Genomic DNA, 229,674 nt, shown 5'->3' with positions numbered 1-229,674 from the left:
CACCAGGTGGTGGATCGCCAGCACCAGCCCCAGGCTCTGCCCGTCACGCTGCAACAGGATCGCCTGCATCATGGCGCCGGCCGCCGGATCGAGCTGCTCGAGTGCGGCATCAAACGCCTGTTCCGCCGCTAGCTCCAGTTCGCCGGATACGGCCTGAACCTGCATGAACTCAGCGGTAGTGGCTTCCTCGACCACCAACTGGCCGTCGCGGATCCTGGCGCTCAGCGCCGGGTGCGCCGCGCGCAGCTGTGCCAACGCATAACGCAGCTGTTCCGGTTGCAGCTCGGCGGGCACGCGCAGGAAAACGCCGTGCGCGAAGCGGCGATGCATATCGCCCGTCTCGGCGAACCAGTGCAAGATCGGCAGCCCGTCGATCGGGCCTTGCCGCACGCTGCGTGCGGTCTGAGAGCCAACGGCCAGCGGCTGCATCGCCTGCGCCATGCGCGCGGGGGTGTGCAGCGCGAAGATCTCGCGCGGCCGCAGCAGATAGCCTTTGCGCCGCAGGGCGGTGCCCAGCCCCATCGCCGAGATGCTGTCGCCGCCGAGCGCGAAGAAATCGTCGTCTGCGCCGACGCGCTCCATTCCCAACAGTTGGGCCATCGCGCGGCAAATCAGCCTTTCCTGCTCGGTGGCCGGTTCGCGAATGCTTTGCGCCAGCGTTTCCTGCGGTTTGGGCAGCGCCTGGCGGTCAATCTTGCCGTTGACGTTCAGCGGCAGCTCCGGCATTACCACCAGGATCGCCGGCACCATATAATCCGGCAGACGCTGCGCAAGCTGCCCCAGCAGCTCGTTTTGCAGCGCCGGCGAGGCGCGACGCGCGTCATCCTGCACCGAGCAATAGCCGATCAGGCGATAGGTGGCGCCGATCGGTTCGGCGATCACCACCGCCCGCCCCACGTCCGGCAAGGCGGCCAAGGCGCTTTCCACCTCACCCAGCTCGACGCGGAAGCCGCGCACCTTGATTTGGTGATCGGTCCGGCCAATGAATACCAGCTGGCCCTCCGCGCTCCAGCGCATCAGGTCGCCGCTGCGGTACATCACCTCGCCTTCGGCGAACGGGTTGGCGACAAAGCGCGCCGCCGTCAGATCCGGGCGGCGCAGGTAACCGCGCGCGATGCCCTTGCCGGAAATGTACAGCTCACCCGCCGCGCCGATCGGCACCGGCTGCAGGCGGCTGTCGAGCAACCAGACTGAGGTATTGGCGAGGGGACGGCCGATCACCGGCTGGTCTGCGGCCGTCACCGGCGCGCCGAGGGTATCGACGGTGTATTCGGACGGGCCGTAATAGTTGTGGATCTCCACCTCCGGATGCTGCTGCATCAGGTTCCACAGCGTCGGCGTCGCCGCCTCGCCGCCGATCATCACGAACGAAGGCAGCGGGAACTGCCCTTTCAGCAGACCGCAGTCCACCAGTTGCGAGAAGAACGACGGCGTGATGTCCAGCAGATCGATCGGCGTCTGCTGGGTCTGTTCCAGCAGCGCCCAGGGGTCGCGGCGCAGCTCCTCATCGAAGATAACCAGTTCGCTGCCCATCATCATGCAGAACAGCGGTTCCCAGGAGGAGTCGAAAGAGAACGAGGCGGTATGGCCGGCGCGCAAGCGGCGCGCGTGGCGGGCCTCGAATTTTTCGATCGCCGGGCCGAACAGAGAAGCCTGGTGCGACAGGAACAGGTTCAGCAGCCCGCGGTGCGTGGACATCACGCCCTTGGGTTTGCCGGTCGAACCGGAGGTGTAAATCATGTAGGCGAGATGCGCCTCGTTCAGCGGCACACGCCGTTCGTCGTCCGTTATCGGCGTGGCCGCGGCGGCCGCGCAGCGCGCCAGGCACGGGGCGTCGTCCAGGCACAATACCTGCGGCAGATCCGGCATGTTGGCCCGCGTGTCACTGTGGGTCAGCAACATCACCGGCCGCGCGTCGTCGCACATCAGCGCCAAACGTTCACGCGGATAGTCCAGATCGAGCGGCATATAGGCCGCGCCGCTGGCCAGCACGCCGAACAGCGCGACCAGCGTGTCCACCGAGCGCGGAATGCCGATGGCGACCACGTCTTCGGCGCCGATGCCGCTTTCGATCAGCACTCGCCCCAGCTGCATCACCCGTTCGGAGAGCTGCCGGTAGCTGAGGCGCACGTCGCCGCAGGACACCGCCAACGCCTCGGGCTGACGCTCAACCTGGCGCTGGAACGCATCCATGATCGAAATCATGCCCGCCGGCGGCGTCAGCTCAGCGCCGCGCCCCCAGGCCGCGAGTTGTCTGAGTTCCCCCTCGCCGATCAACGCCAGTTGACCGTTCGGCTGGTGCGGCTGCCGCGCCAACTGCTGCAGCCAATGGCCGATGCGCTCCGCGTGGTGCTGCAAGGTGCGCGGCGAGTATTTGGCCGGGTTGGCGACCAAAGACAGCGTCAATACGCCGCTTCGAAAACCGATCTCGAACTCCAGGTCGTCGACCGGCCCCATCGCCAGCGTATGGGTGGTGGCCGCCTGACCGTCGAACGACAAGGCGCTGTGGTAGACCTTGACGTTGACCACCGGCCCGTACAGTTCCTGATGGCCGCCGACCAGGCCGAGATCGCGTTTGATCTGCTCCGCCTCATAGCGTTGATGGCGACGCGCCTGCTTGATCTGCGCCACGGTGGCAAGGCAGACATCCGCCAGCGACATCTCCGGCGTCACGTTCAGCAGCAGCGGCAGCACGTTGACCACCGGGCCGACCGCCGCCAGCGCCTGCGACCCCATCCGGCGCATGAAAGGAAAACCGATTGAGAAGCGGGTTTCGCCGCTCATGCGCGCCAGGTACAGCGCCAGCGCCGCCGTGACGATATCGGCCGGCTGCAGCGACTGCAGCGCGCCATCACGCAGCGCTTCGTCAAACAGCGATTCAGGCAGCACCAGCGCCTGTTTGAGCGGCCGGGCGCCCGCCTCAACCTCCCGACTCTCCGTCGATAATGACAGCGGCGACGGCAAATCGCGCAGATGCTGGCGCCAGAATTCGGCCGCCCGCTCACGTGCGGGCGAGGTTTGCCATTGCTGAAACTCTTCCACCACCTTGCCGAACGGGGTAAACGGCGAGGCCGCCGGCGCCAGCCCGTGGCGCAGCGCGCGATAAATATCGGCGATCCGACGGGTGATGGCTTCGAAGCTGAAGCCGTCCAGGGTCAAATGATGAAAGCGCTGATACCAGAACCAGCGATCGGCGCTGACGCGGATCACCGCATGGCGATAGAGCGGCCGCTCGCCGTCCGCCGGCAGATCCTGCGCCAGATCGTCGTTCATCAGCGCCAGCGCCGCCTGTTCGGCGTCCGGCCGCGCGCTGAAATCGAACCACTCCGGCGCCTGCACGCGCGCAGGATCGGCGTTCAGCGGCAAACGCTGCACCGGCTGGCCGTCCTGCGCCTCAAAGAACTGCGCCTGAACCGTATCCGCTTCGGCCAGCCCCTGACGGATCGCGCGCTCCAGCGCCGAGCGGTCGATAGCGCCGTGCAGTTCGGTGTAGTGCGCCACCGCGAAGCCGTTGCGCCGCAGCGCGATTTGGTCGGCGATCCAGATCCCCGGTTGCGCCGCAACCAGCGGATAATCCCGATACTCGACCCGAGTATCCGGCAAAGAAAGCGTTTCTGACATGGTGTCTGTCCTTTTCCTCAAACGGAATGTATCGATGTGGCTGTCTGGCGCTTAACGCGCCGCATCCGCCGCTTTCAAGGCCGCCGGCCGCATGTCCTGCCAGTGCGTTTCGATGTAGTCGATGCATTCGCCGCGCGACGCCGGCCCCATCAGCACGCGCCACCCCTGCGGCGCGTCGGCAAACTGCGGCCACAGCGAATACTGCTGCTGCGCGTTGACCAAAACGGAGAAACGGAGGCTTTCGTCATCGAACGGGTTTTGTTGTTCCTGAGTCATTTTCATTACCTGTCTGTCAAAATGTGTGGGTTATTCCATCCCGGAAAGCAGCTGGCGTACGCCGTCCACCAGGCCGCCGCGCCAGCAGAGCGCGTCATGTCCGCCGGAAAACACGCGGTAGTCGGCGCGGTGCCCCGCCGCCGTCAGCGCCTCGTGCATCTGGCGATTGACGAATTCGATATCCGCCTCCCGATCGCCGGCCTGTTGGATCACGTTGAGCGCTGGCGCCGCCGCGTCGCGTTGCCGAACCTGGCGTATCAGCCAGCCTTCCTCCAGTTCGTGGCGTTTTTCGAACTGGGTAACGAATTGCACCGTAGGCCACCAGAAGGAACCGGACTGGCTCAGCACGTGGCCGAAACGTTCCGGCCAGTGCACACCGGCATATAACGCCGCCAGCCCGCCGTAGCTCTGGCCGGCGACGACGGTGCGCGCCCCTTCCTCGCTGAACGCTTCGCGCTTCTGCGCCTGCGGCAGCAGCTCATCGATGATTGCCTGCCAGAAGGCGGCGTTGCAGGGCAGCTCGTTTTCCCGGTGTTCGCCGTCGATCGCATCGATCAGCAGCCAGCACGCGGGCGGCAGCCGTCCTGTTGCGGTTTCGTTCTCGATCACCGGCAGCAGCGCGTGCCTTTCGATCCAGTTTTGGCCGTCGAGCAATAACACCAGCGGGCGATTCGCTTTCACCGCCGCGTCGCCGCTGGCATACAGCCAGACGCGCCGCTGCGTGCCGAGCCGTTCGCTGTGCCACTGAAAACGCTGTAGCCGCGCCTCGTCCAGCGGCCGATCGGCGGCCTGCCAGGCGCTTTGGTCGTCAGCATCCGGCCCCTGGGCCAGGGAAACCGGGCGCGGACGATGCGAAGGCCCCAGCGAGAGGCGATTCAACGGATCGGCGATCGCCAGTGGAAACAGCGAAATCCACCAGGCGCGCTGCTGGCGATCGCGCAGCGTTTCGTCGTCGCTGAAGACGGGAGGAAGATCCCGGTCTGTGACGGGGATCAGGCTGTAGCTGCCGCGCCAGCGGCGATCGATAACGGCCGCGCCGTACCAAACGTCGGTGCCGGGCAGCCTGGTCAGGCTGCTGGGGGACGTGCTGTGGTGATCGGTTATGCCGTTGATATCGGCATAAACGCGGCGAATCGGCGAGCGCCGCTCATCGCCGGCAGGATCGCGCCATAGCCAGGTCATTTTGACGTGGCGGTCATCGTGCGGCTCGACGATGGGCGTGCCGTGAGAGGCCACCTTCTGCCACCACTCGGGCTGCCCCGCCGCCTCTTCACGCAGCCACTGCGCCGCCAATCCCTCATGACCGTTGCCTGGCCTCTTTTCCGGCAAAAACTCCATAGCGCCCCTTACATAACATGAGTGATTTTTACAAAACCTGACAATCGTATTGATACTCATTATCGTTTTCAATACTATTTGTCGGATTTTTACCGTCGTGCGCACACGGCGTTTCCGTATCGACGGGTAAAGACCGCTCGCCGATATTTCGGGGTTTATCAGGGTTGCATGACACACAACGCAGGTATGCAGGAGAGATAATGAAGATTAAAAACAAAGGGATAGACAATTCGAATGCGGAAGCGACGGCCGCCAAGCGGTTGTTGCTGGGCTCGGCGCTGGCCTTACTGCCCTTCGCGCCACACGCGTCCGCCGCGGCGGACGAGACGATTTTGGTGACCGCCGACGCGCAAAACAGCGTGACCGCGCCGGTCAAAGGGATCGTCGCCAAAGAGAGCGCCGCCGGCACCAAGACCGCCGCCGCTCTGCGCAAAACGCCGCAGTCCATCTCGGTGGTCACGCGCGAGCAAATGAACGACCAGGAACCGGCGTCGGTCGCCGACGCGCTGAACTACACCAGCGGAGTGATCACCACCTACCGCGGCAACTCCAACCGCAATGACGAAGTGATCAGCCGCGGCTTCCGCTATGCGCCCAAGCTGCTCGACGGCCTGCACTTTGGCCTCTCGAGCCAAAACGGCGGCGCCGGGCAGATCGATCCCTGGCTGCTGGAGCGCGTGGAGATGGTGCACGGCCCGGCCGGCGTGCTGTACGGCCAGGTCAGCCCCGGCGGCGTGGTGGTGATGACCAGCAAGCGCCCTACCGCCCAGAGCATTCACGAAGTCAAATTCAGCACCGGCAACCGCCATCTGGCGGAAACGGCGTTCGATTTCGGCGGCAAACTCAACGACGACAACACCCTGTTCTATCGCCTGAACGGTATCGCCAGAACCGAGCATGAGTTTGTCAAAGACAGCAAGCAGCAACGGGTGGCCATCGCGCCGGCCTTCACCTGGCTGCCGAACGAAGACACCAGCTTTACGCTGCTGACCAGCTACCAGAACGATCCGAAAGCCGGGTCGCGCAACTTCCTGCCGCGCGCCGGCACGCTGTTCCCGACCAGCGCGGGCTATGTGCCCTACGACTTCAACGTCAGCGAACCCAGCTTCAACAAGTCGCGGCGCGAGCAGGCGTCGATCGGCTACAGCCTCGAGCATAACTTCAGCGATGCGCTGTCGTTTACCCAGAACCTGCGCTTCACCCACCGCGATGAAGACTATAAATATCTGGTTTATAACGTAAACTCTGACGTCAATGACCACACCGTCACCCGCATGGCGCAGCATGAAACGCAGATGAGCAACGAGTTTGGCGTGGATAACCAGCTGAAGGGGCTGTTCGACACCGGCGAGGTGAAGCATACGGTGCTGGGCGGGCTGGATTACCGCTACAGCCATATCGATTCGAAGATGTATCGCGATCGCGGCAACGACTACCCGATCGACTGGGCCAACCCGGTTCGCCCCAGCATCGATGGCAGCACGCTGGCGCTGGCTTCCAGCGATTTGAAGACGCTGAATCAGGTCGGAGTGTATCTGCAGGACCAGCTGGAGTGGAATAACTGGAACCTGCTGCTGTCCGGCCGTCAGGACTGGTCGCAGGTCAACACCCGCGATCGCACCAGCGGCGGCAAGGAGCAGACCTACAACGACGCCCAGTTCACCGGCCGTGCGGGCCTGCTTTACGCCTTCGACAACGGCATTTCGCCGTATGTCAGCTACAGCACTTCGTTCGATCCTAACCTGTACCCGAGCGCGCCGGGCGCCGATCCGCTCAAGCCGACCACCGGCAAACAAACCGAGATGGGCGTGAAGTACCAGATCCCGGGCGGCAACACCCTGCTGACCCTCTCCTGGTTCGACATTACCCAGCGCAATGTGGCGTCTTACAACCGTCTCACCTCCGCCTACGAGCAGATCGGCGAGGTGAAATCCAAAGGGATTGAGGCGGAAGTACATGCCCAGCCGACGCCGGAGATCAAGCTGACCGCCGCCTATACCTACACCGACGTGGTGACCAAAGACTCCAACTCGGCGGACGAAATCGGCCACAGCCCGGCGGGCATCCCGCGTCACGCGGCTTCCGCCTGGGGCAGCTACAGCTTCCTGAGCGGCGCGCTGAACGGCCTGACCGTCGGCAGCGGCGTACGTTACATCGGCGATGCGCCGGCCGACGCCATCGGTCAGTACGATGTGCCGCACTACACGCTGTACGACGCCATGGTGAAATATGACCTTGGCCAGGCCTCGTCGGCGCTGCGCGGTGCGGCTCTCCAGCTCAACGTGCAGAACCTGACGGACAAGAAATACGTTTCATCCTGCAGCGGCGAGTACGCCTGTTTCTATGGCAGCGGCCGCAGCATCATCGCTTCGGTCAACTACCGCTGGTAACGAAAATGGGCGGCCAGCGCCGCCCATTTCTTCCACCTTTCCCGCCGCCTTTACTCCTGCTTCAATTCTCGCAAGTGCTTGTACACCGTGGCGCGCCCCATCGACAGCACGTTGGCGATGTAGTCCGCGGCGCTTTTGGCCTTGAACGCCCCCTGATGATAGAGATCGCTGACCAGCCGCCGTTTCTGTTCGCGGCTCAGCGCGCCGAGCGCGGCGTTTTCGCGCCGCAGCCAGTCGTGCAGGAAGGTGTTGATCTTCTCCTGCCAGTCATCTTTGAACAGCTGTTGCGGCTGCGGCTGCAGCCGCGTGACTGACAGGAACATGTCCAGCGCGTTGCGGGCGTCCTCGAACATTGCGGTGCTCAGGTTGATGCACAGCAGATAGCTGGGCTTGCCCTGCTCGTCGCGCGCGGCGATGCTCACCGAACGCATCTTTTTGCCGTCCCAGTTCAGCTTCTCATAGGGGCCGGTCACGCCGGCGCCGCCATCGAGCTCGAAGTCCTCCAGCCCGGCGTCATCGCCCGGTTTGCGCTTCGACAGGTTGTTGGCCAGATAGGCAATCTTGTTGGTGGCCAGATCGTGGATCACCACTTCCGCATTCGGGAAAAACAGCGCCGCGATGCCGTCGGCGACCGAGCGCAAAAGTTCGAGTTGAGAAGAAGAGTTCGGCACGCTGGGGGGTCTCCGTATAGCCCGGTTTGGTTTGCGGTTCAGCCGCTTAGCATACCGCAGTTGCCGCCGCTTGCCGAGTGGATGGCGTTGGCGTCTCCTTCACCGACGGCTGCGTCGCAAGCGCCTTTATTGTCCTTGCCGGGGATCGGTCACCCGTTCGTTTCAGGTGAACACGCTTTTCAGCCCGCTCTTCTGCCGCAACACATTAAAACAGCCTCGAATCATGCTCCTCTTTGCCAGGTAAAACACGGCGGCAGACGGCGTTTTAACAGGATTTTAACGCTGCCGAGGGGAAACGCCATTGTCAACATGGCTGTTAAATAAAATGAAACTTTTTGATCACATTCAAGCTTCTGAAAAATAGATAAAAAGGGTTTTTATGCGCTTTACATGCATAAATTATGCATGTGCTCGCTCACTGCCGACAAAAAGTAATTAACTATTCATTTACCACCCTGCAGGCGGCGAAAAACCGCCCGCTGGCCCGATGAGCGGGGGGCTAACAACCGGCATAATTAGTGGTAAATTTAGCGTCGCAAAGTGTTATGCGCTTGCTAATCCACGGTTAAACGAAATAAATACCTCTAATATATAAAGGTTGGTTATGGAAAAGCTATCCTACGCTTCAGACAGCAGCACCACCGCTTGGGCTACATATCTGCAACAAATCGATCGCGTCGCCCCTTACCTCGGCGAGCTGTCACGCTGGGTTGATACGCTGCGTCACCCTAAGCGCGCTTTGATTGTCGATATCCCGCTGCAGATGGACGATGGCACCATCCGTCACTTCGAAGGTTTCCGCGTACAGCACAACCTGTCGCGTGGGCCGGGCAAAGGCGGTATCCGCTTCCACCCTGACGTCGATCTGAACGAAGTGATGGCCCTGTCCGCCTGGATGACCATCAAGTGTGCCGCGGTCAACCTGCCGTACGGCGGCGCCAAGGGCGGCATCCGCGTCGACCCGTTCAAACTGTCTGAAGGCGAACTGGAGCGACTGACCCGCCGCTACACCAGCGAAATCGGCTTCATCATCGGGCCACAGAAAGACATCCCTGCGCCGGACGTCGGCACCAACGCCAAAGTGATGGCCTGGATGATGGACACCTACTCCATGAACCACGGCACCACCATCACCGGCGTGGTCACCGGCAAGCCAATCCACCTCGGCGGCTCCCTGGGCCGTGAGAAAGCGACCGGCCGCGGCGTGTTCGTCACCGGCAGTGAAGTGGCCAAGCGTCTTGGCGTGCAGATCGAAGGCGCCAAAGTGGCGGTGCAAGGCTTCGGTAACGTGGGCAGCGAAGCGGCTCGCCTGTTCGTTGGCGTCGGCGCGCGCGTCGTCACCATCCAGGACCACTCCGCCACCCTGTTTAACGCCGACGGCATCGACCTGGCCGCGCTGACCGAATACCAGACCAAGCACAAGCAGATCGCCGGCTTCCCTGGCGCCAGCGAGATCGAAAGCGAAGCGTTCTGGTCGGTCGACATGGACATCCTGATCCCTGCGGCGCTGGAAGGCCAAATCACCCGTGAGCGTGCCGAGATCCTCAGCGCCAAACTGGTGCTGGAAGGCGCTAACGGCCCGACCTTCCCAGAGGCGGACGACATTCTGCGCTCCCGTAACATCACCGTGGTTCCGGACGTTATCTGTAACGCCGGCGGCGTAACGGTCAGTTACTTCGAGTGGGTGCAGGACATGGCGAGCTACTTCTGGAGCGAGTCCGAGATCAACGAGCGTATGGACAAGATCATGACCGACGCCATGGTCCACGTCTGGAACAAGGCCGCAGAGAAAGAGTGCAGCCTGCGCACCGCCGCTTATATCGTGGCCTGTGAGCGCATCCTGACCGCACGTAAAGAGCGCGGCATCTACCCAGGTTGATGCCCGTATCCCGGCCTGCCCCGGCAGGCCGGGTTTTCCTCAGCGCAAACAGCGCTTCAACACCTTACCGGTGCTGGTCATCGGCAAACGCTCGACGAACTCGACGATGCGCGGATACTTGTACGCCGCCAGCCGTTCCCGGCTCCAGGCGATCAGCGTTTCTTCCTCGATCGGCTCCTCCGTCTCTTTCAACACCACCACCGCTTTGATCTCTTCGCCCAGCGACGGATGTTCGACGCCGATCACCGCCACCAACGACACCGCCGGGTGGCGAATCAGCGCCTCTTCAATCTCGCGCGGGTAGACGTTGAACCCGCCGCGAATGATCATGTCCTTGGCCCGATCGACGATGAAATAGAAGCCGTCGGCGTCGCGGCGCGCCAGATCGCCGGTGCGGAACCAGCCGTTTTCCAGCACCTCCGCCGTCGCCTCGGGGCGATTCAGATAGCCTTTCATGATGTTGTAGCCGCGCACCGCGATCTCCCCCACCTGATCGACAGCGTCGATCGGCTGCCCGGTGGCGTCGAGCAGGCGCACCTCCACGCCCCAGATCGGCTGGCCGATGGAGCCGGGCTTGGTCAGGCGGTGAGGATGGTTAAAGGTGGCGACCGGGCTGGTCTCAGACAGCCCGTATCCTTCGAGAATGTTGACGCCGAAGCGGCGCGAAAAATCCTCCAGGATCTGCACCGGCAGGCTGGCGCCGCCGGACACTGCCATACGCAGCGTGCTGCGCAAGCTTTCGATATCCGTGTGTTCATCCAGCGCATTCAACAGCGCCCAATACATGGTCGGCACCCCGGCGAAAAAGGTGATGCCGTGCCGTTGCATCAGCGCGATGGCCTGCGCGGCGTCGAAGCGCTCGACCAGCACCAGAGTGGCGGCGGAAGCGAACCCGGCGTTCATCTGCACCGTCGAACCAAAAGTGTGGAATAGCGGCAAGGTCACCAGGTGACGATCGGGGATCGTCTCCGAACCGTCGAACAGCCGCACCGATCCCAAGGCGTTAAGCACCAGATTGGCGTGGGTCAACTCCGCCCCTTTGGCGCGGCCGGTGGTGCCGCTGGTATACAGCACCACCGCGGTGTCGCTTTCGAGCGTCGCGGCCGAAGCGAATTCGGTAGCCTGTGCGGCTATCGCCGCGCTGAAACGTTCCCCCTCGAGCGGCAACCGATCGCCGATGATAAACACCTCACGGCACTGTTCCGCGTTCGCCGCCGCCCGCAGCGCTTCCTCCCCCAGCGGCAGGCCGCTGCTGCCTTCGAAACAAAACAGCGCCACCGCCGCCGAATCCGCCAGGTAATAGTCGAACTCCGCGCTCTTAAGCAGAATATTGAGCGGCACCACCACCGCGCCGCTTTTGAGAATGCCGTAATAGACAGCCGGAAACTCCGGCCGGTTCGGACAGGCCAGCGCCACCCGTTCACCGCGCCGCACGCCGCGCGCGACCAACAGATTTGCCACCCGGTTGGCCATGTCGTTCAGCGCCCGATAGCTGAGCGGTACATCGTCCTGTATCACCGCCGGCCGTTCCGGCCAGGTGCGCGCACTCTCTTCAAGCAAGGTAGCCAGATTCAGCATCGGGGATCCTCCCTGGGTTGAGCGGCGAGAAAAGCGCCGCAGTATCACGAGTATAGATAGGCGCTTCCCGGTTCGCATTCCCAGGGCCGCTGGGCTATACCTTAGGCAATCCCCATCCCGCAGGAGTTGTGATCATGAGCAAGAAAAAGATCCTGATGCTGGTCGGTGACTATGCCGAAGATTACGAAACCATGGTGCCGTTTCAGGCGTTGCAGATGATCGGCCATTGGGTGGACGCCGTGTGTCCCGGCAAAGCCGTCGGCGACTACATCATGACCGCGATCCACGATTTTGACGGCGCGCAAACCTACAGCGAGAAACCCGGCCACCGTTTCACCCTGAACGCCGACTTCGCCACCGCCAAAGAAGAGCACTACGATGCGCTCTTGATCCCCGGCGGCCGGGCGCCGGAATACCTGCGCCTGAATCCCGACGTGATCGCGCTGGTGCAGGCGTTTGACGCCGCGAAAAAGCCGATCGCCGCCGTTTGCCACGGCCCGCAGCTGCTGGCGGCGGCCGGGGTGTTGCAAGGCCGCACCTGCAGCGCCTACCCGGCCTGTGCGCCGGAGGTGCGGCTGGGCGGCGGCCATTATGCGGAGATCGGCATCGATCAGGCGCACGTCGACGGCAATCTGGTCACCGCCCCGGCCTGGCCGGCGCATCCGCAGTGGCTGGCGAAGTTCGTCGAGGTGCTGCAGAAATAGCCGTTCAGGGGATCGCACCAGATAGCGACGACGCGGCATCCCCTTTGCAATAAACCAAAAATCGCTTGACCTTCCCAACGTTGGAAGTCGGATAACGCGGGATGAACTGCTTCCACGCAGTGAATTCCACTGTCGACTTCGGTAGGAAAGGTCAAATGATGAAAGCCAAAACCATAATCCTGATCGCAGCGGCGATAAACGGCGCTTTCGCCGTTGCCGGCTGCAAAGAAAACCCGTCTTCGGCGACACCTGCGCCGCCTCCCCGAGTTCCTGTGGCTGATGTTTTAGTCCGCCCGATAACGCCCTTTGCCGAATTCACCGGTTCGCTGGCCGCGGTCAAGCACGTTGAGTTGCGGCCTCGGGTCGCCGGTTATGTGCTGGCGGTAAATGTGCCGGAAGGTCGCCTGATAGAAAAAGGCCACCCGCTCTTTCTCATCGATCCGCGGCCATTTCAAGCCGCGCTGAACGAGGCGACGGCGCGTTTGCAAGAAGCGGAAGCCGCCTCAACGCTAGCCCAGGCCGACTATGTGCGCGCTAAGACGTTGTTCAATAAAAACGTTATCGCCCGCGATCGGTTTGATTCGGCCACCGCCATGATGAAAGCGAGCAATGCGCAGGTCAACGCAGCGAAAGCGGCGCGGGAGGCGGCAAAGTTGGATCTGGAGTTCACCCGCGTCACCGCGCCGATTGCCGGACGCGTAGGCCAGACGCTCGTCACCGAAGGCAACTATGTCACCGGCGGCGTCACGCCGCTCACCACGCTGGTCTCGGTCGATCCACTCCACGTCTATTTCGATGTGGATGAACGCACCTATTTGCAATCGTTGACCGCGTGGCGCAATAAAACGGCGCCACCTGACATTCGGGTATCGGTGGCGTTACTTGCAGACAAAACCTATTCCCGGCGCGGGCGCGTCGATTTCCAGTCCAATACCGCCGACCGCACGACGGGAACGGTGCGCCTGCGCGCGGTGATCGATAACCCGGATGGGCGACTGTCACCTGGGTTGTTCGCCAGAGTCAAGCTGGAAACCGGCGCGCCGCAGGCCAAGATCCTGATCGCCGACCAATCGATTGGCACCGATCAAAACCGGCGCTATGTCCTGGTCGTCGATGAGAATGACAAAACCGAATACCGCCCCGTTGAACTTGGCCCGGTCGTTGAAGGACTGCGCGTGATAGAGCACGGCCTGCGGCCGGGAGAACGCATCGTCGTGAAAGGGCTGGTGCGCCCCGGCATGTCAATCACGCCGCAGCCCGCCGAGATTGACGGCGCGCCTATCGAGCAATTGAACGCTGCGGGAGACGCGACATGACTTTCCCTCGTTTCTTCATTAAACGCCCGATCTTCGCCATCGTGCTCTCCATCTTGACGCTGATCGCCGGCACCGTGGCGTTATTCCAGTTGCCGCTCAGCGAATACCCTGCGGTTACGCCGCCTACCGTACAAGTGACGGCGTCTTACCCCGGCGCCAACCCGAAAGTGATCGCGGAAACGGTGGCCGCACCGCTTGAGCAAGCCATCACCGGCGTCGAAGGCATGCTTTACATGTCTTCACAGGCGGCGACCGACGGCCGAATGACGTTGACCGTCACCTTTGCCCAGGGAACGAATGCCGACATGGCGCAGATCCAGGTGCAAAATCGGGTCGCGCGCGCGTTACCCCGCTTGCCTGCAGAGGTACAGCACCAAGGCGTAGTGACGCAGAAAACCTCACCGGACATCCTGATGGTGGTGCATCTCCTGTCGCCTGACCAACGCTACGATCCGCTTTATATCTCAAATTACGCTTATCTGCAGGTTCGTGATGAACTGTCCCGCATTCCGGGCGTCAGCGATGTCCAGGTCTGGGGAGCCGGCGAATACAGCATGCGGCTCTGGCTGGATCCGGATCTGATCGCCGCGCGCGGGCTAACCGCCGGCGATGTGATCGCTGCGGTGCGCGAGCAAAACGTTCAGGTGGCGGCCGGTTCCGTCGGTCAGGCGCCCGATTCCAATGCCGCATTTCAGGTTACGGTCAATACCCTCGGCCGTCTGGCCGATGAGAAACAGTTTGGCGATATCATCATCCGCACCGGCAGCGACGGCCGGGTGACCCGCTTGCGCGACGTCGCCCGTATAGAAATGGGCGCCGATGCGTATGCGCTGCGCAGCCTGCTCGACGGCGAGCCGGCCGTCGCGCTGCAAATCATTCAGAGCCCGGGCGCCAACGCGCTGGACGTCGCTCAGGCGGTCAGAGCGACCGTCAAGCGCCTGGAGGGCAACTTTCCTGCCGGACTCAGTTCACGGATCGCCTACGATCCCACGGTTTTCGTGCGGGCATCGCTCGAGTCGGTTGTGACGACCCTGCTGGAAGCGATCCTGCTGGTGGTGATCGTGGTAGTGGTGTTCCTGCGCAGCTGGCGAGCCTCGCTGATTCCGCTGCTCGCGGTGCCGGTTTCGCTGGTCGGCACGTTCGCCATCATGTACTTGATGGGCTTCTCTCTCAATACGCTGTCCCTGTTCGGTTTGGTATTGTCTATCGGCATCGTCGTCGATGACGCGATCGTGGTGGTGGAAAACGTCGAACGACACATCGAAAACGGCAAAACGCCGCAGCAAGCCGCGCGACTCGCCATGAATGAAGTCACCGGGCCGATCGTCGCCATCACCTCGGTGCTGGCCGCAGTTTTCGTTCCAACAGCGTTCCTGAGCGGTTTACAGGGCGAGTTTTACCGACAGTTCGCGCTGACCATCGCCATTTCAACCCTGCTGTCGGCGCTCAATTCGCTTACGCTCAGCCCGGCGCTGGCGGGCATGTTGCTGCGGCCTCATCCGGCGAAACCTCGCGCTCCCGGCCGCATTGGGCGCGTCTTGCAAGCCGCTGTCCGGCCTTTCCAACGCGCGCCGGACGCGTATGCCAATGCCGTGCGTAAAACGGTGCGCGTCCGCGGGATGGCGCTGGCTATTTACGGCGGGCTGCTCGTTCTGACGTTTTTCAGCTTCCAGGCCGTTCCGCCGGGCTTCGTGCCCATGCAGGATAAGTACTATCTGGTGGGCATCGCCCAACTGCCCAATTCGGCCTCGCTGGATCGCACCGATGCGGTCGTTAAACAGATGTCGAAGATCGCGCTGGCGGAACCCGGGGTGGAAAGCGTCGTGGCCTTTCCGGGGCTGTCGATTAACGGCTTCGTCAATGTGCCGAACGCCGCCGTGATGTTCGTCATGCTCGATCCGTTTAAAGATCGCGCCACGCCCGACCTGGCTGCCTCCGCCATAGCCGGTCGGCTGCAGGCGAAATTCGCCGACATTCCCGATGGTTTCCTCGGCGTATTTCCGCCACCGCCCGTTCCCGGTCTCGGCGCTACCGGCGGATTCAAGATGCAGGTGGAGGATCGCAGCGGTGCGGGGCTCGAGTCCCTGGTTGAGCACACGCGGATCCTGATGATGAAAGCCACCGAATCGGGCCAGGTCGCCGGTCTGATGACCAGTCTGGATATCAACGCGCCGCAGCTCGATGTGGTTATCGACCGCACTCAGGCGCAAAGTCAGGGTGTCAGCCTGGCGGATGTGTTCGAGTCGCTGCAAATCTACCTCGGCTCGCTTTACATCAACGATTTCAACCGATTCGGCCGCACCTACAAAGTCACCGCTCAGGCCGATGCCGTCCATCGCATGCAGGCCGAAGCTATCGGCCGGCTGCAGGTGCGCAACGCAGCCGGCGACATGCTGCCGCTGTCTTCCTTTGTCACCGTTACGCCCGGCTCCGGCCCGGATCGCATCATTCGTTACAACGGCTATCCATCGGCTGATATCTCGGGCGGTGCGGCGATGGGCGTCAGTTCCGGTCAGGCGGCTGCATTGATGGAGCGCTTGGCGAAAGAGACGCTGCCGGAAGGCATGACCGTCGAATGGACCGATCTCACCTATCAGCAAAAGCTCGCGGGCGACGCGGCGCTGTTCATTTTTCCGCTGTGCGTGCTGCTCGCCTATCTCATTCTGGCCACGCAATACAACAGCTGGCTACTGCCTTTGGCCGTGCTGCTGATCGTGCCGATGTGTCTGTTGAGCGCCATGATTGGCGTCTGGCTGCTGGGCGGCGACAACAACGTTTTCGTGCAAATAGGCCTCATTGTGCTGGTCGGCCTGGCCGCCAAAAACGCCATTCTGATCGTCGAGTTCGCCCGCAGCCTGGAGGATGAAGGCGCCAACGCGCTCGAGGCGGTGATTAAGGCCTGCCGGCTGCGATTAAGACCGATAGTGATGACTTCAATCGCGTTTATCGCCGGCGTTATTCCGTTGATCTTCGCCAGCGGCGCGGGGGCGGAAATGCGCCATGCCATGGGGGTGGCGGTCTTCGCCGGCATGCTGGGCGTGACCTTGTTCGGCCTGTTCCTGACGCCGGTCTTTTACGTCGTGATTCGCGGCCTGGCGACCCGATTCGAGCAATATCGTGCCAAAGCCAAAGCCAAAGCCAGCCGTAAGGAGCGAGTCTGATGAAAAATCTTCGTAGAACCTTGTTATTGCCGCTGAGCGCGCTCGCCTTGCTAACCGGATGTGCGGCGGTGGGCCCCGATTACTCGCCGCCTGTCGCCCGTCACCCTGCCGGCTTCGGCCAACCACCGGCGGGGCTGAGTGCCGGAAATTTCGAACTCGCCTGGTGGCGCCTCTTTGACGATCCTGCTCTCACGGATTTGGTTCAGCGCGCGTTGGCGGCGAACCATGATGTCGGTATCGCCGTCGCCCGAGTAGACGAAGCCAGAGCCCTGTTGCGTGAACAGCGGCAGGATTTCCTGCCGCGCGCCGGTGCCGCGCTGAGTTATGAGACGCGTCGACTGGGTGAAGCGGAGAAGCTGGCCGCCCAGCCACGCCATACGCAAACCTATCGCGGTGCGATTGATTCGACATGGGAAATCGATCTCTTTGGACACGTTCGGCGCTCGATTGAGGCCGCCCAGGCGCTGGCGGGAAGCCGCGAAGCGTTGCTGCGTGGCGTTCAGGCGGGCGTCGCTGCGGAAGTGGCCGCCACCTGGCTAGAACTGCGAGGTTTAGACGCCGAACTTAAGATGGTCGCCGAAATTAGCCACAGCCAGCGTGAAAGTTTGGTGCTGGTAAAAAAACAAATGAGCGCCGGCGCCGCCAGCGAATTCGACCGATTGCGCGCCGAGGCGCTATTGCGCAACGTCGAAGCGGCGACGCCAGAGCTGGAACGCCGCCGAGCCGCCGCCGTCAACGCATTGGCGACGCTGCTTGGCGAAATGCCCCAGACATTCCGCCCTCCTTCCGCCGAATGGGGAAGCCAGCCGCCAGTGCTGCGGACGATCGCCGTGGGCACGCCCGGCGCCCTGCTCGCCCGGCGCGCCGACATTGTGGCGGCTGAACGGGAACTTGCGGCAGCCACCGCCATGATTGGCGTGGAAACGGCGGCGCTCTACCCGCGCATCGAAGCGCGAGGTTCGATCGGGCTGGTCGCCGGCAACCTCGATGCGCTGACTGGCGCCGGTGCGTTCTCCGGTGTGATCAGCCCAGTGATTCGCTGGGCATTTCTCGATATCGGGCGCGTACGCGCCCGGATCGCCGCCAGCGAGGCGCGAACACAACAGGCGCTGTTGATTTACGAGCGGACGGTGCTGAGCGCGCTGCGCGAAACGGACGATGCTTTCAAAACCTATGCTGAGGCGGTCAGCACGTTGGATCTGCGGTTACTTGAGGCGGCGGCGAATCGCGAAGCGGCCCGGCTCGCCCAGACGCGTTTTGCCGCGGGCGAAGGCATTTATCTGGAGGTGCTCGAGGCAGAACGGGCCGACTTCGCCAGCCGGCGCGCATTGACGCAGGCCGGCACGCGTCAGCGGCTTGCCGTGGTGGGCATCTACAAAGCGCTCGGCGGCGGCTGGGAGACGTGCGCGGCGGCAAAAAACGATTGCCGTGGCGCGACCGGTTCGTTCATGACGGCAAAAATCGGCGATGAACCTTGACCTTCCCCCGATGGGAAGCTCTAGCCTTGCTGATACCAGCCACTCCTTTAAGGGCACATAACATGAATTCATCCAATGCCAACTTCCCCCAGCCTTCGTCCGCGCGTCTGAGTCTGCCGGTTGAAGGCATGACCTGCGCCTCCTGCGTCGGTCGCGTCGAGCGGGCCTTGACGGCGGTTCCCGGCGTGCAGGCGGCAACGGTCAATCTCGCCACCGAACGCGCCGACATCACGTTTACCGGCCAGGCGAATCCGCAGGCGGCGGCCCGCGCCATCGAAGGCGCCGGCTATACCGTGCGAGAAGAAACCACTGAGCTGGCGATCGAAAATATGACCTGCGCCTCCTGTGTCGGGCGGGTGGAGAAAGCGTTGAGCCAGGTCGCCGGCGTTACCGAAGCCAATGTCAATCTGGCGACCGAACGCGCGCGGGTGCGCTATCTGGCCGGCACCGTATCCCTGGAAGACCTCGCCGCTGCCGTCACCCGCGCCGGTTATACGCCTCGCCGCCTGACGGCGGATAGCCCCAGCGCGGACGACCAGGCCGCCGAACGGCGCGAAAATGAGTCACGCGCGTTGCGGCGCGCCCTGTTCGGCGCCGCCCTGTTCACCCTGCCGGTATTCCTGTTGGAAATGGGGTCGCACCTCATTCCCGCCATACATGAGTGGGTCATGGAGGGGTTGGGCGTGCAGACAAGCTGGTATATCCAGTTTGTCCTCACCACTTTGGTCTTATTTGGCCCCGGCCTGCGCTTCTTCCGCAAAGGCGTTCCTGCGCTGCTGCGCGGCGCCCCCGACATGAACTCGCTGGTTGCGGTCGGCACGGCGGCGGCCTACGGTTATTCGCTGGTCGCCACTTTCGCCCCCGGGGTGTTACCGCAGGGCACCGCCAACGTCTATTTCGAAGCCGCCGCCGTGATCGTCACGCTGATCCTGCTCGGACGCGTGCTGGAGGCGCGCGCCAAGGGGCGCACCTCACAGGCCATCAAACGGCTCGTCGGCCTTCAACCCAAGGTCGCACGCGTTGAACGGCATGGCGAAACGGTTGAAATCCCTCTCGAACAGGTGGTTGCCGGTGATGTGGTCTTCGTCCGGCCGGGGGAGAAAATCGCGGTGGATGGCGAAGTTCTGGAAGGCGCGTCTTATGTCGATGAAAGCATGATCACCGGTGAATCGGTGCCGGTCGAGAAAACCGTGGGGGCCGATGTGGTCGGCGGAACCATCAACAAAACCGGCGCGTTCAGTTTCCGGGCGACAAAAGTCGGCGCGAATACTGTCCTGGCGCAAATCATTCGATTGGTGGAGGAAGCGCAGGGTTCCAAACTGCCGATTCAGGCGTTGGTCGATAAGGTGACGATGTGGTTTGTTCCGGCCGTCATGGCGGCGGCGGTACTGACCTTTCTGGTTTGGCTGTTCTTCGGGCCGTCGCCCGCGCTGACCTTCGCGCTGGTGAATGCGGTCGCCGTGTTGATTATTGCCTGCCCTTGCGCCATGGGTCTGGCGACGCCAACCTCTATCATGGTCGGCACCGGGCGCGCCGCCGAGCTGGGCGTGCTGTTTCGCAAGGGCGAAGCGTTGCAGGCCCTGCGCGATGTGGGCGTTATCGCCCTCGACAAAACCGGCACGCTGACCAAAGGCCGCCCCGAGTTGACCGATCTGGTGCCCGCTGACGGTTTCGAATACCACGAAGTACTGGCCTTGGTCGCTGCGGTCGAGACACGGTCCGAACACCCCATCGCCGAAGCTATCGTCGCGGCGGCAAGAGAGCAGAATCTTACGCTCGCCGCTGTCGACAGTTTCGACGCCACACCCGGTTTCGGCGTAACGGCGCGCATCGGCCAACGCCGGATCTCCGTTGGCGCAGATCGCTTCATGATCAGGCTCGGGCTTGATGTGACACGTTTTCAGCCCGTCGCCGAGCGCCTCGGCGCCCAGGGGAAAAGCCCGCTTTATGCCGCCATTGATGGCCGTTTGGCTGCGGTGATCGCCGTTGCCGATCCGATTAAGGAAACAACGCCGGAAGCTATCGCTGCGCTGCATGCGCTTGGGCTCAAGGTTGCGATGATCACCGGCGACAATGCCGCGACGGCAGCGGCGATCGCCCGGCAATTGGGGATTGACGAAGTCGCGGCCGAAGTGCTTCCCGAAGGCAAGGTGGCGGCGTTGAAATCCTTCCGCAACAGCGGCGCGAAAGTCGCCTTCGTCGGCGACGGCATCAACGATGCGCCGGCACTGGCGGAGGCGGACGTTGGGCTGGCTATCGGTACAGGCACCGATGTGGCGATAGAAGCGGCCGATGTGGTGCTGATGTCGGGCGACCTGCGCGGCGTAGCCAACGCCATTGCGCTCAGCCAGGCGACGATCCGCAACATCAAGCAGAACCTGTTTTGGGCCTTCGCCTATAACGCCGTCCTGATCCCAGTGGCAGCCGGCGCGCTTTATCCCCTGAACGGCACGCTGCTTTCGCCTATTTTCGCCGCGGCCGCGATGGCGCTTTCCAGCGTTTTCGTCCTTGGCAATGCGCTGCGGCTCAAACGTTTCCAGGCGCCGATGGCCGTCGAGAGCCGCGCTGAAGCGGCGGCGGCAACCGCGCCACCCGGCGGAATATCGGCATCATCGTAACAGGAGGACAGGATGAACATCGGACAAGCAGCCCGGTTATCCGGCGTTTCGGCGAAGATGATTCGCTATTACGAGCAAATAGGCCTGATCCCGAGAGCGGCTCGCTCCGATGCGGGATACCGCCACTACGGCATGTCGGACGTGCATGGCCTGCGTTTTATCCGGCGCTCACGCGACCTGGGTTTTTCCGTTGAGCAGATATCTGCGTTGCTGATGTTGTGGCACGACCGCGAACGCGCCAGCGCCGATGTTAAAGCCGTAGCGCTATCCCATATCGCCGTGCTGAAAGCCAAGATTGCGCAACTGCAGACGATGGCGCAAACGCTGGAACGCCTTGCCGGCCATTGCCACGGCAATACGCGCCCCGATTGCCCTATTCTGGCGGGTTTAGCGCAACCGGTGGCGCTCATCGCGCCGCGCCAAACGCCGCATTTCGGGGTGATGCGCGAGCCGAAACCACGACGACCGCGTGAATCGTCATAAAAATAGTTTGACCCTGTCACGCTGGCAAGCTTTACCGTTATCAAACACCGTAATCGACGAGGAGAGTAAAAATGATTCGTTTTCATATTCCAGCCATGACCTGCGGCGGCTGCGCCAGTTCCGTCACCAGGGCGTTGCTGAACGTTGACCCGCAGGCGCGTATTCAAACCGATCCGGCCAGGCGGGAAGTGCTCATCGACAGTGCGTTGCACAGCGATGCCTTCGGCGCCGCGCTGGACGAAGCCGGTTTTCCTCCGGCCGAGCCGGATTAAGCGGCGCGTCAGGCCTGGCGCAGCTGTTCGATAAGAAAGTGGATATCGTACAGCCAGCGTTTGGCGCGCGCGGAACGCACCAGCATCGACACGCACAGCGGCCGGGGGTGTTCTTTGCAGGCGGAGGGGGAAAACCAGCGGCCGGTGTTGACCGGCGGTTGGAAATACAGCTCGTGGTTATAGTTGCCGCTGTCGACGCCGAAGGTATCGAAGTAGCGGCGCATCAGCGTATTGGAATCGCTGAACGACAGGTTGAGCTCGGTGTTGATCTCGGTTTCCGGGGTGATGACCACGCCTTTCTTCAGCCGCCCTGATGCGTTGAAGGCGGCGATAAGCGCGATGACCTGTTGCTGAATGTCTTCTGCCATGACGACCTCGAGCCGGTATGAATAAAAGAGGAATGCGGTTCTCTGTCTGACTCTGCCTGCCCCGGCGAGTTCTGGCCGCCGGCCGGGTTTTCCGTTTCTTTACACTTTCCATAAAAAAACCGCGCGCAGCCACACTCCCGGCGCGCGCGGTTGACGGTTAGCGGCTGAGCGTCGTCTTGTCGGCGATGACGCCGTCCCCCTGCCGCTCGGCGGCAACGCCGCCGCCCAACACTTTATACAGGGTGGCCTGATTGTCATACGCGGTCTGCTGCGCGGCGATCAGCGCCTGCTGCGCCGTGTACAGCGTGCGCTGCGCGTCCAGCAGCGTCAGGTAGCTGTCAACGCCCTGGCGGTAACGCAGCTCGGCCAGGCGATAATATTGCTGCGCCGCCGCCACATAGCCGGTCTGCGCCGCCAGCTGTTCCTGCAGCGTGGCCTTGCGCGCCAGCGCGTCGGCGGTTTCCTGAAATGCCGTCTGCACCGCTTTCTCATAGGTGGCGACATACAGGTCTTTCTGCGCCTGGGTGTAGTTCAACTGAGCCGTGTTATAGCCGCCGCTGAAGATCGGCAGGCTGATGCTCGGTGCGAACGACCAGACGCCGGCGCCGTGGCTGAACAACGAGGAGAGTTCACCGCTGCCCACCCCGCCGCTGGCGGTCAGGCTGATCGACGGGAAGAACGCCGCCCGCGCCGAGCCGATATTGGCGTTGGCGGATTTCAGGTTATGCTCGGCCTGCAGCACGTCCGGCCGCTTCAGCAACACTTGCGAAGAGACGCCGGCCGGCAGATCGCGCATGATCCCGCCGAGCGCCTCGATGCCGCTCGGCAGCAGGCTTTCCGGCACGCTTTGCCCCACCGCCAAATCCAGCGCGTTTTTCGCCTGCGCGGCGCTGGTAGCGTAGCTGGCGGCGTCCGATCGCGCCTGCTGATAGACGGTTTCCGCCGACGCCACGTCAACCAGCGACGCAATCCCGTGCTGTTGATTGTTGCGCGTGACGTCCAGCGACCGTTTGGCGCTCGCCATCGTCTGCTGCGCCACCGCCAGATTGCTGCGCTCGGCCGCCACCGCCACCCAGTCGGTGACGATATCGGCGATCAGCGTCAGGCGGGTGCTTTTCGCCGCCTCCGAGTTCGCCAGATAGGTTTCGAACGCCGCGCGCGACAGGCTGGCGTTTTTGCCGAACAGATCCAACTCGAATGCGCTGACGCCGGCCGCAGCTTCGTAGCTTTGGCTCAGCGCGGTGGCGTTGCCGCTGCCGGTCAGTGCCCGCCCGCGGCTGCCGTCGGCGGTGGCATTGATTGTCGGGAACAGCGCCGAGCGCTGCTCGCCGTACAGGGCGCGCGCCGACGCGATATTGGCGATTGCCTCGCGCAGATCGCGGCTGCTGTTCAGCCCCAGCGCCACCACCTGGCGCAGCCGGGCGTCCTGGACATAGTCGCGCCAGGCGACGTCCGGGTAGCTCAGCGCCCGGTTGCCGCCGGCCTCGCCCTGCGGCAGGTTGGCGGGCACCGGCGCCGCCGGGCGCTGGTAGTGCGGATCCAGCGACAGACAGCCGGTCAGCAGCAGCGGTAAAGTTAACATCATGACTCGTTGCAACACGTTATTCTCCTGCCTGTGACGGCGGGTTGGCGGGCCGACGGGTAAACATGCGGCGCACCAACACATAAAACAGCGGGACGAAAAAGATCGCCAAGGCGGTGGCGGTGATGGTGCCGCCGATGATGCCGGTACCGATGGCGATGCGGCTGTTGGCGCCGGCGCCGCTGGATACCGCCAGCGGCAGCACCCCGGCGGTAAACGCCAGCGAGGTCATCAGGATCGGCCGCAGGCGCATGCGCGCCGCGTGGACCGCCGCGCCAATCAGCGTTTCGCCCCGCTGGTGCATCTCCTCGGCGAACTCGACGATCAAAATGGCGTTCTTCGCCGACAGGCCGATGATGGTGAGCAGCGCCACCTGGAAGTAGATGTCGTTTTCCAGCCCGCGCAGGGTGATCGCCAGCAGCGATCCCACCACGCCCATCGGCACCACCAACATCACCGCGAACGGAATCGACCAACTCTCATACAGCGCCGCCAGGCACAGGAACACCACGATCAGCGAAATGGCGTACAGCGACGACGCCTGGCCGCTGGTCAGCCGCTCCTGATAGGACAGCCCGCTCCAGGAGTAGCTGCTGCCGGCGGAGAATGTTGCCGCCAGTTTCTCCATCTCGCTCATCGCCGTACCGGAGCTGACGCCGGTGGCGCCCTGCCCGGTGATCTCGAACGACGACAGCCCGTTATAGCGCGACAGGTTTTCCGGCCCGTAGATCCAGTGCGAAGACGCGAAGGCGGAGAACGGCGTCATGCTGCTGGCACCCGACGCGTTGGTGCCGCGCACAAACCAGCGGTCAAGATCTTCCGGCTTGGCGCGGTACTGCACATCGCCCTGCATATAGACTTTTTTCACCCGGTTGCGATCGATAAAGTCGTTGATGTAGGTGCTGCCGAACGCGCTGCTGAGGGTGCTGTTGACGTCGGCGGCGCTCAGGCCGAGCGCCTGCAGCTTGCCGTTGTCGATCTCCACCTGCAGCTGCGGGGTATCCGGCAAGGTGTTGGCGCGCACCGCCAGCAGCGATGGATTGCCGGCGGCGGCGGCAACGATCTGGTCGCGCATCGCCTGCAGCTCGGCGCGGGTGGTCGCCCCTTTGGCCTGCAGCTCGAAGGTGAAGCCGTCGGACTGGCCGAAACCGTCGATCGCCGGCGGGCTCATGGAGAAGACCTGGGCGTCGCGCAGCGTGGCGAAGTGCGCCATGGCGCGTTTGGCGATGGCGTCGGCGGTGTTCTCGCTGCCGCTGCGCTGGCTCCAGTCTTTGAGGCTGACGAACGCCATGCCGGCGTTTTGCCCGCTGCCGCTGAAGCCGAAACCGTTAATGGTGAAAATGGTGCTGACGTTGGCCTTTTCCTGGTCGAGGAAATAGGCGGTCACCGCCTCGCTCACCGCCGAGGTGCGCGCGTTGGTGGCGCCGGCCGGCAAGGTGTACTGCACCATCACCGTGCCCTGATCCTCGTTGGGCAGAAAGCCGGTCGGCAAGCGCAGGTACATCACGGCCGCGGCGATCAACAGCAGGCCGTACAGCAGCAGATAGCGCGTCGGCCGGTGGATCACCCCGCCGACCTTGTCGGCGTACTTCTCCTGCAGCCGGTCATAGCCGCGGTTGAATTTGCCCAGCCAGCCCTTGTCGGTCTGCGCGTCGTGCGCTGGCTTCAGCAGCGTGGCGCACAATGCCGGCGCCAGTGTCAACGCCAGCACCACCGACAGCACCATCGAGGAGACGACGGTGATCGAAAACTGGCGATAGATCACCCCGGTGGAGCCGCCGAAGAACGCCATCGGCAGAAACACCGCCGACAGCACCTGCGCAATGCCGACCAATGCGCCGGTGATTTCACGCATCGATTTCTCCGTCGCTTCGCGCGGCGGCAGCTTATCCTCCCGCATCACGCGCTCGACGTTTTCCACCACCACGATGGCGTCGTCCACCAACAGCCCGATCGCCAACACCATGCCGAACAGCGTCAGGGTATTGATTGAATAGCCGAACGCCGCCAGCACGCCGAAGGTGCCCAGCAACACTACCGGCACGGTGATGGTCGGGATCAGCGTGGTGCGCAGGTTTTGCAGGAACACGAACATCACCACCACCACTAACGCCACCGCTTCGAACAGCGTTTTCACCACCTCCTCGATCGAGATATTGATAAAGTCGGTGCTGTCTTTCGGGTAGGCCACCTTGTAGCCCTGCGGCATCGCGCTTTGGTATTCCGCCACCTTGGCCTTCACCAGCTTGGCGGTGTTGAGGGCGTTGGCGCCCGCCGCCAGCTTGACCGCGATCCCCGCCGCCGGGTGGCCGTTGAGGTGCGCGCTGGCGGAGTAGTCCTCGTTGCCCAGCTCAATTCGCGCCACGTCGCCCAGCCGCACCAGCGCGCCGCTGCTGTCGCTTTTCAGGATGATATTGCGAAACTGTTCCGGCGTTTGCAGCCGCGACTGCGCCTTTACCGTGGCGGTCAGCTGCTGATCGGCGGCGGCCGGCAGATCGCCGATCTTGCCGGCGGACACCTGGGTGTTTTGCGCTTCGATCGCCGTCTGCACGTCGGAAGGCATCAGCGCATAGCTCGCCAGCTTGGTCGGATCCAGCCAGATGCGCATCGCGTATTCCGAGCCGAACACCTGCACGTCCCCCACGCCCTCGATGCGCGACAGCGGATCCTGCAGGTTGCTGACCAGATAGTCGGAGATATCGGCCATCGTCGCCTTGTCGCTTTCGTCATACAGCCCGACGATCAGCAAGAAGCTGCTCTGGGATTTCTTGACCGTCACGCCCTGCGCGGTAACCGCGCTCGGCAAACGGCTTTCCGCCTGCTGCACCTTGTTTTGCACCTGCACCTGAGCGATATCCGGATCGGTGCCCTGATCAAAGGTGACGTTGATGCTGACCGAGCCGCTGGAGCTGCTGGTCGAAGAAAAATACAGCAGGCCGTCCAGGCCGGTGAGCTGCTGCTCAATCACCTGCGTGACGCTGTTTTCCAGCGTTTCCGCGTCCGCGCCCGGGTAGGTGGCGGAGATGGAGATCTGCGGCGGCGAGACGTCCGGGTACTGCGAAACGGGCAACGAATTGATCGACATCAGGCCGCACAGCATGATGATGATGGCGATCACCCAGGCGAATACCGGCCGCCGGATAAAGAACTGCGCCATATCACTGCTCCCCGAGTTGGGTTTTGTCGACCGAAACCTCAACCGGCTTCACCGCGGCGCCGATCGTCACCTTGCTGGTGCCTTCGACGATCAGGCGATCGCCTTCGTTCAGCCCGCTGCCGATCAGCCAATTGCTGCCCACCACCCGTTCGGCGCTGACGGTGCGCTGCGCCACTTTGTTCTGTTCGTCCACCACCAACGCGGTGGCTTCCCCTTTGGCATTGCGGGTTATGCCCTGCTGCGGCGCCAGAATGGCTTTGGGATCGACGCCGTTAGCCACCGTGGCGTGGACATACATACCGGGCAACAATTCATGTTCGGGGTTGGGGAACACCGCGCGCAGCGTGACCGAACCGGTGGCTTCGTCCACCGCCACCTCGGTCAGCTCGAGCTTGCCGGCGTGAGCATAAGGCGTGCCGTCCTCCAGCTTGATGGCGACCGGCGTGACCGCGCCGCGCTGTAACGCCGCCTGCTGGCGCCGCAGTTTAAGCAGTTGGGCGCTGGACTGGGTCAGATCGACATAGATCGGGTCGAGCGCGCGGATGGTGGCTAACGCATCGCTTTGGCTGGCGGTGACCAGCGCGCCCGGCGTCACCGACGAGATGCCGATACGCCCGGCGATCGGCGCCCGCACCTGGGTATAGGCGAGGTTGATGCGCGCCGTCTCCAGCGCCGCCTGATATTGGGCCACCGACGCCACGGCCGCCAGATAGGCGGCTTTGGCATCGTCCGCATCCTGCTGAGAAACGCCGTTCTCTTTCACCAGCGCCGCATAGCGCTGCGATTTGAGCCGGGTGGATTGCACCGTGGCCTGGGCGTTTTTCAGCTGGGCCGCGGCCTGATCGTAGCTGGCCTGATAGCTGGCAGGGTCAATTTGATACAATACCTGCCCGGCCTTGACCTCGGCCCCTTCGGTAAACAGCCGCTGCTTGATGATGCCGTCGACCTGCGGCCGCACGTCGGATGTCATGGTGGCGTTGACCCGGCCGGTCAACTCGCTGCTCAGGGTCACTGACTGGCCGCGCAGCGTGACCACGCCGACCTCCTGTTCTGCGCCCGCGCCGGCTGGCGCACCGGCGTTTTGCCCATCGCAGGCGGCCAACAACAGCGACAGCCCGAGCAGCAAAAGCGTTTTCCTCTGCATTGCAATACGATCCCATTGAGAATGACTATTCTCAATATATCGAATGCCGACATTCGCTTCTGAAAGGGTTGCGTAAGGATTCGGTAAAATCTTGTCGAAGCGGGAAATGGTGGAGCAATATCGCTCAGCGTGGTTTCAGCAAACTGGCGCAGCGGTTTTTAGCCAATGCAATAAAGCGTTCCACTTCAGCCGGGGGCTGCGCCACGTAGGATTTTTAGGGTTTAACCAGCCTGAACACCGTTTTGGTGTGCCAATAGTAGTCGATTGCCGCCGCGATATCCGGCATCCACCCGTCCGGCTCATAGGGCACGAAGCCGGAAAAGCCCAGCCTGCGGGCAGAGACCTGGAACCCCGCGGCGGAGAAAATGCGCGCATAGTCGGCCAGCGACCGATCCTGCACCACGGTATGGGTTTCTGCAGCCACCCGTTCACGCCACTGCGGCCACAGCGGGTTGCCGGTGTGGCAACCGGTCACCGCATAGTAAACGCCGCCCGGCTTCAGCACCCGCAGTATATCGGCAGCATGCTGGGCAATATCGTCGATCAGATAGATGACTTCATGACTGAAGGCGATATCAAAATGGTCGTCCCAGCCGTTCAGCCGCGTATCGGTTTGATAAACCACCGGCAGATGCCCTTTCAGCCGGTTGGCTTCATCGACGGACCGGCGAGCGATATCAACGCCAAGCCCCTGCTGAAATGGGCGGAGCTGGTACAGCAGGCGCAGAAAACCGCCCTGATTGCAGCCGAAATCCAGCACCTTCACGCCGGACAGTTCGTTTTCCGGCACCAGGCCGATAAGATGTCGCCAGATGGGCGCATGGCCATCGGCCATGGCCTCTTCCGCGCGCGGATCGCGATACCAGGTGGGAATGGTCGAGGGTGAATCGGTCATGATTTTCTCCTTGTGTCAGCGCTAAGCCAACCACAGCCGATCGTGACAAACAACCCGGTGCGCATTTTTTGAACATTGCGCGGTATTACCGGCCGTGCCTTGGCAGTTGGCTGGTCACGCAGTGAATGCCGCCGCCGCCGGCCGCGATGGCGTCGATCTCCAACTGCACCACCTTGCGCTGCGGATAGAGCGCCGTCAGCAGCGCAAGCGCCGCCCGATCCGCCTGCGGATCGCCAAACTCCGGGGCGATCACCGCGCCGTTGATGACGAAATAGTTGATGTAGCCCGCCGCAAAATCCGGGTTGTTGCGGCTGAATCGGCTGTCGCGCGGCGCCAGCGGCGGCGAAAGCGTATGCACCTGCAGCCGGCGGCCGTCGGCGTCGGTCGCGGCTTTGAGGATCGCCAGATGTTGCTGGGTAACCGCATGGTCATAAGAGGCCGGATCGGTGTCCAGGTTGGCCACCACCACGCCCGGCCGCACGAAGCGGGCGTAAAAATCGACGTGGGCGTCGGTGATGTCCCGGCCTTTAATGCCCGGCAGCCAGATTATTTTGCGCAGGCCGAGCATCGCTTTCAGCTCCTGCTCCACCCGTTCCCGGCTCCAGCCCGGATTGCGGTTCGCATTCACCCAGCTGCTCTCGGTCATGATGCCGGTGCCGTGCCCGTCCACTTCGATACCGCCGCCTTCACCCACCAATGCGCTGCGGCGCAGTTGGGCTGCACCGTAGCGGTTGGCGGCAAACGCCGCCAGGCGCGCATCCCTGGCATGCCGCTGTTTATTGCCCCAGCCGTTGAAGTTGAAATCCACCGCTCCGAGTTCGCCGGCGCCGTTGACGACGAAATTGGCGCCGAAATCGCGCACCCAGATGTCATCCAGCTCGGTGACGACATAGCTGACGTTGTGACTGCCGCAGGTGGCCTCGGCCAATTGCCGTTCATTGCCGCGGCAAAATACCGTCACCGGCTGAAACTCGGCGATGGCGCGGGCGATACGCCCCTGCGCCGCCTGCACATCCGCCGTGAATTCGCCCCAGATGGCCCGCTGCGCGCCGAAGGCGAGAAACGCCCGCTGCTGCGGTTCCCCTTCGTCGGGCATCCGCCAGGCCGGATTAAGCGCAGCTTCTGCGTGACTGCGTAACGGAATGCCTAACGAGGCCGTCAAACCGACCCTGGCAACGGCGGAAAGCTGTTTAAGAAACACGCGACGAGTTGACATTAAAGACCTCTTTTAATCATTTATAATTCAAAAAGTTAACCGAATAATTCACGGTTGTGCGGTTGAATCTTATGCTAGTCTTCCCCTGGCACCGCTACAAACGATATATTTAGCGGATATCTGATTAGACAGGCTTATCGATAATGTTAAAACACTGGCCCCCTTTGAGCGCGCTGCGCGGTTTCGAAGCGGCAGCGCGCCTGGGCAGTTTTCATCAGGCAGCCGAAGAGCTGCACCTTACCCAGTCGGCCATCAGCCAGCAGATCCGCAGCCTCGAAGCGTTTCTGGAGCAGCCGCTGTTCTTCCGCACCGGCCGCAGCGTGGCGCTGACCGACGCCGGCCACGATCTGTTCAGCACCGCGCAGGTGATGCTGCAACAGCTGGCGGTTGGCATTCGCCGTTTGGATCAGTACCGCAAACCCAACCAGCTGATCGTCAACACCACCCCGGCTTTCGCCCGCCACTGGCTGACGCCGCGGCTGGGCGACTTCAATCGGCAGCATCCGCAGGTCGACCTGTGGCTGTTCACCAGCTTTGAACCGCCGAATATGGCGACGGACAGTATCGATCTGGCGATCCGCGACGATCTCAGCGCGCAGGCGGACTGCACCTTTAACCTGCTCTGCAGCGACCGGCTTTATCCCGCCTGCCACCCCAGCCTGCTGGCGTTGGCGGCGGAGCAGCGCGTGACCCTGCACGGCGAACGGGAGATGGACTGGAGCCACTGGACGGTGGCGGGCGGCGCGCACGTCGGCCAGCGCGACAGCGGGCTGAACTTCTCCGATCCCGGTCTGCTGCTGGACGCCGCCTGCAACGGCCTCGGCATCGCGTTGGTCAGCCAACTGCTGGCGCAGCACGCGCGCGACGCCGGGCTGCTGCAACCGTTAACCGAGCAACGCGTGCGCGGTGCCAACTGGGCGTGGCTGCTGCACCGCGACAGCGAACACAACCCGCTCGCCCGGCACTTCTGCCAATGGCTGCAGTCGGCGCTGCCCGCCGGCGCATAACGCGCCACGTCACGATTCGCTACTCTGGTCAGGCGGCCCCGCCTGACCGCTGCTACCTTCAATAAAGCGCCGCAACATCCCGAAGAAAACGCGCTAACCTGCTGTTTCAAAATAATTAGTTGAATTCACCTGATAACTGAAAATCGCTAAAAGGATCGTCTATGTCTGCCGGTTTATTGAAAACGATAGCTCTGAGCGTGGCCCTGGCCTGCTCCCTTCCCACCGCCTTTGCCGCCGATCTCACCGCCGGTGCGGTCGCCGCCCCGGATCGGTATGGCGCTAACGTCGCCGCGCACATTCTGCAGGCCGGCGGCAATGCGGTTGACGCAGCGGTCGCCACCGCCTTTACCCTGGCGGTCACCTACCCTGAAGCCGGCAATATCGGCGGCGGCGGCTTTATGACGCTGTACGTCGACGGTAAACCCTATTTCCTCGACTACCGCGAAGTGGCGCCCAAGGCCGCCAGCAAAACTATGTATCTGAACGAGAAAGGCGAAGTGATCGAAAATCTTAGCCTGGTGGGCAGCCGCGCCGCCGGCGTGCCGGGCACCGTGCTGGGGTTGTGGGAAGCGCATAAACGCTTCGGCAAGCTGCCGTGGGCCGAACTGCTGACGCCGGCGATCGGCTACGCCCGGCAAGGTTTCACCGTGGCGGATCAGCAGTATCAGTACCGTGAAGACGCCAACAAACTGTTCGCCGGGAAAACCAACTTCGGCGACTATTTCGGCGCCATGAAGCCCGGCGCGGTGTTCAAACAGCCGGAGCTGGCGGCCACGCTCGAGCGCATCGCCAAGTCGGGCGCCGACGATTTTTATCACGGCGAAACCGCGCGCCTGCTGGTGGCGCAAATGCAGCGCGACAATGGGCTGATCGGCGCGGCGGATTTGGCCGACTATCGGGTGAAATGGCGTGAACCGATGCGCATCAGCTGGCGCGGCAACACCGTATATACCGCCCCGCTGCCCAGCTCCGGCGGCATTGCGCTGGCGCAGCTGCTGGGGATAAAAGAGGATCGCGCCGCCGATTTCAAGGGGGTGCCGCTGAACTCGGCGCGCTATATCCACCTGCTGGCGGAAATCGAAAAACGCGTGTTCGCCGATCGCGCCGACTACCTCGGCGACCCGGATTTCACTCACGTGCCGGAAGCGCAACTGATCGCCCCCGACTACCTGAAGAAACGCGCCGCCGAGATCAACCCGACGGCGATCTCGCCGACCGAACAGGTGCGGCCGGGGCTGGAAACCCACCAAACCACCCACTTCTCGATCGTCGATGCCGCCGGCAACGCGGTCAGCAACACCTATACGCTCAACTGGGACTTCGGCAGCGGCGTGGTGGTTAAAGGCGCCGGCTTCCTGCTCAACGACGAGATGGACGACTTCAGCGCCAAACCCGGCGTCGCCAATGCCTTCGGCGTGGTGGGCAGCGACGCCAACGCCATCGAGCCGGGCAAACGCATGCTCTCCTCGATGAGCCCGACCATCATCACCCGCGACGGCGAGGTCAGCCTGGTGATCGGCACGCCGGGCGGATCGCGCATCTTCACCTCGATCTTCCAGGTGATCAACAACCTCTACGATTACCATCTGCCGCTGGCGCAGGCGGTGGCCACCCAGCGCGTGCACCATCAGCTGTTGCCGAAGGACACCCTGTACTATGACAGCTTTGCCCCGCTGACCGGCAAACCGGCGGACGAGCTGAAAGCCATGGGCTACACCCTCGAAGACCAAGGCTGGAACATGGGGGATATTCAGGCCATCCGCATCGATGGCCGCACGCCGGAAACCGCGTCCGATCCGCGCGGCCGCGGCGTCGGCCTGGTGGTGAACAAGTAACGCCCCGGCGGCCCGCCTCCGGTTAGACGGGCTGCGACTAATCGGTGCCGATCCGCGTGATGCTGAGATCCAAAGAGGTGCGCGCGGTCAACATCGCCTAGCAGGAACGCTACGGGCCCCCAAACTCTTATCTGGTTGGGGGCCATTTTTTTATCCAGCTACGGGCAGCGGCTTACTTGCCGGTGGCCAATTCGCCGTACACCACCTGGCCGCGGAAACCGCGCCGCACCTGCTGGAACAGCTCGCGGAACGCCGGGTAATCCTGCGCCTGGCACAGCGCTTCCTTGCCGCGGATGGCGTTCACCTGCAGTTGATGATTGACGATCACCTGCTGCCCGTCGCGCCGCCACGCCACGCGATAGTCGCCCGCCGCATTGCGGAACTGCCTGTCTTGCGGAATGGCGATGATCGGTACGTTGGCCGGCAACTGCAGACGGTAGGTTTCGTCGTAGCGCTGCGCGCTGCAGTAGAACGGCGTTTCGTTGCCCGGCGCCGCCGTGGTGGTGTACAGCGTGCGGAACGATTTGCCGCCGGGCGGATTGGGCAGCGTCATGCCGCCCACCACGCCGAAATCGACGTAGTCGTCCGCCTTGAAGCGGAAGCGGTAACCGAACTGTTTTTTGAGATCCAGCGGATCGCTGTTCATCGCCACCTCGCCGCTGCCGTCGATGCCGGAGGCGGACATGATCGACGCTTCGGCCTGCGCCCGGTTCTGCCGGTTGATCTGCGAGAAGTAGCCCCGCAGGTCAATCTCTTCCACTTCGCTCAGCCGACGCTCGGTTTGCCCGTGCAGATTACCCGCTTTGTCGAACACGAAATCGACGCTCAACGCGCTCTTGACCGGCTGCTCGTCGCTGCCCGGCGTGCGCGCCAGTTTGGCGTCGCGCGTCAGCAGCACCGGCGCCCCCAGATCGCCTTCCGGCAGTTGCCCGAAGCGCGCCCACGGATTGGTGGAATCCAGGTACAGTTTGAATTCCGGCACGTAGGTGATGGCGTGATTAAAGCGGCTGAGCAGCGGCACTTTAGGCAGTATCGGGCCTTCGTCCATGCCGATCAGCACCGGCGAGCTTGCAATGCCTTTGGCGGCGAGCAGCGCCTCCAGGATCACCACGTGATCCTTGCAGTCGCCGTAGTGGTTGTCGAGAATGCTCTGCGCCGAATTCGGCTCCAGCCCGCCGTTGCCCAGATACACCGCCACGTAACGAATGTTTTGCGCCACCCAGCGATAGAGGGCCTCCGCCTGCTCGCGCCGATCGCTGATGCCGGCGGTGATGTTGTCCGCCAACGCCTGGATGCCCGGCGTCACCTGCGCCGCCGCGCCGGCCTTCAGCTGGTAGGCCTTGGCCAACTGCGGCCACTCGCGGTAGGTGCTGGCCATGATGGTCGGGCTGAAGGTCCAGCTGTCCGCCGCCCAGTTTTGTGATTTCATCGGCGTGCTGCGCGAATAATGCCAGCGCCAGTGCGCCTGCCCGTCGCGGATCTGCGGCTGGTCCCCGCCTTCCACGCCGCGCGTGAAGATATGCATCGGCAGCTTGGCCGGCGCCTGCAGCGTCACTTCGGCGTCGTCGAACTGGTCGAAAACGCTGAACGTCTCCCACAGGCCGAAATAGTCGGGGAAATACGGGGTGTTTTGCGTGCGGCGCAGCTCATACACCACGCGCGATCCCGGCGCCAGGTTGGAGAACACGATGACGCGCACTTTGCGGTCGGCATACAGCGGCGCCGTGGCGCTGGAGTAGCTTTCCTGGGTATAGATGCGATCGGGCGCCACGTCGTGGCGCTGGCCGTCGGCGGTCAGCGTGTAGGCGGCGACCACCTCCAGCGTTTCCATTTTTTCGCTGTAGCTCAGGCGGATCTGGCTGAATTTCTCGACCGCCGCCTTGGTCTTCAGCAGCATTTCGTAGCTTTCCGTTTTCACGTTGGTGGCGTTGGCGTTGACGCGGTAATCCGCGCGATAGCGTACGAAGCTGAAATCGTTGTTGGCCGTGTCGTTCTGGCCCTGATCCGCCGCGGCGGGCGGTGCAACGGCCAACACGGTGGCCGGGTGCGTTGCCGTCAAACCGGCGAATAACAGCAGGGAAGGAATAGCGATTTTCATCTTCGGTCCTTGAAGGGCAATAAACGGCGACGCCGGGCTACGCGCCCGTCCCGGCGTCAAAACAGGCGGGCACACTAATATAATTGAGAATCATTTTCAATAAACGAACCGTCAACGCCCGGGTTAGCCCTGCTCGATCAGCATCACGGCGGTGGTCTCCGGCTCCAGCGCTTCGAAAACGTGCTCGCGATCGGCGGAGTAGCTGATGTAATCGCCGGCGCTCAGCTCCAGCGGCTGGTCCGCCGGCCCCAGGCGCGCGCGCCCGCTGCTGATGATCACATGCTCGACGGTGCCGGGGGGATGCGGCCGGGAAAGTTTGGCTTCGCCGGGCTGCACCCGCAGCCGGTAAATGTCGCGCTGCGCCCCCGGCGGGCAGGTGGCCAGCAGCGTGGCGGCGTAGTTGCCCTGCTCCGACAGCGCCGGCGTGCCTTCATGGGCGCGGATCACTTGCACCTGCCTGCTCGGCTGTGAAATCAGCCGGCTGACCGGCACGTCCAGCGCCATCGCCAGCGCCCACAGCGTTTCCAGGCTGGGATTGCCGCTGCCGGCTTCCAGCTGCGACAGCGTGGATTTGGCGATACCCGCTCGCTTCGCCAGTTCGGTCACCGACAGGTTCAACCGCTCCCGCTCGCGGCGGATTGCCGCCGACAGCAGGCCGATAGGCGTGATGTTCTGCATCCGATCGTCACTCATTGTTCGCTATGCCATCCATTTGTTCGGCTTGACGAACACTCGTATTCATGTTCATCATAATGTTCGATTGTTCATTTTAATGATTGCACCGCTTTGCCGCAAGTGCGGGCAGGCAACGAGGGAAACCACATGAAAACGAAAACGCGCGGCGCAGTGCAAATGATCCTCGCCATGACCATCTCCGGCACCGTGGGGTGGCCGGTGCTCGTTTTAGGGCAGCCGCCCGCGACGGTGGTGTTTTGGCGCTGCGCGTTCGGCGCGCTGGCCATGCTGGCGACCTGCGCCGCACTCGGTCAGCTGAAATCAGGCGCGATCAACCGGCGCCAGCTGAGCTTCGCCATTCTGGGGGGAATCGCCCTGGTGCTCAACTGGACGCTGCTGTTTGCCGCCTATGCACATGCCTCGATCGCAGTCGCCACCGTTACCTACCACGTTCAGCCGTTCATGTTGGTGGCGCTGGGGGCGCTGCTGTTCGGCGAAAAACTGACGGCTAATCGGCTGGGCTGGCTTCTGCTGGCGTTCGCGGGAATGGTGTTGATCGTCACCGGCCGGCAAAACGGCGGCGGCGGCGATGACTATCTGCTCGGCGTGGCGCTGGCGCTGGGCGCGGCCCTGATGTACGCCATTGCGGCGGCGATCGTCAAACAGCTGGCCGCGCTGCCGCCGCAGCTGATCGTGTTGATTCAGCTGACCGTCGGCGCGCTGGTGATGGCGCCGTTCGCCGGCCTGGCCACGCCGCCTGCGGCCCCGATCGACTGGTTGCTGCTGGCGACCCTCGGCCTGGTGCATACCGGCTTGATGTCCACGCTGCTGTACGGCGCCATTCAGAAGATCCCCACCTCTCTGGTCGGCGCCCTGTCGTTCATCTACCCGGCGGTGGCGATCGTGGTGGACTGGGCGGCATTCGGCCACCGCCTCAGCCTGTTGCAGCTACTGGGCACGCTGGCGATCCTGGGCGCCGCGGCGGGCATGAACTTCGGCTGGCGGCTCTCGCCGGTCGCCCGGCGGGCTGATAAAACCGGTTAATCCCGTCCGGCGGGCAAGCTATGCACAATAAGGCATTCGTCTTGCGCCCGGCGCGGTGTTATTTATTTACACCGTGTAGGGTAGAAGGAGTTGGCCATGTGGCATCACCGCCTGCAACGGCGCATCCGTTTCAGCTACTGGAACGAACTGTGCATCGCAAAAAATAAGGGAAGGCGCAAGCCTTCCCTTTTGTCATTCACCGCCCAGCTCAGAAGCGATCGGTTTTCACCACCTCGTCGAACGGCAGTTTGCCGATGCGCGGATAAGGCTGCCCCGCCGCCTTGCCGATGGCGACCATCAGCGAGATCTGATAGTGCGCCGGTTTGTTGATGATCTCGCCCACGGCGTCGAAATCAAACCCGTCCATCGGGCAAGAGTCGTAGCCCTGCGCCTTGGCCGCCAGCATCAGCGTCTGGGCGAAGATACCGCTGCTGCGCATCACTTCGTCGCGCTGCACCTGCGGCTTACCGCGATAATACTGATCGACGGCCGGGATCATGAACTGCTGTACCGGCTCCGCCGCCTCGGCCCAGACGTTTTTTACCTGTGACTCCCAGCTCGACAGATCGCCGCACAGCACGACCAGCATCGACGCATCGGTGACCTGTGTCTGCCCCCACGCCGCTTCGCGAATTTTCTCGCGCTGGGCGCGATCTTCGATCAGCAACGGGCGCCAGTGCTGCAGGTTAAAAGCGCTGGGTGCGCCCTGCAGCGCGATAGTCAGCAACGCTTTTTTCTCTTCGAGCGTCATCACGTGCTGCGCATCAAACTGTTTGGTGGCGCGGCGCTGGCGGATTGCGTCTAACGTATTCATTTTACTGCCCCTGTCCATGTGAAAGATCCTATTGTCGCCAACGCGACGCGGCTGTCCAGCCCCCGACGGCTATTTCTGCGCGGTTTCGGCGCGCAAACGGCTGACCTGCGCGGTCAGATCGGGCCACGGTGCCTGACCGGCGTAGTGCTGCCGCAGATAGTTGAGCAGGATGGCGATCTGCGCGTCATCCAGGTTATGGCGGAAGCCCGGCATATAGCCCAGTTCGGCGTTCGCCGGCCGCTGTATGCCATCCAGCACCACGCGAATGGCGTTGTCCGGCGCCTCGGCGAACAGGTTGGTGTTCAGCGCCAGAGAAGGCCGCACCCCCGCCATCTGCGCGCCCTTTTCCTGCGCATGACAAGCCATGCAGGCGCCGGAAAACAGCCGCGCGCCTTGCGAGCTCAGGGGCTCCACCTGCCGCTCTGCCTTAGCGTTCAACGTGGCCGCCGTCGCGCCCGCCGCCGTTTCAGGATGATAGCTGCGCAGATAGACGGCGATCGCCTGCAGATCGGCCTGCGGCAAGCGGGACAACCCTTCTTCGATCACCGGCGCCATCGGGCCGGCGGCCACGCCGTGGTTGGCCGAGTAGCCGGTACGCATGAAATCGACCAGATCCTGCTGCGTCCAATCGAGCGGCGCGGGCGAGCGGCCGGTCAACGCCGGCGCCATCCAGCCTTCCGCCACGCCGCCGGCCAGGTGGTCGCTACCGGTTTTCTCGCCGAACAACACGTTGCGCGGCGAGTGGCAGGCGCTGCAGTGCCCCAGCCCTTCGGCCAGATAAGCGCCGCGGTTCCAGGCGGCGCTTTGGGCCGGGTTTTCCTGCATCGCGCCCGGCGTCAGGAACAGCAGGTTCCAGGCGAAGATGCCCTGGCGGATATTGAACGGAAAGTGCAGATCGGTGGCCGGCGGCCGATAGTTGACCGGCGGTTGCGACATCAGGTAGGCGTACAGCGCCTGCAGATCGTCGTCACTCGTGCGGGTAAAGGCGGTATAGGGAAACGCCGGATAAAGGTAGCGGCCCTGGCGATCGACGCCGTGGCGCATGGCGCGTTCAAACGCCGCGTAGCTCCAGCTACCGATGCCGGTTTCCACGTCCGGCGTGATGTTGGTGGTGTAAATGGTGCCGAAGGGGATCGCCATCGCCAACCCGCCGGCGTTGCGCTCACCGCCCGAACGGGTGTGGCACACCGCGCAATCGCCGAGATCGGCCAGCGTTTTGCCGCGCGCAATCTGCGCCTCGCTAAAACTGTTCGTCGCGTCGGCGGCGAGCGGCGCGATTTCCGGTTGCCAACTGGCGACAACGCCGGCCACCACCACGGCGAGCACCGTAACCCCGCCCCACCCGGCGATCTTTTTCATCTTACTCATCTTTGCTGTCCTTGTTCGTGACGGGGATTAATGGCCGGCCTGGGCGCGCAGCGCGGCAAGCACCCGCGCCGGCGTAAACGGCACCTCGCGCAGCCGCACGCCGAGCGCGTCAAACAGCGCGTTGCCGATCGCCGCCGCGCTCGGCACCGAGGCGGATTCTCCGGCGCCCATCGGCGCTTCCTCCGGGCGATCGATCAGTTGGATATCGATTTGCGGCAGCTCGTCGAAACGCAGGATCGGATAGCCGCCCCAGTCCAATGACGTCACCCCCGTCTTGTTGAAGGTCACGAACTCTTTCAGCACCCGGCTGGCGGACTGGATGACGTTGCCGTGCACCTGATGGCGCACCCCGGCCGGGTTGATCATGCGGCCGCAGTCATGCGCCACGAAGATTTTATCGAGCGTGATCTGCCCGGAGCGGCGGTTGACGCTGAGATCGCACACCCAGGCCGCCCAGGCGGCGCCGAAGCCGGGGAATTTGCTGTGGAAATAGCGCGCGTAAGCGAAGCCGCGGCCGCTCACCACTTCGGCGCCGGCGGCGCGCGAGCGATGCGCCGGGCCGTCTTGCCAGTTCGCCTGCCGTTTCAGCGCTTCAATCAAGGCCACCGCGCGCGGATCGTTCAGATAGCGCAAACGAAACGCGATCGGATCCTCGCCGGCGCGCCATGCCAGCTCGTCGATCCAGGACTCATGGGCGAACACGTTGGGCAGCGCCGAAACGCCGCGCATCCACGAAGCCCGCACGATCGGCGCGGCGTCCTGGCAGATCACCCGCATGTGCGGATACTCGTATTGCGGAATGGCGGTGCGATCGCCCATCTGCTGCACGTCGGCCCGGTTGGCCACTTTGCCGGTCAGCACCAGCGGCAAGGTCACGGCATTGTTGGAGGGGTAGCTGGTTTTCAATTCGTAGGCCGCCACCCGGTTTTGCGCGTCGAGGCCACCGCGCACCCGAATCAGCTGGCCGGTGCCCTTCGGCTCCCAGCCTGATTCCTGTTCGCGCATCAGCTGCACGCGCACCGGCCGGCCGGTGGCCCGCGCCAGCAGCGCCGCGTCCGCCGAGACGTCGTCGGCGCAGTTGCGGCCATAGCAGCCGGAGGCCTCCATGCGGGTGATGTGCACCTGCCCAGGCGGCAGCTCGAGCAGCCTGGCGATGTCTTTGCGCAGATCGTGCGGGTTTTGCGTGCCGGACCACACCTGCGCCCGCCCGTCTTTGACTTCCGCCACCGCGCAGGAAGGGCCGATCGAGGCGTGCTGATGGTAAGGCCAGACATAGTCGGCCTGCACTGCGGTATGCAGCAATGCCAGCGCGGCGTCAGTGCCCGCGTCGTCGCGCAGCACGCGGTCGGTTTTCGGATTGGCCTCCAGCGCGGCGGGCAGCGCTTCCGGCGACAGATCCGGCAACCCGGCCCAAGGTTTCCATTCGGTTTTCAGTTGGCGCATGGCGGCGATCGCCTGCTCCTCGCGCTCGGCCACGATGCCGATGAAATCGTTGATCACCACCAGTTTCACGATGCCCGGCAGGTGCGCGATCGAGCTTTCATCCACCGACAGCAGGCCGCCGCCCAACGGCGCGCTGCTGTCGGCGCCTACGTATGGCGGACGCACCACCCGGCCATGCAGCATGCCGGGCAAGCGCAGGTCGTGGACGTAGGTCAGCCCACCGCTCACTTTGGCCGGAATATCGACCCGGGGCACGGCGCGGCCCACATAGCGGTTCTGCCGTTCGCTGTTCAGCTGCACGTTTTTATCCAGCATCACGTGCAGATTTTGCCCACTCGCCAGCTGCGCATAGCTCAGCGATCGCCCTGGGTTCCTGGTCACAAATACCTGCCCCGCCGCCGCCGTCAGCTGTTCGGCCGGCAGTTCGAAGGCTTTGGCCGCCAGCGCCGTCAGCAGGCACCGCACCTGCGCCGCCGCCTGTCGCAGCGGTACCGACGTCACCTGAAGGGTGGCGCTGGCGATGCTCGGCCCCTGATCCGGCGTGCGTTGCGTATCGCCAAGGATCATCGTGACTTGCTCGAACGGCACGCAAATTTCATCGGCGACGATCTGCGCCAGCGCGGTGCGAATGCCGGTGCCCAGATCGACGTGGCCATTGAACGCCGTTACCCGGCCGTCGGCGGTAAGGCTGATAAAGCTGTCCACCCGATCCAGCGGCAGATCGGCGGGCGATGCAACCGCCTCGGCGGCGAAGGCGCTCAATGGCGCAGGCAGCAGGCTGCTGACCATCACCACACCGCCGGCCTGCAGCAGCTGGCGGCGGGTCAGTTCGAGGCGGCTCATGCTTGCCTCCGCGCGGCCAGCAGATCGCGGGCGCGCTCGGCGGCGTGCAAGATCTCGATATGCGTGCCGCAGCGGCACAGGTTGTAGGCCAATTCTTTCTTGATGGTTTGTTCGTCGGCCTGCGGCTCCCGTTCGAACAGCGCGACCAGCGTCATGATCATGCCGTTGGCGCAGTAACCGCACTGCGCCGCCTGCTCATCGATAAACCCTTGCTGTACCGGATGCGGCGCTTCCGCGGTGCCCAGGCCTTCCAGCGTGGTGACGGATTTGTTTCCTACGGCGGACAGTGGCATTGAGCAGGAGCGTGCGGCGACGCCGTCGATCAGCACCGTGCAGGCGCCGCACTCCCCCAGGCCGCAGCCGTATTTGGGGCCGTTCAATTGCAGATCGTTGCGTAAAACATGCAGCAGCGGGGTCTCGGGCGAGATATCGCCGAGTGGAACCACCCGGCCGTTAACATTGATTTCCATGGTGAAACTATCCCTTAAGCAAACGGATTTAATCCGTAACATCACTGCGATGAATAATTTCGCAGCGTGCTAATAATTATCATCAAAAGGCTTGATAATGTTAAGGGAATGTAGCCGTCGTGGCTTTAACGAAAAGTGGGTATTTTCTATAAATTTCCTATAGATAAGCTCGGTTTTATGATTGCAGCCCGTGATTATTGGCGTTCGCCAACGCGGCCTCGACGCCATAACTTTGCCGATCTTTCACTTTAGAAAGCAGAAACCGGCATTTTGCCGCCGGGATCCGCTGACTTATGCTAACCCGGTGTGATGAAACGCGTTTTCATGGCATGTCTTCCGGAACGTTTTGCTTTATTTGTTCGTCGTGAACCCTGGGCCGCGCCTGACTGGTGCGGCTTTTCTTTTTGCCCGGCAGTGCCAGCGGCGGTGAATTTTGCTATGTTAAGCCGCAGATAAGCTTCCCGTTTTCAGCCGCCGGACCGACTCATGTTTACCCATAAAGCAATCGCCGAGCTCAACGCCCTGGAGCTGATGGTTTATAACTACGTCAGCAAACACAAGAATCAAGTGATGTACATGACCATCCGCGAGCTGGCCGAGGCCGCCGGCGTGTCCACCACCACCGTGCTGCGGTTTTGCAAGAAAATGGGCTGTGATGGCTATTCGGAATTTCGCATCCGTTTCAAGCTGTATCTCGAACAGAACGATGCGCCGCCGGTCGATTCCGGCATCGGCGAAATCCTCAGCTTTTTTAAAAGCGTCAGCAACGATGAGTTTAATCAGCTGATCGATCAGGCGGTGCAGCATATCGCCGCCGCCGAGCGAATTATTTTCGTCGGCATCAGCACCTCAGGCGCATTGGGGAAATATGGCGCGCGCTTTTTTTCCAACGTTGGGAAATTCAGCACTCACATCGACGATCCTTATTATCCCGTCAACAGCGACATGTATAAAAACGCGGTGGCGATCGTGCTGTCGGTTACCGGCGAAACCGAAGAGATCCTGCGGCTGGCCAGCCAGTTCAGCCTGCACCACTGCAAGATCATCAGCATTACCAACAACGAAACCTCTTCGCTGGCGCGGCTGGCGGACTTCAACCTCTCCTACCACGTTCCGCAGCATTTGATCGGCGGGCATCACAATATCACCACGCAGATCCCCGTGCTTTACATTATTGAAACCATCGGCAAACGGCTTGGGCATATTAATTCGGCCAAATAAAACAGGCTGTTTTTTTATTGTGACAAATCACTTTCCACGGTGATTTGTTATATCGTGACATTTCTTTCGCTCTTGCTACTCTATTCTCAACGCAGCGTTATTACCCTTCATTAAATAAACCGATGAGATATTGACGATGAAACAGTTGCCGAAGGATTTTCTGTGGGGGGGCGCGGTCGCCGCGCACCAGGTTGAAGGCGGTTGGGATCGGGGCGGTAAAGGGCCAAGCATCGCCGACGTGCTGTCCGGCGGCTCGCACGGCGTGGATCGCGTGATGACCGACGGCGTGCTCGACGGCTATCGCTACCCCAACCACGAAGCGGTGGATTTCTACGGCCGCTATAAGCAGGACGTGGCGCTGTTCGCCGAGATGGGCTTCAAATGCTTCCGCACCTCGATCGCCTGGACGCGCATCTTCCCGAACGGCGACGAAGCGGCGCCGAACGAAGCCGGCCTGCAGTTTTACGACGACCTGTTCGACGAACTGCTGAAATACGGCATCCAGCCGGTGATCACCCTGTCGCACTTCGAAATGCCTTACCATCTGGTGAAGGCCTACGGCGGCTGGAAAAATCGCCGGGTGGTGGAGTTCTTCGTGCGCTTCAGCGAGGTGGTGATGCGCCGCTACCGCGAAAAAGTGAAGTACTGGATGACCTTCAACGAGATCAACAACCAGAGCAACTACCGTTATCCGCTGTTCGGCTACTGCTGCTCCGGCGTGGACTACACCCGGGAAGACAACCCGGAACAGGCGCTGTATCAGGTGCTGCACCACCAGTTCGTCGCCAGCGCGCAGGTGGTCAAACTCGGCCATCAGATCAACCCGGAATTCAAGATCGGCTGCATGCTGGCCTGCGTGCCGTTCTACCCGTACTCCTGCAAGCCGGACGACGTGATGTACGCCGTCGAGGCGATGCACCAACGCTATCTGTATACCGACGTGCAGATGCGCGGTTACTACCCAAGCTACCTGCTGCGCGATTGGGAACGCAAAGGGCTGAAGATAGAGATGCAGCCGCAGGACGCGCAGATCCTGCGCGAGGGCTGCGCCGACTACATCGGCTTCAGCTATTACATGAGCAACGCCCTGCAGGCTAACGCGGTGGACGGCAGCGACGGCATGTTCGGCTTCCCGGGCAACGTGCCGAACCCGCACGTCAAGGCCTCCGACTGGGGCTGGCAGATCGATCCGGTCGGGCTGCGCTATTCGCTGAACGTGCTGTATGAGCGCTATCAGAAGCCGCTGTTTATCGTGGAGAACGGCTTCGGCGCCTTCGACAAGGTGGAAGCGGACGGCCGGATCAACGATGACTACCGCATCGACTATCTGCGCGCCCATATCGAAGAAATGAAGAAAGCGGTGATTGAAGACGGCGTAGACCTGATCGGCTACACGCCGTGGGGCTGCATCGACTGCGTGTCGTTCACCACCGGCGAGTACAGCAAACGCTACGGCTTCATCTACGTCGACAAACACGACGACGGCACCGGCACGCTCGAGCGCTCGCGCAAGAAGAGCTTCGACTGGTACCGCCGGGTGATCGCCAGCAACGGCGAACAGCTGTAACCGCACGCAGGCAATCAGGTGGCCCTGCTCGCCGCACGCCGCCCATGCCTCACGGCATGGGCATTTTCGCTTATAGTGCCGGGAATGGCGCCCCGACATAATTCTCCGCCAGCATCGTCATGGCGCTGCGCGATTTCACCGTGTACTGCAATTCTGACAGTTGCAGCCGATGCTCGAAAGGCGTGTCGTCCCGACGGGTATGCAGCATGTGGGTCATCCACCAGGAAAAATGCTCTGCGCGCCAGACCCGCTGCAAAGCGGTGTCGCTGTACTCGTCCAGCCGTTGCCAGTCGCCTCGCCGGTAAAACGTCTCCAGCGCCTGGGACAACAGGCAGACATCGGCCATCGCCAGATTCAGCCCTTTGGCGCCGGTCGGCGGCACGATATGCGCCGCGTCGCCCGCCAGCAGCAGGCTTCTGTAGCGCATCGGTTCTGTAACGAAGCTGCGCATGCCGACCACGTTTTTCTGGAAGATACGGCCCTTTTTCAGCGCCCAGCCTTCATGGTTTTCCAGCCGCTGTTCCAGTTCGTGCCAGATGCGATCGTCCGACCATTGATCGACCTGTTCCGCCGGATCGCACTGAAAATACATGCGCTGTACGCCGGCCGAACGGGTGCTGATCAGCGCAAAGCCGCGCGGATGGCAGGCGTAGATCAGCTCGTCGCTGGACGGCGGCGCTTCGACCAGAATGCCGAACCAGCCGAACGGATAGATGCGGGTGTAATCCTGCCGCAGCCCGCCGGGCATCGCCGCGCGGCTGATGCCGTGGAATCCGTCGCATCCGATGACGAAGTCGCAGCGGAGCTGGCGCGGCTGGTCACCGTGACGGTAGTGAACCTCGGGCTGTGCGCTGTCCAGCGCCTTCAATTCAACCTGCTCCACCTCGAAAAACAGTTGCCCCTGCGCCGCCACACGCGCGGCGATCAGGTCTTTCAAGACTTCGTGCTGGGCATAAACGGTGACGGCGCGGTCGGTCAATCCCGCCAGATCGATGCGGTGCTGACGGCCACCGAATGCCAGCCGGATCCCCTGATGCCGCGCCCCTTCCCGCCGCATCCGCTCTCCCAATCCGACCTGGTTGAGCAGATCGACCGTCCCTTGTTCGAGCACCCCGGCGCGAATGGTCGATTCCACCGCCGCCCGGCTGCGCGTTTCCAACACCACCGATTCCACGCCATGCAGATGCAGCAGATGAGACAACATCAAGCCGGCCGGGCCGGCGCCGATTATCGCAACCTGTGTGCGCATAGTATTATTCCCTCACAGCATTTTTATTGAGCGGCGCCGGCAGCGCCGGGTAGCCGGAAAGGTGCTTGGCGATCAACGCCAGCGCCGCGATCAGCGCCGGGATGGCCAGCAGTGTGAATATGGTGCTGAACGACAGCTGCATCTGCATCAGCGCACCACCGCTCATCGCCCCCAGAATGCCGCCAAAACGCCCGAGACCGAGCATCCATGCCACGCCGGTCGCCCGGCTCTGGGTGGGATAAAATCCGGCCGCCAGGGCCGGCATGGATGACTGCGCGCCGTTCATGCAGGTGCCGGCGATGAACACCGTGATCGCCATCAGCGGCGGGTAGCTATAGACAAAGCCGATGATGCCGACGAACAGGCCGGTGAGCAAATAGCCGACGGCCACCACCTTGTGCGGGTTCATGCGATCCATCAACCAACCGATAATCAATACGCCGAGCCCCCCGCCGAGCGGAAACAGCGCGGTGATTAGCGACGCCTGCGTGACGGAAGCGCCGGTTTCACGGATCAACAGGGGCAGCCAACTGGTCAGCAGATAGAAAATCATCAACCCCATAAAGTAAGTCAGGCACAGCATCAAGGTGCCCAGCAGATAGCGACGGGAAAAAATCATCCCCAGCGGCGAGGCCGCCTTTATCTGCCCCTCTTCCTGCAACATGAAATGCGGCGTCTTTGGCAGTGGCGCAATGCGCTTCAACACTTTGGCGATGCGTTGTGCGGCATAGCCGCGCGCAACCATAAAGCGCGCGGATTCGGGCAAGGCGGCGATCAAGACCAGCGCCAGCAGCAGCGGCATAACGCCACCCAGCACCATCACGCTCTGCCAGCCGAAATGCGGGATCAGCCAGGCGGAAGAAAAACCGCCCAGCGATGATCCGAGAGGAAAACCGCAAAACATCAGATTCACCATCAGAGCCCGGCAGCGCTGAGGCGCATATTCCGACATCAGCGTGGCGGCATTGGGCATGGCCGCCCCCAATCCCAGCCCGGTCAGGAAACGCAACAGCGTCAACGTCGACAGCGAGCCGGCGAAGGCGGTCAACAAACTGAAGCCGCCGAACAGCAGCAGCGAGATCACCAGCACTTTCTTACGCCCGATACGGTCCGCCAACGGCCCGGCGGCCAACGCGCCCACCGCCAGGCCGACCAAAGCAGCGCTCATCACCGGCCCCAGAGAGGTTTTTTCTATTCCCCATTCCTGCACCAGCGACGTGGCAATGAAACCGATAATGGCGGTATCGAAGCCGTCCAGCGCTACCGCCAAGAAACACAAAACCAGTATCAACCACTGGTAGCGAGAAAATGGCTGGTCATCGATAAACCCTCGGATTTCTACGTTGTTATCGTGTGGCATGGCTTGCTCCTCAGGGGGTGCGGCAACCCTCACCGCACAGAACAACCGGCTGCGTACCGGCAAGAGGGTTAATTTGTGCGATTATCGGAACATAGTTCGTTAATCGACAATTAAATCAAACCACCCCACGGCGAATGCTTCAATATTGTTAAAACAATAAGCGTGCGATAAACGAACATCAGAGGACGGTAAATAAAATAATTTTATTTACTATTAATGGGATGGGGTTATTTTTGCCGTTACCACAGAATGAGGGTTTGTGATTCAATTAACATTTCAGAAACATTGCCACTGCCCTGTTTGGCGCTGACCATCGGCCTGAAGGCACAGACGCTTTTCGAACGGCGCTCGCCCCCTAAAAAGGGAGCGAGCGCAAGAAACGCCCTTATTGACTCAGAGACGCCTGCCCGGCGGCGAGGTACTTCGCCATTTCCGCCGGCGGCACCATGCCGCCACCGGTCGCCCACACCAGGTGCGTCGCCTGCGCCAGGCTCTCTGTGCTCACGCCTTGCTCGCTGAGCTGCCGCGCCTGGGCCGCAACGCGCCACGGCCCGGCCATGCCGGCCAGCGCGGACGGCTCCAGCTGAAGATGTTCGTGCTTGTCCAACAGCCCGAGCAGCGCAAACATCTCTTCGTCGCTCAGGGTGTAAAATGCGCTCAACAGGCGCTCCATCGCCCGCCCGACAAAGCCGGAGGCGCGTCCCACCGCCAGCCCGTCCGCTGCGGTGCGGTTATCGATGCCAAGATCCTGCACCGCAATGCCGTCGTGCAGCCCGCTGTAAACGCCGAGCAACATGCAGGGCGAATGGGTCGGCTCGGCGAAAACGCAGTGAACATGGTCGCCGAAGGCCAGCTTGAGGCCAAACGCCACGCCGCCCGGCCCACCGCCGACGCCGCACGGCAGATACACGAACAGCGGATGCTGTGCGTCCACCACGATGCCCTGTTGGTCAAACTGCCGCTTCAGGCGGCCGCCGGCCACCGCGTAGCCGAGAAACAGGGTTTGCGAGTTTTCATCATCGATAAAGAAACAGCGCGGATCGCTCGCCGCCTGCTTGCGCCCCTGCTCGACCGCCACGCCGTAATCTTCGGCGTACTCCACCACCGTGACGCCGTTGTCGCGCAGCTTTTGCTTCTTCCATGCCCGCGCATCCGCCGACATGTGGACGCTGACGTCAAACCCCAGTCGGGCGCTGATGATGCCGATAGAGAGCCCCAGGTTGCCGGTCGAACCGACGGCGATGCGGTACTGGCGGAAGAACTGGCGAAACTCGTCGGAAAACAGCCGGGCGTAGTCGTCGCCGATCTGCAGCAGCCCCGCCTCCAGCGCCAGCGTCTCCGCATGCGTCAGCACCTCGTAAATGCCGCCGCGCGCCTTGATTGAGCCGGAGATCGGCAGATGGCTGTCCTTTTTCAGCAGCAGCTTCCCGCCAAGCCGCAGCCCATAGCGCAGGTCCAACGCCTGCTGCATGGCGGGGATCGCCACCAGCTCGGATTCGATGATCCCCTTTGTCGGCCGGGTTTCCGGGAAGGCCACGGCGAGATAAGGCGCAAAGCGCGCCAGGCGTTGCTCCGCGGCGGCGACGTCGGCGGCGGTCAGGCCGACATGGGGCAAGCCTGCGGCCAGCGTTGTCGCGCGCGGATTGAACCAGGTGATAGGCTCGAGGGCGACCATTCGTTGCAACAGCGGGTGCTGCGCAACCCACGGTTGAATCTGTGATTTTTGCATAAGTGTCCCTGACTGATTTGGCGTTGCCGTCACCATGCCGCGAACGCCGGCGGCTGACAAATGATAAATACTGAGCTTGAGATGCAACAGATTGATGCAAGCGCGGCGCTACCCGGCCGCGACGCCAAACCAGATCAGAATACCCGCCACGCCCGGCAAAATCGGCGCACCGCCGGTTTTCGCGGCAGTGCCGCCGGGAATACCGAGGGAAACCAGCGCCGATGCGTTAAGTGCTGCGCTCTCGATGCATCTTTTATCCGCTAACCCCGCGCCGCCGCTTCCAGGCCGGCGATGTCGATTTTGCCCATCAGCAGCATCGCTTCCGTGACCCGCCGCACGCGGGCGGCGTCGGGATCGTTCATCAGTTCGGTCAGGCGCCGCGGCACGATCTGCCAGCACACCCCCCAGCGATCGCGCAGCCAGCCGCACTGCTCCGCCTCGCCGCCCACGCACAACGCGTCCCACAGCCGGTCGACCTCCGCCTGATCGTCGCATTCCACCATCACGGAGAAGCTGTGGTTGAACGGATCCAACGGCCCGGCTTCGATCGCCGCATAGCGCTGGTCGCCCAGGGTGAAGGAAGCCAGCTTCACGCTGCCGGCCGGGCCGCTCGGCGTATCCGCCGGCAGATCGGAAAACCAGTTCACGGACGAACCGGGGATCAGCGCGACATAGCAATTCAGCGCCGCCTCCATGTCTTTTTCAAACCACAGATGTTGCGTAATTCTGGCCATCGGCGCCTCCTTCAGGTATCGAGGATCGGCGCGAACCCGCCAAAGATCATGCGCTTGCCGTCAAACGGCATCTCGCCCAGCGCCTTCATACGCGGATCGTTCATCATTTTCTCGTTGGCGGCGTCGCGCACCGCCTTGGAGGGGTACTCTATCCAGCTGAACACCACCACTTCGCCTTCCTGCGCCTTCACCGCGCCGCGAAAGTCGGTAAGTTTGCCGTCGGGCACATCATCGCCCCAGCACTCCACGACGCGCGTGGCGCCAAACTCTTTAAACAGCGGCGCCGCTGCGGCCGCCAACCGGAGATATGCCTCCTTATTGGCGGCCGGCACCGCCACCACAAACCCGTCTACGTATTTCATTCTGATATCCTCTTGTCTGATTAAGGACAGTCGGTTCAGCGCGGGCAAAGTAGTCCGCGCCCCCTACCAGTTTAGACGGCGGGCGTGCGGCACGGATCGGAAGTTCAGCGGTCAGGATCGTTCGGCGGGCAAGATTCCGGCGTAGCGACCCGGTTACGGCCGGCGTTTTTCGCTTTGTATACCGCCAGATCCGCCAGTTTGAGCAGGTCGGCCAGGCTGTGGCCGGAACCGCCCGGGCAGGTTACCATGCCGATGCTGACGGTGATCTGCAGCGGATGGCCGGCCGGCATGGTGATCGATTCCGCCTCAATCCGTTGCCGCAGCCGTTCGGCCAGCTGCACCCCCTGCTGCGGCTGGCCGAGCGTCGAGACGATGGCGAACTCTTCCCCGCCCATGCGGCCGAACAGATCATCGACGCTCAGATCGGCGGCAATCGCACGGGTAAACGCCATCAGCGCCTGATCGCCACCGGCGTGGCCGAAACGGTCATTGATCGATTTGAAGTAATCGATGTCGAGCATCATGACGCACACCAGCTCGCCTTTCTGGTCGATCACCCGCTCGCCGCGCTGCATAAACGCATTGCGCGTCAGCACGTGGGTCAACGCATCGTGACTCGCCACGTGCTCCAGCGTGCGCAACAGCGCGTTGCGCGCATAGTTCATGCTGGCGACGGCAATCGGCCCCAGCGCCAGCAGCGCGATGCCCAAACGCATCGATACCGTGTTCTGCAGCACCTTCATGTCGAGCGTGGTGCTCAGCAACCCGAAATCGATCGCCAGATGGCACCACAGCACATAAACCAGCACCGCGATCATGGTGCTGAACAGCGAAAAGGACATCGCCAGCCACAGCAGCACCGGCATGGGAAAGATCACCGCGCCGGGGCCACCGATCAGCACGCTGCAGACCGCCGCCAGCGCCAGCAGCGCCAACACCGCCATTTTTCGCCCCGCCTGCGGCCATTGGCTGCGCTGCGTCAACATGGCGCAGGCCACGCGCAGGCGATAGCGCCAATCAGCGGGAAACGCCAGAATGAAAGGCATCAGCGTGACGTAGTTGGTGAATTCGGACGAGAACCACAGCGCCAGCGAGGTTAAATAGGGCCTGCCGAACAGCCACTGCGAGACTCCCGCGCCCACCACACCGGTCGCGGCGGCGGCGGCCAGGCAAATACCGAACAGGTACATGCTGGAGGCGCCGCGCTGCAGCATGCGCGCCGGCGGCGACAGCCGCATGAACAGCAGATACCCCACCACCACGCCGGTCAGATTGGAGGCGTTCAGCAGCAACGCCTTTTGCAGCGAGCTGCCAGTCAGCAGATCCGCCGCCAGATACCCCAGCACCGCCATGCCCCAGCCGGCGCGCGTAGCCCACTGCGGGCAGCGCACCAGAACCGCCAGCAGTACGGCGTTGACCGGCCAGAATACCGCCAAAAATCCGACGGGACGGCTGACGATGCCCAGCAGGCAAGCCGCGAACACCAACAAAAAGACGGTGAGTGCGGGCCAGATTTTCCGGGTATCGGACAACGAGGTGGTTTGCATCTTGGATCCAGAGACTTCTGCTGTGTAAGGTGACAATCTGTTCGTGTCACAACCGTCGACGATGAGGAGAAGATAAGCGGCCGACCCGCCTATTATTGCCAGTTTTAGCGGCCCGAGCACCTGTTTATTCATCAAGGGAAAATATATTTGTGTATCAATGTATTGACGGCAGTTGCTCGTCTGGCGCAGAAACTGCTGAAGCAGCCGCGCCCCAGCCGGCCTGACACCGGCAAAAACTGCCGTCTTGTTCCTAAAAAGTAAAATAAGATTGGGCGATGTGCGGAGATTTTTCCCCCACGTCAAAGCGCCTTGCGGTACATCACAAAACCGGGGCGCTCCGCCATCCGGTCATACAGCCGCATGGCGGTCTGGTTGGTTTCGTGGGCATTCCAGTAAACGCGCGGCAACGATGATGGTTCGGGTGAGAAAGGCTAAACTTCTGAGCCTGCTCTATATTGCCCCCATTTCAGTACTGAATTAACGCCGATGGAGAGGAACGGCTCCGGCGGGGTTTTATTCGGGCCCGGTGACGCCACAAGGAAGTCGATCAACTCATTGCGCTCACCGGCAATCATATCCGCCAGCAGTTTGCCGGTAGCCGTGCCGCGCGTGATACCCAACCCGTTGCAGCACAGCGCGCCGTACACGTTGGGTGCCAGCTGGCCGAAGAAACCCTCATGATTCTCCGACAGACAAATAGCCCCACTCCAGGAATAGGCGAAATCAACCTGGTCAAGCGTCGGAAAACGGCGCTCAAAGGATTTACGGTGGTTAGCGATAAAGTTCTTCAGATGGTGCTCGCGCGGACGACCATCTGGGTGGAAGCTGAAGCTGTTGCGTACCAGTATGCGGTTATCTACCGTCCGGCGTACGGTGCTGCCAAACGGATGTGCGGGGATAACGCCCCAGACCGGTTTGCCGCCCAGCCGGGTCTGCTCATCGGCGGTCAGCGGGCGGGTCAGGCTACCGTACAGGAAGGTCGGCAGCAGGCGTCCGCGCAGGAAGCCAAAGTGCGCCGCAAATGCGTTGTTCGCCAGAATCAACTTATCTGCCGTGATGCTGCCTTTGTCATGCACCAGCGTCACTTTGTCGCCATAATTAATAGCCGTGATCGGCGTATACTCGTAAAGTGTCACGTTCGATGGCAGATTGTTCGCCAGCCCTTTCACCAGCGCCGACGGTTGCAGCAGGATGGTGCCGGGAATATAAAGCGCCTGTTTGTAGTAACGGGTGCCGATGTGGTCAGGTAGCTCCTCGCCCGTTATCATCTGCGTTTCACGGCCAATCTTCTCTAGCCCGCGGCGGTAGGCCTCAAGAATCGCCACGCCCTGCTCGCCCACGGCAGCTTGATATTTCCCGGATTCTGACATCTGACACTCAATTCCGTGCTCCTGCACAATAGCACGCAGATAGTTCTGCCCCAGCGTATTGAGCTGCAGGATAAGCCTGGCGGTTTTGACATCGCCGATGTAGTCCTTGGCGCCGATATCGTGCGGCACATCAATGGCAAAACCCGCATTGCGCCCGGCAGGGCCATAGCCCACTTCCTGCGCTTCAATCAGTACAATTTCATCGTCAGGAAAGTGGATCGCCATCTGGCGGGCGGCTGCCAGCCCGGTTAACCCGGCCCCCACAATGGCCCAGCGAGCGTGTTTTTGCCCCACGTGAGCAGGCCGTGGGGGGCGAGATGGGCTGGTGTGATACCACCCTGGCAGGGCGTCATCAGCAGGGAGAGAAGTGATCTTTTGCACGCTGTTTACTCCGGTTCGCTGTTATTTTTCTTTTGCGCTTAGCAGGTCAGTAAGCGCGGTATGAACTCATGTTATCCATGTCAAAAAAATGAATACGTGATGAATATCTCATGTATACAACAAGTATAAAAATAGTTAAATCCAGGTTAATTTGGACGTGGAAAAGCCCCGAGCGAGTAACGCTCAGGGCGTGTTACGATTTGAAAGTAGCCCCCAAGCGAATGCCTGGGAGCACGCCATCAGGTGGGGTTATTCAGGTGACTGGATACGCTCATCGGCCTTGAGTCCCTGCGGCGCAATAAAGATCTCCATGTTTTCCCGGGAGAGTTCCCAGTGTTCGAACACCAGATCCACTACCGCCTGCTCATCGTGCGCTTCCAGTGCGACGATAAACGCATCGTGATGATCGGCAGCCAGTTGTAAACGCCGCTCCATGTCATCATTACGTGGACGGAAAAAGGTGTGACCGATACGACAATGATCGATCAGCAAGCGTCCGAGGCTCGGTTGCAAATAGGGGTTAGCCGCCATTTCCCCCATGATCTCGTGAAAGCGGTTGTTCTCCAGAGCCAACGCTTCGACATCATGGCTCTGAACCGCTTTGCGAAAGCGCTTTTGAGTTTCTTTTAGCGCCTTCAACTGCGCGGGTTTGTAGTGCTGAGCTGCAAGGCGCCCGGTGGCCGCATAGATCATCGGTGCCACCAGGAAAAAGTTGCGCAGCGTGGCATGGCTCATGGGAATCACGCGTACGCCACGCTTTTCAACGATCTCGAGATACCCTTCACCTGCCAGGCGCTGAAACACTTCGCGCACCGGTGTCCGTGACAGGCCGTACTGAGCGGTCAGACTGGCTTCATCCAGCAGCTCATCCGGGTCGAGTTCCATCGTTAAGATAAGCCGCTTGAGATCCTCGTACAGCGCTGTCTTACCCGTTCTCATTACCGCCTCCTGAAAATCGACCCGTGATGCTTAACTATGATGCTGCTTAACCTACAGATAAAGGTAAGCTACGGCAAAATTTATCCGCAACGGCGATCACGTTCTGTGCATTTTACTGGCTGTCCGGTAAATCAGCATCAGAACCGGTTCCGGGTCCCGATCGGGCGAATGACGCAGGATCTCCCCACGCAGCCAGACAATTTCACTGTCGGCGCACTGATGGAAAGATCCCATCTCCCGAGCATTCTTTAGCCATTTAATAATAAAGGCATTTTTTTGCCGGTTGGAGGTAATGCGTCCCAGCTTCTTCGACAGCCCCACCGCCACCAGAAGACAGAAATAGAAATGGATTCTGTCTTCCAGGCCGCGAAGCACGGCTTCAGGCGTCGTCTTCAGCAACATCAACCCAGATGGTCTTCAGCTCGGTGTACTGGTCAAGCGCAAACACTGATTTATCGCGACCGCCAAAACCGGACTGCCTGTAGCCGCCAAACGGCGTGGTTGCGTCCCCCTCTCCGAAGCAGTTCACGGTCACTGTTCCGGCGCGAATAGCGCGAGAAACGCGGATGGCGCGATTAAGCTTGCCGGTATAAACCGACGCCGCCAGGCCGTATGGGGTGTCGTTGGCCAGCGCGATGGCCTCGGCTTCGGTTTTAAACGTGGTGACGCACAGCACCGGGCCGAAGATCTCCTCCCGGAACAGCGCGCTTTCCGGTGTCACACCATCGATGATGGTCGGCTGCACGTAAGCCCCCTGCTTCGTGTTACCTCCGTGCAGAATAGGTAACCCTTCCTGGCGCGCGATATCAAGATAGCGGCTCACCTTACTAAAGTGCTCAGGAGAGATCATCGCACCCAGCCGATTGCGCGGATCGAACGGGTTACCCATCGTCCAGTTACCGATTTGCTTCGCCATCTCCGCCAACAGCGCTTCCTTCACATCTTCCTGCACCAGCAGGCGCGAGGTCGCGGAGCAGTTCTCGCCCATGTTCCAGAACGCACCGTTAAGCACATGTTCGGCAACCGCAGCGATATCGTCGGCATCGTTAAACACCAGCGCCGGGTTTTTGCCGCCGCACTCCAGCACGACCTTTTTGAGATTGGATTCCGCCGCATAGTGCAGGAAGCGACGTCCGGTGGCGGTAGAGCCGGTAAAGCTCACCATATCAATATCCGGATGCAAACCAATCGGCTCGCCGACTTCTTTTCCGGTACCGGTCACAATATTCAATACCCCCCCAGGAACGCCCGCTTCAAACGCCAGTTCAGCCACGCGTAGCGACGTCAGAGACGTCTGTTCAGCCGGTTTCACCACCACCGAACACCCTGCCGCCAACGCCGGGCCAATTTTCCAGGCGAGCATCAGCAGCGGGAAATTCCACGGCAGAACGCAGCCCACCACGCCAATCGGTTCACGCACTATCAGCGCCATCGCATTATTGCCTACCGGCGCCGTGTGGTCGTAAAGCTTGTCGATGGCTTCCGCATGCCACTTCAGCACATGGATAGTCTCCGGTACGTCCACCGCCAGACACTCGCTGACCGGCTTACCGCTGTCGAGACTTTCCAGCACAGCCAGCGATGCGAGCTGCTGTTCCATCAGCGCCGCCAGTTTTAGCAGCACCGCCTTGCGTTCGCCCGGAGCCAATTTGCTCCAGCTTCCAGCCTCAAAGGCTGTGCGAGCCGTGCTCACCGCCGCGTTAACGTCGGATTCATCGCAGGCAGCAAGATTTACGATGGCTTCACCGGTCGCCGGGTTGTACGTCGTCAAGGTTTTACCGGAACGCGCCGGGGCGAAACGGCCATTGATAAACGCCTTGTCCGGAAGCGTAAGTTCATGCGCCAAGCGCGTTACATCGTTGAGTGTCTGAAGCTGTTTCATTTCGCCCCCTTACGCCGCCGTGGCCGCAGCCACGTTGCGTTTCACCCCGGCAATCACCGCTTTCAGCTGTGCTTTCTCTTCTTCGTCCAGACTTTGCAGCGGCGCACGCACCTGACCCGAGGTCAGACCGTTCAATTCGCAGCCATAGCGGATGGACTGCACAAACTTTCCGCCGTCGAGGAAGTTCATCAGCGGCATCATGGCGGCCATAATTTTGCGGCCTTTCGCGAAGTCCTTTTCCACTACGCAAGCCTCATACAGCGCCACATGTTCACGCGGAATAAAGTTAGAACCGGCGCACACCCAGCTGCGTGCTCCCCAAGCAAAGAACTCCAGCGCCTGATCGTCCCAGCCGCAGGAGAGCGCAATGTTCGGAAATTTACAGGCCAGCAGATGCAGGTTATTGAAATCGCCCGAGCTTTCTTTAATGGCGACCACGTTGGACGAGCGGCTTACCTCGCGGAAGTAGGTTTCACCCATGGTGATCCCCATACGGCCTGGGTAGTTGTAGAGCATGATCGGCAGCTGCGCGGCTTTATCCACTGTTAGCGCGTGATGGGCATTTTCCTGCTCTGTAGGCAGCGCGTACGGCGGCGAGGTCACCAGAATAGCGTCGGCTTTAATCTCGCGGGCATGCTTCGCGTAGTCCACCGCATCTTCGGTACGGATTGCCCCGGTTCCAACAATCAGCGGCAGACGGTTGCCAATGACTTGACGCGCATGCTCGGCCAGCGCCTTACGCTCTTCGGCGCTCTGGGCATAGTATTCGCCGGTTGAACCGCCAATGATGATGCCGTGAACTCGAGCTTCAATCAGGGATTCCAGCACATCCGCAAAGCGGGCGAAATCAATACTGCCATCGGCCGCGTAAGGGGTAATTGCCGGGGTGTAGATACCTTCAAATGTCAACACGATAACCTCCAGGGGGGGGATTCACGACCGCGATGGTCTGTTCAGCAGCTCGAGGCTGCGTTTGTTAAGAATTTGCACACAGATGTGAAAGGGGTCAATGAATGAATATTTTTTGTATACATTGAAAATACAACGTAAATACCAATGAGTAGTAAAATCCTACACCGATGTTATTTTTAATCATTAATAATCAATAAATTAAAAACTAAATTTTGATGTAGTAATTTTATACATGATTTCAGATAACGATCACATTCCGGAATTTTTGCCTCCAGAGACATATTTACAGCACCAATACGGAGGCATAGCTTTAAGTCTGGATTTAACCAGAATTTAACAGCAAGCCGGTTCGGTTGTGATGGAAATGTAAATAGAGGTACAGGGTATGCCCCAGAAAAAAGCGACGCTCATCGGACTGATAGCCATCCTGCTGTGGAGCGCAATCGTTGGGTTGATTAAAAGCGTGAGCGAAGGTTTTGGCCCGGTGGGCGGTGCGGCGCTGATCTATACCTGTAGCGCAGTCCTGCTGTTATTCACCGTTGGCTTCCCGAAATTGCGGCTGTTTCCACCGAGCTATCTGATCCTCGGCAGCATCCTGTTTGTCTGTTATGAACTCTGTCTGTCGCTGTCGCTGGGCTTCACCCATTCCGGCCGTCAGGCCATTGAGGTCGGGATGGTGAACTATCTCTGGCCGAGTATGACCATATTACTGTCGGTTATCGTGAACCGACAAAAGACCAGCCCGCTGATTATTCCGGGCGTCATTTTAGCCGTCGCCGGAATTTGCCGGGTATTAGGAGGCGAACAGGGTTTCTCTTTCACTGAGATGACCCATAACGTAATGGAAAATCCGCTCAGTTATGGCCTGGCATTTAGTGGTGCCATTATTTGGGCAATATATTGCGTGGTCACCAAAATCATCGCCAATGGCAATAACGGCATTACCCTGTTCTTTATTTTGACCGCACTGACGTTATGGGGGAAATACCTCACTTCCCCGCAACCAGAATTTATTCTCTCCTGGCATACATGGATAAGTTTATTGCTGGCCGCCATCGCCATGGGGTTTGGTTATGCCGCCTGGAACGTCGGCATTCTACACGGCAATGTGACAGTGCTGGCGGCCGCTTCGTACTTTATCCCGATTATCTCGGCGGTACTGGCTGCGGTTATGTTGAAGTCACACCTGAACATCGCGTTCTGGCAAGGCACTGCCATGGTGAGCCTGGGCTCGCTGCTCTGCTGGTGGTCTACCCGCAGTTCTGCGCCGAAAGCCTTACCTGTAATAAAAGAAAGTAAGTAAGGCCCTAATAATAAAAAACATCTTACCCGACCATCCTGCACCGGAGGAGTATTTATAATGAACGACCAAAATTAACAGAAAAAATATTCATTACGTTCGATTTAACAATATTACCTGACCTACATTTAAACCGCGATCGTCGGATTAGCGGCAATGGCTTCGTGTACCCGTTGCAGGCCGTTAATCCGACGACATCGGGGAAAGACAGGAGTTACCATGTCAAATACCATTTCTGTAGAAGACGTTCCCCTTAACCGCTTTCACCGGTTGCTGACCGTGCGTTCGGGAGGTGGATCCTTTGTCGATGGCTACGTGCTCAGTATTATCGGCATCGCCATGATGAAAGTCTCACCTGCACTAGGTCTGAGCGCATTCTGGGAAGGATTGATTGCCGCCTCGGCGCTGATCGGTATCTTCTTCGGTGGTTTTATCGGCGGTGCGCTGACTGACCGTCTTGGCCGCCGCGTACTCTATTTCGTTGGGCCGACGCTGTTTGTCGTCTGCTCTCTGGCGCAATACTGGGTGCAAAGCGGTGAAGTGCTGTTTGCGCTGCGCTTTATGAATGGCGTTGCCGTCGGGATTGAATACCCGGTCGCGACCGCTTTCCTGGTGGAGTTTCTGCCGAAGAAAAACCGCGGCCCCTGCCTCGCGACGCTGACCATCCTCTGGTTCGCAGGCGCAGCCGTGGCGTACCTGGCCGGCGAAGCCATTCTTAATTTTGGTGGACCTGACGCCTGGCGCCTGACGCTGGCGAGTACGGCCGTCATTGGCGCTCTGCTGTTCATCGTGCGTCTGGGCACCCCTGAATCCCCGCGCTGGCTGTTAAGTAAAGGCCGCCATGCCGAGGCAGAAGCGATCATCCGCCGCGTTTACGGCCCTGAGTTTGGTCTGGATAACTTACCGGTACAGGCTGAAAGCAAAAACCTTTCTTTTGCCAACCTGCTCCATTCCGGTTACGGCAAGCGCATGGCGTTTGTGGCGATTTTCTGGACCTGCTCCGTCATTCCGGTATTTGCCGTCTATGCCTTTGCCCCTAAGGTGCTGGATGCGCTGCACCTCAGGGGCAACTGGGCATCCTATGGATCCGTTGCCATTACCCTGCTGTTCGTGGTGGGCTGCGTCATCGCGACTCGCCTGATTAATGTCCTGGGACGCCGTAAGCTGCTGCTGCACAGTTTCCTGTGGTCAGGCCTTGCGCTGTTGCTGCTAGGCTTTCTGCGTGATGGTCCGTCTGCGGTGATCCTGCTGATGTTCGGTCTGTACGCACTGTTCATCGGAGGGGCGCAGGTGCTGCAGTTGGTCTATCCCAATGAGATCTTCCCGACTGAAATTCGCGCCGGTGCCGTAGGCGTAGGGACGTCGCTGTCGCGCATCGGCGCGGCGGTGGGCACCTGGCTGGTGCCGCTTTCGTTGCAGAATATTGGGATTGGTCCGACGATGTATATCGCTGCAGCGATCACCTTCTTTGGTCTGATAGTGTCGTGGTTTATGGCACCGGAAACCAATGCACGCAGTCTGGAAGACGCCTCCTCATTAGAGGAGGAACTTCCGCGTAACAAGGTTTCAATGCAGGGGGTCATGCCGAAACGACACTCTCTTTGATTCACCAGGGCTGCATAACTGCAGCCCTATTTACTCCTTCACCAACTTTTCCACTTCCCTGCGTCGCTTGCGGAACGAACTCGGTGTCTCACCGTATTGCTTACGAAACCACGAAATGAGATGCGACGCGTCCGAAAATCCGGTCGCGGTGGCAATTTCGTTAATACTGTTACTTGAATCGGCCATCAGCTTTCGCGCCTGCTCCAACCGCATACTGCGCCAGTAAACGGCTGCTGAGTGGCCAGTGCATTTGGTGAATATCAGATTGAGCTGACGAAAGGTCACACCCGCAAAATCCGCCACGTCGGCGAGCGGGATCGGTGAATCAAGGTGCTGTTTCATAAATTCAATGACCTTACTGACCCGTTCGTTCTCATACACATCCGGCGCATTAAGCGGGGCTTTCTGCTTCGTCTTTCCGGCAGGTTGTGGCGCGTCCATCAGTAGATATTTCAGTACCTTCTGCGAGCGTACCAGGCCGCAATGCTGACGGATCAGATCGGCCGCCAGGTCAATTGCCATGCCGCCCGGACAGGAGATAATCCCGCCGTCTTTAATATAGGTTTTGTCGATTACCGGAATGGCTTTTGGAAAACGAAGCCGAAACTCGTCGCGGGTAGTGAAGTGGATCGCACAGTGATGATTATCCAGCAGCCCGGCGTTACCGGCAACGAACGCTCCGCTGCACAGCGTAATGATTGGAATATTGCGGGCGTGCAGATCCCGCAGCGCCTGTAACAACCATTCTGGCGGGTTGCGAGTCTCTTCTAGCAATCCGCCAGCGACCACGAAATAGTCCCAGTCTCTGGAAAAATCGAGCTTCGCAGTCGGTGATACCGGCAAACCGCAGCTGGCAGTGACCGGCCGATCGTCGCAGGTCATCCACTCCCACTGGCAAAAAATCTGCCGGCTGGAGAAGGATTCATCCGCCGCAAAGCGCAGAGATTCCACCAGGCCGGCAACCGAAGCCAGCGTAAATTGCTTCATCAGCAAAAAACCCATTGTCAGGTCGGGTTTTGGCTCGATGTTTTTTTCATAGGCGTTCTTCATCAGACTCCTGCAATCCTCCAGCTTGTTCAGAAGACATTACGGATCGGCGATGTCCCGAGTATTTAGACCAACGGCGATCGGCTTCTCGGCGCTATTGCCCAACTTTTTACTGGTCGCATAACGTTTTCCACCAGTATGGCGTACTACCCTGTGCGGTGCATTAGGTGCATTAATGGACAATCACGGAGCGATAGCAGAGAGACAGCCAGGAGCCGAATGTGCAGATTTACACACATATTGCGAACGGTACAACCGTTGTATAGCAAAGTGATCCGTCTTGTGTGTGACTCCACCCGCGGACTTATGGTCTGCTGTATCGCGTAAGTCATCAGGAGATATCAGGACACTACCGATACCGCTGTATAGATCGCACCGGCGAGCGGTGCCGTTCGCTTTCCCGACATATACTTAAGGGAGGAATCGCAATGGAGGACGGTGAGATGAAGAAGATTACTCTCGTGTTTTTGATGCTGATGCTGAGCGGGTGCATCGGCGGCGGTGGCGGCCCGTCGAATGCGCCTTCGGCCTCGCCGAATGAGCCTTATACCTGCACCAAATCCAGCGCCAACAGCGACTGTTCGCAATCGGTGGAGCCGTCGATGTACTAGCCGCATTCGGCGGGCCGTCGCTTAACGGCCCGCCGCCTCAGGGCTGAACTAGGAGGAGTGTTCCTCTTCGTTGGCCTGATATCGCGTCGCCTGCTGCTTCATAAACACCACTTCCTGCGGGCTGGACAGGCTGACACGCTGCGCGCGCAGCAGCTTGAGGATGTTGAACAGCAGTTCGCTCTTGGTCGCGCCGACCATGCGCGGGCTCGGCACATAGCCGGTCACGCTCAGGATAATGCCGTCCGGCCCCAGCTGGCTGAAGCGCACGTAAGGCGCCGGCGTTTCCAGGATGTTTTCGTATTCGTGGTAAGCGTTAAGCAGAATATTGCGCACCTGCTCCGGATCAATGTCGGTCGGGAACGTCAGCGCGATGGTCACCACCCCTTGCGCGTTGCCCATGGTGGCGTTGCGCACGTTCTGCGAGATCAGCTGCGAGTTCGGTACGATCATGGTGGAGCGGTCGCTGAGCTGGATTTCGGTGGCGCGCACGTTGATGCGCCGCACGTCGCCTTCCACGCCGCCGATGCCGATCATATCCCCCACCTTCACCGGGCGCTCGGTCAGCAGGATCAGGCCGGAAATAAAGTTCTTCACGATCTCCTGCAAACCGAAACCGATGCCGACCGACAGGGCGCTGACAATCCACGCCAGGTTGCTCCACTGGATGCCCAGCGCCGCCAGGGTGATCAGTATTACCAGCACATAGCCGATATTGCTGAACAGCGTCACCAGCGAGGCGCGGATGCCGACGTCCGAGATAGTTTTCGGCAGCAGTTCAGATCCCAGCCAGCGCCGCACCGCGCGCAGAATATAGATGCCGATCGCCAGGCAGATCACGGCGTTGAGCAGGTTGCCGGGCACGATGTTGAAACGCTGCAAGCCTTCACCGGTCAGGATGGAGACGATTTTCTCCATCAGCGAACCCGGCGTGGTGCTGCCGAACGAGCCGTTGAACAGCGAGACAATCATCAACAGCAACAGCGAACATTTGGCCAGCGCGGTGGTGATGATCGCCATCTGCTCCAAATGGCGATCCTTGAAGCTGAGCGTTTTCTTCAGCATCTTGCCGCTGACGGTCTGCGGCGAAAACAGCGCGGCGCACAAATCGGTGGCGAACAGCACCATAAAATAGAACGCCATCAGCACCAGCACCACCCAGATCAGTTGGTAGGTCAGGAAGCGGGCGAAGGCGATGTAGCCGATAAGCAGGGAAAACAGGATCACCACCGAACAGACCAGGGTGACGAGGTGCACCAGCCCGCTGACCAGCGTGCGTTTTTCCAGGTGCGCGCCCTGCTGTTCCAGCCGGCGCCGAATGCGCTGGCCGCGCAGCGGCGCCGCCAGCAGCACCATGCCGATCAGCCCCGCCACCAGGCCGTTGCCGAAGATGGTGGTGGCCAATGAGGCGCTGACGACGTTGTTGATCAGCTCCACGGTGCCGAACGCCAACGCCAGGCCGGCCAGCAGCGGCGAGAAGTAACGCAGCCCGGCGGCCACCTCGTTATCCATGGAAGCCAAGCGCCACGACGGGCGATTCAGCGACAGCGCCGCACGCCCCAGCCCGGCGATCAGCGCGCAGAAAATCCCCAGACGGTTAAAGCCTTCGGCGAAGTCCTCCAGCATCACCGGCAGCGGCTGCACGCGAACAAAGACGTAATACAGCAGGTTCAGCGCGATAGAGGTGGTGATCACCGTCACCACCACGGTGACGAGCGCCATAAAGCTGCGGCGCAGACGCCCGTCCGGCAGGAAACGGATGCTGACCCAGGCGAGGAAACGCTCGGAGAAATAGCGCCCCCAGGACCAGACAATCACCGCCAGCGCCAACAACGCCAGCGTGCCGTAACGCCACTCGTCCTGCCAACTGGCATCCCAGGCCGCTTTCATCTCGGCGTTGAACTGATCCAGCCGCTGCACGTCATTTTCGGACGGCTGCAGCACCGGCGCCCAGAATTTGATGCCCAGAATGCTGCCGGTATTCAGCGCCAGCTGGGTTTTAAACGCCACCCGGCGCAGATCGCCGATCTGTTGCCCCAGCTCGAAGGCGCTGGTCTTGATGGCCTGAGCGCGTTTTACCGCATCGTCCAGCTGTTTCTTGCTGTTGTTCAGCGCGTTGCGCTGCTGGGCCACCGCCGGGGTTTCAGGCAGCGCGCCGGCCGCCGGGGCCGGCCCCAGGACGTCCAGCTGCGCTTTCAGTTTGTCCTGCTCGGGCTGCAGATCGGTGGCGAGCTTTTCCATGCTGGCGACCAGATCGTCGGTCGCCAGCCGCAGTTTGCTGAGCTGGTTATCGGTGGTCGCTTTGGAAACCAGCTGCTTCATGCTGTCCAACTGCTTTTGCGCGGCTTTCAGCTGCGTAGCGGGATCGGGCGCGCTTTCGGCGGCGGGATCATCCTGGGCGGCGGCGACGGCGCCGAACGGCGTCAGTTGCAAACCAAACAGCAATAACAACAACAGCAGGAACGGGCGAGGCTTTAACATAAATTCAGTGCTCAGCATCATTATCTGATAGACAGACGAACAGGCGGCGGATGAACCGTCGCTTAACCATAAACGCTAATTATAATAGCTGCTTAATGTCGGCCGAAATACAGTAATTATTCCCATTGTGTGCCACGCGCGCGCGCCCTCCTTAGCCTGCTGATTATTCAGGCGCTTTTACACTGGCGATACGGCACAAGGCGCTCTATACTCCAGCCACCGATTAACCTGCAACCAATAAAAGGAGACTTACTATGCTGACGTGTGAATTGTTTTTTCACTCACACTTCTTTGGTAATCGTCGCCGCTCAAGCATTACCGGTATCGTGCTGCGATAACCCAGCTTGAGCGAAGCTTACTAAAATCCAGGATCTTCCCTCCGGCTTACCGGGTTGTCGTCAGCGATGTTTGACGATAGGCATTGTCATGCCTGTAACTCTTGAGTAAGCAATGAGCACACTACTGTCTGCACAATCTGTCGGTTACGACAACGCGTTCGGCGTCCTGCTGAGCGAGATTTCCTTCACCCTGAAAAAAGGCGATCGCATCGGTTTGATCGGCGACAACGGCTGCGGCAAAAGCACCCTGCTGCAACTGCTCAGCGGCGCCCTGCCCATCCACAGCGGAACGGTGACATTGTCACAACAATGCCTGATGGCGCGCATCGAACAACACTTGCCGCCCGAGCTGCACGCCTGCACTCTGCTGGATGCGGTGCTGGCGCGGCTTCCGGCGAGCCAACACCTCAGCGAACGCTGGCGCTGTGAAGCGCTGCTCGCCGAGCTGGGGTTTGAACCGGCGAGCTGGACGTTGACCGCCGGCACCCTCAGCGGCGGCCAGCACACCCGCCTGCTGCTGGCGCGCGCGCTGATCCGTCAGCCCGATCTGCTGCTGCTCGACGAGCCCAGCAACCACCTGGATCTGCCCACGCTGCTGTGGCTGGAGCAGTTCTTGCGCAGCTGGAACGGCAGCTTCGTGCTGGTGTCGCACGATCGCTATCTGCTCGATCAGGTGACCAACTGTACCTGGATCCTGCGCGACAAAACGCTGCAGTTTTTCCGCTTGCCCTGCTCCGCCGCGCGTCAGGCGCTGGCAGAACAGGACGCTGCGGACGAGCACCGCCGTCGGGCCGAGCAAAAAGAGATAGACCGGGTGGAAAAAAGCGCCAAACGTCTGGCGACCTGGGGCAAGGTCTATGACAACGAAGATCTGGCGCGCAAAGCCAAGCAAATGGAAAAGCGCGTCGATCGGTTGAAGGAAGAACAGACCACCCTGACCGCCGGCAGCCCGTGGCGGCTGCGACTGCAGGGAGAGGCGCTGGACGCCGATCGCCTGCTGGCGCTGCCGCAATGGGCCGTGCGCCCGGCGCCGGAGGCGCCGGTGCTGTTCAGCCTGGCACATCTGCGGGTGAAAAGCGGCGATCGCATCGCCATCGTCGGGCGCAACGGCTGCGGCAAATCGTCGCTGCTGCACTTGCTGTGGCAGGCGTATCAGCAGCCCACGGAACGCCCGGCGCTCTTCCACCCGCGCGTGCGCATCGGCTATTACGATCAGAGCCTGCAACAGCTGCGCGATGAAGACACGCTGAGCGAAGCGCTGGCGCAGTTTGCGCCGCTGACCGAGGAACAGCGGAAAATGGCGCTGATCGGCGCCGGTTTCCCCTACCTGCGCCATCATCAGCAGATCCGTTCGCTGAGCGGCGGCGAGCGTTCGCGGCTGCTGTTCGTCGGCCTGACGCTGGCCAACCATTCGCTGCTGCTGCTGGACGAGCCCACCAACCACCTGGATATGGCGGGCAAAGAAGAGTTGGCGGAAACGCTGCGCCAGTTCGCCGGCGCCGTCATGTTGGTCACCCATGACCGGATGCTGATCGAACAGAGCTGCAACCGCTTTTGGCTGATCGACCAGCAAAAACTGGAGGAGTGGCACGATCTGGCGCCGGTGTATCAGCGCCTGGCGGGCGAAGCGCCGGCGCTGGCGACGGCGGGCAAGGCCACCGCAGACGGCCCGACGCCGCACGAACGGCTGGAAGACGAAGAAGCGCTGTTGGCCGCGCTGTTGGCCCTCGAAAGCAAACTGGAGGACGACCTGGCGCGCAAGCCGAAGCACCAGAAACCGGCGCTTCAGGCGCGCTGGCGCCGCGAGATTGCCGACATCACCGCCCGGTTGAATCTGGGCTAACCCCACAGGCCGCCGAACGGCGGCCTGTTTATTGATGTATTGATGGAAAGCCGCTTGTCGCTTTCCCTTGGTTCTCACGGCATCCCGATTGCTGGTCACTGTCGGCCAGCCAGGATAATCCGCGCGGGCGGCGATACCGGCCGTGGCCCTGCGTATGCAGCAAAGCGCCAGGATCACGTTCTCTTTCGTTATTCGGTAATGGCAGGCGGCGAATATCGCCAGGCTAAAAGAAACGCGGTGATAGCCGCTTCGGCCATCTGTTGCAACTGTTCCGGCGTCGGCCACTGGTCGGATAACAGAGCCGCCGGCAACGGATACCCCATCACCGCGCCCAGAAATGCCATAGCCTGAGGCTGCGCATCAGCAAATTGAACTTGCCCATGTTGCCGCGCCTGTTCCAACATTTTCACAAATGCCTGCAGCACCCGTCCGGCATTGCGTTCACGCAACGTGGCGTACAACTCAGGTTTCTGCAACAGCAGTTGCACCATCAGCCGCTGAAAATGCACGTTATCAACGCTGAAAAAATGCGCCTGCACCACCGAAGCGAAACGCGCCAGCACCTGCGGTAAATCCATACTCTCCTGAGCCAAAATGGCGGCGATCGGCGGCTGCATCTTCTCGATAAGATGGTTGAACGTCTCCAGCACCAGGGCGTCTTTGCTCGGGAAGTGATTATATAAGGTTTGACGGGTGGTTCCCGCCTCGTTGGCTATCTCGTCCAACGAGATATCCAAGCCCTGCTGCAAAAACAGAACGCAGGCGGTTTCCAGTATCCGTGGCCTGGCCTTCATCGGCCGTCCCGGTTGGCGGTTGCTCATGCTCTCTCTCCAGCCCAGAGGCTCATTTTCGCGCCTTAAGTCGTGCCAACCCTTGTTTGGTCAGAACAAAAAACAACGGTACGAACAATAATGTCAGCAGTGTGCCAGAAATCATGCCGCCGATCACCGCAATCCCGATTTCGCGCCGGCTGGCGGCCCCGGCACCGACAGAAAGCGCCAGGGGGATCACACCCGCGACAAACGCCAATGAGGTCATCACGATGGGCCGCAGACGCAGTCGCGCCCCTTCCAGGGTCGCCTGCAACAAAGCGGATCCCGCTTTGAGCCGTGTTTCAACAAACTCGACGATCAGGATAGCGTTTTTCGCCGACAGGCCAATCGTCGTCAACATTCCCACCTGGAAGTAAATATCGTTTTCATACCCCGCAAGGCGCGCGGCGACAACGGCTCCGATAATCCCGAGGGGAATGATCAACATCACGGACAATGGGATAGACCAACTCTCGTACAGCGCGGCCAGGCAGAGGAAAATGAACAACACCGAAGCCAGATACACCAGCAATGTTTGCCCGGCGGCCAATTGCTCCTGATATGAGAGCCCGCTCCACTCAAGGCGGTAGCCGTCTACACCGTCGATGATGCTCTGCATACGCGCCATCGCGGTGCCGGAGCTTTCGCCCTCGGCTGCCGTCCCCTGTAACTGCGTGGCCGACAGCCCGTTAAAGCGCTGCAGCATTTGTGGCCCTGAGAGCCAACGCGTAGTCGCGAAGCTGGCAAAGGACGCCATGCTGCCGCTTTCACCACGTACGAACCAATTATCGATATCATCCGGCGCCGATCGCCAGGCCGCGTCCCCCTGCATGTAGACCCGCTTTACGCGGCCGCGATCGATAAAATCGTTAATATAAGCGCCCCCCCAGGCGGCAGAAAGCGTGTTGGTGATGTCAGCCTGCTGCAGCCCTTGTGCGCTGGCCTTTTGCTGATCGATATCGACCTGCAATTGTGCTTTATCTTCGAGGCCATTGATGCGCACCGCCGTTAACAACGGATCTTCGGCAGCGGCGGCGATCACTTGCCTCTGCGCAGCTTGCAGTGCGTCATGCCCAACGCCGTTTTGATCCTGTAACCACAGTTCAAATCCACTGGACTGCCCCAATCCGCGCACCGCCGGCGGCGACAACACATTGATCTGCGCGTCGCGATAGCTTTTGAAATGGCGATTGGCGCGGCTAATAATCGCCAGCGCGTTATTCTCATTACCGCTGCGCAGCGACCAATGTTTAAGTTCGGCAAACGCCATGCCGACATTCTGACCACTGCCGGCGTTATTGCGCCCGACAACCATGAAGATCACATTCAGGTTGTCCCGCTCGGCGGTCATGAAATAGTCGGCGATAGCGTCAGCAGTCTGTTGAGTTCTGGCCATCGGGGCGCCTGGCGGCAGAGAAAACTGGACCATTACCGAGCCCTGATCCTCGACTGGGAGAAAACCGGTAGGCATCCGCAGATATTGCCAGGTCATGAAACCGACCAGCAGCAGCGCCAACATGCAAAAACGCCCTTTGCGCGCCATCACATGGTTCAATCCCAACCCATAACGCCGCTGTCCGTATTCCACCAGGCGGTTAAAGCCGCGAAAAAAACGGCTGCGCGGCCGCTGCACCGACGGTTTTAGCAAACCGGCGCACAATGCCGGCGTCAAGGTCAACGCCACCAACACCGACAGCACCATCGCAGCGACGAGCGTGATGGAAAACTGTCGGTAGATTATGCCGGTTGAACCGCCGAAAAATGCCATCGGAACAAATACCGCCGAAAGTACCAGCGCGATGCCGATCAGCGCACCATTGATCTCCCGCATCGAATGCAACGTCGCCTCGCGCGGCGGCAATTGCGCTTCCTCCATCACGCGCTCAACGTTCTCAACCACCACTATCGCGTCATCCACCAACAGGCCGATCGCGAGCACCATGGCGAACAGTGTCAAGGTGTTTACGCTGTAACCCAACAGCGCCAAAATGCCGAAAGTGCCGAGCAGCACTACGGGTACCGTAATGGCGGGGATCAATGTGGCGCGCCAATTTTGCAAAAACAGATACATCACCACAATCACTAGCGCGATCGCTTCCAACAAGGTTTGCACGACGCCTTCAATGGACACCAGTACGAACGGCGTGCTGTCACGCGGATAAGCCACCTGCAGCCCCGGCGGAAACTGCGGCGCCATGCGCTCCACTTCAGCCCGCACCCGTTCAGCAACCTCCAGCGCATTGGCGCCGGAAGCCAGTTGAATCGATATGCCGGCCGCTGGGTACCCGTTGAGGCGCGTTTGGTTTTGATAGTTTTCCGCACCGATCTTCACGCGCGCAACATCGCGCAAATACACCGCCGAACCGTCGGTATTGGTGCGCAGAATAATATTCTCAAACTGCTCCGGCGTTTCCAGCCGCGATTGCGTGGTCACGGTCGCGTTCAACGCCTGGCCATCCATCGTAGGCAATGCGCCGATCTCACCGCTGGTAACCTGGGCATTTTGCGCTTCTATCGCGGCTTGCACGTCAGATGGCATCAGGCCATAACCGCTCAACTTGATCGGATTGAGCCAAACGCGCATCGCATATTGAGCGCCAAATACCGTCGTCTCCCCGACGCCATCCACCCGGCTCAGCGGATCTTGCAGCGAACTGACCAGAAAATCATTGATATCAACGCTGTCCATGCGGCCTTGCGTGTCGTACAGGGCGACTACCATTAGGCTATCGCCCTGCGATTTTGTCACCGTGATCCCTTGCTGCTGCACTTCTTGCGGCAATCGCGACGTTGCCTGATTGACCGCATTTTGCACTTGAACCTGAGCAATGTCCGGGTCGGTTTGTTGTTCGAAGCTAAGGCTGATGCGAGCCTGACCCGCCGAACTGCTGGTTGATGAGAAATACAACAGGCCATCGATCCCTTTAATTTGCTGTTCGATAATCTGAGTTACGCTGTCCTCTACCGTTTTGGCCGAAGCGCCGGGGTAATTGGCGGTCACCGTGACGCCGGGTGGGGCGATGTCGGGATATTGCTCAACCGGCAATGTCCAGAGCGCCAGTGCGCCCGCCGCCATAATGCAGATGGCCAGCACGGCCGCAAATACCGGTCGAAAGACGAAAAAATGCGCTAGCATGCCTGACTCCTCTGATTATCTCGCTTACGGATGCTTTGATGATGCATCTAATGACGTCAATTACTTTACAGTAAAGTAAATAAATTAAATCAAATCTGAAATCAAGCAGGAATCAACACCGTATTGTCATCTGACTATGGCACCCTGCACGCTAAACTTTGTTCGGAACATTGCCGCCATGACTTCACTTTCCCCACGGGACATCGAGGCGCGTTACCGCTTCGCGCGTGAGATCGCCCGCGCCGCCGCCGATCTCGCCTTCAGCTTTTATCAACGGCGGCAAACCCTGGCCATCGACTTCAAACAGGGGCTGCAGGACGTGGTCAGCGAGGCCGATCACCGCGTCGAAGCGCTAATCCGCCGCATGATCAGCCGCCGTTTTCCCCAGGATGGGTTTCTCGGCGAGGAAAGCGGCAGCGCCGGCGAGAATGCCGCCTGCATTTGGGTCGTCGATCCGATTGACGGCACCGCCTGCTTCCTGAACGGATTGCATACCTGGTGTATCGCGATAGGCGTGGTGATCGACGGCGAGCCGACGATAGGCGTGGTCTACGATCCCAACCACCGCGAGATGTTCCGCGCCTGTCGCGGCGGCGGCGCCTTTCTCAATGGGGCGCCGATCGCTGTGCATGCCGGGCGCAGCGTCGCGGATGGCGTGATGGGCGTCGGGATTTCCCCGCGCGCCTCGGCGGCGGAATTCAGCGGCTTTCTCTGTCGCCTGCTGCAGGCGGGCGGGATGTTCGTGCGCAGCGGCTCCGGCGCGTTGATGACCGCCCAGGTGGCCGCCGGGCGGCTGCTGGGCTATTACGAACCGCATATGAACGCCTGGGACAGCCTGCCTGGGTGGGTGCTGACGCGCGAAGCCGGCGGCGTGGCGAATGACTTTATGCACAACGACGGGCTGCGGCGCGGCAACCCGCTGCTGCTGGCCAACGCGGCGCTCTACCCGCAGTTGGCCGAGCTGATTCACATGCCGGGCTTGATCGGCTCGACGTGCCCTATCGCGCGCGTGATGGCCGGATAAAGCGCGCGCAGCCGGCGCTCGACCCGATCGACCGCATCGTGCGCGGCGGCGATGGTCACCGCCGGCGACACCCGGCAGTGGAAGTTGACGATGATGCCGCCGTCGCTCTTGCGCGCGCGGACGTTGTGTACGTCCTGCACGTTCTCCCCTCGCTCCAGCGCCGACTGCAGGATCCGCCGAATATCGGCCAGCTCCGTCGCCTCGACATCCTCGCTGGTCAGCCAGTGCGGCGTCTGCGGCTCCAGGTGCGTCTCTATCTCGGTGTCCTCACCGATCGCCTGGCGCAGGATCCCCTCTATCTCCGTGGCGATGTCATGCGCCTGCGCCACGCTGGCGTTGGCCGGCACCGCCAAATCCATGCCGATCGCCATGCGCGTCGGCAGCTGCTGCAAGGTCACATTCTGTACCTGCGCGCCGTGGTTGGCGGCGATCGCCCGAATGCGCGTCGCCATGTCTTCATCGCTGCGGGTCTGCGGCACCGCGATGACGGTGAATTCCGCCCTGGCGTAGTGCTTCCGCAGTCGCTCGACGATCTCTTGCTTCAGCGCGTCGATGCGCTCCAGCGGCAAGGTGCGGCACACCGCCACCGTGATCTCGACGAACAGCACCGCGCCGGCATTGCGAATGCGCACGCTGTCGCAGGCCAGCACCGCCGGAAAACGCGTCAGCGTGGCGCGGATCGCCTCAGTAGCCCCGGCGGGCGCGGTATCCATCAGTGAATCGAAGGAGCGTTTACCCAGTTTGATCGCGGCGACAAAGATAAAGCCGGCGACGATCAGCGCGGCGATGGCGTCCGCGCGGCCAAAGCCCAGCAGCACAAACACCATGCCCAGCAGCACCACGCCGGACGAAAGCATGTCGGAGAAGAAATGCAGCGCATCCGCTTCCAGCGCCGCGCTGTCGGTCGCTTTGGCGACGCGGTTGAGCGCCCGCACGCGGAAGAAATCGACGCAGATGGAAATCAACAGCACCGCGATCACCACCGGCGCGGCGACGATCTCATGCGGCTGCCCGAGCAGGCTGCTGCCTGCCTCATAGACAATCCAACCGGCGGCGCCCAGCAACAGCAGCACCTCGAACAGCGCCGCCAGGTTTTCCACCTTGCCGTGGCCGAAGTGGTGATCGTCATCGGCGGGCTTATCGCTGATGCGCACCGCCAGCCAGGTGATGCTGGTGGCGATAAAATCGGTGAAAGAGTGGATCCCTTCGGATATCAGGCCAATACTGCCGGTAAAAATGCCGGCGACAAATTTGCCCGTGGCCAGTAACCCGCTGGCGATCATCGAGTTTCTGGCCACGGCCTGTTTTTCATTCTGCATTATGCTGCTCACATTCGGACGGTGATTTATTTTTTTATTTTAGAGGATAATTGCCATACAACGGCGATCAGCAGCATACTGCCAGAGAATGTCAGCATGAGGCTAGTAAGAAAATTGGATTTTCCGGTGGAATAAAAATAAATCTCATTAACGCCAACCGAGATCATTAAAATGGCGTAGAGCAATCCCAGAATAAGAATCGTCATTATTATCAACTCCCGTATCAGGCCGCGCGTTCGGCGCGCCGCTAAAAATCCTCCCCATAATAAATAACGGTTACGGGGAGGATGCATCTAGGCGGATCTTTTGCGTTCATCAATCATCCCATTTGGTGCTCATATAGGCCGCCAACAGGCCCAGTGAGCTAATCATTGCCAGGAATCCCATAAAAATAGTCATGTTTCCCATTGTTTTTTCCTCAGGTTAAATGTTATCGATAAAATCCCCTCGCGTTAAATATCGGGGTTGGTCGGTATCCATATTTTTTAACGCCCTCCTCTTTTTTGTCATACTCCCGCCCTTTTTAGAGCGGGAACCGTTTAAATCCCCAAAACGTACTGGGCAATTTTGAAATAAATAATCAGGCCGGTGCCGTCGATAAAGGTGGCGATAAACGGCGCCGACACCACCGCCGGATCGATGCCGAGCCGTTTCAACAGCATCGGAATGATCGACGAGACAATCGCGCTCCACACGGTGATCGCCACCAGCGACAGGCTGACCACCAGCGTCACCTCCATGCCGACGCCCATGATCCAGGCGCGCACCCAGGCCGCCAGGCCAATGGTGACGGCGATCAGCAGCGAGGTCGTGACCTCTTTGCGGATCACCGCGCCAAGATTGCGCAGGCTGACCTCGCCCAGCGCCATGGCGCGCACCAGCGTCGAGGTGATCTGGGTGCCGCTGTTGCCGCCGGTGCCGATCAGCAGCGGGATAAAGAACGCCAGCGCGATCGCCGCTTCGAGTTGCTCTTCAAACGCCTTGAGCACGTTGCCGGTGTAAGCCTCGGCGACGAACAGCATCAGCAGCCACACCGAGCGTTTACGCCACAGCGCCCACGGGCTGGTCTCCAGATAAGGCTTGTCCAGCGGCAGGCTCGCGCCCTGGCGCTGCGCGTCTTCGGTGTTTTCAGCCTCGACCAGCCGGGCGATCTCTCGCTCCCCCAGCACGCCGACCAGCGTGTTGTTCGCCACGACCGGCACCACGTCCAGGCCGCCCTTGCCGAGCAGATGCGCCACGTCGTTGCGATCGTCGTCAGGTGAAACCTGAAAATAGCTGTGATCCATCATCACGCCGACCGCTTTATCCTGCTCGTCGCACTGCAGCAGTTTTTTCACCGACAGCGTGCCGCGCAGATGATAATCGTCCGCGGTAATAAATACCCGAGTGGGAATTTCGTCCGTTTTAAGCTGTGAAAGTAAATATTCCCGGGCATGATTGACCGTCATCGTCGCGGGAACGGTAATAAAATCGGCGTTCATATAACCGGCGACCGATGTCTCGTCGAGAGTTTCAGTCGCGCTCAGCGCCGGAGAAGAATAATGTTGATGTGACTTTATCATTTTGTCAGTCCCTATTTCTGTTTTGAACTTCAACAGCGAATCGCATAGGGGCGTAACCACAGAGGGGGAGTGCAGACTGCCTATCTCCGCGTCCAGGTTTTAGCACTATACAACGTATCCGAATTGTTGCTCGGAAGTTACTTTGGGCTGAACCTTAATCCGATAAAGCCTGTCTTAACCTTGGGCATCTCTCGATGTCGTCAGATCAGTAACCTGTGTTTGTATAGGAGCCTCGCCAAACGAGATACTGCATATAAACTACCGGCGCAGTATAGGCGGTGTTTTATCCGGCGGGAAGAAAAGATTGCCCGTCGTTTATGGAGTATTTAGGATAATGTTATTAAACACGAATCTATAAAAGCGGCTGATATAAATCAGCCGCTTTTATATTTCTCAGTGTTCGAGAAGGTAGACGTTTTTATCGTACAAGGCGCCCTGGCGGGTAAAGTCGATCCCCTTCACGTAGGGTTTAATGAGCGTGGCGTTGGCCTCGTAGTACACCGGCGCCACCGGCGTATCGGCGGCCAGCACCGCCTCGGCCTGCTGGAAGTAGCGCTGCACCTGCTGCGGCGTCTGCGCCGCCGTCGCCTGGTGCAGAATGCGGTCATAGTCCGGGTTGCGGTATTTGGCGCTGTTCTCGCTGCTGTCGGAACGGAACACGTTCAGAAAAGTAGACGGATCGTTATAGTCCGCCAGCCAGCGGGTAAAGGCCACGCCGTACTGCCCGCGGTTGATATTATCCAGCGTCACTTTACGCTCCTGGCTTTGCAAGCGGGCTTCTACCCCAAGGTTCTTTTTCCACATGGCGGCGGCGGCGATGACGATCTTCTTGATGGTGGCGTCGTTGCTGTACAGCACGGTAAAGCGCAGCGGATTCTCGGCGTTGAAACCGGCCTGCGCCAGCAACTGCTTCGCCTGGGCGTGCCGCTGTTCCGGCGTCCAGCCGGCCGCAGCGCCGGGGTGCAGGCTATAGCCGCCCGCCCCCGTTGGGGTAAAGGTCCAGGCCGGCTGTTGGCCGTATCCCAGCACCTTGCCGGCGATGATCTCTTTGTCGAGCGCCAGATTCAGCGCCTGGCGCACCCGCAGGTCGTTAAATGGCGCCTGGCGATTGTTGAAGGCGAAGTAACTGGTGGAGAGCAGCGGATAGGTCACCAGCTGTTGCTCGCCGAGCGTTTTTTTCAGCTGCTGATACAGCTCCGGCGGCGTGGTATACCCCAACTCAACCTCACCGGCGCGAAAACGCGCCACTTCCGGGAAACCCTGTATCGGTAAGAACGTCACCTTGTTGAGCACGGTGTTGGCGTTGTCCCAATACTGCGGATTGCGCTCCACCACCACCTTTTCGTTCACCACCCACTGGCTGAGGCGAAATGCGCCGTTGCCGACAAAATGCGCCGGTTGAGTCCAGTTCTTGCCGTACCGCTCCACCACCTTGCGGTTAACCGGCAAGACCGGAAAATGCACCAGCTGCTTGAGCAGGTAGGAGTTAGGCTCCGACAGCGTCACCTGCAGGGTGTGCGCGTCCAGCGCCCTGACGCCCAGCTCGCTCGGCGGCTTGCTGCCGGCGTTGATCGCCGCGGCATTCAGCACGTAGGCCGAAGCCAGATAGCTGCCGTACGGCGACGCGGTTTTCGGATCGGTGAGGCGCCGCCAGCTGTAGACAAAATCGTCGGCGGTCACCGGATCGCCGTTCGACCATTTGGCCTGCGGCCGCAGATGGAAGGTCCAGACGTTGCCCTGATGCTCCCACTTCTGCGCCAGCGCCGGGACCGCTTCGCCGTCTTTACCGACGCGCAGCAGCCCTTCGAACAGATCGTTAAAGATGTAGAACTCCACATTGCTCTCGGCCAGGTTCGGATCCAGCGTCGCCGGTTCATACCCGTTGGCACGCACCAGCTCTTGCACCTCCGCCAGTTTAGCACCCGCCGGCACCTCGGCCGCCTGAGCGTTCGCCGCGTTAAAAGCCAGGAGGATTAAACCAGCCAAAATCTTGCCATTAAATGAATATTTCACGTCGATATCCCTGATTAGTGTTTTATCGCGTTTAATATGCAATGAGGCAGTGGAATAAATTAAATCATTAATCGCTATGAGTCATAACCAAAAGCGGTGTTGAATTTCTTTCATTATCAAAGGTGTAGTGGCGACAGAACGACGAAAAACGGCAGTTCGGACACGGCGGCGCTCGGCGCCGAAGCCATGATCCTTCATCACCATCAGCCCCTGTCAGGCCGGCATTCCGCCCGGCCTTCTCAACGGCAAATTTTGTCGCGACGCGGCTTTTTCGGCGCCAGCAGATAATCCACTACGCTTTCGTCAACGCAGCTGTCGATGCCGTTCAGCGCCAGCGTATGCCCGTCGCGTTCGCGGGTGATCAGCGGGCTTTTAAAGGCGGCGGCCATCACCTGCGCATTGCGGTACGGCGTGGTCGGATCGTAGCGCTGGGCGACGAACAGCAGCGGCGGTAGCGCGGCGGACGCCACCGGCGTGTGCGGCCGATCTTTGCCGCGATACGGCCACAGATCGCACATCTCCAGCGGGTATTCGTGCAGCGGCAGATAGTGGGCATACAAAGCGGCGGTATTGATCTCCTGCCGCTGCCGGCGCAACTGCTGCGGATCGGCCGTCGGGTTGGCGACGTCGGCGCAGGTGATGACGTTCAGGGCGTCATCGGCATCCGGCGAATAGCTTTCGTCGATCAGATCGGAAACCTGCTGCCCGGCGATGCCGGCATCAAGCTGGCGCAGCACGGTCGCCAGCTCATGCCAACGCTCCGGCCACAGCAGCAGCGAACGCGTGACCGTCAGCACGTCGTCGGCGGAGATTTCATAACCCGCCGCGGTGACGAACGGCTGCTCATGCAGCTTGCGCAGCAAGGCGTGATAGCGCTGCAGCGCCTGATTGGCGCCGCCACCCAGCTGGCAGCTGTCGGTTTTGCCGCAGTAGGCGGCGAAGCGCAGGAAGCTTTGCTGGAAGCCCCGCTCCTGGTTCAGCCGCTGGGTGAAATCGTCCTCCGCCAGATCCACCACCCCGTCGAGCACCAGCGCGCGCGTTTTCTTCGGAAAACGCTCGGCATACAGCGCCGCCACCTTGGTGCCGTAAGAGTACGCCACCGCCGTCAGCCCCGGTTCGCCCAGCGCGTGGCGGATCGCGTTCAGATCGTTGACCGCTTCGTCGGTGCCGATATGTTGCAGCACGTCCGCGCCGGTCTGTTTGATACAGGCGGCAATCAGGGTGCGCGTCTGGCTTTCCGCACCGGCCACGTCGTTGTCGTCCGGTGACGGGGTTTCGTCGCCTTCGGCCAGCTGGCAGGAGATTTTCGGCGTCGATTGGCCGACGCCGCGCGGATCGTAACCGATGATGTCGTAGGATTTTCGCAGTCTGGCGACGTGGGCGTCGTTGCCTAAATAAGGGTTAATGCCCGGCAGACCCGGCCCGCCGCTGATCATCACCACGCTGCCCTTTTTCGGCCCGGTAGCGGGCAGCAGGGTCAGCGCCAGCCGCACGGTCTGTTCGCCCGCCCGCGCCGCATGAGCAGGAGGCGTAGCGTACGCCAGCGGCGCTTCAAGGTAGCCGCAGCGCAGCCCCGGCGGCGGCGGCTCATCGAACCAGCGTTGAAAGCCGCTGTTGAGACAAGATTGCCAACGAATGCCGTTCTCGGCCACCGCGCCGTGAGCCGCAGGCCTGGCCTGGGCGGGCAATGCGGCGGCTGTCGCGGCGAGCAGCGCCAGAATACGCAGTACTGACATGGGGAGTCCTTTCAACGCAACGAATCGGTCAAAGGTTAACGGTACTCGGTTAAACCGCTAGCCAATAGAACACAAAAAACCGCGCGGGTGAAGCCGTCACCGCGCGCCCGGCAAGACTTTTCTTTGCTCAGATTGCTCTTATAACGCACAGAATGCTGCAAAAAGTGCCGTTCACCTGCTAGGCTTAAGGTTCGTTAACCCACAAGGAACAGGAGAGCAGCATGTTTGGAAAAGCGGAAGACAAAGCCAATGAAGCCGCAGGCGCGGTAGAAGAAGCGTTCGGCAAAGCCGTCGATTCGCCGGAGCATCAGGTGCGCGGCGCGGCGCGCAAATACGCCTCCCAGGCCAGCTATGCCGCCCGAGACGCAGCGGACAGCGTAAGAACCCAGGTGGAAGCCAACCCGCTGGCCGGCGTGGCCGTTGCGGCGGCGGTCGGCATCGTTTTCGGCTTCTTGCTGGGACGCAAATAACGGCGAATTCGCCGCTCGACAACAGGCCCGTTACGGGCCTTTTTTTTCGCCCTTTCCTCCACCTGCTTGCTAACTTTTATCTATCACAGCCATCGCTTAAAAAAACCAACGCCTTCAACTACGATTAGTTTGTGACCAGAGCGAGGCTCTGCGATCCGGCAGATAACCCTATGAGGATTATCACCATTATCCATGCTGTTTAAGCCGCTCTCCTTCACGCGGCTAAGAAAGGTTGATTATGGCTCGCACCACCCCTATCGAACGTTACCGCAATATCGGCATCTCCGCGCATATCGATGCCGGCAAGACCACCACCACCGAGCGGATTCTGTTTTACACCGGGGTCAGCCACAAGCTGGGTGAAGTGCATGACGGCGCGGCGACCATGGACTGGATGGCGCAGGAACAGGAACGCGGCATCACCATCACTTCGGCGGCCACCACCTGCTTCTGGAACGGCATGCAGCATAATTATCCGCAGCACCGCATCAATATCATCGACACCCCCGGCCACGTCGATTTCACCATTGAAGTGGAGCGCTCGATGCGCGTGCTGGACGGCGCCGTGATGGTCTATGACTCGGTGGGCGGCGTGCAGCCGCAGTCAGAAACCGTCTGGCGCCAGGCCAATAAATACAAGGTGCCGCGGCTGGCGTTCGTCAACAAGATGGACCGCATCGGCGCGGACTTTTTCCGCGTGCGCAAAATGATGATCGAACGCCTGAAAGCCAACCCGGTGCCGATCGTTATTCCGATCGGCGCCGAAGACCACTTCAGCGGCGTGGTGGATCTGGTGCGGATGAAGGCCATCCTGTGGGACGAAGCCTCGCAGGGCATGAACTTCAGCTTCGAAGAGATCCCGGCCGAGCTGCGCGATTCAGCGCAGGAGTGGCGCGAAAACATGATTGAGGCCGCCGCCGAAGCCTCGGAAGAGCTGATGGAAAAATACCTCAACCAGGTGCCACTGAGCGAAGAGGAAATCGTCCACGGGCTGCGGGTGCGCACCGTCGCCGGCGAAATCCACCCGATGCTGTGCGGCTCGGCGTTCCGCAACAAAGGGGTGCAGCGCATGCTGGATGCGGTGATCGAGCTGATGCCCTCGCCGCTCGACGTGCCGCCGATGGAGGGCCACGGCGAACATGATGAAATCATCACCCGCAAAGCCGACGATAATGAAAAATTCTCGGCGCTGGCGTTCAAGCTGATGACCGACCCGTTCGTCGGCCAGCTGACCTTCGTGCGCGTCTACTCCGGGGTGCTGGCCAAAGGCAGCAGCGTTTACAACCCGATCAAGGGCAAAAAGGAGCGCATCGGCCGCATCGTGCAGATGCACGCCAACGATCGTAAGGACATCGACGAGCTGCACGCCGGCGACATCGCCGCCTGCGTCGGCCTGAAGGACGTCACCACCGGCGATACGCTGTGCGACCCCGGCGCCATCATCACGCTGGAACGCATGACCTTCCCCGAGCCGGTGATCGCCCAGGCGATTGAGCCGAAGACCAAGGGCGACCAGGAGAAAATGGGCATCGCGCTGCAGCGCCTCTCTTCGGAAGATCCGTCGTTCCGCGTGCGCACCGATGAAGAATCCGGCCAGACCCTTATCTACGGCATGGGCGAGCTGCACCTGGAGATTATCGTCGATCGCATGCGCCGCGAATTCGGGGTGGAGACCACCACCGGCAAGCCGCAGGTGTCGTACCGCGAAACCATCCGCAAACGGGTGGCCGACGTGGAAGGCAAGTTTGTGCGCCAGTCCGGCGGTAAAGGGCAATACGGCCACGTGGTGCTGACCGTCGAACCGAACGAACCCGGCAAAGGCTTCGAGTTCTTCGATGAGATCAAGGGCGGCGTCATTCCGGGCGAGTTTATCCCGGCGGTGAAAAAAGGCGTGCTTGAGGCGCTGAACAACGGCGTGCTGGCCGGTTATCAGGTGGTAGACGTCAAGGTGCACCTGACCTTCGGTTCTTACCATGACGTCGACTCGTCGGAACAGGCGTTCCGCATGGCGGCGATCTTCGGCTTCAAAGACGCCTGCCGCCTGGCGGATCCGGTGATCCTTGAGCCGATCATGTCGGTGGAGGTGGAAACGCCGGAAGATTACGCCGGCAACGTGATGGGCGACCTCTCCTCACGCCGCGGTCTGGTGCAGGGCATGGAAGAGATCCCGGGCGGCGGCGGCAAGGAAATTCGCGCCAAGGTGCCGCTGTCCGAGATGTTCGGTTACTCGACCACCCTGCGTTCGATGTCGCAGGGCCGCGCCACCTACACCATGGAATTCAGCCACTACGCCGAAGCGCCGCGCAACGTGGCCGAAGAGATCATTCACCACAGCAAGCGTTAACCCTCGCGCCCGCCTTCGCGGCGGGCGTCACCCCTGCTTGTCTTCCAGCGCCACCACCACCGGCTGCGGCTTGATGCGCATGGCGTACACCACGCCGGCGATCAGGCAGACGATGCCTGCCAGCGTCAGCTGCGGCGGCCAGGCCTGGCGCAGCAGAAAGGTATAGGCCAACCCCGCCAGAATTTCGAACACGATGAGCGGCCCCACCAACACCGTCGGCAGCCGCTGGCTGGCTTCGTTCCAGCACAGCGCCCCCAGCCAGGAGCAGAACACGCCGATGACCAGCATCAGCGGGATAAACACCTCGGGGCGCGGGCCGAACGGTAAGGCGAACGCCGGTTCGCTCAGCGCCAATTGGCCGCAGACCGCCAGATAGCCCAGCAGCGCCAGCGGCAGCGTCACCAGCCCTTGCGCCGTGGCCCAGGTGGCCGGCCGCTGCGTCGGGTTCTCCCGCAGCCAGCGCGAGTTGCGCAGCGGGAACCAGGTCCAGCACGCCACCGCCAACACGGCCAGCCCCAGGCCGCTGAGATAGCGCCAGCCGTCGACCGGCAGCGCATTGCCGCGCAGCTCGGCGACGTTCACGCACGCTAACCCGCAGACGATCAGCAGCAGCGCCGGCGCCAGCTTGCCCCACGCCAGCCGCCCGTCGTGCCGGCCGTAAAACAGATTGGCGCAGAGGGCGATCACCACCGGCAAGGTGCCGATGATCATGGTCGACACCGGTGCGCCGGTACGCTGAATGGCGCTGGCCAGGCACAGGTAGTACAGCAGGTTGCCGATGGCCGTCAGCTTGAGCGCCTCCAGCCAATCCTGGCGCCGCAGCTTGCGCAGGCGGCGACGATCGAGCCAGGCCAGCGGCAAGGTGATCAGCCCGAAGGCCAGATAGCGCCCGGTGGACTGCAGCGCGGCGGGATAATCCGGCACCAGCAGCGGGCCGACGAAGATCAATCCCCACATCAGCCCGGCGGCCAGGGCAAACACAACGCCAATGAACATAACGACTCCGACAAACGGCCGGCGCGGCCAACCCGCCCGACAAGACAGCGGCAGAGTAGCGAAAACGCGGGGAGGAATTATTGTAGCAGGTTGCTGTTTTAACCCAATTTCACCTGTTTCTGGAAACGCACCGGCGTGACGCCGTAACGATTGGCGAAGGCGCGCGTCAGGTGCGCCTGATCGGTCAGCCCCGCCGCCGCCGCCACCTGTGCGGCGGGCATGCCGCGCTCCAGCATGCGTTTGGCCTGCGACAGCCGGATCGCCATCAGCATCTGCTGCGGCGAAACGTGGTATTCGGCCTTGAACTTGCGCAGAAAATGGTACGGGCTGAGCGACACCAGCTCGGCCAGCTGATTGAGGGTCACGGCCTCGGCGAAGTTATCGTGCAGGTAGCTTTTCACCACCTCGAAACGGTGCGCCGCCTCGGCTTTTTCCCGCTGCCCGGTGCGAATATGCGGGTGCAGCAGCTCGACCGCCTCCAACAGCAGGCCGTCGAGCGTAAGCGGATCGTCGGTTTGCCACAGCGTGGCGAGAATGGCGGACAGACGCTGCGCCGCCCGCGGATCGTGGCGCACCGCGTCGGTGAACCACTGGCTCCGATCGCCGGACAACTGCTCCAGCGCCTCGGGCGCCAGATAGAGCATGCGATAACACCAGCCGCCCGGCGTTTCGGCTTCGCCGGTATGCAGCTCGTCAGGATTCATCAGCACCAGCGCGCCCGGCGCCGCCAGGTGCTGCGCCCCGCGATAGCGGAAGCGTTCGGCCCCGGTGTCCACGGTGCCGATAGCGAAGGCGTCGTGGGTATGCGGCTCGAAGGCATAGCGTTCGATATGCGCCTGATAGAGTTCGACACCGGGCAGATGCGACAAATGCCGGAACTGCGCACAGTCCTTCTCGAACGGAAACTGTTGTGGAACCCCTTGCACCCGACCTCCTCATCCGTGCTGACAATCTGCTCAGCATAGCCAAAACATCGCCGGTTGAGTAGCCGCCCTGGCGCTTTCGTGCCCCTCGCCTGGACGATCGCCGCCATTCGGCGTAGGGTTAAGGTCCCTGTCCCTTTCAGGCGCGCCGCATCGCGAAGCTCATCGGCCCCTGACACTCCGCAAACAAGAGGCAACAATGTATCCGGATACTCAACTGTATATCGATGGACAATGGCGCAGCGCACTGGCCGGGAAAACCCTGCCGGTCACCAACCCCGCCACCGACGAAGTAATCGGTCAGGTGGCGCACGCCGCCACAGAGGATCTCGATCTGGCGCTGGCCGCCACCGAGCGCGGATTTAACGTCTGGCGCGACACCGCCGCGCACCAGCGCGCCAACCTGATGCGCAAAGCGGCGGCGCTGCTGCGCGAACGCGCCAACGCCATCGCCGCCGTCATGACGCAGGAACAGGGCAAACCGGTGGCGCAGGCCAAAGTCGAAATTCTCAACGCCGCCGACGTTATCGACTGGTTCGCCGGCGAAGCCACCCGCACCTACGGGCAGATCATTCCGTCCCGCGCCCGCGACGTGCAGCAGCAAACCCTCAAGCTGCCGGTCGGCCCGGTGGCCGCCTTCACGCCGTGGAACTTCCCGATCAACCAGATCGTGCGCAAGCTGTCCGCCGCGCTGGCCGCGGGCTGCTCCATCATCGTCAAAGGCCCGGAAGAAACGCCGGCCTCGCCGGCTGAGCTGATCAAAGCCTTCGCCGACGCCGGGATCCCGGCCGGGGTGATCGCGCTGGTGTACGGCACCCCGGCGGAAATCTCGGAATACCTGATCCCGCATCCGACCATTCGCAAGATCTCCTTCACCGGCTCCACCCGCGTGGGCAAGCATCTGGCGGCGCTGGCCGGCCAGCATATGAAAAAGGCCACCATGGAGCTGGGCGGCCATGCGCCGGTGCTGATCTTCGACGACGCCGATCTCGACGCGGCGGCCAAAGAGCTGGCGCAGTCCAAGTTCCGCAACGCCGGCCAGGTCTGTATCGCCCCAACCCGCTTTCTGATCCAGCAAGGCGTTTATGAAGCCTTCGTGGAGAAATTCACCGCCGCCGTGCGTGAACTCAAGCTCGGCAACGGGCTGGAAGACGGCGTCACCATGGGGCCGATGGTGCTGGGCCGCAGCGTCGACAATATCGATGCGCTGGTGCAGGATGCCGTCGCCCACGGGGCAAAAGCCTGCACCGGCGGCAAGCGCGTGGCGGGCAAAGGCAACTTCTTCGAGCCGACGGTGCTGCGCGACGTGCCGCTGAGCGCCCGCGCCATGTCGGAAGAGCCGTTTGGCCCGGTCGCCCTGCTGCGCCCGTTCGCCACCTATGACGAGGCGATCGCCGAAGCCAACCGCCTGCCGTACGGCCTGGCCGCCTACGCTTACAGCCGCAACATCGCCACCGTCAATGCGCTGGGGCGCGACGTGGAGAGCGGCATGCTGAGCATCAACCACATCGGTTTCGGCCTGCCGGAAACGCCGTTTGGCGGCGTGAAGGACTCCGGTCACGGCACCGAAGGCGGCAGCGAAGCGATCGAATCCTACCTGGAAACCCGCTTCGTCACCGTCGCCGGCCGTTAATCGAACGCCGGATAAATAGCCAAAAGCCCCGCAGTGCGGGGTTTTTTTTTACTCGCGAGCCAGTTCGAACAGCCGCCGCGCCGCCGGAGTCAGCCCCAGCATGTGAATGCAGGCATGTACCATGCCCGGCAACCGTTCGCAGCGTACCGGCACGCCCGCCTCGCGCAGCCGCTGCGCATACTGCTCGGCCTCATCGCGCAGCGGATCATATTCGCAGCTCAGGATGGTGGCCGGCGGCAATCCGCGCAGCGTAGCGGCGTGCAGCGGTTCGGCGCCGGGATCGCGCCGCTGGGCCAGATACTGCTGCCAACAAAATACCATCGCATCGCGCGTCAGAAAGTACCCCTCGGCAAACTCGCAATAGCTCTTCGTCGTCATCTCGCGGCTGAGCGCCGGGTACAGCAGCAGCTGGCGCTCGATGTGCGGGCCGCCGCGATCCCGCGCCAGCAGCGCAACCGCCGCCGCCAGATTGCCTCCGGCGCTGTCGCCGCCCACCGCCAGGCGCTTCGCGTCGATCCCCAACTGCGGCGCCTGTTGCGCCACCCAGCAGAGCGCCCGATAGACATCTTCCAGCGGCTGCGGAAACGGGTATTCCGGCGCCAGACGATAGTCGACCGACAGGATCACCCGGCCGGTGGCGTTGGCCAGCGCCTGACAGGGACGATCGTACAGCGCCAGCGAACCGAGGCACCAACCGCCGCCGTGGGCGAACAGCATTGCCGGCTGCGCGGCGGCGCGGTTTTCCCCCGCCGGGAGATAGGCGCGCAGCGCGATCCGATACCCATCGGCGGCAACCACCGTAAAGTCCCTGACGCCGCCGCTCGGTTCCGCCTCGCCCTGCAGCTGGCGTAAACCGGTTTCCGTGGCCGCGCGCATTTCCGCCAGCGACGCGGGGGGCGGCGCATCGGCCGATGCCGTCAAAAAGGCGGCAATGCGTTCATCGAGCGGCATGTGGCTCTCCTGCCAGGAACGGCGTAATCAGTGCAATAAATTCCTCATGACACTCTTCGGTAATGAAATGCCCGCAGCCGGCGATCGTTTCGCCCCGCAGATCGTGCGCATTGCCCCGCAGCGTCGTCAGCGGCGCGTCGCCGGTGGCGTGCTCGGCCCCCACCGTCAACACCGGCATCGTCAGGGGCGTGGCGGCGCGTAGGCGGTTCTGCCGCACGGTCTCCGGGATCGCCCGGTAATAGTCGAACCCGGCGCGCAGGCCGCCCGGCGCTGAGTAAGCAGCGATATATACCTGCGCCGCCACCCGATCGCGCCGATAGGACCAGCGATTGAAGATATAGCCAAGATATTCCCGCTCACGCCCCTGGGTCAGGGTCTCCGGCAAATCCGCCAGCTGGTTGAACATGAAATGCCACAGGAAGATGTTCTCCTCCGGCGCGACGAAAATCGGCGGAGGCGGCGCCAGCCCGGGGATCACCGCCTCCGTGAGCACCAGACGCTCCACCGCCTGCGGGAAATCGCTCGCCATGGCGTAACCGATCCACATGCCGATGTCGTGGCCAACCAGTTGGTAACGTTCATGGCCCAGTTGCGTCATCATCGCGTGCAACGCCGCACCGACGCTGCCGGTGTCGTAGCCGCCAGCGGGCTTGTCGGAATCGCCGATGCCCGGCGGATCGACGGCGATCGCCTGAAAACCGGCCGCCGCCAGCGCTTGCATCACATGGCGCCAGGTGTACCAGGTTTGCGGCCAGCCGGGGATCAGCAGCACCGGCCGCCCTTCACCGGCCATCACGCAGTGAAGGCGCCGGCCGTTGACCTGGAGATAGACGTGTTCCGCCGCGAGATCCGCCAACGGGCTCTCGTTCTGTAGGTATTGCATGGGGTGACTCCCTGAAGGATTAGGCTCAGCGAATACCGAGCAACGCGTTGATTTGCTGTGGGTTGACCGGCGCGCCGGCGAAGTCGTCGAACACTTTATCGGTGACGCGGATAATGCGATCGCGGATGAAGGCTGCGCCTTCGCGTGCGCCATCCTGCGGATTTTTCAGGCAACATTCCCACTCCAGCGCCGCCCAGCCCGAATAACCGTACTGCGTCAGGCGCGAAAAGATGCCGTTGAAATCGACCTGGCCGTCGCCCAGCGAGCGGAAGCGGCCGGCGCGATCGATCCAGGATTGATAGCCGCCGTAAATACCCTGGCGCCCGGTCGGATTGAACTCGGCGTCCTTGACGTGGAACATGCCGATAACCTCTTTATAGATATCGATAAACTCCAGATAGTTGAGCTGCTGCAGCACCATATGGCTCGGATCGAACAGCACCCGGCAACGCGGATGATGGCCGACGCGCTCAAGAAACCTCTCGAACGTCACGCCGTCGTGCAGATCCTCGCTCGGATGAATTTCGTAACACAGGTTGATCCCCTGCTCGTCGCAGGCGTTAAGCACCGGCAGCCAGCGCCTGGCGAGCTCGTCGAACGCGGTGTCGATCAGCCCTTCCGGGCGCTGTGGGAACGGGAACAGATAGGGCCAGGCCAGCGAACCGGAAAAGGTGCCCAGCTCGCTGAGCCCGAGCCGCGCCGACGCCTTCACCGCCAGCAGCATTTGCTGCCGCGCCCACTCGCCGCGCGCCTGCGGATTGCCCTGCAGCGCCGGCGGCGCGAAGCTGTCAAACAGCGCATCGTAAGCCGGGTGTACCGCCATCAGCTGGCCGAAGATATGGCTGGTCAATTCGCTGACCACCAACCCCTGTTCCGCCAACATGCCGGTCAAATCATCGCAGTAGGTTTGGCTTTCCGCAGCGGTGGCCACGTCGAATAAACGCCGATCCCAGGCCGGGATCTGCAGCGCGCTAAAGCCGGTCTGCGCCGCCCACTCGGCAATGGCGGGCAGGCTGTTGAACGGCGCTGTCTCATCGCTGAACTGCGCGAGATGCAGGCTTGGACCTTTGAGGGTTTTCATCGTAAACTCCTATTGGTTGTCGATTGACAAACAATAGGAGCAAAGCGCGATGACCGCAAGCGAAATTTATAAAGACATTGGTATTCCCCGCCGATTTAAGCGATCCTATGTCGCTGAATGACAGGCAAATTGGAGCAGCGAATGGCAGGCAGACCGCGCGAGTTCGACCGCGAACAGGCGCTCTTGAAGGCGCGAAACTTATTCTGGCGACAGGGTTACGAAGGCACCTCGATGTCGGATCTGGTGGCGGAATTGGGCATTGCTTCCGCGCGCATCTACAAGGCGTTCGGCTCCAAAGAGCAACTGTTCCGCGAGGCGATCGCCAGTTATGAAACCGAGGAAGGTGGCTTCGCCGATCGCGCCTTCGCGCAGGAAAGCGGCATTCGCCCGGCGATCAAACGCCTGCTGGAAGACGCCGTGCGGCTCTACAGCCGGCCGGATCTGCCGCAGGGCTGCATGGTGGTCTCCTCCGCCGCCAGCGTCAGTGCGGAAAACGACGGGCTCAAAGTCTGGCTGGCTGAGCATCGGTTGCAGCGCACCCAGCAGATCGTCGAACGGCTGCGGCAGGCGGTGCAAGCCGGCGAACTGCCGGCCGGCACCGACGCCGACAGCCTGGGGGACTTTTTCGCGGTCTTCCTGCACGGCCTGTCGATTCAGGCGCGTGACGGCGTCACTGAAACACGACTGTTGGCGGCGGTAAAGGTGGCGCTGACGGCCCTGGGCGGCGCTTAATCTCCCGGCCGATCGGCAATCGCCAGCGCGCCTTCGCCGTAATCATGCTCTTCATCCTCAATGCGGCGCGCGCCCATGCGCAGCGCTTTGATGTTGGCCGCATCGACGGGTTGCAGATTATGCCCCGGCGTTCTGAGCCGCCGCCTCACGGCGCAACCACTGCCGCAGATTTTCGCCTTCCTGCGACAGTTCGCTATCCAGGCGAGCGCACAGGTAATAATCGCGGCCGTCGTCGATCGGCAGATCGAACATTTTGATTAACTCACCGCTCTCAAGGTAGTGGGCGATTAACGGCTCACGCATCAGCGCGCATCCCAATCCCGCCTGCACCGCCGCCAGCGTCAACAATCCGTCTTCGAACATCGGGCCGATACTGCGCAGCGGGCGTTTAACACCGGCCTGCTGAAACCATTGCATCCAGGTATTGCGCTCCTCGTCGTGCAGCAGCGGCAGCGTCGCCAGCTGATCCGGCGTATCGAGCAAACCGTGCAGTTTGCTGAATGCCCGGCTGCACACCGGCACCATTTGGCCGGACATCAGCTTTTCGCTGCGATAGCCGGTCCACTGCCCAACCCCGAAGCGGATCGACAGATCGGCGGCGTCGCTCAGGTAATTGCGGTGGTTGGCGTAAACCACATTGATGTCGATTTCCGGATTTTCGCGCAGAAAGCCGCGCAGCCGCGGAATGAACCAGCCCATGCCGAACAGCGGGATCAGGCTGATGGTGACCTGCCGCGACGCGGACTGCTCGCGCACGTGTTCGGTCGCCTGGCGCAGCACGTTAAACGCCGAGCGGATCGAGCGGTAATATTCCCGCCCCTCGCCGCGCAGCACCAGATGGCGCCCCTGCCTTTCGGTCAACGGCATCTGCAAGAATGCCTCCAGCGTTTTCAACTGATGGCTGACCGCCGAAGGCGAAATCATCAGCTCCTTCGCCGCCGCGCTGATGCTGCCCAGGCGCGCGATGGCCTCGAACGCCCGCACGGCGCGCAGCGGCGGATCGTTCGGCAGCATCGGCAACGGCTCATCATACTGTTCTGTTTTTTTCATATATCTATTGTTTTATGGAAGTCACGGAGAGAGAATTTATTTAATATACATAAAAATCAACAAATTAAAATCACTCGTTTTTTGTATAAGAAAGTATTTTTCCGTATTTTACAATTTTTTTAAATTCTCTACTGTGAGCCTCCTGACTCATTATCTCCGGACTCTCCTTATGGATACGCTGGTACAGCAGACCGTCAACGGTTTGATGCTCGGCAGCATCTATGCGCTGATCGCGCTCGGCTACACCATGGTGTACGGCATCCTGCGCATCATCAACTTCGCGCACGGCGACGTGCTGATGGTCGGGGCGCTCAGCGCGCTGTCGGCGATCGGCGTGTTGCAGCATCATTTTCCCGCGTTACCGCCCTACGCCACGCTGCTGCTGGCGGCCCTGTTCGCCATGGCCGTCTGCGCCATCACCTCGATGGCGATCGAACGTCTGGCCTATCGCCGGTTGCGCAATGCACCACGCCTGGCCCCGCTGATCAGCGGCATCGGCGTCTCGCTGCTGCTGCAAACCCTGGCGATGCTGATCTGGTCACGCAATCCCCTGATGTTTCCGCAGCTGTTACCGATGGCGCCCATCGCCCTGACCGCAGGCAGCGCCGAGCATGCGCCGGCGGTGATCACCGGCACTGCGATCGTCACGCTGGCGGTGGCCGTGGCGGTCATGGCCGGCCTCTGGCTGCTGGTCGAACACAGCCGTTTCGGCCGCGCCATGCGCGCCACGGCGGAAAACCCGCAGGTCGCCGGCCTGATGGGCATCAGTCCTGACCGCATCATCGTTCTGACCTTTGCGCTCGGCGGCGCGCTGGCGGCGGTAGCCGGCATCATGATGGCCAGCAACTACGGCAACGCCGGTTTCTCGATGGGCTTTCTGCCCGGCATCAAAGCCTTTACTGCCGCCGTGCTCGGCGGCATCGGCAACCTGCGCGGCGCGATGCTCGGCGGTTTGCTGCTGGGGCTGTTCGAATCGCTGGGCACCGGCTATCTCGGCGAGCTGACCGGCGGCGTATTCGGCAGCAACTACCAGGACGTCTTCGCGTTTCTGGTGCTGATCGCCGTACTGGTCTTCCGCCCCTCCGGGCTGTTGGGCGAACGCATCGCCACGCGCGCATAAGGACATCACGATGACCGTTTTAACTTCCACGCTTCCCCTGGCCACGCCTCGGCGCGCCAGGCTGGGGCTGACGCTGTTCATTCTCGCTCTGCTGCTGGCGCCCTGGGTCGCGGGCGCCGCCGGCGGCAACTACTGGGTGCGCGTCGTCGACTTCGCGCTGCTGTACCTGATGCTGGCGCTCGGGCTGAACATCGTGGTGGGCATGACCGGCTTGCTGGACATGGGCTTTATCGCTTTTTACGCCGTTGGCGCCTATCTGGCCGCGCTGCTGTCGTCACCGCATCTGACGCAGCAGTTCCCGCTGCTGCTGCAGTGGTTCCCCGACGGGCTTCATCTGTCGATGCTGTGGCTGATCCCGCTGGCGGCGCTGCTGGCGGCCGTGTGCGGCATTCTGCTTGGCGCGCCGACGCTGCGGCTGCGCGGCGACTATCTGGCGATCGTCACGCTCGGTTTCGGCGAGATCGTACGTATTTTGATGCGCAATCTCGATCGCCCGGTCAACCTCACCAATGGCCCCAAAGGCATTTCCGGCATCGAGCCGGTCAGCCTGTTCGGCCTGAAGTTTTCCGGCATGCATGAATGGTTCGGCGTGCGTTTCTCCGGCCTGTACCTCTATTACTACCTGTTCGCCGCCCTGCTGCTGGCGATCCTGTTTATCAGCCTGCGGCTGCAAAATTCGCGCATTGGCCGCGCATGGACGGCGATCCGCGAAGACGAGGACGCCGCGCGGGCGATGGGCATCAACACCCGCAACTTCAAGCTGCTGGCCTTTGCCATCGGCGCCACCTTCGGCGGAGTGGCCGGCGCGCTGTTCGCCGCGTTTCAGGGCTTCGTGTCGCCGGAATCGTTCACCCTGCAGGAGTCGATCGCCGTCCTGGCGATGGTGGTGCTCGGCGGCATGGGGCACATCCCCGGGGTGATCCTGGGCGCGCTGCTGCTGGCCGCCCTGCCGGAGCTGCTGCGCAGCAGCATGGGGCCGCTGCAGCAGGCGCTGTTCGGCCAGGTGCTGATCGACCCGGAAATCATTCGCCAACTGTTTTACGGCCTGGCGCTGATCCTGGTGATGTTGTATCGCCCGGCGGGCCTGTGGCCGGCACGCCATATAAGGGGGAACACCGCATGACGCCTTTGCTCGCTTTAAATCACGTCAGCAAACGCTTCGGCGGCCTGACGGCGGTGGATGACGTCAGCATGAGCATCCGCCAGGGGGAAATCTATGGCCTGATCGGGCCGAACGGCGCCGGTAAGACCACCTGCTTCAATCTGATCACCGGTCTGTATCGCGCCGACGCGGGCGAATTCCGCCTGTCGGGCCAGCGCTATAGGCCCCAGGCGATCGATAAAGTGGCGCAGGCCGGCATCGCCCGCACCTTCCAGAACCTGCGGCTGTTCAACGAAATGAGCGTGCTGGAAAACGTGATGGTCGGCTGCCACGTGCGCACCCGCAACGGCCTGTGGGCGGCGATCGCCCGCCACCGCCGCGCCAGGGAGGAGGAACAGGCGGTGCGCGATAAGTCCCATACGCTGCTGGAGTACGTCGGCATCGGCCAATTCGCCCATTACCGCGCCGGCGATCTCGCCTACGGCCACCAGCGCCGCCTGGAGATCGCCCGCGCGCTGGCGACCGAGCCCCGGCTGCTGGCGCTGGACGAACCGGCGGCCGGCATGAACGCCGGAGAAAAAGTGGCGCTGCGCGAGCTGCTGCTGCGCATTCGCGACAGCGGCAAAACGCTGCTGTTGATCGAACACGACGTCAAGCTGGTGATGGGCCTGTGCGATCGCCTGACGGTGCTGGATTACGGCAAAGCGATTGCCGAAGGCGAACCGGCGCAGGTTCGGCGTGAACCGGCGGTCATTCAGGCCTATCTGGGAGGTGGCGCGCATGTCTGAAGCCCTGCTGAGCGTTAAACGACTCAAAGTGTCCTACGGCGGCATTCATGCGGTCAAAGGCATCGATTTTACGGTCAACGCCGGCGAACAGGTTACGCTGATCGGCGCTAACGGCGCGGGCAAGACCTCCAGCCTGCGCGCGCTGACCGGGCTGCAGCCGTTCGAGGGCGACATCCTGTTCGACGGCCGTTCGATTCGCGGCATGGCGCCGCACCGCTTGCTGCAACAGGGGCTGGTGATGGTGCCGGAAGGTCGCGGCATTTTCACCCGCCTGACGGTGCGAGAAAACCTGCAGCTGGGCGCCTATGCGCGGCGTGACAAACCGGCGGTACGGCACGATTTCGAACGAGTATGCGCCACCTTCCCGCGCCTGAACGAGCGCCTGAACCAACCGGCCGGGCTGCTTTCGGGCGGCGAGCAGCAGATGGTGGCGATGGGCCGTGCGCTGCTCAGCCGCCCGCGCCTGTTGATATTGGACGAGCCGTCGATGGGGCTGGCGCCGATTGTGGTAGAAGCCATTTTTTCGGTCATCAAACAGCTGGCACGTGACGGCGTCACGCTATTGCTGGTCGAGCAAAACGCCCGCCTGGCGCTGGAATCCACCGATCGCGCCTATGTGCTGGACAGCGGCAGCCTAAGCCACAGCGGCCGCTCCGCCGACATGCTGGACGATGAAAAAATCAAACAGATCTATTTGGGTGAATAACCGTTGTTACCTTTAACCGCACCAGGAGTATGACATGCAGCAGAACTTTCGCATCAAGCCGTTGGCGCTGGCCGCCATGACGATGATCCTGAGCCTCCCGGCGCTGGCGGACGACACCGTGCTGATCGGCCTGGCCGGGCCGCTGACCGGCCCTTCCGCGCGCATCGGCAAAGATCTCGAAAACGGCGCGCGGCTGGCGATCGCCGACGCCAACGCGCAAAAGCCGACGCTGAACGGCAAACCGGTCACCTTCAAATTGCTGTCCGAGGACGATCAGTCCGATCCGCGCACCGCCGTGGCCGTCGCGCAGCGTTTGGTCGACGAAGGCGTCGCCGGCGTGGTCGGCCACTGGAACACCGGCACCAGCATCCCGGCGGCACGCATCTATCACGACGCCGGCATCGCCCAAGTGGCGCCGGTCGCCACCGGCCACGGCTACACGCAACAAGGCTTTGACACCAGCTTCCGCGTGATGGGCCATGACGACGACGGCGGCAACTATGCCGGGCAGTATGCGGTGAAAACGCTGAAAGCCCAGCGCATCGCGGTGATCGACGATCGCACCGCCTTCGGCCAGGGCCTGGCGGACGAGTTCATCAAATCGCTGCAGGCCCAGGGCGTGCAGCCGGTCACCCGCGAATACGTCGACGACAAGACCGTCGATTTCAGCGCCGTGCTGACCACCGTGCGCAGCAAAAACGCCGATCTGATCTTCTTCGGCGGCGTGGACTCCCAGGCGGCACCGCTGGCGCGCAAACTGAAACAGCTGGGCATGAACGCGCAGCTGATGGGCGCAGGCGGCTTTGTCAGCCAGACCTTCCTGACGCTGGCGCAGCGTGAAGGCGAAGGCGTCGTCGCGCTGGAGCCGGGGCTGCCGCTGGAACAGATGCCGGGCGGCAAGGCGTTTGAACAAGCCTACCACGACCGTTACCACACCCACATCGAACTGCATGCGCCCTTCGCCTACGACGCCACCCGGGTGCTGATCGCCGCCATCGAACAGGCCGGCTCGGCCAATCCGGCCGATTACCTGCCGAAACTGCGCGCCATCCATTATCAGGGCGTGACCGGCGCCATCGCCTTCGATGCGCAGGGCAACCTGCAACAGCCGAGCTTCACCCTGTACCGGGTAGTGGACGGCAAATGGCAGCCGCAAACCGTGTTGGGCGGCACCAAACCACAATAAATCAAGAGGAGCAAGGCGATGAGCTGTGCAAACAACGAGTTGGGCATTTTGGCCCGCAGAAAGATCGAAGCGGAGATCATCAAACCGATCTACCAGATCCTGGTGCGTGAAATCGGCAAGGCGCGCGCTCAGGCCGTGATCGGCGAAGCCATCGAGAACGCCGCCATCGAGGCGGGCAAACGGTTCGCCGCACAGGAACCGAACGGCGCGGATCTGCGCAGCTTCGCCGCCTTGCAGTACCTGTGGGAAAAAGACGACGCGCTGCGCGTTGAGGTGATCAACCAGGACGAACAACACTTCGACTATAACGTCACCCGCTGCCGCTACGCCGAGATGTACCACGAGATGGGGCTGGGGGAAATCGGCCACCTGCTCTCCTGCGCGCGCGACAGCCAGTTTATCGTCGGCTATGCGCCGGAGGTCGAGCTGCAGCGCAGCCAAACCATCATGTCCGGCGCCCCCTGCTGCGATTTCCGCTACACCGCCAAAACGCCGGGAGAAGAACAATGACGTATCGGGTCAACGGCGAGCGCCTGTGGCAAAGCCTGCACGCGATGGCGCAGTTCGGCGCCATCGCCGACAACGGCGTCACCCGCCTGGCGCTCAGCGAAGAGGATCGCCAGGCGCGCGACCAGCTGCGCCTGTGGGCGCTGGAGGCCGGTTGCAGCGTGCGCGTCGATCGAATGGGCAACATGTTCCTGCGCCGTGAAGGTTCGCGGCCCGAGCTGGCGCCGGTGGTCACCGGTTCTCACGGCGACTCGCAGCCCCGCGGTGGCCGTTTCGACGGCATCTACGGCGTGCTGGCCGGATTGGAGGTGATTCGCAGCCTTAACGATCGGCAGATCGTCACCGAACGCGCAATTGAAGTGATCAACTGGACCAACGAAGAAGGCGCTCGCTTCGCGCCGGCGATGATCGCCTCCGGCGTGTTCGCCGGGGTCTTCGAGCTGGAATACGGTCTGACGCGCCGCGACGAGCACGGCGTCAGCCTCGGCGACGCGCTGGAACGCATCGGCTACGCCGGCGAACACCCGGTGGGCGGCACGCCGATCCATGCCGCCTTCGAGCTGCACATCGAACAGGGGCCGATTCTGGAAGCGGAGCACCTCGACATCGGCGTGGTAACCGCCGCACAGGGGCAGCGCTGGTACGAGCTGGAGGTCGTCGGCTTCAGCGCCCACGCAGGCACCACGCCGATGGATCGCCGCCGCGACGCCCTGCTGGGCTTCACCGAGCTGGTGACGGCGGTCAACCGCATCGGCTGGGATTTCGCGCCCGACGCGCGCGCCACGGTGGGCATGGCGCAAATTACCCCCAATTCACGCAACGTGGTGCCGGGCCGGGTCTTTTTCAGCGTCGAATTCCGCCATCCGCAGGAGTCAATTCTGGAACAGATGGAGCAGCGCCTGCTGGCGGCGGTAAACCACGTCAACGGCGGCGGCCTAACCGCTCGCGCCGAGCGCATTTTCCAGTATCCCCCGATCGCTTTTGATCGGGGCTGCATCGACAGCGTACGTCATGCCGCGCAAGCGTTGGGCTACCGCCATCGTGACATGATTTCCGGCGCCGGCCACGATGCCTGTTACCTTAACCGCGTCGCCCCAACCGCCATGATTTTCATTCCCTGCGTGGACGGCATCAGCCACAACGAGCGGGAAGACATCACCCCCGCCTGGGCAACCGCCGGCGCCGAGGTGTTGCTGAACGCCCTGCTGGCGCACGCCGGCGCCTGATCCCCGCCCCGGTTTTCGCCGGGGCAAAAAATATTCAACAAAACGGTTGAATATTAGCCCGCCTGTTCTATATTCAACCATATGGTTGAATTATCTTCCTCACAGCTGGACGCCATTTTTCATGCGCTGGCCGACCCGACCCGCCGCTCGATGTTGCGTGCGCTGGCCGGCGGTGAGCGCAGCATCGGCGAACTGGCCGCGCCGCTGCAGATGTCGTTCGCCGGCGCCTCCAAGCACGTGAAAGCACTGGAACATGCGGGCCTGGTGCAACGCACCGTGCAAGGAAGAAACCATATCTGCCGGCTCGAACCCGAGCCTATGGCGCAGGCCATGCACTGGCTGCAAACCTATGAACATTTCTGGACTGAACGGCTGGATGCGCTCGAACAGGCGCTGCTGCAGCCCGAACAGCTTCCTCCCAAGGAGTGAACCATGAATGATTACGGCATGATTATCGAACCCGGTACGCTGCGCATCCAGCGGCTGCTGCCCGGCCCCATCGAGCGGGTGTGGGCTTACCTGACCGAATCCGACAAGCGCGCCACCTGGCTGGCGGCCGGCGCCATGACGTTGGAGAACGGCGCGCCGCTGGAGCTGGAATTTCGCAATTCCGATCTGGCGGGCGAGCACGAACCCCCGCCGGCCAAGTACAAACAGCACGGCGGCTGCGTCAGCAACCGCGGCCACATCACCTGCCTGTTCCCGCCGCGCCTGCTGAGCTTTACCTGGGCCGAACAGGATCAGGGCCGCCCTTCCGAAGTGACCTTCGAACTGACGGAACAGGGAAGCGCCGTGCTGCTGACGGTCACCCACCGGCGTTTGGCCAACCGCGACGAGATGCTCAGCGTCGCCGGCGGCTGGCACACCCATCTGGATATCCTGCTGGATCGCCTGCACGATCGGGCGCCGCAGCCGTTCTGGAGCACCCATGCCCGGCTGGAAGAAGAGTACCGCGCCCGCCTGTAATTACGACTCGTCCCTGCGCCTGAACGCCAGATAACCGGCGATCAGCGTAAAACTGCCGACCAGCAACACCAGCAGGATAAAACCGTGGTGATTGCTGGCCAGCGGGATCCCCCCCACGTTCATGCCGAAGAAACCGGCGACGATATTGATCGGCAGCGCCAGCACGGTGATTACCGTCAGCGTGTAGAGCGTGCGGTTGTTCTGCTCCATCAGCTTGGCGCCCAGCTCCTCCTGCAGCAGCCGGATGCGTTCGGTCAGGCTGGCGAGATCGTTCAACACCACGGTGAACTCTTCGGTAAACTGCCGCAGATCCTGCACCACCTCACGGCTCAGCCAGGTCGGCGGCCGGTTCAACAGGCGAAACAGCGCGGCCGGTTCGGGCGCCAACAGGCGCTGAAAGCGCAGCAGCATGCGGCGCATGCGCCCCAGCTCGGTGCGATTGCGTTTGACGCGGCGCGTCAGCAGGCGATCCTCAATGGTATCGACATACTGGTTGGCCTGCCGCACCACCTGCTCCAGCACGTCCTCCTGCTCTTCCAGCAGGTGCGCCAGCAGTTCGGTAGACGAGGCCAGCTGCAGCGCCGTCAGGCGGCCGAGCAGCCGTTCAATCAGCCGCACCGGTTTATGGCGCACGGTCACCACCAGCCCGCGGCAGCAATAGAGCCACAGCGTCGCCGTTTCCGGGTTGCTCTCCTCAGGGTGGAAGATCACATCGTTGAGCACCGCGAACAGATCGTCGCCCTGGCGCTCAATGCGCGTGGTGTGCGAACCGTGGCGAATCTCGTGGAAGAAAAAATCGGAAATGGCGAAATGATTTTTCAACCACTTCTCCGCCGCCGCGTGGTTGAGATTGAGGTGCAGCCAGATAAAACCGTCGCCGGGCGGCAACGTCTGGTAGGCCTGGCAGACCTGCTGCGAGTTCAGGCGCCTCGGCGGCTCACCGGAACGAAACACATGGCCGTAGATCAGCCCGGTCACTTCATCATCAAAATCCAGCTTGTGCATCTTTTCCGCTAACCGTTGCACCATAACGCCCTATCCTGCCTGTTGCCGTTAACCCAAGACCGTCCCCGCTGTTATAACAATCTTTATTTATCGGCGTTAATGATTTTCGCCGTTCCCGATGATTAATATTTTCGTCATAAAAAAGCCACATTCATTCAGAATACTTTTCAGGCGACAGCTACCGCATCCAATCCTCTCAGGAAGGTCATTATGAGCGATAACAGCGCCGTTCAACCGGACATGCCGGCCGCCTCCAGCCTGCCCAAACTGCATCAAAAGAACAGTCGACTCACTGTTCTTTTTTTTGTGTTCTTATTAATTCTGGGGATCGCGTTCGCCGGGGTGAACTTATTTAACGACGTCAGCGACGCCGGCGCCGTCTATACCAGTTACGTTCCGTTTTTATTATTGGGGCTGGCGCTATTGATTGCGCTGGGCTTTGAATTCGTCAACGGCTTCCACGATACCGCCAATGCGGTCGCAACGGTGATTTACACCCACTCGCTTTCGCCGATGGTCGCCGTGGTGTGGTCCGGTTTCTTCAACTTTCTCGGCGTGTTGCTCTCCAGCGGCGTGGTGGCCTTCGGCATCATTTCGCTGCTGCCGGTCGAGCTGATCCTGCAGGCCGGCACCGGCAACGGTTTCGCCATGGTGTACGCCCTGCTGTTCTCCGCCATCATCTGGAACCTCGGCACCTGGTGGCTCGGGCTGCCCGCCTCGTCGTCGCATACGCTGATCGGCTCGATTATCGGCGTCGGCGTAGCCAACGCCCTGATCCACGGCCGCACCGGCACCAGCGGCGTGGACTGGGGCCAGGCGATCAAGGTGGGCTACGCGCTGCTGCTGTCGCCGGTGATCGGCTTCGTGTTCGCCGGCCTGCTGCTGCTGGCACTGAAGCTGTTCGTCAAGAACCGCCAGCTGTACAGCGCCCCTAAGGGCAATACCCCGCCGCCGCTGTGGATCCGCGGGCTGCTGATCCTCACCTGCACCGGCGTTTCCTTCGCCCACGGTTCCAACGACGGCCAGAAAGGCATGGGCCTTATCATGCTGATCCTGGTGGGCACCATGCCGATCGCCTATGCCCTGAACCGTTCGATGCCGCCGGAGCAGATTCCCCGGGTGGCGGCGCTGGCGGAGGTGACCCAAAACCAGCTGCTGCGCCAGTTCCCGGCCGGCGGCCAAACGCCGCCGCGCGAGGTGCTGACCGGCTATGTGCGCACCAGCGAGCTAACGCCGGAGGTGGTGCCGGCGTTGGCGCAGCTGGCCGGCGCGATCGGCGATCAAATCCGTCAGTACGGCTCGGTCGACAAGATCCCGGCGCAGGCGGTGTCGAACACCCGCAACGACATGTATCTGGCGTCCGAGACCATCAAGCACCTGAAGGCAGAGCATCAGCTGCAGATCAATCCCGACGCGCAGCGCAACCTCGACGCGCTGAAGGGCGAACTCGACAACGCCACCCGCTTCATTCCCTTCTGGGTGAAGGTGGTGGTGGCGATTGCGCTGGGGCTCGGCACCATGGTCGGCTGGCGCCGCATCGTGGTGACGGTGGGCGAAAAGATCGGTAAATCGCACCTGACCTACGCCCAGGGCGCCAGCGCCGAACTGGTGGCGATGACCACCATCGGCGCGGCCGACGCCTTCGGCTTGCCGGTTTCGACCACGCACGTCCTGTCGTCCGGCATCGCCGGCACCATGGCCGCCAACCGCTCCGGGCTGCAGATGGCCACCCTGCGCAATCTGCTGATGGCCTGGGTGCTAACCCTGCCGGCCTCGGTGCTGCTGTCGGCGGTGCTGTACTGGATCTTCAACCATTTCTAACACCGGGCCGATACGGAGAAAATCTGATGACCATGCATGAAGTCAACCGCGATGACGGTTTCAACCAGCGCCTGCTGCAAGAGTTTTACGACAGCTACGACGAAGAGCTGGAAATGGAGCTGGACGACCTGCGCTTCGACGCGGCAGAAGTCGACAGCGACGCGAAAAAAGCCTGGCGCAAGCAGTACTTCCGCGAACTGCTGCGCCTGCAGGGCGAGCTGGTGAAACTGCAGGATTGGGTGATGCGCACCGGCCACCGGCTGGTGATCATCTTCGAAGGCCGCGACGCCGCCGGCAAGGGCGGCGTGATCAAGCGCATCACCCAGCGCCTCAACCCGCGCACCTGCCGCGTGGCGGCGCTGCCGGCGCCGAACGATCGCGAACGCACCCAGTGGTATTTTCAGCGTTATATCGCGCATCTGCCGGCCGCCGGCGAAATGGTGCTGTTCGACCGCAGCTGGTATAACCGCGCCGGCGTGGAGCGCGTGATGGGCTTTTGCAACGACGAAGAGTATGAGGAGTTTTTCCGCAGCGTGCCGGAATTCGAAAAAATGCTGACGCGCAGCGGTATCCAAATCGTCAAATACTGGTTTTCAATCACCGATGAGGAGCAGGAGCTGCGTTTCCTCAGCCGCATTCACGATCCGCTCAAGCAGTGGAAGCTCAGCCCAATGGATCTGGAAAGCCGCCGCCGCTGGGAAGACTACACCGAGGCCAAAGAAATCATGTTAGCGCGCACTAACATTGCCGAAGCGCCCTGGTGGGTGGTTCAGGGCGTCGACAAGAAAAAGGCCCGTCTGAACTGCATCACCCACCTGTTGCAGCAGGTGCCTTATGAGGAAGCCGAAGGCAACGTCATCACGCTGCCGCAGCGCAAACGCAGCCCGGAATACCACCGTAGCCCGGTGCCGGACAACATGGTGGTGCCGGAAATCTACTGACCTTAGCGCAGAGAGGCGGCTACCGCTTCTCTGCGCTAATACAACGCTTTGATTTCTCTCACGCTAAGGGGCTAAACCCCATGTTAAAGTGGTTGCTTTCCATTTTGACAGGAGTCTTCCATGCGCCAGCGCATCATTGTCTGCCCGCTGATTGAAAACGATAACGCCTTCCTGCTGTGCAAAATGGCGGCGCACAAGGGCGTGTTCCCCGGCCAGTGGGCGCTGTCCGGCGGCGGCGTCGAGCCGGGTGAACAGATAGAACAGGCACTGCGGCGCGAAGTGCGCGAAGAGCTGGGCGCCGCGCTGATCCTCGACGGCATCACGCCCTGGACCTTCCGCGACGATGTGCGCATCAAAACCTATGCCGACGGCAGCCGGGAGCAAATCTATATGATTTACCTGATTTTCGACTGCCATGCCGCCAACCGCGACGTGACGATCAACGACGAGTTCGACGACTACGCCTGGGTGCCGCGCGAGCGTCTCGCGGACTACGATTTGAACGAGGCCACACGCTTCACGCTGCAACAAAAGGGATTGTTGTAACAGTTTGAGCGATTATCGCCCTATTTTCTTCACATTTGCCGGGCAGACTCTTTTGATATTTTTTAATCACTTAGGGTCACTATTGCCGCCGTTATGCTTTTATCTCACGCTTTTCTCCGTCTGCCCGCCCGGCGCTTCGGCGCCGCCCTCCTGTTCAGCCTGCTGTTCGTTTTGGCGCCCGTGCATGCCGCTGCGCCGCCGCTGGTGCTGAACGCCAAATCGGTGCTGGTCGTCAATCAACGCACCGGAAAGACGCTCTATCAGAAGCAGCCGAACCGCGTGCTGCCGATCGCCTCGCTCACCAAGCTGATGACCGCCATGGTCGCCCTGGACAGCAAACGCCCGATGGGCAGCAGGCTGAAAGTCACCGCCGCCGATCGCGATCTGCTGAAGAAAACCCACTCGCGCCTGACCATCGGCTCGGTGCTCAGCCGCCGCGACATGCTGCACATCGCCCTGATGTCTTCGGAGAACCGCGCCGCTGCGGCGCTGAGCCGCAGCTATCCCGGCGGACGCAAGGCCTTCGTGGCGAAAATGAATCAGAAAGCGCGCGCCATCGGTATGAAACGCGCACGCTTCTACGATCCGACCGGGCTGACGCCGCGCAATGTGGCGACCGCCAACGATCTGCTGAAGATGGTCAATCACGCCTATCGCTATCAATCGATTCGCCGCTTCAGCACCGACAAGCAGCAGATCGTGCGTCCTGGCCGAGGCCAGTTGGTCTACCGCAGTTCCAACGGCCTGATCAACAACCCAGCCTGGAAGATCCAGCTGCAGAAAACCGGCTTTACCGACGAGGCCGGCCACTGCCTGGTGATGCGCACCACCATCAAAGGGCAGCCGGTGGTGATGATCCTGCTCGGCGCGCAGTCGCGCTACGGCCACTACCGTGACGCCATTCGTCTGAAGGCCTGGCTCGAAGGATAATATCGCGGCGCTTTACCGATCTGCGCATATCCAAATTCGTTTTGGATCAATGGAATATCCTATCGCCAATCAGTATTAAGGCGCGCGCCGCCCGCATGGTATTTGTCAGGCATATCTGATGAGGAAAGGAGCGGGAAAATGGCTTATGCCTTGAGCATATTGGAAAAGAGTCCGATCGCCGACGGGGAAAGCGCCGCCCAGGCGCTGGCGCGCACGCTGCATCTGGCGCAACAGGCGGAACGCTGGGGCTATCGGCGTTTCTGGCTGGCGGAGCACCACAACACGCCGCAGCTCGCCTGCCCGTCGCCGGAAGTGCTGATCGGCTACCTGCTCGGCCAGACGTCGCGCATTCGCATCGGCTCCGGCGGCGTGATGCTGCAACACTACAGCGCCTACAAGGTGGCCGAAAACTTTAACCTGCTGGCGGCGTTGGCGCCGGGGCGCGTCGATCTCGGGGTGGGCAAAGCGCCCGGCGGGCTGCCGCTCGCCACCCAGGCGCTGCAGGCCGCCCATGACCGGCAACACAAACCGGCTTTCCCGCAGCAGCTGTCGCAGCTGACCGCCTATCTGAACGACGACGCCGAGCCCGGCCTGAGCGCCACGCCGCTGCCGCCGCACGGCGCTCAGCGCTTCCTGCTCGGCGCCAGCAAAGAGAGCGCGACGCTGGCGGCCGAATCCGGCTGGATTTTCGTGTTCGCCGCGCATCTGAACGGCAATCCGCAAGATATCAGCGCGGCGCTGGCGCACTACGCCGCACACAGCGGCGGCCGCAAGGCGCTGCTGGCGGTAGCGGCGATCGTGGCGCCAAGCGCGGAACAGGCCGCGGCGCTGGCGGCGGATATACAGCAATACCGCGTCCACGTCGCCGGTGAGCAGAGCGTGACCGTCGGCAGCCTGGCGCAGGCCGAGAGTTTCGTGCAGCAGGCCGGCGCCACCGACTACCGCATCGAGCCGCGGGAAAGCCATATCCTGCTCGGCACCGCGCCGCAGGTGCATCAACAACTGGCGCAGCTGCAGCAGCGGTACGGCGTGGACGAGTTCATCATCGACACGCCGATCGCCGAACCGAGCGCCCGGCTCACCTCACTGCAGCTGCTGGCGGAGGAGAGCCTGACGCCGGCCTAGTTGATCGCCGTACTGGCCCGCATGGCGTCGGCCAGATCCTGCGCCAGAGCCGCCAGTTGCGCCGGCGCCACGTTGGCCAGGCTGACGCGGATCGCAGGATCGCTCTTCAGACGAAAAGGCTCGCCGCCCTGCACCAGCCACCCCCGCTGCGCCATCAGCTGCGCGGCGGCGGTTTCCGACCGCACCGGCAACCACAGGTGCAGCCCTTCACCTACCGCCAGCGCCGTGTGATTCAGCGCGTTGAGCCGTTGCACCAGTTCATCCCTTCTGGCCTGATACGCCTGCTGCGCCCGCTGCAGCTGCCCTTCCTGCAAGGCCTGCCCCCACAGCCTGGCGGCGATCTGCTGCAAGATATGGCTGACCCAGCGCTCGCTGATGTACTGATCGGCGCGCATTGCCTGCAGCAACGTCGGGTTGCCGCAGGCCAGCGCGATGCGCAGATCCGGGCTGAGAAACTTGCTCAGCGACAGCACGTACAGCCCGCGATCGCCGTCGAACGGCAGATGCAGCGGCTGCTGCGACAGCGGCCCCCAGAAGTCGTCGACGATCGCCAGACACTGCGGATTTGCGCTGAGAAAACGCCGCCACTGCTGCGCGCGTTGCGCAGAGAGCGAGGCGCCGGTCGGATTGTGGGCGCGCGGCGTCAGGATCACCGCGCCCGCCGCTCCGCTTTCCGGCAACCGACACCCCTGTTCATCCATCGCCAGCGGCAGCGGCCGCAGACGCAGGTGGCGCAGCAGCGTCAATAGCGGCGGCCAGCAGGGATCTTCCACCCACACCGCCGCGCCCGGCTGCATATGGCAGCGCAGCGCCTTTTCCATCGCGTCCAGCGCGCCGGAGAACACCGCCGGTTCCCCCAGCGTGACGCCCTGGCGGCCGAGCCACTCGCGCCCCAGGCCGGTCAATACCGGCAGATCGCCGCTGATGTCATAGCCGTTTTGCTGCGGGAACGCCTCCGCCGCGCCCAGCGCCAACGCCGGCAACAATGCGGCATCGAGATTGCCGCTGGCCAGATCGCACATCCCCGCCGGCACCTGGCGCGGCGCATAGGCCGCACTCACCGCCGCCAGCGGCGGCTCCAGCACCACCGTTCCCGCCCGCCCGCGCGTCGCCACCAGACCGGCATCGCGCAATCGGGCGTATGCGCTGGCGACGGTATTCGGATTGACCTCCAGCTCCGCCGCCAGCTGGCGTACCGGCGGCAACAGCTCGCCCGGCCGCAGCGCGCCGTCTTTGATGCGTGCGGCGATCTGCTCGGCAATCTGGACAGCGCCGCCGCCTTTTGCATACAATGAAGTCATACATAAATCCTTTTGTACTAGTTCAAAACAGATTAACAGCTTCCGCGGCCAAAAGTAAGGGGTTCCATGGATAAACATTACGTGCTCGACATTCAGTATGCAGGAAAGGCCTTTGCCCGCCTGCAGATGTTCACGCCCTGGGCGGCCGATCAGCTGGAGCAGGCGTGCGCGCTGTTCCCGGCCGCGCAGGGTTATCAGGTACAGCTCAGCCAGGTCAGCGAACGCCGCATCGTCTACCAGAGCGGCGCGCAAGGCATCGCGGTGCTGGGCGAGTCGCTGGCGCTGACGCCGTTCACCCACGCTCACGAGGTTAAACAATGAAAAAAGCCGTCGCCATTCGACACGTCAATTTTGAAAACCTGGGCATCCTCGGTTCCCTGCTCTCGCTGCGCGGCTATCAGATCGACTATTACGATGCCGGCCGCGATGATATTCGTGCTATCAATAATGAAGAGACCGATCTGTTGGTGGTGCTCGGCGGGCCGATCAGCGCCGCCCAACACTTTTCCGGCGCGCAGCGCTATGATTTTCTCGACCATGAATTGGCGCTGGTCAAACAGCGGCTGGCGCAGCGGCGGCCGACCCTTGGGGTGTGTCTCGGCGCGCAGGTGATCGCCCAGGCGTTGGGCGCTGACGTGATCTCGCTCGGCGTCAAAGAGATCGGTTTCACCCCGCTGACCACGCTCACGGCGCAAGACGACTCGGTGCTGGCACCGCTGGCCGATACGCCGGTGCTGCATTGGCACGGCGATATGTTCACGATCCCGGAGGGCGCCCGCTGCCTGGCCGGCACGGCGGTTTGCCCGCATCAGGCCTTCGACTATCAGGGGTTCGCGCTCGGGCTGCAGTTCCATCTGGAGGCGGATCATCGCGATATCGAACGCTGGCTGATTGGCCATGCCTGCGAACTGGAACTGGCCGGCATCGCGCCCCAGAGCCTGCGCGAACAGGCGGCGCGCCACGGCGCACAGCTGGAACAGCGCGCGCGGCAGGTGTTCGCCCGCTGGCTGGATAATAACGAACCAAGGATGTAACTCATGCAACAGACTTCACCCTTGCGATCACCGTCCATCGACGTGATCAGCATTCAATCTCAGGTGGTCTACGGCAGCGTCGGCAACGGCATCGCCTACCGCGCCCTGCTGAAAAAAGGGCTGGAAGCGCTGCAGGTGCCCAGCGTGCTGTTCGGCTGCCCGCCCTATTACGGCAAGCCGCACGGCGGCGTCATCTCCGGCGAGTGGTTCGGCGGCTTTCTCGACGATCTGATCGCCCGCGGCGTGATGAAGCGCGCCCGGGCGGTGATCGTCGGCTATCTAGGCGACGTGATGCAGTGCCATATTCTGGCCAACTGGCTGCAGCGGGTGCGCGCCCTCAATCCGCAGATAAAGATCTATATCGATCCGGTGATGGGCGATTACGGTGAAGGGATCTACGTGGATGAGCGCATCGTCAACTGCTATCGCTCACCGTTCCTGCGGCTGGCCAACGGCCTGACGCCGAACGGTTTCGAACTGGAGCAGCTGTGCAGCCGGCAACTGAGCAGCCAAGAGCAGACGCAGCACGCCGCGCAGGCGCTGTTGAACGACACCACCGAATGGGTGCTGGTCACCAGCGCGCCGGGCGTGGCGCAGCACGAAGACGAAGTGGGATTGATGCTGGTCACCCGGCAGGAAACGCGGTGCTTTACCCATCCGAAGGTCAAATCGGCGGTCAAAGGCACCGGCGATCTGTTCGCCGCACTGCTGGTGAGCCATCTGCTGCACGGCGCCGCGCTTGACGCAGCCGTGGTCGCCGCCGGCGGCGAAGTGTGCGACGTGCTGGCCGAAGCGGCGCATTTCGGTTGGGAAGAGATCGGCAGCCTGCGGGCGTTACAGCCGTAAGGCCAGTGGAGAGTCAGGGGCAGCGTGCCGCCCCTGATAAATATCAGCGTTTTTTCTTTTTGTTGAAATCCAGCTCGAAGGCGAACACCGCGCTTTGAATTTTGCGCTCCATCGCCAGCCCCAGCTTGAGGAAACGGCACGACAGGCGCGAGAAGTGCACCACCTGATCGTTATCGTCGGTTTCCTGATCGTCGTTGACTACCACCAGCTCCATGTTGACCTTGAAGCTGCCGTAGCTGCCCAAATCCAACTCCGCTTTCTTGAACTGCAGGCCCGGCTGGAAGAAATCCGGCAGCGGGCCGTCGAAACGCAAACCGACGCCGCCGGCGGACAGATCGTGGATCCGCAGCTCATAAGGCGTGCCGTCCGGGTATTCGCCGGTACAGAAGAATTGGCGCCAGTGCGGCGTGGTGATGCGGAACTGGCGGCGGCGCTGGATGTAAACCAACTCCTGCGGCAGCCGGGTCGAGCAGGCCTGGACGCCCTGATGTTCGGTCAGCTCCGCCTGGCCGACGGAAAACTCGATTTTGGCGTCGTTGCTTTCAATCACGATGGTGCAGGCGCCGTCGATGGCGTTTTCCGCTTCCTCACCGCTAAACACGATATTGTCCGGCCCGACGCTCAATAACAGACTTTGAAACCGGTGCTGCTGATTTTCTACGCGCAGCGGCGTGCGTTGTTTGCAAATTTCACGCAGAATCGCCAGAACTTCAAAACGCTCCCGTTTGATAAACAGTCCGTTATCGCTGTGCTCCACACGTCTCTCCTGACTTTTTTTCTAATGACGTATTACGTATTCCTTACGGTTATCATCTCTGGGAATATTCCTAAAGTCAAATTTGCCAGCGCTGCCAGGCCTGCGGCAGCAGGCGTGCGAAACGTTTCGCCCACGCCTGTTGCCCACGTTCGTCGGCGATCAGATCCTGGCGGATTTCGATGCCGACATAAGGCAAACCGCGGCGTTCCGCATGGACCGGCAACGTGTAGTCGGTGGCATCGGTCATCGCATAGGGTTCGTTGATCCCCACCTGCAAATCTCCCTCTTCGCGCAGCAGCTCGGCTAGCAGATGGGCAAATTCCGGGTAACGGTTAAACAGCAGCCCCACCTGCCAGGGGCGCGATGCCCCTTTGAACACCGGCGTGAAACTGTGCATGGCGATCACCGCCGTCGGCAGTTCGCGCAGTTGGCGTTGCCCCAGATGATCGTCGATGGCGTGGTGATACGGCAAAAACACCTCGCGCTCGCGCGCCAGCGCGTGCTCGGCGTCGATACCGATATTGCCGGGGATCGGCGTCAGCTCGGACAAATGCGGGATCGAGCTGGCGATGCCGGGCGCCCGGTTGCAGTCGATCACCAGCCGTGAGTAACGCTGGTGGATCAGCGTGGCGTCCAATTGGCGGCTCAGATGGCGCGACACGCTCAGCGCGCCGATGTCCCAGCCGATGTGGCGTTCGATCTCCCCCGGCGGCAAACCGAGGTCGCCGAGGGATTGCGGGATCGCCTTGCCGGCGTGATCGCACAGCAGCAAAAAGGGCGCTTTGCCGCGCGGGATTTCAACGGCGGCGGCAGAGGGTTCGTCGGCGGACAATAACGGCGGGATAAACGAGTGAGGCATGACGGGCTCCGGCGGTGGAAAGCAAAACGTTTATCGTAGCGCTATCCCGTCGCCGGCCCCAAGGTCGTGCTTAGATCAAAAAGGCATGAGTCAGACTGTAGTCATGCCGTCTCGGCTGGCTGCGGCTGGTGCACCGCGATATAACGCTGATACCGCGACGGCTTGAGCCGCGTGGTATCCACCAGCACCAGCCCGTCGATGCAGTTGTTGAAAGCCGGATCGGTGCCGAAGTCGATAAACTGTACCCCGCCCGGCTCGCACAGTTCGGTGTACTGCTTGTACAGCGTCGGGATCGAGCAGCCGATATTGCTGAGCAGGCTCTTGAGCCGCACCAGATCTTCCTGGTAGTTATCCCCGGCAAACTGCGCCAGCACCTGCGGCAGCGACGCCGGATAAGGCCGGCGCGATTGCGCGAAGGCGTGGTCCGGCGAGAAATAGAGCCGATAGAAGGCGATCAGCAAATCGCGCGCCGCCAGCGGCATGCCGCCGGAGATCGACACCGGGCCGAACAGATAGCGATACTGCGGGTATTTCGCCAGGTAGGCGCCGATGCCCAGCCACAAATAGTCCAGCCCGCGCTTGCCCCAATAGGCCGGCTGAATGAAGCTGCGCCCCAGCTCGATGCCCTGCGCCAGGATCGGCTCCATATCACGATCGTAGTGGAACAGGCTGTTGCTGTAGATGCTTTCCAGCCCTTTGCGTTCGATTTGTTCGGCGGTGGGGATAAAACGATAGGCGCCGACGATCTCCAGCTCCTCCTCATCCCACAGCACCAGGTGGTAGTAATCGTCGTCATAGCTGTCCAGATCGCGGCGGCGGCCGGAGCCTTCTCCTACCGCGCGGAAGGCGATCTCGCGCAGACGCCCCAGTTCGCGCAGGATCGGCGTGCGCGCTTCGTCGTGGCGGCGATAGAGGTAGATGGTTTTACCGTCCGGCGTTACCCCCAACCGCTCGCAGTTCGCCAGCGCCTTTTTCAGCTCCAAACGCTCTTCCGGTAGCGCGATCGGCGATTCGCTGGCGAACAGCCCCGGCTTGCCCTGCCCCAGGCGATACACGTGGCGGCGAAAACGCTCCGCCAGATCCTTGGCGCTGGTGTGGCCGTCGTGCCAGCTGGCGAACGGCACGCGGCCGCCGACGCGGATCTTGATGCGCCCGCCCCGCTGCTGGAACATTTCGCGCACCAGCAGCAGCGTCGACAGCGGCCGGTAGACCAGCGAGGTAAAGTAGAACAGGTTGCTGTTGCGCGCGCTGATGTGGATCGGCACGATCGGCGCGCGCGCCTTGGCGGCCAGGCGCAGAAAACCGGTATGCCAGTGGCCGTCGCGGATGCCTTTCGGGCTCATGCGCGACACTTCGCCGGCCGGGAACAGGATCAGCGCGCCCTGATTGTCCAGCTGCCGCTGCATGCCTTCAATCTGTTTGCGGCTGGTTTTATAAGCGACGTTATCCACCGGCACGAACAGGTTGCGCAGCGGTTCGATGTAGGTCAGCAGCTGGCTGGCCACCACTTTCACATCCGGGCGCACCGCCGCGACGGCGCGCAGCAGCACCAGGCCGTCGAGCGAGCCGATCGGGTGATTGGCCACCAGCACCACCGGCCCCTGGCTCGGGATGTTTTCCAGATCGCCGTCCACCAGCTCGCAGCTGAGGTTGAAGTAGTCCACCACCTGCTCGATCAGATCGAGCCCTTTCAGGTGGGGATAGTCGGCGGCGAACTGTTTGAATTCTTTTTCGAAGAGAAGGGTTCTTAGCAGGCTGCGCTGCCAGGCAGGGGTATTGCGGTGTGGAAATGCATCTTGCAACAGAGAATCCAGGCTGAACATCGCGTTATCTCCTGACGTAGTCGCTGCAAACTTAAGCCAGAGCCGTGACTCTGACGTGTCAGTTACATGACAATAAAATGAATCCATCGACTATCAGGTATAGCAAAGTAATGAAGAATTGGGAGCGAAAGACGCATTTTCGTCCCCACTTGCCCTCACATCGGCGCCGGTAGCGGCGTACGCGGAACAGCACGGTTACGCGCGCCGGCATAAAAAAACAGTGAAAGCCCGGCGATTGTCGAATTACCGCTGCGGCTTTCGTCATCGGCAGACTGAATAAATAGACGCCGAGAATTGTCGACTGATAAATAACGAATTTGCCGTTTTCACTTTGCGTTAACACCGCTTTCGCTTGCCGCTCAATCGAAAGTAAAAATAAATATAACCAACTGATAGATATAAGTATTTTTAAAATAACCGATTGCATTTCAGCGTTTCGTTTGCTGTAATTCGCCATAACTAACTGAAAGCGTTCCGGTCGGTATCGCCGCGGCTTATTAAGCCGTGGTCGGGCACGGCTACCGGTAAATCAGGAGTTTGCGTTAATGCCCAATACCGCAACACGCCGGGAATTAATTATCGACCCGCAGCAGTGCAGGATCGGTGCTTGCCTACAGGCGCTGCACCATTGAGGGAGCGACGTGATTATCGCCGACCGTTAACCAAGGCTTTTAAGGAGTTGTCATCATGAACGCGTATTTCTCTTACGAGGCGGATTGGCTGAAGCAGCGCAACGCCTGGCACACCGCCGCAGAGATTTGGCAGCAGCCGGATCTGTGGGCCGCGCTGCACCGGCAATTGCAGGATCAACAGGCGCAGTGGCAGCCGTTCCTGGCGCCGCTGCTGGCCAATCCGCGCCTGCAAATCGTACTGTGCGGCGCCGGCAGCTCGGCGTTCGCCGGCCGCGCCCTGGCGCCCTGGCTGCGCGAACGAACCGGCCGCAACGTGGCGGCCTACGGCACCACCGATATCGTCGCCAATCCGTTGCAGTATCTCGACCCTGAGCGGCCGACGCTGCTGGTCTCCTTCGCCCGCTCGGGCAACAGCCCGGAGAGCGTGGCGACGGTGGAGCTGGCCGACCAGCTGCTGCCGGAAAGCTATCACCTGATGCTGGTCTGCAACCCGGACAGCCGGCTGGCGCAGTATGCGCATCGGCGGGATAACGTCTGTTCGCTGGTGATGCCGCAAGGCTCCAACGATCAAAGCTTCGCCATGACCTCCAGCTTCAGCTGCATGATGCTGAGCGCCGCGCTGTTGCTCGGCCCGGCTTCGCTCGAGGCCGCCCAGGCGCCGCTCAACGCCATGGTGCAGCGCTGCCGTACACTGCGCGAAACGCTGCAGCCGCAGGTGAAGGCGTTGGCCGCCAGCGGTTTCCTCCGTTATATCACCCTCGGCGGCAGCTGTTTTACCGGCCTGGCGGAAGAGGCCTCGCTCAAGATGCTGGAGCTGACCGCCGGCCGCATCGTTACACGCTACGACTCGCCGCTCGGCCTGCGCCACGGCCCGAAATTCATGGTCGACGGCCAGACGTTGGTGGTGCTGATGTTCTCCCGCGACGACTACGCCCGCCAGTATGACCGCGATCTGTGGAACGAACTGCAGCGCGACGGGCTGGCGATGCAGTTGGTCGGGTTGACCGGCGAGCGCCAACCCCTGTCCGATGCCCTGCTGTATATGCACGACGCGGCCGATGATATCTGGCTGCTGTTCCCGTATCTGCTGTTCACCCAGATGCTGGCCTTCGAGAGTTCGCTGACGCTGGGGCTGACCCCGGACAATCCTTGCCCGACCGGCGAGGTCAACCGGGTGGTGAAAGGCGTGACGATTTACCGTTTTCCTTCCCCGGTGCTGTAAGGAGATCCTATGTATCTGATAGCCAACCGAGAAATGCTGCTCAAGGCGCAGCGTCAGGGTTACGCCGTCCCGGCGTTTAACGTCCACAATCTGGAAACCGTGCAGGTGGTGGCGGAAACCGCCGCCGAACTGCGCTCCCCGGTGATCATGGCCGGCACGCCCGGCACCTTCAGCTATGCCGGCACCGACTACCTGATCGGCATTTGCCAATCTGCCGCGCACCGCTACGATCTGCCGTTGGCGCTGCATCTGGATCATCACGAAGCGCTGGACGACATCGAGCACAAGGTGAAAAGCGGCATCCGCTCGGTGATGATCGACGGTTCGCATTTGCCGTTCGAGCAGAACATCGCCAAGGTGGCCGCCGCAGTGGCCCTGTGCCATCGCTACGGCGCCAGCGTGGAAGCGGAGCTGGGGCGCCTGGGCGGGCAGGAAGACGATCTGATCGTCGATACGGCGGACAGCTTCTATACCGACCCGGCGGCGGCACGCGAGTTCGTCGCCGCCACCGGCATCGATTCGCTGGCGGTGGCGATCGGTTCCGCCCACGGCCTGTATCACGGCGAGCCGAAGCTGGACTTCGAGCGCCTGGCGCTGATCCGCGAACAGGTGGACGTGCCCCTGGTGCTGCACGGTGCCTCCGGTATTCCGGAAGAGATGGTTAAGCGCGCGATCTCGCTCGGCGTCTGCAAGGTCAACGTCGCCACCGAATTGAAAATCGCCTTTGCCGATGCGGTGAAAAGCTACTTTTCACAGCACCCGGATGCCAATGACCCGCGCAAATACATCGTCCCCGGCAAGCTGGCGATGAAAGAAGTGGTGGCGGAAAAGATCCGCATCTGCGGCAGCAGCGGTATGCTGTAACCCCCCGCTCGCCCCCGGTTCCTGCGGTTGCGGCACGGGGGCGAAAACATCCCGCCCTTTCCCGCTTTCCTGAGAGAACGATCACAGCCTTTTACCCTGCCCGCGCCGGAAACCATTAACCGGTCTTCACTATGATCCAAATCATGGTTTTACCCACCCTACCTCCTTACTATCAAATTCATTGAATGCAGGCAGTGGGATTTTTGCCCATCCGTTTTTATTTCGCCAGGCGAAATAGCTTATTTGATGAAAACAAGGGCGCTTGTTTTTAATTGGCAGTGTTTTTTATTCTGAGAGGAACAGCGTATGAACCATTACTTAGCCGTATTAAGCGCATTGGTCATTCTGCCCTTCGCTCTGCAAGCAAAACCGCTTTCCGGCAGCCAGGTCGCCTCCGGCGTCGTGCGCTTCACCGGCGCCATTACCACCCCGGCCTGCACCATCACACATCAGGATGAACAGCTTGTCTCCAACTGCTTCGGTAAAGTGACGGAATATCAGAACGGATATATTTCCTCTTCGTTAAAAGAGATGCCAAAAGAATTAGTCTCTGCCGTCACCAGCGAAATAGTGAATAACGATCCCCATTTAAAGCGCGTGACCATCAGCTATAAGTAACGCCAACGCGTTAATGCCTGATGAAATAATAAACAAAACACAACTTGCCTTGATTACTTATAAATTTATTTTATAAATTCATCGAACAATGACTCCACGGCTTACCCTGAGCCGGCTATTTGGGCAACCCTGCGGTTGCCCATCAGCATGTCCGAAATCCGCCATCGCTTCCCCCGCTTTCATGCGATAATCGCCATACCAAACCGAGGAGTGATCCAGATGCAGACTTTTTTGATTGATCGTACCGCCACGCCGGTGGGAGAACTGGTGCTGATTGCCGATGAACAGGGGCGCCTGCGGGCGATTGACTGGACCGATCACGAAGCGCGCCTGATGAAGCTGCTGAATACCCACTACCGCGCCGATCGCTTCATCCTGCGCGAGCAGCGCGATCCCGGCGGCCTGACCGATGCGATGCAACGCTATTTCGCCGGTGAGCTGAGCATTATCGATCGGCTGCCGGTGATGACCGCCGGCACCGAGTTCCAACGCACCGTATGGCAACAGCTGCGCCAAATCCCGTGCGGCGAGATCCTGACCTACGGCCAGCTGGCGCAACGCATCGGCCGTCCGACCGCCTCGCGCGCGGTCGGCATGGCCAACGGTTCGAATCCGATCAGCATCGTGGTGCCCTGCCACCGGGTGATCGGTTCGCAGGGCGCGCTGACCGGCTATGCCGGCGGCGTACAGCGCAAGCAGTGGCTGTTGCAGCATGAAGGCTACCTGCCGAAAAGTTTGCTGTAGCCGCGGCGATGAGCTCATCCAGCGCCATTGTTTGGCGCTGCTTAATAAAGCACGTTGCTCAACGCCGCGCTCGTCCCCGCTTTGGCACTATCAATAACTTGTGTGAATAAAACGCATAAGTCACAAATAATGCTCATAACTTCAGTCCCATACAGAATAATCGGCGGCATGTGTGCGCAAAATTCGCACACAATACCCCTATTCATGCTAATGCCACCCTTATCAGCTGCTGCAAAAGATGTTAAAATTGACTCATATCAATTATTGAATGAGCGTAATCTATGATCCCGGAAAAACGCGTGATTCGTCGTATCCAGTCTGGTGGTTGTGCGATCCATTGCCAGGACTGCAGCATCAGCCAGCTGTGCATTCCTTTCACCCTTAATGCCCACGAGCTGGACCAGCTCGACAACATTATCGAGAGGAAAAAGCCCATCCAGAAAGGCCAGACCCTGTTCAAGGCCGGCGACGAGTTGAAGTCGCTGTACGCGATCCGTTCCGGGACCATCAAAAGCTATACCATCACCGAGCAAGGCGACGAGCAGATCACCGGCTTCCACCTCGCGGGCGATCTGGTGGGCTTCGACGCCATCGGCGGTCTGAAGCACCCGAGTTTTGCCCAGGCGCTGGAAACCTCGATGGTGTGTGAGATCCCGTTCGAAACCCTCGACGATCTGTCCGGCAAAATGCCTAACCTGCGTCAGCAGATCATGCGGCTGATGAGCGGCGAGATCAAAGGCGACCAGGACATGATCCTGCTGCTGTCGAAGAAAAATGCCGAAGAGCGCCTGGCGGCGTTCGTTTACAACCTGTCACGCCGCTTCGCGGAGCGCGGCTTCTCACCGCGCGAGTTCCGTTTGACCATGACCCGCGGCGACATCGGCAACTACCTCGGCCTGACGGTGGAAACCATCAGCCGCCTGCTGGGCCGCTTCCAGAAAAGCGAAATCCTCAGCGTGAAAGGCAAATACATCACCATCGAAAACGCCGACGCCCTGTCGGTGCTGGCCGGTACGCCGCGCATCAACGTGTCCGTTAACGCCTGATTCTCCTGCCGGATCAACATTTCACTGAAATTGTTGATCCGGCGCCGCTTCTGTTGTTGTTCTGTTTTTCAATGTTGGGTTACTCTGTAAATTAACAGACTGTTGATTTCAGCTGTAAGGAGGCCCTATGGCGAAGTATCAGAATCTTCTGGTGGCTATTGACCCCAATCAGGACGACCAGCCGGCATTGCGCCGCGCCGTGTACCTGGTGAAACGGAACGGCGGGCGCATCAAAGCCTTCCTGCCCATTTATGACTTCTCTTACGAAATGACGACCCTGCTCTCCCCGGACGAAAGAACGGCGATGCGGCAAGGTGTGATCAGCCAACGCGCCGCCTGGATCAACGAGCAGTGCCGCTTCTATCTCAACGACGGCGTGCCGATCGAAATCAAAGTGATCTGGCATAACCGCCCCTTCGAAGCCATCATTCAGGAAGTGCTTTCCGGCCAGCATGATCTGCTGCTGAAAATGGCGCACCAGCACGACCGGCTGGAGTCGGTGATCTTCACCCCCACCGACTGGCACCTGCTGCGCAAATGCCCTTGCCCGGTGTGGATGGTGAAAGACCAGCCCTGGCCGGAAGGCGGTAAAGCGCTGGTGGCGGTCAACCTGGCCAGCGAAGAACCCTATCACGATCCGCTCAATATCAAACTGGTGCAAGAAACCGTCGAACTGGCGCAGAACGTCAACCAGACCGAGGTTCACCTGGTCGGCGCCTATCCCGTTACTCCGATCAACATCGCCATCGAGCTGCCCGATTTCGATCCGAGCGTCTACAACGACGCCATCCGCGGCCAGCATCTGATCGCCATGAAGGCGCTGCGGCAGAAATTCTGCATTAAGGAAGAGTTCACCCACGTGGAAAAAGGCCTGCCGGAAGAGGTGATCCCCGATCTGGCCGAACACCTGCAGGCCGGCGTGGTGGTTCTGGGCACGCTGGGCCGCACCGGCATTTCGGCGGCCTTTATCGGCAACACCGCGGAACATGTGATCGACCATCTGAAATGCGATCTGCTGGTGATTAAGCCGGAGAACTTCAACTGCCCGATTGAGACGGATGAAGACGATGAGCACGACGACGAAGATTAACCCTCGCGCATAAAAAACGGGCCGCTTAGCGGCCCGTTTTTTTGGTTGCTCACTTACTTCTGCAATGCCCGCAGAATCGCTTCCACGCTGTCTTTGGCGTCGCCGAACAGCATCTGAGTGTTCTCCTTGAAGAACAGCGGGTTCTGCACGCCGGCGTAGCCGGTGTTCATCGAGCGTTTGAACGCGATCACGTTCTGCGCCTTCCACACTTCCAATACTGGCATGCCGGCGATCGGGCTGCGCGGATCCTCCAGCGCCGCCGGGTTCACCGTGTCGTTGGCGCCAATCACCAGCACGGTGTCGGTATCCGGGAAATCTTCGTTGATTTCATCCATCTCCAGCACCACGTCGTACGGCACCTTCGCCTCCGCCAGCAGCACGTTCATGTGGCCCGGCAAACGCCCCGCGACCGGGTGAATGCCGAAACGCACCTTCACGCCGCGCGCCCGCAGTTTCTCGGTGATTTCCGCCACCGGATATTGCGCCTGCGCCACCGCCATGCCGTAACCCGGGGTGATGATCACCGAGGTGGAGTTCTTCAGCTGCTCGGCCACCTCTTCCGCCGTGGTTTCACGGTATTCGCCCATCTCTTCGGCGTCGCCGGTGGACGAACCGTCACTGCCGAAGCCGCCGGCGATCACGCTGATAAACGAGCGGTTCATCGCCTTGCACATAATGTAAGACAGGATCGCACCCGAAGAACCCACCAGCGCGCCGGTGACGATCAGCAGATCGTTGCTCAGCATGAAGCCCGCCGCGGCGGCCGCCCACCCCGAGTAGGAGTTAAGCATCGATACCACCACCGGCATGTCGGCGCCGCCGATCGAGGCCACCAGATGCCAGCCGAACGCCAACGCGATCGCCGTCATCAGCAGCAGCGTAACCACCTGCCAGCCCACGCTGTCGGTACGCACGAACGCCACCAGCAGCAGGAACGAGATCACCAGCGCCGCCAGATTCAGCTTGTGGCGGTTCGGCAGCATCAGCGGCTTGGAAGAGATGATGCCACGCAGCTTGCCGAAGGCGACGATCGAACCGGTGAAGGTGACCGCGCCGATAAAGATGCCGAGGAACACTTCGGTCAGATGGATGTTCGCCATCACCGGCTCCATCGGCGCGCCGTGATCCAGGTAGCTGTTGAAGCCGACCAGCACCGCCGCCAGGCCAACGAAGCTGTGCAGCACCGCCACCAGTTCCGGCATTTCGGTCATCTCGACCTTCCTGGCCAGATAGACGCCGATCGAGCCGCCGATGATCATGGCGATGATGATCCAGCCGACGTTGCCGGAATCCGGCCCCAGAATGGTGGCGATCAGCGCGATCGCCATGCCGGCGACGCCGAACAGGTTGCCCTGCTTCGACGTTTCATGGCGCGACAGGCCCGCCAGGCTGAAAATAAACAAAATAGCGGCAACAATGTATGCAGCTGTAACCAATCCTCCAGACATTTGCTACCCCTTAGTTCTTGCGGAACATCTTCAGCATGCGCTGAGTGACGGTGAACCCACCGAAAATATTGATGCTGGCGATCAGCACGGCGATAAAGGAGAGGAAACTCACCCAGCCGCCATGGCCGATCTGCAACAGCGCGCCGACCACGATAATCCCTGAGATCGCGTTGGTGACCGACATCAACGGGGTATGCAGCGCATGGCTGACGTTCCAGACCACGTAGTAACCGACCACGCAGGCCAGCGCGAACACGGTAAAGTGCGACAGGAACTCTTTCGGCGCCGCGTCCGCCAGCCAGCCGAACAGCAGGATCGCCAGAGCCATCAGGCCGTACTTCAGCCACGGCGAGGTCGGTTTGGCTTCGGGTTTGGCGGCCGGTGCGGCGGCGGGGGCCGCTTTCGGCTGGGCGGAGACCTGGATCGGCGGCGCCGGCCAGGTGATTTCACCGCTGCGCACCACGGTAACGCCGCGGATCACCGTATCGTCGAAATCGATGTCGATCTCGCCGTTTTTCTCTTTCGACAGCAGCTTCAGCAGGTTGACCAGGTTGGTGCCGTACAGCTGCGAAGATTGGGTCGGCAAGCGGCTCGGCAGATCGGTATAGCCGATGATTTTCACGCCGTTGTCGGTCACGGTAATGGTGTCGGCCACGGTCAGCTCGCAGTTGCCGCCGGTTTGCGCCGCCAGATCGACGATCACGCTGCCCGGCTTCATCGACGCCACCATCTCTTTGGTGATCAGTTTCGGCGCCGGTTTACCCGGGATCAATGCGGTGGTGACGATGATATCCACCTCCGCCGCCTGCGCGGCGAACAGCGCCATCTCGGCCTTGATAAAGGCTTCGGACATTACTTTGGCGTAACCGTCGCCGCTGCCCGCTTCCTCTTCAAAATCCAGCTCGAGGAATTCCGCGCCCATGCTCTGCACCTGCTCTTTCACTTCCGGGCGGGTATCGAAGGCGCGCACGATGGCACCGAGGCTGCCCGCGGCGCCGATCGCCGCCAGGCCGGCCACGCCGGCGCCGATGATCATCACCTTGGCCGGCGGCACTTTGCCCGCGGCGGTGATCTGGCCGGTGAAGAAACGGCCGAACTCATGCGCCGCTTCGACGATCGCGCGGTAGCCGGCGATGTTGGCCATCGAGCTCAGCGCGTCCATCGACTGGGCGCGCGAGATGCGCGGCACCGAGTCCATCGCCAGCGCGGTGACATTGCGCGCCGCCAGCTTGGCCATCAATTCGGGGTTTTGCGCCGGCCAGATAAAGCTGACCAGCGTGCTGCCTTCGCGCATCAAGGCGATCTCGTCGTCTTGCGGCGCGTTGACTTTCAGAATCAGATCCGACTGCCACACTTCGCTTTCGTCGACCAGCGCCGCGCCGGCGGCCTCGTAGGCGACGTCCTCAAAACTGGCCAGTTTGCCCGCCCCGCGTTCAATCGCGACGGTAAAACCCAGCTTCAGCAGTTGTTCCACCGTTTTCGGCGTGGCTGCGACCCGGGCTTCATTGGCCAACCGCTCTCTTGGTACACCAATACGCATAATGTTCCCTTCTCACCTGTCTTGGATGATGTTTATTATTTTCCTGCCCATAGCACGGCGTCACCGGCGGGCGTGGCATTAACTTGCCCGCACTGATTTCAGACGCCAACTATAACCTACTGAAAATAAGGTCGATGATCCATAATTGCTTACGCATTCAGCTCTGTTTTTACATAAAAACGCCGCGCGTGATATGACAAATCGCAATTTACTGTGAAAAAATCCATACAGAACAGCGCATTCTGCGTGACAAGAGATTTACGCCCGGCGTAACGATTTATGGCCATGCGCGGTGTAAAAGCATAAAAGTTATCATTTTGTGAATAATTAACATTAATGACACCAAAGCCGTTATTATGGAAACTTATGGCTATGGCGCCATCCGTGCGCCCGGCGTCACCGTCGGCGATTTGTCGCACGGGATAACATAAAATGCTGAGACAGTTTTCAGAATTACATGTAATAATCGACGGCTGAATTACACTTAAACAGTTCAGTACGTTATAAACGTTAATGCGCTAGGCGAAAGGATTTTTTATGAAGCTGAAGACCACGATCATCGCGTCAGCCTTGTTATCACTCACCGCGCTGTCTGCTCATGCGGCGCAAGAGTTAACTCCTGAGAAAGCAGCGGCGCTGAAGCCGTTTGATCGCATCACGATTACCGGCCGCTTCAATGCCATCAATGAAGCCGTCGACGCCGTATCCCGCCGTGCAGACAAACTGGGTGCCGATTCCTTCTATATCCAGGACAGCAACAACAGCAACAACGGCGGCAACTGGCGCGTCACCGCAGACCTTTATCATAAAGATGCGCCAGAAGTGAGCAAAACACCAAAATACCGCGTATTTAACGGCGTGAACGAACTGCCTAAAGAGGAAGCCTATCTGCTGGAGCCTTACGATACCGTGAGCGTCAGCGGTTTCTACCGCAGCCAGCCAGACATCAACGACGCTATCTCCAAAGAAGCGAAGAAAAAAGGCGCCGCCTCGTTCTTCATCGTGCGCCAGGTTGACGCCAACTCCGGCGGCAACCAGTTCGTTACCGCCTACATCTATAAGGCCGATGCGCCAAAACGCCGCGTGCAGAGCCCGGATGCCATTCCGGCCGATTCTGACGCCGGCCGCGCCGCGCTGGCCGCCGGCGGCGCCGCTGCCGCGAAAGTCGAAATTCCTGGCGTCGCGTCTTCCGGTTCGCCAAGCCGCGAAGTGGGCCGTTTCTTTGAAACCCAGTCTTCTACCGGCCAACGCTATACCGTCACGCTGCCTAACGGCACCAAGATCCAGGAAGTGAACAACGTGACCGCCGCGCAGATGGTGCCGTTCGATTCCGTCACCTTCACCGGCCACTTCAACAGCATGACCGATGTCTCCACCGAAGTGGCGAAACGCGCGGCCGAGAAAGGCGCCAAGTACTACCACGTCACCCGCCAGTGGCAGAACAAGAGCGGCGGCAACCTGACCGTCAGCGCCGATCTGTTCAAATAAAACCCGCTTTTCGGTTTACCATCGGGCAGCCCTTGAGCTGCCCGTTTTTATTGCCGCTTTTTTCATCGTGCGTTGAATAGTTTTTTGTAAATTCCGCATATTCAATCATTGCATCTCTAATCATCCCTCCGTAAAATTTGCGCCAATTTTTAGGGCTATTGTCTATTCGCGCAGTGGTAGTTAATACATTGTTGCCACCAAGCAGTTCCCTTCCAGTTGTTTATTCTGCGTTCAGGATCCGTCATTGGAAAAAAAACTCGGTCTTACCGCGCTAACCGCTTTGGTGCTCAGCTCAATGCTGGGCGCCGGCGTGTTCAGTCTGCCGCAAAACATGGCGCAGGTCGCCAGCCCCGCCGCGCTGCTGCTGGGTTGGGGGATCACCGGCGTCGGCATTCTGTTTTTGGCCTTCGCCATGCTGTTGCTTACGCGTTTGCGTCCGGATCTGGACGGCGGCATTTTCACCTATGCCAAGGAAGGGTTCGGCGAGCTGGTGGGCTTCTGCTCCGCCTGGGGTTACTGGCTGTGCGCCGTGATCGCCAACGTCTCGTATCTGGTGATCGTGTTCGCGGCGCTGAGTATCTTCACCGATCGCGGCGGCAGCGTGATTCTCGGTGACGGCAATACCTGGCAGGCGCTGATCGCCGAATCCGCCCTGCTGTGGATCGTGCACGCGCTGGTGCTGCGCGGCGTGCAAACCGCCGCCAGCATCAATCTGGCGGCCACCCTCGCCAAGCTGTTGCCGCTGGGAATGTTCGCCGTTCTGGCGGCGATCGCCTTTAAAATGGACGTGTTCACGCTGGATTTCAAAGGCATCGCCCTCGGCAAGCCGGTGTGGGAACAGGTCAAGGACACCATGTTGATCACCCTGTGGGTGTTTATCGGCGTGGAAGGCGCGGTGGTGGTTTCCGCCCGCGCCCGCAATAAGAAAGACGTGGGCCGCGCCACTATGCTGGCGGTGCTGTCGGCGCTGGCGGTGTATCTGATGGTGACGCTGCTGTCGCTGGGCGTGGTGCCGCGCAGCGAACTGGCCGAAATGCGCAATCCGTCGATGGCGGTTCTGATGGTGGAACTGATCGGCCCGTGGGGTGACGTGCTCATCGCCGCCGGCCTGATCATTTCCGTGTGCGGCGCCTACCTGAGCTGGACCATCATGGCGGCGGAAGTGCCGCTGCTGGCCGCGCAGCACGGCGCGTTTCCGCGCGTGTTCGGCAAGCAGAACCGCCATCATGCCCCGTCCTCTTCGCTGTGGCTGACCAACATCGCGGTGCAGCTGGCGCTGGTGCTGATCTGGCTGACCGGCAGCAACTATAACTCGCTGCTGACCATCGCTTCGGAAATGATCCTGGTGCCTTACTTCCTGGTTGGCGCGTTTCTGTTCAAGGTGGCTTACCGCCGCCGCGACAAACGCCTGATCTTCGCCGCCACCGGCGCCTGCGTCTATGGCCTGTGGCTGCTGTACGCTTCCGGGCTGATGCACCTGCTGATGTCGGTGCTGCTGTATGCGCCTGGGCTGTTGGTGTTCATGTATGCCCGCCGCGGCCATCGGGACATCAATCTGCTCAACCGGCTGGAAAAGAGCAGCATTTTCTTGCTGCTGGCGGCCACGCTGCCTGCCGGTTGGATTATGCTGCACTAAAATCGCCTGTCGATGCGGCTGCCCGTCAGCCGCATTTCGTTTCCCCCTTCTTTCCTCGTTACCCCGCTACCCGTTGTTGATCCGTCAGTTGCTCCTCTTGCGATCTTAAATGCAATTAATTATCATTATCACCTGAGCATTAACGGCAAGACGCGAGCGCCCCTGCCGAGAGGCGTCAGGAGGCGGGTTTAGACCGGCTGAAAATGGAAGGCATTTCATGGCTGAAAAACTGCTGCACGCATTACCCTTGTTTACCGCCTGGGAAGCGCTGATCGCCGAGGGCAACACGGCATTCAATCAGCGGCGCGATCGCCTGGCGATGGCGCACTACCAGCAGGCGCTGGAGGCCGCTCAGGCGCTCGTCGCCGAGCGGCCCTGGCAAAACGCGGAATATACCGAACGGTTTGACGCACTGCATCTTTTCGAATCCACCCTGGCCGCGCTGATCGTCACGTTCAACAACATCACCCATCTGCGCCTGCGGCAAAAGCCGCTTCGCGGCGTAGAACCCCACGTGCATCAGGCCCGGCTCGCCATCGAGCAACTGATGGACGACACCTCGCTGTGCGAACAGATGCAGCAGATCGCCGAACGGCACCTGCTGCGGTTCCGAATTGAAACGCTGCAGGCGCTGCGCGAGCACCGGCTGCCGGGAACCAGCGTCTGCGCGACCACGGCGAACCATTCCGCCACCGTGCATTAACAACGCCACCACGACCTGAGGGGTAATCTGCCAATGAATGAATTGAATGATGAGATGAAAAAGATGCTGGCCAAACAGCTGCCTGTGCAGGCGACCAGCAGCCCGAGCGGCGTGCCCGATATCGGCCCCAAGCGCTCTTTGCGCCTGTATGACGACCGTACGCTGATTTACAACGAAAATACCGGCGGCCAGACGCTGCAAAATATCAGGGAAGGATCGAAAATGGCCGTCGTGGTTATCGATCGCGAGGCGCTGGACGGTTACCGCTTTGTCGGCACCCCGGAACTGTTCCTGGCGGGCAAGCCGTTTGACGATGCGCTGGCGTTTGCAGAAAAAAATGGAATAAAGCCGCCGAAATACGCAGTGCTGATTCATATAGACGGCATTTATACCCTACGCTCCGGCCCCAATGCCGGGACCCGGCTTTAAAGGCAGGCCGCTACGCGGCGCGTAATATCACGTTCATGGTTAGGCTATCGCGGCAAGTCAATTGCCTAACCATCAACGAGTGGCCGGGTTGATTCCCGGTCAGCTTTTAGGGGGAATGGTGACGGTCATGCGCTCACCCACCAGGGCGATCGCGATGCCTTCCGCGCACTCTTTCTGAATGGCCGCCATCTGCTGCGCCTCCAGCGCATAGGGCAGCTGAATATCAAATACCGTCAGGCCCTGCTGCTGCGCCAGGTCAATCAGGCGCACAATGTTGGTTTCATCGCTGACCTGGGTTGACACCACCTGCAGCGCCAGCTCTTTCAACTGCTCTTTGCGCGTTTGTGACGTGGTCACGCGCGATTTCAACACCATGCCGAAGATCGGCATCACACCATAAATAGCATCAACAAAGCGCCAGTGCTTCCTGCACGATGCGGACAGAAAATCCATATAGTCGAAACAGATTTTCTCACTGCGCGCGATGGATGCAAGGTGATTGCTGTTCATCCCCTCATTCCTCTCATGGCCAGTGTTAACCCGTGGTCTTTCAAGCCGCCGACGGGCGACAACCTGAAATGCATTGGGGATCTTACATCCAGAAATGGATAATCATGCGAAGCTTTAACGACTTTCCGCCGTATGATGGCATAATTCCCCTATTGTTTGCCAGTCTGTCCAGGAGCTTTAATCAATGGAACACCCCAACTCTGCCCCGGTGCTGATTACCGGCGGCGCGCGGCGCATCGGGCTGGCGCTCGCCAGAGCGTTTCTCCAGCGCGGCGTTCCCGTCATCATCGCCTATCGCAGCGAATATCCGGCGATGGCCGAGTTGAAAGCCTTGGGCGCCTGCTGCATTCAGGGCGACTTTTCCACGCACGAAGGCATTTACCGTTTCGCCGACCAGGTGCGGAAGGTGGCGCCCAAATTGCGCGCGGTGATCCACAACGCCAGCGCCTGGCAGGCAGAGTCGCCGCAGGTGCCGCCGGAACAGGTGATGGCGGCGATGCTGCAAATTCACGTCTATACGCCCTATTTGCTCAACCAACTGCTTGAAACCTGCCTGACCGGCCAGGGCCTGGCCGGCGCGGACATTATCCATCTCACCGACTACGTGGTGGAAAAAGGCAGCGACAAACACATCGCCTACGCTGCCAGCAAGGCCGCGCTGGACAATATGACCCGTTCGTTCGCCCGCAAGCTGGCGCCGGAGGTCAAGGTCAACGCCATTGCGCCGGCGCTGATCATCTTCAATCCTGGCGACGACGAGGCTTATCGCCAGCAGGCGCTGGCGAAATCGCTGATGAAGGTCGCGCCGGGCGAGAGCGAAGTGGTCAACCTGGTGAACTACCTGATGGAGAGCCGCTACGTCACCGGCCGCACCCACGGCGTCGACGGCGGCCGGCCGCTGCGCTGAGGCCAAGATCCGCATGGCGCATCGCCTCGGGCCGCGCTATGCTGAAATCCGCTTTTCTTATTAAAACACGGGCATATGCATAAAATTGTTTTTGTGGAAGACGATCCCGAAGTCGGCAAACTGATCGCCGCCTATCTGGGCAAACACGACATCGAGGTGTTGATCGAACCGCGCGGCGACAGCGCGCAGGCGCGCATCGCGCACGAGCAACCCGATTTGGTGCTGCTGGACATCATGCTGCCCGGCAAAGACGGCATGACGCTGTGCCGCGATCTGCGCCCCACCTTCCCCGGCCCGATCGTGCTGCTCACCTCGCTCGACAGCGACATGAACCATATCCTGTCGCTGGAGATGGGCGCCAACGACTATATCCTGAAAACCACGCCGCCGGCGGTGTTGCTGGCACGCCTGCGTTTGCACCTGCGCCAACACGGCCAACAGCCGAAAGAAGAGTCGGTTCAGCCGCTCACCCAGCACAACGCGCTGCATTTCGGGCTATTGTGCATCGATCCGGTCAACCGGCAGGTCACGCTGGGCGAAGAAACTGTCACGCTGTCCACCTCGGATTTCGATCTGCTGTGGGAGCTGGCGACCCACGCCGGGCAGATCATGGATCGCGAGGCGCTGCTGCAAAACCTGCGCGGCGTGAGCTATGACGGTATGGACCGCAGCATCGATGTGGCGATCTCCCGCCTGCGCCGCAAGCTGTACGACAACGCGCTGGAGCCGTTCCGTATCAAGACCGTGCGTAATAAAGGTTATCTGTTCGCCCCTAACGCCTGGGCATCGGTGCAACAATGAGAAAACTTTTCGTCCAGTTCTTCCTGTTGCTATTCGTCTGTTTTCTGGTGATGGCGATGCTGGTCGGCCTGGTGTACAAAGTGACCGCCGAGCGCGCCGGCCGCCAGTCGATGGACGATCTGATGAAAAGTTCGCTGTACCTGATGCGCAGCGAGCTGCGCGAAATCCCGCTGAAGGACTGGAACAAGACCATCGCCACGCTGGATCTCAACCTGTCGTTCAAGCTGCATATCGAGCCGCTCGGCAAACAGGAGCTGAGCGAGGATCTGAAAAAGCGGCTGCGGCTGGGGGAAATCATCGCCCTCGACGATCAGTACACCTTTATGCAGCGCATTCCGCGCAGCCACTATGTGTTGGTGGTCGGCCCCATTCCTTATCTGTTCTACCTGCATCAGATGCGCCTGCTGGATCTGGTGTTGCTGGTGTTTATCGGCATGTCGCTGGCGCTGCCGGTGTTTCTGTGGATGCGGCCGCACTGGCAAGACCTGCTCAAGCTGGAAAACGCCGCCCAGCGGCTCGGCGCCGGGCATCTGGATGAACGCACCCACTTCGATCCCACCTCCAGCCTGAGCCGCCTCGGCGTGGCGTTCAACCAGATGGCCGACAACGTCAACACCCTGATCGCCAGCAAAAAACAGCTGATCGACGGCATCGCCCACGAGCTGCGCACGCCGCTGGTGCGGCTGCGTTACCGGCTTGAAATGAGCGATAACCTGTCCGACAGCGAGCAGCAGGCGCTGAACCGCGATATCGGCCAGTTGGAGTCGCTGATCGACGAGCTGCTGACCTATGCCCGTCTGGACCGTCCGCAGGTTGCGTTAAACATTGAACCCATCGATCTGCCAAAGTGGCTCGAGGACAAGGTCGATGATATCCGCCTGATCCATCAGGATCGCGACATCCAGCTCGATATCCCGCACGTCGGCGACTTCGGCGGCGTCGATCTGCGCCTGATGGAGCGCGTGCTCGACAACCTGGTCAACAACGCGCTGCGCTATTCCGAACAGCGGCTGCGCGTTGGCCTGTGGTTTGACGGCGACCTCGCCTGCTTGCAGGTCGAGGATGACGGGCCGGGTATCCCGCCGGAAGAGCGCGAACGGGTGTTTGAACCTTTCGTCCGTCTCGATCCCAGCCGCGATCGCGCTACCGGCGGCTGCGGGCTGGGGCTGGCCATCGTCCATTCCATCGCCGTCGCCCACCAGGGACAGGTGTTCGTCGAAGGCAGTTCGCTCGGCGGCGCCAGCTTCCGTTTCTGCTGGCCGGTGAAGCCGACATTCAGTTTAAAAGCCGATCTGGCGTAATGCCGCCAGACCTTCTCATTGGAGCCGAAAAATAATGACATCTGCACATTCCAACACGTCTGCTTACGATCACCTGCGCGCCCTGTTCAGCCGGCTGTCGCGTTTCGGCCACCTGTCCGCCATCGCCGGTTGGGACATGCAAACCATGATGCCGCCGGGCGGCAGCAAGGCGCGCTCCGAAGCGCTGGCCGAGCTGAGCGTGCTGCAGCACCAGATTTTAACGGCACAAAGCACCGGCGCGCTGTTGGATCGCGCGCAGCAAGAGACGCTGGACGAACTCGACCGCGCCAACCTGCGCGAAATGCGCCGCCAATATGAAGACGCCGTGCTGCTGCCGGCCGCGCTGGTCGAAGCCAAATCGCTCGCCGGCGCACGCTGCGAACACGCCTGGCGCGCCCAGCGCCCGGCCAACGACTGGGACGGCTTCGCCGACAACCTGCGCGAAGTGGTAAAGCTCAGCCGGGAAGAAGCGCAGATCCGCGCGCAGGCGGCCGGCACCAGCCGTTACGACGCCCTGCTAAACCTGTATGAACCGGGCATGCGCAGCAGCGATCTCGACCGCATCTTCGGCGATTTGAAAACCTGGCTACCGGATCTGCTGCAGCGCGTGGTGGCCAAACAGGCTAACGAGCCCTGCCAGGCGCCGCAGGGTCCGTTCAATGTAGACACCCAGCGCCAGCTTAGCCTCAGCGTGATGAAGCTGCTCGGTTTCAACTTCGACAACGGCCGCGTCGACGCCAGCGCCCACCCGTTCTGCGGCGGCGTGCCGGAAGATGTGCGCATCACCACGCGTTACAACGAGAAAGAGTTTTTGACCGCGCTGCTCGGCATCGTGCACGAAACCGGCCACGCCCGCTACGAGCAGAACCTGCCGCGCGATCTGCTCGGCCAGCCGGTCGCCCTGGCTCGTTCCACCGCTATCCACGAATCGCAAAGCCTGCTGTTCGAAATGCAGCTGGCGCGCGGCAATGAATTCCTGAAGATCTTGCGTCCGTTGGTCACCGCGCAGTTTGGCGAACAGCCGGCGCTGGAAGAGGCCAACTTTATTCGCCTCAACCAGCGCGTTAAACCGGGCCTGATCCGCGTCGACGCCGACGAGGTGAGCTATCCTGCCCACGTCATCCTGCGCTACGAAATTGAAAAAGCGCTGATCGAAGGCGATATCGAGGTGGAAGACATTCCGGCGCTGTGGAATGAGAAGATGCAGGCTTATCTCGGCCTCGACACCATCGGCAACTACCGCAACGGCTGCATGCAGGATATTCACTGGACCGACGGCGCCTTCGGCTACTTCCCGACGTACACCCTCGGCGCGATGTACGCCGCGCAGCTGTTCCAGAGCGTGCGTCAGGCCCTGCCTTCGCTGAGCGAAGATATCGCCGCCGGCAACCTGCAGCCGCTGTTCCACTGGTTGCAGCACAATATTTGGCGCCACGGCAGCCGTTTCCCGACCGAAACGCTGATCGCCAACGCGACCGGCGAAGCGCTCAATCCACGCTACTTCCGTCAGCATTTGGAAACCCGCTACCTGTAATCTCTCCTGGCGCGGCCCCGGCCGCGCCCTTTTCCCGCCTGCATGACCGGATAATGTTTCATAGCGCGCATTCCTTGCCGACAACGCCTTGGCTACAGAGTGGCGGCTGGCTACTCACCATAAGTATGTTGTAACTAAAATAGCAAAAAACGCCGGGCTTTCCGGCCTCTCATCCCAGCGCATGACGGGCGATCATCGCCGCCAGCTGCGGCCTCAATGGCGCGGGCAGGTCATGCCCCATGCCCGGCATGATATGCAATTTGGCGTTGGCGACCGCACGGGCGATCGCAACCCCACCCGCCTTGCGCACCAGCCGATCGCGATCGCCGTGAATAACCAGCGTCGGCGCGGCTATGCGCCGGCTATAACGACGCAGATCGCCGCTGCCGAGCAACGCGGAAAGTTGCCGCTGCATGCCTTCCGGATCCACGCCCCGCTTCAGCAACCGCGTCACCAGCGTATCCAGCTCCGCCTCCTCCGGCGGATAAAATCGGGTGCCGAGCGCGCGCAGGAAGATTTTCATCCCCTCGTGGCGCTGCTGCAGCGTCAAATCGGCCGCAGGCCGGCGCACCAACAGCCATAGCAGCGAAGGGGCCGGCGGCGGTAACAGCGGTTGATTGGTGCTGGAGAACAAGATGCATAACGAGGCGACGCGCTGCGGGTATTCGGCGGCCAGCACCTGGGCGATCATCCCCCCCATCGAAGCGCCCAGTACGTGAGCCTGCGGAATGCGTAAATGATCGAGCAGATGCGCCGCGTCCGCCGCCATGTCCGCCAGGGTATAAGGCACCGGCGTTTGCCAACCGAGCTGGGCGCGCAACATCAGCAGCCACAACGGCTGCGTACGTTGTGCCTGCGTTTTGCCGGAAAGGCCGACGTCTCGGTTGTCATAGCGGATCACCCGAAATCCCTTGGCCACCAGGGCGCGGCAGAAGTCGTCAGGCCACAGCAAAAGCTGTGCGCCGATACCCATGATGAGCAGCAGCGGCGGGTGCGCCTCATCGCCCCAGTCCTCATAGGCCAGCGGCACCTCGCCCTGTTCGGTCACGCCACAACGAATTGATATCTCGTTCATGTTAAATCCTTTTTGCCGTGCCTGGCGGTCATTATAACAGCAATCCCACTCCCCACCGCCGCCCTGTACATTAGGTTACATGCCGAAACCAATCACTCACGGAAAGGCGGACGCCGTTTGCCTACTATCATTTCAACGGCCCCGCAGTGGGGTTGATACCCAAAAGCCATATTGAGGATTCTGCGATGAAAAAAGTATTAGCTCTGGTTGTTGCCGCTGCAATGGGTCTGTCTTCCGTAGCTTTCGCTGCCGAGGCTGCCACCACCGCACCTGCGGCTAGCGCAACCACCGCCACCGCTGCGCCGGCTAAAGCCCAGGTGAAACACCACGGCAAGAAAGCCCCGGTTCAGAAAGCTCAGGCGGCCAAAAAGCATCACAAAAAAGCCGGTGCGAAAGCCCCGGCCCAAAAAGCCCAGGCGGCTAAAAAACACCACAAGAAAGCCAGCCACAAAAAGGCGTAACAACGTGAGGATCCCCTCACCGTTTCAGGCTTGACGTGTACAACACCCGGTTCGCCGGGTGTTTTTTCATCGGGGGTTCGCATTGATGCTGCGCCGCTACCTGTTCGAGATCGTTCTGACCGCCCTGATCCTTTGCGGACTGATCGCCGTCTTTTTTTACCTGTAGCCTGCCGCATCGCCGGCGGGAAATTATTGAAAAATCAATTATTGCCCATCCACACGGATGCTAAATCAGTCTATAGTTAGCATTCAGTGTGTTTATGGATGATCCGTATTTGTCAGGCAAGAGATCTATGCGCAAATCCGTTTTACTGTTGCTGTGCTCACTCCCGCTCATCGCTGCTCAGGCGGCACGTGCCGACGGCCCGTCCAAGGCCGAGCAAACGCGTCTGTTTTTCGGCAAAGATGAACGCATCAAGGTCACGGATACCACCGCCCAGCCCTGGCAGGCCATCGGCCAGGTCGAAACCGCCAGCGGCAATCTGTGTACCGCCACGCTGATCTCCCCACACCTGGCGTTGACCGCCGGCCACTGTGTGCTGGCGCCGCCGGGGCAACAGGATAAAGCCATCGCCCTGCGCTTCGTGGCGGGTGATAAATCCTGGCGGTATCAAACCGACAATATCGAAACTCTGGTCGACAGCAAGCTGGGCAAAAAGCTGAAGCCGGACGGCGATGGCTGGATCGTGCCGCCCGCCGCCGCCGCTTATGACTTTGCGCTGATCCGTCTGAAAGACAAAAAGCCGCTGCCGATCGCACCGTTGCCGCTGTGGCAAGGCGACAGCAAGGCGCTGACCCAGGCCCTGAAACAGGCCAAGCGGTTGATTACTCAGGCGGGTTACCCGGAGGATCATCTGGATGACCTCTACAGCCACCAAAACTGCAAGGTCACCGGCTGGGCCCAGCAAGGCGTACTGTCGCACCAGTGTGATACCCTGCCCGGCGACAGCGGCTCACCGCTGCTGTTGAAAACCGCCGACGGCTGGCAGTTGATCGCCATCCAAAGCTCGGCGCCGGCGGCGAAAGATCGCTACCGCGCCGATAACCGCGCCCTGGCGGTGCCCGGCATCCGCGAAGCGCTAGACGCCCTAGCGGCGGGCAAATAGCTCTCGTAACGGCGCATCAAGCGCCGTTGCTGTTTCTCTGTTCTCTGAATTTCAACTTGCGCTGCGCCGGCCGTTTGCCGGCCGGCGCGCCCGAACTTAGCCCGAAAGCTGCTCGATAGTTTGCATAATGCGCTTGTCGGAGATCGGGTACGGCGTGCCCAGCTGCTGCGCGAACAGGCTGACGCGCAGCTCTTCGATCATCCAGCGCACCGCTTTCACCTCTTCCTCCTGCTGCCGCTTTGGCGGCAGCTTGTTCAGCCACTGCTGCCACGCCTGCTGCACCTGCTCAACCCGCAGCATCTGCGCGCGATCGCGATGCGGATCGATGGCCAGTTTTTCCAATCGGCGTTCGATCGCCTGCAGGTAGCGCAGCGTGTCCGGCAGGCGTTTCCAGCCGTTGCCGGTGACGAAACCGCGGTAAACCAGGCCGCCAAGCTGGGTTTTGATGTCCGACAACGCCAGCGCCAAGGACATGTCCACCCGGCCTTTCAGCCGTTTGTTGATGTTGAAGACCGCCGTCAGGATCTGCTCAACCTGCCTGGCCACCTCGACGACCGTGTCGTTCAGCTCGGCGCGGATCTGCTCCTGCAGGCGCGCAAAGCCTTCCTCTTGCCAGACCGGGCCGCCGTGTTCGGCGATCAGCTTGTCGATACCGCACGAAATGCAATCGTCAATCAGCTCAAGCACCTTGCCGTACGGGTTGAAGTAGAGCCCCAGCTTGGCCTTGTTCGGCAGCTTTTCATGCAGGTATTTGATCGGCGAAGGAATATTCAGCAACAGCAGGCGGCGCGTGCCCTGCCACATCGCCTGTTGCTGCTCGCTTTCGCTGTCGAACAGGCGGATCGCCACGCTGTCCTTTTCATCCACCAACGCCGGGTAAGCCTTCATCGAATAGCCGCCGCGCTTCTGCTCGTAAAACGCCGGCAGTTGGCCAAAGCTCCAGACATGCAGATTGCTCTGCTCAAGCCCATCGTCGGCCACCGCCGACAGCGTCTCCTGCACCTTCTCTTTCAGCTGCAGGCGCAACGCGGCCAGGTCTTTGCCTTCGCGCAGCGTCTGATTTTTCTCGCCCACCACGCGGAAGGTCATCTTCAGGTGATCGGGTACCTGATCCCACTGCCAGTCATCACGTGACACGGTCACGCCAGTCATGCGCCGCAGCTCGCGCTCCAGCGCGTCCAGCAGCGGCAATTCCAGCGCAGTGACGCGGCCAAGGAACGCCTCGGCGTAGTTCGGCGCCGGCACGAAGTTGCGGCGCACCGGTTTCGGCAACGATTTGATCAGCGCAATCACCAGCTCGCGGCGGATGCCGGGGATCTGCCATTCGAAGCCCTGCTCCTCCACCTGGTTGAGGATCGGCAGCGGAATGTGCACCGTCACGCCGTCGGCGTCGGTGCCCGGTTCAAACTGGTAGCTCAGCCGCAGCTTGAGGTTGCCCTGATGCCAAAAGTTCGGGTAATCGAGCGCGCTGATCTTATTGGCACCGTCCTTGATCAGCATCTCTTTTTCGAAGTTCAGCAGATCCGGCTGCTGTTTGGCCGCGCTCTTCCACCAACTGTCGAAATGACGGCCGGAAACCACGTCGTTGGGGAGACGGCGATCGTAGAAGCCGAACAGCGTTTCGTCATCCACCAGGATGTCGCGGCGGCGTGATTTATGCTCCAGCTCCTCCACTTCGGCGCGCAGCTTTTGGTTGTCGCGGAAGAAGGCGTGGCGCGTCTGCCAGTCGCCCTCCACCAGCGCATGGCGAATAAACAGCTCACGGCACAGCAGCGGATCAATGGAGCCGTAATTGACCTGGCGCGCCGCGACGATCGGCAGGCCGAACAGCGTGACCTTTTCGCTGGCCATCACCGCCCCCTGCGACTTCGACCAGTGCGGTTCGCTGTAGCTGTGTTTCACCAGGTGCTGAGCCAGCGGTTCGATCCATTCCGGTTCGATGCGCGCAGCGATACGCCCCCACAGGCGGCTGGTTTCCACCAGTTCGGCCACCATGGTCCACTTCGGCGGCTTCTTGAACAGGCCGGAGCCGGGGAAGATGGAGAAGCGGGCGTTGCGTGCGCCGGTGTATTCCTGCTTGTCCGCATCCTTCTGACCAATGTGCGACAGCAGGCCGGTCAGCAGCGCGGTGTGCACGCTGCGGTAGTCGGAAGGCGTGCTGTTGATCGGCAGCCCCAGCTCTTTCACCACCTGGCGCAGCTGGGTGTAGATATCCTGCCACTCGCGCACCCGCAGGTAGTTGAGGAAATCGTTGCGGCATAGCCGGCGGAACTGGCTGGAGGAGTTCGCTTTTTGCTGCTCCTGCAGATAATCCCACAGGTTGACGAACGCCAGGAAGTCCGAGTCCTTGTCGGCGAAGCGGCGGTGTTTTTCATCCGAGGCCTGCTGCTTGTCCATCGGGCGCTCACGCGGATCCTGAATCGACAGCGCGGCGGTGATGATCATCACCTCGCGCACGCTGCCGCTCTTCTGCGCTTCCAGCACCATGCGCGCCAGACGCGGGTCGATCGGCAACTGCGCCAGCTGGCGGCCCTGCGGCGTCAGCTGATAGTGGCCGTTGTCGGCGGTGGCGATCGCCCCCAGCTCTTCCAGCAGGCGCACGCCATCCTGAATGTTGCGCTTGTCCGGCGCCTCGACGAACGGAAACGCGGCAATGTCGCCCAGCCCCAGCGAGGTCATCTGCAGAATGACCGAAGCCAGGTTGGTGCGCAGAATTTCCGGATCGGTAAACGCCGGCCGCGACAGGAAATCCTGCTCGGAGTACAGGCGGATGCACACCCCTTCCGATACGCGGCCGCAGCGCCCTTTACGCTGGTTGGCAGAAGCCTGCGACACCGGTTCGATCGGCAGGCGCTGCACCTTGGTGCGGAAGCTGTAGCGGCTGATGCGCGCGGTGCCCGGATCGATGACGTACTTGATGCCCGGCACCGTCAGCGAGGTTTCCGCCACGTTGGTGGCCAGCACGATGCGGCGGCCGTGGTGCGACTGGAACACCCGGTTCTGCTCGCTGTTCGACAGGCGTGCATACAGCGGCAGCACCTCGGTGTGCGGCAGATTGAGGCGGTTCAGGGCGTCGGCGGTATCGCGGATCTCGCGCTCGCCGCTCATGAAGATCAGAATGTCGCCCGGCCCTTCGCGGCCAAGCTCGTCCACCGCATCGAAAATCGCCTGCAGCTGGTCGCGATCGGTATCGTCGCCGTCGTCGACCACCGGGCGGTAGCGCACCTCCACCGGGTAGGTGCGGCCGGAAACCTCGATGATTGGCGCATTGTTGAAATGGCGCGAGAAGCGCTGCGGATCGATGGTCGCCGAGGTGATGATCACCTTGAGATCCGGGCGCTTCGGCAGCAGTTCGCGCAGGTAGCCGAGAATAAAGTCGATGTTGAGGCTGCGCTCGTGCGCTTCATCGATGATCAGCGTGTCGTACTGCATCAGCAGGCGGTCCTGCTGAATTTCCGCCAGCAAGATACCGTCGGTCATCAGCTTGACCAGGGTATTTTCTCCTACCTGATCGTTGAAGCGCACCTTGTAGCCGACGCTGCCGCCGAGCGGGGTTTCCAGCTCGTCGGCGATGCGGTTGGCGACGGTGCGCGCCGCCAGGCGGCGCGGCTGGGTATGGCCGATCAGCCCTTTCACCCCGCGCCCCAGTTCCAGGCAGATCTTCGGCAGCTGGGTGGTTTTCCCCGAGCCGGTCTCCCCGGCGACAATCACCACCTGGTGATCGCGGACGGCGTTTAATATGTCCTGCTTTTTTTGGCTGACCGGCAGGCTTTCCGGATAGGTAATGCGCGGGCAAGACGCGGCGCGCGCCTGCACTTTTTGCCGCGCCGCCGCGATGTCGCTTTCTACTTCGGCGGCCACCGCCAACTGGGCATCGGGATTTTTGATTTTTCGTGCGCCCTGCAGGCGACGACGCAGACGTTGTTGATCGCGGAGCATCAGCTCACCCAGTTGGGCCGGCAGTGCCTCGAGCGGAGATTTCACGTTCGGTGTTCCTTGTTTCTTCGCCGCCAAGGCCAGGCTTGGCAACGGTTTGATGTTTTTTTAGCGATTTTTTTGCTTTAGCCGCACAGCCTATCACAAACGGCTTTCTCCCCCTACTTTCGCGAGTAAAGCCTCGCCATGTCATTCAATAAAATCGAACGAAGATCTCGAAATATTGCGCTATCACTGTTGGAGGAATGTGAATAGCATGTACTCCATGCAAGGGACGCTGAGTCCTGATGTCACTGTCACAACGTAAGGAATTATCGATGAGCAACGTATTGGTTCTGAAATCAAGCATCCTGGCGACCTACTCTCAGTCTAACCAACTGGCCGATTTCTTCGTAGAGCAATGGAGCAACGCCCACAGCGGCGACACCATCACCGTGCGCGATCTGGCCGCACAGCCCATCCCGGTGCTGGACGGTGAACTGGTCGGCGCGCTGCGTCCTTCCGATGCTCCGTTGACCCCGCGTCAACAAGAAGCGCTGGCCCTGTCGGACGAGCTGATCGCCGAGCTGCAGGCCAATGACGTCATCGTGATTGCCGCGCCGATGTACAACTTCAACATCCCGACCCAGCTGAAAAACTATTTCGACCTGGTTGCCCGCGCCGGCGTGACCTTCCGTTACACCGAAAACGGTCCGGAAGGCCTGGTGAAAAACAAACGCGCGGTGATCCTGACCAGCCGCGGCGGCATTCATAAAGGCACCCCAACCGACCTGGTGGAACCTTACCTGCGTCTGTTCCTGGGCTTCATCGGCATTACCGACGTGGAGTTCGTCTTCGCGGAAGGCATCGCCTACGGCCCGGAAGTGGCGACCAAAGCACAGGAAGACGCCAAGGCGGCCCTGTCTCAGGTGGTGTCTGCCTAAGATCCTGCGCAGGGGCGCCGCGCCCCTGCCGGACAAGAAGCAAGTCCTGTCAAACCTGCACTACCCTCATAATAATCATCTATCCGTATCTCTTGGCGCGCCAGACGGCGCGCTTTTTTTATTTCTTCAGCCACTGGCCGTTGATGCCGCGCACATACTCGCCGCTCTGCGCCCGCGTCACCAGCTTCTGCCCGGCCATGCGCGCCACTTCGTCGACGGCGATATGGTTGCCGTCCGCCACTTCCTGATACTTCTCGGCGCGGCCGGCGTTGATGCGCTTCACCAGCGCCAGCGTTTCCGCGTCCTGCTTCACCGGGGCGATATAGCCGCTCAGGGTTTCGCCCACCCGCCCTTGCTGCTTCGCCTCATCCAGCGTCAACGCCATCGCCACGCCGCTGAAAAACCAGGCGGCGCCGGCCAGCCACAAATAACGTTTTTTCATGTCGGCTCCTAGAACAGACCGCTTTGAGTTTTCAGCAGGTTTTCGACGTCCTTATCCACCTTGATATGAATTTCATGCTCGATCTTGACGTTCATATTGATGGTGATCGGATCCTTCGGCGTCGCCACCTCGATGCGCGGCACGCAGCCGCTCAGCAGCGAAACGCACAGCACCGCTGCCAGCGTCGACACACTCATGATTTTCATTGTTGCTCCCCAGGTTGTGAGAGGGCCTGCTCCAGCCACTCCTGTAAATTGTCGCCGAAGCGCAAACTGCGCCACAGCTGAAACACGTTTTCCTGATGCCGATAGTTCAGGATCACCTCGCGCTTGGCGTTCTTCTGCGGGTTGATGCCGTCGATACGCGCGCTCAGCGTCAGTTCGCCCAGGTTGTCGAGATCGACCCGGGCGTGCGAACGGTTGATTTCCATGTAGCGCAGCCAGTCGATCGCCGCGCCGGTCGCCAGGTTGTTGCTGCCGATGGCGTCGGCCATGTCTTTGTCCAGCCGCAGCGTCAGGGTGCCGGCGTTGGCGATCCAGCCGTTTTGCACCAGCCATTTCGGGTGGTTCAGGAACAGCGGCAGCTCACCGTCGACGCGGCCGGACATGGCGAACTGCTTCGGCTTCAGGGCGGTAAACAGCGCGCTGAGATCGACCTTGTCCAGCTTCAGCACCGCGGCGTCATGCTGCGGCAACCGCAGCGCCGACAGGCTGATATGCCCGTTGAGCATGTCCACGCCGACGTTGCTCAACGTCAGCGGCTGCCCTTCGCTATAAGGATAGGTGCCCTGCAGATCGGCGGAAATGTTCTGCATCTCGAACAGGTTGCTGAAAGACTTGATGCGCAGCGACACCGGCTGTTTGGCCCCCAGCAGCCACTGATGCTGCTTGAACCGGTACGACAGGATAAAGTCCAGGCCGCTCATCTCGCCGTCTTTCAGCCACATGCCGCCGTTTTTCACCACCCAGTGGCCGCCGGCTTCGAAGCCCTGCTCGCGGGCGGCGGAAAACGCCGACTGCGCATAAAACTCGCCGTCGCGCAGCGTGAGATTGAGATCCGGCGCGAGCAGCGGCTGGAAGACCTTCAGCGACTGTTTCGGCCACCAGGCTTCACCGCGCAGGCGTTCGCCGTCCCAACGGCCGCGCAGCGCGATCGGCCCGATCTGCTGTGCCTGCAGTTTGCCCTGCAGCTGGAAACTGTCCGGCGAAAGGCCGTTCACCTGCAGCGCCAGCACCGGCGCCGGCAGATGGCCGCCGTCGCTGAAGCTGACCTTATCCGCCGCCAGTTGCAGCTCGCCGTTGAACTGCGGGCTTTGTTCATCACGCCGCCAGCGCAGCGGCCGGTTGAGGCTCAGGCGCGGCGCGGCGACCGTCACCAAACCATACTTCAATTTATCGAAACCGGTGGAGAGCTTGTCGAGCACCAGCTCGCTATCCTGCCAGCGCCCGCTGCCGGCGACGTCCCAGGCGGCCTGCAGCGGCGGCAACCGGCCGTTGCCCCAGTAACGCCACTGCCAGTCGCCCTTGTCCGGCCAGAAATCCTGCGCCTGGCCGTCCAGGTGCAGCTTGAAGCGCCCCCAATAGCTGTCGCTGGCGTTCAGAATCGCCTGCAGGCGGCCGGTGATACCGGCGGCGGTCACCTTCACGCCCGCCAGCGGCAAACGCGCCTCTTCCAGCGTCATTTCCGGCGTCACCTTGCCCCACAGGCGCAACAGCGCCCCTGGCTGCAGCACCAGTGTCGGGTTGAGAATGCTGCCGCCGATCACGCCCGGAATCGACGCGCTGGCGGAGAAGTCGGCCAGATTGGCCTGACCGGTCAATTGGAAGCGCAGATCGCTGTCGGTCAACCCTACCTTGCCCGGCCCGAGGGTGAGCACCGCATTGCCCTTGCCGTTGTGGCCGGCGGTGATCACGTTCAGCCGCGCGCTGATCTCCGTTTCATCCCACCCTTTGCTCCAGTCGTGCAGCGCAACGCTCAGGCCGCCGTTCAACGGCTGCCCGCTGTACGGCCAACGCCACTCGCCCTGCCTGATGCTGACCCGCTGCGGCGCGACTTCCCACGGCAGCACCGCCAGCGGCCGATCGTCGCCTTTTTCGCTTACCGTCAACACGCCCTGCCGCTGTTGCCAGCGCATGTCCAGCAATACCGGTTTTTCCAGATAGGCGGTCTGCATTTCCCCCTGCAGCGCGCCCTGCGTCGGCAGGCTGGCCAGATCCAGCGGAATGGTTATCTTGCCGGCGAGACGCAGCGGTTGCGCGCTGTTGGGCGGGACGACGGTCAGGCTCTGCAACGTCAGCTGCTGTTTTTCATCCAGCTGCGCCTCGGCGCTGAGATTCGGCCCCTGATAATGCAGGCGTTGCCCGTCAGGGCCGGAGGAAAGCTGCAGCTTGCCGGCATAGCGCTGCCAGGGAACCAGCGTCAGGTCATTAATGGTGAGATCCAGCGGCGGCAGCTGTTGCTGCAGCTGATCGAGCGCCAGCGGCGCGCTGTTGGCGTCGCCGGCCGGCAGTTTTGACAAACAGGCGCTATCGACGCTGACCTTATCGCTCGACAGCTGCCAGCGGCCCTGGCGGTAAGCCAACCGCGTCGGCCCGACGTTGGCCAGCAGGCAATCTTGCGCGGTGAAACGCGCCCCCGCCAGCGCCAGGCCGCCCTGGCGCCAGTGCAATTTGCCCTGCAACTCCAGGCGGCTTCCCGCCGGCAACCAATGCGATAACACGCCCGGCAGCCAGCGCGGCAAAGTTTGCCACAACGCCAGCACCAGAATTGCGCAGCCCGCCACCGTCCCTATGAATACTTTTAATCGCCTGGTCATTAAATGATTGCTTCGTTCCTGAGTTAGGCATTGGTTAAGTCTATGCCTGAATTGACAATAATGATGGCATGAATTTGACATAGGGTGAAGCTGAGCGGGGTCGCAGCGGCGATTTGCACCTTTTTGGCGCAAACGTGTGCGGAGTTGTAGATTTTCGTTACATATGCATCACATAAACAGGACAGTTTTCAGACTTTTGTTATTGTCGTTGCCATTGATGATTAATAGTCTTGCAACCATTCTAATAAAAGTTCAGCTGCTAGCTAACTGTGTACTAGAGAAGCCATTCCCCACACCCCCGTGGGGATTTTTTTGCCTTAATGCCGAATCACGGCGTCAATAAAATCGTGCAATATGCGGCTGTCGCTCGCTTTACGCCAGATAGCATAAATATCGCTGCGCATTTCATTCCCGCATTCTATGTATGCAACCTTTCGCTGCCGCGCCAGGCTTTCGGGCACAAACGCATAGCCTAATCCCGCTGTTACGCAGGCAAATATCACGTCGTAGCATTCCACCTCCAGCAGCGCGGCGGGGATGACTTGCTGCTTCTGCAGCCAGGCGTCCACCAGATGGCGATAGTGGCATTGCCGCGAATAAACATAGAGATCGCTTTTTGCCAACAACGCCGGCCGACATGCCCCGCCAATGAAGACCAAACGCTCCTGGAAAGCACGCCGACTCTGCATCTGCGGATGTTCGATCGGCCCATCTGAAAACACCACGTCCAGCGCCCCTTTTTGCAGCTGAAACTCCAGATCCAGCGAATATCCCTGCACCACACTCAGCTGAACGCGGCGATTCTGCGCACGGTAATGGGCCAACTTTTGCGGCAAATGATGACTCAAGGCGATATCCAGCGCGCCAAGCCTCAGTTCGCCCTGCACCGGATCCTGTTCAAGCTGTGATCGCGCCCGCTCTTCGATAGCCAAAAAGCGCTTGGCCTTATGGTAAAGCGCCCGGCCTTCCGGCGTGAGCGACAGCCGATTGCGCTCACGCTCGAACAGCGTGACGCCGCACGCCATTTCCAGCTCTTTTAATTTCTTGGTCACGTTAGAGGGCACGCAAAACAGCCGCTCCGCCGCGGCCGTGAGACTCTCCGACTCCACCACCATGCAAAAGGCGGCTAACTGGGCACGTTTAAACATCTTAAGCCTTCACCAAAAGTGAACAATTCACGAACTTTATTTCACTTTTAGTCAGCCATCAAGTCCGTAAAATCCTCGCTGTCAGCACAATGCTGCCCCTGGAGATATCCAGTTTCATTACCGACCGAGGAAATCAATCATGATTACGCTCAACGTCTTTTTTCAGGTCAATCCGGCCAAGCGGCAAGCGTTTCTGAGCCTGCTCAACACCATGGTGCAGGAATCCAATAAAGAAACCGGCTGCTCTTTTTACCAGCTTTGGCAATGCCAGAGCGATGAGAACAGCTACGCGCTGATCGAAAACTGGGACGATAAGGCGGCGCTTTCAGCACACCAGAAAACGCCTCATTGGATCGCCTTTAACGATGTCGTTAACAGTTATTTGACCCATGATTACGATGAGCATCATTACACGGAAATCGCTCGTTAAAACCGCGTGAACCGGCCCAATGCGGGCCGGTTTCACTCCCCTGTCTGATAGAACAAGCCCCGCGCGGGACAAACTGCTAACCAATTGTCGAATTTACTAAAATCTGTTAAATTGATCACAAAATCACGGTGGAGAAACCACGATGAAATTGGCGATATACAGTACCAAACAGTATGACCGTAAATATCTCGAACTGGTGAATCAGCAGTTTGGCTATGAGCTGGAATTCTTCGACTTTTTACTCAGCAAAAAAACCGCCAAAACGGCCGCCGGTTGCAAGGCGGTGTGTATCTTCGTCAACGACGACGGCAGCCGTGAAGTGCTCGAAGAACTGGCGGCGCTGGGCGTCGAAATTCTCGCCCTGCGCTGCGCCGGTTTCAATAATGTCGATCTGGACGCCGCCAAAGAACTGGGCATCAAGGTAGTGCGCGTGCCGGCCTACTCACCGGAAGCCGTGGCGGAGCACGCGGTAGGCATGATGATGTGCCTGAACCGCCGTATTCACCGCGCCTATCAACGCACCCGCGACGCCAATTTCTCGCTGGAAGGGCTGATCGGCTTTAACATGCACAACCGCACCGCCGGCGTGATCGGCACCGGTAAAATCGGCGTGGCGACGATGCGCATTCTGAAAGGCTTCGGTATGAAGCTGCTGGCTTACGATCCGTTCCCGAGCGAACAGGCGCTGGAACTGGGCGCGGAGTATGTCGACCTGAAAACGCTGTACGCGCAGTCCGACGTGATCACCCTGCACTGCCCGCTGACGCCGGAAAACCACCATCTGCTGAATGCCGACGCCTTCGCGATGATGAAAAACGGCGTGATGGTGATCAACACCAGCCGCGGCGCGCTGATCGACTCCACCGCCGCCATCGACGCGCTGAAGCAGCAGAAAATCGGCGCGCTGGGAATGGACGTTTACGAGAACGAACGCGATCTGTTCTTTGAAGACAAGTCTAACGACGTGATTCAGGACGACGTGTTCCGCCGCCTCTCGGCCTGCCACAACGTGCTGTTTACCGGCCATCAGGCCTTCCTGACCGAAGAGGCGCTGACCAGCATTTCGCAAACCACGCTGCAGAACATCAGCCAGTTGGATCGCGGCGAAGCCTGCCCGAACCAGTTGAACGCCTGAGCGTCACCTCGGGGCGCCCCGGCGCCCTGTTTATTTGAGAGAACGCGATGAGAAAAACCACGGTAGCCGCCCTTGCGGCGCTGGCTTTAGCGGGGTGCAGCATGAAACCACATACGGCCGTCACGCCAGGCGATCTGCTGCATCACAACTTCGTGTTGCAGAGCGTGGATGGCGAAACGGCGAAGCCACCGGAGGGCGGCGGCCTGCTCAATCTGGAGTTCGGCGAGAACCTGCATGTCTCCGGTGCGATGTGCAACCGCTTCTTCGGCCAGGGGCAATTACGCGACGGCGTGCTGACGGTGAAACCGCTGGCCACGACGCGCAGACTGTGCCCTGATGAACAGCGCAACCGCTGGGATCAAGTGATCGGCACCGTGCTGGAAAACGGCGCCGAAGTGACGCTAAGCGCCCAGCAGCTGACGCTCAACGGCAGCGGCCACACGCTTATCTATACCCTGCGCGATTGGGTGTATTGATCCTGCACGCTGGGCCTGGCGCTGCGGGCTTACCCGGCGCAGCTGCCCAGGCCCAGCGTGCGTTCTTCGCACTGCTTGCCGTTCGGCATTTGGCACATGCGCAGCGCTTCACCGTTCAGGTTGTGCGCGATGGTGGTGACGCCGCCGACCGCCGCGCAACCGGCGCTGGTCTGCAACGTATTGATTCTGGCACTGTTGCCCTGCTGTACTGGTTCTTCGTTATTGCTGCTGCAGGCGGCTAAAAGCAGCACGGCGCTGGCAAGCAGCCATTTTGATGTCGTCATTATCCCACTCCTGAACCCGGAACTGCGCTGTGTAAAATCGCCATTGCTGATAACGCGCGTCACTTGGCGGACACGTTTCGCTATCTTTGATGCAAACTTGTTTAATCTAGCTCGATATATAAATAATGAAAATATATTCCAGCCATTATTTGTCGTTTTTTTGCGGCGGCCGGACATTTATTTTGTTTGCAGAATATTTCCGCACCGAAACGCGGTGCCAAACGTGACGGCGCCACCCGCTGCCAGGCTTCGGTCGCACGAAGAAAGTGATAACGTCACCGCTGCCGACCAGGAAGTTTTTCCGGCGATATCGCTATTCATTATCTTCGCGTGCTTTCAGTGAAACGACGCATTTTTTGCTACCGGAGAGGACGATATTTGCGTTTATGCTGGCGGCGCTAAGTAATTAGCATTCCACTATTTTCAGTGAGTGATGGCTGAATTCTTCAACCGGCGCGACTCGCTGTCGCGCCGGCCTTTTTTCACATTAAAATAACACTCAGTGCACCGTGGCTTTCGACAGTAAATTAATCACCAGCACGCCGGCAATAATTAATCCCATGCCGACGATCGCCGGCCAATCCAATTTTTGCTGATAAACAAATACCGCGGCGACCGACACCAGCACAATCCCCATGCCTGACCAAATCGCATACACGATGCCCAGCGGCATACTCTTGACCACCATCGACAGCCCCCAAAATGCCACGCCGTAGCCCAGCACCACCAGCAGCGACGGCCACAGGCGGGTAAAGCCCTCGGAGGCTTTCAACATGGTGGTGGCGATCACTTCCGCGACTATCGCCATCGTCAAATACATAAATGCGCTCATGATTTTCTTCTGTCAGTTTGCCGATGCGCAATTATGACGTGCCGGAAATAAATTGTCTTTAAACGGTGAAAACAATTTATTGCCGCCGGCCCCCAATCGACGAGGAAATAGGCCTTTGACGATTTGTCACCCGCCACACAAACACGATAAAGCCGCGTTCAAACCCTCTGTTAGACTTTTTTCCATTACTGCGAAAGTGCGCTTTCGCGGCTTTGAGAGCAATGAAAAGGTAACGCCGATGATAACTACAGATGGTAATAATGCAGTCGCTTCCGTGGCCTATCGCACCAACGAAGTGATTGCCATCTACCCTATCACGCCGAGTTCCACCATGGCGGAGCAGGCGGATGCCTGGTCCGGCGATGGCCGGCAAAACATCTGGGGCGATATCCCCCGGGTAGTGGAAATGCAGTCGGAAGGCGGCGCGATCGCCACCGTGCACGGCGCGTTGCAAACCGGCGCGCTGTCGACCTCGTTCACGTCATCGCAGGGTCTGCTGCTGATGATCCCGACGCTGTACAAACTGGCCGGCGAGCTGACGCCGTTTGTGCTGCACGTCGCCGCGCGCACCGTAGCCACGCACGCGCTGTCCATCTTCGGTGACCACTCGGACGTGATGGCGGTGCGCCAGACCGGCTGCGCCATGCTGTGCGCCGGCAGCGTGCAGGAGGCGCAGGACTTCGCGCTGATCTCGCAGACCGCCACCCTCAACGCGCGCGTGCCGTTTATCCATTTCTTCGACGGCTTCCGCACCTCGCACGAAATCAACAAGATCGTACCGCTCAGCGACGATACGCTGCGGCAAATGCTGCCGCAGGCGGCGATCGACGCTCACCGCAGCCGGGCGCTGTCGCCGGATCATCCGGTGGTGCGCGGCACTTCCGCCAACCCGGACACCTATTTCCAGTCGCGCGAAGCCACCAACCCGTGGTATGACGCCACCGGCCAGCACGTGATCGACGCCATGGCAGCCTTCGCCGCCCTCACCGGCCGCCACTATCGGCCGTTCGACTATTACGGCCACCCGCAGGCCGAACGCGTGGTGGTGGTGATGGGCTCCGCCGCCGGCACCTGCGAAGAGGTGATCGACACCCTGCTGGCCCGCGGCGAGAAAGTCGGCGTGCTGAAAGTCCGGCTGTTCCGGCCGTTCTCCGCCAAATACCTGCTCGACGCGCTGCCGGACAGCGTGCGCAGCGTCGCGGTGCTCGATCGCACCAAAGAACCGGGCGCGCTGGCCGAGCCGCTGTATCTGGACGTGATGACCGCGCTGGCGGAAGCCTACAGCCGGGGTGAGCGCGCCACGCTGCCGCGGGTGATCGGCGGCCGTTACGGCCTGTCGTCGAAAGAGTTCGGCCCCGACTGCGCGCTGGCGGTGTTCCGCGAGCTGGCCCAGCCGCAGCCGCGCCCGCGCTTTACCGTCGGCATCTTCGATGATGTCACCGGGCTTTCGCTGCCGCTGAGCGACGAAATCCTGCCGCAGCGCGCCTCGCTGGAAGCCCTGTTCTACGGTTTGGGCAGCGACGGCTCGGTCTCGGCCACCAAGAACAACATCAAGATCATCGGCAACGCCACGCCGCTGTATGCCCAGGGCTATTTCGTCTACGACTCCAAAAAGGCCGGCGGCCTGACGGTGTCGCACCTGCGCGTCAGCGAGCAGCCGATCAACTCGGCCTACCTGGTCAGCCGCGCGGACTTCGTCGGCTGCCACCAGCTGCAGTTTATCGATAAGTACCAAATGGTCGAACGCCTGAAGCCCGGCGGCACCTTCCTGCTCAATACCCCTTACGGCGCCGACGAGGTCTGGTCGCGCCTGCCGCAGGAGGTTCAGGCGCTGTTGCACCAACGCCAGGCGCGTTTCTATATCATCAACGCCGCCAAGCTGGCGCGCGAATGCCGGCTCGGCGCGCGCATCAACACCGTGATGCAGATGGCGTTCTTCCACCTGACGCAGATCCTGCCGAGCGACGTGGCGCTGCAACAGCTGCAGGACGCCATCGCCCGCAGCTACAGCAGCAAGGGCCAGGAGATCGTCGAGCGCAACTGGCAGGCGCTGGGCGCCACCCGGGCCGCGCTGACCGAGATCCCGCTGCAGCCGGTCGACGCCAGCAGCCCGATGCGCCCGCCGGTGGTCTCGGACGCTGCGCCGGACTTCGTCAAAACCGTCACCGCCGCGATGCTGGCCGGGCTGGGCGATGCGCTGCCGGTTTCCGCCTTCCCGCCGGACGGCACCTGGCCAGTGGGCACCACCCAATGGGAAAAGCGCAACATTGCCGAAGCGATCCCGGTCTGGCAGCCCGACCTGTGCACCCAGTGCAACCACTGCGTCGCCGCCTGCCCGCACTCCGCCATTCGCGCCAAGGTGGTTCAGCCGGCGGAGATGGAGCACGCCCCCGCCTCCCTGCAATCGCTGGATGTCAAAGCGCGCGATATGCGCGGCCAGAAATACGTGCTGCAGGTAGCGCCGGAGGATTGCACCGGCTGTAACCTGTGCGTCGAGGTCTGCCCGGCGAAAGATCGCCAGAACCCGGAGATCAAGGCCATCAACATGGCTTCGCGCCTCGATAATCTGACGGCGGAAAAAGACAACTACGACTTCTTCCTGCAGCTGCCGGAAATCGATCCGACGCAGCTGGAGCGCATCGACATTCGCACTTCGCAGCTGATCACGCCGCTGTTCGAGTACTCCGGCGCCTGCTCCGGCTGCGGCGAAACGCCGTACATCAAGCTGTTGACCCAGCTCTATGGCGACCGCTTGCTGATCGCCAACGCTACCGGCTGCTCGTCGATCTACGGCGGCAACCTGCCGACCACGCCTTACACCACCAACGCCGAAGGGCGCGGCCCGGCGTGGGCCAACTCGCTGTTCGAAGACAACGCCGAATTCGGCCTGGGCTTCCGTTTAACGGTCGATCAACATCGCGCGCGAGTGCTGCGCCTGCTGAATGCTCTGGCGCCGCAGCTGCCGGAGCGGTTGGTCAATGCCCTGCAGATGGGCGACGTGGCGCCGGAGCCGCGCCGTAAGCAGATCGCCGAACTGCGCACGCTGTTGGCCAATCTAGAAGGCGAAGACGCGCGCCAGCTGGCGGCCGGCGCCGACTACCTGGTGGATAAATCCATCTGGCTGATCGGCGGTGACGGCTGGGCCTACGACATCGGCTTCGGCGGTTTGGATCACGTCCTCAGCCTGACGGAGAACGTCAACGTGCTGGTGCTCGACACCCAGTGCTACTCGAACACCGGCGGCCAGCAGTCGAAGGCCACGCCGCTCGGCGCGGTGACCAAGTTCGGCGAACACGGCAAGCGCAAGGCGCGCAAGGATTTGGGCGTCAGCATGATGATGTACGGCCATGTCTACGTGGCGCAGATCTCGCTGGGGGCGCAGCTCAACCAAACGGTGAAAGCGATTCAGGAGGCCGAGGCCTATCCGGGGCCGTCGCTGATCATCGCCTACAGCCCGTGCGAAGAGCACGGCTACGATCTGGCGCTCAGCCACGATCAGATGAAACAGCTGACCGCCACCGGCTTCTGGCCGCTGTACCGCTTCGATCCGCGCCGCAGCGCCGAGGGCAAGGCCGCATTGGCGCTGGATTCGCGGCCGCCGAACAGCAGCCTGTCGGAAACGCTGCTGAAAGAACAGCGTTTCCGCCGCCTGAACGCGCAGCAACCGGAAGTGGCCAGCGCGCTGTATCAGGCCGCCGAGAAAGAGCTGCAGGAGAAATACGATTTCCTCAGCCTGCTGGCCGGCAAGGCGGAAAAATCCGCCGCAGAGTAACCTCCCTCAGGGCGCGAGCGATTCGCGCCCTGTTCTTTTACCGCCGGCGTCAGCCGCAGCAAAAACCCGCTGGCATTCCTGCGCGCAATCCGTACCATACAGGCCTCGCGTCGGGCGCGTGGCAGCAGGATGATGAATAATGATCAAAAGCGGCCGGTTGAATGGTAAACTCGCGGCTACAACGCCATGCCCCTAGTGCCCCCCATTGAGAATGAGCACGATTTAAATGTCAGAAAAGCAATCCGTTAGCCAAAAAGAGCAGTACAACCTCAACAAATTGCAAAAGCGCCTGCGCCGCAACGTGGGCGAAGCGATCGCCGATTTCAATATGATTGAAGAAGGCGACCGCATCATGGTCTGCCTGTCCGGCGGTAAAGACAGCTACACCATGCTGGAGATCCTGCGCAATCTGCAGCAGAGCGCGCCGGTCAACTTCTCCCTGGTGGCGGTGAACCTCGATCAGAAGCAGCCCGGCTTCCCGGAGCATATTCTGCCCGCCTACCTGGAAAGCCTGGGGGTGGAGTACAAGATCGTCGAAGAGAACACCTACAGCATCGTTAAAGACAAGATCCCGGAAGGCAAAACCACCTGTTCACTGTGCTCGCGCCTGCGCCGCGGCATTTTGTACCGCACCGCCACCGAACTGGGCGCCACCAAGATCGCGCTGGGCCACCACCGCGACGACATTCTGCAGACGCTGTTCCTCAACATGTTCTACGGCGGCAAGATGAAAGGCATGCCGCCCAAGCTGATGAGCGACGACGGCAAGCACGTGGTGATCCGCCCGCTGGCCTACTGCCGCGAGAAAGACATCGAACGCTTCTCGATCGCCAAGGAATTCCCAATCATCCCATGCAACCTGTGCGGCTCGCAGCCTAACCTGCAGCGCCAGGTGATCGGCGATATGCTACGCGACTGGGACAAGCGTTACCCTGGCCGGTTGGAAACCATGTTCAGCGCCATGCAAAACGTGGTGCCTTCGCACCTGAGCGACATCAATCTGTTCGATTTCAAAGGCATTCACCACGGTAGCGCCGTGGTGGACGGCGGCGATTTGGCCTTCGATCGCGAAGACATCCCGATGCAGCCCGTCGGTTGGCAGCCGGAAGACTCGGACGACTCGGTGCCTGCGCCAGAGCGTTTGAACGTGCTGGAAATCAAATAAGCCCCTCTCGCCGCTTGCCCTCTGCAAGCGGCGACATTCCCCTCTCTCGACGATCTCGATCCTGTTCACAGTTTGCGCAAAATTTACTGGGCGGTGCCGTTTTTACCCTATACTGTTTATTTATACAGTCATATGGAGATCGCGCAATGAATATCACCCCCTGCCTGTCCCACGTCTCGCTGGGCTCCAACGATTTCGAGGCCGCCGCCGCCTTTTACGATCGCACGCTGGCCGCCTTGGGTTGTCGACGCGTGCTGGAGCATCCCGGTGCCATCGGTTACGGCCGCGACTACCCGGAATTTTGGCTGCAGGTGCCGATCGACGGCCAGCCGGCCTCGCCCGGCAACGGCACGCACGTCGGTTTTTTCGCCACCAGCAAGCAACAGGTGGATGAATTCCATCGCCAGGCGCTGCTGGCCGGCGCCGCCGATGAAGGCGCGCCCGGTTCGCGGCCGCACTACGGCGAGGCTTACTACGGCTGCTTTGTCCGTGATTTGGATGGGCACAAGATTGAAGCCAGCTTCTGGGATGAAAGCGCGGCCTGAAGAAAAGAGGAAAGCCGAATAAAAAAATGCCGGTGATTAAACCGGCATTGTACGAATCAAATGTGCTATGCAGTAATTCAAAAATAAGAAAGTAAGACAATTATGGAGCGCAACGCCCATCGCTTGACGTTGCATTCACCTGCGAGAGAGATCATGCCCCATTTCCCCCGGCTAAATGTTGATATTGCTCAATGTTAACCGGGTTTTCGTCATTTTTGCCTACAGCCAGCGGCTGCGCTTCAGCCACCAGGCGACGCCAAGCACCAACCCGCCCAGCATCAGGCAAAACGCCGCAAAACCGAGAGGATTGCCGCCGCCCGGAATGCCGCCAAGGTTGACCCCGAACAGCCCGGTCAGGAAGGTGGTAGGCAGAAATACCATCGCCAACAATGACATGGTGTAAGTGCGGCGGTTCATCGCATCGGCCATCACCGTGGTGATTTCGTCGGACAAGATGGCGGTGCGCGCGATGCTGCCGTCCAGATCGTCCAATCCCCGCCCCAGGCGATCGGCGATGTCCTGCATGCGGCGGCGATCGTCGTCGCTCATCCACGGCAGACGGTCGCTGGCCAGCCGCGCGAAGACGTCGCGCTGCGGCGCCATATAGCGGCGCAGCACGATCAGCTGTTTACGGATCAGCGCCAGCTGGCCGCGCTCCGGCACCTGCTGCTCCAGCAAGGCGTCCTCCAGATCGATGATCTTGTCGTGCAGATCCTCGATAAATTCGCTGGTGTGATCGGTCAACGCATCGGAAATTTCCACCAGCCAGCTGCCGCTGTTGGTCGGCCCGGCGCCGCTTTGCAGATCGTTCACCACCTGATCGATGGAATACACCTTGCGGTGTCGGGTAGAGACAATCAGTTTATCGGTGATGTACACGCGAATGGTGACCAGCTGGTCCGGCCGGGAATTGGCGTTGAAGTTGATGCTGCGCAGGGTGATCATGGTGCCTTCGCCCTGGCGGCTGACGCGCGGCCGTGAGCTTTCGCCGGAGAGCGCTTCGCGCACCGAGTCCGGCAGCAGCGGCGTGGTGCTCAGCCATTCGGCGCTGGCCGGGTGCGCGTAATCAAGATGCAGCCAGCACGGCGCGTCGCAGGTGATCGTGTCATCCTGCTCGATCGGCGTGACGCCGCCCTTGCCGTCCAACTGGTAGGCGTAAACCGCATCGGCGATCTGCAGCTCGCTCCCCTCAATCACATCCATTCATTTATCCCCTCAGTCTTGCTTATGTTGCTGAGTCTAGCGTTAACGCCTTGGAGATCAAAGGCCAAGCTGTAACGCCAGTTTTCACGTTGTCCTATAAGCGTGGTCTATACTTCTGCCGCAAGGAACGCAAGACAGCCCGAGAGGAGACTCGCATGTTACAAATCAGCGCCGCAGATATTTTGAAAATCGTCTTACCGACCGTCATTACGCTGTTTATCGCCGTCGTCAAAACCCCTTTTCGCATTCGGCGGGAAAACCGCGATAAGCTGCTGAACCTGCTCGAATCCGTCGAGAAGCGCCAGAGCGCCCCCATACGCCTGTTGCGATTTCGCGACTATCTCGGCAACAGCAGCGCCGGCCTTACTGCGCTGCAACTGCTGCTGGCATTGCCGGACAGCGTAGCGGCGCTGGAACGTTATCGCTTCACCGGTGGCCGCCAGCAAATCTTGCGCGCCACGTCCGCGGGCTTCGTTTTGCGGCCAAGCGCCAATAACGCTTTCAAGCGTTTCCTGCTTTCGTGTCGCTATTTTTTGCTGTATTTGCTGTTCGTCACGCTGCTGGTACTACTCCCCGCGTTGACTCAATGGGGACTGCAACAGTTAGGGGTATTGATTACGCCCCATTCACTCAGCTATCTGCCTAATGCGCGCATCACCGACGGCTGGCAGCTGCTGTTCCCCGGCTTATTATTTATTATCATTATGTTCAGCCTGGCATACCTGACCTTCAGACAGCTGGCACGCGCGGGTAACCTCAGCTCGGAACGCGCCTTTTATCGCTACTACCAACGAGCGCGTGAGGAACAACGATGCCGGGAAGTCCTGAGACAAATGCGCACTGCGCTGCGCCGAGCCTGACGAGAATGCGCTGCCTGCGGTGCATCGCAATGGCCGCCCTGCTGCTGTTCGGCCAATCGGTTCGTGCAGAGCCGGTGTTGGAGCGCCTCGCCACGCCCTATCGCGCGCCGACGGCGGCCGGTTCCCTGCCTTATTTTGTCGCTCACGCCCGCTCCCCCCAGCCGCGTAGCGCACTGGTGGTGATGCACGGCCATCCACGCGACGCCGCCAGGACGTTGCAAGCGGCGATCGACGCCGCGCAGGGAGCAGGAGACAGCAGCTTGCTGGTCGCCCCGCTGTTTCAGGTACCGGTAAAACTCGCCGCCCACTGCCATTCCGCCGGTCTGCCCCAGCCGCAAGACGGCGACGCCCTGTGGCGCTGCGGCTCCTGGGTCGAGGGCGGCTTGGATAATGGCGGGAAGACCGGTTCGTTCAACGCCATGGATAACCTGCTGGCCGATTTGAAACGGCGCTGGCCGTCGCTGCAGTCGATAACCGTGGCCGGTTTTTCCGCCGGCGCCCAGTTCGTGCAGCATTATGTCGGCTTTGCCCAGCCGCCACGCGGAGTGCGTCTGCGCTATGTGGTGGCCGATCCCGGCAGCTGGCTCTATTTTGATCGCCTGCGCCCTCTGCCCACCAGTTGGGGAAACTGCAGCAGTGAAGAAACCTGCCGTTTTCGCTGGCAAACGCTGGACGCCGGCCATTGTCCGCAGGCCAACCGATGGAAATACGGTCTGGAAGCGTTTCCCGCTCACCTGCAGCGCACCGCCGACGCGGCCCGCCGGCGTTACGCCGCCGCCGATATCACCTATCTGGCCGCCGCCGAGGATACCGGCGCCGCGCCGGGCGCCTACTATCGGATACTCGACAAATCCTGCGCCGCCCAGTTGCAGGGCCCCTATCGATTGCAGCGCGCCCTGGCCTACGCCGACTACGATCGGCATTACCTGGCGCCGGAGAAGCCGCATCGGTTAACGATCGTTCCCGGCTGCGGGCACAACGTCGCCTGCGTATTTTCAGCCCCGGCGGCCAGGCAGGCGCTTTTCCCCATTAATGCAGACTAATAATAACGGCAATGAAATAAACCTTTGCCGACAAATCAGGCAATATCGCTGATAAAGCGCTGGCAATGCCGTTATTATTATGACTTAACATATTGCTATCATTTTTAATTCAAAATGATAATAATAAATCAACACAAAGCTGTTTCAGCGCAAATTTTAGGGGCATATACTTTTCTCACTACGAGGAGGTAGTTATGTTACGCGACCATTTAAAAATAAACGCCAGCGATACGCTGGAAAAAATCAGCAATATCCATTTGCAAAACCAGGGCCAGGAAGAGATCAGTGAGTTTGTGGTGAAAAACGCCGCCGGCCTGCAGATTGGCAAGGTCTCCGTCCACGATCGTTTCAGCACCCGACGCTCGTACCCCACCAGTTACCGCATCACTCAAACCGACATGAACGGCCGGGTGGTGGTGGATGCCATGCGGGACTGTCTATAAGCGTAACCATTCTCTGAAATAGCGAAAATACTGTGATGATGGCAACCCTGTTTATTATTAAACGGGGTTTATCGCGTGAAATAATTAATTATCTTCTTAGTTTCATCGTCGAAAAAAAATAAAGCCCCCGCATCAAGCGAGGGCGATAATTAAAGCGACTCAGTGTTTGATGATATACATCGTCTGGCTGTAGGCCACGTCTTCCGGATTGGTGATCGGGTAGCCTTTTACCCACGGCTTAATCAGGCGGCCGTTGGTGTACTGGTAAATCGGCGCGATCGGCGCCTGATCGGCAATGATCTGCTCCATCTTGTTGTAATCGGCGGTCACCGCCGCCGGATTGGTTTCCCGCCCCGCCTGCGCCAGCAGCTTGTCATAGTCCGCGTTCTTGAACTTGGCGATGTTGCCGCTGTGGGTCGAGGTCAGCAGCGACAGGAAGGTCGACGCTTCGTTATAGTCACCTACCCAGGAGGCGCGGATCACGTCGAAATTGCCGGTGTTGCGGCTGTCGATGTAGGTTTTCCATTCCTGGTTCTGCAGCTTGACGTCAATCCCCAGCTTCTTCTTCCACATCGAGGCCACGGCGATGGCGATCTTCTGGTGGCTTTCCGAGGTGTTATACAGCAGCGTCAGCTTCAGCGGGTTGTTCGGGCCGTAACCGGCCGCCTGCAGCAACGCCTTGGCCTGCGCGTCCAACTCCGCCTGCGATTGCTGTTGCAGCAAGCTCACTTCCGGTTTAAACCCGGCTGTCACGTCCGGCGTGAAGTGATAGGCCGGTTTTTCGCCGGTGCCCAGCACTTTTTCGGCAATAATCTTGCGATCGATGGCATAGGACAAGGCCTGGCGCACCCGCACGTCGTTGGTCGGCGCGCGCTGGGTGTTGAACGCGTAGTAATAGGTGCCGAGCTGATCCGGCGTATACACCTGCCCCGGAATGTCTTTCAGCAGCTTCTGATACATGTTTTTCGGGAAGGATTCGGTGATATCGATGTCACCTGCCAGGTAACGCTTGGTAGCGTTGGATTCCTGGTTGATGGGTACGAAGGTCACTTTGGTCAGCACGGTATGCGCATGATCCCAGTAATGATCGTTAGGCGTCAGTACCAGCTTCTCGTTCACCACCCGCTCCTGCAGTTTGAACGCGCCGTTTCCCACCAGATTGCCGACCTTGGTCCAGTCGTTGCCGTATTTTTCCACCACCGCCTTATTCACCGGGAACAGGCTGAAGTTGGCCGTCAGGCTGACGAAGTACGGCACCGGCTTGTCCAGCTGCACTTTGAGCGTGTAGTCGTCCGGCGCCGACACGCCCAAGCGATCGGCCGGCAATTTGCCGCTGATGATCTGCTCGGCGTTCTGGATCCCCGCCAGCTGCGCGAACCAGGCGAACGGCGACAGGTTTTTCGGCTCGACCAGCCGCTGCCAGCTGTAGACGAAATCCTTCGCCGTGACAGGGTCACCGTTTGACCACCGCGCGTCTTTACGCAGATGGAAAATGTAAGTCTGGTTGTCGCTGGTCTGCCAGCGCGTGGCGACGCCAGGGATCACTTTCCCGTTGGCGTCCTGATTGACCAGCCCTTCGAACAGATCGCGCGCCAGCTGGGCCTCCGGCAGGCCAACCGCTTTGATCGGATCGAGCGAGGCCGGTTCGTCTTTAATGTGGCGCACGATTTCCTGTTTGGCCGCCAGCGCGGTGCCCGGGGGAACCTGCGCCGCCATGGCGCTGCTCATACAGGCGCCGATCGCCGCCGCGCAAAGCGCCAAACGAAAACCCCGTTGCATTTTTCTTCCCGTCATTATGATGTTCCCCCGTTAACCATCTGAATTTTTTATCATATAGCACAAGATCCGTCCGGCCTAGCGCTCACGGCCGAGAAGTTGCAAAAAGTGCGATTCAGGCGATAAAAAACCCGTGCGGCGCAGGGCGGCACGGGCGGTGTTTGCAGCAGCGACCGTCAGTCGTACAGGTGGATGCTGTTGATGCGGTAGCTGAACTCTTCGCCTTCTTCTTCATCGAACACGGTGAAAAAGCCTTTCTCGGCCAGCGGACGGGCCGAAATATCGGTTTTTTGCAGCTGGCGCGCGTCGGCGTCGTCGTAGCCGTAATCGAGGTAGAAGGCATCTTTCTGGTAATCGATATGCAGGGTGAACGGATAGTTCGATTCATCCCCGCGCCCGTCGTCGTTTTTCACCACGCCGAACCACTCCCCCTGGCGGATCTGGTTTTCAGCGTCCACGCCGCACAGCAGCGTGATGGTGTCATTTTCATTTTCGCTATAGCTGGCGATGATTCTGGCTACTGGCATGTTAAATCCTCTTGCGGGTGATTGGCTTAGCACTGCCGTTAGTATAACAACAGCGTCAGGCCAGGTGCGGTTTAATTGGCGTTTTCGCCGCCGCCGCGTCACAGATCGCGCAAACGCCGCACAATTGCGATGGGAAAGATGTCTCAAAGCGTAATACACTGAATAAAATGACAATGACTCTCGACCTTTAATCCAGGGACAACACCATGACCGAACATCGACCACGCAGTGAACGTGGCCAGTTGGCCATCGCAGGAGAGAACTACGGCAGCTCGCTGCTGGGTGCGCCGCTGCTCTATTTCCCGGCGGCGAGCAGCGGCTCGCAGACCGGGCTGATCATCGCCGGCACCCACGGCGATGAGAGCGCCGCCATCGTGACCCTGTCCTGCGCGCTGCGCAGCATCGCCCCCGAGCGGCTGCGGCACCACGTGGTGCTGGCGGTCAACCCCGATGGCTGCCAGTTGGGGTTGCGCGCCAATGCCAACGGCGTCGATCTGAACCGCAACTTCCCGGCCGCCAACTGGCGTTCCGGCGACACCGTCTACCGCTGGAACAGCGCGGCGCCGGTGCGCGACGTCAAGCTCTCCACCGGCGGGCGCCCCGGTTCCGAACCGGAAACCCAGGCGCTGTGTCACCTGATCCATCGCCTGAAGCCCCACTGGGTGGTGTCGTTCCATGAGCCGCTGGCCTGCATCGAAGATCCCGCCAGCTCGCGGCTCGGCGTTTGGCTGGCGCACAAGTTCGAACTGCCGCTGGTGACCAGCGTCGGTTATGAAACGCCCGGTTCGTTCGGCAGCTGGTGCGCGGATCTGTCGCTGCCGTGCATCACCGCCGAATTCCCGCCGATCTCCGCCGATGCCGCCAGCGAGCGCTACATCGACGCGATGACCGAGCTGCTGACCTACCCGAATTAATCCTTACGGGGCGATATCGACGATCGCCCCGCATTCGAACGCCAGACCCGGTTCGACGTCCCGCGCCAGCCAGGTCGGGCCGTCCAGATCGACGAAGCGCGCCGCCGGCGCCAGCGGCAAGGCGGCGGATATCGCCCGCGACGTGCACAACATGCAGCCGAGCATGATGTCGAACCCTTGTTCGCGCGCGGCCTGCGCCAGCGCCAACGCCTCGGTCAAGCCGCCGGTTTTGTCCAGTTTGATGTTGACCATCTGATAGCGCTGCGCCAGCCGCGGCAGATCGGCGCGGGTGTGGCAGCTTTCATCGGCGCAGATCGGCAGCGGATGAATAAAGTGCTCCAGCGCGGCGTCGTCACCGGCCGGCAGCGGCTGCTCCAGCATCGCCACGCCGAGATCGGCCAGCAGCTGGCAGCGCGCCGCCAGCCCTTCCGCCTGCCAGGACTCATTGGCGTCGACGATCAGCGTCGCCTGCGGCACCGCGGCGCGGATCGCCACCAGTCGTTCGCTGATATAGTGATCGTCGAGTTTGATCTTCAGCAGCGTGGCACCCTGCCGCTCCAGTTCGCGCGCGGCGAAGGCCATCGCTTCCGGCGTGCCGATGCTGACGGTCTGCGCCATACGGATATGCGCCGGAGCCGCCACGCCGCTGCGCTGCCACAGGCTCTGCCCGTGCAGGCGGCACTCCAGATCCCACAATGCCGAATCCAGCGCGTTGCGGGCGGCGCCCGCCGGCATCTGCGCCAGCAGCTGCTCGCGGGTTATGCCTTGTGCGATCGCCGGCGCCATCTCTGCCAGCTGCGCCATCACCGATTCCTCGCTCTCGCCGTAACGCGGGTACGGCGTGCATTCACCGGTGCCGCGCACGCCCTGCTGTTCGATTTCGACCACCACCACCCGGGCTTCGGTGCGGCTGCCGCGCGCAATCACGAAGGCGGTATGCAGCGGCCAGGCTTCCGGGTAAAAACGCATGTCTCTCATAACGGCTCCTGAGCGAAAACTGCGCATTCAGCCAGGCTGATGCGCCGGTGATGTTTTATAGAACAGCCTAATATATACAACTATTTAGCAAACTTTGATATCCAATCCGCCCCGGTTGTCATAAACTGGCGCCAGGGTGTGAACCTGATGTTAAATGCCGTTGCCGGTGCGCCGTTTCATCAGGTTCATACCCTTTGTATAAACACCTGTAAAAGGAATCTAGCAATGACTCAGACAGTACATTTTCAAGGCAATCCGGTCAGCGTAGCGGGCAAACTGCCACAGCAGGGCGAACAGGCCAAGGCCTTCTCACTGGTTGCCAAAGACCTGTCAGACGTAGCGCTGAGCAGCTTCGCGGGTAAACGCAAAGTCCTGAACATCTTCCCAAGCATCGATACCGGCGTCTGCGCGACGTCGGTGCGTAAATTCAACCAGCTGGCCAGCGGCCTGGATAACACCGTGGTGCTGTGCATCTCCGCCGATCTGCCGTTCGCGCAGTCTCGCTTCTGCGGCGCGGAAGGCCTGAGCAACGTGGTCACCCTGTCCACCCTGCGCGGCGCCGAGTTCAAGCAGGTGTACGGCGTCGAAATCGCCGAAGGCCCGTTGGCGGGCCTGACCGCGCGTGCGGTCGTGGTGCTGGATGGCCAGGACAACGTGCTGTACAGCGAGCTGGTGAACGAAATCACCACCGAGCCGGACTACGACGCGGCGCTGGCTGCGCTGAAATAATAAAGCCGGCGAACGCCGGCTTTGGATACCCATTAAAGGCGCCGCAAGGCGCCTTTCTTATTCTTCGCCCTCGGCGCCGCCTTTGCGGCTGCTCAGGCCATACTCGCGCAGCTTGTTGGCGATGGCGGTATGGGAAACGCCCAGGCGCTTCGCCAGCTTGCGGGTGCTGGGATAGGTGCGATACAGACGCGTCAGCACCGAGCGCTCGAAACGCTTGCTGATGTCGTCCAGCGAGCCGTCCAGCACCTCGTCGCCCAGCGACATCTCCACCTCGAACTCCGGCAACACGATATCCTGCGGCCGCAGTTCGTAGCCTTCGGTTTGCGTCAGCGCGCGGTAGATGGCGTTTTTCAACTGGCGCACGTTGCCCGGCCAGCCGTACTTGCTGAGGAAACCGCCCAAATCGCTCGCCAGCTTGGGCCGCGCCACGCCCTGCTCATCGGCGAAGCGCGCCACGAACAGCTCGGTCAGCGGCATGATGTCCTGCGGACGTTCGCGCAGCGGCGGGATGGTGATGGTCAGCACGTTGAGGCGATAATAGAGATCTTCGCGGAATTCGCCGCGCTGCACCAGCTCGGTGAGGTTTTTCTGGGTGGCGCAGATCACGCGCACGTCGACGTGCACCTCATGCTCTTCGCCGACCCGGCGGAAGGTGCCGTCGTTGAGGAAACGCAGCAGTTTGGTCTGCATACGCGGCGACATTTCGCCGATCTCATCCAGCAGCACCGAGCCGCCGTTGGCCTGCTCGAAGAAGCCCTTCTTGCCTTCCAGCGCGTTGGGATAAGCGCCCGGCGCATGGCCGAACAGCTCGCTCTCCACCACGTCATCCGGCAGTGCGGCGCAGTTCAGCGCCAGGAACGGCTGTTTGCCGCGCGGGCTGCGCAAATGGCAGGCGCGGGCCAGAATATCCTTGCCGGTGCCGGTATCGCCGACGATCAGCAGCGGCGCATCGAGCATCGCCAACTTGCGCGCCTGCTCCAGCACGTGACGCATCTTGGCGCTTACCGCGACGATGTGGTCGAATTCGGTATCGTCGTTCACCGACAGATTTTGCAGCTGGCGGCCCATGCGCGCGGTGGACTTCAGCATCACCACCGCGCCGACCGCGGCCGGCTGCTGCTGTTCGTCTTCCAGATAGATGGGCGTGATGTCCATCAGGAAGTCCTGGCTGCGGATCACCACCCGCTCGGAGTGCGGCGCCGTATGCTCGCTCTCCAGCCAGCGGCTGAAGTTATAGCCGCCGATCAGCGCCCCGGCGGTCTGGTTGCGGATCTTGTCTTCGTTCAGGCTGAACAGCGCCTGCGCCGCCGGGTTGGCCAGCTCGACCTTGCCCTTCATGTCGATCGAGAACACCGGTTCCGGCATCGATTCCAGCAGCGCGCGCAGCGCGCGGTGCTCGCGTTCGGAAGGCATAAAGCTGACGGTGCGCACGTCGGTCACGCCGGCGATGCGGCGGATCTCCGCCATCAGCGCGCGGAAAGTATCGAACTCCAGCTGGGAGAAATTGAGGTAAATGCGGCCGATGGGATCGATCTCGATGCCACGTAAGTCAATGCTGCGCGATACCAAAAGATCGAGTAATTCTCGAGTGAGACCGAGGCGGTCTTCGCAAAATACTTCCAAACGCATCAGTGTTGGCCTTATCTCTGCAGGTGCGGGGATCGTTGACGATGATGATACTCCCTCGCACCGGGCGGTAGAAGCGATCTGTCAGCAAAAGTTGACAGAACTCTGATTTATTGCCGTGGTTGCTGATTTTAAACGCAAGCTAATAACAGCATCGGCGTCATTTTAGACTACAAACAGAGAGTTATCACAACCAGAATTAATTTTGCAGAGATTTATCACGCACTCGCAGGGGGATCGACTGTCGTCAAGTCTCGATTACGTCCGGCGTCGGCGCCGTTGAGAAAGCGGCGCTCCTCAGAGCGCCGTGCGGGATTATTTGGCCTTGCCGTCGCTCTTTTTCAGCGTGTCTTTCAACTGGCCGATCAGCTGGCTGCGGAAATCGCCAAGCTTCGGCTTTTCCCCTTCCAGCCACGGCAGCGGGCGGCACAGTTCCATCGCCTTGATGCCCAGCCGCGCGGTCAGCAAGCCGGCGCCGATGCCCTGCGCCGCGCGCGCCGACAGCCGCGCTGCCAGATCCTGCGACATCCAGTCCATGCCCACTTCGCGCACCAGCTCGGAAGCGCCGGCGAAGGCGATGTTCAACAGCACCAGCCGGAACAGACGAATGCGGCTGAAGTAGCCCAGCTCGATGCCGTACAGCGCGGCGATGCGGTTGATCAAACGGATGTTGCGCCAGGCGATAAACGCCATATCCACCAGCGCCAACGGGCTGACGGCGATCATCAGCGTCGATTCGGCGGCGGAGCGGCTGATTTCGCGCCGCGCCTGGTTGTCGAGCACCGGCTGCACCAGTTTGGCGTACAGCTCCACCACTTCACGATCGTTTTGCGTTTCATGCAGCGAGGCCTGCCAGCGCTGCAGCGCCGGATGCCCCTGATCCAGCCCGGCCTGACGCGCCAGCTTCTCGCAGAATTCGCGCCCCTGGCCCAGCCCGTGACTGTGCAACAGCTCGCGCGCCACGTCGCGCTCTTCCGCGCGCTGGCGCAGCCGATACAAACGCCGCCACTCGGTGACCACCGAACCGACGCTGGCGAACACGATCAGGCCGCCGGCCACGCCGCCGCCCATGGCGATCCAGTCCTGCTGCACCCAGGCGGTATGCACCCACTGCACGCCCTGTGCCACCACGCTGACGCCGAACAGCGCCAGGCCGGCGGTGACCATTTTGCGCCACAGGCTGCGTTTCGGTTTCAGCGCGGCGTTAATGATGCCTTCGGCGCGCCCTTCTTCCTCTTCCTGCTGCAGCTCCGGCGCAGCCGGGAAAAAGCTTTCCGCCTGTTCGGCATCGAACGCGACGCCGGCGCGCAACGCCGGCTCCTGCGGCGGCTGCAGCGGCTCGTCAAAATCGATACGCGGTTTGATCGGCTCGCTCATCGCAATTTGTCTCCCAATAAAAACTCCATCACCGCATCCAGACGGATGTGCGGCAACGGACTGTCCACGCTCATGGCGCGTGGACGAAATTCATCGAAGTGGAACCCCTGGCTCTGCCAGAACGCCGGCCCCGGCAGGCGCGCGGGCACTTCGCCGGGGAACACCGTCAGCGGCGCGCCGTCGCTCAGGCGGTTGCCCTTCAGCGCTGGAATGCGTTGCCCCTGATGATCGACGATGCCGCTCTCGGTCGCCTGCACCGAGGCCAGGCCGACGCAATCCATGCTGATGCCCTCGAACGCCGCATTCTGCCACGCCTCCTGCACCAGCTGTTGCAGCAACGACACCAGATTGGCGTGCTGATCGGCGGTGATATGATCCGCCTTGGTGGCGGCAAACATCAGTTTGTCGATGGTCGGCGAGAACAAGCGGCGAAACAGCGTGCGCTTGCCGTAATGGAAGCTCTGCATCAGTTGGGTCAGCGCCAGACGCATGTCGTTGAACGCCTGTGGGCCGCTGTTGAGCGGCTGCAGGCAGTCGACCAGCACGATTTGCCGATCGAAACGGACGAAATGTTCTTTGTAGAAGTTTTTGACGATCGACTGGCAGTAGTAGTTGAAGCGAGCGCGCAACATGCCGATGTTGGTGTGTTTGTCGGCCTGCGCCAGCTTCGATTCGCCGAACGCGGCCACGTCGGGCCACGGGAAAAACTGCAGCGCCGGCGCGCCGGCCATGTCGCCCGGCAGCACGAAACGCCCCGGCTGAATGAAGTGCAGCCCTTCGCTTTTGCAGCGCAGCAGATAATCGGTGTAGGCCTGGGCGATCGCCGCCAGGCGGTTTTCGTCGGCCGGGGCCAGCGGATCGCAGGCCTTGCACAGCTCAAGCCAAGGCTTGGCCCATTCTGCGCGTTCGCCCTGCAGCAGCCCGGCCATCTGGCGCGACCAGGCCAGGTAGTCCTGCTCGAGCATCGGCAGATCCAGCAACCATTCTCCGGGATAATCGACGATCTCCAGGTACAGCGTGGAGGTGTCTTTAAAGTGGCGCAGCAGCGAGTCGTTGGAGCGGTAGCGCAGCGCCAAACGGATTTCGCTGACGCCGCGCGTCGGCGTCGGCCAGGCCGGCGGCGTGCCGTAAAGCTGCGCCAGCCCTTCGTCATAGGTGAAACGCTGGATGCCGAGATCGCGCTGCGGGATGCGTTTGACGCCCAGCAGGCGCTCTTCGCGCGCCGGTGAAAACAGCGGCATGCGCGCGCCGCTGTGCACATGCAGCAGTTGGTTGACGAAGGCGGTGATAAAGGCGGTTTTGCCGCTGCGGCTCAGGCCGGTCACCGCCAGGCGCAGATGGCGATCCATTCCGCGGTTGACCAGCGAGGTTAACTCATTTTGCAGTCGTTTCATTGCTCTCCTTGACGTAACGCCCGAATGCCTTGTTCAGGCCTTTACGGAACAGCGGTTCCAGCACCAGCGCCAGCACGAAGCGCACCGGTTTGCGGCCGACGGTCTTCAACAGCCAGCCGGCGGCGCCCGCCGGGCCATAGTTCAATAACGCTATGATGATGACTTTAGCCAATGTCTTCAACATTGCCGCCGCTCCTCGTTTAAATCCACCCGTTCTGGCGGTGTTCGCAACATCGATTTTATTCATGACAATGCCCTCCGGCACAAGACGATTAATTTTACATTCAACGGGATAACGGCGGCGAAGATGCCCGGCCTGCGCAGGCCGGGCATCGCAAGAAGGGTTACAGTTTGCGGAAACGGCTCTGTACGCCGAAGGTATCGGACGTTACGTAGCGCTCGACCTGACGCAGCTGCTGCTCGCCGCTGCCCAACTCATATTCCAGCTGATCGAGCAGCTGGCGCGGCGTCTTCTGATGCTCGCCTTCGAAACGGCTGGCCGGCGCTTCGTCCAACACGAACACCAGCGCGATATAGGCCACCAGCGTGAAGAAAAACAGCCCGAAGAACAGCGACAGCACCACCATCACGCGGATCAGGCGCACCGGCACGTCGAAATAGTGGGCCAAACCGGCGCAGACGCCTTTCACCATGCCTTCTTCGGGAACGCGATAAAGCTTTTTACTGCCCAGCGTCATGCTCATCAGGACTGTCTCCAGTTCGGGTGTTCCGCATCAAGGATCTCTTCCAGCGCCTGAATGCGTTCACGCATGCGTTTGGCGTCTTCCGCCAGCTGCGCCAGGCGCTGCATTTCTTGCTGACTCAGCTGGATGCCGGTCTGTTGCCGATTGCTGTAATGCAGCCAAAGCCAAATCGGCGCGACAAACAGCACGAAAATTGTCAGCGGAATGGCAAGTAATAAAGCACTCATTGTTATTCCTTCTTATCGGGTCCTGGATAGGCGGCCACCTCCGACGTGTGGCCGCGGTTCGCCTTACTCTGAGCGGTTCATCTTGGCTTTCAGCGCCGCCAGTTGCTCACTGATGGCGTCGTCGGCTTTCAGCTCGGCAAACTCTTGGTCCAGCGACTTCTTTTTACCGATGCTGATGCTTTCCGCCTCGGCTTCCATGTGGTCGATGCGGCGCTCGAACTGTTCGAAACGCGCCATCGCTTCATCCAGCTTGCCGCTGTCGAGCTGGCGGCGCACGTCACGGGAGGAAGACGCGGCCTGATGACGCAGCGCCAACGCCTGCTGCCGCGCACGGGTTTCGGTCAGCTTGTTTTCCAGCTCGCCGATTTCGCTCTTCATGCGCGCCAGCGTTTCTTCTACGGTCGCCACTTCTTGCGTCAGCGTGGCGATCAGATCGGCCACCTTTTGTTTTTCGATCAGCGCCGCACGGGCCAAATCTTCTTTATCTTTGCGCAGCGCCAGTTCGGCTTTTTCCTGCCAGTCGCCTACCTGGCTTTCGCCCTGCTCGATGCGACGCAGCAGCTGCTTTTTCTCCGCCAGCGCACGCGCCGACGTAGAGCGAACTTCAACCAGCGTGTCTTCCATCTCTTGGATCATCAACCGCACCAGCTTCTGCGGATCTTCCGCCTTGTCCAGCAGGGTGTTGATGTTGGCGTTCACGATGTCGGCAAAACGAGAAAAAATACCCATAATTCACTTCCTCTTGGTTCTGATGGCGTCTGAAGCGCCGCGTTAAGTCGTACAGCTTGCCTGAAGATATAATCAAAACCCGTGCCAACTTTTATATCATTGATAAATAATGGATATTATTTTTTGACTCTCTGCGTGCTTGCTGTAGAGTGATTATTTTCACCAAACATTGGCGAATTTCATCATGAACGAGCAGCCAGAGAATTTGTTGGGCGAGGCAAACGCCTTTGTCGACGTATTGGAGCAAGTCTCCCAGGTGGCAAAGTTGAACAAACCGGTGCTGGTGATCGGCGAGCGCGGTACCGGCAAGGAGCTGATCGCCCACCGCCTGCACTACCTTTCCAACCGCTGGCAAGGGCCGTTCATCTCGCTCAACTGCGCGGCGCTGAATGAAAACCTGCTGGATTCCGAACTGTTCGGCCACGAGGCCGGCGCCTTTACCGGCGCCCAAAAGCGCCATCTGGGGCGCTTCGAGCGCGCCGACGGCGGCACGCTGTTTCTCGATGAGCTGGCGACCGCGCCGATGCTGGTGCAGGAGAAGCTGCTGCGGGTGATCGAATACGGCCAGCTGGAGCGCGTGGGCGGCAGCCAGCCGCTGCGGGTGGATGTGCGCCTGGTGTGCGCCACCAACGACGATCTGCCGGCGCTGGCCGCGGCGGGCAAATTCCGCGCCGATCTGCTGGATCGGCTGGCGTTCGACGTGGTGCAGCTGCCGCCGCTGCGCCAACGGCGGCCCGATATCATGCTGCTGGCCGAGCATTTCGCCATTCAAATGTGCCGCGAACTGGCGCTGCCGCTGTTTCCCGGCTTTACCGAACGCGCCAGGCAAACGTTGCTCGAATATGGCTGGCCGGGCAACGTGCGTGAACTGAAAAACGTGGTCGAGCGTTCGGTCTATCGTCACGGCGACAGCGACAGCCCGCTTGACGAAATCATCATCAACCCGTTTGCGCCGCGTGAGGCGGCGCCGGTCGCGCCCGTTCCTGAAGGCGTCGGCGCGTTACCGGCGCTGCCGCTGGATTTGAAAAACTGGCAGCTGGAGCAGGAGAAGGTATTGATCGAAGCGGCTCTGCAGCAGGGGCGTTTCAATCAGCGCAAGGCGGCGCAGCTGCTGGGGCTCACCTATCATCAGCTGCGCGGCATGCTGAAAAAACATGCGCTGCTGCAAAACGGCGAAGCGGACGAGGAATAACAGGCAAAAAAAAAGCCAGCACCCGAGCTGGCTTAAAAAACACTGGAAGCAATGTGAGCAATGTCGTGCCTTCCACATCAGAGCCGCAAACTGTGGCCTTCCGTGAACTGCCAGGCGATGATAATAGTTATCAGTATCGTCTGTAAAGCACTTTGTTGAGAATTTTTCTCATTTCCACACGAAGATTGCGCAATTACCACTCAGGGAACGGGTCAGCCATGTCCAGCCAGTAGTCCACGCCGGCGGCCATTTCATCGTCGCTCAGCAGGCATTCGTCCAGCAAACGCACGATCGTCGCCTGCTGCAGATGCTGGCCGATAAACACCAGCTCCTGGCGCATGTCGCCGAACGGCTCCACCCATTTTTCCTGAATGTGCGCCCGCGCTTCGGGATCCTGCGGCCAGTTCTTTTGCGGGATGGCGCGCCAAAAGGTGCCCGCCAGGCCGTAGTGGGCGATGCCCCCTGCCTGGCTCCACTGCCCGGCCTGCCGCGGCCGCGTCGCCAGCCAGAAAAAGCCTTTCGAGCGCAGCAGCTTGCCGCCGCCCCAGTCGCCGTTGATCACGCGGTAAAACTTGTCAGGCGCAAACGGCCGCCGCGCCTGATAGACGAAGCTGCTGATGCCGTAGTTTTCCGTTTCCGGTACGTGTTCGCCGCGCAGCTCTTTCAGCCAGCCGGGCGCCTGCTGCGCCTTTTCAAAGCTGAAGCTGCCGGTATTCAGCACCGCCTCCAGCGGCAGCTTACCCAGCGCGATCGGCACAATGCGGGCATCGGGGTTCAGGCTGGCCAACAGCGCCATCACTTCGCCCTGCTGGGCTGGCGTCAACAGATCGGTCTTGCTGACCAGCATCACGTCGCAAAATTCAATTTGCTCAATCAACAGATCCGCCACGCTGCGCAGATCGTCCTCGCCCAGGCTTTGGCCGGCCTCCTGCAGGCTTTGCGCCTGCTGGTACTGCTGGATGAAATTCACCCCGTCGACCACCGTCACCAGAGTATCCAGCCGGGCGAACTGCGACAGGCTTTCCCCTTGTTCATCCTCGAAGGTAAAGGTTTCCGCCACCGGCAGCGGCTCGGAGATGCCGCTCGATTCGATCAACAGATAATCGAAGCGCCCGTCCTGCGCCAGCTCGCGCACCGATACCAGCAGGTCTTCGCGCAGCGTGCAGCAAATGCAGCCGTTGCTCATCTCTACCAGCTTCTCTTCCTGGCGATCGAGATGCACCGCATTTTCCACCAGCGCGGCGTCGATGTTCACTTCGCTCATGTCGTTGACGATCACCGCCACGCGCATGCCCTGCCGGTTGTTCAGGATGTGGTTCAGCACCGTAGTCTTGCCGGCGCCGAGAAAGCCGGAAAGCACGGTCACGGGAAGTTGTTTCATGGGAGCCTCATTAAAATTCATTGCGTAATGCCTGATAGCCGCGCACCAGCTCGACGTTGGTGGCGGCCACTTCTTCCGAAAACTGCAGCGCGCCGCGATCGACCTGGCGATAGCGCGACAGGTCGCTGTCCGGCCCTACGCGCTCGGTCGAGGGGATATAGCGGTTTTCCGGCAGCGTCACGCCGTCCACCACCGCGTTGTAACGCACCACGCAGCCGGACTGGATGTGGCAGTTGAACAGCACGCTGTTGAAACCGATAAACACCCGATCGTCGATGCGACACGGGCCGTGGACAATGGCGCGGTGGGCGATCGAGCTGTAACGGCCAATGATGACCGCCGCCCCGCTCTTGGAGTGGATCACCACGCCGTCCTGAATATTGGAGTGCGAGCCGATGACGATCGGTTCCATGTCGCCGGCGGCGTTCAACTCGTCGGCGCGGATCACCGCATACGGGCCGACGTAGACGAAATCTTCGACGATCACCCGGCCGCAGATAATGGCGGTGGGATCGATGTAGGCCAGCGGCGAGACCTGCGGCAGGTGGCCGCTGGGATTTTTACGCAGCATGATTTTCTCCCCGCCAGCTCAGCTCCGCCACCGCATTGTGGGCATGCAGGCTCTCCTGATGCTCGACGCGCAGCGAGAAGGCGCGGTAATCGCACTGGCTGCGCAGCATGCGATACAGACGCCGCGCCGCATCTTCGCAAAACATCAAGTTCTGCCCGTTGGCCAGCGCGAAGGCCTGCTCGTCGCGGCGTTTCACCAGCGTTTGTACCGGCGTGCCCAGCGCGTGTTCGATGCGGTCGATCAATTTCACCGGTTCGAACGCCCGTTCATTCTCGGGCGTCACGGTGACCCAGGCCCAACTGCGCTGGCTGTGAGGGGTGGCCGGCATTCCCTGCTCCAACAGCCACTCGCTCACCTGCCGTTGGCTGATCCGCTCCGCCGCCTGTTCAAAATCAAACTGAAACTGTTGCTGCGCCAACTGACGGCTGAGCGCCGCCGAACTCGGGCAGGTCGAGGAGTAAGGCACGCCGACGGTCAGCGCCAGCGTCAACCTGTCCGTCAGGGTGGCCTCGATGCGCAGCGGGTAAGCCTTCCAGCCGCGCTGCGGCGACAGCAACGCCGGGCGCGACAGCAGCAACTCGCCGCTGAGCGTCAGGCTGGCGCGATCGCTGTGTTCCGGCTGCGAATCCAGAAAGGCCTGCAGCGTTCGGCCGAGGCGCTGCGGCGTCAGCTCGCCCTGCGTCAATTCGTCCAGCGCCAGATACAGCCGCGACATGTGAATGCCGCGTTCGCCCGCCGCTTCGGCACGCAGGTTGATGCCGGCGTCGACCTTGGCCATCAGTGGCTTGCCGGCCAGCTCCAGCGGCAGCGCGATCCCTTGCATCCCGACCCAATCGAGCCCGACATCACTCATTTCGCCGCGCCATGCCTGAGCGTCCGGCAGCGAACGGCGTGGTGGAAGTGCAACTTCGTTCATACATCCCCTTGCGTTATTGTGACTTTGCCGGGGAACGGTATCATGATTTTGTAATGTTATAACATATCAAATAAGATTTTTTTCACGATCGCGAACGACCTGATTAATCAAGTCGCAGAAAACTCAGTGATTTTGCTCAATGGATTGGGCTGCCGGTCAGAGTGCGATACACTAACGCTATTGCTGATTAACCCATGAGCCTCTATGCGTGGTTTACCCCTTTGGATAGTGTCGTTGTGCTTTACCGGCTCCGCCCTGGCCACAACAACACCGCCCGCGCCCGCCGCGGCGCCGCTGCCGGACATTCGCCAGAGCGGCTTTGTCTATTGCGTCAGCGGCATACTGAATACCTTCAACCCGCAAATGGCCAGCAGCGGCCTGACGGTGGATACCCTGGCCGCCCAGCTGTACGATCGCCTGCTGGATGTCGATCCCTACACCTACCGGCTGATCCCCGAGCTGGCGCAAAGCTGGGAAGTGCTGGACAACGGCGCCACCTACCGCTTCCATCTGCGCAAGGACGTGCCGTTCCAGACCACCGCCTGGTTCACCCCCACCCGCAAGATGAACGCCGACGACGTAGTGTTCAGCTTCGCGCGCGTATTTGACCAAAAACACCCTTATCACGACGTCAACGGCGGCGAATACCCCTATTTCGACAGCCTGCAGTTCGGCGATTCGGTGCAGAGCGTGAGAAAGCTCGACGACTACACGGTGGAGATCCGCCTGCAGTCGCCGGACGCCTCGTTCCTGTGGCACCTGGCGACCCACTACGCGCCGGTGCTGTCCGCCGAATACGCCGACACGCTGACGCGCGAAGGCCATCAGGAGCTGATCGACCGAGAGCCGGTCGGCAGCGGCCCGTTCCTGCTCAACGAATACCGCTCGGGGCAATATATTCGCCTGGCGCGCAACGCCGCCTACTGGAAAGGCCTGCCGCGCATGCCGCAGGTGGTGATCGATCTGGGCGCCGGCGGCACCGGCCGCCTCTCCAAACTGCTGACCGGCGAGTGCGACGTGCTGGCCTATCCGGCGGCGAGCCAGCTGTCTATCCTGCGCGACGATCCGCGCCTGCGCCTGACGCTGCGCCCGGGGATGAACATCGCCTATCTGGCGTTCAACACCCGCAAGCCGCCGCTCGACAACCTCAACGTGCGCCAGGCGATCTCGCTGGCGATCAACAACCAGCGGTTGATGCAATCGATCTATTACGGCACTGCGGAAACCGCCGCCTCGATCCTGCCGCGCGCCTCCTGGGCCTACGACAACGACGCGCACGTCACCGAGTACGATCCGGCCAAATCGCGCGAAATGCTGCGGCAGGCCGGCGTCGGCCAGCTGAACCTAAAGCTGTGGGTGCCGACCGCCTCGCAGTCTTACAACCCGAGCCCGCTGAAGACCGCCGAGCTGATCCAGGCCGATCTCGGCCAGGTGGGCATCAACGTCACCATTGTGCCGGTGGAAGGCCGCTTCCAGGAAGCGCGCCTGATGGAGATGAACCACGATCTGACCCTGACCGGCTGGGCCACCGACAGCAACGACCCGGACAGCTTCTTCCGGCCGTTGCTGAGCTGCGCGGCAATCCGTTCGCAAACCAACTATGCTCACTGGTGTGACCCGGGCTTCGACGAGGTGTTGCAGAACGCGCTGCTGTCGCAGCAGCTGTCTCAGCGCATCGACAACTACCGCAAGGCGCAGAAAATCCTCGAGCAGCAACTGCCGGTGCTGCCGCTGGCCTCTTCTTTGCGTCTGCAGGCCTACCGCTACGACATCAAGGGATTGGTGCTGAGCCCGTTCGGCAACGCCTCGTTCGCCGGGGTGTACCGTGAATCCGCGCCGGAGGTGAACAAGTGATTATCTTTACCCTGCGCCGCATTCTGCTGCTGCTGATCACGCTGTTCTTCCTGACGCTGGTCAGCTTCAGCCTGAGCTATTTCACGCCGCGCGCGCCGCTGAACGGCGCCGCCCTGTTGGACGCCTATCAGTTCTACTTCGTCAGCCTGCTGCACTGGGACTTCGGCGTTTCCAGCATCAACGGCCAGGCGATCAGCGAACAGCTGCGCGAAGTGTTCCCGGCTACCATGGAGCTATGCCTGTTGGCCTTCGCCCTGGCGCTGTTTATCGGCATTCCGCTGGGCATCATCGCCGGCGTGCTGCGCGGCAAGTGGCAGGACACCGCCATCAGCACCTTCGCGCTGCTGGGCTTTTCGATGCCGGTGTTCTGGCTGGCGCTGCTGCTGATGCTGTTCTTCTCGCTGCATCTGGGCTGGCTGCCGGTATCCGGCCGTTTCGACCTGCTTTATCAGGTGAAGCCGATCACCGGTTTCGCGCTGATCGACGCCTGGCTGTCGGACTCGCCGTACCGCGCCGAGATGATCGGCAGCGCCCTGCGCCACATGATCCTGCCGATCGCCGCGCTGGCGGTGGCGCCCACCACCGAAGTGGTGCGCCTGATGCGCATCAGCACCGACGACGTGCTGAGCCAAAACTACATCAAGGCCGCCGCCACCCGCGGCCTGTCGCGCTTCACCATCATTCGCCGCCACGTGTTGCACAACGCGCTGCCGCCGATCGTGCCCAAGCTGGGGCTGCAGTTCTCCACCATGCTCACGCTGGCGATGATCACCGAAGTGGTGTTCAGCTGGCCGGGCCTCGGCCGCTGGCTGATCAACGCCATTCGCCAGCAGGACTATGCGGCGATCTCCGCCGGTGTCATGGTGGTCGGCACGCTGGTGATCACCATTAACGTCCTGGCCGATATTCTGGGTGCGGCAACCAACCCGCTGAAACATAAGGAATGGTATGCCCTTCGATAACGTATACCGCGAGAAAAAAATGCCGAGCCCGCTGCGCTACACCTGGCGGATTTTCTACGGCGACGCGCTGGCGATGATCGGTTTTTACGGGGTGATCGCCCTGCTGCTGCTGTCGCTGTTCGGTAGCCTGCTGGCGCCCTACGCGCTGGATCAGCAATTCCTCGGCTATCAGCTGCTGCCGCCTTCCTGGTCGCGCTACGGCAACGTGTCGTTCTTTCTCGGCACCGACGATCTCGGGCGCGACATCCTCAGCCGCCTGTTGACCGGCACTGCCGCCACCTTCGGCTCGGCGCTGGCGGTGACGCTGGCCGCGGCGTTCTGCGGAGTGATCCTCGGCGTGTTCGCCGGCGTCACTCACGGGCTGCGCTCGGCGGTGCTCAACCACATTCTTGATACCCTGCTGTCCATTCCCTCGCTGCTGCTGGCGATCGTGGTGGTGGCGTTTATCGGCCCCAAACTTGAACACGCCATGCTGGCGGTGTGGCTCGCCTTGCTGCCGCGCATGGTGCGCACCATCTACAGCGCGGTGCACGACGAGCTGGAGAAAGAGTACGTGGTGGCGGCGCGGCTCGACGGCGCTTCCACGCTGCAGATCCTGTGGTACGCCGTCATGCCGAACATCGCCGCGGTGCTGGTGACCGAATTCACCCGCGCGCTGTCGATGGCCATTTTGGACATCGCCGCGCTCGGCTTCCTCGATCTCGGCGCGCAGCTGCCTTCGCCGGAATGGGGAGCGATGCTCGGCGATTCGCTCGAGCTGGTGTACGTCGCCCCCTGGACGGTGATGCTGCCCGGCGCGGCCATCCTCGTCAGCGTGCTGCTGGTTAACCTGTTAGGCGACGGTATGCGCCGCGCAATCAATGCCGGGGTGGAATAATGCCGTTACTCGATATCCGCAATCTGACGATTGAATTTATGACCGCCGAAGGGCCGGTCAAGGCGGTCGATCGCGTCAGCATGACGCTGACCGAGGGCGAGGTGCGCGGCCTGGTGGGTGAATCGGGCTCCGGCAAGAGCCTGATCGCCAAGGCCATCTGCGGCGTAACCAAAGACAACTGGCGCGTCACCGCCGACCGTTTCCGCTTCGACGACATCGATCTGCTGCAGCTGAGCCCGCGCGAGCGGCGCAGGCTGGTGGGCCACAACGTCTCGATGATTTTCCAGGAGCCGCAGTCCTGTCTCGATCCTTCCGAGAGCATCGGCCGCCAGCTGGCGCAGGCGATCCCGGGCTGGACTTATAAAGGCCACTGGTGGCAGCGCTTCAACTGGCGCAAACGCCGCGCCATCGAATTGCTGCACCGCGTCGGCATCAAGGATCACGACGACATCATGGGCAGCTTCCCGTACGAGCTGACCGAAGGCGAGTGTCAGAAAGTTATGATCGCCATCGCGCTGGCCAACCAGCCGCGCCTGCTGATCGCCGATGAGCCGACTAACGCCATGGAGCCGACCACCCAGGCGCAGATTTTCCGCCTGTTGGCGCGCCTCAATCAGAACAACAACACCACCATCCTGCTGATCAGCCATGATTTGCAGATGATGAGTAAATGGGCCGACCGGGTGAACGTGCTGTACTGCGGGCAAACGGTGGAAAGCGCCCAGTGCGAAGAGCTGCTGGCGGCGCCGCACCACCCTTACACCCAGGCGCTGATCCGCGCCATGCCGGACTTCGGCCGCTCGCTGCCGCACAAGAGCCGGTTGAACACGCTGCCGGGCGCCATTCCTTCGCTGGAACACCTGCCGATCGGCTGCCGTCTGGGGCCGCGCTGCCCTTACGCGCAGAAGAAGTGTATCGAAACGCCGCGCCTGCGCCCGGTCAAAAACCACTTCTTCGCCTGCCACTTCCCGCTGAACATGGAGGAGCAATAACATGGAAACGCTGTTGGAAGTGCGCAACCTGAGCAAAACCTACCGCTATCGCACCGGGCTGTTTCGCCGTCAGCACGTCGAGGCGGTGAAATCCGTCAGCTTTACCCTGCGCGAAGGCCAGACGCTGGCGGTGATCGGCGAGAACGGCTCCGGCAAATCCACGTTGGCGAAGATGCTCTCAGGCATGGTGGAACCGACCGCCGGCGAACTGCTGATCGACGATCATCCGCTGGAATTCGGCGATTATCGCTACCGTAGCCAGCGCATTCGCATGATTTTTCAGGATCCGAGCACCTCGCTCAACCCGCGCCAGCGCATCGGCCAGCTGCTGGACGCGCCGCTGCGGCTGAACACCAGTCTGGAACCCGCCGAACGCGAGCAGCGCATCAACCAGACGCTGCGCCAGGTCGGCATGCTGCCGGATCACGCCTACTACTATCCGCACATGCTGGCTTCCGGGCAGAAACAGCGCGTCGCATTGGCGCGTGCGCTGATCCTGCAGCCGAAGGTGATCGTCGCCGATGAGGCGCTGGCCTCGCTGGACATGTCGATGCGCTCGCAAATCATCAACCTGATGCTGGAACTGCAGGAAAAACACGGTATTTCCTATATCTACGTCACTCAGCACCTCGGCATGATGAAGCATATCAGCGACCAGGTGTTGGTGATGCACGAAGGAGAAATCGTCGAACGCGGCAGCACCGCCGAGGTGTTGGCGGCGCCGCTGCACGAATTGACCAAGCGCCTTATCGCCAGCCACTTCGGCGAGGCGCTGACCGCCGACGCCTGGCGGCGCGACGGCGGCCGTTTTTGAGGCCCGTCCTGGCCTGCAATAAACCCGCTGCGGCGGGTTTTTTATTGCCGCACGCGCCTGCCGCTACGCCAGAAAACGCAAATACAAATTACATTCTTGTTATATATCCTTATATTTTATTCCTTTCAGTTATTGATTAGTCCGTAACATTATTTTATCTCGCCAGGGCGATCGGTGAGGATATCCCCTACGTTGAGCCTCTCATACGACAGGATATCGCACTGATGAACAGCCTTCGCCATCGCCGTCTCACGCAGTTTCTGCTCACGCTGGCCGCCGGTTTCTCTGTTTACGGCCACGCGCTGTGCTGCGATGAGCTGCGCTAAATCTGCCTTTCGCCCCGCCTGCGGGCATGTTGACTCTTTGTCCAGCCGCCGCTGCCGCACGCACCGGTGGCTGTTGCTCATGATTAAGGATTGACCCTATGGAACGACTCCGTCGACAACATAATGCCCAGTGGTATCACGAAACCCAAAGCAGCGTGCGGGGCGATGCGCCGCTGGAGCCGCAGGCGGCCACCCTGCGCGATCGTTTTCTGCTGGGGCTGGGCGCCTTCGCCGACGAAGCGCTAAATGCAGCGCTCAGCGCCCGCGCCGGGGTATTCAACGCCTCGCTGGCCGGTTACCACACGCTGTTTCCCGACCAGGTGTCGCTGTCACGATACGTGACATTGTCACCATACGATCGCCTTAGCACCGCGTTGACCGTCGCTCAGGTGACGGGCGTGCAATCGCTTTGTAGCCACTACGCCGCCCGCCTCGCCCCGCTGCACAGCCCGGACGCCTCCCGGGAAAGCAATATCCGTCTTGCTCAAATCACCCAATATGCCCGCCAGCTTGCCAGCCAGCCCACGCTGATTTGCCGCAGGGCGCTGCAACAGCTCGGCGACGTCGGGCTGAGCCCGGCGGATATCGTAACCTTCTCTCAGACGATCGGTTTTGTCAGCTATCAGGCGCGCGTAGTGGCGGGCGTCGCGGCGTTGGCCGGCCGCCCGGCGGTGGTGGTGCCCGGCTTCCCGAACGTCGAAGACGCCGATGGCGTCGATTTCAGTGCCGACGAGTTGAGCTGGACTGCTCGTCTGCCGACAATCGACACGGAAGCCGCCGCCGCCGAACAGCTTGACGTGCTGGATCAGAGCCACCCGCAGGCGCGCGCCGAATCTTATTATTTGCTGTTGGCGCACGATGCCGCCGCGCTGCGCGAGCGTAACGGCGTGTTTAACGGCATCAATGCCGAAGGATACGGGTTATCGGGCCGATTGAAAGCGCTGGCGACGCTGGCGGTCTCGCGCATCAACGGCAGCCGCTACTGCGCGGCTACGGTGGCGCATGAATTGCAGGATGACGGACTGACGCAGGCGCTGTTCGCCGGGCTGCCTCAGGGGTTGGCGCATACCGACGATACGGTCAAACGTGCAGTGATCCACACCGCCGCCGAGCTGACGCGCGCTCCGGAGAAATTCACCCCGCAGAGCGTGCAGCCGTTGTTCAACAGCGGCCTGAATCAGGCGCAGGCGCTGGAAGTGATCCTCACCGCCGCGCTCTACGCCTGGGAAAACCGCCTGCGCCAAACGCTGGGCGATGCAGAGCCGGCACAGCCGGCGCAATGACCTATCACTGAGTTGACGGCTAATTTCGCCGTTAACTCTCTTTGGTCTATTTTGGCTAAAAACTTCAGCAAAAGATGAACTGATAAAGTATAAATCCGAAAAAATAGTACTTATCAGAATTATGATTCGTTTTTTCCTGCCGTTCGCGAAAATAACGACTCGTCAAAATTATGTCTGCAAACAAAGCAATAGAAAGATTGCGCCCTCGCTCAATTATGTAACCGTTCTCATCGCAGAAGCAGTAAAACAAGGTTTTAACCCTGCTAATTAATAGAGAAACACATTAACGCCTCTAACTTTTCAGCAGTGGTGGGCTTGCTGTTTAGTTTCTATGATTAAGCCGATAGCGACGTTGTGATTTCCATTTCAAATATTCACTAAAAATAAACGCTCGCCGTCAACCCCATTATTTTTTGATTTTCCATCACAGCAAAAAAATATTGTGAGGTAACCCCATGTCTGAGCAAGAACTTAAATCCAGCAACAGTATCGTTAACGTGATTGTCGTCATCGATACCGATGCCCTGATAGAAGCATTCGAGAATAACAACCCCAGTCAGGACTCCAGCAACCCAACAGGTATCGGCCATCAATACGCTTATATGGTCGTCACCTCCGAACAGGTGATCGGCGGTTCCGGTACGGCGGACCTGAACTTTAAAGCCAATGTCGGCGACGTCATTCGCTGGACCGGCACCTCAGAATCCGCCAATTTCGACGCCAGTGTGCTGATCTACGGGCTGCCGCAGTTCGGCAGCGGTACCCAGGTCTTTTCCAACCCGACCTTCAAAATGTACACCCGCAGCTCGATGATGCCGGCGCAAAATACCGTGTTCCCCGTCACCTTCACCAACCAAACCTATTGGTTCATCCAGGCGGACATCAGCAATACCGGCACGGAAAATTATTGCATCCAATTTGGCCTTTATTATCGGCCAAACGGCGGCGATCAAAAATTACTGGGTTATTTCTATTGGGATCCGACTATTACCATCAGCAATTAACCTTATTCCATCGACCGTTAGGCACCACATGATTATGGCCCCTCGGGGCCATAATCGTTGCGGAAACATCGGGTAAACTTAAACGTCTCTATTCATTTTGCCGACGCAGCCACTCGCTGGCGGCGTCGAAGAATTTTTGCGCCAACGGCGTGGCGCGCTCCGCCATATCGACCACCACCGCCGCATGACGCGGCATGGCGCCGATGGCCACCGGACGACGCTGCAACGCCGGCATCAGTGGCGATTGCAGTTGGCCGCGCGGGAACAGCCCGCAGCCCAGGCCGACGAAAATCCCCTCCAGCAGTTGGAAGATCGAGGCCGTCTCCAGCCGTGTGTGCAGCGTCAACCCGGCGTCGCGGAAGTGTTGATCGAGATAGCGGCGGAAATAACGCGTCGGCTCGGCCAGGCACAGCGGCAAAGCGGCCACCGCTTCCAGCGGCAACGGCGTGTCGCCCACCAGCTTAGGGAAGTGTTGCGGATGAAATACCAGCTCGACGCCGGTTTCCACCAGCGGTTGCGATTGGAAATGCAGCTCCTTTAAGGTCGACAGCTCGAAAAAGCCGATGCCGATGTCAACGGTATGCGCCGTCAGCGCCTCCAGCAGTTGATCGGCGCTCAGCACCGCCAGCCGGTAATCGAGATGCGGGTAACGCGCGCTGACCGCCTTGAGCATTTCCGCTACCGAGATACTGCACTGCGGCACCACGCCAAGGCGCAGCGTGCCGTGCAAGCCGTGCTTGAGCGACTCCACCTCCAGCTTCAGCCCCTGGTAGACCGAGACGATCTCACGCGCCCACGCCAGCACCCGCTCGCCTTCGGCGGTAAAACCGCCGAAATGGTTGCCGCGGTTAATCAGCGAAACGCCCAGCTCTTTCTCCAGATTTTTCAATCGCATGGATAGGGTCGGCTGGCTGACGAAGCTGGCTTCCGCCGCCCGGCCGAAGTGGCGTTCCCGTTCTAAATTACACAAATAAATCAGTTGTTTAATATCCATAGCGCGGCTCAATGATCGGCATTCGCATCAGTATACCACCGGGCGCCGTCGCCCGCCCGGTGAGTCAGAGCTTCAGCTTCACGTAATCCGCGAGGCGCGAGAACACGCCGCCCTGCGGCACCGCCTGCAGCGCCACCAGCGGCAGGGTTTTCACCACCTGGCCATTGTCGCTGATGCGGATCTCGCCGACGGTCTGCCCTTTGCCAATCGGCGCTTCCAGCCGTGCGGTATTGATTACGTACTGCGCCTTCAGCTTGTCCGCTTCGTTTTTTGGCAGGCTGAGCGACTGGTTCTGCGCGCTGCCGACCGGCAAGCGGTGATCCGCGCCGTACCAGACCGGCTCTTCCCCCAGGCTCTGCCCGGCGCTGAACAGGTGTACCGTGGTAAAGTCGCGCAGCCCCCAGGTCAACAGCTTACGCGCCTGCTCCTCACGCCCCTTAGCGCTTTTGCCGCCCATCACCACGGCGATCAGGCGGCGATCCCCTTCGGTGGCGGAGGCGATGATGTTGAAGCCGGCCGAGGCGGTGTGCCCGGTTTTCAGCCCATCGACGTGCAGCGTCTTATCCCACAGCAGGCCATTGCGGTTCTGCTGCGTGATACCGTTCCAGGTCAGCGACTTCTCGCTGTACATATGATATTCCGCCGGTTCACTCATGATAATGGCACGCGCAATCACCGCCAGATCGCCGGCGGTGGTGAACTGCCCCGGCGCATCCAGCCCGTGTACCGTTTCGAAATGGGTGTTCTGCAGGCCCAGTTGCGCGCTCTTCTCGTTCATCAGCTTGACGAAGTTAGCCTGGCTGCCCGCCACATAATCGGCCATCGCCACGCAGGCGTCGTTGCCGGAATCGATGATAATACCGCGGCTGAGATCGCGCACCGTGACCCTGTCACCTGGCTTCAGGAACATCAGCGAAGACCCCTTGAACACCGGGTTGCCCTGCGCCCAGGCGTCTTTCCCCACGGTGACGACATCGTCGAGGCCAATCTTGTGCTGATCGAGCGCGTGGTCGATCACCAACCCGGTCATGAGTTTGGTCAGGCTGGCCGGGTTGCGCCGTTCATCGGCATTGCCGGCGGCCAACACCTGGCCGGTGGCGTAATCCATCAAAACGTAAGAGGCGGCGTCTATCGCCGGCGGGGTCACGGTAGGAAAATTGGGCGTCGTTTCCGCCGCCTGCGCCGCTAAAGGCAGCAATATGCCGCCGATCACCACTGATACTGAACGCTTCACGCTGTGTTCCTCAGGCCCGCAGGCTGAATAAAATGCCAATATAATCCGCGAGATAGACTGCATGAATTCACTTTCAGACGAAACCATTACTCTTTTGCAGCGGGTGTCTTTATGCAACCATTTGTTTACGGCACCGCCCGCCGGCGATAGATGCGCTCTATGCCGCCATTGCCCCATTCGATTAGACGCCACCCCGCAGCGCCCCTAAACTTGTGACATAAATACGCAAGACGCATAAAAAAGCGTTTACTTTTTAGCTACAACCACCTGCGAAGTGTCACCATGAAATTCAAACCGTCAATCAAGCCTTATACCGGCCCAGCGGGCGGCTGGGGTTCGCTTGAAGCCACCACCCGCTTTGTCCTCGACAGTAAACAAACGCTAAAAAACATGCGCAACCTGATGCGCGTCAACAAGGCACGCGGCTTCGACTGCCCCGGTTGCGCCTGGGGCGACGACAACCACAGCACCTTCAGCTTCTGCGAAAACGGCGCCAAAGCGGTCAGTTGGGAAGCGACGCGCAGCGCCGTCGAGCCAGAGTTCTTCGCCGCCCACAGCGTCAGCAGCCTGCAGCAGCAAAGCGACTATTTCCTCGAGTATCAGGGGCGCCTCACCCATCCGATGCGCTACAACGCCGAAACTGACCACTATGAGCCTATCCATTGGCCGGATGCGCTGGCGCTGATCGCCAAGCACATCAACGGCATGGACAACCCGAACCAGATCGAGCTGTATACTTCGGGCCGCGCCAGCAACGAAGCGTCGTACCTTTATCAGCTGTTCGGCCGCATGCTCGGCACCAGCAATTTCCCCGACTGTTCCAATATGTGCCACGAGGCGAGCGGCGTTGGGCTGAAACAGAGCATCGGCGTCGGCAAAGGCACCATCCGCATCGATGACTTCGAAAAGGCCGATGCCATCTTCGTGTTCGGTCAAAACCCCGGCACCAACCACCCGCGCATGCTGCACAGCCTGAAAAACGCCGCCCGACGCGGCGCGCGCATCGTCAGCTTCAATACCCTGCGCGAACGTGGGCTGGAAAGGTTCGCCGATCCGCAGGATCCGGTACAGATGCTGACGCCAAAATCCTCGCCGATCAGCTCTTCCTATTACCAGCCGAATCTGGGCGGTGATATGGCGGCGGTGCGCGGCATGGTGAAAGCCCTGCTGGAAACCCACCGCCAGCGTCTGGCCGCCGGCGAGCCCGCCCTGTTCGACCTGGCGTTTATCGAACGGCACAGCGTTGGCGTAGAAGCTTACCTGGCGCAGGTAGACGCCACCGAGTGGCAAACCATTACCGCGCAGTCGGGCCTTAGCGAGGCGCAGTTGCGCCAGGCGGCGGCCACCTATCAGGGCGCCGAACGGGTGATCTGCACCTGGGCGATGGGCGTGACGCAGCATAAACACTCCATTGCTACGGTGCGCGAAATCACCAACCTGCAGCTGCTGTTCGGGCAACTGGGCAAACCGGGCGCCGGCCTGTGCCCGGTACGCGGCCACAGCAACGTCCAGGGTAACCGCACCATGGGGATCGACGAGAAGTCGCCCAAAGCGCTGCTCGACAGCCTGGAGCGCCACTTTAACTTTACCGCCAACCGCGCGCTGGGCCACAACACGGTGGAAGCGATCGAAGCGATGCTGCGCGGCGAAGTGAAAGTGCTGATCGCGCTGGGCGGCAACCTGGCCGCCGCGGCGCCGGACACCGAGCGCACCGCCCGCGCCCTGCGCAACTGCGATTTGACGGTGCATATCAGCACCAAGCTTAACCGCAGCCACCTGGTGACCGGCAAAGACGCGCTGATCCTGCCGACGCTCGGCCGCACCGAACTGGATATGCAGGCCAGCGGCTCGCAGTACATTACGGTCGAGGATTCGTTCAGCATGGTGCACGCCTCGGAAGGCATCGGCAAACCGCTGGCGGAGACCCAACGTTCGGAGACGGCGATCGTCTGCGGCATCGCCGACGCGGTGCTGGGCACCCAGCAGTTGGACTGGCTGGAACTGGCCGACGACTACTCGCTGATCCGCGATCATATCGCCGCCACCATTCCCGGCTTTGAGGATTTCAACCGGCGCTGCGACCAGCCCGGCGGTTTCTACCTGGGCAATGCCGCCGCCGAACTGCGCTTCGCCACGCCAAGCGGCAAGGCAGAATTCAGCGCCGCCGCGCTGCCGACCACCCTGTTCCCGCAGCTGGGCGGCGAGCAAGCGCCGTTTACCCTGCAGACGCTGCGCTCACACGATCAGTACAACACCACCATCTATGGTCTGGATGACCGTTATCGCGGCGTTTACGGCCAACGCGAAGTGTTGTTCATCCATCCGGAGGATCTGGCGGCGCTGGGCCTGCAGGATGGCGAACGGGTAGAGATTGAAACCCTGTGGAACGATGGCGTGGTGCGTAAAGTGGACGGGTTCAAGCTGGTGAGTTACGACATTCCGCGTGGCAACCTGGCGGCCTACTACCCGGAAACCAACCCGCTGGTGCCGCTGGCCAGCTTCGGCGACGGTACCGGCACGCCGACTTCGAAGTCGATTCCGGTGGTGATCCGCCGCAGCGAACAGCAACCTTCGCTGCGCATCGCCTGAAAACGCGCGCCCGGTTCACCCCGGGCGCGCCAATATCGCCAGGATGGTCTGCAACTCGTCGGACAGCTGATGCCGTCGCCAGACGAAGTACAGGTCGCTCACCCCCTCCTCACCCATTTCCACCACCTTCAGCCCCGGCGCCGGCAAGATCAGCGGCAGCAACGAACCGGGTACGCAGGCGACGCCACAACCGGCCTGCACGCAGGCCGCCATCGCGGCATAAGACTCCATTTCCAGCGTCATGCGCGGTTTCAGCCCGCGCGAGGCCAGCCAGTGATCGACCTTCAGGCGAAACGAACATTCGCGGCTGAAGGTGTAAAACTCCAGCGGCGCCAGCGTGGCGGCGTCGGGTTCCCCGGCATCGGCCGGCATCAGCAATACCAGCCGTTCGTCGAATGCCTTTTGGCTGGCCAGCAGCGGATGTTCTATCGGGCCGTCGGTGATCGCCAGATCGAGATCGCTGTCGATCAACATGCGTTCCAGCACCAGCGAGTCGCGGCTCAGCACGTTGATGTGCAGATGAGGCTGTAAACGGCGCAGCCGGGCAATGCGCGCCGGCAAATGGCTGACCAGCGAGAAATCCAGCGCCCCGAGGTTCAGCAGCCCATGTTGGTGCTCGCCGGCGAACAGCTGCTTGCTGCGCTCCGCCTGCGCCACAATGTCGCGCGCCTGCTGGTAGAACAGCCGCCCTTTGGGATTGACGTATAGCCGGTTCTTGTCGCGGAAAAACAGCTCGCCGCCCAGCGACTCCTCCAGCTCGCGCAGCCGCAGCGTGACGTTGGAAGGCACGCAGTGCAGCTCGCGCGCGGCGGCGGCGATGGTTTTATGTTCCACCACGGTGCAGAAAAACTTCAGCTGGCTCAGCTTCATCTATCATTCACTTTTAGTTAGTGTTTTAGTTAAAAACAATCACTTTAGATTAGCATCGATTTCACCTACAGTCTGCCGACACCCTGAGGAGGATCTCTGATGCCACTGAATGACCTACTGACGCTGCCCGGCGTGGCGGCCCAACCGGATGCGGTAACCGACGGTTACGTGTTCAACCACACCATGATCCGCGTGAAGGATCTGACCAAGGCGCTGGATTTCTACACCCGCGTGCTGGGCTTTACCCCGGTTTATCTGGAAACGTTCGAAGAAGCCGCCTTCACCATCTGCTACCTGACGCGCAGCCCGCGTGAACAGATCCCGCAGGACGACGACGAGCGCAAACGCTGGGCGCTGAGCCAGCCGGGCATTCTCGAGCTGACCCATAACCACGGCACCGAAAATCAGGCGGATTTCCACTATCACAACGGCAACGGCGAGCCGCGCGGCTTTGGCCACCTGTGCGTCACGGTGCCGGACGTGCGCGCCGCCTGCGAGCGGTTTGAGCGCCTCGGCGTCACCTTCCAGAAACGCCTGCATGAAGGCCGCATGAACTACGTGGCGTTCATTCGCGATCCGGACGATTACTGGATTGAAATCCTGCAGCCGACGCCGCTGCAAGACTGACGGTCACCCGCCCTCCACCCCGGCCCTCGCGCCGGGGTTTTTCATCGATAGCGTTTCGATTGACCAATCTTGCGCAAAATCGCGCGGCAACGCGGGGTTCAGTGACGTTAGGCTTGCTCGCAGCGGGTGATTCGCGTAAAACTGTCAGCCGCAAATCTTGCCACTCACAACCCATTCACTGGACGATATGTTTCAAGATAACCCGCTGCTGGCGCAGCTTAAACAGCAACTTCACTCTCAAACCCCGCGCGTTGAAGGCGTCGTGAAAGGGACTGAGAAAGGCTTTGGCTTTCTTGAAGTAGACGGTCAAAAAAGTTACTTCATTCCGCCGCCGTACATGAAGAAAGTCATGCACGGGGATCGCATTATCGCCACCCTGCACACCGAGAAAGAGCGCGAAATCGCCGAGCCGGAAACCCTGGTCGAGCCGTTCCTGTCGCGCTTTGTCGGCCGCGTGCAAAAGCGCGACGACCGTCTGTCCATCGTGCCCGATCATCCGTTGCTGAAAGAGGCGATTCCGTGCCGCCCGGTGCGTGAGTTGACCCACAACTTCCAGGCCGGCGACTGGGCGGTGGCGGAAATGCGCCGTCATCCGCTGAAAGGCGATCGCGGCTTCAACGCCGATCTGACCCAGTTTATCACCGACGGTGAAGACCATTTCGCCCCGTGGTGGGTGACGCTGGCGCGTCACAACCTGGAAAAAGAGGCGCCGGAGATGCTGGCTCTCAGCGAACCGGCCGCCGCGTCGGCGCGTGAAGATCTGACCGCGCTCGAATTCGTCACCATCGACAGCGCCAGCACCGAAGACATGGACGATGCGCTGTACGTGACCGACAACGGCGACGGTTCGCTGCAGTTGACCATCGCCATCGCCGATCCGACCGCCTACGTCGAGCAAGGCAGCAAGCTGGACGATATCGCCCGCGTGCGCGCCTTCACCAACTACCTGCCGGGCTTCAACATCCCGATGTTGCCGCGCGATCTGTCGGACAACCTGTGCTCGCTGCGCCCTAACGAGCGCCGCCAGGTGCTGGCTTGCCGCGTGACCATCGCCGCCGACGGCGCGCTGGGCGAAGATATTCAGTTCTTCGCCGCCGAGATCGAATCCAAAGCCAAGCTGGTATACGACGAAGTGTCCGACTGGCTGGAAGGCATTGCCGGCTGGCAGCCGCCGAGCGACGCCATCGCACAGCAGGTAGCCCTGCTGAAACGCGTTTGCGACGCGCGCAACGCCTGGCGCCACCAGCATGCGCTGGTGTTTAAAGATCGCCCGGACTACCGCTTCGTGCTGGGTGAAAAAGGCGACGTGCTGGAGATCGTTACCGAACAGCGCCGCAGCGCTAACCGCATCGTTGAAGAGTGCATGATCGCCGCCAACGTCTGTGCCGCCATCGTGCTGCGCGATCGCCTGGGCTTCGGCGTGTACAACGTGCACACCGGTTTCGATCCTGCGCTGGTCGAGCAAGCGGTCACCGTATTGCAGGCCAACGGCGTGGAAGCCGAAGCCGACAAGCTGCTGACCCTCGACGGTTTCTGCGAACTGCGCCGCCACCTGGACGCGCAGCCGACCCAGTTCCTCGACAGCCGCATCCGCCGCTTCCAGACCTTCGCGGAGATCAGCACTACGCCGGGGCCACACTTCGGTCTGGGGCTGGAGGCTTACGCCACCTGGACATCGCCGATCCGTAAATACGGCGATATGGTCAACCATCGCCTGCTGAAGGCGATCATCAACCAGCAGCCGGCGGAAAAACCGCAGGATGACGTGACGGTACAGCTGGCGGAACGCCGCCGCCTGAACCGCATGGCGGAGCGCGACGTCGGCGACTGGTTGTACGCTCGCTTCCTGCAGGACAAGGCCGGTACCGATACCCGCTTCAACGCCGAGATCATCGACGTGACCCGCGGCGGCCTGCGCGTGCGCCTGCTGGACAACGGCGCGGTTGCCTTCATTCCGGCACCGTTTATTCACGCGGTGCGCGACGAGATGCAGTGCAGCCAGGAAACCGGCACCGTGCAGATCAAGGGTGAAGTGGTTTACCGCCAGAGCGACACCTTGCAGGTCACCATCGCCGAAGTGCGCATGGAAACCCGCAGCGTGATCGCCCGCCCGGCGGCTTGAACGCCAACCTGAAACGGTAGCAGCGCCAAACGCCGACGGTGAAAACCGCCGGCGTTTTTTTTCGCCTCATTCCGGCTAGCGCAGCGGCTCGCCGCCGGTTTCGCGCAGCAGCGGCAGCACCGCCAGCGAAGCCAGCGTCGCCAGCATCAAATAGACGGCGGGCGCCAGCAGCGAGCCGCTCAGCGCGATCGACTGCGAGGCGATATACTGGGCAAAACCGCCGAAGATCGCCACTCCGAGGCTGTAGACCAACGCAAACCCCAAAGCGCGAATGCGCTGCGGGAACAGCTCCGAAATCATCAGCATGGTCGGCACCGAACCGAGCGTGGTCAACCCGACCAGCAGCGCGACTATCAGCAACAGCACCGCCGGATGCGGCACCGCGCTCAGCCACCAAAACGCCGGCAGGGCCACGATCAGAATCGCGATCCGCGACCAACGGATCAGCGGCAGGCGGCCGTAACGATCGCACCAGTGCCCGACCAGCAGGCTGCCGCCGAAGGTGACAAGCCCCGCCAGCAGCATCGCGGCATAGCCGTAGGCCTGCGCCATCCCCAAGTATTTCACCGCGTAGGTGCCGAGATAATACATCGAGATGTAAGTGGCGACGGTGGCGCCGATGGTCAGCATCACGCCGAGCACCACCGCCCGCGAGTGCTTGCGCAACTGTGCAGGCGGCTCGTGCACCCGCGGCACCGACGGCCGATCGCTCTCCAGCCCGAGACGCAGCCAGCAACCGAGCGGCGCCAGCGCCACGCCGATAAAGAAAGGAATACGCCATCCCCACTCGGCCATGGCGTTCGGCTCGCCGTAAAGCACCGGCAAGGCCGCGCTGAGCGCCAGCGCGGTGACACCGCCAACCACAGTGGCGATGCCCTGCGTCGCCAACGACCAGCTGGAATAGAAGCCGCGCCGGTTGGGCGGCGCCGACTCCACCAGCAACGACATCGACGCCCCTACTTCGCCGCCCGCCGCCACGCCCTGGATCAGGCGCGCCGCTACCAAGGTGACGGTTCCCCAGTAGCCGGCGCTGGCGTAGGTCGGCGCAAAGCCGATCATCGCCGTGCCCAGGCTCATCAAGGAAATCGTCAGGATCATCGCCGGTTTGCGGCCGCAGCGATCGGCATAGGCGCCAATCAGAATGCCGCCCAGCGGCCGCATGAAGAAGCTGACGCCAAACGTCGCGAACGCCAACAGCAATGCCAAATGCGGATCGCTGGACGGTGGAAAGAACAATATGCTGATGTAAATAACGAAGAAGTTATAAATACCGAAGTCAAAAAACTCCAGCGCATTACCGAAAGAGGCGGCGAATATGATCTTTTTGCCGCTGGCGTTCGGGGCCGATATTATTGCCGTTTGAGTTTCAGCCGTATTTTCACTCATCATTATCTTCCCTGTTATTATTTTTCGCGTTTATTTTAAATACGCTTCCGCCAACGCTACCCAATAATGGCTGCCGGCCGCCAGACAGCCGTCGTTAAAGTCATATCCCGGGTTATGCACCATGCAGCTGCCTTCGCCATCGCCGTTGCCGATGATCAGGTAACAGCCCTGCGGGAGCGCATCGAGCATGAAGGCGAAATCTTCGCTGCCCATCAGCGGCCGGGTGCCGTAGTGCGCGCGGGCGGCGCCGAACTGCTGCTGTGCCACGCGGTGGGCGAAACGGGTCATGCCTTCGTCGTTGACCAGCACCGGCGTGCCGTTAACATGTTCCACCACCGCGTGAGCGCCGAAGCTTGCCGCCTGCGCCTCGATCAGCGCCGGAATGCGCGCCAGCAAGGTTGCGCGCGCCTGGCGATCCAGCGAGCGCACGCTGAGCTTCATCTCCGCGCTGTCCGGGATCACGTTGGCCGCCTCACCGGCCTTGATACTGCCGACGGTGATCACCGCCGCTTCCAGCGGATCGATATTGCGCGAGACGATGCTCTGCAGGGAAACGGTGATATGCGAGGCCACCAGCACCGGATCGATCGTCAGCTGCGGGATGGCGCCGTGGCCGCCACGCCCCTGCACCCGCACGTTGAACTGATCCATCGAGGCCATAAACGGACCATGCTGGAAAAAGAACTCACCGAGGGGCATGCCCGGCATGTTGTGCATGGCGAAGATGGCGTCGCAGGGGAAGCGCTCGAACAGCCCCTGTTCCACCATGCGCGCGCCGCCGTTCAGCATCTCTTCCGCCGGTTGGAAAATCAGGTGCAGCGTGCCGTTGAAGTTGCGCGTATGCGCCAGGTAACGGGCGGCGCCGAGCAGCATGGTGGTATGGCCGTCATGGCCGCAGGCGTGCATGCGGTTGGCCACGCTGCTGCTCCAGGGTTTGCCGGTGTTCTCCTCGATCGGCAAGGCATCCATATCGGCGCGCAGCCCGAGGCTTTTCACGCCGTCGCCCGCCCGCAGCGTGCCCACCACGCCGGTGCCCGCCAATCCGCGGTGCACCTCATAACCCCACGAACTCAAATAATCCGCGACCAGATCGCTGGTGCGAAACTCTTCGAAACCCAATTCGGGGTGCTGATGAATATCGTGCCGAATAGCCGTGAGCTGCGGTAAATACCCTTCGATGATTTTATTTATCATAATTACATTCCTTTCGTGATTTTATTATTTATTTGGTGAATGAATAAACCTGAGGGTGAAAATAAAGGTATAACACGGCATGAATAATTTTATTTCGGCTCGCCTCGATAGATAAAATAATAATCCGCCAGACGCCGTATCCAGATAAAAAACGACAATGATTCGCTGTACGCGCCGCGAAAATGCAGAATGAATAACTGCCCGGGATTCTGTGGGCGGCAGCCTGCGCCAACGCTGTTTCATCACTTTGTTTTTACACTAAAACCCCACCTGCTTCACATTTCTCATCCGACCTGCCGCGGTTCAGCGGCAAAACTTCTACTGTTAAAACGTCATTCCAAATAACAACGTCGATTTTTACCTCTGTACGCCAAGGAGTTGTTTCATGAAAAACATCAGGTCCGGACTTATCTGGCTGCTGGTGGCGTTGGTCGGCGCCTTCGCCTTCGCCATGCTGGCGCTCAGCCGCGGCGAACACGTCAACGCCGTCTGGCTGGTGGTCGCCGCCGTCGCCTGCTACAGCATCGCCTACCGCTTCTATAGCCGGTTCATTGCCGACAAGGTCTTTGAGCTGGACGACCGCCGTCTGACCCCGGCCGAACGCCGCAACGACGGCCTGGACTATGTGCCCACCAACAAATGGGTGCTGTTCGGCCACCACTTCGCCGCCATCGCCGGCGCCGGGCCACTGGTGGGGCCGATTCTGGCCGCGCAGATGGGCTTCCTGCCGGGGACCATCTGGATCCTGGTCGGCGTCATGCTGGCCGGCGCGGTGCAGGATTTCCTGGTGCTGTTCATTTCCACGCGCCGCGACGGGCGTTCGCTGGGGGAAATGGCCAAGCAAGAGTTGGGCGCCTTCGCCGGGGTGATCACCATGCTCGGCGCGCTGGGGGTGATGATCATCATCCTGTCGGCGCTGGCGCTGGTGGTGGTAAAAGCCTTGGCCGACAGCCCGTGGGGGCTGTTCACCATCGCCGCCACCATCCCGATCGCCCTGTTCATGGGCATCTACATGCGTTTTATCCGGCCGGGCAAGATCGCTGAAATTTCGGTGATTGGCTTCGTGCTGATGCTGCTGGCGATCATTTACGGCGGCAACGTGGCGCAAGATCCCTACTGGGGGCCGTTCTTCACGCTGCACGGCACCACCCTGACCTGGGTGCTGGTGATCTACGGCTTCGTCGCTTCGGTGCTGCCGGTGTGGCTGCTGCTGGCGCCGCGCGACTACCTTTCCACCTTTATGAAAATCGGCGTCATCATCGGCCTGGCCATCGGCATCGTCTTCGCCATGCCGGAGATGAAAATGCCGGCGGTTTCGCGCTTCATCGACGGCAGCGGCCCGGTGTTCGCCGGCGCCCTGTTCCCGTTCCTGTTCATCACCATCGCCTGCGGCGCCATTTCCGGCTTCCACGCGCTGGTCTCCAGCGGCACTACGCCCAAGCTGGTGGAACGTGAAAGCCACATCCGCTTTATCGGTTACGGCGCCATGTTGATGGAGTCTTTCGTCGCCATCATGGCGCTGATCTGCGCCTCGGTGCTGGATCCGGGCGTTTACTTCGCCATGAACTCGCCGGCGGCGCTGATCGGCACCACGGTGGAAAATGCTTCGCAGGTCATCAACAGCTGGGGCTTTATCGTCACGCCGGAAACGCTGGCGCTGATCGCCAAAGAGGTGGGTGAGAACTCCATCCTGTCGCGCGCCGGCGGCGCCCCAACCTTCGCCGTGGGCATGGCGCACATCATCAGCGAGGTGTTCAACAGCCGGGCGATGATGGCCTTCTGGTACCACTTCGCCATTCTGTTCGAAGCGCTGTTCATTCTGACCGCCGTCGACGCCGGCACCCGCGCCTGCCGCTTTATGGTGCAGGATCTGGTGGGCGTGGCGGTGCCGCAGTTGGCCAATAACCGTTCGTGGTTCGGCAACCTGGCGGGCACCACGGTGGCGGTGGCCGGCTGGGGCTTCTTCGTGTATCAGGGCGTGGTCGATCCGCTCGGCGGCATCAATACCCTGTGGCCGCTGTTCGGCATCGGCAACCAGATGCTGGCGTCAATGGCGCTGATCCTCGGCACCGTGGTGCTGTTCAAGATGAAAAAACAGCGTTACGCCTGGGTCACCATTCTGCCGACCGCCTGGCTGTTCGTGACCTCCATGACCGCCGGCTGGCAGAAGATCTTCCATGAGAAACCGAGCATCGGCTTCCTGGCGCAGGCGAAGAAATTTTCCACCGGCATCGAGCAAGGCACGATCATTGCGCCGGCCAAATCGCTGAAAGACATGGAAACCATCGTATTCAGCAACCAAATCAACGCCGCGCTGTGCGGGTTCTTTATGCTGGTGGCGGTGACCATGCTGATCGCCGCTTTCTTCGCGATCCGCCGGGCGTTGCGTTCCGAACAGCCGACGACGCATGAGGTCAGCGCCGCGCTGCGGGAGGAGACCGGCCGCGGCTGAGTCTCACCGTTAGGAGAAACGGCCGGCCTCTTGAGCAGTACGCTGCTTAAGGGGTTGGGCCGTTAACGCGCCGCTGGGCAATATTGCGTTTACGGCGGCATCCGCCTCCGCCTCACCGATCAACGGACTGCTGCAGCTGTTTTATTTCTTGCCTGCCTAGGCTATTTCTATTTTTTGCTTTCGCTCAGTTGCGTATGGCACGACTGGCACCCGGCCATGCCGTTCGCCTGACGCTAGACCACAACGTGCAGTAAAGACACGAGATAGGAGGTAGGAGATAGGAGATAGGAGATAGGAGATTTTCAGGGACTACTCGGGAACATACATACCAGAAGCTTCGGTGCAATGGGCATTTACCGAAGTGCAAAGAAACTGAAGTATCACAAGGGTATCATTGCTGATCTTCCATTATCGTTATGTTATATTTCAGATTGTTTTAAAACGTAACATAAGGAAATGATTATGAAAAAGAGACATATGGCATGCTTGCTCTATATATTGATGGGAATTGCAGAATACGCAAACGCTAACTCAACAATTCAAGCACTCGCAAACTGCGATGCATCATTTTTTAAAGAAATACAGAATGATGGGAATTTAAAGTCGCTCATCCCTTCGTTAGATATATCCATGTTAAAAACCACCGGAAAATTATCGTTCCCGACCACATTTACATCCCCGGAAGGCATTGAGGTTAATAGTTTTATTGTTACTTATACCGACTTTGATAAATACAAAGAAATTAGCACATTTGATGTGAAAGGCCAATTCTACTATTGGGGATTTGAGTCCCTTCAATCCTTTAATGAGATTGTGAAAATTCTATCCCAGAAAATCAACCTAGTTAAAATTGGAAATATTTACACCTACAACCCAATGATACGAAACACCGTTGATGGCCAATGGATGGCTAATAACTCAGCCGTTGACGGTGTAGCACCAGAAGAGAACTCAGCAGAAAAATTGTTTATAATAGAAGACAATAAAGAGAAAGGTGTTGTGAGTATCATGTGTACATTACAAGGGGAAATTACTGACAAAGACTTATATCTTACTGGGTTATTGAAAAAATGAAAAAATACAACCAATTGATCATCACACTCTTAGGTTTCGCACTCATATCAGGTTGTAGCAGCGAAAAATCAAAAGACACATCTCCACCACCAGGGTATACCAAATTATTCCAGGGAAGCGACTCGATTACCTACCTGAAGAAAATGGACTCGTGGCATTACCAGGGCAATAGCGACATTATTCAATTTGAGATGATTATTTCATTCTTTAAAGAGGATACGGTAGTTGGTAAAAAGTTTCAATCCTTAAAAGAAAAAATACTTTATGATTGCAATACCGAAAATAAGTACACAAAACTCCCCATTGGCTTCTTCTCTGACAAATATGCAACGGGAAAAGCGATTGTTCCCTACCCACTCAGTTCGAGCAGGTGGCTTATCGCAGAAAATAACAGTCTTGACGCTATTGGATGGCAAAATTATTGCGTGAAATATAAGAAGGCCATCGACGCACAAAGTTGACAATCCACTTTAATAAAAGAGGCTTATTTCGAGCCTCTTTTATGACATATATCAAACACACTAATCCTTCTCCTTGTTGAATATCGGGCTGATGCTGCCGTCGTTGGCATGTTCGGTATCCCGGTTTAGCTGCGCCACATCCTGTTGCTGTTTGTCGGTGTCACGGACTATCAGCGTTCCCTCACTGACCCCGGCTTTTGTCGTACCCTCGGCGTGCCCGCTGTTGTTGGCACCCGACAAGGTGCCGCCGGCAGTTACACATAAAAGCAACTACCCCAGCCAAGGACAGGCAACTACTTACGGATGGTAAGGCTGGTAATCTTCGAATTCCCAAGCAAAAACACGAGAGAGTTTCTGAGCAATCTCCATCCAGTCATCGCCTTCACATTGATCGATGTAATCGGTGATGGTTTTGGTTATCTCATCCAAATCGTATTTACGTACCAGCAACGTGTGACGCATCAGTTCCGGCAGCCAGTGGTGCTTGCAGAGCCATTCAGGGGTGCAGATAAAAACATCAAAATGATTGATTCCCTCCTCCCCTACTGGCCCTATACATAAATGAGCTAAAAATTGAAAACAATCATTCTGCTCAGGTTGATAGCTTGATAAATCAAACCAATCACAGCCAATACTTCTTAGAGATGCCTTCATTATTTTCCACCCAAAATGTTTAAGTGACCGTTACCAATCTTATCCATTTTTCCTGTTTCAATATTCTTTGTATAACTTTCAAAGTTGGCCTGAGTTCCTGTTGGATTTAACGAACCTGGAGTATTTGGCTTTTCTTTTGGCGAACGGTAAATTCTGGTTCCATCGGCACTTACTAACCCTGTACCATCACTCGTTGGTCGTGCCCCTTCCCCAACCCAAATTTTACCCAAGCAATCGGCTTCTTCTTTGCTGCCTGAGCCAATTAGGAGGCGCTGATACCCGCCGTGTTGGTGGCGCCTTGTGCTGCACCTCTGTCTCCCGGCTGCAAGCCGGCGGCGGCGTTTTTCGCCTCAGCAGACGCGATCACTACACTCGAGTTTACCCCGGTCCTCATGACAACTGACGTTTCAGCATCACACACTCTAGATCACCACCGTCACCGATAAGACCACCTGGCGCGAACTCTGCCAGGCCAGCCAACAGCGGCAAGATTTGGGGGCCGACCAGGCGCGAGAGAACGGCGAGCAGGTTATCGCTGGCGACTGGCTAAGTCAGCCCGGGATCACCGAGGCGGAACACCTGGAGGTCTCTGCTGCGCCCAGTGTGATCCGGTTGCGGCGGCGAGAAGTGGGAGGATTTAGAGATTAGAAGCACAACCCCGGTCAAGACCGGGGTTACTGTTTTAATTCAGAAGATCCATTGAAACATTGCCTGTATCAAAGAACTCTTTAAAGATCCTGACAACAAGATCAAAGTCCTTAGTAAGCTGCCGCTTCGGCCAGTAATTACCAAGAATCATGACATTTTCCCCAGAAGAAGAAGTTTGATCCCATATAGACCTTACATCGCTCCCAGACTCATCATATTCAAGCAAAGTCACCAGATAAAAGCCATTCTCTGCCTCAACACTGAGTCTTTCAGGCCCAACTTCTGGAGCATTAATGATCCTAATATTTACACTACCACTACTATTCTTCAAAATATTTAAAAAATCGAGCACATCGGGCCATAAAGGGGACTCATTTCTGGCATATTTCTCACCAGCCAATAGACACGAAAGTTCATAATTCATCATTTTGCCGGCCCTCGGTTCTCTATTTTTTTCATCCCTTGCTGCCAAAAAAGAACGTTACCAGTTGCTTCTTCGTATATCGTCAGTGACTTTAATCCGGCCTTTTCTGCCATAGTTCTTACATCACTCAGACAGTAGTTACATACTTCCTTACCAGCTACACTCATCGCCATTTCACGCCCTTGAGTCATTCCTTTATCAAAGGCTTGCTGAATCACACCTATTTCTGCATGAGCGGTGCCCATATTTCCATTAGGGTAATTTTTATCAGGCCTCTTATCTATCTTGGCCTGTACCACATCGTTGATAAGAGTCGGTTTATTAAAATCGGCTAACTGTGAAGGTCTAATACCTTGGTTAGTATCAGTAAACTTACTACCATCTACGTTCCCTTTCGCCACGACCTTCAGATTCGCATCAACAATCTTACCAAGCTGTTTCGCTGCCGCTGAACCAAGCACAGGAGTCAATGAGGCCGCTACAATCTTCATCCCATCATAGGTTTCGATGTAAGCCTCTGCCGTAGCCTTATCTACGCCAAGCTGCACCATGGCATAGTTCACCATCGCATCTTTCACCTGTTGCTGACTCTGCGCATCAACACTGGTGATATTCAGCAGGTTCACTATCTGGCCGTAAGCATCCGCGTATTGCTGGCTCACCTTCGAGTTATACGGCCCGGTTTCATACTCACCCTTGGCCGCGATAACCTCCAGTCTCGCCGCACCACAGGCCGCACTGGCTGCCGCACCATTTCCGCAGGCCTCTATCACCTTCTTGTCGCTGGCGATATCCTTTTCACGCAGTTCATTAATCGTCTGCTGGGCCTGCTCACGCTCTGCCGGATCTTTGCTGTTCTAGAGTTTCTGCTTCGCTAACTCAAGCTTCGTCTTTTCTTCCACACTCAGATAGTTATTCTCAACTGCATTCTTACCCGCCTGCCCGCCGGTCACGGCTCCCGCAGTATCCCCCGTCGCCAGACCGCCTGCAAGCCCTGCAGCCAACTGACTCAGCGCGCTCAGCTGCTGTTTCTCGCTTTCGCTCAGCTGCTGCGCCGTTTTGCCCGGGAACAGCTGGCCGGCAATGTAGCGCGCCGCCAGTTCACCGCCGCCCGCACCCAGCCCCCCTGCTGCGGCTGACTGGTTATTCAGCTGCGCGGTCACCGCGTCCAGCACTGCATGCGCCATCGCATTGGCGGCCATGTTGTCTTCACCGACCCGCTTCTTGATTTCCGTCGCTAGGTACGGCGAGGCGCCGCTTGCCAGCGCCCCCGCCAGGTTATTGCCTGCCAGCGCCGTCAGCGCCCCCGTCACCGCCTGCGCCGCCTTCTGCAGGTCGCTGCCGGTGCCATATTGCCGCATCGCGTTGTCGTATGCCCGCTGCATCACCGCCGCATCGGTCGTCGGTTTACCGCTCTTCTCAAGCTGCTCCCTGGCCTGCGCCAGCGCCACCGGGTCTTTCTGCGCCTTCAGCCCGGCGATATCTCCCTGCGTGCGGATGACGTCCATCGCCTGGCCGCCAATCTCCCCAATCAACTGCGCCTGCTTGAGCCGGTTTTGCTCCTTCTCCTTGTTGAATATCGGGCTGATGCTGCCGTCGTTGGCATGCTCGGTATCCCGGTTCAGCTGCGCCACATCCTGCTGCTGTTTGTCTTTGTCGCGAACTATCAGCGTACCTTCGCTGACCCCGGCCTTCGTCGTGCCCTCGGCATGCCCGCTGTTGTTGGCGCCCGACAGCATGCCGCCGGCCATGTTGGTCAGCAGGTCTTTGCCCACCGGCCCGCCGGTGCTGAAGCTGCCGCCGCTGTGCGTCGCGCTGTAGTCCGCCTGGTTGTGAATGTCCTTCCAGCCCAGCGTGCCGGTATCGAAGCGGTTCTTCTCTTTGTCCGCTTGGCTTGCAATAACGGCGCCGTCGAGCTGGGTGTGTTCTTTGACCTTGACGTCATACCCGCCCTTGCCGGCAAACAGCCCGGTCTGCTCTTTCACCGAGTCGAAGTTGCTGTGCAGCTTGTCCTTGCTGGCGCTTACGTTGGCTGAGCCGGTCATCGAGCCGAAGGTGAAGCTGCCGCCCGCGCTGGCGTTTTGCTGTTTGGCGTCATAGCGGTCGCTGTCTTGTTGGCTTTGCAGCGTCAGGTCACGGCCCACGTCGACGGTAACCTTTTCTCCGCTGGCCTGCGCGCCGGTCAGCCGGGTGTCGCGGCCGCTGGTCACCTTGAGATTACTGCCGGTATCCAGGGTAGTTTCGGTATGGGTCAGGCCGTTGCCGTTCTCATGCCAGTGCAGGTCCGTTCTCCAGTATCTGCGTCGCCATCGCGTGACGGAACAAATGGCAGCTCCCTTTGTCGATGCCTGACGCTCACGGCACCACCGCATTGGGATGCCGTGAGCCCCGCTACCTTACTTCAATGTCTTTAATAACTCATCCAGTAGTTCAGAAGCATCGTGTTTATATTCTGATTCCCAACGTGTTTGCCAGTCTGCGGGACGGCCTTCACTCTCCCATTCAGACAGAGCAAGTGCATTGATAATTTCTAGTTCAAACCATATTTTCTGATAATTATCTCTATTGTGCTCATTTTCAAATAGCTCATTTAGCTGAGGCAAATCTTCTGCGTAACTGACGAACCTCGCAAAGCTAATGACATCACTTAATGAATGAAGCGCATACTCACAGATATCATTCTTCTCATTTATCGCCATATTTAACCGTGACCACTCTACCAGATTCGTTCGTAACTACGGATACTTTACTCTCAGGATCAAAGTGTACTGTTGTTCCGCCTCGGCTAGGAGTCGATTTTCCATTTTTAATGGTATTCTCAACAACAGAAGGCGTTATTCCTCGATCCTGCATTCTGTCTAAGGCGTGCCCTGAATATTCTCGATTTCTGATCGTACCCGGCTGATTCCTTACAGGTTGATAAGATGGGTTACTTGGCTGATTCATCGGATTGCGCTTACTTCCCATTGGGAGAGTGGCAGATACTTCATCACTGGCCTTGTTAATCAGCCTGGACGCTTCAGCAACATCCCCTTTCTTCAGCGCTGTCTCTGCCGCCTTGATCGCTTTGCCCGCGGCATCACCCGCACCCGGTATAATCCCTATCGCCGCTACCAAGTAATCCAGCGCACTCTGCGCTTCCGCAAAGCTCTTGATATCCCCAACCACCGGCACAAAATCTGCACCTGTCGACAGGATATCTTTCAGTTCTTCCCGGCGCTCAGTATACATCTTCACCGAGCACGCTTCCGCGCTCATTCCGGCACAGTTTTGCTGCTTATAACGTTCGTTCTCTGCGTCGACACGTTCTTCGGCTACCTGCTGAGGTGTCTTACCCTGAGATACAGCGTCAACAAGATCACTCAGCGCGTTATTCTCCACCGCATTCTTCCCAGCCTGCCCGCCGGTCACCGCTCCCGCAGTATCCCCCGTCGCCAGCCCGCCTGCAAGCCCCGCAGCCAGTTGGCTCAGCGCGCTCAGCTGCTGTTTCTCGCTTTCGCTCAGCTGCTGCGCCGTTTTGCCCGGGAACAGCTGGCCGGCAATGTAGCGCGCCGCCAGTTCACCGCCGCCCGCACCCAGCCCCCCTGCTGCGGCTGACTGGTTATTCAGCTGCGCGGTCACCGCGCCCAGCACTGCATGCGCCATCGCATTGGCGGCCATGTTGTCTTCACCGACCCGCTTCTTGATTTCCGTCGCCAGGTACGGCGAGGCGCCGCTTGCCAGCGCCCCCGCCAGGTTATTGCCTGCCAGCGCCGTCAGCGCCCCCGTCACCGCCTGCGCCGCCTTCTGCAGGTCGCTGCCGGTGCCGTATTGCCGCATCGCGTTGTCGTATGCCCGCTGCATCACCGCCGCATCGTTCGTCGGTTTGCCGCTCTTCTCAAGCTGTTCCCTGGCCTGCGCCAGCGCCGCCGGGTCTTTCTGTGCCTTCAGCCCGGCGATATCCCCCTGCGTGCGGATGACGTCCATCGCCTGGCCGCCAATCTCGCCGATAAGCTGCGCCTGTTTGAGCCGGTTTTGCTCCTTCTCCTTGTTGAATATCGGGCTGATGCTGCCGTCGTTGGCATGCTCGGTATCCCGGTTAAGCTGCGCCACATCCTGCTGCTGTTTGCCGGTGTCGCGAACTATCAGCGTACCTTCGCTAACCCCGGCCTTTGTCGTGCCCTCGGCGTGCCCGCTGTGGTTGGCGCCCGACAGCATGCCGCCGGCCGTGTTGGTCAGCAGATCCTTGCCCACCGGCCCGCCGGTGCTGAAGCTGCCGCCGCTGTGCGTTGCGCTGTAGTCCGCCTGGTTGTGGATGTCCGTCCAGCCCAGCGTGCCGGTATCGAGGCGGTTTTTCTCCTTGTCAGCTTGGCTTGCAATCACAGCGCCGTCGAGCTGGGTGTGTTCTTTGACCTTGACGTCATACCCGCCCTTGCCGGCAAACAGCCCGGTCTGCTCTTTTACCGAGTCGAAGTTGCTGTGCAGTTTGTCCTTGCTGGCGCTAAAATTCGCCGAGCCGCTGCCGGCGCCGATCGGCACGCTGATCCCGCCGCTCATCTGGGTCTGCCTGGCATCATAGCGGTCGCTGTCCTGCTGGCTTTCCAGCGTCAGGTCACGGCCCACGTCGACGGTAACCTTTTCTCCGCTGGCCTGCGCGCCGGTCAGCCGGGTGTCGCGGCCGCTGGTCACCTTGAGATTACTGCCCGCATCCAGGGTGGTTTCGGCATGCGTCAGGCCGTTGCCGTTCTCATGCCCCTTGCCGGCATTGACGCCGGCCGAGACGCTGATGCCGTACCCGCCCGAGCCTGCGCCGATGCCGACACCGACGTTGCCGCCTTTGCTGCTGTTCTTGCCGACGGTGCTTTCGCTGTTCTGCGCCGACTGCAGGGTAATGTCCCGCGCCGCATCGAGCGACAGGTCTTTGCCCGCTTTCAGTTGGCTGCCGGTGACGACGATATCGCCACTTTGCGCGTTGTGGTTCTTGCCGCTCGCCGTTATCGACAGGTTTTGCCCGGCGGTGAGCGTGCTGCCCTGCGACTGGTGGCTGTCGGTGCGGGTTTCGCTCTTCGACGACTGGCTGCCGTAGGAGGCGCTGATACCCACCGTATTGGTGGCGCCCTGCGCCGCACCTTCGTCTCCCGGCTGCAAGCCGGCAGCGGCGTTTTTCGCCTCCGCCGAGGCGGTCAGCGCATTATCCCGCTCCCAGGCCTGTGCAGCCTGCACGCCGGACAGTGCCGCCTTGGTGTTTTGCAGCGCGTTCAGGCGCCCATCGCCTTCTTTTCGCGCCTGCTGCGCCGAGCTGACGGCGGTGTTGAGCGCGCCGCCCACGGTGCCCGACAGCGCAACGCTTAGGCCGCTCTGCTTCTGCTCGTAAGTCTCTTTACGCGTGCGCGCATCAACGCCGGGATCGATAGTCACGCTGTCGCCGGTAAGAGCCAGATCTTTGCCCGCCACCAGGTCGGCGCCGCCGATGTGCAGTTGGTTGCCCGCCGTGATGTTGACGCTGCCCTGGCTGCTGCCGACGGTGCTGACGCTTTGGCTTTGGGTCCGGCCTTTCTCGTCGATTTCGTGTTTGCTCGACTGTTTACCAATGGTGAAGCCGATGCCGCCGCTGCCCAGCAGGCCGCTTTTTTTCTTCTCTTCCAGCCGGTAATGCGTGTCGCTCTCGGTGGCCGCGCCGATGTCGACGTTACGGCCTGCCTGCAGGTTCACGTCCTGGTCGGCGGCAATGGCCGAGCCGGTGACCGTCAGATCGTTGCCGGCGCTGACGCTGACGCTGTTGCCGCTGAGCAGGCTGCCTTTCTCGCGTGTGGTGGCGTCATGCGCCACGCTGTGGCTGCTGCTTTTTTTCAGGAAACCTTTTTTCTGTGACCGCTCTTCACTGAGGGCCGACTCGCGTTCAGTGGCGGTATTGAGGGTCACATCCTGCTTCGCCTGCAGGGCGATGGCGCCCTGGTCGCTGTGCAGGGTGCTGCCGGTAACCGTGACGTCGCCTTCACGCCCGATCACGGTCACACCCTCGCGCCCGCTGAAGGTGCTGCCGGTGCTGATTTCGCGCTCGGTTTGCTCTTCGCGATGGCTCTTGGTTTTGCCTTCGCGCTTGTTTTCGCTGTCCTGGTCCTGCGTGCGGGTACGCGCGTCTTTAATGCTCACGTCCCGTGCGCTGACGCCAATACGCCCCTCTTTACTGTCAATCTGCGCGCCTTCGGCCAACAGGCGGTTGCCCGCCACCAGGGTGACGCCCTGGTCTCCGCCGAGTGCGCTTACTGTCAGGCGCTCTTCCTGGCGGTCGTTGCTGACTGATGAAGTACGGCTGTTGGCGTCCAGGTGCGTGGTGTTGGTGGTCGTCTCGGCCCGGATGTTGATATCGCCGCCGGCCTGCACGCGGGTGCTGCCGGCGGCGCTGGCCTGGCTGCCCGTGAACGTGACGTCTCGCCCGGCATTGAGCGAGAGGTTGCCGCCAGCGTTAAGCTGACTCCCCAGAGCCTGCTGCCATTCGCCGCTGACGTGCGCCATCCGGGAGCCTGCCGCTTCCGTGCCGCCGCGGGTGCGGTTACCCATTGAACCGGAGATAACCTCAAGATCGGCGGTATGGCTGCTTTTGGCGGCGGTGATGGTCAGATCGTTACGCGCGCTCAGGCTGAGCGTATCGGTCGCATCCAGTTTCGCTCCGGTGAGCGTGATATCGGTGCCACGCAGGCGAATGTCGCCGGCGCTCATGGTCGCCTGGCGCAGCGCGTCCTGCAGGTTAGTGCTCATGGCCAGACTGTCTGCCTGCACGTCAATGCTGCCTGCCCTGACGTCGCCGCCCTGATGCAGGAACTGCCCGGCGTCAACCGTCAGGGCTTTTTCGGCAAACAGGTTGCCGGCATTGGTGATGCTGTTTGCCGAGAGTTGCAGATCACCGCCACCAATTAGCGCGCCATCGCCGGTCAGGCGCAGCGTAGCCTGTGCCAGATACACCTTCGGCACCCACACCGTTTGCGGGCCGCCTTCCGTTTGCACCGTCTCGCTCACCAGCCAGACGATATCCTGTTGCAGCGCCGCAATCTGCTCCGGCGTCAACGCCACGCCCGGCACCAGATGGAAGTCCTGGGCGACTTTGCTGCCGTTGTTCATCAGTTGCTGGTACTGCTCCATCGCATCCCAGCCCTTGACGGACGGTTTACCGGTCAGCGCCAGCACCTGCTCACGCACCAGACGCTGCTCGTAAAAGCCGTCCCCCAGGCGCTTATGGGCCTGCGCGGGGTCATACCCTACGCGCTCGAGCATGTAGTCGCTGCTGATAAAGTTGTCGCGGCGGGTAAAGCGTTCATCGGTTACCACCAGGAACGGGCTGCCGGTCGCCGTATGTTGACTAAACAAGCCGTTATTGGGGATGGCGGTGGCCACATTGCCCAGATGCTGTAACTGCGTCAGCGCCAGCTCAGACGGCAGCAGTGGGCGCCCCAGCGGCGAGGACGGCGTGGCGCCCGGTCTTGTCATTTGCTCACCCGGCGCCAGCGTCGTATCGCCGTCAGGTCGGGCAGCGCCCTCTACCGTGAAGGCCAGCGGATTGCGCTCAAGCTCGGCGCGTTCGGCATCCACCGCCTTTAACGCCGCATCAAGTTGACTGATTTGCGCCTGATTGACCGTGGTGTTGGTGATGCGGGCTCCGTTGATGGTGACCGTGCCATTGCCGGTGATCAGCCCGTCAACGGTCGCCAGCGCCGTGGTTTCGTCCCGATTGAACGTGGGATACCAGTGATGCGTGTCCTTGTCATAATGGTCAACGATAGCCGCCTGACGCCGCTCGTTAACCGAGTAACCGCGGTTGTCCACGCTGCCGCCGCCGTCCTGCGTCAGATTGCCGTTGGCCGTAATGACGCTGGCGTCATTGAGCAACGTTCCCGTGATGCGCAGCACCATGTTGCCGCCGGCCAGAATACGCGCGCCGATCCCCTCACTCACCAGCTTATCGCGCGTCACCGTGCCGCTCTCGGTACGTTCGCGGAAGTTGTTGTAATCGGTGATGAACGGCGCGCTGTCGATATCGACATGCTTTTCGGGATCCCAGGTCATCACCTGCGTCCAGTCGTGCTCCCAATGGAAGCCGTTTTGATAAGGCGTCGGGATGGTCGCCAGCTGATTGCCCCCACGCGTTTCATAGAACGTCATCGCATAGCTGCCATCGGCATTCGGCTTGAGCGCCAGGTAGTTGACCCACAGGTCGGTCAATTGGCCCTTATTGTCCTTGACCCGTACCTGTGCGCGCTTGCCCGCCGCATCAATGGCCAGCAGTGTGCCGTAGCGGTTGGTTTGCGCCGCCGCGTCATCCTGATAGGTCAGCTGCTGGGTGATCGGTGCCATGGTGCTTTTATCGGGATTGACCTTTGAACCGTAGGAGCGCCAGTAGTAGTTGTAGCGGTGCCATTTGTAGTCGCTCTTCTCGGCGTTACGCTCAATCACCAGCCCTTCGCGCAGGTTGTTCAGGCGACGCGCTTCCACGGTGGCGTCACCGTCCGCTTCGATAAAGCTGGCCCGGTTTTCAATCAGGTCATCGCTGTGCAGGTGCAGACGGTCGGCGCTGTAAATCAGCGCGCCCTCCCGGTTGGTCAGCCGCTCACCGGCCTGCACCGTCAGGCTGTGGGTCGCCGCCATCACCGCAGGCGCACCGTGGTTGTCGATAATGCGCCCGTTCACGGTGATGTCGTCGCCCATCAGCGCCGCGGCGTTGTCCAGGGTATCGACGTTCAGCGTCATGCTGTCCGCCTCAAGACGCCCGGTGTTTTGCAAGGCTCCGGTCGTCAGCTGCAGCGTTTTGCCCACCAGCGCCGCCGGATTGGTGATGCTGGCAGCATGGAGCGCCAGCTTGCCGGGCAGCAACCAATCCGCCAGGTTGGTGAAGGCGCCGCTCAGAGAGAACGTCACCGTACCGTTACTGCTGATCGTTTCGCCGGCCTGATGGATGTAGTCCTGCTGCGCGGACAGCGTCAACGCCTGCAGCCCCAGCAGGGTACCGTTCTGATTATCCAAGGTACGCGCATGCAAGGTAAGTTGCCCGGCGCTCTCCACTCGCCCGCCCTGGTTGAGCAGCGCCAGCGGCGAGTCGGTCCGTGACCGGTCAGTATTGATATTGAGGTTGCCGTTGGCCAGGATCCGCCCCTGGCGGTTGTCCAGCTGCGTTACCCCCGAGAGGGTCATCTGGCCGCTACTCTGCAGGCGGCCTGCGGTATTGTCGATATCACGAGAGGTGATATCGGTGCGCGTGGTGCCCAGTATCAACCCGCCATCGCGATTGTTCAGGCGCTCGGCCTGCACATCCAGTTCCGCCTGGCTGCTGAGCGTGCCCTGACCGCTGTTATCGAGCGTCCCGGCCTTGAGCGCCAGCCCGTAGGTTGACACTAATTGCCCACCCCGGTTGTTGACCTGCGCCCCCTCAAGCGTGAGCGCGTCGCCGCTGTGCACCTTGCCATGCTGATTGTTAAGCCGGTCGAGTCGGTAGGTGCCCGCCCCCTGACTGATGAGCGTACCACCGGTATTATCCAGTTGCTTTGATGCCACCGTGATGCCGCCGCGGCTGCTGAGTACGCCGCGTGTATTATTGATACCGGCGGCCGACACCTCTTGCCCGCCATTGCTGCGCACTGCACCGCCGGTATTTTCCAGCAAACCAAGAATGCGCAGCGCCACGCGTTGCTGGCCGTCTATCGTCCCGCCGGCATTATTCAGCGCCTGCGCATCAAACGTCAGCGCATCGCCGCCCTGTATTTTCCCGCCGCGGTTGTCCAGCCCGCCGTTCAAATTGAGCCGCAGCTGCTTCTGGCTGTAGAGTTGCCCCGCCTGGACGTTATCAAGGCTGCGGGCGGCGATAGTCAGCGCCTGGCCCGCCAGCCATTCGCCGCCGGTGTTATTGATGGCGCCGGCGTGCTCGCCGTCAGCGGCCCCTTGTACGGTCAGTTGCCCCTGCGCCGAGACCTTACCGCTGCGGTTATCGATATCCTGCTTGATGCGCAGCGCCAGGTTTTGCGCCGATTGCATCACGCCCCGGGCGTTATCCAACCAGTCAGCCGTAAGCTGTGTTTCCTGCCGGCTCTGTACGCTGCCCTGCGTATTGTCAAAACCGCCGCTGATGGCCCGCCAGCTCCCCAGGCTGCCCATCCAGCCCTGCGTGTTGACGATATCCTGTGCCTGCAACACCTGAGACGATTGACTGAAAACTCGCCCCTGGCGGTTATCCAGTTTGCCGGTGAACTGCATGTCCAGGCTATCCAGCGCGTTGATGGCGCCCTGAGCATTGAGCAGACTGGCGGCGCGCACCTGCGTGCGGCCATTGCCGGTCAAGGTGCCGTTTTGGTTATCCCAGCCCCCCGCCAGATTCAGAGAAAGCGCCTGGCCGCCCAGCACCACCCCTGCGGCGCGGTTGGTCAACTGGCCTCCCTGCAGAGACAGATCGCCGCCGCTCTGCAGGGAGCCGCCGTCATTATCGAACAGGCTGGCTGCTCCGCCGTTAACGGCAAGGGCCTGCTGCGCGGTCAGTTTGCCGGAACGGTTGAGGATATTGCCTGCGGCGTCAAGCGTCAGGCCTCCGCCGGACTGCAGCCGCCCGCCGGTATTGTCGAGCGACTGCGCGTTGGCGGTGACCTGCCGGCCACCTTGTGCGGTGCCGCCCTGATTGTCCCAATCGCCATCGGTGTTGACGGCGAGTGCGCTGCCGCCTTCAAGCCAGCCGGCGGCGTTGCTCAACCCTTGCTTCGCCGTCAGGTTCGCATCCTGCCTGGCGACCACCTTGCCCTGAGCGTTATCGAGGCGCTGCGCCGTTAGCGTGAGCGACTCGCCGCTGATTTCCCCCTCGCGGTTGCCAAGCACGCCCGACGCAGTGAGAGAGAGTCTCTGCCCGCCCAGCAGCTTGCCGGCCTCGTTGTGGATGTCTCGCGCTGACACCGTGGTTTGCCCATTCCCCTGCACCCTACCGTGATGATTGCTCAGCTCGCCCTCACTGCTCACCGTCAGCATCTCATCGGCGCCCAGCAGCCCCTGCGTGTTGTCCAGCCCCTGACGGGCATGCAGGTTAAGCCGTTGTCGGCCAATCACCTTGCCCTGCTTGTTGTCGAGACGGTCAGACTGCACCGTCAGCACCGTAGCACTGATTTCACCGCCGCGGTTGGTGGCGTTGCCCGAGGTCTTCAGGGTTGATGTATGGCCTGAAAGCAGCTTACCGCCGTCGTTGTTGAGATTGCTCGCCGTTGCCGTGACGGCCGTTTCACCTTGCGCCGTGCCGCCACGGTTGTCCCAGTCGCCGGCGTGCACATTCAGCGCCTTGCCGGCGCCAATCAGGCCGCGTTGGTTATCCAGGCGGCCGGCCGTCATTTCGAGATTTCCCTGGCCGATGACCTGCCCCTGCGCGTTATCCAGCCGTTGTACCGCCAGACGCACGTCATCGCCGCTCAGGGTGCCGGACTGGTTATTCAGATCGCTACCTGCCTCAAGCCTCAGGCCGTTCCCGGCCAGCAGGTTGCCGCCGGCATTATTCACCGCGCCATCAGCATGGAGCGTGAACCCCGCCTGGGTTTTTATCGTGCCGCGCTGGTTATCGAGGCGACCGGCGTCGAGGCGAAGAGCTCCGTTGCTGCCCATCGTGCCACCGCCATTGTCGAGCAGGCCACCCACTCGCCAGTGCTGCGCCGTTTCCCCCAACGCCACCAGGCGACCGCGCTGATTGACCAGCCGGCCGGACGAAAGCCGGAGGCTCTGCGTCTCGATGGTGCCGTCACTGTTATCCAGTGCGCCTGCCAGGGTGAAACGGCTCTCACCGTCACCGGTCTGAGACCAGGTCGCCTGTTGGTTGAACAGGCTGTCAGCATCGACCGCCCAGCGCCCGGCCTTGACCTTGGCCTGCTGCGCATCCACATTTCCCTTCGTGCTCACGGCCAGCTCACCGCTGTCTACGGTGGACTGGCGCAAGGCCACGCCGCCCTCGCGGGCCGCCAGCGCGGTGCGGCCGGCCGCAACCTGCGCGCCGCTGATATCCACCCGCCGCCCGGACGCGTTGACGTTCTTTTTACCGAGCAGACTGCCACTGGCGCGGATATCGCCCTGGCTATCAAGCTGCAGATTGGCATCATGGACCAGCGCGCTTTCGGCATTACTGCCCGCCAGCAGGTGGCCGCTGCTTTGGATGCCGCGCGCGGCGTTCAGGTGCACATTCCCGGCCGCCGCCAGTGTACCGGACTGCGTCAACATTCCCTCGCGACTCTGCACGGCCAGTTGGCCACCGCTGTACACTTTGCCGTGCGTCTCGATGTCGCCTTTTGCCGCCAATTGAATATCGCCGCCGGCCTGGGTGGCCGCATCCGGCGCATCAGAGCGCCAACTGAGCTTGCCTTCGCTGCTCACGGTGAGCGTTTTGCCCGCCCGGACCTGTCCGCCCTGGTTACGCACGCCGACGCCGGCTTCGGTGCCGATCATGCGGATACTGCCGCTGTACATGCCGCCCATCTGCCCCATGTCGATGGCAAGCTCAGGCCTGGCACTGCCGTCGTCCGAAAGCGGCGCGGCGGTTTTGCCGTCCGCGCTCACGCGGTTACGACCGGCCACCACCGACACGCCTTCTTTAGCCCAGACGCCGGCGTTGACCTCCACCGCGCGCGCCAGAATGTCGACGTACTCGGTATCATGACGGGTATCGCCGTTGAGCCCACCGCCCTCGATGCGCACCACGCCGCGCTCGACCTGGTAGCCCGCCACGCTGCCATCGGCGTTCAGTTGCGGTTTGCCGGTGGTCAGCGTCATGCGCCCAGCGTTGATGGTGCCGCAGCCGTTGCAGACAATGCCGGCGGGGTTGGCCACAATCACCTGCGCCTTGCCGCCGGCCACTTCCATAAAACCGCGCAGCTGGCTGGGATTGTTGCTGTTGACTTCGTTGAGGATGACGCGAGCCGGCGCGGAATTGGGATTGAGATTAGGGTTACCCTGGATCATCCCGGCCATCTGGGTCGCGGTCATCACCGCCGAGTTGTTGAGGATGGCGCCTTTGGCGTCGACGTCGAACTGCTGATACTGATTATGTGAGACCCCAGCCTGGTTGGGGGCGGTGATGTTGACCTGCGGCAAGCCGTTCTGGGTAGTGATGACCTCCGGCCGCTGGGAAGGATTGGCACCGCCGTCCGCGACAATGCCGTCTGCCATGACGGGGCCGGCGAACATCAACAGCCCAAGCAGCCACACTGACCGACGCACGGTGACCCACAGACGACTTCCACCCGTTATTCCTGAACCGATGCGCTGCCCCGGCTCGCTGCTGCAGCTGCGGGCCAGTTCGGACACCACCCGCAACTCCCCGTGGGTGCGGCTGAAGATAAGGCGATAGCAATGTTTGTTCATAGGTCACATCCGTGAGAAAAGTCAGTCCGTTCAGATCAGCGCAGCAACGCTGCCGGTATCGCGATGTTCAGATTTCCAGATTTACGCTAAAACCCGCGGTCGCGCCGGAGGTGTGGAACCCCGCAGGCTTGTAGAGCGGAACGCCGGCAAACAGGTCATAGCTGAATCGCCCCCACAGCGCGCCGCGCACGCCGAGCGCGCTGCCCGCCAATTGATGGCCAACCAAGTGGCGGGTGTTTGGGCCGTCCACCCGGCCGTAGTCGGCGGCCAGATACAATTCATGCCCGCGAGAAAACACGTTCCAGGCGATTTCATTGCGCCATAGCAGGCCCTTTTCGCCGGACAGCATCTGTTCGCCATCAAAGCCACGCACCGTGTAACGCCCGGCAATGGCCATCCGCTCCTGCGGCGTCAGCGCGTTCGGGCTCCACTGCCCCCTTACGCTGGTATACACCCGCCAGGGCTGATCGCCCCAGGAGAACGGCTGATTGATACCCAGGTCGCCGAGCAAAATGCCGGTACGTGCGCTGCCTTCATGACGCGACTCTTCCGGGGCAGGCAGGGCATTGAATGCGCCGGTGCCGCGGCGCCAGTTGATATTGGCGTCCAGCGTAGTGGTACCGAAGTAGCTGCGCTGATTCAGCCCCAGCTCCCAGCCGGCGGTCCGACGTTTTTGCGACACAATATCAACGTTGTCCACGGCGTTAGTCGAGTGCTTGCGGTAGCCGCGCAGGTTGAGCGTTAACTTGTGCGACTGGTCGCGGTACAGCAACCGGGAGACGGTCAACTGAATGTTGTCGCTCTTGCCGCTGTAGCGCAGCACCTCATTGGCGTTGGGGATGTTCTGGTGATAGGTGTAGTCGTTGTAATTGGCCGAGAAAGCCCAATATCCCACCGGGAAAAAGTAGTTCAGCGTATGTGAACGGTTGCCGAACGGCCCGTGCTGAAACACATCCTTGCCGATGTTGGCGTAAAACAGGTCATTCTGTGCAAACGGCGCATCGATAGCCAGAGTGGCCGAACCGAGATAACGCCCGGTACTTTTGGAGCCGCTGTCGTCCAGCCCCAGGCTGAGCCGCACCGGGCGACCTTCGTGCCAGTTGACCTGCAGGTCACTGGTTCCGTCCTCGGCACCGGGTACGATTTTAATATCGGCATTGGCGCTGGGCACCCGCCTGAAATTCTCCAGCCCCTGTTCGATATCGCGCAGGCTGAGAATATCGCCGCGTGAGGCCGGAATAGCGTTCCACAGCCGCCCACGCCAGGAGACCGGCTCCTCAAAGCGGATATCACCGATACGCCCCGGCTGCAGCGTCAGCGCCAACACGCCCGTGGTCAAGTCCTGCTCCTGCGCCATCACGCGTGTGGTGACATAGCCCTTGGCCAGTATGACGTTTTGTACCTTGTTGATGGCAAGCACAATGCCCTGGCTGCCCAGACAGCGGCCCCTGGCATCCGCCGCGGCGTTCAACGCCCATTGAAAGCGATCGGCAGACTCGCCGACCAACGTTAGCCGATTGATGATGAAGCAAGGGCGTTCATCGGTTGGGTAATCGGGCAGCACAACGTCGGGACGGGAAAGGCGCGCATCGGCCTGTGGGGCATTTTGCTGTTGCAGGGCGCGTTCGCGCTCCTGCTGGCGCTGCTGTTCGCGGGCATCAATGGACGCCATTCCATCGCTGGTAGACGCCGAAGCGGAAAACAGGGGTACAACGCCGATCAATAATCCCGACAGCCCGCAGCGGATAGAATAAAGTAAAGCACGAGCAGTATCTGAATCTGAGCGCATCCTTGGCTCCTCACCGTTACTTATAGTTATTTATTTGGTCAAAATCATAAGTTAAGTAAATTAATGTAAATAAACTTACTCTGGGGCGAATTATGAGCTTCGGGGGGGAAAAATCAACAGCTTTATGGCACTGCGATTCACAAAACCATAAGGGAGGCGGCGGGCATAAGAAGAATGGCGAAACGGCGGGAGGATGACGCCATGATGCGCCATCCTTTAAAATTAATTGTCGATCGGGAGGAGAATCAGTAAACGAGACGGACAGCTATCAGCCCAGCAAATTGCTGCCGAACGCCCCCTGCCAATCCTGTTCGAATTTCTCGACCGCGGCCTGCACCGCCGGCGCGCTCAGGAACTGCTCCGCCACATCCACCGGCAGCGTGATCGCCTGGCAGCCCGCCAACAGGCATTCCAGCGCCTGGCGCGGCGTCTTGAAGCTGGCGGCCAGCACCTGCGCCGACGGCGCGTGCAGGCTCAGCAGCTGCTGCAGCTCGTGCACCATTTCGATGCCGTCGCCGCCCTGCGCGTCCACCCGATTGACGTAAGGCGCCACGTATTCCGCCCCGGCCAAGGCCGCCAGCAGCCCCTGCCCGGCGCCGTATACCGCCGTGCCCAGCGTTGGGATGGACATCGTTTTAAGCTTCTTGATCGCCGCCAGCCCCTCGGCGGTTGCGGGGATCTTGACCACCAGCCCCGGTACGCGCTGGCTGAGCAGCGCCGCCTCCGCCACCATGCGCTCCGCATCGGCCGCCATCACCTGCGCGAACAGCTTGCCGGTGCCGCCGAGGGCGTCGCGCAGCGCGGGCAGCACTTCCCAGATCGGCTTGCCTTCCTTCGCCACGATGCTTGGATTGGTGGTGACGCCGTGCAGCGGCAGAATGCGCGCCAGGCGTTTTACCGCCGTCACATCGGCGGTATCGAGATAAAGCTCCATCACGGACTCCTGTGTCATGTTCTGTGGGCGGATTCAAACTCTGATCATCATAGGGCAAAAACCCCGCCAACCTTTGACCAAAATCAATCCAACCTTCATTCGAAACACCTTTAATGGCGAAAGATTCAGCAACGCCAAACGGGTGACTCATGTTCTTCAATCTGCAGCGCTACTCGACCCATGACGGCCCCGGTATCCGCAGCGTGGTCTTTTTAAAAGGGTGCCCGCTGAGCTGCCGCTGGTGCCAGAACCCCGAAAGCCGCTCGCGCCACGCGGATCTGCTGTTTGACGAACGCCTGTGCCTGAGCGGCTGTACGCTGTGCGCCGAGCGCTGCCCGCAAGGCCTGCAGCGTGACGAGGGCGCGCTGACGCTGCGGCGCGAAGCCATCAGCGCAGACGACTATGCGGCGCTGGCCGCCGCCTGCCCGACCGGCGCGCTCAGCCTGTGCGGCAGCGCGGTCAACCCCGACGATATCATGGCCGAGGTGATGCGGGATAAGCCTTTCTACCTGCGCAGCGGCGGTGGCGTAACGCTGTCCGGCGGCGAACCCTTTATGCAGCCGGAGGTCGCGGCAGAGCTGCTGCGGCGCGGCCGCGAAGCCGGCATCCACACCGCCGTCGAATCCTGTCTGCACGTTCCGTGGCGTTACATCGCCCCTTCGTTGCCCTGGCTGGATCTGCTGTTGGCCGATCTCAAACACACCGATGAAGCGCGTTTCAAAACCTGGACCGGCGGCTCCGCCCGTCGGGTGATGAACAATTTCCGCCGGCTGGCGGCGCACGGCGTGCCAATGACCGTGCGCGTGCCGCTGATCCCCGATTTCAATGCCGATCGCCACTCTGTCCGCGCGATTGTCGACTTCGCCGCCGACGAGATCGGCGTATCGGAGATCCATTTTCTGCCGTATCACACGCTGGGCATCAACAAGTATCACCTGCTCGGCGAACCTTACCGCGCCGCCCGCACGCCGCTGGACGCGCCCGATCTGCTGGCCTTCGCCGAAGCGTACGCCGGCGCCAAAGGCCTGAGCGCCATTTTGCGAGGATAACGCCATGACTACGTTGGATTTGACCACCCTCAGCGCCCGCATCCAGGCGCATAAGAACGCGCTGATTCACATCGTCAAACCGCCGGTGTGCACCGAACGCGCTCAGCACTATACCGAGGCCTATCAACAGCATCAGGATCGGCCGCTGCCGGTGCGCCGCGCGCTGGCGCTGGCCAACCATCTGGCGAAGCGCAGCATCTGGATCGCCAACGACGAGCTGATCGTCGGCAACCAGGCCAGCGAGCTGCGCGCCGCGCCGATCTTCCCCGAATACACCGTCGGCTGGATAGAAAACGAGATCGACCAGTTGGCCGACCGGCCGGGTGCCGGCTTCTCGGTCAGCGAAGAGAACAAGGCGATTTTGCACCGTCTTTGCCCTTGGTGGCGCGGCCAAACGGTGCAGGATCGCTGCTATGGCATGTTTACCGACGAACAGAAGGCGCTGCTGGCCACCGGCATCATCAAAGCCGAGGGCAACATGACCTCCGGCGACGCCCACCTGGCGGTCAACTTCCCGCTGCTGCTGGAACTAGGCCTCGACGGCCTGCGTGAAAAGGTGAACGCGCGCCGCAGCCGCCTGCGCCTGACCGAGTGGGAAGATCTGCATAAAGCGCAGTTTCTCAACGCCATCGACATCGTGCTGGCGGCGCTGAGCGAACACATCCTGCGTTTCGCTCACCTGGCGCGCGATATGGCGCAGCGCGAAACCCGCGACTGGCGGCGCGCCGAGCTGCTGGCTATCGCAGACAACTGCGATCTGATCGCCCATCGCCCGCCGCACACCTTCTGGCAGGCGCTGCAGCTGTGCTATTTCATCCAGTTGACGTTGCAGATCGAATCCAACGGCCATTCGGTTTCCTTCGGCCGCCTCGACCAATATCTCTATCCCTGGTATCGGCGCGACGTCGAGCTGGAGCAGAACCTGGCGCGGGAAGACGCCATCGAGCTGCTGCACAGCTGCTGGCTGAAGCTGCTGGAGGTCAACAAGATCCGCTCCGGCTCGCACTCCAAGGCCTCCGCCGGTAGCCCGCTGTACCAGAACGTCACCATCGGCGGCCAAAAACTGCTCGACGGCCGGCCGTGCGATGCGGTCAACCCGCTGTCCTACGCCATCCTCGAATCCTGCGGCCGCCTGCGCTCCACCCAACCCAACCTCAGCGTGCGTTACCACGCAGGAATGAGCGCCGATTTCCTCGACGCCTGCGTGCAGGTGATCCGCTGCGGCTTCGGCATGCCGGCGTTCAACAACGACGAAATCGTCATTCCCGAGTTCATCAAGCTGGGGGTTGAACCGCAGGACGCCTACGACTATGCCGCCATCGGCTGCATCGAGACCGCCGTCGGCGGCAAATGGGGCTATCGCTGCACCGGCATGAGCTTCATCAACTTTGCCCGCGTGCTGCTGGCGGCGCTGGAACAGGGCCGCGACGCCACCTCCGGGCAGATTTTCCTGCCGCAGGAACAGGCGCTGTCCAAAGGAAACTTCGCCGATTTCGAGCAGGTGATGGCCGCCTGGGACCGACAAATCCGCTACTACACGCGCAAGTCAATTGAGATCGAATGCGTGGTGGACAGCGTGCTGGAGGAGAACGCCCACGATATTCTCTGTTCCGCGCTGGTGGATGACTGCATCGAACGCGGCAAAAGCATCAAGCAAGGCGGCGCCAAGTACGACTGGGTTTCCGGCCTGCAGGTCGGCATCGCCAACCTCGGCAACAGCCTGGCGGCGGTGCGCAAACTGGTGTTCGAGCAAGGGGCGATCGGCCAGCAGCGGCTGGCGGCGGCGCTGGCCGACGACTTCGCCGGGCTGGATGGCGAACAGCTGCGCCAGCGGCTGCTCAACGCCGCGCCCAAATACGGCAACGACGTGGACGAGGTCGATCGGCTGCTGGTGCGCGCCTACCAAACCTACATCGAGGAACTGAAGCAGTATCGCAACACCCGCTTCGGCCGCGGGCCGATAGGCGGCGGCTACTACGCCGGCACCTCGTCTATCTCGGCCAACGTGCCCTTCGGCGCCGCCACCCTCGCCACCCCGGATGGGCGCAAGGCGCACCAGCCGCTGGCGGAAGGCGCCAGCCCGGCGTCCGGCACCGACCACCTGGGGCCGACCGCGGTGTTCAATTCGCTCGCCAAGTTGCCTACCGAGGCAATCCTAGGCGGCGTGCTGCTCAACCAAAAGCTGAACCCGGCGACGCTGGACAACCCGCGCGATCGGGAAAAGCTGATGCTGATGTTGCGCACCTTCTTCGAGAGCTATCGCGGCTGGCATGTGCAGTACAACATCGTGTCGCGCGAAACGCTGCTGGCGGCGAAGCAACACCCTGACCAATATCGTGATTTAGTGGTTCGCGTAGCTGGCTATTCCGCCTTCTTTACCGCATTATCCCCTGAGGCGCAGGATGATATTATTGCGCGCACAGAACATACTCTTTAAACCTTTGACTCTTAGCGGCCGCACCTTGGCGGCCGCATCATCAGGCCGATATGAATTTACGACAACAGACCATATTGCAGTTGGTTAACGATCGCCGGCGGATCAGCGTCAATGAGCTGGCGCGCGCCTCGGGCGTCTCGGAAGTCACCATCCGGCAGGATCTCAACCTGCTGGAAAAGCGCAGTTATCTGAAGCGGGTACACGGTTCCGCCGTGGCGCTGGAGAGCGACGACGTCGACGCCCGCATGATGTCCAATTTCACCCTCAAACAACGGTTGGCGCAATATGCCGCCGCGCAGGTCAACGACGGCGAAACGATATTTATCGAGAGCGGCAGCGCCAATGCCCTGCTGGCGCGCTACATCGCCGAACGCAAGCGCATTACGCTGATCACCGTCAGCCACTATATCGCCAACCTGCTGAAAGAAACCGACTGCGACGTGATTGTGCTGGGCGGCATGTACCAGAAGAAAAGCGAGACCGTGGTCGGCCCGCTTACGCGGCTGTGCATTCAGCAGGTGCATTTCAACAAGGCGTTTATCGGCATTGACGGCTTTCAGGCCGAAACCGGCTTTACCGGCCGCGACATGATGCGCGCCGACGTGGTCAGCGCGGTACTGGCCAAGGGCGTGGAGAATATCGTGCTGACGGACTCGAGCAAGTTCGGCCAGATCCAGCCCAACCCGCTGGCGCAGCCCGGCCAGATCAGCCGGGTGATCACCGATTCGCGCTTGGCGCTGGAGTATCAGCATCAGCTGAAACGCCAGGGCGTACAGGTGGAGCTGGTCAACGAATAACGCAGGTCACTGCCGCACCGCGCGGGCTACACCGCGCGCCTTCCCCTTGCGCAGCGGGATTTTAAGACTATTTACCTGTTTATCCTTCCCGAGAAACCTATACTCAGTTTCGGCGCCTTTTGGGCCGTAACTTGCTAATTATTCGGCCGTTAACAAAAAATGCCATTTTTTTATATCGATACTGTACGGGAATCAACGGCAGGCCTGATTTATGGTTAACGCCTATACTTATAGGGCACTTCCATATAGCCAATGCTAAGGAGAAGTCATTATGATGATTATCAATAAACGTTTCGCCACCGCCGCGCTGGCACTGACTCTGGCGTTTTCACTCAGCGCCTGTTCCAACATGTCCAAACGCGATCGCAACACCGCTATCGGCGCCGGCGCCGGTGCAGTCGGCGGCGCAGTGCTGACAGACGGCAGCGCGTTGGGCACGTTGGGTGGGGCTGCGGTAGGGGGCATCATCGGTCACCAGGTTGGCAAATAACCTGACCGAGAGACCTCGGCCGACAGGCTGGCAAAAGCGCCTCGGCGCTTTGACGTATTAACCAGAATAACGATGATTTCAGGTCTGTTTTACTTTAAGTCTATGGTTTTTTTGCCGTTAACGGGCTAACCCCCGGCAGCAACAACCTCAAGCCATGCCGCAGTATTGCACCGCGGCATGGCGATTCACCTCAACCGCCCGCCAGTTTGACCTTCATGCCTTTGGCTTCCAGCAGCTGTTTGAGCAGATCGCGTTTATCGCCCTGGATCTCGATAATCCCGTCTTTCACCGAACCGCCGCAACCGCATTTCTTTTTCAGCTCGGCCGCCAGTTTGTCGAGCGCGGCATCATCCAGATCGACGCCGGCGATCAGGCATACCCCCTTCCCCTTGCGGCCGCTGGTCTGACGCTGGATGCGCACGATGCCGTCGCCCTTGGCGCGTTGCGGCTTAACGTCTTCCTGCTTGATGCGGCCGGTGTCCGTGGAATACACCAGCCGGCTGTTATCGTCATTCATCATTGCCTCCTCAGGCCAAAGAGGCGCGGATCGCGCGCAGCGTCGCGGCCGGATCCGCAGATTGGGTGATCGGACGCCCAATCACCATGTAGTCCACGCCGGCGGCCTGCGCCTGAACAGGGGTCATGATACGGCGCTGATCGCCCGCCGCGCTGCCTTCAGGGCGGATCCCCGGCGTAACCAGCAGGAAAGCCTGCCCGCAGGCCGCTTTCAGGCGCTGCGCTTCGTGTGCCGAACACACCACGCCGTCCAGCCCACAGTCGCGAGTCAGACGCGCCAGGCGCTCGGCGTGTTCCGCCGGGCTGGCCTCAATGCCGATGCCGCGCAGGTCTTCCGCTTCCATGCTGGTGAGCACCGTCACGGCGATCAGCAGCGGCGCATCCGCCCCGAATGACGCCAGCGCTTCTTTAGCGGCGGTCATCATGCGCGCGCCGCCGCTGGCGTGGACGTTGACCATCCAAACGCCCAGCTCGGCCGCCGCCGCAACCGCATGCGCGGTGGTATTGGGAATATCGTGGAATTTCAGGTCGAGAAACACGTCGAAACCGCGCCCGTGCAGATCGCGCACCAGCTGCGGCCCAAACAGCGTGAACATTTCTTTACCCACTTTCAGCCGGCAGTCTTGCGGATCGATACGGTCGGCGAACGCCAGCGCAGCGTTCTTATCGGCGTAATCTAACGCCACAACGATTGGAGATGATTTTAAGTCATTGTTATTAGCGTTATTTTCAGACTTCATTTCTTCTACCTTATGTAAAATGGACATAATCAGGTACTCACCCGCGAAACTGACCGCCGCATTCTACATGCCGGGGGCCAGAAATCCCAGCCGCAGCGCGTACCGCCGCTCTGTCATGTTACCTCTCACCTTTGTCATGGCGCGTCAACGAAAGCGCGTCAGCGATAAACCACGCAGCGTAAAACGTCGTAAAGATGCGTAAATTATCAATCAAAAACTTTGAACAACTTACTCAGCATTATCAGATTTTCAAACGGCGCAGATGCTTTATTATTCACCACATCGGAAGCGAATGGCTTCCTTCCTAAATAAACAGACTGGAGTCACCTATGAAAACCATCAAATATTTTGCAGCCGCTGCCGCTATCGCACTGACCTCTTTCGCTACCTTCGCCGCTGAGCCGGTCAACAGCCAACAGGCTGACAGCCTGACCGCCACCGGCATCGTTTCCGCGGGCCATGCGACCACCCTCAGCAGCCTGGAGAAAAAACTGGCCGCTAAAGCCGATGCCCAAGGCGCCGGCAGCTACCGCATCATCTCCGCCGGCGGTAACAACATGCTGAGCGGCACCGCGATCATCTATAAATAATGTTTCCGGTACAGGGCCCGCACGCTCGGGCCCTGCCTCTGTTTCTCGCCTAAAAAACCCGCGTTTGCCTCACCCTTCTTTGTTACAGAAATATTAAATTTTTATTACACACTAGACACCCGATCGCCAGTGGCTTAGCTTGAAGACATCTTCCTGCAGAAAGGCTTTCAAAATGAGCGAGATATCGACACTTACCATCAAAATTCCTCTGGAACTGAAGGAAAAAATCCGCGCCGCCGCCGCTGAAAACGAATTTTCGTTGAGCGTGGAAGTATGCCAGCGCCTGGAAAACAGCTTCAACGCGCCCGCCACCAAGGCAGAAAAGCCGGCCAAAAAGGCGGATGAGCTGCACCACGGCGAGATCGACAATCAAAGCACCGAAGAAGAGGTTGAACAGCCGCTGAGCCAGAAAGAACTGAAGAAACTGCGCCAGCTGTTGAAAACCGGCGCCAAAGGCGGCAAGAAAAAGTAAGCGGCAAACGAAAAAACGGGGCGATAATCGCCCCGTTTTGTTTTGCCCCGCCGCCGCGTTATTGCCCGTCCAGACCGCGGATCGGTTTGACCGATGACCAGGCTCGGCACGACGGGCAATGCCAATAGAGCGAGTGCGCGGTGAAGCCGCATTTGTGGCAGCGGTAACGCGGCTTGGTACGAATTTGCTCGCCGACCATATCGCGCAACAGCAGCAGGCTCTCTTTCGCCCGGCCGTCTTCGGCGTCCGCCAGGTGATAATCCATCAGCCGATAAAACACGCGCATGGTCGGATGGCGCTGCAGCTGGCGGTTGATATAGACCTGGACCACGTCGCGCCCTTCGTGCTGTTCGATGATCTCGGCCAGCATCAGATCGGCGGTGGCGCCGGTGTTCTCTTCCACGCAGCGTTTCAGGAATTCAACCCAGCTGTGCTGTTGTTCCGGCAGATGCGTGTAGCATTCCTGCAGCATCGGCAGCGTTTCACTGACCAACTCTTTATCCTGGCTCAGCACGCGTTGCAGCGACTCTGCCGCTTTGGCGTAGTCGTTTTGCGCCATGTAGATGCGCCCGAACATGATGGATACGCGCGCACACTGTTTATCGGCTGCGTCCGCACGTTTGAGCAGGCTCATCGCCCGATCGAGATCGTCGCTGCCCATCGCCTGCAGCGCCAGTTCGCAATAGAAGTGCGCGATCTCGACGCGCTGTTTCTCTTTACCCAGCTTGACCAGCTTTTCCGCCACGTCGATCGCTTTTTGCCAATCGCTGGTGGCCTGATGGATCACCAGCAGTTGCTGCAGCGCCGATACGCGAAAATCCGCTTCGTCAGTCAACTGGCTGAACATGTCTTCCGCGCGATCGTACAGCCCGGCCGCCATATAGTCGCGGCCCAGCTGCTGTACCGCCAGCAGGCGCTGTTCAAAGGTCAGGGAGGCGCTTTCCATCAAGGCCTGGTGGATGCGGATGGCGCGGTCGACTTCGCCGCGCGAACGGAACAGGTTACCCAGCGTCAGGTGGGCTTCAACGGTGTTGCTGTCCTCTTTCAACATGTCGAGGAACAGATCGACCGCCTTGTCCTGCTGGTTGGAAAGCAGAAAGTTCACCCCTGCCACGTATTCACGCGACAGGCGGTTGGCTTCTTGCTGTTTATCCTGCTGAGCGCTTCTGCGCCCCATGTACCAACCGTACGCGGCAGCCACGGGCAGCAACAGAAACAGCAGTTCTAACATAGAGGATTATTCCTTGCTGACAACGGGCTGAGCCGCCGGTTCAGCGGGCTGCTCAAGCTGCAGCTCCAGCCTTTTGATCTTGCGCTCGGCGCGGCCCAACGCAATGCGCGTGCGCAGGTAAAACAGGCCGCAAATGATCCAGCCGAGAACAAAACCGGCGCCAAACAGCGTGGCCAACAGGGTCGATACGCGATAGTCACCCTGCGCAACCAGATAGTTGAAATTGACCACCTGATCGTTATGCGCACCCAAGGTGACGGAAATCACGAAGATCACCAGAACCAACAAAAAAATCAGCAAATATTTCACATTCTTTCCCGCGATGCCGAGTGAATCGGATGAACGATGCCAAAACGTGGCGTCCCTAACCCTTAAGTTAGCATTTCCCACTGCGGCAGGGAAACCCTGCGGCACGATAAAACCACATATCTGCTGGCATATTCGGCAGTAAACGGCCTTAGCGAACAAATTGATGAGAAAGCTTCTCAAAACGTCGAATTTATAAGGATATGGGGGCGACGGCGCGGATTGCAATGGCGGGAAAATGTAAGCGGTTAATGCGGCGCCGTTCCGACGCCGCGTTTTTGTGACACAGTCACGTCATGACATGATTAACCCGCCGTCCACATTGATGGTTTGGCCGGTGATGTAGTCGGCATCGTCCGAGGCAAGAAAGGCCACGAGACCCGCCACGTCCTCGGGCTGACCGGCGCGCTTGAGCGGAATGCCCGCCACCCACTCGGCCATTAACTCCCCTTTGCCGTAGGTTTTTTCCGGCCCGCTGAGAATTTCTCCCCAAACGCGGTCGTTATATTCCCACATCTCGCTTTCAATGATGCCGGGGCAGAATGCATTGACGGTAATGCAATACGGTGCCAGCTCGAGCGCTAAACTTTGCGTAATGCCGATCACGCCCATTTTGCTGGCGGCGTAATGCGGTGTGTAAATGAATCCGTTGCGCCCCTGACCGGAAGAGGTGTTGATCAGCCGCCCCTGGCGCTGGCCGACCATATATTTTGCCGCTTCCCGGCAGCAGAGCCACACTGCAGTGGTATTTACCGCCAACACTTTCTCAAAATCGCTTTTGGGCATCTGGTCAAAACGATCGATAGTGATCACCCCGGCGTTTTGAATGGAAACGTCGATCGCGCCGAATCGCTCCCAAGCCTGACGATAAAAATCAACCACCTGCGCCTCATCGGTGACGTCGAGGATCACCGGCAGAATCTCCACACCATAACGCTGGCGCAGCGTTTCCGCCGTGGTCAGAATGCGTTCCGCATTCGATGCAATCACCAGATTGGCGCCCAAACGGGCGAAGCGCTCAGCGATGCCGGCCCCAATGCCGCGGCATGCGCCGGTAATCACCACGGTTTTCCCCGTGAAATCACGATTCATGGTTGTTCTCCTGTCATCAATGAGCTCGCCTGCGGCCGCCACAAGGTGCGTTGCACCGCCTGCCGCCAGGCGCTGTAGTTTTCCTGCAGCTGCCGGTGGCGCTGCATATCGGGTTTAAATTCATCATGTTGGGGCAACAATGCCGCCAGTTGCCGATCGGTAGTCCCCCACAGGCTGCGCATCGCCATCAGCGCCGCCCCCAGCGCCGAGAGTTCCGCCGTGTTGCTGCGCCACACCGGGCAACCCAGCAGATCGGCCTGAAACTGCATCAGCCAGTCATTGCGGCTGGGGCCGCCATCGGCCATTAACCCCTGCAATGCAAAACCCGGCTGTTGCCGCAATACGCCGATCACATCGGCGATTTGATAAGCCACCGACTCAAATGCGGCCCGCACCAAATGTTCCCGCCGCGTGCCGCGGCTGAGGCCGCAGATCACGCCGCGCGCCTGCTCATCCCACCAGGGTGCGCCGACCCCGGTCAGTGCCGGCACAAAATAGACGCCACCGCTGTCGGCCACGCAAACAGGCAGTTCACTTAACGGCGTCTCGCCCCCCGCCGACATGGCGGTGATATCCAGCATCCAGGCAATGGCGTCGCCGGTGTGGGGAATATTGCCCTCCAGCGCATACTGCATACGCTCGCCATCGTGCCAGGCGACGGTCGTTGCCAGAGCGCTCGTGTCGCATTGCGCTTCGGCGATCGGCGCCATCACCGATGAACCGGTGCCATAGGTGGCCTTAACCTGCCCCGCCTGGCCGAGCGCATGGCCGTACAGCGCCGCATGCGAATCACCGACCATCGCGCCAATCGGAATGCCGTCGGCAATGCCTTCCAATCCCAACGTCGCGCCGAACACATGGCTGGAGGGAGAGATCGTCGGCAACGCCTGGCGGGGAATGTTGAACAGCGCCAGCATCCGCTCGTCCCAATCGCCGGAGGCAAGGTTCAACAGCTGGGTGCGAGCGGCATTGGAGGTATCGCAGCCGAATGCCTGTCCTCCGCTCAACTGCCACAGCAGCCAGGCATCGATGGTGCCAAGGCAAATTTCTCCGTTCTCCGCCATCCGTTGCCCCCCTTCGCAGCGATCGAGCAACCAGCGCATTTTCGCCGCCGAGAACAGCGGTGAAAGCGGCAGGCCGGTGGCGCGACGCACCACTTCGGCCTGCCGATCGTGCCGCAGCCGTTCACAGAAATCGGCGGCACGCGCGCATTGCCAGGTTAGGGCCGGACCGATCGGCTGGCCGTCGGAACGCCGCCAACCGATGGCGGTTTCACGCTGGTTGCTGATGGCGATACCGGCAATACGGGATGCGCCGGCCAACGCAATCGCTTCCCGCAGCACCGCCAGAGAGGCTGCCAGTAAGGCCTCACCCCGCTGTTCCACCCAACCGGGCTGCGGCGTCTGCAGCGTCAACGGCCTGCTGGCTCTGGCGACGATCGCCCCCTGCGCATTCACCACCACGGCCTTGGCGTTGCTGGTGCCTTCGTCCAACGCGACAATGCAATCCGCTTTAACCATGGCTCACCTCAGCCAGCGGCTGCACCGCTTTTTTCTCCTGCCGCTGCATCAAAATGACCTTGCTCTGCAAACGCTGCTGGAACTGGTCAATCACCACGGCGGTAACGATCACCAGCCCTTTAATCACCATTTGCCAGAACTCGCTGACGCCCATCATCACCAGACCGTCCGCCAGAAAAACGATCACAAAGGCGCCGATGATCGAACCGAATACCCTGCCGCGGCCACCGCTGAGCGCCGTACCGCCCAGCACCGTCGCGCCGATGGCGTCCATCTCGAACATATTGCCGGTCATCGGGTGCGCGGTTTGCAACTGAGAAGCGATGACCAGCCCCACCAGCGCCGCACACAGCCCGGAGAAGGCATAGACGAACATTTTCACTTTGACGATCGGCACCCCCGACAGCCGCGCCGCCGGCTCATTGCCGCCAATCGCATAGATATAACGGCCCAGCGGCGTTTTCTTGGTGAGATAGACCCCCAACAACACGATGGCCAACATCAGCCAAATCGGGTTGTAAATCCCGAGAAAGGTGCCGGATCCCAGGGCCGCGAAACCGGTGTTGCCCAGCGCTTCCATGCCCACCAGATTGGGATAGGTTTTGCCGTCCGCCGTCAGCAATGCCGCCCCACGCGCCACGTACATTGCGCCCAGGGTACAGATGAATGGCGCAACGCCGAGCCGCGTAATCAGCGTGCCGTTGACCAACCCCAACAATACGCCCAACAGCGCCACCGCGCCGATCACTTCGAAAACGTTGAGAAACAGCCGGTTGCCATCCCACAGCGGGATACCGACGGTCAACAGCGCACCGGCGATCATCCCGCACAGGCCCGCCACCGCGCCGACCGACAAATCGATGCCGCCGGTGAGGATCACCAGCGTCATGCCAACCGCCAGCAGCCCGGTAATCGCCACGTGCTGCGTCATGATCAGCAGATTGGAGACGGTCAGAAAATTCGGCACCATGCCGCTGAAGAACAGCACCACCAGCAACAGGGCGATGAAGGTGCGCGCCTGCAGCAAATACATATACAACCGATACTTGGTTTGCATTGCCTTATCCTTATGCGTGTGGGGTTGAGGCGCGGATCAGCGTTTCGCGATCGGCCCGTTCGCGCGGCAGATCGGCCGTCAGTTTCCCGTCCGCCATCACCATCACCCGGTCGGCCAGTGAGACCACCTCATCCAGCTCCGACGAAGAGAACATCACCGCCAGCCCCTGGCGTGCCATCGCGCCAATCAGGTGATAAACGTCCGTTTTGGCGCCGACGTCGATTCCGCGCGTCGGCTCATCGAGAAACACTACCTGCGGCCCGGTCAGCAGCGCCTTGCCCAACACCACTTTCTGCTGATTGCCGCCGCTCAGGCTGGTGATTGGCAGCTCCCGGTCACTCACCTTGATCGCCAGTTTTTCGATCATGCCGTCGACCAACGCACACTCCCCGGCCGCCGCCAACGGCCGCAGCGCGTTGCGCCCCAGGCTGGCCAGGGTCATGTTGGCCTTGATCGACATCATCTGCACCAAACCCTCCGCCTGCCTGTCTTCCGGCACCAGCGCCATGCCCAACGCCATGCGCTGACGAAACCCCAACCGCTCCACGCTTTTGCCGTTGAGCAGAATGCGGCCTGCCGTCTGGCGCATCACGCCGTTGATCACCTTGAACAGTTCGGTGCGGCCGGCGCCCAACAGGCCATAAATGCCGATCACTTCCCCTTTGCGCAGTGAAAAACTGACGTCGTTAAGGCAATAGCCGCCGTTTTCACGCGGCAGCGTCAACTGCTCAACCTTCAGCACTTCATCCCCTTGCTCTGCCGCGCAATAATCAAAGTGCTTGCTCTTTTCCCCGACCATCTTTTCGATGATCCACGGGATGCTGACGTTGCAGACCGGCTCGGCGGCAACAAAACGCCCATCGCGAAACACCGTGATGCGATCGCCAATCTCCATCAGCTCTTCCAGACGGTGAGAAATGTAGATGATGGTGACGCCGCGTTTTTTCAGATCGGCGATCACCCGAAACAGCGTGCGCACTTCAGCCTGGCTCAGCGCCGACGTCGGCTCATCCATGATCAGCACCCGGGTGTCCTTCGCCAAGGCGCGAGCAATTTCCACCAGCTGCTGATGTCCGATGCCGAGACTGCCCAACGGCGTATGCGGATCGATGTCCAACTCCAGCCGCTGCAGCAAGGATTTGGCCAGCTGATATTGATAGTCCACATTGATGCGGCCACGCTGGAAGAACTCGTTGGCCATAAAAATGTTGTCCATCACCGACAGGTTGGGGAACAGGTTCAGCTCCTGGAAAATAATGCTGATCCCGAGCCGCTCCGCCTGCTGCGTGGAAGTTAGCGTCACCGCTTTACCCTCCAGCTCGATGGTGCCGGAGGACGGGGTTTCCACCCCCGCCAGCAGCTTCATCATGGTCGACTTGCCGGCGCCGTTTTCGCCGATCAGCACGTTGACCTGATTGCGAAACACTTGATAACTCACGCTATCCAACGCGGTGACGCCAGGATAGAGACGCGAAACGTTGCGCGTTTGAATAATGACCGGATCGCTCATCACGCCCCCTTAAGGTTGAATGCGTACCGGCGTGATCAACAGCGGCTCGGCAGGCGCCTGCCAGCTGCTGAATACGCCGTACACGGTAATGTGGTCACCCACCTTGGGCGGGGATCCGGCCAGTTCGTCGATCGAAGCCTGATTAATCGCCCTGGCAAAATCGCCGAACAGCGCTTGGTCATTGAAATCGCCGTAGCTCAGCCCGCGATAGCTGTCGCGCAATGCCGTACCGCGATAAACCGGCCCGATCTGCACCTCCACGCTGCTGAGCGGTGCATCGGTCAGCTTGAGCGTTAATTTTCCGCTGCGCGAACGGGTGTTGACCGCCGCGACTTCACCGCTGACCTTAACGTTGAAATAACATGGAAACTCCGGTTGAGCGCGGTACCCCAGCAGACCGCAGGCGCTGTCAAAATCCTTGGCCTGGGCGATCCGGGCAAGCAGCTCGCCCAGCGGCTGCGCCGTTTTGACCGCTTGCGGAGCGATTTGGCCGCGGTAAATTTCCGCCGCCTGCGCCACATGCGAATTCACCGGGGAGCGAAGCTCCGCCAGCTTTTTCTCCGAAACGATACGGCAACCGCTCAACGCCAGGACGACGGTGACGGCCAGCGCAATGCGCATCGACATAACAACACCTCCGATCGCACCCCGCCGCCGGGACGGGGTGGTGAAAGACGCCGCTCAGCGCGGATTACGGTTTGAAGTTGAAGTCACTGACCCGTTGCGCATTGTCTTTGCCGATCAGGATGCCGCGGAACATCACGCGCTCCTTGCCGGTATAGCTGCCGGATTGGAAATAGCCGTCGAGGATTTCAATGCCCTGCGCGGCGATCGCCTGCGCCTGCAACATCACGCTGGCGTAGAGGCTGCCGTTGAGAATGGCGTCGCGTTCATCGTTGCTGCCGTCGATGCCCACCACGGTGACATCCTGCCGGCCGGCGGCCTTCAGCGCCGCCACTGCGCCCAGCGCCACCGGGCCGTTGCCGCAGATCACGCCTTTGATGTCCGGATGCGCCTGCAGAATGCTGTCCATGATGCGTTTCCCTTCCAGCAGATTGCCCTTGGCATCCTGCCGCGCCACGCTGACCATCTCAGGGTATTGGTCGATCACGTTGTGGAACGACTGCGAGCGCGTAACGCAGTTATTGTCCGCCAGGTTGCAGGTCAGCTCGGCGTATTTGCCGGTTTCCCCCATTTTTTCTACAAACTGGTTGGCGACGTCCGAGCCGGCCTGGAAGTTGTTATGGGTGATCTGCGCCAACGCCACGCCATCGACCGGGATCTCGCGGTTGATCAGTACCACCGGAATACCGGCGTTTTTCGCCTGCTGCACGGCGGCGACGCTGGCCTGGGAATCGGCGTTATCCAAAATGATGCCCTGTACTTTGCGGCCGATAACCAGGCTGATCAGCTCCCCCTGGCGCTTAACGTCTTCGCCGTGCGACAACACCAGCGTCTGGTAACCGAGCGACTTGGCCTTGCTCTCGGCCCCCTTGGCCTCTGCGGAGTAATAAGGGTTATCCAGCGAATTGACGAGAATGGCGATCGTGCCCTTTTCCGCCGCCATGGCAGAGGTGCAGGCAAAACCGGTGAGCAGGGTAAGGTAAGTGGCTATTTTTCTCATGATGGTGTTCTCTTATCGTTGTGTTGAACATCGTCTGGTGTTGGCGATCGCTGCGGTTGCCGCTTACCAAATGGTAAAACCGCCGTCGATCATCAGGTCCGCGCCGGTAATCATGTCGCTGCCGTTGCTGGCAAAAAACAGGATCGCCGCCGCAATTTCGTCGGTATAAGCAAAACGCCCCAGCGGGATCAGCTTTTTCATCGCCTCGCCCTTCTCGCCGCGCCAGGCTTTCTCTCCCATAGGCGTCAGCACCACGGTGGGCGATAACGTGTTGACCGTAATGCCGTGCGGCGCCCATTCTTTGGCCATCACCTTGGTCATGCCCAGCAGCCCTGCCTTGGCGGAGGTGTACGCGCAGTGATCGTCAATGGCGATGGAGGCCGCCTGCGACGCGATGTTGATGATTTTCCCGCCGTGGCCGGCGGCTATCGCACGGCGCGCCAGTTCTTGCGAGCACAGGAAGGGCCCGGTGAGGTTGACCGCCAAGTGGCGCTGCCACTCCTCGAGCGTCACTTCCGTCGCCGGCTGCAAATTGACATAGCCGGCGCAGTTGACCAGGATATCGAGCCGGCCAAAGCGCCGCTGAGCCGCATTGAAGGCGGCAGCCACCGAGTCGGATTCGGTCACGTCGCACACCTGGCAGAACACCTGTTCTTCCCCCAACTCCCGCAGCGCCGCCGCGGCCTTGTCCTGTTCGAAGGCCGGATACATCAATACCAGGCGCGCGCCCTTTTCCAGCAGCAGGCGATTGGCAGCCATCGCGATGCCGCCCAGACCGCCGGTGATCACCGCCACTTTCCCTGCCAGCGACATCTGGCTATCGACACCGTAGCGTAAATTAACGTCGTATTCGTTCCGCTCCATCGCATTCCCCCTATGGCGTTAACTGAGCATGCAACCCTGCGGCGTCGATGGCGTATTGCCGCCGCAGCGCCGCCCGGCTGCTGCTGTGGGTAAATTCATAAGCCGGCACGCCCAGCGCGGTAAACGGCCGCGGCAGCTGATGCCGCAGCAACAGCTCACCGATGATGGTGCCCAGGCCACCGCTGAGGGCGTGCTCCTCCATGGTCAGCACCCGGCGGTGCGAACGTATCAACGCCACTACCGCCGCCTCATTGAGTGGCCAGAGCGAAGGCAGCGAGACGATGGTCGGGTTATCGCCCAATTCCAGCACCTTCATCGCCTCGTGCGCCAGCGTCCCCAGGCAAAACACCAGGCTGTCAGATCCTTGATGCAGCACCTCCGGCTCTCCGGGGCGGAAGTGATAGCTCGCGTTCAGCACCGGCAGCTTGTCGCTGTCCATACGGATATAGGCCGGGCCGGGTTGCGCGATGACATAACGGACAATCTCTGCCGCTTGTCGCGCATCCGCCGGCGCATAGACGCTGAGATTGCCCAGCGTGCGGGCGATGGCGATGTCGTTCATGCAATGGTGCGTCGCCCCCAGCGGCCCATAGCCGAATCCGGCATTCAGGCCGAGCATTTTCACGTTGGTTTCCGTGTAGCAAACATCGTTTTTCATCTGCTCGTTAGAACGGGCGAACAGGAAAGGCGCGGCGTTAGCGGTAAAGACCGTGCGGCCGCTGAGCGCCATGCCGGCGGCCATGCCCACCATATTTTGTTCGGCGATGCCGACGTTCACCACACGCTCCGGATAAGCCTGCTCAAAGGGCGCGATTTTCGACGTGGACGTGGAGTCCGCCACCATCACGCTCAGATCTGCCCCCGCCAGCTGCTCTTCGATCAACGCCGTCACCACGGCATCGCGTAAGTCCTGCATGTTCACCCCTCCAGTTCCGCCAGCGCCTGCGCCAGCTGTTGTTCGTCCGGTACCGCGTGATGCCAGGCGGCAACGTTAGCCATAAACGACACGCCGTGCCCCTTTTCGGTATTGGCCAAAATCACCCGCGGCTTGTCTTGGCTCGGGCGTTGGATCGCCGCCACCAGCGCCGCCGGATCGTGCCCGTCGCACTCCAGGGTTTCGAAACCGAAAGCGCGCCATTTTTCCGCCAGCGGCTCCAGCGGCATGATGGCCTCTGTCTTGCCCGCCAGCTGCAGCCGGTTGCGATCGACGATGGCAATCAGGTTATCCAGCTTGAATTTGCTGGCCGCCATCGCCGCCTCCCAGTTGGATCCCTCCGCCAGCTCGCCGTCGCCCAGCAGCACGAAAGCGCGGCGATGTGCGCGCCCGGCCAGTTTGTTGCCCAGCGCCAGCCCCACGGCGATCGGCAGGCCATGCCCCAAACCGCCGGAGTTGATCTCCACCAGCTCCGGCAGCTTCTGCCGCACCGGATGCCCGGCCAGCAAGGTGTCGTCGCCCATGAACTGATCGAGCACCGCCGGATCGAGCAGGCCCATCGCCGCGCAGCTGCAGTAAAAACCGCCGGCGCCGTGCCCTTTAGACAAAATGAACCGATCCTGATCGGGCCGGGCATTGCCGCGATCCATCACCGCCATATACAAGGTGCAGATGATGTCGATTTCCGACAGATCGGCGCCGGTATGGCCCTTGCCTGCCTTATGGTTCATGGTCACCACATATCGGCGCGCCTGGCGCGCCGTGTTTTTAATCGCCTGGAAGTCCATCGTCACCTCTGCTTGAGCACATTGATTATCGTTATCGCCTCTAAAACGATCCGCTAACCTGCCATTGATTTTCGAATGGAAATCATATGCAGCAAAAACGATAATTAATGTGGGCAAGATCAAATTTCAAGCAAAAGCACGCAGCAGGCGGAATCACAATTCATAAAAAGCAATGAATAACAATGAAATAAAAGCATTCAAACAACTTAAAATTCGTTTTAGCCGGTGACTTTCGCTGACACCATAGACTTTCGAATAAAAATCAATAGGGATTGACCGGGTTTATCCATAGCTTTATCAATAATCGCGAGCTAAAATTCAGCGCATCAATAAGGAGTTGCCGTGGCAAACCGCCCGGCGGGAACTGACAGGTGCAGGAGTCTTTCGATTGAAAAGCAAAAGCGAACAGCTGGCGGAAATGCAGCAACGGCGCGAAAAGATCCTCGACATGATCCGCGAAGACGGCTCGGCGACGGTCAAAATGCTGACCGATACCTTCAAGCTGACCGAAGCGACCATTCGCACCGACCTGCGGGTCCTGCAGCAACAAGGTTATGTGCAGCGTTTCCACGGCGGCGCAACCCTGGTCGATGGCAAGCAAAACACCCATGCCATGCTGTTGGAACGCCAGGTCAACCTGACCGCCAAGGATCGCATCGGCAAGCTCGCCGCCGGTTTTATCGAACCGGGCGACACCATCATTCTTGATTCGGGCACCACCACCACGGCTATCGCCAATCACCTGAGCCACATCAAGAAACTGTCCGTTATCACCACCGGCGTCAATATCGCGCTGCAGCTGGGCGGCGAACCGGGCGTGAACATTTTGCTGACCGGCGGCTCGTTCAAATTTCCGACGCTTTCCACTTCGGGGGACAAAGCCGCCGGCTTCTTCGAGAACGTTCTGGCCCAGAAACTGTTCCTCGCAACGGCCTGCATCTCACCCCGCCACGGCCTCAGTTTCCCAAGCGAAACCGACATCAAACTGAAAACGGCGATGATCAACGCAGCCAACACGGTGTATGTGGTTGCCGACTCCAGCAAAATCGATAAGGTGTCGATGTTCGCATTGCCCTGTGACTGGCAGCATATCGACTATTTGATCACCGACGACGGTATCAGCAATACCACCATACAGGCCTTTGAGAAGGTGGGAGTAAAGGTGTTGGTGGCAGGCGCCTGACGGGCGCCTGCGAGAAGAATGCTTATTCCGGCTTGCGCGCCGCGATTTCCTGCTGCTCTTGCGGCGGCGGCGTCAGCGGGCCAAACCAGCGCTGCGCCAGCCAGCAGGTGACCACCACCAACAGCCAACTGATCAGCGTGGCCATCGCCAGATCGCGTGGCCAGTGCATCCCCAGCAGCAAACGGCTGCCCATCACCCCCGTTGCCCACACCATCAGCAGCGCGACGGTTTTATAATGGCGGCGCGGCCACAGCAGCCCTACGCCCAACAGCGCCCAGGTGGCAGCGAACATCGTATGCCCCGACGGGAAAGCGAAACCGGTTTCAAACTGCCAGTGCTTGCGCAGCCAGTTCGGCACCAGGGTCTGATCCTGCAATTGCTCGCGCACCAGCGCGCTGCGCTCTTTGCGATGCAGCGAATAGAAGTATTTGCCGTCCACGCCGTGGTTTTGCTCCAGCCATACCACAAACGGCCGCGGTTCTTGCACCCGATCCTTGATCAGCGACTTGATCCCCTGCCCAATCACCAACGCGGCGGAAAGCAGGATCGCCAGACCGATGGCCGCCTTGAGCCGAAAGCGCAGACACCACAAAAACCAACCGCAAAGGATAGCGCTGGTCAAAATGCCCCACGGCGAGGTCACGGTTTCGGTCACCCAGTACAGCGCTTTCAGCAGCCGATCATTGCCGCCGGGCTGCCAGTGCCAGCCGGATACCCAGACCGCCAGCGGCATCAACAGCAGCAGCAGCGCGCCGCCCGCCGTGCGTTTTGCTATCTCATACATTCCCGTTTTCCTCTGCGTGAATCAGACTGCAGTGTAACAAGAGTGTAATCTTGATAACACGCGAAAAATTAAACAGATAGGCAACCTATCGCAATAATAGGTAGCCGGAAAACGCCATCTGCTGGTTTGCTGAGCACCGCCCGGCAAGAAGTTGTGGCAAAATAGCCGATAATTAACGAAATAGAGATCGGCGCAGCACGTTTTAGTCTTGGTCAATTTACCGAACCGGACTTAGGATGCGCGACAATGATTGAATCGTAGGTTTTTGTGGAGAGTGACATGCAGCTTAAACGGGTGGCAGAGGCTAAACTGCCGACACCTTGGGGCGATTTCCTGATGGTAGGATTCGAAGAACTGGCGACCGGGCATGACCATCTGGCGCTGGTATTCGGTGATATTTCCGGCGAAGCGCCGGTGCTCGCGCGCGTGCATTCCGAATGTCTTACCGGCGATGCCCTGTTCAGCCTGCGCTGCGACTGCGGTTTTCAGCTGGAAGCCGCGCTGGAGCAAATCGCCGAAGAAGGCCGCGGCATTCTGCTTTATCATCGCCAGGAGGGCCGCAATATCGGCCTGTTGAACAAGATCCGCGCCTATGCCCTGCAGGATAAGGGCGCAGACACCGTGGAAGCCAACCACCAGCTCGGCTTCGCCGCCGACGAGCGCGACTTCACCCTGTGCGCCGACATGTTCAAACTGCTGGGCGTCGACGCGGTGCGCTTGCTGACCAACAACCCGAAAAAGGTCGAGATCCTGACCGAAGCCGGCATCAACATCAGCGAGCGCGTGCCGCTGATCGTCGGCCGCAACCCGAAGAACGAACACTATCTGGCGACCAAGGCCGCCAAAATGGGCCATTTGCTCGACCAGAAGTGATCGCCGCCGCGGCGGAAACAATCAGGGCGCCTTGCGGCGCCCTTTTTATTGCTTAATTACAGCATTTTCCTGATCACATAATGCAGGATGCCGTCGTTTTCGTAGTAGGTCAGCTCATTGCCGGTATCGATGCGGCAACGGGTGTCGATCACTTCCTTGCGCCCGTCGGCATAGGTGATGTGCACCGGCACCGTCTGGCCCGGCTGCAGCTGCTGCAGGCCGCCGACGCTGATCTGCTCATCCCCGGTCAGCCCCAGGGTTTTGCGCGTCACCCCTTGCGGGAACTCCAGCGGCAAAATCCCCATGCCGATCAGGTTGGAGCGGTGAATGCGCTCGAAGGATTCGGCGATCACCACCCGCACGCCCAGCAGGCGCGGCCCCTTCGCCGCCCAGTCGCGGCTGGAGCCAGAGCCGTACTCTTTACCGGCGATCACCGCCAGCGGCACCTTTTCCTGCTGATACTGCATGGCGGCGTCGTAGATAGACAGCTGCTGCTGCGACGGGATATGGCGGGTATAGCCCCCTTCCACACCCGGCACCATTTCGTTGCGAATGCGGATATTGGCGAAGGTGCCGCGCATCATCACTTCGTGGTTGCCGCGGCGCGAGCCGTAAGAGTTGAAATCCTGCGGCGCCACGCCGTGCTCGCTCAGGTAACGCCCCGCCGGGCTGTCGCGCTTGATGTTACCCGCCGGCGAGATGTGGTCGGTGGTCACCGAGTCGGCCAGAATCGCCAGAATGCGCGCGTCTTTGATGTCCTGCACCGGATCCGGCGTCACTTTCATGGTGCT

At 60.8% G+C, this 229,674-nt stretch carries 196 protein-coding genes, 2 pseudogenes and 1 riboswitch (2 of these 199 running past the window's edge); of the genes and pseudogenes, 91 read left to right on the top strand and 107 right to left on the bottom strand.

Annotated elements, in window-relative coordinates; translation table 11 throughout:
• The 3 genes in view from ACSBQQ_RS05980 to fes are tightly spaced (at most 51 nt apart) and all read right to left on the bottom strand, a layout consistent with a single transcriptional unit that may run on beyond the window.
• On the bottom strand, positions 1-3,621 hold the start of the coding sequence (locus ACSBQQ_RS05980; RefSeq protein ID WP_060428062.1) for a non-ribosomal peptide synthetase. It extends 4,890 nt beyond the left edge of the window; only the first 3,621 of its 8,511 coding nucleotides appear in the window; the start codon lies at positions 3,619-3,621; the stop codon falls past the left edge of the window.
• A gap of 51 nt (positions 3,622-3,672) precedes the next feature.
• Positions 3,673-3,897, bottom strand: a complete 225-nt coding sequence (locus ACSBQQ_RS05975) for an MbtH family protein (RefSeq protein WP_033648496.1) — start codon at positions 3,895-3,897, stop codon at positions 3,673-3,675.
• 30 nt (positions 3,898-3,927) lie between these two features.
• Positions 3,928-5,235: an enterochelin esterase gene (fes, locus tag ACSBQQ_RS05970; RefSeq protein WP_230200361.1), complete on the bottom strand. Its 1,308-nt coding sequence runs from the start codon at positions 5,233-5,235 to the stop codon at positions 3,928-3,930.
• A 200-nt stretch (positions 5,236-5,435) separates the two neighbouring features.
• On the opposite strand from fes, the gene ACSBQQ_RS05965 reads away from it, so the two are divergent.
• Positions 5,436-7,625 (top strand): TonB-dependent siderophore receptor, encoded by a 2,190-nt coding sequence (locus tag ACSBQQ_RS05965; RefSeq protein ID WP_048321587.1) that lies wholly within the window; start codon positions 5,436-5,438, stop codon positions 7,623-7,625.
• Positions 7,626-7,675: 50 nt separating this feature from the next.
• Here the strand turns inward: ACSBQQ_RS05965 and ACSBQQ_RS05960 are convergent, their stop codons facing one another.
• Positions 7,676-8,296 carry a helix-turn-helix transcriptional regulator gene (locus ACSBQQ_RS05960; RefSeq protein ID WP_033648347.1) on the bottom strand — a complete coding sequence of 207 codons (621 nt, stop codon included), beginning with the start codon at positions 8,294-8,296 and terminating at the stop codon, positions 7,676-7,678.
• A 604-nt stretch (positions 8,297-8,900) separates the two neighbouring features.
• On the opposite strand from ACSBQQ_RS05960, the gene ACSBQQ_RS05955 reads away from it, so the two are divergent.
• Complete coding sequence (locus ACSBQQ_RS05955; RefSeq protein WP_033648348.1) at positions 8,901-10,175, top strand: Glu/Leu/Phe/Val family dehydrogenase; 1,275 nt, start codon at positions 8,901-8,903, stop codon at positions 10,173-10,175.
• A gap of 39 nt (positions 10,176-10,214) precedes the next feature.
• Here ACSBQQ_RS05955 and ACSBQQ_RS05950 read toward each other — a convergent pair whose 3' ends face one another.
• Entirely contained in the window at positions 10,215-11,753 is a 1,539-nt protein-coding gene (locus ACSBQQ_RS05950; RefSeq protein ID WP_033648349.1) for a long-chain-fatty-acid--CoA ligase, read from the bottom strand.
• 134 nt (positions 11,754-11,887) lie between these two features.
• On the opposite strand from ACSBQQ_RS05950, the gene ACSBQQ_RS05945 reads away from it, so the two are divergent.
• From ACSBQQ_RS05945 to ACSBQQ_RS05915, 7 genes are all read left to right on the top strand, one after another.
• A complete protein-coding gene (locus ACSBQQ_RS05945; RefSeq protein ID WP_033634573.1) occupies positions 11,888-12,457 on the top strand; it encodes a DJ-1/PfpI family protein in 570 nt (189 codons plus the stop codon).
• 155 nt (positions 12,458-12,612) lie between these two features.
• Complete coding sequence (locus ACSBQQ_RS05940) at positions 12,613-13,773, top strand: efflux RND transporter periplasmic adaptor subunit (protein ID WP_269454185.1); 1,161 nt, start codon at positions 12,613-12,615, stop codon at positions 13,771-13,773.
• Positions 13,770-16,934 (top strand): efflux RND transporter permease subunit, encoded by a 3,165-nt coding sequence (locus ACSBQQ_RS05935; RefSeq protein WP_060428058.1) that lies wholly within the window; start codon positions 13,770-13,772, stop codon positions 16,932-16,934. Before ACSBQQ_RS05940 ends, ACSBQQ_RS05935 begins: the two co-directional genes overlap by 4 nt.
• On the top strand, positions 16,934-18,412 hold the full coding sequence (locus ACSBQQ_RS05930; RefSeq protein WP_060428056.1) for an efflux transporter outer membrane subunit: 1,479 nt from the start codon (positions 16,934-16,936) through the stop codon (positions 18,410-18,412). The genes ACSBQQ_RS05935 and ACSBQQ_RS05930 overlap by 1 nt, the downstream gene beginning before the upstream one ends.
• Positions 18,413-18,474: 62 nt before the next feature.
• Complete coding sequence (locus ACSBQQ_RS05925; RefSeq protein WP_060428055.1) at positions 18,475-21,030, top strand: heavy metal translocating P-type ATPase; 2,556 nt, start codon at positions 18,475-18,477, stop codon at positions 21,028-21,030.
• A gap of 12 nt (positions 21,031-21,042) precedes the next feature.
• Entirely contained in the window at positions 21,043-21,513 is a 471-nt protein-coding gene (gene cueR / locus ACSBQQ_RS05920) for a Cu(I)-responsive transcriptional regulator (protein WP_033653133.1), read from the top strand.
• A 74-nt stretch (positions 21,514-21,587) separates the two neighbouring features.
• Positions 21,588-21,785: a heavy-metal-associated domain-containing protein gene (locus ACSBQQ_RS05915; RefSeq protein ID WP_170310378.1), complete on the top strand. Its 198-nt coding sequence runs from the start codon at positions 21,588-21,590 to the stop codon at positions 21,783-21,785.
• An 8-nt stretch (positions 21,786-21,793) separates the two neighbouring features.
• On the opposite strand, the gene ACSBQQ_RS05910 is transcribed toward ACSBQQ_RS05915, so the two are convergent.
• The 6 genes from ACSBQQ_RS05910 to ACSBQQ_RS05885 form a co-directional block, all read right to left on the bottom strand.
• On the bottom strand, positions 21,794-22,153 hold the full coding sequence (locus ACSBQQ_RS05910) for a DUF1493 family protein (RefSeq protein ID WP_060428052.1): 360 nt from the start codon (positions 22,151-22,153) through the stop codon (positions 21,794-21,796).
• A 157-nt stretch (positions 22,154-22,310) separates the two neighbouring features.
• Positions 22,311-23,753: an efflux transporter outer membrane subunit gene (locus tag ACSBQQ_RS05905; RefSeq protein ID WP_049196928.1), complete on the bottom strand. Its 1,443-nt coding sequence runs from the start codon at positions 23,751-23,753 to the stop codon at positions 22,311-22,313.
• A gap of 1 nt (position 23,754) precedes the next feature.
• Positions 23,755-26,892 (bottom strand): efflux RND transporter permease subunit, encoded by a 3,138-nt coding sequence (locus ACSBQQ_RS05900; RefSeq protein WP_060428050.1) that lies wholly within the window; start codon positions 26,890-26,892, stop codon positions 23,755-23,757.
• Position 26,893: 1 nt separating this feature from the next.
• Positions 26,894-28,036: an efflux RND transporter periplasmic adaptor subunit gene (locus ACSBQQ_RS05895; RefSeq protein ID WP_060428048.1), complete on the bottom strand. Its 1,143-nt coding sequence runs from the start codon at positions 28,034-28,036 to the stop codon at positions 26,894-26,896.
• 214 nt (positions 28,037-28,250) lie between these two features.
• Positions 28,251-28,931 carry a class I SAM-dependent methyltransferase gene (locus ACSBQQ_RS05890; RefSeq protein WP_033653125.1) on the bottom strand — a complete coding sequence of 227 codons (681 nt, stop codon included), beginning with the start codon at positions 28,929-28,931 and terminating at the stop codon, positions 28,251-28,253.
• Positions 28,932-29,016: 85 nt separating this feature from the next.
• Positions 29,017-30,147, bottom strand: a complete 1,131-nt coding sequence (locus ACSBQQ_RS05885; protein WP_060428045.1) for an agmatine deiminase family protein — start codon at positions 30,145-30,147, stop codon at positions 29,017-29,019.
• A gap of 143 nt (positions 30,148-30,290) precedes the next feature.
• Here ACSBQQ_RS05885 and ACSBQQ_RS05880 point away from each other — a divergent pair, with 143 nt between their 5' ends.
• Entirely contained in the window at positions 30,291-31,154 is an 864-nt protein-coding gene (locus ACSBQQ_RS05880) for a LysR substrate-binding domain-containing protein (RefSeq protein WP_060420799.1), read from the top strand.
• A gap of 161 nt (positions 31,155-31,315) precedes the next feature.
• Positions 31,316-32,989: a gamma-glutamyltransferase gene (gene ggt / locus ACSBQQ_RS05875; RefSeq protein WP_060428043.1), complete on the top strand. Its 1,674-nt coding sequence runs from the start codon at positions 31,316-31,318 to the stop codon at positions 32,987-32,989.
• 172 nt (positions 32,990-33,161) lie between these two features.
• Here ggt and ACSBQQ_RS05870 read toward each other — a convergent pair whose 3' ends face one another.
• Both ACSBQQ_RS05870 and ACSBQQ_RS05865 read right to left on the bottom strand, forming a co-directional pair.
• Positions 33,162-35,087 carry a DUF3857 domain-containing protein gene (locus tag ACSBQQ_RS05870; protein WP_049212209.1) on the bottom strand — a complete coding sequence of 642 codons (1,926 nt, stop codon included), beginning with the start codon at positions 35,085-35,087 and terminating at the stop codon, positions 33,162-33,164.
• A 123-nt stretch (positions 35,088-35,210) separates the two neighbouring features.
• Complete coding sequence (locus ACSBQQ_RS05865; RefSeq protein ID WP_047730677.1) at positions 35,211-35,780, bottom strand: helix-turn-helix domain-containing protein; 570 nt, start codon at positions 35,778-35,780, stop codon at positions 35,211-35,213.
• A 129-nt stretch (positions 35,781-35,909) separates the two neighbouring features.
• Here ACSBQQ_RS05865 and ACSBQQ_RS05860 point away from each other — a divergent pair, with 129 nt between their 5' ends.
• Positions 35,910-36,806 carry a DMT family transporter gene (locus tag ACSBQQ_RS05860; RefSeq protein WP_033648363.1) on the top strand — a complete coding sequence of 299 codons (897 nt, stop codon included), beginning with the start codon at positions 35,910-35,912 and terminating at the stop codon, positions 36,804-36,806.
• A gap of 208 nt (positions 36,807-37,014) precedes the next feature.
• Here ACSBQQ_RS05860 and ACSBQQ_RS05855 read toward each other — a convergent pair whose 3' ends face one another.
• From ACSBQQ_RS05855 to ACSBQQ_RS05840, 4 genes are all read right to left on the bottom strand, one after another.
• Entirely contained in the window at positions 37,015-37,620 is a 606-nt protein-coding gene (locus ACSBQQ_RS05855; RefSeq protein WP_060428041.1) for a nitroreductase family protein, read from the bottom strand.
• Positions 37,621-37,689: 69 nt separating this feature from the next.
• Positions 37,690-38,988: a c-type cytochrome gene (locus ACSBQQ_RS05850; RefSeq protein WP_060428039.1), complete on the bottom strand. Its 1,299-nt coding sequence runs from the start codon at positions 38,986-38,988 to the stop codon at positions 37,690-37,692.
• A 27-nt stretch (positions 38,989-39,015) separates the two neighbouring features.
• Positions 39,016-41,274 (bottom strand): xanthine dehydrogenase family protein molybdopterin-binding subunit, encoded by a 2,259-nt coding sequence (locus ACSBQQ_RS05845; RefSeq protein ID WP_060428037.1) that lies wholly within the window; start codon positions 41,272-41,274, stop codon positions 39,016-39,018.
• Entirely contained in the window at positions 41,271-41,744 is a 474-nt protein-coding gene (locus ACSBQQ_RS05840) for a (2Fe-2S)-binding protein (RefSeq protein ID WP_060428035.1), read from the bottom strand. The genes ACSBQQ_RS05845 and ACSBQQ_RS05840 overlap by 4 nt, the downstream gene beginning before the upstream one ends.
• 486 nt (positions 41,745-42,230) lie before the next feature.
• Here ACSBQQ_RS05840 and ACSBQQ_RS05835 point away from each other — a divergent pair, with 486 nt between their 5' ends.
• The gene (locus tag ACSBQQ_RS05835; RefSeq protein WP_060428033.1) at positions 42,231-42,965 is read left to right on the top strand and encodes a MurR/RpiR family transcriptional regulator; all 735 of its coding nucleotides are present in this window, start codon (positions 42,231-42,233) and stop codon (positions 42,963-42,965) included.
• A 130-nt stretch (positions 42,966-43,095) separates the two neighbouring features.
• Positions 43,096-44,532 (top strand): 6-phospho-beta-glucosidase, encoded by a 1,437-nt coding sequence (locus ACSBQQ_RS05830; RefSeq protein WP_086556920.1) that lies wholly within the window; start codon positions 43,096-43,098, stop codon positions 44,530-44,532.
• 70 nt (positions 44,533-44,602) lie between these two features.
• Here the strand turns inward: ACSBQQ_RS05830 and ACSBQQ_RS05825 are convergent, their stop codons facing one another.
• From ACSBQQ_RS05825 to ACSBQQ_RS05815, 3 genes are all read right to left on the bottom strand, one after another.
• Positions 44,603-45,781: a 4-hydroxybenzoate 3-monooxygenase gene (locus ACSBQQ_RS05825; RefSeq protein WP_060428031.1), complete on the bottom strand. Its 1,179-nt coding sequence runs from the start codon at positions 45,779-45,781 to the stop codon at positions 44,603-44,605.
• A gap of 4 nt (positions 45,782-45,785) precedes the next feature.
• Positions 45,786-47,141 (bottom strand): MFS transporter, encoded by a 1,356-nt coding sequence (locus ACSBQQ_RS05820; protein WP_033648372.1) that lies wholly within the window; start codon positions 47,139-47,141, stop codon positions 45,786-45,788.
• 385 nt (positions 47,142-47,526) lie between these two features.
• Positions 47,527-48,870, bottom strand: a complete 1,344-nt coding sequence (locus ACSBQQ_RS05815; protein ID WP_033653114.1) for a D-serine ammonia-lyase — start codon at positions 48,868-48,870, stop codon at positions 47,527-47,529.
• Positions 48,871-48,951: 81 nt separating this feature from the next.
• Between ACSBQQ_RS05815 and ACSBQQ_RS05810 the strand changes: the two genes are divergently transcribed.
• A complete protein-coding gene (locus ACSBQQ_RS05810) occupies positions 48,952-49,134 on the top strand; it encodes a hypothetical protein (protein ID WP_154632416.1) in 183 nt (60 codons plus the stop codon).
• Here ACSBQQ_RS05810 and ACSBQQ_RS05805 read toward each other — a convergent pair.
• The 8 genes from ACSBQQ_RS05805 to ACSBQQ_RS05770 all read right to left on the bottom strand — a co-directional run bounded on the left by ACSBQQ_RS05805 (position 49,131) and on the right by ACSBQQ_RS05770 (position 56,997).
• Positions 49,131-49,604 carry a VOC family protein gene (locus tag ACSBQQ_RS05805; protein ID WP_048321599.1) on the bottom strand — a complete coding sequence of 158 codons (474 nt, stop codon included), beginning with the start codon at positions 49,602-49,604 and terminating at the stop codon, positions 49,131-49,133. The genes ACSBQQ_RS05810 and ACSBQQ_RS05805 overlap by 4 nt on opposite strands.
• A gap of 11 nt (positions 49,605-49,615) precedes the next feature.
• Positions 49,616-49,966, bottom strand: a complete 351-nt coding sequence (locus tag ACSBQQ_RS05800; RefSeq protein WP_060426124.1) for a DUF1428 domain-containing protein — start codon at positions 49,964-49,966, stop codon at positions 49,616-49,618.
• A 104-nt stretch (positions 49,967-50,070) separates the two neighbouring features.
• Positions 50,071-51,513, bottom strand: coding sequence for a sensor domain-containing diguanylate cyclase (locus ACSBQQ_RS05795; protein WP_060428029.1), 1,443 nt, complete (start codon positions 51,511-51,513; stop codon positions 50,071-50,073).
• Between the two features lie 431 nt (positions 51,514-51,944).
• Entirely contained in the window at positions 51,945-53,264 is a 1,320-nt protein-coding gene (locus ACSBQQ_RS05790; protein WP_033648376.1) for an NAD(P)/FAD-dependent oxidoreductase, read from the bottom strand.
• Between the two features lie 249 nt (positions 53,265-53,513).
• A complete protein-coding gene (locus ACSBQQ_RS05785) occupies positions 53,514-54,203 on the bottom strand; it encodes a GntR family transcriptional regulator (protein WP_033648377.1) in 690 nt (229 codons plus the stop codon).
• A 96-nt stretch (positions 54,204-54,299) separates the two neighbouring features.
• On the bottom strand, positions 54,300-54,605 hold the full coding sequence (locus tag ACSBQQ_RS05780; RefSeq protein ID WP_049196879.1) for a hypothetical protein: 306 nt from the start codon (positions 54,603-54,605) through the stop codon (positions 54,300-54,302).
• The gene (locus ACSBQQ_RS05775) at positions 54,583-56,085 is read right to left on the bottom strand and encodes an aldehyde dehydrogenase (RefSeq protein ID WP_060428026.1); all 1,503 of its coding nucleotides are present in this window, start codon (positions 56,083-56,085) and stop codon (positions 54,583-54,585) included. Before ACSBQQ_RS05775 ends, ACSBQQ_RS05780 begins: the two co-directional genes overlap by 23 nt.
• Before the next feature lie 9 nt (positions 56,086-56,094).
• Positions 56,095-56,997 carry a dihydrodipicolinate synthase family protein gene (locus tag ACSBQQ_RS05770; RefSeq protein WP_103826722.1) on the bottom strand — a complete coding sequence of 301 codons (903 nt, stop codon included), beginning with the start codon at positions 56,995-56,997 and terminating at the stop codon, positions 56,095-56,097.
• Positions 56,998-57,382: 385 nt separating this feature from the next.
• On the opposite strand from ACSBQQ_RS05770, the gene yddG reads away from it, so the two are divergent.
• Together yddG and ACSBQQ_RS05760 are read left to right on the top strand one after the other, a co-directional pair.
• Complete coding sequence (yddG, locus tag ACSBQQ_RS05765; RefSeq protein WP_033648380.1) at positions 57,383-58,300, top strand: aromatic amino acid DMT transporter YddG; 918 nt, start codon at positions 57,383-57,385, stop codon at positions 58,298-58,300.
• 216 nt (positions 58,301-58,516) lie between these two features.
• Positions 58,517-59,902 (top strand): MFS transporter, encoded by a 1,386-nt coding sequence (locus ACSBQQ_RS05760; RefSeq protein ID WP_049195539.1) that lies wholly within the window; start codon positions 58,517-58,519, stop codon positions 59,900-59,902.
• Positions 59,903-59,932: 30 nt separating this feature from the next.
• Here ACSBQQ_RS05760 and ACSBQQ_RS05755 read toward each other — a convergent pair whose 3' ends face one another.
• The gene (locus tag ACSBQQ_RS05755; RefSeq protein ID WP_043147502.1) at positions 59,933-60,952 is read right to left on the bottom strand and encodes a GlxA family transcriptional regulator; all 1,020 of its coding nucleotides are present in this window, start codon (positions 60,950-60,952) and stop codon (positions 59,933-59,935) included.
• 440 nt (positions 60,953-61,392) lie between these two features.
• On the opposite strand from ACSBQQ_RS05755, the gene ACSBQQ_RS05750 reads away from it, so the two are divergent.
• On the top strand, positions 61,393-61,560 hold the full coding sequence (locus ACSBQQ_RS05750) for a hypothetical protein (RefSeq protein WP_223307152.1): 168 nt from the start codon (positions 61,393-61,395) through the stop codon (positions 61,558-61,560).
• A gap of 48 nt (positions 61,561-61,608) precedes the next feature.
• Here the strand turns inward: ACSBQQ_RS05750 and ACSBQQ_RS05745 are convergent, their stop codons facing one another.
• Complete coding sequence (locus tag ACSBQQ_RS05745) at positions 61,609-64,038, bottom strand: DUF3772 domain-containing protein (protein ID WP_048322081.1); 2,430 nt, start codon at positions 64,036-64,038, stop codon at positions 61,609-61,611.
• 450 nt (positions 64,039-64,488) lie between these two features.
• Between ACSBQQ_RS05745 and ACSBQQ_RS05740 the strand changes: the two genes are divergently transcribed.
• On the top strand, positions 64,489-66,219 hold the full coding sequence (locus ACSBQQ_RS05740; RefSeq protein ID WP_060428024.1) for an ABC-F family ATP-binding cassette domain-containing protein: 1,731 nt from the start codon (positions 64,489-64,491) through the stop codon (positions 66,217-66,219).
• 188 nt (positions 66,220-66,407) lie between these two features.
• Here the strand turns inward: ACSBQQ_RS05740 and ACSBQQ_RS05735 are convergent, their stop codons facing one another.
• Positions 66,408-67,040 carry a TetR/AcrR family transcriptional regulator gene (locus ACSBQQ_RS05735; protein ID WP_060425780.1) on the bottom strand — a complete coding sequence of 211 codons (633 nt, stop codon included), beginning with the start codon at positions 67,038-67,040 and terminating at the stop codon, positions 66,408-66,410.
• 22 nt (positions 67,041-67,062) lie between these two features.
• Complete coding sequence (locus tag ACSBQQ_RS05730; RefSeq protein ID WP_435012703.1) at positions 67,063-70,167, bottom strand: multidrug efflux RND transporter permease subunit; 3,105 nt, start codon at positions 70,165-70,167, stop codon at positions 67,063-67,065.
• Between the two features lie 178 nt (positions 70,168-70,345).
• Between ACSBQQ_RS05730 and ACSBQQ_RS05725 the strand changes: the two genes are divergently transcribed.
• Positions 70,346-71,191: an inositol monophosphatase family protein gene (locus ACSBQQ_RS05725; RefSeq protein ID WP_043147505.1), complete on the top strand. Its 846-nt coding sequence runs from the start codon at positions 70,346-70,348 to the stop codon at positions 71,189-71,191.
• Here ACSBQQ_RS05725 and ACSBQQ_RS05720 read toward each other — a convergent pair.
• The 6 genes from ACSBQQ_RS05720 to ACSBQQ_RS05695 form a co-directional block, all read right to left on the bottom strand.
• Positions 71,134-72,510, bottom strand: a complete 1,377-nt coding sequence (locus tag ACSBQQ_RS05720; protein ID WP_060425781.1) for a cation diffusion facilitator family transporter — start codon at positions 72,508-72,510, stop codon at positions 71,134-71,136. The genes ACSBQQ_RS05725 and ACSBQQ_RS05720 overlap by 58 nt on opposite strands.
• A 26-nt stretch (positions 72,511-72,536) precedes the next feature.
• Entirely contained in the window at positions 72,537-72,716 is a 180-nt protein-coding gene (locus tag ACSBQQ_RS05715; protein ID WP_033634607.1) for a hypothetical protein, read from the bottom strand.
• A 109-nt stretch (positions 72,717-72,825) separates the two neighbouring features.
• Positions 72,826-72,909, bottom strand: coding sequence for a protein MgtS (gene mgtS / locus ACSBQQ_RS05710; RefSeq protein ID WP_369803928.1), 84 nt, complete (start codon positions 72,907-72,909; stop codon positions 72,826-72,828).
• A 140-nt stretch (positions 72,910-73,049) separates the two neighbouring features.
• Positions 73,050-74,072: a magnesium transporter gene (locus tag ACSBQQ_RS05705; RefSeq protein WP_033653108.1), complete on the bottom strand. Its 1,023-nt coding sequence runs from the start codon at positions 74,070-74,072 to the stop codon at positions 73,050-73,052.
• 77 nt (positions 74,073-74,149) lie between these two features.
• Positions 74,150-74,323: riboswitch (M-box (ykoK) riboswitch) on the bottom strand.
• A 142-nt stretch (positions 74,324-74,465) separates the two neighbouring features.
• Positions 74,466-76,085: an ABC transporter substrate-binding protein gene (locus tag ACSBQQ_RS05700; protein WP_049195533.1), complete on the bottom strand. Its 1,620-nt coding sequence runs from the start codon at positions 76,083-76,085 to the stop codon at positions 74,466-74,468.
• A 239-nt stretch (positions 76,086-76,324) separates the two neighbouring features.
• Positions 76,325-77,821 (bottom strand): alpha/beta hydrolase, encoded by a 1,497-nt coding sequence (locus tag ACSBQQ_RS05695; RefSeq protein WP_047567358.1) that lies wholly within the window; start codon positions 77,819-77,821, stop codon positions 76,325-76,327.
• A gap of 221 nt (positions 77,822-78,042) precedes the next feature.
• On the opposite strand from ACSBQQ_RS05695, the gene ACSBQQ_RS05690 reads away from it, so the two are divergent.
• Together ACSBQQ_RS05690 and fusA are read left to right on the top strand one after the other, a co-directional pair.
• Positions 78,043-78,291, top strand: a complete 249-nt coding sequence (locus ACSBQQ_RS05690) for a glycine zipper domain-containing protein (RefSeq protein WP_004938127.1) — start codon at positions 78,043-78,045, stop codon at positions 78,289-78,291.
• 238 nt (positions 78,292-78,529) lie between these two features.
• Positions 78,530-80,635 (top strand): elongation factor G, encoded by a 2,106-nt coding sequence (fusA, locus tag ACSBQQ_RS05685; protein WP_060425783.1) that lies wholly within the window; start codon positions 78,530-78,532, stop codon positions 80,633-80,635.
• A 27-nt stretch (positions 80,636-80,662) separates the two neighbouring features.
• Here the strand turns inward: fusA and ACSBQQ_RS05680 are convergent, their stop codons facing one another.
• Both ACSBQQ_RS05680 and ACSBQQ_RS05675 read right to left on the bottom strand, forming a co-directional pair.
• Positions 80,663-81,631: a DMT family transporter gene (locus ACSBQQ_RS05680; RefSeq protein WP_060418781.1), complete on the bottom strand. Its 969-nt coding sequence runs from the start codon at positions 81,629-81,631 to the stop codon at positions 80,663-80,665.
• A gap of 98 nt (positions 81,632-81,729) precedes the next feature.
• Positions 81,730-82,557, bottom strand: a complete 828-nt coding sequence (locus tag ACSBQQ_RS05675) for an AraC family transcriptional regulator (RefSeq protein WP_060387784.1) — start codon at positions 82,555-82,557, stop codon at positions 81,730-81,732.
• Between the two features lie 196 nt (positions 82,558-82,753).
• Here ACSBQQ_RS05675 and ACSBQQ_RS05670 point away from each other — a divergent pair, with 196 nt between their 5' ends.
• Positions 82,754-84,187: an NAD-dependent succinate-semialdehyde dehydrogenase gene (locus tag ACSBQQ_RS05670; RefSeq protein ID WP_060428017.1), complete on the top strand. Its 1,434-nt coding sequence runs from the start codon at positions 82,754-82,756 to the stop codon at positions 84,185-84,187.
• Positions 84,188-84,235: 48 nt separating this feature from the next.
• Here the strand turns inward: ACSBQQ_RS05670 and ACSBQQ_RS05665 are convergent, their stop codons facing one another.
• The 3 genes from ACSBQQ_RS05665 to ACSBQQ_RS05655 are packed head-to-tail and all read right to left on the bottom strand — an operon-like array spanning position 84,236 to position 87,102.
• Positions 84,236-85,138 carry an alpha/beta hydrolase gene (locus tag ACSBQQ_RS05665; RefSeq protein WP_033648397.1) on the bottom strand — a complete coding sequence of 301 codons (903 nt, stop codon included), beginning with the start codon at positions 85,136-85,138 and terminating at the stop codon, positions 84,236-84,238.
• Complete coding sequence (locus ACSBQQ_RS05660) at positions 85,125-86,021, bottom strand: alpha/beta fold hydrolase (protein WP_033648398.1); 897 nt, start codon at positions 86,019-86,021, stop codon at positions 85,125-85,127. Before ACSBQQ_RS05660 ends, ACSBQQ_RS05665 begins: the two co-directional genes overlap by 14 nt.
• Before the next feature lie 25 nt (positions 86,022-86,046).
• Positions 86,047-87,102, bottom strand: coding sequence for a sugar phosphate isomerase/epimerase family protein (locus ACSBQQ_RS05655; RefSeq protein WP_033648399.1), 1,056 nt, complete (start codon positions 87,100-87,102; stop codon positions 86,047-86,049).
• A 141-nt stretch (positions 87,103-87,243) separates the two neighbouring features.
• On the opposite strand from ACSBQQ_RS05655, the gene ACSBQQ_RS05650 reads away from it, so the two are divergent.
• Positions 87,244-87,834: a TetR/AcrR family transcriptional regulator gene (locus ACSBQQ_RS05650; RefSeq protein WP_033648400.1), complete on the top strand. Its 591-nt coding sequence runs from the start codon at positions 87,244-87,246 to the stop codon at positions 87,832-87,834.
• Here ACSBQQ_RS05650 and ACSBQQ_RS05645 read toward each other — a convergent pair.
• Positions 87,831-87,983 (bottom strand): hypothetical protein, encoded by a 153-nt coding sequence (locus ACSBQQ_RS05645; protein ID WP_176221819.1) that lies wholly within the window; start codon positions 87,981-87,983, stop codon positions 87,831-87,833. The two genes, ACSBQQ_RS05650 and ACSBQQ_RS05645, sit on opposite strands and share 4 nt — an antisense overlap.
• On the bottom strand, positions 87,952-88,884 hold the full coding sequence (locus tag ACSBQQ_RS05640; protein ID WP_033648401.1) for a LysR substrate-binding domain-containing protein: 933 nt from the start codon (positions 88,882-88,884) through the stop codon (positions 87,952-87,954). Before ACSBQQ_RS05640 ends, ACSBQQ_RS05645 begins: the two co-directional genes overlap by 32 nt.
• Before the next feature lie 169 nt (positions 88,885-89,053).
• On the opposite strand from ACSBQQ_RS05640, the gene ACSBQQ_RS05635 reads away from it, so the two are divergent.
• From ACSBQQ_RS05635 to ACSBQQ_RS05595, 9 genes are all read left to right on the top strand, one after another.
• Positions 89,054-90,004 carry a branched-chain amino acid ABC transporter permease gene (locus ACSBQQ_RS05635; protein WP_033653093.1) on the top strand — a complete coding sequence of 317 codons (951 nt, stop codon included), beginning with the start codon at positions 89,054-89,056 and terminating at the stop codon, positions 90,002-90,004.
• A gap of 10 nt (positions 90,005-90,014) precedes the next feature.
• On the top strand, positions 90,015-91,127 hold the full coding sequence (locus ACSBQQ_RS05630; protein ID WP_060425787.1) for an ABC transporter permease subunit: 1,113 nt from the start codon (positions 90,015-90,017) through the stop codon (positions 91,125-91,127).
• Positions 91,124-91,894 carry an ABC transporter ATP-binding protein gene (locus ACSBQQ_RS05625; RefSeq protein ID WP_060428015.1) on the top strand — a complete coding sequence of 257 codons (771 nt, stop codon included), beginning with the start codon at positions 91,124-91,126 and terminating at the stop codon, positions 91,892-91,894. Before ACSBQQ_RS05630 ends, ACSBQQ_RS05625 begins: the two co-directional genes overlap by 4 nt.
• Positions 91,887-92,600 carry an ABC transporter ATP-binding protein gene (locus tag ACSBQQ_RS05620; protein ID WP_033648405.1) on the top strand — a complete coding sequence of 238 codons (714 nt, stop codon included), beginning with the start codon at positions 91,887-91,889 and terminating at the stop codon, positions 92,598-92,600. The genes ACSBQQ_RS05625 and ACSBQQ_RS05620 overlap by 8 nt, the downstream gene beginning before the upstream one ends.
• Before the next feature lie 76 nt (positions 92,601-92,676).
• Positions 92,677-93,786: a branched-chain amino acid ABC transporter substrate-binding protein gene (locus ACSBQQ_RS05615; protein WP_369819440.1), complete on the top strand. Its 1,110-nt coding sequence runs from the start codon at positions 92,677-92,679 to the stop codon at positions 93,784-93,786.
• Between the two features lie 18 nt (positions 93,787-93,804).
• Positions 93,805-94,296: an L-2-amino-thiazoline-4-carboxylic acid hydrolase gene (locus ACSBQQ_RS05610; protein ID WP_033634625.1), complete on the top strand. Its 492-nt coding sequence runs from the start codon at positions 93,805-93,807 to the stop codon at positions 94,294-94,296.
• The gene (locus ACSBQQ_RS05605; RefSeq protein WP_060428013.1) at positions 94,293-95,519 is read left to right on the top strand and encodes a Zn-dependent hydrolase; all 1,227 of its coding nucleotides are present in this window, start codon (positions 94,293-94,295) and stop codon (positions 95,517-95,519) included. Before ACSBQQ_RS05610 ends, ACSBQQ_RS05605 begins: the two co-directional genes overlap by 4 nt.
• 81 nt (positions 95,520-95,600) lie before the next feature.
• Complete coding sequence (locus tag ACSBQQ_RS05600; RefSeq protein ID WP_004938187.1) at positions 95,601-95,948, top strand: ArsR/SmtB family transcription factor; 348 nt, start codon at positions 95,601-95,603, stop codon at positions 95,946-95,948.
• Positions 95,949-95,951: 3 nt separating this feature from the next.
• Positions 95,952-96,485: an SRPBCC family protein gene (locus tag ACSBQQ_RS05595; protein ID WP_038880195.1), complete on the top strand. Its 534-nt coding sequence runs from the start codon at positions 95,952-95,954 to the stop codon at positions 96,483-96,485.
• Here ACSBQQ_RS05595 and ACSBQQ_RS05590 read toward each other — a convergent pair whose 3' ends face one another.
• Positions 96,486-97,514: a transporter gene (locus tag ACSBQQ_RS05590; RefSeq protein WP_060428011.1), complete on the bottom strand. Its 1,029-nt coding sequence runs from the start codon at positions 97,512-97,514 to the stop codon at positions 96,486-96,488.
• A gap of 186 nt (positions 97,515-97,700) precedes the next feature.
• On the opposite strand from ACSBQQ_RS05590, the gene ACSBQQ_RS05585 reads away from it, so the two are divergent.
• The 5 genes from ACSBQQ_RS05585 to ACSBQQ_RS05565 all read left to right on the top strand — a co-directional run bounded on the left by ACSBQQ_RS05585 (position 97,701) and on the right by ACSBQQ_RS05565 (position 102,853).
• On the top strand, positions 97,701-99,311 hold the full coding sequence (locus ACSBQQ_RS05585) for an inorganic phosphate transporter (protein WP_033634630.1): 1,611 nt from the start codon (positions 97,701-97,703) through the stop codon (positions 99,309-99,311).
• Between the two features lie 26 nt (positions 99,312-99,337).
• Positions 99,338-100,252: a polyphosphate kinase 2 gene (gene ppk2 / locus ACSBQQ_RS05580; RefSeq protein ID WP_033648410.1), complete on the top strand. Its 915-nt coding sequence runs from the start codon at positions 99,338-99,340 to the stop codon at positions 100,250-100,252.
• Positions 100,253-100,372: 120 nt separating this feature from the next.
• Positions 100,373-100,798 carry a nucleoside triphosphatase NudI gene (gene nudI / locus ACSBQQ_RS05575; protein WP_033653086.1) on the top strand — a complete coding sequence of 142 codons (426 nt, stop codon included), beginning with the start codon at positions 100,373-100,375 and terminating at the stop codon, positions 100,796-100,798.
• Between the two features lie 93 nt (positions 100,799-100,891).
• Entirely contained in the window at positions 100,892-101,728 is an 837-nt protein-coding gene (gene pbpG / locus ACSBQQ_RS05570; protein ID WP_033634633.1) for a D-alanyl-D-alanine endopeptidase, read from the top strand.
• Between the two features lie 138 nt (positions 101,729-101,866).
• Entirely contained in the window at positions 101,867-102,853 is a 987-nt protein-coding gene (locus ACSBQQ_RS05565) for an MsnO8 family LLM class oxidoreductase (RefSeq protein WP_033653083.1), read from the top strand.
• On the opposite strand, the gene ACSBQQ_RS05560 is transcribed toward ACSBQQ_RS05565, so the two are convergent.
• Positions 102,850-104,154 (bottom strand): aminotransferase class I/II-fold pyridoxal phosphate-dependent enzyme, encoded by a 1,305-nt coding sequence (locus ACSBQQ_RS05560; protein WP_039565988.1) that lies wholly within the window; start codon positions 104,152-104,154, stop codon positions 102,850-102,852. The genes ACSBQQ_RS05565 and ACSBQQ_RS05560 overlap by 4 nt on opposite strands.
• Positions 104,155-104,220: 66 nt before the next feature.
• Between ACSBQQ_RS05560 and ACSBQQ_RS05555 the strand changes: the two genes are divergently transcribed.
• The 3 genes from ACSBQQ_RS05555 to pdxY are packed head-to-tail and all read left to right on the top strand — an operon-like array spanning position 104,221 to position 106,034.
• The gene (locus ACSBQQ_RS05555; protein ID WP_033634636.1) at positions 104,221-104,475 is read left to right on the top strand and encodes a hypothetical protein; all 255 of its coding nucleotides are present in this window, start codon (positions 104,221-104,223) and stop codon (positions 104,473-104,475) included.
• Positions 104,472-105,188: a glutamine amidotransferase gene (locus ACSBQQ_RS05550; RefSeq protein WP_039565986.1), complete on the top strand. Its 717-nt coding sequence runs from the start codon at positions 104,472-104,474 to the stop codon at positions 105,186-105,188. The genes ACSBQQ_RS05555 and ACSBQQ_RS05550 overlap by 4 nt, the downstream gene beginning before the upstream one ends.
• Positions 105,189-105,191: 3 nt before the next feature.
• The gene (gene pdxY, locus ACSBQQ_RS05545; protein WP_060426107.1) at positions 105,192-106,034 is read left to right on the top strand and encodes a pyridoxal kinase; all 843 of its coding nucleotides are present in this window, start codon (positions 105,192-105,194) and stop codon (positions 106,032-106,034) included.
• A gap of 43 nt (positions 106,035-106,077) precedes the next feature.
• On the opposite strand, the gene ACSBQQ_RS05540 is transcribed toward pdxY, so the two are convergent.
• From ACSBQQ_RS05540 to olsF, 3 genes are all read right to left on the bottom strand, one after another.
• On the bottom strand, positions 106,078-106,791 hold the full coding sequence (locus ACSBQQ_RS05540; protein ID WP_025302950.1) for a flagellar brake protein: 714 nt from the start codon (positions 106,789-106,791) through the stop codon (positions 106,078-106,080).
• Positions 106,792-106,867: 76 nt separating this feature from the next.
• On the bottom strand, positions 106,868-107,650 hold the full coding sequence (locus ACSBQQ_RS05535) for an N-formylglutamate amidohydrolase (RefSeq protein ID WP_033634640.1): 783 nt from the start codon (positions 107,648-107,650) through the stop codon (positions 106,868-106,870).
• A 101-nt stretch (positions 107,651-107,751) separates the two neighbouring features.
• Positions 107,752-109,473 carry an ornithine lipid synthase OlsF gene (olsF, locus tag ACSBQQ_RS05530; protein WP_043147518.1) on the bottom strand — a complete coding sequence of 574 codons (1,722 nt, stop codon included), beginning with the start codon at positions 109,471-109,473 and terminating at the stop codon, positions 107,752-107,754.
• 687 nt (positions 109,474-110,160) lie between these two features.
• Between olsF and ACSBQQ_RS05525 the strand changes: the two genes are divergently transcribed.
• From ACSBQQ_RS05525 to uspE, 6 genes are all read left to right on the top strand, one after another.
• Positions 110,161-111,327, top strand: a complete 1,167-nt coding sequence (locus tag ACSBQQ_RS05525) for an SIS domain-containing protein (protein WP_033648418.1) — start codon at positions 110,161-110,163, stop codon at positions 111,325-111,327.
• Positions 111,328-111,336: 9 nt separating this feature from the next.
• Positions 111,337-112,191: a tagatose bisphosphate family class II aldolase gene (locus ACSBQQ_RS05520; protein WP_033648419.1), complete on the top strand. Its 855-nt coding sequence runs from the start codon at positions 111,337-111,339 to the stop codon at positions 112,189-112,191.
• A 306-nt stretch (positions 112,192-112,497) separates the two neighbouring features.
• Positions 112,498-112,809: a hypothetical protein gene (locus ACSBQQ_RS05515; protein WP_033648420.1), complete on the top strand. Its 312-nt coding sequence runs from the start codon at positions 112,498-112,500 to the stop codon at positions 112,807-112,809.
• Positions 112,810-113,028: 219 nt separating this feature from the next.
• Entirely contained in the window at positions 113,029-113,553 is a 525-nt protein-coding gene (gene ogt, locus ACSBQQ_RS05510; RefSeq protein ID WP_048321621.1) for a methylated-DNA--[protein]-cysteine S-methyltransferase, read from the top strand.
• 281 nt (positions 113,554-113,834) lie between these two features.
• Complete coding sequence (locus ACSBQQ_RS05505; protein WP_033634646.1) at positions 113,835-114,599, top strand: FNR family transcription factor; 765 nt, start codon at positions 113,835-113,837, stop codon at positions 114,597-114,599.
• 127 nt (positions 114,600-114,726) lie between these two features.
• Positions 114,727-115,689 (top strand): universal stress protein UspE, encoded by a 963-nt coding sequence (uspE, locus tag ACSBQQ_RS05500; protein WP_060387793.1) that lies wholly within the window; start codon positions 114,727-114,729, stop codon positions 115,687-115,689.
• Positions 115,690-115,742: 53 nt separating this feature from the next.
• On the opposite strand, the gene pntB is transcribed toward uspE, so the two are convergent.
• Both pntB and pntA read right to left on the bottom strand, forming a co-directional pair.
• The gene (gene pntB, locus ACSBQQ_RS05495; RefSeq protein WP_033634648.1) at positions 115,743-117,137 is read right to left on the bottom strand and encodes a Re/Si-specific NAD(P)(+) transhydrogenase subunit beta; all 1,395 of its coding nucleotides are present in this window, start codon (positions 117,135-117,137) and stop codon (positions 115,743-115,745) included.
• Between the two features lie 10 nt (positions 117,138-117,147).
• Positions 117,148-118,677, bottom strand: coding sequence for a Re/Si-specific NAD(P)(+) transhydrogenase subunit alpha (gene pntA, locus ACSBQQ_RS05490; RefSeq protein WP_004938288.1), 1,530 nt, complete (start codon positions 118,675-118,677; stop codon positions 117,148-117,150).
• 537 nt (positions 118,678-119,214) lie between these two features.
• Here pntA and ydgH point away from each other — a divergent pair.
• From ydgH to ACSBQQ_RS05470, 4 genes are all read left to right on the top strand, one after another.
• Positions 119,215-120,165: a DUF1471 family protein YdgH gene (ydgH, locus tag ACSBQQ_RS05485; RefSeq protein WP_004938291.1), complete on the top strand. Its 951-nt coding sequence runs from the start codon at positions 119,215-119,217 to the stop codon at positions 120,163-120,165.
• Positions 120,166-120,409: 244 nt separating this feature from the next.
• On the top strand, positions 120,410-121,801 hold the full coding sequence (locus tag ACSBQQ_RS05480) for an amino acid permease (RefSeq protein WP_060425793.1): 1,392 nt from the start codon (positions 120,410-120,412) through the stop codon (positions 121,799-121,801).
• A gap of 217 nt (positions 121,802-122,018) precedes the next feature.
• Positions 122,019-122,504: a hypothetical protein gene (locus ACSBQQ_RS05475; protein WP_060428007.1), complete on the top strand. Its 486-nt coding sequence runs from the start codon at positions 122,019-122,021 to the stop codon at positions 122,502-122,504.
• A 33-nt stretch (positions 122,505-122,537) separates the two neighbouring features.
• Positions 122,538-122,933, top strand: a complete 396-nt coding sequence (locus tag ACSBQQ_RS05470) for a pyridoxamine 5'-phosphate oxidase family protein (protein ID WP_033648425.1) — start codon at positions 122,538-122,540, stop codon at positions 122,931-122,933.
• A gap of 99 nt (positions 122,934-123,032) precedes the next feature.
• Here ACSBQQ_RS05470 and ACSBQQ_RS05465 read toward each other — a convergent pair whose 3' ends face one another.
• On the bottom strand, positions 123,033-123,443 hold the full coding sequence (locus ACSBQQ_RS05465) for a hypothetical protein (protein ID WP_060428005.1): 411 nt from the start codon (positions 123,441-123,443) through the stop codon (positions 123,033-123,035).
• 184 nt (positions 123,444-123,627) lie between these two features.
• Between ACSBQQ_RS05465 and folM the strand changes: the two genes are divergently transcribed.
• The 4 genes from folM to ACSBQQ_RS05445 all read left to right on the top strand — a co-directional run bounded on the left by folM (position 123,628) and on the right by ACSBQQ_RS05445 (position 127,986).
• Positions 123,628-124,350 (top strand): dihydromonapterin reductase, encoded by a 723-nt coding sequence (gene folM, locus ACSBQQ_RS05460; protein ID WP_060428003.1) that lies wholly within the window; start codon positions 123,628-123,630, stop codon positions 124,348-124,350.
• A 75-nt stretch (positions 124,351-124,425) separates the two neighbouring features.
• Positions 124,426-125,151, top strand: a complete 726-nt coding sequence (gene rstA, locus ACSBQQ_RS05455; protein WP_033634655.1) for a two-component system response regulator RstA — start codon at positions 124,426-124,428, stop codon at positions 125,149-125,151.
• Positions 125,148-126,452 (top strand): two-component system sensor histidine kinase RstB, encoded by a 1,305-nt coding sequence (gene rstB / locus ACSBQQ_RS05450; RefSeq protein WP_033648428.1) that lies wholly within the window; start codon positions 125,148-125,150, stop codon positions 126,450-126,452. Before rstA ends, rstB begins: the two co-directional genes overlap by 4 nt.
• A 34-nt stretch (positions 126,453-126,486) precedes the next feature.
• The gene (locus tag ACSBQQ_RS05445; RefSeq protein ID WP_039565964.1) at positions 126,487-127,986 is read left to right on the top strand and encodes a carboxypeptidase M32; all 1,500 of its coding nucleotides are present in this window, start codon (positions 126,487-126,489) and stop codon (positions 127,984-127,986) included.
• Positions 127,987-128,155: 169 nt separating this feature from the next.
• Here the strand turns inward: ACSBQQ_RS05445 and ACSBQQ_RS05440 are convergent, their stop codons facing one another.
• Positions 128,156-129,061 (bottom strand): alpha/beta fold hydrolase, encoded by a 906-nt coding sequence (locus ACSBQQ_RS05440; RefSeq protein ID WP_060418815.1) that lies wholly within the window; start codon positions 129,059-129,061, stop codon positions 128,156-128,158.
• A gap of 185 nt (positions 129,062-129,246) precedes the next feature.
• Here ACSBQQ_RS05440 and asr point away from each other — a divergent pair, with 185 nt between their 5' ends.
• Positions 129,247-129,522 (top strand): acid resistance repetitive basic protein Asr, encoded by a 276-nt coding sequence (gene asr / locus ACSBQQ_RS05435; protein ID WP_033648431.1) that lies wholly within the window; start codon positions 129,247-129,249, stop codon positions 129,520-129,522.
• Between the two features lie 293 nt (positions 129,523-129,815).
• Positions 129,816-130,628: a trypsin-like serine peptidase gene (locus tag ACSBQQ_RS05430; protein WP_060387798.1), complete on the top strand. Its 813-nt coding sequence runs from the start codon at positions 129,816-129,818 to the stop codon at positions 130,626-130,628.
• Between the two features lie 96 nt (positions 130,629-130,724).
• Here ACSBQQ_RS05430 and hrpA read toward each other — a convergent pair whose 3' ends face one another.
• Positions 130,725-134,612 (bottom strand): ATP-dependent RNA helicase HrpA, encoded by a 3,888-nt coding sequence (gene hrpA / locus ACSBQQ_RS05425; RefSeq protein ID WP_071998135.1) that lies wholly within the window; start codon positions 134,610-134,612, stop codon positions 130,725-130,727.
• Between the two features lie 269 nt (positions 134,613-134,881).
• On the opposite strand from hrpA, the gene azoR reads away from it, so the two are divergent.
• Positions 134,882-135,487 carry an FMN-dependent NADH-azoreductase gene (gene azoR, locus ACSBQQ_RS05420; RefSeq protein ID WP_033634661.1) on the top strand — a complete coding sequence of 202 codons (606 nt, stop codon included), beginning with the start codon at positions 134,882-134,884 and terminating at the stop codon, positions 135,485-135,487.
• On the opposite strand, the gene ACSBQQ_RS05415 is transcribed toward azoR, so the two are convergent.
• The 5 genes from ACSBQQ_RS05415 to ACSBQQ_RS05395 form a co-directional block, all read right to left on the bottom strand.
• Positions 135,484-135,621 (bottom strand): hypothetical protein, encoded by a 138-nt coding sequence (locus ACSBQQ_RS05415; RefSeq protein WP_107685448.1) that lies wholly within the window; start codon positions 135,619-135,621, stop codon positions 135,484-135,486. The two genes, azoR and ACSBQQ_RS05415, sit on opposite strands and share 4 nt — an antisense overlap.
• Complete coding sequence (locus ACSBQQ_RS05410; protein WP_048321624.1) at positions 135,606-135,929, bottom strand: YdbL family protein; 324 nt, start codon at positions 135,927-135,929, stop codon at positions 135,606-135,608. Before ACSBQQ_RS05410 ends, ACSBQQ_RS05415 begins: the two co-directional genes overlap by 16 nt.
• 8 nt (positions 135,930-135,937) lie before the next feature.
• Positions 135,938-136,135 carry a YnbE family lipoprotein gene (locus tag ACSBQQ_RS05405; protein WP_025302979.1) on the bottom strand — a complete coding sequence of 66 codons (198 nt, stop codon included), beginning with the start codon at positions 136,133-136,135 and terminating at the stop codon, positions 135,938-135,940.
• Complete coding sequence (locus ACSBQQ_RS05400; RefSeq protein ID WP_060428001.1) at positions 136,132-138,744, bottom strand: YdbH family protein; 2,613 nt, start codon at positions 138,742-138,744, stop codon at positions 136,132-136,134. The genes ACSBQQ_RS05405 and ACSBQQ_RS05400 overlap by 4 nt, the downstream gene beginning before the upstream one ends.
• Before the next feature lie 317 nt (positions 138,745-139,061).
• Entirely contained in the window at positions 139,062-139,892 is an 831-nt protein-coding gene (locus ACSBQQ_RS05395; protein WP_033648434.1) for a LysR family transcriptional regulator, read from the bottom strand.
• 139 nt (positions 139,893-140,031) lie between these two features.
• Between ACSBQQ_RS05395 and ACSBQQ_RS05390 the strand changes: the two genes are divergently transcribed.
• The 3 genes from ACSBQQ_RS05390 to hslJ all read left to right on the top strand — a co-directional run bounded on the left by ACSBQQ_RS05390 (position 140,032) and on the right by hslJ (position 141,933).
• Complete coding sequence (locus ACSBQQ_RS05390; RefSeq protein WP_033648435.1) at positions 140,032-140,322, top strand: putative quinol monooxygenase; 291 nt, start codon at positions 140,032-140,034, stop codon at positions 140,320-140,322.
• A gap of 142 nt (positions 140,323-140,464) precedes the next feature.
• Positions 140,465-141,457: a 2-hydroxyacid dehydrogenase gene (locus ACSBQQ_RS05385; protein ID WP_016927571.1), complete on the top strand. Its 993-nt coding sequence runs from the start codon at positions 140,465-140,467 to the stop codon at positions 141,455-141,457.
• A gap of 47 nt (positions 141,458-141,504) precedes the next feature.
• A complete protein-coding gene (gene hslJ / locus ACSBQQ_RS05380; RefSeq protein WP_033648436.1) occupies positions 141,505-141,933 on the top strand; it encodes a heat shock protein HslJ in 429 nt (142 codons plus the stop codon).
• Positions 141,934-141,962: 29 nt separating this feature from the next.
• On the opposite strand, the gene ACSBQQ_RS05375 is transcribed toward hslJ, so the two are convergent.
• Together ACSBQQ_RS05375 and ssmE are read right to left on the bottom strand one after the other, a co-directional pair.
• Positions 141,963-142,217 (bottom strand): DUF333 domain-containing protein, encoded by a 255-nt coding sequence (locus tag ACSBQQ_RS05375; protein ID WP_015377999.1) that lies wholly within the window; start codon positions 142,215-142,217, stop codon positions 141,963-141,965.
• A 499-nt stretch (positions 142,218-142,716) separates the two neighbouring features.
• Entirely contained in the window at positions 142,717-143,049 is a 333-nt protein-coding gene (gene ssmE, locus ACSBQQ_RS05370; protein WP_033634669.1) for a multidrug efflux SMR transporter SsmE, read from the bottom strand.
• A 238-nt stretch (positions 143,050-143,287) separates the two neighbouring features.
• Between ssmE and nifJ the strand changes: the two genes are divergently transcribed.
• The 3 genes from nifJ (at position 143,288) to ACSBQQ_RS05355 (ending at position 148,531) form a co-directional block, all read left to right on the top strand.
• A complete protein-coding gene (nifJ, locus tag ACSBQQ_RS05365) occupies positions 143,288-146,821 on the top strand; it encodes a pyruvate:ferredoxin (flavodoxin) oxidoreductase (protein WP_060427999.1) in 3,534 nt (1,177 codons plus the stop codon).
• A 226-nt stretch (positions 146,822-147,047) separates the two neighbouring features.
• Complete coding sequence (gene ttcA / locus ACSBQQ_RS05360) at positions 147,048-147,986, top strand: tRNA 2-thiocytidine(32) synthetase TtcA (RefSeq protein ID WP_033648438.1); 939 nt, start codon at positions 147,048-147,050, stop codon at positions 147,984-147,986.
• 146 nt (positions 147,987-148,132) lie between these two features.
• The gene (locus ACSBQQ_RS05355; protein ID WP_033648439.1) at positions 148,133-148,531 is read left to right on the top strand and encodes a VOC family protein; all 399 of its coding nucleotides are present in this window, start codon (positions 148,133-148,135) and stop codon (positions 148,529-148,531) included.
• 219 nt (positions 148,532-148,750) lie between these two features.
• Here the strand turns inward: ACSBQQ_RS05355 and zntB are convergent, their stop codons facing one another.
• Positions 148,751-149,734: a zinc transporter ZntB gene (gene zntB / locus ACSBQQ_RS05350; protein WP_033648440.1), complete on the bottom strand. Its 984-nt coding sequence runs from the start codon at positions 149,732-149,734 to the stop codon at positions 148,751-148,753.
• Positions 149,735-149,889: 155 nt separating this feature from the next.
• Between zntB and ACSBQQ_RS05345 the strand changes: the two genes are divergently transcribed.
• From ACSBQQ_RS05345 to ACSBQQ_RS05335, 3 genes are all read left to right on the top strand, one after another.
• Positions 149,890-150,594, top strand: a complete 705-nt coding sequence (locus ACSBQQ_RS05345) for a hypothetical protein (protein WP_039565944.1) — start codon at positions 149,890-149,892, stop codon at positions 150,592-150,594.
• Between the two features lie 5 nt (positions 150,595-150,599).
• Positions 150,600-151,637 carry a hypothetical protein gene (locus ACSBQQ_RS05340; protein ID WP_060427997.1) on the top strand — a complete coding sequence of 346 codons (1,038 nt, stop codon included), beginning with the start codon at positions 150,600-150,602 and terminating at the stop codon, positions 151,635-151,637.
• Positions 151,638-151,831: 194 nt separating this feature from the next.
• Positions 151,832-152,080, top strand: coding sequence for a hypothetical protein (locus ACSBQQ_RS05335; protein WP_033648443.1), 249 nt, complete (start codon positions 151,832-151,834; stop codon positions 152,078-152,080).
• A 159-nt stretch (positions 152,081-152,239) separates the two neighbouring features.
• Here the strand turns inward: ACSBQQ_RS05335 and ACSBQQ_RS05330 are convergent, their stop codons facing one another.
• Both ACSBQQ_RS05330 and ACSBQQ_RS05325 read right to left on the bottom strand, forming a co-directional pair.
• Positions 152,240-153,874: a peptide ABC transporter substrate-binding protein gene (locus ACSBQQ_RS05330; protein WP_033653056.1), complete on the bottom strand. Its 1,635-nt coding sequence runs from the start codon at positions 153,872-153,874 to the stop codon at positions 152,240-152,242.
• A gap of 158 nt (positions 153,875-154,032) precedes the next feature.
• Complete coding sequence (locus tag ACSBQQ_RS05325) at positions 154,033-154,383, bottom strand: hypothetical protein (protein WP_015378006.1); 351 nt, start codon at positions 154,381-154,383, stop codon at positions 154,033-154,035.
• 206 nt (positions 154,384-154,589) lie between these two features.
• On the opposite strand from ACSBQQ_RS05325, the gene mpaA reads away from it, so the two are divergent.
• Entirely contained in the window at positions 154,590-155,297 is a 708-nt protein-coding gene (gene mpaA, locus ACSBQQ_RS05320; RefSeq protein ID WP_060427994.1) for a murein tripeptide amidase MpaA, read from the top strand.
• Between the two features lie 3 nt (positions 155,298-155,300).
• Here the strand turns inward: mpaA and ycjG are convergent, their stop codons facing one another.
• Positions 155,301-156,275 carry an L-Ala-D/L-Glu epimerase gene (gene ycjG, locus ACSBQQ_RS05315; protein WP_033634682.1) on the bottom strand — a complete coding sequence of 325 codons (975 nt, stop codon included), beginning with the start codon at positions 156,273-156,275 and terminating at the stop codon, positions 155,301-155,303.
• 225 nt (positions 156,276-156,500) lie between these two features.
• Between ycjG and tpx the strand changes: the two genes are divergently transcribed.
• A complete protein-coding gene (gene tpx / locus ACSBQQ_RS05310) occupies positions 156,501-157,004 on the top strand; it encodes a thiol peroxidase (protein WP_048321630.1) in 504 nt (167 codons plus the stop codon).
• Positions 157,005-157,061: 57 nt separating this feature from the next.
• Here the strand turns inward: tpx and tyrR are convergent, their stop codons facing one another.
• From tyrR to pspA, 7 genes are all read right to left on the bottom strand, one after another.
• Complete coding sequence (gene tyrR, locus ACSBQQ_RS05305) at positions 157,062-158,633, bottom strand: transcriptional regulator TyrR (RefSeq protein WP_033648446.1); 1,572 nt, start codon at positions 158,631-158,633, stop codon at positions 157,062-157,064.
• Positions 158,634-158,945: 312 nt separating this feature from the next.
• Positions 158,946-160,007, bottom strand: a complete 1,062-nt coding sequence (locus ACSBQQ_RS05300; protein ID WP_060427992.1) for a YcjF family protein — start codon at positions 160,005-160,007, stop codon at positions 158,946-158,948.
• Entirely contained in the window at positions 160,004-161,401 is a 1,398-nt protein-coding gene (locus ACSBQQ_RS05295) for a YcjX family protein (protein ID WP_060427990.1), read from the bottom strand. The genes ACSBQQ_RS05300 and ACSBQQ_RS05295 overlap by 4 nt, the downstream gene beginning before the upstream one ends.
• Entirely contained in the window at positions 161,382-161,648 is a 267-nt protein-coding gene (pspD, locus tag ACSBQQ_RS05290; RefSeq protein ID WP_031299672.1) for a phage shock protein PspD, read from the bottom strand. Before pspD ends, ACSBQQ_RS05295 begins: the two co-directional genes overlap by 20 nt.
• Positions 161,649-161,745: 97 nt before the next feature.
• The gene (gene pspC / locus ACSBQQ_RS05285) at positions 161,746-162,105 is read right to left on the bottom strand and encodes an envelope stress response membrane protein PspC (protein WP_033643233.1); all 360 of its coding nucleotides are present in this window, start codon (positions 162,103-162,105) and stop codon (positions 161,746-161,748) included.
• Complete coding sequence (gene pspB, locus ACSBQQ_RS05280) at positions 162,105-162,332, bottom strand: envelope stress response membrane protein PspB (protein ID WP_004930553.1); 228 nt, start codon at positions 162,330-162,332, stop codon at positions 162,105-162,107. The genes pspC and pspB overlap by 1 nt, the downstream gene beginning before the upstream one ends.
• A 63-nt stretch (positions 162,333-162,395) precedes the next feature.
• Positions 162,396-163,061 (bottom strand): phage shock protein PspA, encoded by a 666-nt coding sequence (gene pspA / locus ACSBQQ_RS05275; protein ID WP_048321633.1) that lies wholly within the window; start codon positions 163,059-163,061, stop codon positions 162,396-162,398.
• A 184-nt stretch (positions 163,062-163,245) separates the two neighbouring features.
• Between pspA and pspF the strand changes: the two genes are divergently transcribed.
• A complete protein-coding gene (gene pspF, locus ACSBQQ_RS05270) occupies positions 163,246-164,253 on the top strand; it encodes a phage shock protein operon transcriptional activator (protein ID WP_041035287.1) in 1,008 nt (335 codons plus the stop codon).
• 193 nt (positions 164,254-164,446) lie between these two features.
• Here the strand turns inward: pspF and zigA are convergent, their stop codons facing one another.
• The 3 genes from zigA to folE2 are packed head-to-tail and all read right to left on the bottom strand — an operon-like array spanning position 164,447 to position 167,121.
• A complete protein-coding gene (gene zigA, locus ACSBQQ_RS05265; protein WP_060427988.1) occupies positions 164,447-165,634 on the bottom strand; it encodes a zinc metallochaperone GTPase ZigA in 1,188 nt (395 codons plus the stop codon).
• A 10-nt stretch (positions 165,635-165,644) separates the two neighbouring features.
• The gene (locus ACSBQQ_RS05260; RefSeq protein WP_033634689.1) at positions 165,645-166,205 is read right to left on the bottom strand and encodes a carbonate dehydratase; all 561 of its coding nucleotides are present in this window, start codon (positions 166,203-166,205) and stop codon (positions 165,645-165,647) included.
• On the bottom strand, positions 166,195-167,121 hold the full coding sequence (gene folE2, locus ACSBQQ_RS05255; protein ID WP_033653048.1) for a GTP cyclohydrolase FolE2: 927 nt from the start codon (positions 167,119-167,121) through the stop codon (positions 166,195-166,197). The genes ACSBQQ_RS05260 and folE2 overlap by 11 nt, the downstream gene beginning before the upstream one ends.
• Positions 167,122-167,325: 204 nt before the next feature.
• Here folE2 and sapA point away from each other — a divergent pair, with 204 nt between their 5' ends.
• From sapA to ACSBQQ_RS05220, 7 genes are all read left to right on the top strand, one after another.
• Positions 167,326-168,975, top strand: a complete 1,650-nt coding sequence (sapA, locus tag ACSBQQ_RS05250; protein ID WP_048321637.1) for an ABC transporter substrate-binding protein SapA — start codon at positions 167,326-167,328, stop codon at positions 168,973-168,975.
• The gene (gene sapB, locus ACSBQQ_RS05245; RefSeq protein WP_004930575.1) at positions 168,972-169,937 is read left to right on the top strand and encodes a putrescine export ABC transporter permease SapB; all 966 of its coding nucleotides are present in this window, start codon (positions 168,972-168,974) and stop codon (positions 169,935-169,937) included. The genes sapA and sapB overlap by 4 nt, the downstream gene beginning before the upstream one ends.
• Entirely contained in the window at positions 169,924-170,814 is an 891-nt protein-coding gene (gene sapC / locus ACSBQQ_RS05240) for a putrescine export ABC transporter permease SapC (RefSeq protein ID WP_004930580.1), read from the top strand. The genes sapB and sapC overlap by 14 nt, the downstream gene beginning before the upstream one ends.
• Positions 170,814-171,806 (top strand): putrescine export ABC transporter ATP-binding protein SapD, encoded by a 993-nt coding sequence (gene sapD / locus ACSBQQ_RS05235; protein ID WP_004930587.1) that lies wholly within the window; start codon positions 170,814-170,816, stop codon positions 171,804-171,806. The genes sapC and sapD overlap by 1 nt, the downstream gene beginning before the upstream one ends.
• A gap of 1 nt (position 171,807) precedes the next feature.
• Positions 171,808-172,620, top strand: coding sequence for a putrescine export ABC transporter ATP-binding protein SapF (gene sapF, locus ACSBQQ_RS05230; protein WP_033648455.1), 813 nt, complete (start codon positions 171,808-171,810; stop codon positions 172,618-172,620).
• Positions 172,621-173,044: 424 nt separating this feature from the next.
• Positions 173,045-174,229, top strand: coding sequence for a CMD domain-containing protein (locus ACSBQQ_RS05225; protein ID WP_043147536.1), 1,185 nt, complete (start codon positions 173,045-173,047; stop codon positions 174,227-174,229).
• Between the two features lie 455 nt (positions 174,230-174,684).
• Positions 174,685-175,233, top strand: coding sequence for an inclusion body family protein (locus ACSBQQ_RS05220; RefSeq protein ID WP_060387805.1), 549 nt, complete (start codon positions 174,685-174,687; stop codon positions 175,231-175,233).
• Between the two features lie 88 nt (positions 175,234-175,321).
• Here ACSBQQ_RS05220 and ACSBQQ_RS05215 read toward each other — a convergent pair whose 3' ends face one another.
• Both ACSBQQ_RS05215 and dacD read right to left on the bottom strand, forming a co-directional pair.
• Positions 175,322-176,227: a LysR family transcriptional regulator gene (locus tag ACSBQQ_RS05215; protein ID WP_060387806.1), complete on the bottom strand. Its 906-nt coding sequence runs from the start codon at positions 176,225-176,227 to the stop codon at positions 175,322-175,324.
• 64 nt (positions 176,228-176,291) lie between these two features.
• Positions 176,292-177,461 carry a serine-type D-Ala-D-Ala carboxypeptidase DacD gene (gene dacD / locus ACSBQQ_RS05210; RefSeq protein WP_049196656.1) on the bottom strand — a complete coding sequence of 390 codons (1,170 nt, stop codon included), beginning with the start codon at positions 177,459-177,461 and terminating at the stop codon, positions 176,292-176,294.
• Positions 177,462-177,743: 282 nt separating this feature from the next.
• On the opposite strand from dacD, the gene ACSBQQ_RS05205 reads away from it, so the two are divergent.
• On the top strand, positions 177,744-180,050 hold the full coding sequence (locus ACSBQQ_RS05205) for an FdhF/YdeP family oxidoreductase (protein WP_039565912.1): 2,307 nt from the start codon (positions 177,744-177,746) through the stop codon (positions 180,048-180,050).
• Positions 180,051-180,065: 15 nt separating this feature from the next.
• On the opposite strand, the gene ACSBQQ_RS05200 is transcribed toward ACSBQQ_RS05205, so the two are convergent.
• On the bottom strand, positions 180,066-180,920 hold the full coding sequence (locus ACSBQQ_RS05200; protein ID WP_033648464.1) for a LysR family transcriptional regulator: 855 nt from the start codon (positions 180,918-180,920) through the stop codon (positions 180,066-180,068).
• A 99-nt stretch (positions 180,921-181,019) separates the two neighbouring features.
• Between ACSBQQ_RS05200 and gloA the strand changes: the two genes are divergently transcribed.
• On the top strand, positions 181,020-181,547 hold the full coding sequence (gene gloA, locus ACSBQQ_RS05195) for a lactoylglutathione lyase (RefSeq protein ID WP_004930603.1): 528 nt from the start codon (positions 181,020-181,022) through the stop codon (positions 181,545-181,547).
• 187 nt (positions 181,548-181,734) lie between these two features.
• On the top strand, positions 181,735-183,669 hold the full coding sequence (locus ACSBQQ_RS05190; RefSeq protein WP_039565908.1) for an exoribonuclease II: 1,935 nt from the start codon (positions 181,735-181,737) through the stop codon (positions 183,667-183,669).
• 75 nt (positions 183,670-183,744) lie between these two features.
• Here ACSBQQ_RS05190 and ACSBQQ_RS05185 read toward each other — a convergent pair whose 3' ends face one another.
• Both ACSBQQ_RS05185 and ACSBQQ_RS05180 read right to left on the bottom strand, forming a co-directional pair.
• Positions 183,745-185,055, bottom strand: a complete 1,311-nt coding sequence (locus ACSBQQ_RS05185; protein ID WP_060387807.1) for an MFS transporter — start codon at positions 185,053-185,055, stop codon at positions 183,745-183,747.
• A 30-nt stretch (positions 185,056-185,085) separates the two neighbouring features.
• Positions 185,086-186,249: a M20 aminoacylase family protein gene (locus ACSBQQ_RS05180; RefSeq protein WP_060435784.1), complete on the bottom strand. Its 1,164-nt coding sequence runs from the start codon at positions 186,247-186,249 to the stop codon at positions 185,086-185,088.
• Between the two features lie 385 nt (positions 186,250-186,634).
• On the opposite strand from ACSBQQ_RS05180, the gene ACSBQQ_RS05175 reads away from it, so the two are divergent.
• From ACSBQQ_RS05175 to ACSBQQ_RS05165, 3 genes are all read left to right on the top strand, one after another.
• Positions 186,635-188,701 carry a carbon starvation CstA family protein gene (locus ACSBQQ_RS05175; RefSeq protein WP_033653036.1) on the top strand — a complete coding sequence of 689 codons (2,067 nt, stop codon included), beginning with the start codon at positions 186,635-186,637 and terminating at the stop codon, positions 188,699-188,701.
• Positions 188,702-189,163: 462 nt separating this feature from the next.
• A complete protein-coding gene (locus tag ACSBQQ_RS05170; RefSeq protein WP_033648472.1) occupies positions 189,164-189,775 on the top strand; it encodes a hypothetical protein in 612 nt (203 codons plus the stop codon).
• Complete coding sequence (locus tag ACSBQQ_RS05165) at positions 189,772-190,236, top strand: surface-adhesin E family protein (protein ID WP_060427984.1); 465 nt, start codon at positions 189,772-189,774, stop codon at positions 190,234-190,236. Before ACSBQQ_RS05170 ends, ACSBQQ_RS05165 begins: the two co-directional genes overlap by 4 nt.
• A 63-nt stretch (positions 190,237-190,299) precedes the next feature.
• Here the strand turns inward: ACSBQQ_RS05165 and ACSBQQ_RS05160 are convergent.
• The 11 genes and pseudogenes from ACSBQQ_RS05160 to fsa form a co-directional block, all read right to left on the bottom strand.
• A pseudogene (locus ACSBQQ_RS05160) lies at positions 190,300-190,476 on the bottom strand (VENN motif pre-toxin domain-containing protein); the annotation flags it as partial.
• Between the two features lie 57 nt (positions 190,477-190,533).
• The gene (locus tag ACSBQQ_RS05155) at positions 190,534-190,890 is read right to left on the bottom strand and encodes an immunity 8 family protein (RefSeq protein ID WP_071883814.1); all 357 of its coding nucleotides are present in this window, start codon (positions 190,888-190,890) and stop codon (positions 190,534-190,536) included.
• Positions 190,890-191,120 (bottom strand): hypothetical protein, encoded by a 231-nt coding sequence (locus ACSBQQ_RS05150; protein WP_223181994.1) that lies wholly within the window; start codon positions 191,118-191,120, stop codon positions 190,890-190,892. Before ACSBQQ_RS05150 ends, ACSBQQ_RS05155 begins: the two co-directional genes overlap by 1 nt.
• A gap of 452 nt (positions 191,121-191,572) precedes the next feature.
• A complete protein-coding gene (locus ACSBQQ_RS05145) occupies positions 191,573-191,965 on the bottom strand; it encodes a DUF6911 family protein (protein WP_086556926.1) in 393 nt (130 codons plus the stop codon).
• On the bottom strand, positions 191,962-192,528 hold the full coding sequence (locus tag ACSBQQ_RS05140; RefSeq protein ID WP_103826727.1) for a cytidine deaminase-like fold-containing protein: 567 nt from the start codon (positions 192,526-192,528) through the stop codon (positions 191,962-191,964). Before ACSBQQ_RS05140 ends, ACSBQQ_RS05145 begins: the two co-directional genes overlap by 4 nt.
• Positions 192,529-192,654: 126 nt before the next feature.
• Positions 192,655-192,789, bottom strand: a pseudogene (locus ACSBQQ_RS05135) (DUF6862 domain-containing protein); the annotation flags it as partial.
• A gap of 30 nt (positions 192,790-192,819) precedes the next feature.
• Positions 192,820-194,334 (bottom strand): VENN motif pre-toxin domain-containing protein, encoded by a 1,515-nt coding sequence (locus ACSBQQ_RS05130; RefSeq protein ID WP_230118423.1) that lies wholly within the window; start codon positions 194,332-194,334, stop codon positions 192,820-192,822.
• Between the two features lie 24 nt (positions 194,335-194,358).
• Complete coding sequence (locus ACSBQQ_RS05125; protein WP_060427197.1) at positions 194,359-194,661, bottom strand: hypothetical protein; 303 nt, start codon at positions 194,659-194,661, stop codon at positions 194,359-194,361.
• On the bottom strand, positions 194,648-205,303 hold the full coding sequence (locus ACSBQQ_RS05120; protein WP_060427982.1) for a hemagglutinin repeat-containing protein: 10,656 nt from the start codon (positions 205,301-205,303) through the stop codon (positions 194,648-194,650). The genes ACSBQQ_RS05125 and ACSBQQ_RS05120 overlap by 14 nt, the downstream gene beginning before the upstream one ends.
• Positions 205,304-205,370: 67 nt before the next feature.
• Positions 205,371-207,092, bottom strand: coding sequence for a ShlB/FhaC/HecB family hemolysin secretion/activation protein (locus ACSBQQ_RS05115; RefSeq protein WP_033647544.1), 1,722 nt, complete (start codon positions 207,090-207,092; stop codon positions 205,371-205,373).
• Between the two features lie 268 nt (positions 207,093-207,360).
• Positions 207,361-208,026, bottom strand: coding sequence for a fructose-6-phosphate aldolase (gene fsa / locus ACSBQQ_RS05110; RefSeq protein WP_033647546.1), 666 nt, complete (start codon positions 208,024-208,026; stop codon positions 207,361-207,363).
• Positions 208,027-208,175: 149 nt separating this feature from the next.
• Between fsa and ACSBQQ_RS05105 the strand changes: the two genes are divergently transcribed.
• From ACSBQQ_RS05105 to osmB, 4 genes are all read left to right on the top strand, one after another.
• Entirely contained in the window at positions 208,176-209,075 is a 900-nt protein-coding gene (locus ACSBQQ_RS05105) for a glycyl-radical enzyme activating protein (RefSeq protein WP_033647547.1), read from the top strand.
• A gap of 4 nt (positions 209,076-209,079) precedes the next feature.
• A complete protein-coding gene (locus ACSBQQ_RS05100) occupies positions 209,080-211,512 on the top strand; it encodes a formate C-acetyltransferase/glycerol dehydratase family glycyl radical enzyme (RefSeq protein ID WP_060387839.1) in 2,433 nt (810 codons plus the stop codon).
• A 50-nt stretch (positions 211,513-211,562) separates the two neighbouring features.
• A complete protein-coding gene (locus ACSBQQ_RS05095; protein WP_004930631.1) occupies positions 211,563-212,309 on the top strand; it encodes a DeoR/GlpR family DNA-binding transcription regulator in 747 nt (248 codons plus the stop codon).
• 271 nt (positions 212,310-212,580) lie between these two features.
• On the top strand, positions 212,581-212,799 hold the full coding sequence (osmB, locus tag ACSBQQ_RS05090; RefSeq protein WP_004945176.1) for an osmotically-inducible lipoprotein OsmB: 219 nt from the start codon (positions 212,581-212,583) through the stop codon (positions 212,797-212,799).
• A 190-nt stretch (positions 212,800-212,989) separates the two neighbouring features.
• Here the strand turns inward: osmB and yciH are convergent, their stop codons facing one another.
• Together yciH and pyrF are read right to left on the bottom strand one after the other, a co-directional pair.
• Entirely contained in the window at positions 212,990-213,316 is a 327-nt protein-coding gene (gene yciH, locus ACSBQQ_RS05085; protein ID WP_033647552.1) for a stress response translation initiation inhibitor YciH, read from the bottom strand.
• A 10-nt stretch (positions 213,317-213,326) separates the two neighbouring features.
• A complete protein-coding gene (gene pyrF, locus ACSBQQ_RS05080) occupies positions 213,327-214,055 on the bottom strand; it encodes an orotidine-5'-phosphate decarboxylase (RefSeq protein ID WP_060388099.1) in 729 nt (242 codons plus the stop codon).
• 329 nt (positions 214,056-214,384) lie between these two features.
• Between pyrF and bhsA the strand changes: the two genes are divergently transcribed.
• Together bhsA and ACSBQQ_RS05070 are read left to right on the top strand one after the other, a co-directional pair.
• Complete coding sequence (gene bhsA / locus ACSBQQ_RS05075) at positions 214,385-214,645, top strand: multiple stress resistance protein BhsA (protein ID WP_033647554.1); 261 nt, start codon at positions 214,385-214,387, stop codon at positions 214,643-214,645.
• Between the two features lie 172 nt (positions 214,646-214,817).
• Positions 214,818-215,117 carry an Arc family DNA-binding protein gene (locus ACSBQQ_RS05070; RefSeq protein WP_039565877.1) on the top strand — a complete coding sequence of 100 codons (300 nt, stop codon included), beginning with the start codon at positions 214,818-214,820 and terminating at the stop codon, positions 215,115-215,117.
• 58 nt (positions 215,118-215,175) lie between these two features.
• On the opposite strand, the gene lapB is transcribed toward ACSBQQ_RS05070, so the two are convergent.
• From lapB to ACSBQQ_RS05015, 11 genes are all read right to left on the bottom strand, one after another.
• Positions 215,176-216,348 carry a lipopolysaccharide assembly protein LapB gene (gene lapB / locus ACSBQQ_RS05065; RefSeq protein WP_033634721.1) on the bottom strand — a complete coding sequence of 391 codons (1,173 nt, stop codon included), beginning with the start codon at positions 216,346-216,348 and terminating at the stop codon, positions 215,176-215,178.
• Between the two features lie 6 nt (positions 216,349-216,354).
• Entirely contained in the window at positions 216,355-216,657 is a 303-nt protein-coding gene (locus tag ACSBQQ_RS05060; RefSeq protein WP_004930650.1) for a LapA family protein, read from the bottom strand.
• A gap of 291 nt (positions 216,658-216,948) precedes the next feature.
• Complete coding sequence (locus ACSBQQ_RS05055) at positions 216,949-217,746, bottom strand: SDR family oxidoreductase (protein WP_060387840.1); 798 nt, start codon at positions 217,744-217,746, stop codon at positions 216,949-216,951.
• Positions 217,743-219,266 (bottom strand): FGGY family carbohydrate kinase, encoded by a 1,524-nt coding sequence (locus tag ACSBQQ_RS05050; protein ID WP_039565871.1) that lies wholly within the window; start codon positions 219,264-219,266, stop codon positions 217,743-217,745. Before ACSBQQ_RS05050 ends, ACSBQQ_RS05055 begins: the two co-directional genes overlap by 4 nt.
• Positions 219,259-220,323: an ABC transporter permease gene (locus ACSBQQ_RS05045; protein WP_039565870.1), complete on the bottom strand. Its 1,065-nt coding sequence runs from the start codon at positions 220,321-220,323 to the stop codon at positions 219,259-219,261. The genes ACSBQQ_RS05050 and ACSBQQ_RS05045 overlap by 8 nt, the downstream gene beginning before the upstream one ends.
• 10 nt (positions 220,324-220,333) lie before the next feature.
• Complete coding sequence (locus tag ACSBQQ_RS05040) at positions 220,334-221,833, bottom strand: sugar ABC transporter ATP-binding protein (protein ID WP_060427978.1); 1,500 nt, start codon at positions 221,831-221,833, stop codon at positions 220,334-220,336.
• 9 nt (positions 221,834-221,842) lie between these two features.
• Positions 221,843-222,460, bottom strand: a complete 618-nt coding sequence (locus tag ACSBQQ_RS05035; protein ID WP_039565865.1) for a DUF2291 family protein — start codon at positions 222,458-222,460, stop codon at positions 221,843-221,845.
• Between the two features lie 64 nt (positions 222,461-222,524).
• Positions 222,525-223,457: a D-ribose ABC transporter substrate-binding protein gene (locus ACSBQQ_RS05030; protein WP_048321653.1), complete on the bottom strand. Its 933-nt coding sequence runs from the start codon at positions 223,455-223,457 to the stop codon at positions 222,525-222,527.
• A 63-nt stretch (positions 223,458-223,520) separates the two neighbouring features.
• On the bottom strand, positions 223,521-224,321 hold the full coding sequence (locus ACSBQQ_RS05025; protein ID WP_039565863.1) for a GolD/DthD family dehydrogenase: 801 nt from the start codon (positions 224,319-224,321) through the stop codon (positions 223,521-223,523).
• Positions 224,322-224,331: 10 nt separating this feature from the next.
• The gene (locus ACSBQQ_RS05020) at positions 224,332-225,237 is read right to left on the bottom strand and encodes a transketolase family protein (protein WP_039565860.1); all 906 of its coding nucleotides are present in this window, start codon (positions 225,235-225,237) and stop codon (positions 224,332-224,334) included.
• Positions 225,238-225,239: 2 nt separating this feature from the next.
• Positions 225,240-226,043, bottom strand: a complete 804-nt coding sequence (locus ACSBQQ_RS05015) for a transketolase (RefSeq protein ID WP_033634732.1) — start codon at positions 226,041-226,043, stop codon at positions 225,240-225,242.
• Positions 226,044-226,431: 388 nt separating this feature from the next.
• On the opposite strand from ACSBQQ_RS05015, the gene ACSBQQ_RS05010 reads away from it, so the two are divergent.
• Positions 226,432-227,226: a DeoR/GlpR family DNA-binding transcription regulator gene (locus ACSBQQ_RS05010; RefSeq protein WP_039565857.1), complete on the top strand. Its 795-nt coding sequence runs from the start codon at positions 226,432-226,434 to the stop codon at positions 227,224-227,226.
• A gap of 22 nt (positions 227,227-227,248) precedes the next feature.
• Here ACSBQQ_RS05010 and pgpB read toward each other — a convergent pair whose 3' ends face one another.
• Positions 227,249-228,010, bottom strand: a complete 762-nt coding sequence (gene pgpB, locus ACSBQQ_RS05005; RefSeq protein WP_033647569.1) for a phosphatidylglycerophosphatase B — start codon at positions 228,008-228,010, stop codon at positions 227,249-227,251.
• Positions 228,011-228,289: 279 nt separating this feature from the next.
• Between pgpB and ribA the strand changes: the two genes are divergently transcribed.
• The gene (gene ribA / locus ACSBQQ_RS05000; protein ID WP_019452695.1) at positions 228,290-228,883 is read left to right on the top strand and encodes a GTP cyclohydrolase II; all 594 of its coding nucleotides are present in this window, start codon (positions 228,290-228,292) and stop codon (positions 228,881-228,883) included.
• 56 nt (positions 228,884-228,939) lie between these two features.
• On the opposite strand, the gene acnA is transcribed toward ribA, so the two are convergent.
• Positions 228,940-229,674: the 3' portion of an aconitate hydratase AcnA gene (gene acnA / locus ACSBQQ_RS04995; RefSeq protein ID WP_033634746.1), read on the bottom strand. 1,938 nt of this gene lie beyond the right edge of the window; the window shows 735 of its 2,673 coding nt (coding positions 1,939-2,673); the start codon falls outside the window, past its right edge; the stop codon is at positions 228,940-228,942.

Source organism: Serratia sp. G204Y (assembly GCF_051172435.1).
In the GTDB taxonomy this organism is placed as follows: domain Bacteria; phylum Pseudomonadota; class Gammaproteobacteria; order Enterobacterales; family Enterobacteriaceae; genus Serratia; species Serratia sarumanii.
This window is presented reverse-complemented; position numbering and strand designations above follow the sequence as displayed.

What these genes read in the sequence shown, in the direction of transcription:
- ACSBQQ_RS05975 (WP_033648496.1), bottom strand. Translation starts at nt 3,897, where the DNA reads ATGACTCAGGAACAACAAAACCCGTTCGATGACGAAAGCCTCCGTTTC.
- fes (WP_230200361.1), bottom strand. Translation starts at nt 5,235, where the DNA reads ATGGAGTTTTTGCCGGAAAAGAGGCCAGGCAACGGTCATGAGGGATTG.
- ACSBQQ_RS05965 (WP_048321587.1), top strand. Translation starts at nt 5,436, where the DNA reads ATGAAGATTAAAAACAAAGGGATAGACAATTCGAATGCGGAAGCGACG.
- ACSBQQ_RS05955 (WP_033648348.1), top strand. Translation starts at nt 8,901, where the DNA reads ATGGAAAAGCTATCCTACGCTTCAGACAGCAGCACCACCGCTTGGGCT.
- ACSBQQ_RS05950 (WP_033648349.1), bottom strand. Translation starts at nt 11,753, where the DNA reads ATGCTGAATCTGGCTACCTTGCTTGAAGAGAGTGCGCGCACCTGGCCG.
- ACSBQQ_RS05945 (WP_033634573.1), top strand. Translation starts at nt 11,888, where the DNA reads ATGAGCAAGAAAAAGATCCTGATGCTGGTCGGTGACTATGCCGAAGAT.
- ACSBQQ_RS05940 (WP_269454185.1), top strand. Translation starts at nt 12,613, where the DNA reads ATGATGAAAGCCAAAACCATAATCCTGATCGCAGCGGCGATAAACGGC.
- ACSBQQ_RS05935 (WP_060428058.1), top strand. Translation starts at nt 13,770, where the DNA reads ATGACTTTCCCTCGTTTCTTCATTAAACGCCCGATCTTCGCCATCGTG.
- ACSBQQ_RS05930 (WP_060428056.1), top strand. Translation starts at nt 16,934, where the DNA reads ATGAAAAATCTTCGTAGAACCTTGTTATTGCCGCTGAGCGCGCTCGCC.
- ACSBQQ_RS05925 (WP_060428055.1), top strand. Translation starts at nt 18,475, where the DNA reads ATGAATTCATCCAATGCCAACTTCCCCCAGCCTTCGTCCGCGCGTCTG.
- cueR (WP_033653133.1), top strand. Translation starts at nt 21,043, where the DNA reads ATGAACATCGGACAAGCAGCCCGGTTATCCGGCGTTTCGGCGAAGATG.
- ACSBQQ_RS05910 (WP_060428052.1), bottom strand. Translation starts at nt 22,153, where the DNA reads ATGGCAGAAGACATTCAGCAACAGGTCATCGCGCTTATCGCCGCCTTC.
- ACSBQQ_RS05900 (WP_060428050.1), bottom strand. Translation starts at nt 26,892, where the DNA reads ATGGCGCAGTTCTTTATCCGGCGGCCGGTATTCGCCTGGGTGATCGCC.
- ACSBQQ_RS05895 (WP_060428048.1), bottom strand. Translation starts at nt 28,036, where the DNA reads ATGCAGAGGAAAACGCTTTTGCTGCTCGGGCTGTCGCTGTTGTTGGCC.
- ACSBQQ_RS05890 (WP_033653125.1), bottom strand. Translation starts at nt 28,931, where the DNA reads ATGACCGATTCACCCTCGACCATTCCCACCTGGTATCGCGATCCGCGC.
- ACSBQQ_RS05885 (WP_060428045.1), bottom strand. Translation starts at nt 30,147, where the DNA reads ATGTCAACTCGTCGCGTGTTTCTTAAACAGCTTTCCGCCGTTGCCAGG.
- ACSBQQ_RS05880 (WP_060420799.1), top strand. Translation starts at nt 30,291, where the DNA reads ATGTTAAAACACTGGCCCCCTTTGAGCGCGCTGCGCGGTTTCGAAGCG.
- ggt (WP_060428043.1), top strand. Translation starts at nt 31,316, where the DNA reads ATGTCTGCCGGTTTATTGAAAACGATAGCTCTGAGCGTGGCCCTGGCC.
- ACSBQQ_RS05870 (WP_049212209.1), bottom strand. Translation starts at nt 35,087, where the DNA reads ATGAAAATCGCTATTCCTTCCCTGCTGTTATTCGCCGGTTTGACGGCA.
- ACSBQQ_RS05865 (WP_047730677.1), bottom strand. Translation starts at nt 35,780, where the DNA reads ATGAGTGACGATCGGATGCAGAACATCACGCCTATCGGCCTGCTGTCG.
- ACSBQQ_RS05860 (WP_033648363.1), top strand. Translation starts at nt 35,910, where the DNA reads ATGAAAACGAAAACGCGCGGCGCAGTGCAAATGATCCTCGCCATGACC.
- ACSBQQ_RS05855 (WP_060428041.1), bottom strand. Translation starts at nt 37,620, where the DNA reads ATGAATACGTTAGACGCAATCCGCCAGCGCCGCGCCACCAAACAGTTT.
- ACSBQQ_RS05850 (WP_060428039.1), bottom strand. Translation starts at nt 38,988, where the DNA reads ATGAGTAAGATGAAAAAGATCGCCGGGTGGGGCGGGGTTACGGTGCTC.
- ACSBQQ_RS05845 (WP_060428037.1), bottom strand. Translation starts at nt 41,274, where the DNA reads ATGAGCCGCCTCGAACTGACCCGCCGCCAGCTGCTGCAGGCCGGCGGT.
- ACSBQQ_RS05840 (WP_060428035.1), bottom strand. Translation starts at nt 41,744, where the DNA reads ATGGAAATCAATGTTAACGGCCGGGTGGTTCCACTCGGCGATATCTCG.
- ACSBQQ_RS05835 (WP_060428033.1), top strand. Translation starts at nt 42,231, where the DNA reads ATGTTTACCCATAAAGCAATCGCCGAGCTCAACGCCCTGGAGCTGATG.
- ACSBQQ_RS05825 (WP_060428031.1), bottom strand. Translation starts at nt 45,781, where the DNA reads ATGCGCACACAGGTTGCGATAATCGGCGCCGGCCCGGCCGGCTTGATG.
- ACSBQQ_RS05820 (WP_033648372.1), bottom strand. Translation starts at nt 47,141, where the DNA reads ATGCCACACGATAACAACGTAGAAATCCGAGGGTTTATCGATGACCAG.
- ACSBQQ_RS05815 (WP_033653114.1), bottom strand. Translation starts at nt 48,870, where the DNA reads ATGCAAAAATCACAGATTCAACCGTGGGTTGCGCAGCACCCGCTGTTG.
- ACSBQQ_RS05810 (WP_154632416.1), top strand. Translation starts at nt 48,952, where the DNA reads ATGCAACAGATTGATGCAAGCGCGGCGCTACCCGGCCGCGACGCCAAA.
- ACSBQQ_RS05805 (WP_048321599.1), bottom strand. Translation starts at nt 49,604, where the DNA reads ATGGCCAGAATTACGCAACATCTGTGGTTTGAAAAAGACATGGAGGCG.
- ACSBQQ_RS05800 (WP_060426124.1), bottom strand. Translation starts at nt 49,966, where the DNA reads ATGAAATACGTAGACGGGTTTGTGGTGGCGGTGCCGGCCGCCAATAAG.
- ACSBQQ_RS05795 (WP_060428029.1), bottom strand. Translation starts at nt 51,513, where the DNA reads ATGCAAACCACCTCGTTGTCCGATACCCGGAAAATCTGGCCCGCACTC.
- ACSBQQ_RS05785 (WP_033648377.1), bottom strand. Translation starts at nt 54,203, where the DNA reads ATGAGAACGGGTAAGACAGCGCTGTACGAGGATCTCAAGCGGCTTATC.
- ACSBQQ_RS05780 (WP_049196879.1), bottom strand. Translation starts at nt 54,605, where the DNA reads ATGTTGCTGAAGACGACGCCTGAAGCCGTGCTTCGCGGCCTGGAAGAC.
- ACSBQQ_RS05775 (WP_060428026.1), bottom strand. Translation starts at nt 56,085, where the DNA reads ATGAAACAGCTTCAGACACTCAACGATGTAACGCGCTTGGCGCATGAA.
- yddG (WP_033648380.1), top strand. Translation starts at nt 57,383, where the DNA reads ATGCCCCAGAAAAAAGCGACGCTCATCGGACTGATAGCCATCCTGCTG.
- ACSBQQ_RS05760 (WP_049195539.1), top strand. Translation starts at nt 58,517, where the DNA reads ATGTCAAATACCATTTCTGTAGAAGACGTTCCCCTTAACCGCTTTCAC.
- ACSBQQ_RS05755 (WP_043147502.1), bottom strand. Translation starts at nt 60,952, where the DNA reads ATGAAGAACGCCTATGAAAAAAACATCGAGCCAAAACCCGACCTGACA.
- ACSBQQ_RS05750 (WP_223307152.1), top strand. Translation starts at nt 61,393, where the DNA reads ATGAAGAAGATTACTCTCGTGTTTTTGATGCTGATGCTGAGCGGGTGC.
- ACSBQQ_RS05745 (WP_048322081.1), bottom strand. Translation starts at nt 64,038, where the DNA reads ATGTTAAAGCCTCGCCCGTTCCTGCTGTTGTTGTTATTGCTGTTTGGT.
- ACSBQQ_RS05740 (WP_060428024.1), top strand. Translation starts at nt 64,489, where the DNA reads ATGAGCACACTACTGTCTGCACAATCTGTCGGTTACGACAACGCGTTC.
- ACSBQQ_RS05735 (WP_060425780.1), bottom strand. Translation starts at nt 67,040, where the DNA reads ATGAGCAACCGCCAACCGGGACGGCCGATGAAGGCCAGGCCACGGATA.
- ACSBQQ_RS05730 (WP_435012703.1), bottom strand. Translation starts at nt 70,167, where the DNA reads ATGCTAGCGCATTTTTTCGTCTTTCGACCGGTATTTGCGGCCGTGCTG.
- ACSBQQ_RS05725 (WP_043147505.1), top strand. Translation starts at nt 70,346, where the DNA reads ATGACTTCACTTTCCCCACGGGACATCGAGGCGCGTTACCGCTTCGCG.
- ACSBQQ_RS05720 (WP_060425781.1), bottom strand. Translation starts at nt 72,510, where the DNA reads ATGCAGAATGAAAAACAGGCCGTGGCCAGAAACTCGATGATCGCCAGC.
- ACSBQQ_RS05715 (WP_033634607.1), bottom strand. Translation starts at nt 72,716, where the DNA reads ATGACGATTCTTATTCTGGGATTGCTCTACGCCATTTTAATGATCTCG.
- mgtS (WP_369803928.1), bottom strand. Translation starts at nt 72,909, where the DNA reads ATGACTATTTTTATGGGATTCCTGGCAATGATTAGCTCACTGGGCCTG.
- ACSBQQ_RS05705 (WP_033653108.1), bottom strand. Translation starts at nt 74,072, where the DNA reads ATGATAAAGTCACATCAACATTATTCTTCTCCGGCGCTGAGCGCGACT.
- ACSBQQ_RS05695 (WP_047567358.1), bottom strand. Translation starts at nt 77,821, where the DNA reads ATGTCAGTACTGCGTATTCTGGCGCTGCTCGCCGCGACAGCCGCCGCA.
- ACSBQQ_RS05690 (WP_004938127.1), top strand. Translation starts at nt 78,043, where the DNA reads ATGTTTGGAAAAGCGGAAGACAAAGCCAATGAAGCCGCAGGCGCGGTA.
- fusA (WP_060425783.1), top strand. Translation starts at nt 78,530, where the DNA reads ATGGCTCGCACCACCCCTATCGAACGTTACCGCAATATCGGCATCTCC.
- ACSBQQ_RS05680 (WP_060418781.1), bottom strand. Translation starts at nt 81,631, where the DNA reads ATGTTCATTGGCGTTGTGTTTGCCCTGGCCGCCGGGCTGATGTGGGGA.
- ACSBQQ_RS05670 (WP_060428017.1), top strand. Translation starts at nt 82,754, where the DNA reads ATGTATCCGGATACTCAACTGTATATCGATGGACAATGGCGCAGCGCA.
- ACSBQQ_RS05665 (WP_033648397.1), bottom strand. Translation starts at nt 85,138, where the DNA reads ATGCCGCTCGATGAACGCATTGCCGCCTTTTTGACGGCATCGGCCGAT.
- ACSBQQ_RS05660 (WP_033648398.1), bottom strand. Translation starts at nt 86,021, where the DNA reads ATGCAATACCTACAGAACGAGAGCCCGTTGGCGGATCTCGCGGCGGAA.
- ACSBQQ_RS05655 (WP_033648399.1), bottom strand. Translation starts at nt 87,102, where the DNA reads ATGAAAACCCTCAAAGGTCCAAGCCTGCATCTCGCGCAGTTCAGCGAT.
- ACSBQQ_RS05650 (WP_033648400.1), top strand. Translation starts at nt 87,244, where the DNA reads ATGGCAGGCAGACCGCGCGAGTTCGACCGCGAACAGGCGCTCTTGAAG.
- ACSBQQ_RS05640 (WP_033648401.1), bottom strand. Translation starts at nt 88,884, where the DNA reads ATGAAAAAAACAGAACAGTATGATGAGCCGTTGCCGATGCTGCCGAAC.
- ACSBQQ_RS05635 (WP_033653093.1), top strand. Translation starts at nt 89,054, where the DNA reads ATGGATACGCTGGTACAGCAGACCGTCAACGGTTTGATGCTCGGCAGC.
- ACSBQQ_RS05630 (WP_060425787.1), top strand. Translation starts at nt 90,015, where the DNA reads ATGACCGTTTTAACTTCCACGCTTCCCCTGGCCACGCCTCGGCGCGCC.
- ACSBQQ_RS05625 (WP_060428015.1), top strand. Translation starts at nt 91,124, where the DNA reads ATGACGCCTTTGCTCGCTTTAAATCACGTCAGCAAACGCTTCGGCGGC.
- ACSBQQ_RS05620 (WP_033648405.1), top strand. Translation starts at nt 91,887, where the DNA reads ATGTCTGAAGCCCTGCTGAGCGTTAAACGACTCAAAGTGTCCTACGGC.
- ACSBQQ_RS05615 (WP_369819440.1), top strand. Translation starts at nt 92,677, where the DNA reads ATGACGATGATCCTGAGCCTCCCGGCGCTGGCGGACGACACCGTGCTG.
- ACSBQQ_RS05610 (WP_033634625.1), top strand. Translation starts at nt 93,805, where the DNA reads ATGAGCTGTGCAAACAACGAGTTGGGCATTTTGGCCCGCAGAAAGATC.
- ACSBQQ_RS05605 (WP_060428013.1), top strand. Translation starts at nt 94,293, where the DNA reads ATGACGTATCGGGTCAACGGCGAGCGCCTGTGGCAAAGCCTGCACGCG.
- ACSBQQ_RS05600 (WP_004938187.1), top strand. Translation starts at nt 95,601, where the DNA reads ATGGTTGAATTATCTTCCTCACAGCTGGACGCCATTTTTCATGCGCTG.
- ACSBQQ_RS05595 (WP_038880195.1), top strand. Translation starts at nt 95,952, where the DNA reads ATGAATGATTACGGCATGATTATCGAACCCGGTACGCTGCGCATCCAG.
- ACSBQQ_RS05590 (WP_060428011.1), bottom strand. Translation starts at nt 97,514, where the DNA reads ATGGTGCAACGGTTAGCGGAAAAGATGCACAAGCTGGATTTTGATGAT.
- ACSBQQ_RS05585 (WP_033634630.1), top strand. Translation starts at nt 97,701, where the DNA reads ATGAGCGATAACAGCGCCGTTCAACCGGACATGCCGGCCGCCTCCAGC.
- ppk2 (WP_033648410.1), top strand. Translation starts at nt 99,338, where the DNA reads ATGACCATGCATGAAGTCAACCGCGATGACGGTTTCAACCAGCGCCTG.
- nudI (WP_033653086.1), top strand. Translation starts at nt 100,373, where the DNA reads ATGCGCCAGCGCATCATTGTCTGCCCGCTGATTGAAAACGATAACGCC.
- pbpG (WP_033634633.1), top strand. Translation starts at nt 100,892, where the DNA reads ATGCTTTTATCTCACGCTTTTCTCCGTCTGCCCGCCCGGCGCTTCGGC.
- ACSBQQ_RS05565 (WP_033653083.1), top strand. Translation starts at nt 101,867, where the DNA reads ATGGCTTATGCCTTGAGCATATTGGAAAAGAGTCCGATCGCCGACGGG.
- ACSBQQ_RS05560 (WP_039565988.1), bottom strand. Translation starts at nt 104,154, where the DNA reads ATGACTTCATTGTATGCAAAAGGCGGCGGCGCTGTCCAGATTGCCGAG.
- ACSBQQ_RS05555 (WP_033634636.1), top strand. Translation starts at nt 104,221, where the DNA reads ATGGATAAACATTACGTGCTCGACATTCAGTATGCAGGAAAGGCCTTT.
- ACSBQQ_RS05550 (WP_039565986.1), top strand. Translation starts at nt 104,472, where the DNA reads ATGAAAAAAGCCGTCGCCATTCGACACGTCAATTTTGAAAACCTGGGC.
- pdxY (WP_060426107.1), top strand. Translation starts at nt 105,192, where the DNA reads ATGCAACAGACTTCACCCTTGCGATCACCGTCCATCGACGTGATCAGC.
- ACSBQQ_RS05535 (WP_033634640.1), bottom strand. Translation starts at nt 107,650, where the DNA reads ATGCCTCACTCGTTTATCCCGCCGTTATTGTCCGCCGACGAACCCTCT.
- olsF (WP_043147518.1), bottom strand. Translation starts at nt 109,473, where the DNA reads ATGTTCAGCCTGGATTCTCTGTTGCAAGATGCATTTCCACACCGCAAT.
- ACSBQQ_RS05525 (WP_033648418.1), top strand. Translation starts at nt 110,161, where the DNA reads ATGAACGCGTATTTCTCTTACGAGGCGGATTGGCTGAAGCAGCGCAAC.
- ACSBQQ_RS05520 (WP_033648419.1), top strand. Translation starts at nt 111,337, where the DNA reads ATGTATCTGATAGCCAACCGAGAAATGCTGCTCAAGGCGCAGCGTCAG.
- ACSBQQ_RS05515 (WP_033648420.1), top strand. Translation starts at nt 112,498, where the DNA reads ATGAACCATTACTTAGCCGTATTAAGCGCATTGGTCATTCTGCCCTTC.
- ogt (WP_048321621.1), top strand. Translation starts at nt 113,029, where the DNA reads ATGCAGACTTTTTTGATTGATCGTACCGCCACGCCGGTGGGAGAACTG.
- ACSBQQ_RS05505 (WP_033634646.1), top strand. Translation starts at nt 113,835, where the DNA reads ATGATCCCGGAAAAACGCGTGATTCGTCGTATCCAGTCTGGTGGTTGT.
- uspE (WP_060387793.1), top strand. Translation starts at nt 114,727, where the DNA reads ATGGCGAAGTATCAGAATCTTCTGGTGGCTATTGACCCCAATCAGGAC.
- pntB (WP_033634648.1), bottom strand. Translation starts at nt 117,137, where the DNA reads ATGTCTGGAGGATTGGTTACAGCTGCATACATTGTTGCCGCTATTTTG.
- pntA (WP_004938288.1), bottom strand. Translation starts at nt 118,677, where the DNA reads ATGCGTATTGGTGTACCAAGAGAGCGGTTGGCCAATGAAGCCCGGGTC.
- ydgH (WP_004938291.1), top strand. Translation starts at nt 119,215, where the DNA reads ATGAAGCTGAAGACCACGATCATCGCGTCAGCCTTGTTATCACTCACC.
- ACSBQQ_RS05475 (WP_060428007.1), top strand. Translation starts at nt 122,019, where the DNA reads ATGGCTGAAAAACTGCTGCACGCATTACCCTTGTTTACCGCCTGGGAA.
- ACSBQQ_RS05470 (WP_033648425.1), top strand. Translation starts at nt 122,538, where the DNA reads ATGAATGAATTGAATGATGAGATGAAAAAGATGCTGGCCAAACAGCTG.
- ACSBQQ_RS05465 (WP_060428005.1), bottom strand. Translation starts at nt 123,443, where the DNA reads ATGAACAGCAATCACCTTGCATCCATCGCGCGCAGTGAGAAAATCTGT.
- folM (WP_060428003.1), top strand. Translation starts at nt 123,628, where the DNA reads ATGGAACACCCCAACTCTGCCCCGGTGCTGATTACCGGCGGCGCGCGG.
- rstA (WP_033634655.1), top strand. Translation starts at nt 124,426, where the DNA reads ATGCATAAAATTGTTTTTGTGGAAGACGATCCCGAAGTCGGCAAACTG.
- rstB (WP_033648428.1), top strand. Translation starts at nt 125,148, where the DNA reads ATGAGAAAACTTTTCGTCCAGTTCTTCCTGTTGCTATTCGTCTGTTTT.
- ACSBQQ_RS05445 (WP_039565964.1), top strand. Translation starts at nt 126,487, where the DNA reads ATGACATCTGCACATTCCAACACGTCTGCTTACGATCACCTGCGCGCC.
- ACSBQQ_RS05440 (WP_060418815.1), bottom strand. Translation starts at nt 129,061, where the DNA reads ATGAACGAGATATCAATTCGTTGTGGCGTGACCGAACAGGGCGAGGTG.
- asr (WP_033648431.1), top strand. Translation starts at nt 129,247, where the DNA reads ATGAAAAAAGTATTAGCTCTGGTTGTTGCCGCTGCAATGGGTCTGTCT.
- ACSBQQ_RS05430 (WP_060387798.1), top strand. Translation starts at nt 129,816, where the DNA reads ATGCGCAAATCCGTTTTACTGTTGCTGTGCTCACTCCCGCTCATCGCT.
- azoR (WP_033634661.1), top strand. Translation starts at nt 134,882, where the DNA reads ATGAGCAACGTATTGGTTCTGAAATCAAGCATCCTGGCGACCTACTCT.
- ACSBQQ_RS05410 (WP_048321624.1), bottom strand. Translation starts at nt 135,929, where the DNA reads ATGAAAAAACGTTATTTGTGGCTGGCCGGCGCCGCCTGGTTTTTCAGC.
- ACSBQQ_RS05405 (WP_025302979.1), bottom strand. Translation starts at nt 136,135, where the DNA reads ATGAAAATCATGAGTGTGTCGACGCTGGCAGCGGTGCTGTGCGTTTCG.
- ACSBQQ_RS05400 (WP_060428001.1), bottom strand. Translation starts at nt 138,744, where the DNA reads ATGACCAGGCGATTAAAAGTATTCATAGGGACGGTGGCGGGCTGCGCA.
- ACSBQQ_RS05395 (WP_033648434.1), bottom strand. Translation starts at nt 139,892, where the DNA reads ATGTTTAAACGTGCCCAGTTAGCCGCCTTTTGCATGGTGGTGGAGTCG.
- ACSBQQ_RS05390 (WP_033648435.1), top strand. Translation starts at nt 140,032, where the DNA reads ATGATTACGCTCAACGTCTTTTTTCAGGTCAATCCGGCCAAGCGGCAA.
- ACSBQQ_RS05385 (WP_016927571.1), top strand. Translation starts at nt 140,465, where the DNA reads ATGAAATTGGCGATATACAGTACCAAACAGTATGACCGTAAATATCTC.
- hslJ (WP_033648436.1), top strand. Translation starts at nt 141,505, where the DNA reads ATGAGAAAAACCACGGTAGCCGCCCTTGCGGCGCTGGCTTTAGCGGGG.
- ACSBQQ_RS05375 (WP_015377999.1), bottom strand. Translation starts at nt 142,217, where the DNA reads ATGACGACATCAAAATGGCTGCTTGCCAGCGCCGTGCTGCTTTTAGCC.
- ssmE (WP_033634669.1), bottom strand. Translation starts at nt 143,049, where the DNA reads ATGAGCGCATTTATGTATTTGACGATGGCGATAGTCGCGGAAGTGATC.
- nifJ (WP_060427999.1), top strand. Translation starts at nt 143,288, where the DNA reads ATGATAACTACAGATGGTAATAATGCAGTCGCTTCCGTGGCCTATCGC.
- ttcA (WP_033648438.1), top strand. Translation starts at nt 147,048, where the DNA reads ATGTCAGAAAAGCAATCCGTTAGCCAAAAAGAGCAGTACAACCTCAAC.
- ACSBQQ_RS05355 (WP_033648439.1), top strand. Translation starts at nt 148,133, where the DNA reads ATGAATATCACCCCCTGCCTGTCCCACGTCTCGCTGGGCTCCAACGAT.
- zntB (WP_033648440.1), bottom strand. Translation starts at nt 149,734, where the DNA reads ATGGATGTGATTGAGGGGAGCGAGCTGCAGATCGCCGATGCGGTTTAC.
- ACSBQQ_RS05345 (WP_039565944.1), top strand. Translation starts at nt 149,890, where the DNA reads ATGTTACAAATCAGCGCCGCAGATATTTTGAAAATCGTCTTACCGACC.
- ACSBQQ_RS05340 (WP_060427997.1), top strand. Translation starts at nt 150,600, where the DNA reads ATGCGCTGCCTGCGGTGCATCGCAATGGCCGCCCTGCTGCTGTTCGGC.
- ACSBQQ_RS05335 (WP_033648443.1), top strand. Translation starts at nt 151,832, where the DNA reads ATGTTACGCGACCATTTAAAAATAAACGCCAGCGATACGCTGGAAAAA.
- ACSBQQ_RS05330 (WP_033653056.1), bottom strand. Translation starts at nt 153,874, where the DNA reads ATGACGGGAAGAAAAATGCAACGGGGTTTTCGTTTGGCGCTTTGCGCG.
- ACSBQQ_RS05325 (WP_015378006.1), bottom strand. Translation starts at nt 154,383, where the DNA reads ATGCCAGTAGCCAGAATCATCGCCAGCTATAGCGAAAATGAAAATGAC.
- mpaA (WP_060427994.1), top strand. Translation starts at nt 154,590, where the DNA reads ATGACCGAACATCGACCACGCAGTGAACGTGGCCAGTTGGCCATCGCA.
- ycjG (WP_033634682.1), bottom strand. Translation starts at nt 156,275, where the DNA reads ATGAGAGACATGCGTTTTTACCCGGAAGCCTGGCCGCTGCATACCGCC.
- tpx (WP_048321630.1), top strand. Translation starts at nt 156,501, where the DNA reads ATGACTCAGACAGTACATTTTCAAGGCAATCCGGTCAGCGTAGCGGGC.
- tyrR (WP_033648446.1), bottom strand. Translation starts at nt 158,633, where the DNA reads ATGCGTTTGGAAGTATTTTGCGAAGACCGCCTCGGTCTCACTCGAGAA.
- ACSBQQ_RS05300 (WP_060427992.1), bottom strand. Translation starts at nt 160,007, where the DNA reads ATGAGCGAGCCGATCAAACCGCGTATCGATTTTGACGAGCCGCTGCAG.
- ACSBQQ_RS05295 (WP_060427990.1), bottom strand. Translation starts at nt 161,401, where the DNA reads ATGAAACGACTGCAAAATGAGTTAACCTCGCTGGTCAACCGCGGAATG.
- pspD (WP_031299672.1), bottom strand. Translation starts at nt 161,648, where the DNA reads ATGAATAAAATCGATGTTGCGAACACCGCCAGAACGGGTGGATTTAAA.
- pspC (WP_033643233.1), bottom strand. Translation starts at nt 162,105, where the DNA reads ATGAGCATGACGCTGGGCAGTAAAAAGCTTTATCGCGTTCCCGAAGAA.
- pspB (WP_004930553.1), bottom strand. Translation starts at nt 162,332, where the DNA reads ATGAGTGCTTTATTACTTGCCATTCCGCTGACAATTTTCGTGCTGTTT.
- pspA (WP_048321633.1), bottom strand. Translation starts at nt 163,061, where the DNA reads ATGGGTATTTTTTCTCGTTTTGCCGACATCGTGAACGCCAACATCAAC.
- pspF (WP_041035287.1), top strand. Translation starts at nt 163,246, where the DNA reads ATGAACGAGCAGCCAGAGAATTTGTTGGGCGAGGCAAACGCCTTTGTC.
- zigA (WP_060427988.1), bottom strand. Translation starts at nt 165,634, where the DNA reads ATGAAACAACTTCCCGTGACCGTGCTTTCCGGCTTTCTCGGCGCCGGC.
- ACSBQQ_RS05260 (WP_033634689.1), bottom strand. Translation starts at nt 166,205, where the DNA reads ATGCTGCGTAAAAATCCCAGCGGCCACCTGCCGCAGGTCTCGCCGCTG.
- folE2 (WP_033653048.1), bottom strand. Translation starts at nt 167,121, where the DNA reads ATGAACGAAGTTGCACTTCCACCACGCCGTTCGCTGCCGGACGCTCAG.
- sapA (WP_048321637.1), top strand. Translation starts at nt 167,326, where the DNA reads ATGCGTGGTTTACCCCTTTGGATAGTGTCGTTGTGCTTTACCGGCTCC.
- sapC (WP_004930580.1), top strand. Translation starts at nt 169,924, where the DNA reads ATGCCCTTCGATAACGTATACCGCGAGAAAAAAATGCCGAGCCCGCTG.
- sapD (WP_004930587.1), top strand. Translation starts at nt 170,814, where the DNA reads ATGCCGTTACTCGATATCCGCAATCTGACGATTGAATTTATGACCGCC.
- sapF (WP_033648455.1), top strand. Translation starts at nt 171,808, where the DNA reads ATGGAAACGCTGTTGGAAGTGCGCAACCTGAGCAAAACCTACCGCTAT.
- ACSBQQ_RS05225 (WP_043147536.1), top strand. Translation starts at nt 173,045, where the DNA reads ATGGAACGACTCCGTCGACAACATAATGCCCAGTGGTATCACGAAACC.
- ACSBQQ_RS05220 (WP_060387805.1), top strand. Translation starts at nt 174,685, where the DNA reads ATGTCTGAGCAAGAACTTAAATCCAGCAACAGTATCGTTAACGTGATT.
- ACSBQQ_RS05215 (WP_060387806.1), bottom strand. Translation starts at nt 176,227, where the DNA reads ATGGATATTAAACAACTGATTTATTTGTGTAATTTAGAACGGGAACGC.
- ACSBQQ_RS05205 (WP_039565912.1), top strand. Translation starts at nt 177,744, where the DNA reads ATGAAATTCAAACCGTCAATCAAGCCTTATACCGGCCCAGCGGGCGGC.
- ACSBQQ_RS05200 (WP_033648464.1), bottom strand. Translation starts at nt 180,920, where the DNA reads ATGAAGCTGAGCCAGCTGAAGTTTTTCTGCACCGTGGTGGAACATAAA.
- gloA (WP_004930603.1), top strand. Translation starts at nt 181,020, where the DNA reads ATGCCACTGAATGACCTACTGACGCTGCCCGGCGTGGCGGCCCAACCG.
- ACSBQQ_RS05190 (WP_039565908.1), top strand. Translation starts at nt 181,735, where the DNA reads ATGTTTCAAGATAACCCGCTGCTGGCGCAGCTTAAACAGCAACTTCAC.
- ACSBQQ_RS05185 (WP_060387807.1), bottom strand. Translation starts at nt 185,055, where the DNA reads ATGAGTGAAAATACGGCTGAAACTCAAACGGCAATAATATCGGCCCCG.
- ACSBQQ_RS05180 (WP_060435784.1), bottom strand. Translation starts at nt 186,249, where the DNA reads ATGATAAATAAAATCATCGAAGGGTATTTACCGCAGCTCACGGCTATT.
- ACSBQQ_RS05175 (WP_033653036.1), top strand. Translation starts at nt 186,635, where the DNA reads ATGAAAAACATCAGGTCCGGACTTATCTGGCTGCTGGTGGCGTTGGTC.
- ACSBQQ_RS05170 (WP_033648472.1), top strand. Translation starts at nt 189,164, where the DNA reads ATGAAAAAGAGACATATGGCATGCTTGCTCTATATATTGATGGGAATT.
- ACSBQQ_RS05165 (WP_060427984.1), top strand. Translation starts at nt 189,772, where the DNA reads ATGAAAAAATACAACCAATTGATCATCACACTCTTAGGTTTCGCACTC.
- ACSBQQ_RS05155 (WP_071883814.1), bottom strand. Translation starts at nt 190,890, where the DNA reads ATGAAGGCATCTCTAAGAAGTATTGGCTGTGATTGGTTTGATTTATCA.
- ACSBQQ_RS05145 (WP_086556926.1), bottom strand. Translation starts at nt 191,965, where the DNA reads ATGATGAATTATGAACTTTCGTGTCTATTGGCTGGTGAGAAATATGCC.
- ACSBQQ_RS05140 (WP_103826727.1), bottom strand. Translation starts at nt 192,528, where the DNA reads ATGGTGAACTATGCCATGGTGCAGCTTGGCGTAGATAAGGCTACGGCA.
- ACSBQQ_RS05130 (WP_230118423.1), bottom strand. Translation starts at nt 194,334, where the DNA reads ATGCGGTGGTGCCGTGAGCGTCAGGCATCGACAAAGGGAGCTGCCATT.
- ACSBQQ_RS05125 (WP_060427197.1), bottom strand. Translation starts at nt 194,661, where the DNA reads ATGGCGATAAATGAGAAGAATGATATCTGTGAGTATGCGCTTCATTCA.
- ACSBQQ_RS05120 (WP_060427982.1), bottom strand. Translation starts at nt 205,303, where the DNA reads ATGAACAAACATTGCTATCGCCTTATCTTCAGCCGCACCCACGGGGAG.
- ACSBQQ_RS05115 (WP_033647544.1), bottom strand. Translation starts at nt 207,092, where the DNA reads ATGCGCTCAGATTCAGATACTGCTCGTGCTTTACTTTATTCTATCCGC.
- fsa (WP_033647546.1), bottom strand. Translation starts at nt 208,026, where the DNA reads ATGGAGCTTTATCTCGATACCGCCGATGTGACGGCGGTAAAACGCCTG.
- ACSBQQ_RS05105 (WP_033647547.1), top strand. Translation starts at nt 208,176, where the DNA reads ATGTTCTTCAATCTGCAGCGCTACTCGACCCATGACGGCCCCGGTATC.
- ACSBQQ_RS05100 (WP_060387839.1), top strand. Translation starts at nt 209,080, where the DNA reads ATGACTACGTTGGATTTGACCACCCTCAGCGCCCGCATCCAGGCGCAT.
- ACSBQQ_RS05095 (WP_004930631.1), top strand. Translation starts at nt 211,563, where the DNA reads ATGAATTTACGACAACAGACCATATTGCAGTTGGTTAACGATCGCCGG.
- osmB (WP_004945176.1), top strand. Translation starts at nt 212,581, where the DNA reads ATGATGATTATCAATAAACGTTTCGCCACCGCCGCGCTGGCACTGACT.
- yciH (WP_033647552.1), bottom strand. Translation starts at nt 213,316, where the DNA reads ATGAATGACGATAACAGCCGGCTGGTGTATTCCACGGACACCGGCCGC.
- pyrF (WP_060388099.1), bottom strand. Translation starts at nt 214,055, where the DNA reads ATGAAGTCTGAAAATAACGCTAATAACAATGACTTAAAATCATCTCCA.
- bhsA (WP_033647554.1), top strand. Translation starts at nt 214,385, where the DNA reads ATGAAAACCATCAAATATTTTGCAGCCGCTGCCGCTATCGCACTGACC.
- ACSBQQ_RS05070 (WP_039565877.1), top strand. Translation starts at nt 214,818, where the DNA reads ATGAGCGAGATATCGACACTTACCATCAAAATTCCTCTGGAACTGAAG.
- lapB (WP_033634721.1), bottom strand. Translation starts at nt 216,348, where the DNA reads ATGTTAGAACTGCTGTTTCTGTTGCTGCCCGTGGCTGCCGCGTACGGT.
- ACSBQQ_RS05055 (WP_060387840.1), bottom strand. Translation starts at nt 217,746, where the DNA reads ATGAATCGTGATTTCACGGGGAAAACCGTGGTGATTACCGGCGCATGC.
- ACSBQQ_RS05050 (WP_039565871.1), bottom strand. Translation starts at nt 219,266, where the DNA reads ATGGTTAAAGCGGATTGCATTGTCGCGTTGGACGAAGGCACCAGCAAC.
- ACSBQQ_RS05045 (WP_039565870.1), bottom strand. Translation starts at nt 220,323, where the DNA reads ATGCAAACCAAGTATCGGTTGTATATGTATTTGCTGCAGGCGCGCACC.
- ACSBQQ_RS05040 (WP_060427978.1), bottom strand. Translation starts at nt 221,833, where the DNA reads ATGAGCGATCCGGTCATTATTCAAACGCGCAACGTTTCGCGTCTCTAT.
- ACSBQQ_RS05035 (WP_039565865.1), bottom strand. Translation starts at nt 222,460, where the DNA reads ATGTCGATGCGCATTGCGCTGGCCGTCACCGTCGTCCTGGCGTTGAGC.
- ACSBQQ_RS05030 (WP_048321653.1), bottom strand. Translation starts at nt 223,457, where the DNA reads ATGAGAAAAATAGCCACTTACCTTACCCTGCTCACCGGTTTTGCCTGC.
- ACSBQQ_RS05025 (WP_039565863.1), bottom strand. Translation starts at nt 224,321, where the DNA reads ATGGAGCGGAACGAATACGACGTTAATTTACGCTACGGTGTCGATAGC.
- ACSBQQ_RS05020 (WP_039565860.1), bottom strand. Translation starts at nt 225,237, where the DNA reads ATGCAGGACTTACGCGATGCCGTGGTGACGGCGTTGATCGAAGAGCAG.
- ACSBQQ_RS05015 (WP_033634732.1), bottom strand. Translation starts at nt 226,043, where the DNA reads ATGGACTTCCAGGCGATTAAAAACACGGCGCGCCAGGCGCGCCGATAT.
- pgpB (WP_033647569.1), bottom strand. Translation starts at nt 228,010, where the DNA reads ATGTATGAGATAGCAAAACGCACGGCGGGCGGCGCGCTGCTGCTGCTG.
- ribA (WP_019452695.1), top strand. Translation starts at nt 228,290, where the DNA reads ATGCAGCTTAAACGGGTGGCAGAGGCTAAACTGCCGACACCTTGGGGC.